Source organism: Kitasatospora sp. NPDC087314 (assembly GCF_044744365.1).
Taxonomy (GTDB): domain Bacteria; phylum Actinomycetota; class Actinomycetes; order Streptomycetales; family Streptomycetaceae; genus Kitasatospora.
This window is the reverse complement of sequence record NZ_JBIUYE010000001.1, coordinates 1-226989: the sequence shown is the minus strand read 5'-3', so window position 1 is coordinate 226989 and position 226989 is coordinate 1. Positions and strand designations below refer to the sequence as shown.

General features: G+C 72.7%; 200 protein-coding genes, 8 tRNA genes and 2 rRNA genes (1 of these 210 only partly in view). 75 read left to right on the top strand and 135 right to left on the bottom strand.

Annotated elements, in window-relative coordinates; translation table 11 throughout:
• Both aceE and ACIO5E_RS01045 read left to right on the top strand, forming a co-directional pair.
• A protein-coding gene (aceE, locus tag ACIO5E_RS01050) for a pyruvate dehydrogenase (acetyl-transferring), homodimeric type (protein ID WP_400662016.1) crosses the window boundary here: on the top strand, positions 1-1183 show its end. The gene continues 1568 nt to the left of window position 1, outside the view; the window shows 1183 of its 2751 coding nt (coding positions 1569-2751); its start codon lies off the left edge, out of view; the stop codon is at positions 1181-1183.
• Between the two features lie 110 nt (positions 1184-1293).
• Positions 1294-1758 carry a nitroreductase family deazaflavin-dependent oxidoreductase gene (locus tag ACIO5E_RS01045; RefSeq protein WP_400662014.1) on the top strand — a complete coding sequence of 155 codons (465 nt, stop codon included), beginning with the start codon at positions 1294-1296 and terminating at the stop codon, positions 1756-1758.
• A gap of 74 nt (positions 1759-1832) precedes the next feature.
• Here ACIO5E_RS01045 and ACIO5E_RS01040 read toward each other — a convergent pair whose 3' ends face one another.
• Positions 1833-3437 (bottom strand): MFS transporter, encoded by a 1605-nt coding sequence (locus ACIO5E_RS01040; protein WP_400662011.1) that lies wholly within the window; start codon positions 3435-3437, stop codon positions 1833-1835.
• Between the two features lie 214 nt (positions 3438-3651).
• On the opposite strand from ACIO5E_RS01040, the gene ACIO5E_RS01035 reads away from it, so the two are divergent.
• The 9 genes from ACIO5E_RS01035 (at position 3652) to ACIO5E_RS00995 (ending at position 15532) form a co-directional block, all read left to right on the top strand.
• Positions 3652-4353: a TetR/AcrR family transcriptional regulator gene (locus ACIO5E_RS01035; RefSeq protein ID WP_400662008.1), complete on the top strand. Its 702-nt coding sequence runs from the start codon at positions 3652-3654 to the stop codon at positions 4351-4353.
• A gap of 152 nt (positions 4354-4505) precedes the next feature.
• Positions 4506-5810, top strand: a complete 1305-nt coding sequence (locus tag ACIO5E_RS01030; RefSeq protein ID WP_400662006.1) for a sensor histidine kinase — start codon at positions 4506-4508, stop codon at positions 5808-5810.
• On the top strand, positions 5807-6481 hold the full coding sequence (locus tag ACIO5E_RS01025) for a response regulator transcription factor (protein WP_280676732.1): 675 nt from the start codon (positions 5807-5809) through the stop codon (positions 6479-6481). The genes ACIO5E_RS01030 and ACIO5E_RS01025 overlap by 4 nt, the downstream gene beginning before the upstream one ends.
• 251 nt (positions 6482-6732) lie before the next feature.
• The gene (locus ACIO5E_RS01020) at positions 6733-7854 is read left to right on the top strand and encodes an alpha/beta hydrolase (RefSeq protein WP_400662004.1); all 1122 of its coding nucleotides are present in this window, start codon (positions 6733-6735) and stop codon (positions 7852-7854) included.
• A 27-nt stretch (positions 7855-7881) separates the two neighbouring features.
• Positions 7882-9111: an acyltransferase gene (locus ACIO5E_RS01015; RefSeq protein WP_400662001.1), complete on the top strand. Its 1230-nt coding sequence runs from the start codon at positions 7882-7884 to the stop codon at positions 9109-9111.
• Positions 9112-9365: 254 nt separating this feature from the next.
• Complete coding sequence (locus ACIO5E_RS01010) at positions 9366-11303, top strand: galactose oxidase-like domain-containing protein (protein ID WP_400661998.1); 1938 nt, start codon at positions 9366-9368, stop codon at positions 11301-11303.
• A gap of 27 nt (positions 11304-11330) precedes the next feature.
• Entirely contained in the window at positions 11331-13706 is a 2376-nt protein-coding gene (locus ACIO5E_RS01005) for a Dyp-type peroxidase (protein ID WP_400661995.1), read from the top strand.
• Between the two features lie 103 nt (positions 13707-13809).
• Positions 13810-14157 (top strand): MmcQ/YjbR family DNA-binding protein, encoded by a 348-nt coding sequence (locus tag ACIO5E_RS01000; RefSeq protein WP_280676742.1) that lies wholly within the window; start codon positions 13810-13812, stop codon positions 14155-14157.
• Between the two features lie 160 nt (positions 14158-14317).
• Positions 14318-15532: an alpha/beta hydrolase gene (locus tag ACIO5E_RS00995; RefSeq protein ID WP_400661991.1), complete on the top strand. Its 1215-nt coding sequence runs from the start codon at positions 14318-14320 to the stop codon at positions 15530-15532.
• Positions 15533-15582: 50 nt separating this feature from the next.
• Here the strand turns inward: ACIO5E_RS00995 and ACIO5E_RS00990 are convergent, their stop codons facing one another.
• Complete coding sequence (locus tag ACIO5E_RS00990; protein ID WP_400661988.1) at positions 15583-16566, bottom strand: helix-turn-helix transcriptional regulator; 984 nt, start codon at positions 16564-16566, stop codon at positions 15583-15585.
• Positions 16567-16667: 101 nt separating this feature from the next.
• On the opposite strand from ACIO5E_RS00990, the gene ACIO5E_RS00985 reads away from it, so the two are divergent.
• A complete protein-coding gene (locus tag ACIO5E_RS00985; RefSeq protein WP_400661986.1) occupies positions 16668-17246 on the top strand; it encodes a TIGR03086 family metal-binding protein in 579 nt (192 codons plus the stop codon).
• A gap of 79 nt (positions 17247-17325) precedes the next feature.
• On the opposite strand, the gene ACIO5E_RS00980 is transcribed toward ACIO5E_RS00985, so the two are convergent.
• Together ACIO5E_RS00980 and ACIO5E_RS00975 are read right to left on the bottom strand one after the other, a co-directional pair.
• Complete coding sequence (locus tag ACIO5E_RS00980; protein WP_400661983.1) at positions 17326-18339, bottom strand: aldo/keto reductase; 1014 nt, start codon at positions 18337-18339, stop codon at positions 17326-17328.
• A gap of 41 nt (positions 18340-18380) precedes the next feature.
• A complete protein-coding gene (locus ACIO5E_RS00975) occupies positions 18381-18857 on the bottom strand; it encodes a MerR family transcriptional regulator (RefSeq protein WP_400661980.1) in 477 nt (158 codons plus the stop codon).
• Positions 18858-18979: 122 nt separating this feature from the next.
• Here ACIO5E_RS00975 and ACIO5E_RS00970 point away from each other — a divergent pair, with 122 nt between their 5' ends.
• Positions 18980-19810 carry a serine hydrolase domain-containing protein gene (locus ACIO5E_RS00970; RefSeq protein ID WP_400661978.1) on the top strand — a complete coding sequence of 277 codons (831 nt, stop codon included), beginning with the start codon at positions 18980-18982 and terminating at the stop codon, positions 19808-19810.
• A gap of 7 nt (positions 19811-19817) precedes the next feature.
• Here ACIO5E_RS00970 and ACIO5E_RS00965 read toward each other — a convergent pair whose 3' ends face one another.
• On the bottom strand, positions 19818-20594 hold the full coding sequence (locus ACIO5E_RS00965; protein WP_400661976.1) for a pirin family protein: 777 nt from the start codon (positions 20592-20594) through the stop codon (positions 19818-19820).
• 208 nt (positions 20595-20802) lie between these two features.
• Between ACIO5E_RS00965 and ACIO5E_RS00960 the strand changes: the two genes are divergently transcribed.
• The 5 genes from ACIO5E_RS00960 (at position 20803) to fabF (ending at position 25841) form a co-directional block, all read left to right on the top strand.
• Entirely contained in the window at positions 20803-21999 is a 1197-nt protein-coding gene (locus ACIO5E_RS00960) for a helix-turn-helix domain-containing protein (RefSeq protein WP_280677216.1), read from the top strand.
• Between the two features lie 90 nt (positions 22000-22089).
• The gene (locus tag ACIO5E_RS00955) at positions 22090-23040 is read left to right on the top strand and encodes an ACP S-malonyltransferase (protein WP_400661972.1); all 951 of its coding nucleotides are present in this window, start codon (positions 22090-22092) and stop codon (positions 23038-23040) included.
• Complete coding sequence (locus ACIO5E_RS00950; RefSeq protein WP_400661969.1) at positions 23037-24068, top strand: beta-ketoacyl-ACP synthase III; 1032 nt, start codon at positions 23037-23039, stop codon at positions 24066-24068. Before ACIO5E_RS00955 ends, ACIO5E_RS00950 begins: the two co-directional genes overlap by 4 nt.
• Positions 24069-24149: 81 nt before the next feature.
• Positions 24150-24392, top strand: a complete 243-nt coding sequence (locus ACIO5E_RS00945; protein WP_400661966.1) for an acyl carrier protein — start codon at positions 24150-24152, stop codon at positions 24390-24392.
• A 183-nt stretch (positions 24393-24575) separates the two neighbouring features.
• Positions 24576-25841, top strand: a complete 1266-nt coding sequence (gene fabF, locus ACIO5E_RS00940) for a beta-ketoacyl-ACP synthase II (RefSeq protein ID WP_400661963.1) — start codon at positions 24576-24578, stop codon at positions 25839-25841.
• An 84-nt stretch (positions 25842-25925) separates the two neighbouring features.
• On the opposite strand, the gene ACIO5E_RS00935 is transcribed toward fabF, so the two are convergent.
• Both ACIO5E_RS00935 and ACIO5E_RS00930 read right to left on the bottom strand, forming a co-directional pair.
• On the bottom strand, positions 25926-26420 hold the full coding sequence (locus ACIO5E_RS00935; RefSeq protein WP_188296478.1) for a DUF3145 domain-containing protein: 495 nt from the start codon (positions 26418-26420) through the stop codon (positions 25926-25928).
• Positions 26421-26771: 351 nt separating this feature from the next.
• Positions 26772-27797: an NADP-dependent oxidoreductase gene (locus tag ACIO5E_RS00930; protein ID WP_400661960.1), complete on the bottom strand. Its 1026-nt coding sequence runs from the start codon at positions 27795-27797 to the stop codon at positions 26772-26774.
• Between the two features lie 103 nt (positions 27798-27900).
• Between ACIO5E_RS00930 and ACIO5E_RS00925 the strand changes: the two genes are divergently transcribed.
• Positions 27901-28365, top strand: a complete 465-nt coding sequence (locus ACIO5E_RS00925) for a MarR family winged helix-turn-helix transcriptional regulator (protein ID WP_280676885.1) — start codon at positions 27901-27903, stop codon at positions 28363-28365.
• A gap of 120 nt (positions 28366-28485) precedes the next feature.
• On the top strand, positions 28486-30060 hold the full coding sequence (locus ACIO5E_RS00920; protein ID WP_400661957.1) for an LCP family protein: 1575 nt from the start codon (positions 28486-28488) through the stop codon (positions 30058-30060).
• Between the two features lie 46 nt (positions 30061-30106).
• On the opposite strand, the gene ACIO5E_RS00915 is transcribed toward ACIO5E_RS00920, so the two are convergent.
• The 9 genes from ACIO5E_RS00915 to ACIO5E_RS00875 all read right to left on the bottom strand — a co-directional run bounded on the left by ACIO5E_RS00915 (position 30107) and on the right by ACIO5E_RS00875 (position 37462).
• Positions 30107-31033: a 1-aminocyclopropane-1-carboxylate deaminase/D-cysteine desulfhydrase gene (locus ACIO5E_RS00915; RefSeq protein ID WP_400661954.1), complete on the bottom strand. Its 927-nt coding sequence runs from the start codon at positions 31031-31033 to the stop codon at positions 30107-30109.
• A 68-nt stretch (positions 31034-31101) separates the two neighbouring features.
• Positions 31102-31752, bottom strand: coding sequence for a response regulator (locus ACIO5E_RS00910; protein ID WP_400661951.1), 651 nt, complete (start codon positions 31750-31752; stop codon positions 31102-31104).
• Between the two features lie 4 nt (positions 31753-31756).
• Entirely contained in the window at positions 31757-33040 is a 1284-nt protein-coding gene (locus ACIO5E_RS00905; protein WP_400663372.1) for a sensor histidine kinase, read from the bottom strand.
• Positions 33037-33810 carry an ABC transporter permease gene (locus ACIO5E_RS00900; protein ID WP_400661948.1) on the bottom strand — a complete coding sequence of 258 codons (774 nt, stop codon included), beginning with the start codon at positions 33808-33810 and terminating at the stop codon, positions 33037-33039. The genes ACIO5E_RS00905 and ACIO5E_RS00900 overlap by 4 nt, the downstream gene beginning before the upstream one ends.
• A gap of 48 nt (positions 33811-33858) precedes the next feature.
• Complete coding sequence (locus ACIO5E_RS00895) at positions 33859-34761, bottom strand: ABC transporter ATP-binding protein (protein ID WP_280676895.1); 903 nt, start codon at positions 34759-34761, stop codon at positions 33859-33861.
• A 232-nt stretch (positions 34762-34993) separates the two neighbouring features.
• Positions 34994-35638 (bottom strand): GPP34 family phosphoprotein, encoded by a 645-nt coding sequence (locus ACIO5E_RS00890; protein ID WP_400661944.1) that lies wholly within the window; start codon positions 35636-35638, stop codon positions 34994-34996.
• A gap of 38 nt (positions 35639-35676) precedes the next feature.
• Positions 35677-35904: a hypothetical protein gene (locus ACIO5E_RS00885; RefSeq protein ID WP_400661941.1), complete on the bottom strand. Its 228-nt coding sequence runs from the start codon at positions 35902-35904 to the stop codon at positions 35677-35679.
• A gap of 10 nt (positions 35905-35914) precedes the next feature.
• Complete coding sequence (locus tag ACIO5E_RS00880; RefSeq protein WP_400661939.1) at positions 35915-36868, bottom strand: SPFH domain-containing protein; 954 nt, start codon at positions 36866-36868, stop codon at positions 35915-35917.
• Positions 36869-37388: 520 nt separating this feature from the next.
• Positions 37389-37462, bottom strand: a tRNA-Ile gene (locus ACIO5E_RS00875).
• A gap of 188 nt (positions 37463-37650) precedes the next feature.
• Here ACIO5E_RS00875 and ACIO5E_RS00870 point away from each other — a divergent pair.
• Entirely contained in the window at positions 37651-38502 is an 852-nt protein-coding gene (locus ACIO5E_RS00870) for a trypsin-like serine peptidase (protein WP_400661936.1), read from the top strand.
• 107 nt (positions 38503-38609) lie between these two features.
• Positions 38610-39356 (top strand): trypsin-like serine peptidase, encoded by a 747-nt coding sequence (locus ACIO5E_RS00865; protein WP_400661933.1) that lies wholly within the window; start codon positions 38610-38612, stop codon positions 39354-39356.
• Between the two features lie 112 nt (positions 39357-39468).
• On the opposite strand, the gene ACIO5E_RS00860 is transcribed toward ACIO5E_RS00865, so the two are convergent.
• A tRNA-Asn gene (locus ACIO5E_RS00860) sits at positions 39469-39541 on the bottom strand.
• A 61-nt stretch (positions 39542-39602) separates the two neighbouring features.
• Positions 39603-39675: transfer RNA gene (locus ACIO5E_RS00855), tRNA-Asn, on the bottom strand.
• A 232-nt stretch (positions 39676-39907) separates the two neighbouring features.
• On the opposite strand from ACIO5E_RS00855, the gene ACIO5E_RS00850 reads away from it, so the two are divergent.
• The 4 genes from ACIO5E_RS00850 (at position 39908) to ACIO5E_RS00835 (ending at position 44720) form a co-directional block, all read left to right on the top strand.
• Entirely contained in the window at positions 39908-40213 is a 306-nt protein-coding gene (locus ACIO5E_RS00850) for a hypothetical protein (RefSeq protein ID WP_280676908.1), read from the top strand.
• Between the two features lie 107 nt (positions 40214-40320).
• Entirely contained in the window at positions 40321-41754 is a 1434-nt protein-coding gene (locus ACIO5E_RS00845; RefSeq protein ID WP_400661929.1) for an FGGY family carbohydrate kinase, read from the top strand.
• Positions 41755-41851: 97 nt separating this feature from the next.
• The gene (locus ACIO5E_RS00840) at positions 41852-43255 is read left to right on the top strand and encodes a glutamate decarboxylase (protein WP_400661926.1); all 1404 of its coding nucleotides are present in this window, start codon (positions 41852-41854) and stop codon (positions 43253-43255) included.
• A 397-nt stretch (positions 43256-43652) separates the two neighbouring features.
• Positions 43653-44720, top strand: coding sequence for a DUF2690 domain-containing protein (locus tag ACIO5E_RS00835; protein WP_400661923.1), 1068 nt, complete (start codon positions 43653-43655; stop codon positions 44718-44720).
• A gap of 13 nt (positions 44721-44733) precedes the next feature.
• Here ACIO5E_RS00835 and ACIO5E_RS00830 read toward each other — a convergent pair whose 3' ends face one another.
• The 5 genes from ACIO5E_RS00830 to ACIO5E_RS00810 form a co-directional block, all read right to left on the bottom strand.
• Positions 44734-46056 (bottom strand): sigma-70 family RNA polymerase sigma factor, encoded by a 1323-nt coding sequence (locus tag ACIO5E_RS00830; protein ID WP_400661921.1) that lies wholly within the window; start codon positions 46054-46056, stop codon positions 44734-44736.
• Positions 46057-46134: 78 nt separating this feature from the next.
• Entirely contained in the window at positions 46135-48039 is a 1905-nt protein-coding gene (gene dnaG / locus ACIO5E_RS00825; protein WP_400661918.1) for a DNA primase, read from the bottom strand.
• A gap of 99 nt (positions 48040-48138) precedes the next feature.
• Positions 48139-49452, bottom strand: a complete 1314-nt coding sequence (locus tag ACIO5E_RS00820; protein ID WP_400661915.1) for a deoxyguanosinetriphosphate triphosphohydrolase — start codon at positions 49450-49452, stop codon at positions 48139-48141.
• Positions 49453-49591: 139 nt separating this feature from the next.
• Positions 49592-50587 carry an SGNH/GDSL hydrolase family protein gene (locus ACIO5E_RS00815; protein WP_400661913.1) on the bottom strand — a complete coding sequence of 332 codons (996 nt, stop codon included), beginning with the start codon at positions 50585-50587 and terminating at the stop codon, positions 49592-49594.
• 157 nt (positions 50588-50744) lie between these two features.
• The gene (locus ACIO5E_RS00810) at positions 50745-51689 is read right to left on the bottom strand and encodes a PAC2 family protein (RefSeq protein WP_280676924.1); all 945 of its coding nucleotides are present in this window, start codon (positions 51687-51689) and stop codon (positions 50745-50747) included.
• A 646-nt stretch (positions 51690-52335) separates the two neighbouring features.
• Here ACIO5E_RS00810 and ACIO5E_RS00805 point away from each other — a divergent pair.
• Positions 52336-53064, top strand: coding sequence for a GNAT family N-acetyltransferase (locus ACIO5E_RS00805; RefSeq protein ID WP_400661910.1), 729 nt, complete (start codon positions 52336-52338; stop codon positions 53062-53064).
• Here ACIO5E_RS00805 and ACIO5E_RS00800 read toward each other — a convergent pair.
• Positions 53054-54319, bottom strand: a complete 1266-nt coding sequence (locus ACIO5E_RS00800) for an ADP-ribosylglycohydrolase family protein (RefSeq protein WP_400661907.1) — start codon at positions 54317-54319, stop codon at positions 53054-53056. The two genes, ACIO5E_RS00805 and ACIO5E_RS00800, sit on opposite strands and share 11 nt — an antisense overlap.
• 111 nt (positions 54320-54430) lie before the next feature.
• Here ACIO5E_RS00800 and ACIO5E_RS00795 point away from each other — a divergent pair, with 111 nt between their 5' ends.
• The gene (locus ACIO5E_RS00795; protein ID WP_400661904.1) at positions 54431-55426 is read left to right on the top strand and encodes a hypothetical protein; all 996 of its coding nucleotides are present in this window, start codon (positions 54431-54433) and stop codon (positions 55424-55426) included.
• A gap of 25 nt (positions 55427-55451) precedes the next feature.
• Here ACIO5E_RS00795 and ACIO5E_RS00790 read toward each other — a convergent pair whose 3' ends face one another.
• The 6 genes from ACIO5E_RS00790 to ACIO5E_RS00765 form a co-directional block, all read right to left on the bottom strand.
• Positions 55452-55967: a ribonuclease gene (locus ACIO5E_RS00790; RefSeq protein ID WP_400661901.1), complete on the bottom strand. Its 516-nt coding sequence runs from the start codon at positions 55965-55967 to the stop codon at positions 55452-55454.
• A gap of 233 nt (positions 55968-56200) precedes the next feature.
• On the bottom strand, positions 56201-58909 hold the full coding sequence (gene ppdK / locus ACIO5E_RS00785; protein ID WP_400661899.1) for a pyruvate, phosphate dikinase: 2709 nt from the start codon (positions 58907-58909) through the stop codon (positions 56201-56203).
• Positions 58910-59472: 563 nt separating this feature from the next.
• Positions 59473-60642: a tRNA dihydrouridine synthase DusB gene (gene dusB, locus ACIO5E_RS00780; RefSeq protein WP_400661896.1), complete on the bottom strand. Its 1170-nt coding sequence runs from the start codon at positions 60640-60642 to the stop codon at positions 59473-59475.
• Positions 60643-60744: 102 nt separating this feature from the next.
• Positions 60745-61533: a DUF4097 family beta strand repeat-containing protein gene (locus ACIO5E_RS00775; protein ID WP_400661894.1), complete on the bottom strand. Its 789-nt coding sequence runs from the start codon at positions 61531-61533 to the stop codon at positions 60745-60747.
• Positions 61534-61535: 2 nt separating this feature from the next.
• Positions 61536-62180 (bottom strand): response regulator transcription factor, encoded by a 645-nt coding sequence (locus ACIO5E_RS00770; RefSeq protein ID WP_280676939.1) that lies wholly within the window; start codon positions 62178-62180, stop codon positions 61536-61538.
• Positions 62168-63394, bottom strand: coding sequence for a histidine kinase (locus tag ACIO5E_RS00765; RefSeq protein ID WP_400661891.1), 1227 nt, complete (start codon positions 63392-63394; stop codon positions 62168-62170). Before ACIO5E_RS00765 ends, ACIO5E_RS00770 begins: the two co-directional genes overlap by 13 nt.
• Before the next feature lie 135 nt (positions 63395-63529).
• On the opposite strand from ACIO5E_RS00765, the gene ACIO5E_RS00760 reads away from it, so the two are divergent.
• Both ACIO5E_RS00760 and ACIO5E_RS00755 read left to right on the top strand, forming a co-directional pair.
• The gene (locus tag ACIO5E_RS00760; RefSeq protein ID WP_400661888.1) at positions 63530-64105 is read left to right on the top strand and encodes a hypothetical protein; all 576 of its coding nucleotides are present in this window, start codon (positions 63530-63532) and stop codon (positions 64103-64105) included.
• Positions 64102-64515: a hypothetical protein gene (locus ACIO5E_RS00755; protein ID WP_400661886.1), complete on the top strand. Its 414-nt coding sequence runs from the start codon at positions 64102-64104 to the stop codon at positions 64513-64515. Before ACIO5E_RS00760 ends, ACIO5E_RS00755 begins: the two co-directional genes overlap by 4 nt.
• Before the next feature lie 29 nt (positions 64516-64544).
• On the opposite strand, the gene ACIO5E_RS00750 is transcribed toward ACIO5E_RS00755, so the two are convergent.
• A complete protein-coding gene (locus ACIO5E_RS00750; protein WP_400661883.1) occupies positions 64545-65408 on the bottom strand; it encodes a helix-turn-helix transcriptional regulator in 864 nt (287 codons plus the stop codon).
• Between the two features lie 102 nt (positions 65409-65510).
• Here ACIO5E_RS00750 and ACIO5E_RS00745 point away from each other — a divergent pair, with 102 nt between their 5' ends.
• Positions 65511-66986, top strand: coding sequence for an MFS transporter (locus ACIO5E_RS00745; protein WP_400661881.1), 1476 nt, complete (start codon positions 65511-65513; stop codon positions 66984-66986).
• Between the two features lie 211 nt (positions 66987-67197).
• On the opposite strand, the gene ACIO5E_RS00740 is transcribed toward ACIO5E_RS00745, so the two are convergent.
• The 7 genes from ACIO5E_RS00740 to ACIO5E_RS00710 form a co-directional block, all read right to left on the bottom strand.
• On the bottom strand, positions 67198-67641 hold the full coding sequence (locus ACIO5E_RS00740) for an alpha/beta hydrolase (protein ID WP_280676949.1): 444 nt from the start codon (positions 67639-67641) through the stop codon (positions 67198-67200).
• Positions 67642-67826: 185 nt separating this feature from the next.
• On the bottom strand, positions 67827-68756 hold the full coding sequence (locus ACIO5E_RS00735) for a phosphatidylinositol-specific phospholipase C (protein WP_280676951.1): 930 nt from the start codon (positions 68754-68756) through the stop codon (positions 67827-67829).
• Positions 68757-68793: 37 nt separating this feature from the next.
• Positions 68794-69261, bottom strand: coding sequence for a transposase family protein (locus ACIO5E_RS00730; protein ID WP_400661877.1), 468 nt, complete (start codon positions 69259-69261; stop codon positions 68794-68796).
• Between the two features lie 161 nt (positions 69262-69422).
• Entirely contained in the window at positions 69423-70274 is an 852-nt protein-coding gene (locus tag ACIO5E_RS00725; RefSeq protein ID WP_400661874.1) for a class I SAM-dependent methyltransferase, read from the bottom strand.
• Positions 70275-70494: 220 nt separating this feature from the next.
• Complete coding sequence (locus ACIO5E_RS00720; protein WP_400663369.1) at positions 70495-71097, bottom strand: nucleotidyltransferase domain-containing protein; 603 nt, start codon at positions 71095-71097, stop codon at positions 70495-70497.
• A gap of 275 nt (positions 71098-71372) precedes the next feature.
• Positions 71373-71510, bottom strand: a complete 138-nt coding sequence (locus tag ACIO5E_RS00715; RefSeq protein WP_400663366.1) for a DUF397 domain-containing protein — start codon at positions 71508-71510, stop codon at positions 71373-71375.
• Between the two features lie 34 nt (positions 71511-71544).
• Positions 71545-72315: a helix-turn-helix transcriptional regulator gene (locus ACIO5E_RS00710; RefSeq protein WP_400661871.1), complete on the bottom strand. Its 771-nt coding sequence runs from the start codon at positions 72313-72315 to the stop codon at positions 71545-71547.
• A gap of 203 nt (positions 72316-72518) precedes the next feature.
• Here ACIO5E_RS00710 and ACIO5E_RS00705 point away from each other — a divergent pair, with 203 nt between their 5' ends.
• The 5 genes from ACIO5E_RS00705 to ACIO5E_RS00685 all read left to right on the top strand — a co-directional run bounded on the left by ACIO5E_RS00705 (position 72519) and on the right by ACIO5E_RS00685 (position 75708).
• The gene (locus tag ACIO5E_RS00705) at positions 72519-72896 is read left to right on the top strand and encodes a hypothetical protein (protein WP_400661868.1); all 378 of its coding nucleotides are present in this window, start codon (positions 72519-72521) and stop codon (positions 72894-72896) included.
• A complete protein-coding gene (locus tag ACIO5E_RS00700; RefSeq protein ID WP_280676964.1) occupies positions 72893-73015 on the top strand; it encodes a hypothetical protein in 123 nt (40 codons plus the stop codon). The genes ACIO5E_RS00705 and ACIO5E_RS00700 overlap by 4 nt, the downstream gene beginning before the upstream one ends.
• 107 nt (positions 73016-73122) lie before the next feature.
• The gene (locus ACIO5E_RS00695; protein WP_400661865.1) at positions 73123-73824 is read left to right on the top strand and encodes a hypothetical protein; all 702 of its coding nucleotides are present in this window, start codon (positions 73123-73125) and stop codon (positions 73822-73824) included.
• 59 nt (positions 73825-73883) lie between these two features.
• Complete coding sequence (locus ACIO5E_RS00690; RefSeq protein WP_400661863.1) at positions 73884-74462, top strand: NADAR family protein; 579 nt, start codon at positions 73884-73886, stop codon at positions 74460-74462.
• 172 nt (positions 74463-74634) lie between these two features.
• On the top strand, positions 74635-75708 hold the full coding sequence (locus ACIO5E_RS00685; RefSeq protein ID WP_400661861.1) for a hypothetical protein: 1074 nt from the start codon (positions 74635-74637) through the stop codon (positions 75706-75708).
• Positions 75709-75812: 104 nt separating this feature from the next.
• Here the strand turns inward: ACIO5E_RS00685 and ACIO5E_RS00680 are convergent, their stop codons facing one another.
• Complete coding sequence (locus ACIO5E_RS00680) at positions 75813-77195, bottom strand: glycine--tRNA ligase (RefSeq protein WP_030061233.1); 1383 nt, start codon at positions 77193-77195, stop codon at positions 75813-75815.
• 191 nt (positions 77196-77386) lie between these two features.
• Here ACIO5E_RS00680 and ACIO5E_RS00675 point away from each other — a divergent pair, with 191 nt between their 5' ends.
• From ACIO5E_RS00675 to ACIO5E_RS00660, 4 genes are read left to right on the top strand one after another with little or no spacing between them, the layout of a single operon-like run.
• Positions 77387-78373: a metal ABC transporter substrate-binding protein gene (locus tag ACIO5E_RS00675; RefSeq protein ID WP_400661854.1), complete on the top strand. Its 987-nt coding sequence runs from the start codon at positions 77387-77389 to the stop codon at positions 78371-78373.
• 17 nt (positions 78374-78390) lie between these two features.
• A complete protein-coding gene (locus tag ACIO5E_RS00670; protein WP_400661851.1) occupies positions 78391-79155 on the top strand; it encodes a metal ABC transporter ATP-binding protein in 765 nt (254 codons plus the stop codon).
• The gene (locus ACIO5E_RS00665; protein WP_400661848.1) at positions 79152-80120 is read left to right on the top strand and encodes a metal ABC transporter permease; all 969 of its coding nucleotides are present in this window, start codon (positions 79152-79154) and stop codon (positions 80118-80120) included. The genes ACIO5E_RS00670 and ACIO5E_RS00665 overlap by 4 nt, the downstream gene beginning before the upstream one ends.
• A 35-nt stretch (positions 80121-80155) precedes the next feature.
• Positions 80156-80566 carry a Fur family transcriptional regulator gene (locus ACIO5E_RS00660; RefSeq protein WP_280676976.1) on the top strand — a complete coding sequence of 137 codons (411 nt, stop codon included), beginning with the start codon at positions 80156-80158 and terminating at the stop codon, positions 80564-80566.
• 85 nt (positions 80567-80651) lie between these two features.
• Here the strand turns inward: ACIO5E_RS00660 and ACIO5E_RS00655 are convergent, their stop codons facing one another.
• The 4 genes from ACIO5E_RS00655 to leuA all read right to left on the bottom strand — a co-directional run bounded on the left by ACIO5E_RS00655 (position 80652) and on the right by leuA (position 85133).
• Entirely contained in the window at positions 80652-81491 is an 840-nt protein-coding gene (locus tag ACIO5E_RS00655; RefSeq protein WP_400661845.1) for an isoprenyl transferase, read from the bottom strand.
• A gap of 4 nt (positions 81492-81495) precedes the next feature.
• Entirely contained in the window at positions 81496-82242 is a 747-nt protein-coding gene (gene recO / locus ACIO5E_RS00650; RefSeq protein ID WP_280676980.1) for a DNA repair protein RecO, read from the bottom strand.
• Positions 82243-82434: 192 nt separating this feature from the next.
• On the bottom strand, positions 82435-83097 hold the full coding sequence (locus tag ACIO5E_RS00645; RefSeq protein WP_400661843.1) for a TerB family tellurite resistance protein: 663 nt from the start codon (positions 83095-83097) through the stop codon (positions 82435-82437).
• 239 nt (positions 83098-83336) lie between these two features.
• Positions 83337-85133 (bottom strand): 2-isopropylmalate synthase, encoded by a 1797-nt coding sequence (gene leuA, locus ACIO5E_RS00640; RefSeq protein WP_400661840.1) that lies wholly within the window; start codon positions 85131-85133, stop codon positions 83337-83339.
• Positions 85134-85464: 331 nt separating this feature from the next.
• On the opposite strand from leuA, the gene ACIO5E_RS00635 reads away from it, so the two are divergent.
• Positions 85465-86487 (top strand): M4 family metallopeptidase, encoded by a 1023-nt coding sequence (locus tag ACIO5E_RS00635; protein ID WP_400661837.1) that lies wholly within the window; start codon positions 85465-85467, stop codon positions 86485-86487.
• Positions 86488-86647: 160 nt separating this feature from the next.
• A complete protein-coding gene (locus ACIO5E_RS00630) occupies positions 86648-86914 on the top strand; it encodes a protealysin inhibitor emfourin (RefSeq protein ID WP_280676988.1) in 267 nt (88 codons plus the stop codon).
• A gap of 104 nt (positions 86915-87018) precedes the next feature.
• Here the strand turns inward: ACIO5E_RS00630 and era are convergent, their stop codons facing one another.
• The 14 genes from era to hrcA all read right to left on the bottom strand — a co-directional run bounded on the left by era (position 87019) and on the right by hrcA (position 100588).
• Positions 87019-87948 carry a GTPase Era gene (gene era, locus ACIO5E_RS00625; RefSeq protein ID WP_400661833.1) on the bottom strand — a complete coding sequence of 310 codons (930 nt, stop codon included), beginning with the start codon at positions 87946-87948 and terminating at the stop codon, positions 87019-87021.
• A gap of 59 nt (positions 87949-88007) precedes the next feature.
• Entirely contained in the window at positions 88008-88166 is a 159-nt protein-coding gene (locus tag ACIO5E_RS00620; RefSeq protein WP_280676992.1) for a hypothetical protein, read from the bottom strand.
• A 132-nt stretch (positions 88167-88298) separates the two neighbouring features.
• Positions 88299-88652, bottom strand: a complete 354-nt coding sequence (locus ACIO5E_RS00615; protein WP_063351091.1) for a hypothetical protein — start codon at positions 88650-88652, stop codon at positions 88299-88301.
• Between the two features lie 31 nt (positions 88653-88683).
• The gene (locus tag ACIO5E_RS00610; protein ID WP_400661831.1) at positions 88684-89229 is read right to left on the bottom strand and encodes a DUF4383 domain-containing protein; all 546 of its coding nucleotides are present in this window, start codon (positions 89227-89229) and stop codon (positions 88684-88686) included.
• Between the two features lie 29 nt (positions 89230-89258).
• Complete coding sequence (locus ACIO5E_RS00605) at positions 89259-89495, bottom strand: hypothetical protein (RefSeq protein ID WP_280676998.1); 237 nt, start codon at positions 89493-89495, stop codon at positions 89259-89261.
• Between the two features lie 33 nt (positions 89496-89528).
• Positions 89529-90854: a hemolysin family protein gene (locus ACIO5E_RS00600; RefSeq protein ID WP_400661827.1), complete on the bottom strand. Its 1326-nt coding sequence runs from the start codon at positions 90852-90854 to the stop codon at positions 89529-89531.
• 19 nt (positions 90855-90873) lie between these two features.
• Complete coding sequence (ybeY, locus tag ACIO5E_RS00595) at positions 90874-91368, bottom strand: rRNA maturation RNase YbeY (protein ID WP_030061268.1); 495 nt, start codon at positions 91366-91368, stop codon at positions 90874-90876.
• A 14-nt stretch (positions 91369-91382) separates the two neighbouring features.
• On the bottom strand, positions 91383-92519 hold the full coding sequence (locus tag ACIO5E_RS00590; protein WP_400661823.1) for a PhoH family protein: 1137 nt from the start codon (positions 92517-92519) through the stop codon (positions 91383-91385).
• Between the two features lie 177 nt (positions 92520-92696).
• Complete coding sequence (locus tag ACIO5E_RS00585; RefSeq protein WP_280677005.1) at positions 92697-93620, bottom strand: ribonuclease Z; 924 nt, start codon at positions 93618-93620, stop codon at positions 92697-92699.
• Positions 93621-93627: 7 nt separating this feature from the next.
• Positions 93628-93981 (bottom strand): histidine triad nucleotide-binding protein, encoded by a 354-nt coding sequence (locus ACIO5E_RS00580; protein WP_400661820.1) that lies wholly within the window; start codon positions 93979-93981, stop codon positions 93628-93630.
• 188 nt (positions 93982-94169) lie between these two features.
• Positions 94170-97433, bottom strand: coding sequence for a PDZ domain-containing protein (locus tag ACIO5E_RS00575; RefSeq protein WP_400661817.1), 3264 nt, complete (start codon positions 97431-97433; stop codon positions 94170-94172).
• Positions 97434-97505: 72 nt separating this feature from the next.
• Complete coding sequence (locus ACIO5E_RS00570) at positions 97506-98255, bottom strand: 16S rRNA (uracil(1498)-N(3))-methyltransferase (protein WP_400661814.1); 750 nt, start codon at positions 98253-98255, stop codon at positions 97506-97508.
• Positions 98256-98336: 81 nt separating this feature from the next.
• Positions 98337-99476, bottom strand: coding sequence for a molecular chaperone DnaJ (dnaJ, locus tag ACIO5E_RS00565; RefSeq protein ID WP_400661811.1), 1140 nt, complete (start codon positions 99474-99476; stop codon positions 98337-98339).
• Positions 99477-99553: 77 nt separating this feature from the next.
• On the bottom strand, positions 99554-100588 hold the full coding sequence (gene hrcA, locus ACIO5E_RS00560; protein WP_280677015.1) for a heat-inducible transcriptional repressor HrcA: 1035 nt from the start codon (positions 100586-100588) through the stop codon (positions 99554-99556).
• A 262-nt stretch (positions 100589-100850) separates the two neighbouring features.
• On the opposite strand from hrcA, the gene htpX reads away from it, so the two are divergent.
• The 3 genes from htpX to ACIO5E_RS00545 are packed head-to-tail and all read left to right on the top strand — an operon-like array spanning position 100851 to position 103287.
• Positions 100851-101771: a zinc metalloprotease HtpX gene (htpX, locus tag ACIO5E_RS00555; protein WP_280677017.1), complete on the top strand. Its 921-nt coding sequence runs from the start codon at positions 100851-100853 to the stop codon at positions 101769-101771.
• A gap of 57 nt (positions 101772-101828) precedes the next feature.
• Complete coding sequence (locus ACIO5E_RS00550; RefSeq protein ID WP_400661808.1) at positions 101829-102413, top strand: hypothetical protein; 585 nt, start codon at positions 101829-101831, stop codon at positions 102411-102413.
• A gap of 46 nt (positions 102414-102459) precedes the next feature.
• Positions 102460-103287 carry a DUF3097 domain-containing protein gene (locus ACIO5E_RS00545; RefSeq protein WP_400661806.1) on the top strand — a complete coding sequence of 276 codons (828 nt, stop codon included), beginning with the start codon at positions 102460-102462 and terminating at the stop codon, positions 103285-103287.
• 3 nt (positions 103288-103290) lie between these two features.
• Here ACIO5E_RS00545 and ACIO5E_RS00540 read toward each other — a convergent pair whose 3' ends face one another.
• Genes ACIO5E_RS00540 through ACIO5E_RS00530 form a run of 3 tightly spaced genes read right to left on the bottom strand, consistent with a single transcriptional unit; the run spans position 103291 to position 107100 of the window.
• A complete protein-coding gene (locus tag ACIO5E_RS00540) occupies positions 103291-103845 on the bottom strand; it encodes a Uma2 family endonuclease (RefSeq protein WP_400661803.1) in 555 nt (184 codons plus the stop codon).
• A 41-nt stretch (positions 103846-103886) separates the two neighbouring features.
• A complete protein-coding gene (gene hemW, locus ACIO5E_RS00535) occupies positions 103887-105116 on the bottom strand; it encodes a radical SAM family heme chaperone HemW (protein WP_400661801.1) in 1230 nt (409 codons plus the stop codon).
• A 58-nt stretch (positions 105117-105174) separates the two neighbouring features.
• The gene (locus tag ACIO5E_RS00530) at positions 105175-107100 is read right to left on the bottom strand and encodes an AMP-dependent synthetase/ligase (RefSeq protein WP_400661798.1); all 1926 of its coding nucleotides are present in this window, start codon (positions 107098-107100) and stop codon (positions 105175-105177) included.
• A gap of 357 nt (positions 107101-107457) precedes the next feature.
• Here ACIO5E_RS00530 and ACIO5E_RS00525 point away from each other — a divergent pair, with 357 nt between their 5' ends.
• The 4 genes from ACIO5E_RS00525 to ACIO5E_RS00510 all read left to right on the top strand — a co-directional run bounded on the left by ACIO5E_RS00525 (position 107458) and on the right by ACIO5E_RS00510 (position 113555).
• Positions 107458-109191, top strand: coding sequence for an ABC transporter ATP-binding protein (locus tag ACIO5E_RS00525; protein WP_400661795.1), 1734 nt, complete (start codon positions 107458-107460; stop codon positions 109189-109191).
• A 131-nt stretch (positions 109192-109322) separates the two neighbouring features.
• A complete protein-coding gene (locus tag ACIO5E_RS00520) occupies positions 109323-111221 on the top strand; it encodes an ABC transporter ATP-binding protein (RefSeq protein ID WP_400663364.1) in 1899 nt (632 codons plus the stop codon).
• Between the two features lie 130 nt (positions 111222-111351).
• Positions 111352-112293, top strand: a complete 942-nt coding sequence (sigJ, locus tag ACIO5E_RS00515; protein ID WP_400661792.1) for an RNA polymerase sigma factor SigJ — start codon at positions 111352-111354, stop codon at positions 112291-112293.
• Positions 112294-112466: 173 nt separating this feature from the next.
• Positions 112467-113555: an NAD(P)/FAD-dependent oxidoreductase gene (locus tag ACIO5E_RS00510; RefSeq protein WP_400661789.1), complete on the top strand. Its 1089-nt coding sequence runs from the start codon at positions 112467-112469 to the stop codon at positions 113553-113555.
• A gap of 63 nt (positions 113556-113618) precedes the next feature.
• Here the strand turns inward: ACIO5E_RS00510 and lepA are convergent, their stop codons facing one another.
• A complete protein-coding gene (lepA, locus tag ACIO5E_RS00505; RefSeq protein WP_280677034.1) occupies positions 113619-115487 on the bottom strand; it encodes a translation elongation factor 4 in 1869 nt (622 codons plus the stop codon).
• A 274-nt stretch (positions 115488-115761) separates the two neighbouring features.
• On the opposite strand from lepA, the gene ACIO5E_RS00500 reads away from it, so the two are divergent.
• The 3 genes from ACIO5E_RS00500 to ACIO5E_RS00490 all read left to right on the top strand — a co-directional run bounded on the left by ACIO5E_RS00500 (position 115762) and on the right by ACIO5E_RS00490 (position 117663).
• Positions 115762-116067 (top strand): antibiotic biosynthesis monooxygenase, encoded by a 306-nt coding sequence (locus ACIO5E_RS00500; RefSeq protein WP_280677036.1) that lies wholly within the window; start codon positions 115762-115764, stop codon positions 116065-116067.
• A gap of 204 nt (positions 116068-116271) precedes the next feature.
• Positions 116272-116541 (top strand): 30S ribosomal protein S20, encoded by a 270-nt coding sequence (rpsT, locus tag ACIO5E_RS00495; RefSeq protein WP_270147017.1) that lies wholly within the window; start codon positions 116272-116274, stop codon positions 116539-116541.
• A gap of 444 nt (positions 116542-116985) precedes the next feature.
• On the top strand, positions 116986-117663 hold the full coding sequence (locus ACIO5E_RS00490; RefSeq protein ID WP_400661784.1) for a hypothetical protein: 678 nt from the start codon (positions 116986-116988) through the stop codon (positions 117661-117663).
• A gap of 94 nt (positions 117664-117757) precedes the next feature.
• Here the strand turns inward: ACIO5E_RS00490 and holA are convergent, their stop codons facing one another.
• Entirely contained in the window at positions 117758-118756 is a 999-nt protein-coding gene (gene holA / locus ACIO5E_RS00485) for a DNA polymerase III subunit delta (RefSeq protein WP_400661781.1), read from the bottom strand.
• Between the two features lie 78 nt (positions 118757-118834).
• Here holA and ACIO5E_RS00480 point away from each other — a divergent pair, with 78 nt between their 5' ends.
• Positions 118835-119128: a hypothetical protein gene (locus tag ACIO5E_RS00480; RefSeq protein WP_400661778.1), complete on the top strand. Its 294-nt coding sequence runs from the start codon at positions 118835-118837 to the stop codon at positions 119126-119128.
• Between the two features lie 161 nt (positions 119129-119289).
• On the opposite strand, the gene ACIO5E_RS00475 is transcribed toward ACIO5E_RS00480, so the two are convergent.
• From ACIO5E_RS00475 to ACIO5E_RS00440, 8 genes are all read right to left on the bottom strand, one after another.
• Positions 119290-121953, bottom strand: coding sequence for a ComEC/Rec2 family competence protein (locus tag ACIO5E_RS00475; protein WP_400661776.1), 2664 nt, complete (start codon positions 121951-121953; stop codon positions 119290-119292).
• 152 nt (positions 121954-122105) lie between these two features.
• Positions 122106-123098 (bottom strand): helix-hairpin-helix domain-containing protein, encoded by a 993-nt coding sequence (locus ACIO5E_RS00470; protein ID WP_400661774.1) that lies wholly within the window; start codon positions 123096-123098, stop codon positions 122106-122108.
• A 130-nt stretch (positions 123099-123228) separates the two neighbouring features.
• A complete protein-coding gene (locus tag ACIO5E_RS00465; RefSeq protein WP_400661772.1) occupies positions 123229-124074 on the bottom strand; it encodes a DegV family protein in 846 nt (281 codons plus the stop codon).
• Positions 124075-124268: 194 nt separating this feature from the next.
• Entirely contained in the window at positions 124269-125039 is a 771-nt protein-coding gene (locus ACIO5E_RS00460; protein WP_400661770.1) for a hypothetical protein, read from the bottom strand.
• A 428-nt stretch (positions 125040-125467) separates the two neighbouring features.
• Complete coding sequence (leuS, locus tag ACIO5E_RS00455; protein ID WP_400661767.1) at positions 125468-128350, bottom strand: leucine--tRNA ligase; 2883 nt, start codon at positions 128348-128350, stop codon at positions 125468-125470.
• Positions 128351-128673: 323 nt separating this feature from the next.
• On the bottom strand, positions 128674-129981 hold the full coding sequence (locus ACIO5E_RS00450; protein WP_400661764.1) for a hypothetical protein: 1308 nt from the start codon (positions 129979-129981) through the stop codon (positions 128674-128676).
• Between the two features lie 97 nt (positions 129982-130078).
• Positions 130079-130151 (bottom strand) — tRNA-Ala (locus ACIO5E_RS00445).
• Between the two features lie 190 nt (positions 130152-130341).
• Positions 130342-130569: a hypothetical protein gene (locus ACIO5E_RS00440; RefSeq protein WP_400663456.1), complete on the bottom strand. Its 228-nt coding sequence runs from the start codon at positions 130567-130569 to the stop codon at positions 130342-130344.
• On the opposite strand from ACIO5E_RS00440, the gene ACIO5E_RS00435 reads away from it, so the two are divergent.
• Positions 130465-130938, top strand: coding sequence for a hypothetical protein (locus tag ACIO5E_RS00435; protein ID WP_400663362.1), 474 nt, complete (start codon positions 130465-130467; stop codon positions 130936-130938). The genes ACIO5E_RS00440 and ACIO5E_RS00435 overlap by 105 nt on opposite strands.
• A gap of 127 nt (positions 130939-131065) precedes the next feature.
• On the opposite strand, the gene ACIO5E_RS00430 is transcribed toward ACIO5E_RS00435, so the two are convergent.
• The 8 genes from ACIO5E_RS00430 to ACIO5E_RS00395 all read right to left on the bottom strand — a co-directional run bounded on the left by ACIO5E_RS00430 (position 131066) and on the right by ACIO5E_RS00395 (position 135682).
• Positions 131066-131138 (bottom strand) — tRNA-Ala (locus ACIO5E_RS00430).
• A gap of 43 nt (positions 131139-131181) precedes the next feature.
• Positions 131182-131254 (bottom strand) — tRNA-Ala (locus ACIO5E_RS00425).
• A gap of 147 nt (positions 131255-131401) precedes the next feature.
• Positions 131402-132049 (bottom strand): histidine phosphatase family protein, encoded by a 648-nt coding sequence (locus tag ACIO5E_RS00420; RefSeq protein ID WP_400663360.1) that lies wholly within the window; start codon positions 132047-132049, stop codon positions 131402-131404.
• Positions 132046-132504, bottom strand: coding sequence for a ribosome silencing factor (rsfS, locus tag ACIO5E_RS00415; protein WP_400661762.1), 459 nt, complete (start codon positions 132502-132504; stop codon positions 132046-132048). Before rsfS ends, ACIO5E_RS00420 begins: the two co-directional genes overlap by 4 nt.
• Positions 132505-132665: 161 nt before the next feature.
• Complete coding sequence (locus tag ACIO5E_RS00410; protein ID WP_400661760.1) at positions 132666-134459, bottom strand: LCP family protein; 1794 nt, start codon at positions 134457-134459, stop codon at positions 132666-132668.
• A gap of 12 nt (positions 134460-134471) precedes the next feature.
• A complete protein-coding gene (gene nadD, locus ACIO5E_RS00405) occupies positions 134472-135104 on the bottom strand; it encodes a nicotinate-nucleotide adenylyltransferase (RefSeq protein WP_400661758.1) in 633 nt (210 codons plus the stop codon).
• A 124-nt stretch (positions 135105-135228) separates the two neighbouring features.
• Complete coding sequence (locus ACIO5E_RS00400) at positions 135229-135384, bottom strand: hypothetical protein (RefSeq protein WP_280677064.1); 156 nt, start codon at positions 135382-135384, stop codon at positions 135229-135231.
• A gap of 151 nt (positions 135385-135535) precedes the next feature.
• Complete coding sequence (locus ACIO5E_RS00395; protein WP_400661755.1) at positions 135536-135682, bottom strand: hypothetical protein; 147 nt, start codon at positions 135680-135682, stop codon at positions 135536-135538.
• A 248-nt stretch (positions 135683-135930) separates the two neighbouring features.
• Between ACIO5E_RS00395 and ACIO5E_RS00390 the strand changes: the two genes are divergently transcribed.
• Positions 135931-137001, top strand: a complete 1071-nt coding sequence (locus ACIO5E_RS00390) for a M48 family metallopeptidase (RefSeq protein WP_400661753.1) — start codon at positions 135931-135933, stop codon at positions 136999-137001.
• A 112-nt stretch (positions 137002-137113) separates the two neighbouring features.
• Here the strand turns inward: ACIO5E_RS00390 and ACIO5E_RS00385 are convergent, their stop codons facing one another.
• From ACIO5E_RS00385 to proB, 5 genes are all read right to left on the bottom strand, one after another.
• Positions 137114-138175 (bottom strand): hypothetical protein, encoded by a 1062-nt coding sequence (locus ACIO5E_RS00385; protein ID WP_400661751.1) that lies wholly within the window; start codon positions 138173-138175, stop codon positions 137114-137116.
• A gap of 104 nt (positions 138176-138279) precedes the next feature.
• Positions 138280-138864, bottom strand: coding sequence for a hypothetical protein (locus ACIO5E_RS00380; protein ID WP_400661749.1), 585 nt, complete (start codon positions 138862-138864; stop codon positions 138280-138282).
• A gap of 112 nt (positions 138865-138976) precedes the next feature.
• The gene (locus ACIO5E_RS00375; protein WP_280677075.1) at positions 138977-140299 is read right to left on the bottom strand and encodes a glutamate-5-semialdehyde dehydrogenase; all 1323 of its coding nucleotides are present in this window, start codon (positions 140297-140299) and stop codon (positions 138977-138979) included.
• A 70-nt stretch (positions 140300-140369) separates the two neighbouring features.
• The gene (locus ACIO5E_RS00370; protein WP_400661746.1) at positions 140370-140894 is read right to left on the bottom strand and encodes a hypothetical protein; all 525 of its coding nucleotides are present in this window, start codon (positions 140892-140894) and stop codon (positions 140370-140372) included.
• A 168-nt stretch (positions 140895-141062) separates the two neighbouring features.
• The gene (gene proB / locus ACIO5E_RS00365; protein WP_400661744.1) at positions 141063-142199 is read right to left on the bottom strand and encodes a glutamate 5-kinase; all 1137 of its coding nucleotides are present in this window, start codon (positions 142197-142199) and stop codon (positions 141063-141065) included.
• A gap of 310 nt (positions 142200-142509) precedes the next feature.
• On the opposite strand from proB, the gene ACIO5E_RS00360 reads away from it, so the two are divergent.
• Positions 142510-143253: a hypothetical protein gene (locus ACIO5E_RS00360; RefSeq protein WP_400661741.1), complete on the top strand. Its 744-nt coding sequence runs from the start codon at positions 142510-142512 to the stop codon at positions 143251-143253.
• A gap of 90 nt (positions 143254-143343) precedes the next feature.
• On the opposite strand, the gene obgE is transcribed toward ACIO5E_RS00360, so the two are convergent.
• From obgE to ACIO5E_RS00335, 5 genes are all read right to left on the bottom strand, one after another.
• Complete coding sequence (gene obgE / locus ACIO5E_RS00355) at positions 143344-144819, bottom strand: GTPase ObgE (RefSeq protein WP_280677083.1); 1476 nt, start codon at positions 144817-144819, stop codon at positions 143344-143346.
• Between the two features lie 100 nt (positions 144820-144919).
• Positions 144920-145177, bottom strand: coding sequence for a 50S ribosomal protein L27 (rpmA, locus tag ACIO5E_RS00350; protein ID WP_280677085.1), 258 nt, complete (start codon positions 145175-145177; stop codon positions 144920-144922).
• Positions 145178-145191: 14 nt separating this feature from the next.
• The gene (gene rplU / locus ACIO5E_RS00345; RefSeq protein WP_280677087.1) at positions 145192-145509 is read right to left on the bottom strand and encodes a 50S ribosomal protein L21; all 318 of its coding nucleotides are present in this window, start codon (positions 145507-145509) and stop codon (positions 145192-145194) included.
• 230 nt (positions 145510-145739) lie between these two features.
• On the bottom strand, positions 145740-149348 hold the full coding sequence (locus tag ACIO5E_RS00340) for a ribonuclease E/G (protein ID WP_400661736.1): 3609 nt from the start codon (positions 149346-149348) through the stop codon (positions 145740-145742).
• 432 nt (positions 149349-149780) lie between these two features.
• Positions 149781-150542: a TIGR03936 family radical SAM-associated protein gene (locus tag ACIO5E_RS00335; protein ID WP_400661733.1), complete on the bottom strand. Its 762-nt coding sequence runs from the start codon at positions 150540-150542 to the stop codon at positions 149781-149783.
• Positions 150543-151703: 1161 nt separating this feature from the next.
• Here ACIO5E_RS00335 and ACIO5E_RS00330 point away from each other — a divergent pair.
• Positions 151704-152231: a hypothetical protein gene (locus tag ACIO5E_RS00330; RefSeq protein ID WP_400661730.1), complete on the top strand. Its 528-nt coding sequence runs from the start codon at positions 151704-151706 to the stop codon at positions 152229-152231.
• A gap of 153 nt (positions 152232-152384) precedes the next feature.
• Here the strand turns inward: ACIO5E_RS00330 and ACIO5E_RS00325 are convergent, their stop codons facing one another.
• Positions 152385-154328: a TIGR03960 family B12-binding radical SAM protein gene (locus tag ACIO5E_RS00325; protein WP_400661727.1), complete on the bottom strand. Its 1944-nt coding sequence runs from the start codon at positions 154326-154328 to the stop codon at positions 152385-152387.
• A gap of 465 nt (positions 154329-154793) precedes the next feature.
• Here ACIO5E_RS00325 and ACIO5E_RS00320 point away from each other — a divergent pair, with 465 nt between their 5' ends.
• Positions 154794-156086: a M14 family zinc carboxypeptidase gene (locus tag ACIO5E_RS00320; protein ID WP_400661724.1), complete on the top strand. Its 1293-nt coding sequence runs from the start codon at positions 154794-154796 to the stop codon at positions 156084-156086.
• Between the two features lie 120 nt (positions 156087-156206).
• Here ACIO5E_RS00320 and rodA read toward each other — a convergent pair whose 3' ends face one another.
• The 8 genes from rodA to ACIO5E_RS00280 all read right to left on the bottom strand — a co-directional run bounded on the left by rodA (position 156207) and on the right by ACIO5E_RS00280 (position 165056).
• Positions 156207-157406, bottom strand: coding sequence for a rod shape-determining protein RodA (gene rodA / locus ACIO5E_RS00315; protein ID WP_400661722.1), 1200 nt, complete (start codon positions 157404-157406; stop codon positions 156207-156209).
• Positions 157403-159706 carry a penicillin-binding protein 2 gene (mrdA, locus tag ACIO5E_RS00310; protein ID WP_400661720.1) on the bottom strand — a complete coding sequence of 768 codons (2304 nt, stop codon included), beginning with the start codon at positions 159704-159706 and terminating at the stop codon, positions 157403-157405. The genes rodA and mrdA overlap by 4 nt, the downstream gene beginning before the upstream one ends.
• 69 nt (positions 159707-159775) lie before the next feature.
• Positions 159776-160417: a rod shape-determining protein MreD gene (gene mreD / locus ACIO5E_RS00305; protein WP_400661717.1), complete on the bottom strand. Its 642-nt coding sequence runs from the start codon at positions 160415-160417 to the stop codon at positions 159776-159778.
• A gap of 3 nt (positions 160418-160420) precedes the next feature.
• Positions 160421-161350, bottom strand: a complete 930-nt coding sequence (gene mreC, locus ACIO5E_RS00300) for a rod shape-determining protein MreC (protein WP_400661715.1) — start codon at positions 161348-161350, stop codon at positions 160421-160423.
• Positions 161351-161445: 95 nt separating this feature from the next.
• Positions 161446-162471: a rod shape-determining protein gene (locus ACIO5E_RS00295; protein WP_030256393.1), complete on the bottom strand. Its 1026-nt coding sequence runs from the start codon at positions 162469-162471 to the stop codon at positions 161446-161448.
• Between the two features lie 319 nt (positions 162472-162790).
• On the bottom strand, positions 162791-163204 hold the full coding sequence (gene ndk, locus ACIO5E_RS00290) for a nucleoside-diphosphate kinase (protein ID WP_280677122.1): 414 nt from the start codon (positions 163202-163204) through the stop codon (positions 162791-162793).
• A 108-nt stretch (positions 163205-163312) separates the two neighbouring features.
• Complete coding sequence (locus tag ACIO5E_RS00285) at positions 163313-163663, bottom strand: DUF4233 domain-containing protein (RefSeq protein ID WP_280677124.1); 351 nt, start codon at positions 163661-163663, stop codon at positions 163313-163315.
• Between the two features lies 1 nt (position 163664).
• Positions 163665-165056 (bottom strand): bifunctional folylpolyglutamate synthase/dihydrofolate synthase, encoded by a 1392-nt coding sequence (locus ACIO5E_RS00280; RefSeq protein WP_400661711.1) that lies wholly within the window; start codon positions 165054-165056, stop codon positions 163665-163667.
• Between the two features lie 174 nt (positions 165057-165230).
• On the opposite strand from ACIO5E_RS00280, the gene ACIO5E_RS00275 reads away from it, so the two are divergent.
• From ACIO5E_RS00275 to ACIO5E_RS00265, 3 genes are all read left to right on the top strand, one after another.
• Positions 165231-166664, top strand: a complete 1434-nt coding sequence (locus ACIO5E_RS00275; RefSeq protein ID WP_400661708.1) for a glycosyltransferase family 2 protein — start codon at positions 165231-165233, stop codon at positions 166662-166664.
• Between the two features lie 50 nt (positions 166665-166714).
• Positions 166715-167875 carry a non-hydrolyzing UDP-N-acetylglucosamine 2-epimerase gene (gene wecB, locus ACIO5E_RS00270; protein WP_400661706.1) on the top strand — a complete coding sequence of 387 codons (1161 nt, stop codon included), beginning with the start codon at positions 166715-166717 and terminating at the stop codon, positions 167873-167875.
• Between the two features lie 233 nt (positions 167876-168108).
• On the top strand, positions 168109-169623 hold the full coding sequence (locus ACIO5E_RS00265; RefSeq protein ID WP_400661703.1) for a chitinase: 1515 nt from the start codon (positions 168109-168111) through the stop codon (positions 169621-169623).
• Positions 169624-169650: 27 nt separating this feature from the next.
• Here ACIO5E_RS00265 and ACIO5E_RS00260 read toward each other — a convergent pair whose 3' ends face one another.
• Both ACIO5E_RS00260 and ACIO5E_RS00255 read right to left on the bottom strand, forming a co-directional pair.
• A complete protein-coding gene (locus ACIO5E_RS00260) occupies positions 169651-170178 on the bottom strand; it encodes a hypothetical protein (RefSeq protein WP_400661701.1) in 528 nt (175 codons plus the stop codon).
• A 310-nt stretch (positions 170179-170488) separates the two neighbouring features.
• A complete protein-coding gene (locus ACIO5E_RS00255; RefSeq protein ID WP_400661698.1) occupies positions 170489-173128 on the bottom strand; it encodes a valine--tRNA ligase in 2640 nt (879 codons plus the stop codon).
• A 191-nt stretch (positions 173129-173319) separates the two neighbouring features.
• Between ACIO5E_RS00255 and ACIO5E_RS00250 the strand changes: the two genes are divergently transcribed.
• Positions 173320-174165, top strand: a complete 846-nt coding sequence (locus ACIO5E_RS00250; RefSeq protein ID WP_400661696.1) for a hypothetical protein — start codon at positions 173320-173322, stop codon at positions 174163-174165.
• A 73-nt stretch (positions 174166-174238) separates the two neighbouring features.
• Positions 174239-175003: a hypothetical protein gene (locus ACIO5E_RS00245; protein ID WP_400661693.1), complete on the top strand. Its 765-nt coding sequence runs from the start codon at positions 174239-174241 to the stop codon at positions 175001-175003.
• Positions 175004-175078: 75 nt separating this feature from the next.
• On the opposite strand, the gene clpX is transcribed toward ACIO5E_RS00245, so the two are convergent.
• From clpX to ACIO5E_RS00220, 5 genes are all read right to left on the bottom strand, one after another.
• Positions 175079-176368, bottom strand: coding sequence for an ATP-dependent Clp protease ATP-binding subunit ClpX (gene clpX / locus ACIO5E_RS00240; RefSeq protein WP_063347569.1), 1290 nt, complete (start codon positions 176366-176368; stop codon positions 175079-175081).
• 249 nt (positions 176369-176617) lie between these two features.
• Entirely contained in the window at positions 176618-177280 is a 663-nt protein-coding gene (locus tag ACIO5E_RS00235; protein WP_280677142.1) for an ATP-dependent Clp protease proteolytic subunit, read from the bottom strand.
• Positions 177281-177336: 56 nt separating this feature from the next.
• Positions 177337-177954: an ATP-dependent Clp protease proteolytic subunit gene (locus ACIO5E_RS00230; RefSeq protein WP_360211667.1), complete on the bottom strand. Its 618-nt coding sequence runs from the start codon at positions 177952-177954 to the stop codon at positions 177337-177339.
• 267 nt (positions 177955-178221) lie between these two features.
• A complete protein-coding gene (tig, locus tag ACIO5E_RS00225; RefSeq protein WP_400661689.1) occupies positions 178222-179613 on the bottom strand; it encodes a trigger factor in 1392 nt (463 codons plus the stop codon).
• 295 nt (positions 179614-179908) lie between these two features.
• Positions 179909-179982, bottom strand: a tRNA-Pro gene (locus ACIO5E_RS00220).
• Positions 179983-180139: 157 nt separating this feature from the next.
• Between ACIO5E_RS00220 and ACIO5E_RS00215 the strand changes: the two genes are divergently transcribed.
• A tRNA-Gly gene (locus tag ACIO5E_RS00215) sits at positions 180140-180210 on the top strand.
• 49 nt (positions 180211-180259) lie between these two features.
• Here ACIO5E_RS00215 and ACIO5E_RS00210 read toward each other — a convergent pair.
• Entirely contained in the window at positions 180260-180799 is a 540-nt protein-coding gene (locus ACIO5E_RS00210) for a hypothetical protein (RefSeq protein WP_400661686.1), read from the bottom strand.
• Positions 180800-181008: 209 nt separating this feature from the next.
• Between ACIO5E_RS00210 and ACIO5E_RS00205 the strand changes: the two genes are divergently transcribed.
• Positions 181009-181797 (top strand): DUF6348 family protein, encoded by a 789-nt coding sequence (locus tag ACIO5E_RS00205; RefSeq protein ID WP_400661683.1) that lies wholly within the window; start codon positions 181009-181011, stop codon positions 181795-181797.
• Positions 181798-181831: 34 nt separating this feature from the next.
• Here the strand turns inward: ACIO5E_RS00205 and ACIO5E_RS00200 are convergent, their stop codons facing one another.
• From ACIO5E_RS00200 to ACIO5E_RS00185, 4 genes are all read right to left on the bottom strand, one after another.
• Positions 181832-182029 (bottom strand): hypothetical protein, encoded by a 198-nt coding sequence (locus ACIO5E_RS00200; RefSeq protein WP_063347574.1) that lies wholly within the window; start codon positions 182027-182029, stop codon positions 181832-181834.
• A gap of 502 nt (positions 182030-182531) precedes the next feature.
• Positions 182532-183683, bottom strand: coding sequence for a PP2C family protein-serine/threonine phosphatase (locus ACIO5E_RS00195; RefSeq protein ID WP_400661680.1), 1152 nt, complete (start codon positions 183681-183683; stop codon positions 182532-182534).
• 378 nt (positions 183684-184061) lie between these two features.
• Positions 184062-184547, bottom strand: a complete 486-nt coding sequence (locus ACIO5E_RS00190; protein ID WP_400471173.1) for a ribose-5-phosphate isomerase — start codon at positions 184545-184547, stop codon at positions 184062-184064.
• 44 nt (positions 184548-184591) lie between these two features.
• Complete coding sequence (locus ACIO5E_RS00185; protein ID WP_400661677.1) at positions 184592-185191, bottom strand: biotin transporter BioY; 600 nt, start codon at positions 185189-185191, stop codon at positions 184592-184594.
• A gap of 279 nt (positions 185192-185470) precedes the next feature.
• On the opposite strand from ACIO5E_RS00185, the gene ACIO5E_RS00180 reads away from it, so the two are divergent.
• On the top strand, positions 185471-186877 hold the full coding sequence (locus tag ACIO5E_RS00180) for an amino acid permease (RefSeq protein ID WP_400661674.1): 1407 nt from the start codon (positions 185471-185473) through the stop codon (positions 186875-186877).
• 58 nt (positions 186878-186935) lie between these two features.
• Here ACIO5E_RS00180 and ACIO5E_RS00175 read toward each other — a convergent pair whose 3' ends face one another.
• Positions 186936-187568, bottom strand: a complete 633-nt coding sequence (locus ACIO5E_RS00175; RefSeq protein ID WP_280677161.1) for a DsbA family protein — start codon at positions 187566-187568, stop codon at positions 186936-186938.
• Positions 187569-187792: 224 nt separating this feature from the next.
• Between ACIO5E_RS00175 and pepN the strand changes: the two genes are divergently transcribed.
• Positions 187793-190357 carry an aminopeptidase N gene (gene pepN, locus ACIO5E_RS00170; RefSeq protein WP_400661670.1) on the top strand — a complete coding sequence of 855 codons (2565 nt, stop codon included), beginning with the start codon at positions 187793-187795 and terminating at the stop codon, positions 190355-190357.
• Between the two features lie 82 nt (positions 190358-190439).
• Here the strand turns inward: pepN and ACIO5E_RS00165 are convergent, their stop codons facing one another.
• The 3 genes from ACIO5E_RS00165 to ACIO5E_RS00155 form a co-directional block, all read right to left on the bottom strand.
• Positions 190440-191747, bottom strand: a complete 1308-nt coding sequence (locus ACIO5E_RS00165; protein WP_400661667.1) for a glycoside hydrolase family 18 protein — start codon at positions 191745-191747, stop codon at positions 190440-190442.
• 166 nt (positions 191748-191913) lie between these two features.
• The gene (gene acnA / locus ACIO5E_RS00160) at positions 191914-194559 is read right to left on the bottom strand and encodes an aconitate hydratase AcnA (RefSeq protein ID WP_400661664.1); all 2646 of its coding nucleotides are present in this window, start codon (positions 194557-194559) and stop codon (positions 191914-191916) included.
• Positions 194560-194781: 222 nt separating this feature from the next.
• Positions 194782-194934 carry a hypothetical protein gene (locus ACIO5E_RS00155; RefSeq protein ID WP_400661662.1) on the bottom strand — a complete coding sequence of 51 codons (153 nt, stop codon included), beginning with the start codon at positions 194932-194934 and terminating at the stop codon, positions 194782-194784.
• A 125-nt stretch (positions 194935-195059) separates the two neighbouring features.
• Between ACIO5E_RS00155 and ACIO5E_RS00150 the strand changes: the two genes are divergently transcribed.
• Entirely contained in the window at positions 195060-195467 is a 408-nt protein-coding gene (locus ACIO5E_RS00150; RefSeq protein WP_400661659.1) for a type II toxin-antitoxin system VapC family toxin, read from the top strand.
• Between the two features lie 75 nt (positions 195468-195542).
• Positions 195543-196076 carry a superoxide dismutase family protein gene (locus tag ACIO5E_RS00145; RefSeq protein WP_400661656.1) on the top strand — a complete coding sequence of 178 codons (534 nt, stop codon included), beginning with the start codon at positions 195543-195545 and terminating at the stop codon, positions 196074-196076.
• A 96-nt stretch (positions 196077-196172) separates the two neighbouring features.
• On the opposite strand, the gene argF is transcribed toward ACIO5E_RS00145, so the two are convergent.
• The 3 genes from argF to ACIO5E_RS00130 all read right to left on the bottom strand — a co-directional run bounded on the left by argF (position 196173) and on the right by ACIO5E_RS00130 (position 201516).
• Positions 196173-197174, bottom strand: a complete 1002-nt coding sequence (argF, locus tag ACIO5E_RS00140) for an ornithine carbamoyltransferase (protein ID WP_400661653.1) — start codon at positions 197172-197174, stop codon at positions 196173-196175.
• Between the two features lie 137 nt (positions 197175-197311).
• Positions 197312-199942: a polynucleotide kinase-phosphatase gene (locus ACIO5E_RS00135; protein ID WP_400661650.1), complete on the bottom strand. Its 2631-nt coding sequence runs from the start codon at positions 199940-199942 to the stop codon at positions 197312-197314.
• The gene (locus tag ACIO5E_RS00130) at positions 199939-201516 is read right to left on the bottom strand and encodes a 3' terminal RNA ribose 2'-O-methyltransferase Hen1 (RefSeq protein WP_400661647.1); all 1578 of its coding nucleotides are present in this window, start codon (positions 201514-201516) and stop codon (positions 199939-199941) included. The genes ACIO5E_RS00135 and ACIO5E_RS00130 overlap by 4 nt, the downstream gene beginning before the upstream one ends.
• A 259-nt stretch (positions 201517-201775) precedes the next feature.
• On the opposite strand from ACIO5E_RS00130, the gene dapD reads away from it, so the two are divergent.
• Positions 201776-202765 carry a 2,3,4,5-tetrahydropyridine-2,6-dicarboxylate N-succinyltransferase gene (gene dapD / locus ACIO5E_RS00125; RefSeq protein ID WP_400661644.1) on the top strand — a complete coding sequence of 330 codons (990 nt, stop codon included), beginning with the start codon at positions 201776-201778 and terminating at the stop codon, positions 202763-202765.
• Positions 202766-202827: 62 nt separating this feature from the next.
• On the opposite strand, the gene ACIO5E_RS00120 is transcribed toward dapD, so the two are convergent.
• Positions 202828-203136 (bottom strand): DUF6087 family protein, encoded by a 309-nt coding sequence (locus tag ACIO5E_RS00120; protein WP_400661641.1) that lies wholly within the window; start codon positions 203134-203136, stop codon positions 202828-202830.
• A gap of 604 nt (positions 203137-203740) precedes the next feature.
• On the opposite strand from ACIO5E_RS00120, the gene ACIO5E_RS00115 reads away from it, so the two are divergent.
• Positions 203741-203980, top strand: a complete 240-nt coding sequence (locus tag ACIO5E_RS00115) for a hypothetical protein (protein ID WP_400661638.1) — start codon at positions 203741-203743, stop codon at positions 203978-203980.
• Here the strand turns inward: ACIO5E_RS00115 and ACIO5E_RS00110 are convergent.
• From ACIO5E_RS00110 to ACIO5E_RS00085, 6 genes are all read right to left on the bottom strand, one after another.
• A complete protein-coding gene (locus ACIO5E_RS00110) occupies positions 203923-204546 on the bottom strand; it encodes a DUF6099 family protein (RefSeq protein ID WP_400661635.1) in 624 nt (207 codons plus the stop codon). The genes ACIO5E_RS00115 and ACIO5E_RS00110 overlap by 58 nt on opposite strands.
• A 156-nt stretch (positions 204547-204702) precedes the next feature.
• Positions 204703-205128, bottom strand: a complete 426-nt coding sequence (locus tag ACIO5E_RS00105; RefSeq protein WP_400663356.1) for a nucleotide pyrophosphohydrolase — start codon at positions 205126-205128, stop codon at positions 204703-204705.
• 8 nt (positions 205129-205136) lie between these two features.
• Positions 205137-206495: an AAA family ATPase gene (locus ACIO5E_RS00100; protein ID WP_400661632.1), complete on the bottom strand. Its 1359-nt coding sequence runs from the start codon at positions 206493-206495 to the stop codon at positions 205137-205139.
• A gap of 136 nt (positions 206496-206631) precedes the next feature.
• Positions 206632-207480, bottom strand: a complete 849-nt coding sequence (locus ACIO5E_RS00095; RefSeq protein WP_400661629.1) for a putative RNA methyltransferase — start codon at positions 207478-207480, stop codon at positions 206632-206634.
• Between the two features lie 361 nt (positions 207481-207841).
• On the bottom strand, positions 207842-208636 hold the full coding sequence (locus tag ACIO5E_RS00090; protein WP_400661626.1) for a RimK family alpha-L-glutamate ligase: 795 nt from the start codon (positions 208634-208636) through the stop codon (positions 207842-207844).
• Positions 208633-209601, bottom strand: coding sequence for a RimK family alpha-L-glutamate ligase (locus tag ACIO5E_RS00085; RefSeq protein ID WP_400661623.1), 969 nt, complete (start codon positions 209599-209601; stop codon positions 208633-208635). The genes ACIO5E_RS00090 and ACIO5E_RS00085 overlap by 4 nt, the downstream gene beginning before the upstream one ends.
• 306 nt (positions 209602-209907) lie before the next feature.
• Here ACIO5E_RS00085 and ACIO5E_RS00080 point away from each other — a divergent pair, with 306 nt between their 5' ends.
• Positions 209908-210768 (top strand): GNAT family N-acetyltransferase, encoded by an 861-nt coding sequence (locus ACIO5E_RS00080; protein ID WP_400661621.1) that lies wholly within the window; start codon positions 209908-209910, stop codon positions 210766-210768.
• Between the two features lie 139 nt (positions 210769-210907).
• Here the strand turns inward: ACIO5E_RS00080 and ACIO5E_RS00075 are convergent, their stop codons facing one another.
• The 4 genes from ACIO5E_RS00075 to ACIO5E_RS00060 all read right to left on the bottom strand — a co-directional run bounded on the left by ACIO5E_RS00075 (position 210908) and on the right by ACIO5E_RS00060 (position 215616).
• Positions 210908-211330 (bottom strand): fic family toxin-antitoxin system, toxin component, encoded by a 423-nt coding sequence (locus ACIO5E_RS00075; RefSeq protein ID WP_400661618.1) that lies wholly within the window; start codon positions 211328-211330, stop codon positions 210908-210910.
• Positions 211327-211563 carry a toxin-antitoxin system HicB family antitoxin gene (locus tag ACIO5E_RS00070; RefSeq protein ID WP_280677198.1) on the bottom strand — a complete coding sequence of 79 codons (237 nt, stop codon included), beginning with the start codon at positions 211561-211563 and terminating at the stop codon, positions 211327-211329. Before ACIO5E_RS00070 ends, ACIO5E_RS00075 begins: the two co-directional genes overlap by 4 nt.
• Positions 211564-211803: 240 nt before the next feature.
• Positions 211804-214434 (bottom strand): collagenase, encoded by a 2631-nt coding sequence (locus ACIO5E_RS00065; RefSeq protein ID WP_400661614.1) that lies wholly within the window; start codon positions 214432-214434, stop codon positions 211804-211806.
• A gap of 222 nt (positions 214435-214656) precedes the next feature.
• On the bottom strand, positions 214657-215616 hold the full coding sequence (locus ACIO5E_RS00060) for a LysR family transcriptional regulator (protein ID WP_400661612.1): 960 nt from the start codon (positions 215614-215616) through the stop codon (positions 214657-214659).
• Between the two features lie 377 nt (positions 215617-215993).
• On the opposite strand from ACIO5E_RS00060, the gene ACIO5E_RS00055 reads away from it, so the two are divergent.
• Entirely contained in the window at positions 215994-216191 is a 198-nt protein-coding gene (locus tag ACIO5E_RS00055; protein ID WP_218206900.1) for a hypothetical protein, read from the top strand.
• Between the two features lie 164 nt (positions 216192-216355).
• Here the strand turns inward: ACIO5E_RS00055 and ACIO5E_RS00050 are convergent, their stop codons facing one another.
• Both ACIO5E_RS00050 and ACIO5E_RS00045 read right to left on the bottom strand, forming a co-directional pair.
• Positions 216356-217702 (bottom strand): class I SAM-dependent RNA methyltransferase, encoded by a 1347-nt coding sequence (locus ACIO5E_RS00050; protein ID WP_400663353.1) that lies wholly within the window; start codon positions 217700-217702, stop codon positions 216356-216358.
• Positions 217703-218109: 407 nt separating this feature from the next.
• The gene (locus ACIO5E_RS00045) at positions 218110-220185 is read right to left on the bottom strand and encodes an APC family permease (RefSeq protein ID WP_400661608.1); all 2076 of its coding nucleotides are present in this window, start codon (positions 220183-220185) and stop codon (positions 218110-218112) included.
• 235 nt (positions 220186-220420) lie between these two features.
• Here ACIO5E_RS00045 and ACIO5E_RS00040 point away from each other — a divergent pair, with 235 nt between their 5' ends.
• Positions 220421-221089 carry a TrkA family potassium uptake protein gene (locus ACIO5E_RS00040; RefSeq protein WP_280677208.1) on the top strand — a complete coding sequence of 223 codons (669 nt, stop codon included), beginning with the start codon at positions 220421-220423 and terminating at the stop codon, positions 221087-221089.
• The gene (locus ACIO5E_RS00035) at positions 221089-221760 is read left to right on the top strand and encodes a TrkA family potassium uptake protein (protein ID WP_063347598.1); all 672 of its coding nucleotides are present in this window, start codon (positions 221089-221091) and stop codon (positions 221758-221760) included. Before ACIO5E_RS00040 ends, ACIO5E_RS00035 begins: the two co-directional genes overlap by 1 nt.
• Positions 221761-221840: 80 nt before the next feature.
• Here ACIO5E_RS00035 and ACIO5E_RS00030 read toward each other — a convergent pair whose 3' ends face one another.
• From ACIO5E_RS00030 to ACIO5E_RS00005, 6 genes are all read right to left on the bottom strand, one after another.
• Entirely contained in the window at positions 221841-222599 is a 759-nt protein-coding gene (locus ACIO5E_RS00030) for a DUF3159 domain-containing protein (RefSeq protein WP_400661604.1), read from the bottom strand.
• Positions 222600-222601: 2 nt separating this feature from the next.
• Entirely contained in the window at positions 222602-223009 is a 408-nt protein-coding gene (locus ACIO5E_RS00025; protein WP_063347599.1) for an OB-fold nucleic acid binding domain-containing protein, read from the bottom strand.
• Between the two features lie 65 nt (positions 223010-223074).
• A complete protein-coding gene (locus tag ACIO5E_RS00020) occupies positions 223075-223755 on the bottom strand; it encodes a response regulator (RefSeq protein ID WP_033351413.1) in 681 nt (226 codons plus the stop codon).
• Positions 223756-223864: 109 nt separating this feature from the next.
• Positions 223865-226453 carry an ATP-binding protein gene (locus ACIO5E_RS00015; protein WP_400661600.1) on the bottom strand — a complete coding sequence of 863 codons (2589 nt, stop codon included), beginning with the start codon at positions 226451-226453 and terminating at the stop codon, positions 223865-223867.
• Between the two features lie 240 nt (positions 226454-226693).
• Positions 226694-226810: ribosomal RNA gene (gene rrf / locus ACIO5E_RS00010) — 5S ribosomal RNA — on the bottom strand.
• An 84-nt stretch (positions 226811-226894) separates the two neighbouring features.
• Positions 226895-226989: ribosomal RNA gene (locus tag ACIO5E_RS00005) — 23S ribosomal RNA — on the bottom strand; the annotation flags it as partial.

Here is a 226989-nt window from a genome sequence, read left to right as displayed (position 1 = left end):
CATGCGGGACAAGGGCATCGGCAACCGCTTCGTGCCGATCGCGCCCGACGAGTACCGCACCTTCGGCATGGACTCGCTGTTCCCGTCGGCGAAGATCTACAACCCGCTCGGCCAGACCTACGAGTCGGTCGACCGCGATCTGCTGCTGGCCTACAAGGAGTCGCCGACCGGGCAGATGCTGCACGACGGCATCTCCGAGGCCGGCTGCACCGCCTCGCTGATCGCCGCCGGCTCGTCCTACGCCACCCACGGCGAGCCGCTGATCCCGGTGTACGTCTTCTACTCGATGTTCGGGTTCCAGCGCACCGGTGACCAGTTCTGGCAGATGGCCGACCAGCTCGCCCGCGGCTTCGTGATCGGCGCCACCGCCGGCCGCACCACGCTGACCGGTGAGGGCCTGCAGCACGCCGACGGCCACTCGCACCTGCTGGCCTCGACCAACCCCGGCGTCGTCGCGTACGACCCGGCGTACGGCTTCGAGATCGCGCACATCGTCCAGGACGGTCTGCGGCGGATGTACGGCTCCAGCGAGCAGCACCCGCACGGTGAAGACGTGTTCTACTACATGACCGTCTACAACGAGCCGATCAAGATGCCGGCCGAGCCCGAGAACGTCGACGTCGAGGGCATCCTCAAGGGTCTGCACCGGTACGCGCCGGGCACCGCCGGTCAGATCCCGGCCCAGATCCTCGCCTCCGGCGTGGCCGTGCCGTGGGCCCTGGAGGCCCAGCGCATCCTCGCCGAGGAGTGGAACGTCAAGGCCGACGTCTGGTCCGCGACCTCCTGGAACGAGCTGCGCCGCGACGCGGTGGAGGCCGAGGAGTTCAACCTGCTGCACCCCGAGGAGCAGCAGCGCGTGCCGTACGTCACCCAGAAGCTCCAGGGCGCCGAGGGCCCGGTCGTCGCCGTGTCCGACTGGATGCGCGCGGTGCCGGACCAGATCGCCCGCTGGGTGCCGGGCCAGTACCAGTCGCTGGGCGCCGACGGCTTCGGCTTCGCCGACACCCGCGGTGCGGCTCGTCGCTTCTTCCACATCGACGCGCAGTCGGTCGTCCTGGGGGTGCTCACCGAGCTCGCCAAGCAGGGCAAGGTCGACCGCAGCGCGCTGAAGGACGCGATCGACCGCTACCAGCTGCTCGACGTGACCGCGGCCGACCCGGGTGCCGCCGGCGGCGACGCCTGATCACCCGCTAGACCCTGAAGGGCCGGGCCTCCGCACGGAGGCCCGGCCCTTCGGCGTTCCCGCCCCGTGCCTCGACCCTCGCACCGATGTCAGGCCCTAGTCTCGTCCCCATGACGAACGAGATCGCACCCGGGAACCCCGGTCGACAGCACCCCGAACCCGCCGACGGCGGAAGCGAGTTCAACCGAGAGGTGATCGCCGAGTTCCGGGCGAACGGCGGTGTCGTCGGCGGCGAGTTCACCGGCCGGCCGCTGCTGCTGCTCACCGTCCTCGGCGCCCGCAGCGGCGAGCCGCGCACCACGCCGCTGGTCTACCTGCCGGACGGCGAGCGGCTGGTGATCTTCGCCAGCAACGGCGGCAGCCCGAAGGACCCGCTCTGGTACCGCAACCTGCTGGCCCACCCCGAGGTCACCGTCGAGGTCGGCACCGACCGCTACCCCGCGCTGGCCACCCTGGTCGCGCCGGAGGACCACGAGGCGCTGTGGGCCCGTCAGATCGCCACCGGGCCGCGGTTCGCCGACTACCGCGCCGGGGCCGGCCGGACGATTCCGCTGGTCGCCCTGGCCCGGGTCTGACCCCGGGCGGCGGATGAGGACGCACGGCGGCCCCGGACTCCGCCGAGTCCGGGGCCGCTGGTGTGGGGCGGGGATCAGATGTGGACGGCCGGGCCCGCGTCGACGGCGCCACGGCGGGTGAGCAGGCCGAGCACGGCGGCGGCGAAGGCCACCACGGCGGCGACCGCGAAGGCGAGCGACATGCCGCTGACGAAGGAGTCGTGCACGGCACCGGCCATCGCGTCCACCGCCTGCTGCGGGGTGCCGGCCGGGGCCGGCGGGGCGATGCCGAGCTGCGCGGCCTGCTTGAGGCCCTCCGCGTCCGCGCCCTGGACCGGCGGCAGGCCGGCCTTGGCCCAGTTGCCGGGCAGCACGTCGGTGACCTTGGCGGCCATCAGCGCGCCGAGCACCGCGGTGCCGAGGCTGCCGCCGACCTGCATCGCGGCCTGCTGCAGGCCACCGGCCACCCCGGACAGCTCCAGCGGGGCGTTGCCGACGATCACCTCGGTGGCGCCGACCATGACCGGGCTGATGCCCAGGCCCATCAGGATGAACCAGAGCGACATCACGCCGGTGCCGGAGCCCGCGTCCAGGGTGGACATGCCGAACATCGCGGCGGTGGTGATCAGCATGCCGGCCACGATCGGGATCCGCGGGCCGAGCTTGCCGATCGCGATGCCCGCCACCGGCGAGCCGACGATCATCATGCCGGTCATCGGCAGCAGGTGGACGCCGGCCGAAACCGGCGACATCCCGTGCACGTTCTGCAGGTAGAAGGTCACGAAGAAGATCGCGCCGAAGAACGCGAAGGCCATCAGCACCATCAGCAGGGTGCCCGCCGACAGCGGCACCGAACGGAACAGGCTGAGCGGGATCAGCGGCTCCTCGGCCCGGGCCTGCCAGAACGCGAAGAGCACCATCAGGACCACCGCGCCGCCCAGGAACAGCAGCGTGCGGGCGTCGCCCCAGCCCCACTCGGGGGCCTTGATGATGCCGAAGACCAGCGCGAACATCGCCACCGAGAGCAGCACGATGCCGGGCACGTCGAAGGACTTGGCGGCCTTCTCGGCCCGGACGTCCTTGAGGATCCACAGGCCCAGGCCGAGCGCGATCAGGCCGACCGGGATGTTGATGAAGAAGACCGACTCCCAGTTGACGTGCTCGACCAGCAGGCCGCCGACGATCGGGCCGGCCGCGGTGGAGGCGCCGATCACGCCGCCCCAGATGCCGATCGCCATGTTGAGCTTCTCGGCCGGGAAGGCGCCGCGCAGCAGGCCGAGCGCGGCCGGCTGGAGCAGCGCGCCGAACAGGCCCTGGAGCACCCGGAAGGCGATCACGGTCTGGATGTTGCCGGCGAAGCCGATCGCGGCCGAGGTGGCGGCGAAGCCGACCGCGCCGACCAGGAAGGTGTTCTTGTGTCCGAAGCGGTCGCCGATCTTGCCGGCCGTGATCAGGAAGACCGCCAGGGCCAACAGGTAGCCGCTGGTCACCCACTGGATCTCGGAGGGCGCCGCCTTCAGGTCCGCCTGGATGACCGGGTTGGCGATGGCGACGATCGTGCCGTCCAGGGCGACCATCATGACGCCGACCGCGACGGTCAGCAGGGTCAGCCAGGGGTGCCCCTTGAGACCTCCCCCGCCCGGTGGCGTGCGCTGCGGCGGGACGTCCGCCTTGGCGTTCTTGACGACGGACTGGCTCATCTGGGGCCCTCCGGGGGCGTGACAGAGAACGAAACGTGTGAGTGGCGCCGCGGCCCACCCGTCCCCACGAGTGCCCGGCCGGCGAGCGCCACTTCCGGCAGATTATGTCAGCGTCTGACATTCGGCAAACACTGACTTCTGGCCCTGGCTGACATTTGTCAGAACGCTAAGGTTGTGCTCCCACCCCGCCCGCACGCGCCCGGAAGGCCCCACCATGGCCGCTCGCACCCCCACCCCCACCGCCGCCCCGGTCACCGCCGAACGGCTGCCCGGGCTGCGCGAGCGCAAGAAGCAGCAGACCCGGGACGCCCTCGTCCAGGCCGCCCACGTGCTCTTCCTCGGCCAGGGCTTCGCCCGCACCACCGTCGACGAGATCGCCTCCGCCGTCGAGGTCTCCCAGCGCACCTTCTTCCGCTACTTCGCCAACAAGGACGAGGTCGCGCTCGCCGTGATGGCCGAGGCCGAGGACTACTTCATCGCGTGCCTGCGCCGCCGACCGGCCCACGAGTCCCCGCTGCAGGCGCTGCGCGCCGCGATCGTCCAGTCCTGGCTCGAACTCGGCTCCGAACACCGCTCCGGCCCCGGCTCGATCACCACCGCCCTCGAACTGATGCGGATGATCGAGGAGACCCCCGCCCTGCTCGCCACCCACCTGCGCCGGGTCACCGAGCAGGAGCGGGTGGTCGTCCAGGTGCTCGCCGAGCGCGAGGGCCTCGACCCGACCAGGGACCTGCGCCCCACCGTGCTGGCCGCCGTCTTCGGCAGCGTGCTGCGCGCCGCCCACCTGTCCTGGACCCCCGAGCAGGAGCCCACCGGGCCCGAGGGCATGGTCGCCGTCATCGAGCGCCACTTCGACCAGCTCGGCCCGGCCCTGGCCGGCCACTGGCGCACCGGCCCGCGGCAGGGGCCGCAGTAGGTCCGGAACCGACCCCGGGCAGGACCCCGGTAGGGTCCGGACCAGTGCCGCCCGCAGTACCACCCGGGTATCACCCCCTACCCCGGTAGCACCCCCGATGTTCGACCCCAGTGCGACGACGGGCGGACACCACCCTCCTAGGCTGGCCCGCGATGAACACGATCAGCAAGGCCGAAGTCCGCGCGCAGACCGTCCGGCTGCTCCGCTCGCTCCGGCTCCACCTCACCACCCCGACCGGCGGGCACGCCCCGCTGCTCGGGGACTCCCCCCGGGCCTGGCTGCGGCGGCTGCCGTACGTCGTGGCGCTGATCATGCAGGCGTCGCTGATCCCCACCGGGATCGCCGCCCTGGTCGGCTACTACAACGTCGCCCTGCCGATCGCCGGCGCGCTCACCATCGCCCAGACCGCGCCGCTGCTGCTCGCCATCACCCGGCCGCTGGCCGCCTGGTGGATCAGCGCGGCCACCCTGGTCACCACGGCCTCCATCACCGCCCGGTACGACCAGCACGGCGGCACCTGGCCGTGGACGGCGCCGATGATCCTGGCGTACGTCTTCCTGCTGATCGCGCTCGCGCTGCGGGAGAGCCGGGCCACCCTGATCTCGGTCTGGATCGCCACGATCCTGCTCACCCTCCTCACCACCACGCTCGGCTTCCCGCACTCCGACGACGGCACCACCATGCTGCTGGTCGCCCTCGGCGGCGCCGCCCTGCTGCTGGGCTGGGCCGTCCAGGACCGCACCGAGGCCCGCCGGCTGCTCGCCGAACAGGAGCACATCAGCGAGGCCGAACGCGAGCGGCGCACCCTGCTGGAGGAGCGCGCCCGGATCGCGCGGGAGCTGCACGACGTGGTGGCCCACCACATGTCGGTGATCGCCGTCCAGGCGGCCAGCGCGCCGTACCGGATCACCGGCGTACCGGCCGAGGCCACCGAGGAGTTCACCGCCATCGCCGGCACCGCGCGCGAGTCGCTGGCCGAGATGCGCCGGCTGCTGGGCGTGCTGCGCAGCGAGGAGTCCGCCGCCGAGAAGGTGCCGCAGCCCGGGATCGCGCAACTGCCCCAGCTGATCGAGACGGTGGGGCGGGCCGGGGTCCCGGCCGAGCTGGCCGTGGATCCGGGGCTGGCCGAGGCGGTGCCGCAGGCGGTCGGCCTCTCCGCGTACCGGATCGTGCAGGAGGCGCTGGCCAACGTGGTGCGCCACGCGCCCGGTTCGAAGGTCCGGGTCTGCCTGGTCGACGAGGGCCCCACCCTGCTGCTGACCGTGGTGAACACGCCGCCGCCGAAGCACACCGAGTCGTTGGAGGCCTCCATGGAGGGCACCGGGCAGGGACTGATCGGAATGCGGGAACGCGCCCGGCTGGTCGGTGGCAGGCTGGAGACCGGCCCGATGCCCGACGGCGGCTACAAGGTGGCCGCCGTCCTGCCCCTCGAAACCCCCCGGGAGAAGCCCGCATGACCATCCGCGTGATCATCGTCGACGACCAGGCCATGGTGCGGGCCGGCTTCGCCGCCCTGCTCAACGCCCAGAGCGACATCGACGTGGTGGGGGACGCGGCGGACGGCGCGCAGGCCCTGGAGGTGAGCGGCCGCACCCACCCGGACCTGGTGCTGATGGACGTCCGCATGCCCGTCATGGACGGCCTGGAGGCGGCCCGCCGGCTGCTCGACCCGGCCGTACCCGGCGCGCACCGGCCCAAGGTGATGATGCTGACCACCTTCGACGTGGACGACTACGTGTACGAGGCGCTGCGCGCCGGGGCCAGCGGCTTCCTACTCAAGGACGCCCCGCCCGCCGACCTGATATCCGCGGTCCGGGTGGTCGCGGCCGGCGAGGCGCTGCTCGCCCCCTCGGTGACCCGCCGGCTGATCGAGGACTTCGCCCGCAACCGGCCGGCCCGGCGGCGCGACCCGAAGCTGCGGCTCAACGGCCTGACCCCGCGCGAGACCGAGGTGCTGGAGCTGATCGCCCGCGGCCTGTCCAACCAGGAGATCGCCGCCCGGCTGGTGCTGGCCGAACAGACCGTCAAGACCCACATCGGGCGCATCCTCGCCAAGCTCGACCTGCGCGACCGGGCCCAGGCCGTCGTCCTCGCCTACGAGTCGGGCCTGGTGACCCCGGGCCAGTGAGGCCCGCGGCCCGACCCGGCGCCGCGCTCCGCGCCGCATTCCGCGCCGCATTCCGCGCCGCCGTCCGCGCCGCCGTCCGCGCCGCCGTCCGCGCCTGCCTCCGCGCCGCACCCCCTGCAGTACCCCTTCCTGCACCCCCAGTAGTACCCCGGTAGCACCCGGGAGTTGGCCCCGCGGTGTGACGTCCGCGGGGCCGTCGCATTTCTACCTTCCTCTCCGTCGAAGTCGAACGGACAAGGGAGGGGCCGGACATGGGGAAGTTTCGGGTCAGGAGAGCGATCGCGGCCAGTGGGGTGGTCCTCGCCGCGGTGCTCGGCCTCGGCGGCTTCTCCGCGGACGCCCAGCAGGCCGTCACCGGCCTGCCGCCGGGCAGCGCCGCCTGGGTGGCCGACACCGCGCTCGGCGTCCACCCGCCCGACCCGGCCACCACCACCCCGGCCGAGGTCGCGGCCTTCTTCGCCCGGCTGACGCCCGCTCAGCAGGACGCGCTGGCCGTCCGGCACCCGCTGGTGGTCGGCAACCTGGACGGCGCCCCGGTCCAACTCCGGTACCGGGCCAACACCCTGGCCCTCACCGCCGAACGCGGCCGCGAACTCGCCCGGGCCACCGACCCGGCGCTCACCCCGCAGGACCACGAGGCCGCCCGCGACCGCGCCGAGCGCTACCGCACCCTGCTGGACGGTGGCCGCCAGTTCCTCGCCTTCGACCCGCGCGGCCGCGGCCAGATCGCCGAGGTGTTCGGCGACCTCGCCACCGCCCGCCGCACCGCCGTCGTCGTCCCCGGCTCGGACATCGACCTGCACAACTTCGACCGCGCCTCCAGCCCGTACGGCACCCCCGCCGGCATGGCCCGCTCGCTCTACCAGGCCACCGACCGGCAGACCGCCGTGATCGCCTGGACCGGCTACACCACCCCGCTCGGGATCGGTCTGGACGCCGCCACCGAGGACCTGGCCCGGGCCGGGGCCGAGCGGCTCACCCGGCTGCTCGACGGACTCGCCGTCAGCACCCGCCCGCAGGCCCCGGCCACGGTGTTCTGCCACAGCTACGGCTCGGTGGTCTGCGGCCTGGCCCGCCCCGGCCCCGACCAGGCCTCCGGCGTGGTCGTCCTCGGCTCGCCGGGGATGGGCGTCGGCTCGGCCGCCGACCTCGACCCGCGCGTCCCGCTCTGGGCCACCGCCCGCAACGACTCCGACTGGATCGGCCGGGTCCCCTACGTCTCGGTGCTCGGCCTGGGCCACGGCGCCGACCCGACCGCCCCCGGCTTCGGCGCCCGCCCGCTGCCCGCCACCGGATCCGAGGGCCACGCCGGCTACTTCGCCCCCGGCACCGCCTCCCTCGCCGCCTTCGCCGCCGTCGCGCTCGGCCGCTGACCGCCCTCCACCGAAAGGAGCACCACCATGGCCCACCCGCTCACCGCCCTGCGCAGCGCCGCCCGCCAGGTCGACGCGCGCACCCCCGAGACCCGCGACCGCGCCCTGGACGGGCTGCGCGCCCTCGCCCTGCTCGCCGTACCGGTCGGACACTGGCTGCTCGGCGGCTTCACGCTCTCCGCCGACGGCGCCCTGCACAACGCCAGCCCGCTCTCCGCGCTCGGCGGCCTCGCCCCGATCAGCTGGGTGCTGCAGATGCTCGGGGTGTTCTTCCTGGTCGGCGGCCACTCCTCGGTCCAGTCGCTGGAGCGCGCCCGGGCCAAGGGCGTGACGTACCTGGGGTGGATGCGCGGCCGGACGGTGCGGCTGCTGCGCCCGGTGCTGGGGGTGACGGCCGTCTGGGCGCTGCTGATCGCGCTGCTGCCCGCGCTCGGCGTCCCCTCGGACACCGTGCGGACCGGCGCGACGCTGGTGGTGCAGCCGCTCTGGTACATCGCGGTCTACCTGGGGCTGACCGCGCTCACCCCGCTCTGCGTGGCGGCCGGGCGCCGGCTGGGCGGCTGGTCGGCGGGTGCCCTGGTGGCCGCCGTCGCCACGGTCGACCTGCTGCGGTACGGGCCGTGGGCGGAGGCGATGCCGTCCTGGGTCGGGCTGCTGAACATCCTGCCGGGCTGGCTGTTCGGCTACCAGCTGGGCGTGCTGTGGGCGCAGGGCCGACTCGGCCGCCCGACCGCCCGGGTGCTGCTGCTCGGCGGCGGCGCGCTGTTCGCCACCCTGCTGGTGGTGTTCCACTACCCGGCCAGCATGGTCGGGGTGCCCGGGGTCGAGCGGACCAACTCGCACCCGCCGTCCCTGCTGGTGCTGGCCCTGGCGGCGACGCAGTGCGGCGCCGCGGTGCTGCTGCGGGAGCGGCTGGGCCGCCTGCTGACCCGCCGTCCGCTGCTGTGGCTGCCGGTGGTGGTGGTCAACCTCTCGGCGATGACGATCTTCTGCTGGCACCAGAGCGCGATGCTCGCGGTGGCGGTGCCCGGCGCGGCCGGCCTGGGCGCCCTGCCGGGGCTGACCACCGCGCCGGACTCGTTCGGCTGGGTGGCCGCCCGAGTGGCGCTGCTTCCGCTGTTCGGAGCCGTGCTGGTGGCGATCGGGTGGTTCACCCGGCGGTTCGACGGGCCCTGGACGGCCTTCTCCCGGGCCGGGAAGGCGCTGGCCGCGGCGGGCGCGGCGCTGTTCGCCGCGTACGCGCTGGGCATGGTGTGACCTGCGCCGGAGGGTGATGCACGAAACCGGAGGGTGAGGCACGAAAGGGGCGCGGACCGACCGGTCCGCGCCCCTTCGGCCGTTCCGCCGACGGTTCGGCGCGGGTGGTCCACACCCGGATGCATCCGCATGCGAACCGATACGCACTGTGATGTCCTGTGACGGTCGGCGACCACCGCTGGACCGCGCCCGCCCACGGCCCGTCCGTCCGCATTCGCCGCTCCTCCCCGCACACCCCTTCTCCGAGGAGTTCCATGTCCCCGTCCCCATCACGCCCACAGCCCCGGCCCCGGGCCCGCCGCCGGCTGTCGGCCACCGCCGTGGTCTGCGCGGTGACCACCGGCACCCTGCTCGGCGCCGTCGGGCCGGTCGCCGCCCACGGCGGGCCGGTCACCCCCGGGCAGAACGACCTCGTCCCGCACGTCGCCTCCCCCCGGGTGATGGCCGAGATGCGGGACGACGAGGTCGCCGCGCTCGGCGCCGAACACGCCGAGGAGCACGCCCGGGCCCGCGCCGCCATCCGCGGCATCGGCGACTACCCGCAGACCACCCGCACCAACCGGTACAACGCGCTGACGGCCTCCCAGTCCAGCACCAACGCCGCCTTCGACCCGAAGGTCTTCGGGGCGTTCAAGGAGTACTTCCCCTCCCCCGACTTCGGCGACCACGTCGCGCTGCTGCCCACCGGCAAGGTGCTGCTGTTCTCCTTCGAGCGGATCGAGACCAACCCGGAGAAGGAACCCGCCCCCACCCAGACCACCGGCAAGGAGAACGCCGGCCGGGCCTTCCTCTGGGACCCGGCCAAGGGCACCGGCAAGGACGCCTTCAAGCAGGTCACCCCGCCGGTCGCCGACATGCCGGACGGCCTCAACGAGCCCCGCCCGGTGCCGTTCTTCTGCTCCGGCCACTCCTTCCTGCCCAACGGCATGCTCGGCGTCTTCGGCGGCAACCTGGGCGGCAACGGCGGCACCGGCGCCAAGCTCTCGCTGATCTTCGACCCGTGGACCGAGACCTGGACCCGCAACCCCGACATGTCGGTCGGCCGCTGGTACCCCTCGGTGGTGACCGGCGCCGACGGCCGGCAGCTGATCATGTCCGGCCAGTCCGAACTCGGTTACGGCACCCCGACCCCGGTGGTCGAGCGCTTCCCCGCCAAGGGCTCGCCCGTCCCCCAGGGCAAGAACGACACCCCGAGGAACACCCCGGTGGACCGGTTCAAGGCGGACGGCCCGTTCACCACCGACTACCCGCACCTGTTCTCGCTCAACGACGGCAACGTCTACGGCTTGGGCCGCCAGCCCAACGAGCAGTGGAAGTTCGACCCGGTCGCCGAGTCCCGCAGCGACCTGACGGCCCGCCCGGACGGCCGCAAGCGCAACTACGGCTCCGCCGTGATGCTGCCCGGCGGCGTCAACGGCCCGGACTCCGCCCTGGTCCTCGGCGGCGACCGCGACAACCCGAGCACCCTGCGCTTCTCCAACGGCAGTTGGACCGCCGAGAAGTCCCGCGCGTTCGGTCGCACCCAGGACGACACCCTCCTGCTGCCCAACGGCCGGCTGATGACCGTCAACGGCGCGTACGACATCCGCGACTACGGCAACGGCCCGTACAACCCCAACGCCGACCTCAAGTACCGCCAGGTCGAACTGCGCGACGACCAGGGCAACTGGAAGCTCGGCCCGGTCCAGCGGCTCCCGCGCGGCTACCACTCCAACGCCGTGGTCCTGCCGGACGGACGCGTCATGGTCACCGGGGACGAACTCCAGCAGCTGGCCAACAACACGGACGTCAACGGCACGGTGAGCGGAGTCCCCGGCACCACGGGCCCGGTCACCATGAACGGCACCATCGAGATCTACGAGCCCGCCTACCTGCACCAGGGCGACCGGCCCGCGCTGGACAACCCGCCCACCTCGCCGGTCGGTTACGACAGGACCTTCACGGTCACCAGCACCACCCCGGGCCAAGCCGTCAAGGCCGTCCTGCTGTCGCCGACCACCTCCACCCACTCGGTCAACACCAGTCAGCGCCACCTCGACCTGCGGATCACCAGCCGGGCCGGCAACCGGCTCCAGCTCCAGGCCCCGCCGGACGCCAAGGCCGCGCCGCCCGGCTGGTACATGCTCTTCCTGCTCAACGACCAGGGCGTACCCAGCGTCGCGAAATGGATCCAGCTCAGCTCCTCGGCCTGACCACCCCACCCAGAAAGGAACCCACCCATGGCACCGGATCTGAGACTGCGCGAGAGTGACGAGATCCAGGGCGACATCCTCGCCGGCTTCAAGAAGGACAACGTCAGCGTCCTGTTCCTCAAGTTCGAGGATGCGGGCCGGGCCCGCGAATGGCTGCGCCAACTGGTCCCGCAGATCGCCACCACCCGCGAGGTCGCCACCTTCAACGAGGCGTTCAGCGAGGCCCGCAAGTCCTCGGGCGGCGACGACCCGAAGACGCTCAAGGCCACCTGGCTGGGCGTCAGCTTCACCTACGAGGGCCTGCGCGCGCTCTCCACCACCGACCCGTTCGTGACGCCCCCGCCGGTCGGCAGCGGCCTGGAGGCGTTCAAGGAGGGCTCGGCCAAGCGGGCCGGCGCGCTCGGTGACACCGGCGACAACTCCCCGGAGAACTGGCTCTTCGGCAACGGCAAGAACCAGCCGATCCACGCCGTGCTGAAGCTCTCCGCGGACAGCGAGAAGGACCTCCAGGCGGCCATCGAGGCCCAGCGCATCGCGGCCGCCGAGCAGCGCGTCCTGATCGTCTACCAGCAGAACGCCCAGACCCTGCTGGGCAGCCGCCGCGGCAAGGAGCACTTCGGCTTCAAGGACGGCATCAGCGAGCCCGGCATCAGGGACTTCGACCGGCCCGACCCGGCCAGGCCTGAGGAGATGGACGGCCACCCCGGCACCCGGCTCATCCCGCCCGGCGAGTTCGTCTGCGGCGAGGACAACGACCCGTTCAGCTTCCCGAAGGACCAGTACCCGGTCTGGTCGCGCAACGGCTCCTTCCAGGTGATCCGCCGGCTCGCCCAGGACGTCCCCGGCTGGTGGTCGCAGGTCTCGATCAAGCTGCGGGAGCTCAAGCAGGCCAAGGCCGTCCCGGACAGCGCCACCACCGAGTGGCTGGCCGCCCGGATGGTCGGCCGCTGGCGCTCCGGCGCCCCGGTCTGCAAGCACCAGGACCGGGACGTCCCGAACACCCCGAGCGCGGCCTCGGACAACGACTTCGACTTCCGGGACGATCTGGAGGGCCTGGTCACCCCGCTCTGGTCACACCTGCGCAAGACCAGCCCGCGCGCCGCCCTGCAGGAGAGCCCGGACAAGGAGCCGATCGCCGCCAAGGACCTCGACGGCCGGCGGATCATGCGCCGCGGCACGCCGTACGGGGCCCCGTTCGACCCGGCGTCCGAGGGCCCGGGCGGTCCCGACGACCCGCGCGGCCTGCTGTTCATCTGCTACCAGGCCGACATCCAGCGGCAGTTCGAGTTCATCCAGGCCGACTGGATGGACCAGCCGAACTTCCCGCCCAACCGTCAGACGGACACCACCCCGCCCGGGCACGCGGGGCCGCGGCCCGTCCCCGGCAAGGACCCGGTCACCCAGGAGGCCCCCGACGTCGACTTCGAGAGCCGGGCCCAGGACGGCACGATCAGGCACACCCCGGTGAGCTTCCAGCAGTTCGTGCAGACCACCGGCTCGGTGTACGCCTTCATGCCGTCCATCAGCGTGTTGAAGGCGCTCTGCGACGGCCGGCTCACCCCGCAGGGCGGCGGGCAGACCACCGGCCAGGGCGGGCAGACCGGGCAGACCCAGCAGCAGGGCGGCGGCCGGCAGCCCGAGCCGCAGCCGGTGAAGGCGTACCCGTGCGACGAGTTCCTCCCCGTCCCGGACCAGCAGCGCCGGGCCGGGCAGAGCCAGTACTGGGCGTTCCACGGCGACCGGTGCCGGCTGATCTCGGTGGCCGACGGCTCCGCCCACACCGACCGCAAGGTCGAGGACGACACCTGGCTGACCACCTGGTCCTGTCTGCAGGGCGTCGGCCGGGTCGACTGCATCCTGCCGATGCCGGACCTGCAGAACCCGGGCGGGAAGAGCTGGTACTGGGTGTTCCACAGCACCAGCGGCCGCCAGCAGTACCGGGCCGTCTCGATCACCTGCGGCGGCGGCCGCTACACCACCGCGCTGGAGCGCGCGGACCGCGACCTCACCGCCTGGGGCTCGCTCAGCGGCGTCGGCCAGGTGGACTGCTGGCTGCCGGTGCCCGACCAGCAGCGGGTCGGCGGGAAGAGCTGGTACTGGGTGTTCCACACCACCAGCGGCCGCCAGCAGTACCGGCTCTGCTCGATCGCCGACGGCTCCGCGCACACCGACGTCCGGGAGCGCACCGACCGTGAGATCTCCCAGTGGGGCTCGCTGAACGGCCTGAGCCGGGTGGACTGCTTCCTGCCCGTCCCGGACTGCCAACGGGTCGGCGGCCAGAGCGAGTACTGGGCGTTCTGCGGCCAGAGCTACCGCCGGATCTCGATCGCCGACGGCAGCGGCCACCCCGACCGACTGGTCTCCGGCGACCGCTCCTGCGATGCCTGGGCCTCGCTGGGCTGACCGGCCACATCGGCCAGATCGGCCAGACCGGACCGCACGCCCCCGGTACGCCTCGCGCGCACCGGGGGCGCGTTGTCGGCGCCGGTCGGTCTAACCTGCCGCCATGGTGACGTTCGAGGAGTTCCGCGCGATGGCGCTCGCCCTGCCGGAGGCCGCGCAGGAACCGACCTGGGACATCGAGACCCTGCGGGTGCGCGGCAGGATCTTCGCGATGGGCGCCCCCGGGGGCCTGGCGGTCACCGTCAAGGCCTCCCCCGCGGACCAGGCCGAACTGCTGGCCGCCGAGCCCGAGGTGTTCTCCAGCGCCCCGTACGTCGGGCGGCACGGCTGGGTGAGCGTCCGGCTGGACCGCGTCGACCCGGAGGAACTGCGCGACCTGGTCGTGGAGGCCTGGCGACGGACGGCACCCAAGCGCATGCTGCGCGAGTTCGACGCGCACGACACGCCCTGACGCCGAAACGACACCGCCGGTTCATGTGATCCATCCCACAGTTTGGGCGGGCGCGTCACCTCCCGGGGCACCCTACGCTTGCGCAAGGAAGCAAGCAGTCTTATCGCACCCTCCGGGCACCGCCCGAGAAACGGTGACGGGCCCCAAGGGAGTTGGTGCGGTGCGCAACCGTCGACGCTGGAAGCGGGTATTGATCGGGGCGTTCGCGGGTTGTGCCGTGCTCGCCGACGCCGGCGCCGCGGCGGCCCAGGCGGCCGCCTCCACCGAGCAGTTGGCGATCTCCACGCCCCCGGCCGGCAGCGCCGCCTGGGGCCGGGACCACACCTTCGGCCGCACCCTGCCCGACCCTGCCACCACCAGCCCGGCCGCCACCGCCGAGTTCTTCGCCTCGCTCGCCCCCACCGAGCTGGACCGGCTGATCCAGGACTACCCGCTGGTCGTCGGCAACTTCGACGGCGCCCCGCTGGGCCTGCGCTACCGTGCCAACAAGATCGCGCTGACCGCCGAGCGCGACCACGCCCGGGCCCGCGCCGCCGACCCGAAGCTCGACTCCGACACCCGCCAGCTGGCCGTCTCCCGCGCCAACGACGTCGAGCACCTGCTCTCCCCCGACCGCCAGGTCCTCGCCTTCGACCCGCGCGGCCGCGGCCTGGTCACCGAGGTGTGGGGCGACCTCGCCGACGCCGAGCGGATCTCCGTCCTGGTGCCCGGCTCGGACGCCGACCTCGGCCACTTCGACCAGACCGTCGAACCGCTGCGCTCCCCCGCCGGCATGGCCCGCGCGCTGTACGCCGAAGAGCAGAAGCAGGCGCCGAACACCCGCACCGCGGTGATCGCCTGGACCGGCTACGTCACCCCCTCCGGCCTCGGCCCGGACGCCGTCACCTCCCGGCTCGCCGACGTCGGCGCGCCCCGGCTGCAGCGGCTGCTCGCCGGGCTCAAGGAGACCACCCGGCCGGACGCGCCCCCGGCCCTGCTCTGCCACTCGTACGGCTCCGTGGTCTGCGGCAACGCCGCCCCCGAGATCCCGCGCGCGGCCGCCTCGCCCTCCGACGTCTCCGGGGTCACCGACCTGATGGTGTTCGGCAGCCCCGGCATGGGCGTGCAGAGCACCAGCGAGCTGGGCACCGGCGTGCACGTCTGGGCCACCCGCAACCCCAGCGACTGGATCGGCAACGTCCCGTACCTGGAGGTCGGCGGGCTCGGCCACGGCGCCGACCCGACCGGCAGCGGCTTCGGCGCCGAGCAGATCTCCTCGGCCCGCGCGGCCGGCCACAACGGCTACTTCACCGAGGGCACCGACAGCCTGCACAACTTCGCGGCGATCTCGCTCGGCCACTACCAGGACGTCGTCCGGCCCGCCCCGAGCTCCTGATCCCGCCCGCCCGACCCCTGCGGGCCGGCCGGAAGGGCCCTGGGGCCTCCCTAGTCCTGGTAGAGGCGCAGGGCGTCCGCCGCCGCCCGGGCCAGCTCGCGGCGGGCCGCGGGCGGGCCCAGCACCTCGACGTCCGCGCCGAAGGCGAGCAGCGAGCGGACGGCCGCCGGCGCCGGGAAGACCATCGCCACCTCGACCCACTCCTCGGCCGGCCCGGCGCCCCCCTCCGGTGGCGGCGCGGTGACCCGGCCACCGTGGATGCGGACGAACATGTCCAGCCGCCCGCGCCGCACCCGCACCCGGACCGGCAGTTCCTTCGGCAGCCGCTCCACCTGCTCGCGCAGCACCGCCCAGGCGTCCCCGAGCCCCACCCCGGGACGGCGGCGCACCGCCTCGTCGGTGGTCTCGGCGGCCAGCACCCGGTCGGCCCGGAACAGCCGGGGCTCACCGCGCAGATCGGCCACCAGGTACCAGACCGAGGCCTTGCTCACCAGCCCGTACGGGTCGACGGTGTACTCCACCGGCGCGGGCGTGCCGCTGTGCCGGTAGCGCAGCCGCAACCGCCGGTCGGCGAACACCGCGTACTGCAGTTCGCCCAGTTCCGGCCCGGCCGCGGCACCGGCCGCCGGGCCGCTCTGCATCCAGCGGGCCGGGTCGACCAGGATGCGCTCGGTGACCCGCTCCGCGGCCGGGCGGTGCGGGGCCGGCAGCGCGGCCATCACCTTGCGCAGCGCCGAGCCGAGCGCGCCGTCCAGCCCGAGGTCGCTGTGCGCGCCCTGGGCGGAGAGCACGAACAGGGCCCGGGCCTCGTCCGCGGTCAGGCCGGTGACGTCGGTACGGTAGCCGGGCAGCAGGCTGATGCCGCCGTGCCGGCCGCGTTCGGTGAACACGGGCACGCCGGCGGCGGAGAGCGACTCCACGTCGCGGTAGATGGTGCGGACGGACACCTCCAGGCGCTCGGCCAGTTCGGTGGCGGGCACCCGGCCGCGGGTCTGGAGCAGGAGCAGGATCGAGAGCAGGCGGTCGGCCTTCATGGCAGCAGAATCCCAGCAATCCTGACGGCGGTTGTCAGGTTTTACTGGGAGATTGCCGTCCGAGCCCGAAAGCCCGCCCGACATCAGGGAGCTGACTCCACGTGACCTTCGTCCAGGACGCCCGCCCGCAGTACCTGCTCGCCCTCGGCCAGTTGGCGAAGCTGTTCGCCGAGATCACCCCGGAGGCCCTCGACCGGCCCACCCCGTGCACCGAGTTCACGCTGCGGCAGCTGCTGGGCCACGTGGTCGGCGGCGTCCACCGATTCGCGTACATGGGCGAGGGAGGCCGGGCCGAGGACGTCGTCGCGGCCACCGGGGACCTGCCGGACGACGCCTGGCCGGGCGCGCTGGACCGGGCCCGCGCCCGGGCCGCCGCGGCCTGGGCGGACGACGCCGCGCTGGAGCGCCCGACCCACGCGCCCTGGGGCGTGGTGCCCGGCCGGATCGCGGTCGGCGGCTACCTGATGGAGACGGTCGCCCACACCTGGGACATCGCCCGCGCGCTCGGCTCCGACCAGCCCTTGGACGACGCGCTGGCACACGCCGCGCTGGCCGTCGCCGAAGCCGTCCTGTCGGCCGAACACCGCGGCGGCCCCGTCCCGTTCGCCGCGGTGCGGCCGGTCGCACCGGACGCCGACGTGCACACCCGGCTGGCCGCCTGGCTGGGCCGGGAGGTCTGAGCGGCGCCCACCCGGTTCGGCCCCTGTCCCGGCAGTGGGGGAGCGGCACGGGCGGCCGCTCCCCCACCGGACACCGGACCTACTCCCGCCCGACCTGGGTGAAGCGCATGTCCGGGTAACGGTCCCCGGCCACCTCGCCCGCCACCGGCTCCAGCCGGGCCAGTTCCCCGGCGGTGAGCCGCAGCGTGGCGGCCGCGGTGTTCTCGGCGAGCCGGCTGCGCTTGCGGGTGCCGGGGATCGGCACGACGGTCAGCCCGTGCACCTCCGCCCGCTGGTGGACCCAGGCCAGCGCGACCTGTGCGAGGGTCACCCCGCGGTCCGTCGCGATCTCCCGCAGCGGCGCCAGGAGTTCGGCGTTGGCCGCCGCGTTGGGGCCGGTGAAGCGCGGCTGGGTGCGCCGGACGTCGTCCGCCGCGAGCTGCTCGGCGGCCTGGAACGCGCCGGTCAGGAAGCCCCGGCCGAGCGGCGAGTACGGCACGAAGGCGACGCCCAGTTCGGCCGCGGCCGGCACCGCCGTGCGCTCGACGTCCCGGGCGAACACCGACCACTCGGACTGCAGCGCGGCGATCGGGTGGATCGCGTGCGCCTCGCGCAGTTCGGCGCCGGTCACCTCGGACAGGCCGAGCCGGCGCACCTTGCCGGCCCGGACCAGCTCGGCCATGGCGCCGACCGATTCGGCCAGCGGCACGGCCGGGTCGCGGCGGTGCATGTAGTAGAGGTCGATCTCGTCCACGCCGAGGCGGCGCAGCGAGGCGTCCGCGGCAGCCCGGATGTACGCCGGGTCGTTGCGGATGCCGCGGTAGGACGGGTCCTCCTCCTTGCGTTCGAGGGCGAACTTGGTGGCGAGCACCACCTTGTCGCGGTTGGCCCGGATGAAGGGGCCGATCAGCTCCTCGTTGCGGCCGAAGCCGTAGGCGTCGGCGGTGTCGAACAGGGTGACGCCGGCCTCCAGGGCAGCGTCCAGGGTGGCGAGGGCCTCGGTGCGGTCGGTCGGGCCGTAGAACTCGCTCATGCCCATGCAGCCGAGGCCCTGGACGCCCACGGACGGGCCGTCGGCTCCGAGTCGGACGGTGGGGAGGGTGGGGACGGTCATTGGCTCTGCTTCTTCCTCTGCGTACGGCGTGCTGGTGGCGGCTACTCGTGGCGGCAGACCGCCGGTCCCTCGGACGCGGCGATCCGGCCGGAGTACAGGTCGATCTTGTAGTCGAGGACGGCGAGAGTGGCCTGGAGGTCGGCGACACGCTGGCGGACCTCCTCACGCTGGTCGACCAGCAGCTGGCGTCGCGCCTCGAAGGTCCGCTCACCCTGGCGGGCCAGCTCCACGTAGCGGAGCATGTCGGCGATCGGCATGCCGGTCAGCCGCAGCCGGCCCAGGAAGGCCAACCGGTGCAGGTCGGCGTCGCTGTAGCGGCGCTGGCCGCTGGCGGAGCGGTCGACCGGGTCGAGCAGGCCGATCCGCTCGTACCAGCGCAGCGTGTGGGCGGTGAGTCCGCTGGCCGCGGCGACCTCGCTGATGGTGTGCCGCGGGGTCCGGTCCGGATCGCCGACCGGCCGGTGGAAGACCTCGGCGCAGCTCTGCAGGTCGAGTTCAACGGGTGCGAGCGTGGCCATGATCGGTTACCCCCTGTGGTGAGCGGTGACAACGACGCTATCGAGTTGGAGTGCACTCCAAGCAAGCCTCCCAGCCGGGTGCTCCCGCCACCTGTTTTCGGGCCTTCGTTAGAGTCGGGCGCATGGAGAGCTTGCGGATGATCGAGAACTGGCCGGTGCCCCACGCCGCGGCGGCGGTGGTCCGGGGGGCGGACGGCGCGGTGCTGGGCACGTACGGGCCGCAGCAGCACCTGTTCCCGCTGGCGTCGGTGACCAAGCTGCTCACCTCGTACGCGGTGCTGGTCGCGGTCGAGGAGGGCGTCTTCGAGCTGGACGACCCGGCCGGGCCGGCCGGCTCGACCGTCCGCCACCTGCTCGCGCACACCTCCGGCCTGGGCTTCGACGAGGACCGGGTGTTCGCGGAGCCCGGCAACCGCCGGCTGTACTCCAACGCGGGCTTCGACGCGCTGGCGCGGACGCTGTCCGACGCCGCCGGGATCGAGTTCTCCCGGTACGCCGCCGAGGCGGTGTTCGAGCCGCTGGGCATGCACGACACGCTGCTCAACACGGCGCACAAGTCCCCGGCCGGCGCCGGCGGCCTGTCCACGGTCGCGGACCTGGTCCGGTTCGCCGCCGAACTGCAGTCCCCGAAGCTGCTGGACCCGTCCACCGTCCGGCAGGCCACCCGCGAGGTCGCCTTCCCGGGCACCAGCGGCGTCCTGCCCGGCTACGGCCACCGCCGCCCGAACGACTGGGGCCTCGGCTTCGAGATCCGCGACGGCAAGTCCCCGCACTGGACGGGCACCGCCAACTCGCCCGCCACCTTCGGCCACTTCGGCCAGTCCGGCACCTTCCTGTGGGTCGACCCGGAGGCCGGCGTGGCCTGCGTCGCGCTCACCGACCGGGACTTCGGCCCGTGGGCCGCCGAGGTCTGGCCTCCCCTCTCGGACGCGGTGCTGGCCGAGGTCCGGTAGGACGCCGTCAGCCGTACGAGACCGGCGAGTGCATCTCCCAGAGCAGGAGTTCGGCGCCGGTCTCGCCGGCCGTCGGGTCGGCGAAGGCGTCCCCGGTGATCCGCACGCTGTCGCCCGGAGCCATCGAACGGCCGCCGCCCTTCGGCCCCGGGATCGTCCGGTAGCCGAGCGAACCGGCCGTCAGATGCGCGTACCGCCAGGCGGCCTCGGGCAGTCGGGGCAGCGGCTGCCACGGCCCCGCGGTCGCCAGCCAGAGCGCGGCGTCACTCCGGCGCAGCCGCAGGGCGTCCGTCCCCGCGTCGCGTTCCAGGCCGGAGGCGAGCAGCGTCAACCCGTCGTCGGCCGGTTCCACCCTGCGCAGCCCGTACACCGGGGGTGCGTCGAACACGTCCGGCTGGAGCCACATCTGGACGAAGCGGACCGGGCCGGCGGCCCCGCCGACGTTGCGTTCGGTGTGGGTGACGCCCGAGCCCGCGCCGAGGTGCTGGATCATCCCGGGGCGGACCACCCCGCCGTGCCCCTGGGAGTCCCGGTGCGCCAGCGCGCCCTCGAGTACCCAGGTGAGGATCTCGGTGTCCCGGTGCTTGTGCTCCTCGAACCCCGCGCCCGGGGCGAGCAGCTCCTCGTTGCACGCGAGCAACGCGCCGAAGTGCGTGTTCTTCGGGTCGTAGTGTCCGGAGAAGGAGAACGCGTGTCGGGTCTCGACGCCCTCGGCCGGGGTGGAGAGGTAGCGCTCGGCGGTGCGGCGCAGGTCGGCGCGGGGGCGGGCGGCGGCGTCGGTCACGGACCCCACCGTAGCGGGTGTGACCGGTGCCACCGTGTCGCGTTCGCCGGGGGGTGTGCACGAGCAGTCACTCGCGTGAGGCAGTCTTGTCCTTGTGCCAGCCGCTTCCGCGAACTCCAAGAGCGAACCGAGTCCCACAGCCGAACCGACCGGGAAGAGCCCGGCCCCCAGGGCCGGCCGCGACCGCCCCGGCCGGGCGGCGCCCCGCCTGACCGCGCAGGAGCGCAGAGTCGCGGCCGAGCGGGCCGAGCGCCGGGCGGCGACGCTCAAGCGGCTGGAGAAGTCCTCGGGCAAGCTGGCCAGCGCCGCGATCGCGCGGATGGACGACCAGCTCGGCTGGTACCGGCGGATGCCGCCGGAGCACCGGTCCTGGATCGGCCTGGTCGCCCAGGCCGGCATCGCGGCCTTCACCGAGTGGTACCGCCACCCGGACGCCGCGCAGGCCATCTCCACGGACGTCTTCGGCACCGCCCCGCGCGAGCTGACCAGGGCGATCACGCTGCGCCAGACCGTCGAGCTGATCCGCACCACGATCGAGGTGATGGAGGAGGCCATCGAGGAGGTGGCCGCCCCCGGCGACGAGTCGGACATGCGCGAGTCCGTGCTGGTCTACGCCCGGGAGATCGCCTTCGCCACCGCCCAGGTGTACGCCCAGGCGGCCGAGGCGCGCGGCGCCTGGGACGCCCGGCTGGAGGCGCTGGTGGTCAACTCGCTGCTGTCCGGCGACGCGGACGAGGGCGTGCTGTCCCGGGCCGCGGCGCTCGGCTGGGGCCAGCCGAGCCAGGTCCGGGTGGTGATGGGCAGCGCCCCGGACGGTGACAGCGAGCTGGTGGTCGAGGCGATCCGCCGGGCCGCCCGGTACGCCAAGCTGCACGTGCTGACCGGGGTGCTGGGCAAGCGCCTGGTGGTCGTGGTCGGCGGCGACAAGGAGCCGGTGCACGCGGCCCGGGCGCTGATCGGCCAGTTCGCGCCGGGCCCGGTGGTGGTCGGCCCGACCGTGCCGGACCTGCTCTCGGCGACCCGCTCGGCGCACGCCGCCGCGGCCGGCCTGCGCGCCTGCGCCGCCTGGCCGGACGCCCCCCGCCCGGTGCTGGCCGACGACCTGCTGCCCGAGCGGGCGCTGGCCGGCGACCAGGCCGCCCGCCGCCAGCTGGTGGAGGAGATCTACACACCGCTGGACGAAGCCGGCTCGGCGCTGCTGGAAACGCTGAGCGTCTACCTGGAGCAGGCCTCCTCGCTGGAGGGCGCCGCCCGGATGCTCTTCGTCCACCCCAACACGGTGCGCTACCGGCTACGACGTGTGACCGATGTCACGGGGTACGCCCCGTCCGACGTACGTTCGGCGTTCACGCTGCGGATCGCGCTCGCCCTCGGCCGGCTCACCGCCGCCGGGGAGCCGAGCTGAGCCGAATGTAGGGACCTTACAATCCCGGATGGTTTTCTTCGTTACCGTCGCCTACCCGCCCCTGGGCGCCTGGCGAGAGAGGGTTGAACCGTGCTCGTAATCGTCGCCCCTGGACAGGGTGCCCAGACCCCCGGTTTCCTCAGCCCCTGGCTGGAGCTCGACGGTGTCGCCGACCGCCTGCGCGGCTGGTCGGAGGTCGCCGGGCTCGACCTGGTGCACGCCGGTACCGAGGCCTCCGCAGAGGAGATCAAGGACACCGCCGTCGCCCAGCCGCTGCTGGTCGCGGCCGGCCTGATGACCGCCCGTGAGCTGTTCCCGGACGAGGACGTCGCCCGCAAGCTGGTCGGCGCCGTGGCCGGCCACAGCGTCGGTGAGATCACCGCCGCCGCCGGCGCCGGGGTGCTGAGCGCGCACGACGCGCTGGCCTTCGTCCGCGAGCGCGGCCAGGCGATGGCCGAGGCCGCCGCCGTCACCGAGACCGGCATGATCGCCGTGCTCGGCGGCGACCCGGAGGCCGTCGCGGCGAAGCTCGCCGAGCACGGCCTGACGGCGGCCAACAACAACGGCGGCGGCCAGATCGTCGCCGCCGGCACGCTGGCCCAGCTGGACGCGCTGAGGGCCGACCCGCCGGCCGGCGCCAAGCTGATCGCGCTGAAGGTGGCCGGCGCCTTCCACACCGAGCACATGGCCCCGGGGGTCGAGCGGCTGGCCAAGCTGGCGCCGACGCTGACGGTGGCCGACCCGCAGGTGCGCTACGTCTCCAACCGGGACGGCGAGGTCGTGGACACGGGCACCGAGGTGCTCGACCGCCTGGTGTCCCAGGTCTCCAACCCGGTCCGCTGGGACCTCTGCATGGAGACCCTGGGCCGACTCGGCGCGACCGCCGTCATCGAGCTGTCCCCGGCGGGCACCCTCACCGGACTGGTCAAGCGCAACCTCAAGGGTGTGGCAACGCTTGCCGTCAAGACCCCCGCCGACCTGGACAAGGCCCGCGCGCTCGTCGCGGAACACGGCGGTCAGGACCAGGAGAACCAGGCATGACGAAGCCGCAGATCCGGCCCGCGACCGGGGCGCAGTTCTCGCGCATCCTCGGCGTGGGCGGCTACCGCCCGGTCCGGGTGATCCCCAACGCCGAGGTGCTGGAGTGGATCGACTCCTCGGACGAGTGGATCCGCACCCGCAGCGGGATCGCCGAGCGTCGCTGGGCCGGCCCGGAGGAGAGCGTCTCCGAGATGTCGGTGCAGGCCGCCGGCAAGGCCATCGCCCAGGCCGGGATCGCCCCGGACCAGATCGGCGGCGTGATCGTCGCGACCGTCTCGCACCTCAAGCAGACCCCGGCGATCGCCACCGAGATCGCCGAGCGGCTCGGCTGCGGCACCGCCCCGGCCTTCGACATCTCGGCCGCCTGCGCCGGCTTCGGCTACGGCCTGGGCCTGGCCGACGGCATGATCCGCGGCGGCAACGCCGAGTACGTGCTGGTGATCGGCGTCGAGCGGCTCAGCGACCTGACCGACCAGTCGGACCGCTCGACCGCGTTCATCTTCGGCGACGGCGCCGGCGCCGCGGTCGTCGGCCCGTCCGACACCCCCGGCATCGGCAAGCTGATCTGGGGCTCGGACGGCTCGCAGTCCGAGGTCATCACCCAGACCCAGGCCTGGGACACCGCGTTCGCCAAGCCCGGCGCCGTCAACGGCGTGGGCGAGGAGACGAAGTGGCCGGCCCTGCGGATGGACGGCCAGCCGGTCTTCCGCTGGGCGGTCTGGGAGATGGCCAAGGTCGCCCAGCAGGCGCTGGACGCCGCCGGGATCACCGCCGACCAGCTCGGCGCGTTCATCCCGCACCAGGCCAACATGCGCATCACCGACGCCATGATCAAGGCGCTCAAGCTGCCCGACTCGGTGCCGGTCGCCCGCGACATCGCCGAGACCGGCAACACCTCCGCGGCCTCCATCCCGCTGGCGATGGAGCGCATGTTGGAGAGCGGCGAGGCCCGTAGCGGCGACCTCGCACTGATCATCGGGTTCGGGGCGGGTCTCGTGTACGCCGCGGCAGTCGTTACGCTCCCCTAGGCGCGTTTCGCCCCACTCATCCACAAGCCTGCGTCCGGCCCGCCGGTCGGACGCGTTCAACACCGAAGAGGAGCAGCCAGTATGGCTACCAAGGACGAGGTTCTGGAAGGTCTCGCCGAGATCGTCAACGAGATCGCCGGTATCCCGACCGAGGACGTCGAGCTCGAGAAGTCCTTCACGGACGACCTGGACGTCGACTCGCTCTCCATGGTCGAGGTCGTCGTGGCCGCCGAGGAGCGCTTCGACGTCAAGATCCCGGACGACGAGGTCAAGAACCTGAAGACCGTCGGCGACGCGGTGGAGTACATCCTCACCAACGCCTGACCGATCGATCCGTTCGATCCGTCCAGCACGTCCGGCGTTCACCACGCCTCGGACGGCTGACTCGTCGACCCGGCTCCCCGAGAGCCAGGCCGACCCGCCGGCCGGGACGCCCCACCGGGCGCCCGGCCGGGCCCTTCCTCGGCTCGCCGCCGACCCCGCACAACGTGAGAGAAGAAGAAACCAGTGACCGCTGAAAACCGTACCGTGGTCGTCACGGGTATCGGCGCCTTCACGCCGCTGGGCGGCGACGCCGCCACCACCTGGGAGAACCTGGTCGCCGGGCGCTCCGGAGTGGCGGCCCTGACCGAGGAGTGGGCCGCCGAGCTGCCCGTCAAGATCGCCGCCCGCACCGCCGTGGAGCCGGGCGAGATCCTCCCCCGCCCGCTGGCCCGCAAGCTGGACCGCTCGGCCCAGTTCGCGCTGATCGCCGCCCGGGAGGCGTGGGCCGACGCCGGCTACGAGACCCCGGCCACCGACGACTCCTCCAAGCTCGCCCCCGAGCGCCTGGGCGCGGTCATCGCCTCCGGCATCGGCGGTGTGACCACCCTGCTCGACCAGTACGACGTGCTGAAGGAGAAGGGCGCCCGCAAGGTCTCCCCGCACACCGTCCCGATGCTGATGCCCAACTCCCCGGCGGCCAACGTCGGCCTGGAGGTCGGCGCCCGCGCGGGTGTGCACACCCCCGTCTCCGCCTGCGCCTCCGGCGCCGAGGCGATCGGCTACGCGATCGAGATGATCCGCACCGGCCGCGCCGACGTCGTGGTGGCCGGCGGCACCGAGGCGGCGATCCACCCGCTGCCGATCGCCGCGTTCGCCAACATGATGGCGATGTCCAAGAGCAACGACGACCCCGAGCGCGCCTCCCGCCCGTACGACAAGGGCCGGGACGGCTTCGTGCTGGGCGAGGGCGCCGGCGTGGTCGTGCTGGAGTCGGTCGAGCACGCCGAGGCGCGCGGCGCCCGGATCTACTGCGAGGCCGTGGGCCAGGGCCTGTCCTCGGACGCCCACCACATCGCCCAGCCCGAGCCGACCGGCGCCGGCGTGGCCCGCGCGCTGGCCGACCTGTTCGAGCGCAACGACCTGGACAAGGCCGAGATCGTGCACGTCAACGCGCACGCCACCTCGACCCCGCAGGGTGACACCGCCGAGCTGAAGGCGCTGCGCAAGGAACTCGGCGACGACCTCGACCACATCGCCATCTCGGCGACCAAGTCGATGACCGGCCACCTGCTGGGCGGCGCCGGCGGCATCGAGACCGTCGCCACCGTGCTGGCCCTGTACAACCGGATCGCCCCGCCGACCATCAACGTCGACGAGCTGGACGACGACGTGGACGCGGACATCGTGCGCGGCGAGGCCCGCACGCTGCCCGAGGGCCGGATCGCGGCGCTGAACAACTCGTTCGGCTTCGGCGGCCACAACGTGGTGCTGGCCTTCCGCACCCGCTGAGCCACCGCGCCGGACCGGCGCATCGAGAGGGGCCGGCGCTCGCAGTGAGCGCCGGCCCCTCTCGCACGTTCTCGGGAGGTCGGCTCAGACCACCTGGTGCAGCCAGCGCACCGGCGCCCCCTCGCCCGCGTACCGGAACGGCTCCAGCTCGTCGTCCCAGGGTTTGCCCAGCAGCCGGGCGATCTCGGCCTCCAGGTCGGCCCCCTCGCTGCGGGCCCGCAGCAGGACGGCGCGCAGCCGGTCCTCGGGGATCAGGATGTCGCCGTGGATGCCCGTGACGGCGTGGAAGATGCCGAGCGAGGGCGTGCTGCTGTACCGCTCCCCCTCCGCCGTGGCGCAGGGTTCGCTGGTGACCTCGTACCGCATCAGCTGCCAGCCGCGCAGCGCGGAGGCGAGCTTCGAGGCCGTACCGGGCTCCCCTTGCCAGGAGAGCTCGGCACGCCAGTGTCCGGGCGCGGCCGGCTGGCGGATCCAGTCCAGGCTCACCCGCACACCGAGCACCCCCGCGACGGCCCACTCGACGTGCGGGCACAGCGCGCGGGGCGCGGAGTGGATGTAGAGAACTCCACGTGTCGTCACCGGGACCTCCAGGCTGTGGACGAGGGTCGCCTTCCCCAGCTGCCTCGTGCCTGCAGTTGATCCACAGTTACCCACGTTAGCCGACATTAAGCTACTAAATTGAGCAAAACGGACAGGCTTTCGCTCAATGCTAGTCGAATCCTCAACCAGGTCTACCCCTCGGCTGGATCTCTCCCCCGAACGGCCCCATCGTCGGGCGGGACCCACCGTACCGCGCCGCCCCGCACCATGGATGACACACTTTCGGATCCGGCCGGAATGCGGTAGTGCGACCGATTCCCCCGCGCCCGTACGCAAACCGCCCCGCGCGCCCGGTGGGGCGGCGGGGCGACTCGGTGGCCTGACGCCGGATCAGCCGTCCAGGCGGACCACCATCTTGCCGGTGTTGACGCCGCGCAGCAGGTCGAGGAAGGCGTCCGCGGTGCGCTCGAAGCCGTCCACCACGGTCTCCTCGGAGCGCAGTTCGCCGGACTTCAGCCAGCCGCTCACCTCGGCGACGAACTGCGGCTGCAGCGCCGCGTGGTCGCCGACCAGCATGCCCTCCAGGCGCAGCCGCTTGCCGATCGCGAGCGCCAGGTTGCGCGGGGCGGCGGGGGCGGTGGTCTCGTTGTACTGGGCGATCGCGCCGCAGAGCACGGCGCGGCCGTGCACGGTGAGCGCGCCGATCGCGGCCTCCAGGTGGTCGCCGCCGACGTTGTCGAAGTAGAGGTCGATGCCGTCCGGGGCGGCCTGCGCCAGCTGCTCGGCGACCGGGCCGTCCTTGTAGTCGAAGGCGGCGTCGTAGCCGTAGTCGTCCACCAGCTTGGCGACCTTTTCCGCCGAGCCGGCCGAACCGACCACCAGGGAGGCGCCCTTGAGCTTGGCGATCTGGCCGACCATGCCGCCGACCGCGCCGGCCGCGCCGGAGACGAAGACCTTGTCGCCCTCCTTGAGGCCGCCGACGGCGAGCAGCCCGGCGTAGGCGGTGAGGCCGGTCATGCCGAGCACGCCGAGGTAGGCGGAGAGCGGCGCGGCGGCGGGGTCGACCTTGACCGCGCGGCGGGCGTCCAGGGTGGCGTACTCGCGCCAGCCGAGGCCGTGCAGCACCGCGTCGCCCGGAGCGAAGCCCTCGGCCTCGGAGGCGACCACGTAGCCGACGGCGCCGCCGTCCATGGCCTCACCGAGCTTGAACGGCGGGACGTAGGAGCGCACGTCGTTCATCCTGCCCCGCATGTACGGGTCCACCGAGAGGTAGGCGTTGCGGACCAGGATCTCGCCCGGGCCCGGGGTCCGGACCGGGGCCTCGACCAGGGCGAAGTCGGTCGGCACCGGCCAGCCCTGGGGACGGGCGGCGAGGTGCCATTCACGGGCGGTCGCGGGCGCGGCCTGCTCTGCCATGGGGACGCTCCTTAGTGGTTCTGGTACATGAAAGGTTGAGCTACTGAAGTAACGATGGGCATGAAAGGTTCATGTTGTCAACTTTTCAGGTAGACTGTGCCGTATGGACACCCAGTCGACCCTGGCCGCCACGCCACAGTCCGACGAGATCACCCTTGAGGTCGTCGACCTGATGGCCAACCTGGTCGCGCTGTTCCACCGCGAGTACGAAGAGGCCGCCGCCGCCCGCTCGCTCACCGGCGCCCAGGCCAAGGTGCTCGCCCTGCTGCGGCGCGGACCGATGCCGATGCGCCAGATCGCCCAGACGCTCAGCTGCGAGCCGTCCAACATCACCGGGATCGTCGACCGGCTCGAAGCCCGCGGCTTCGTGACCCGGGAGGCCGACCGGCAGGACCGCCGGGTGAAGCTGGTCGCCGCCACCGAGACCGGCTCCGCCGCCTCCGCGGAGCTGCGCGAGTCGCTCAACTTCGCCCGCGAGCCGCTGGCCGCCCTCGGCCACGAGGAGCGGACGGTCCTGCGCGACCTGCTCCGCCGGATGCTCACCGGAGCCGCCACCCCCGGGGCGTGAGCAGCATCACATCCCCGGAGGGAAATCCGTACCGCCACCGGAGGTAACCGAACCGTCCGTCGAAACGTCTAACGTTCGAACATCGAACACGAGAGACGGAAAGACGGGGGGACACGGAGGATGGGCAGCAGCACGCGCAGACGCCGCTACCTGCGGACCGCCATCGGCCTGGCCGCCGTCCTGGTGCTGTCCGTCGTGGGCGCCGGGGCCTGGTTCTACCACCGGCTGGACAACAACATCACCACCTTCGACGCGGGCGGCGTCGCCACCGAGCGCCCGCCGGCGCCCGTCCCGACCACCCCCGGTGCCTCGGTGCCGGTCAACATCCTGGTGCTCGGCTCGGACACCCGCGACGACGGCAACAACGCGATCGGCGGCGGCGAGGAGGGCGTCGGCCACTCCGACACCGCGATGCTGGTGCACGTCTACGCCGACCACAAGCACGCCGTCGGCGTCTCCATACCCCGGGACACCCTGGTCACCATCCCGTCCTGCAAGCTGCCGAACGGCACCTGGACCTCGCCCCGGACCAGCCAGATGTTCAATTCGGCCTTCACCGTCGGCGACTTCCCCAAGGGCAACCCGGCCTGCACGCAGAACACCGTCGAGACGCTCACCGGCCTGCGGGTCGACCACACCATCGTGGTCGACTTCAAGGGCGCCGCCGCGATGACCGAGGCCATCAACGGCGTGGACGTCTGCGTCCCCAACGACGTCGACTCGCACGGCATACACCTCAAGAAGGGCATGCAGAAGCTCTCCGGACAGCCCGCCGTGGACTACCTGAGAGCCCGGTACGGCTTCGGCGACAACTCCGACATCGGGCGGATGAAGCGCCAGCAGGCCTTCGTCTCCTCGATGATCAAGAAGGTGCAGGGCCAGGGCTTCTCCCTGCCCACCCTGCTCCCGCTGGCCGATGCGGCCACCCGCTCGCTCACCGTGGACGAGGGGCTCGGCACCGCGATGAAGCTGGTCGACTTCACCCGCTCGCTGCAGGACATCAAGCTGTCCGACATCACCTTCGTGACCGCGCCCTGGCGCTTCGCCGGGGAGCGCGTCCAGCTGGTGCAGCCCGACGCCAACACGCTGTGGCGGCTGCTGCGCGAGGACCGCACGCTGGACGGGCAGAGCACCGCCGGCACCGGCACCCCGGCCCCCTCCCCCACCGCGCCCGGCCCCGACGGCGCGGCCGGCACCTCGGGGCCGCTCGCGCCCGAGCAGGCCGCCGCACCGGTGCTCGTGGTCAACGGCGTCGGCACCTCCGGCCTGTCGAACTCCGGCGCGGCGGTGCTGCGGGCCCGGGGCTTCCAGAACGTCGCGCTCGGCAAGCCCACCGGCGGCCGGCTGCAGACCGAGATCAGCTACGACCCGACCCTGAAGGCCGCCGCCGACCAGGTGGCCGCGCTCTTCCCGGGGGCGCGCGCGGTCGAGGAGCCGGGCTCCGAGGCGATCACCGTGACACTGGGCCGCGACTTCCGGCCGAGCCCCGCCACCAAGCTGGACGCGGTCGAGAGCGGTCCGGGCGTGTCGCCCTCCCCCGCCGCGCCGGGCGACCCGGGCGGCAGCCCGAGCGGTGCCCCCGGCACGGCCCCGAGCGGCACCCCGAGTGGCGTGCCCAGCGGGGTTCCCACCGGCATAGCCGAGAACTCCCGCGGCGCCGACACCGACCCGTGCGCCGACCTGACCTTCGGGTGAGCCCGGCCGGCGTGCCCCGCCGGACCGCCACCTGGCCTGCCCGGCCCTACTCCGGGTCGGGCAGGCCGGTGACGACGGCGGTGAGGCGGGTGCCGCGGGGGAAGGCGCCGGCCGCGGCCAGGTCGGTCAGCGCGGCGAGCAGCTTGGCCACGTAGCGGCGTTCCAGCGGGATGCCGTGGCGGCGTTCGAACCGCTCGGCGAAGACGGCCAGTTCGGCCGGGACCTTGCCGTAGCCGCCGCCGTGGTGCGCGTGGTCGATCCGCCAGTTGCCGAACTCCCGGCCGTAGGCGGCCCGGTGGAGCCGGGTGACCTCGCCCTCCAGGTAGCCCTCGCCGCCGCGCAGCACGGCCACGCCGAGCGCCCGCGCGCCCGGCGGCAGGCCGGCCGCGATGCCCGCCAGGGTGCCGCCGGTGCCGACCGGGCAGCAGACCACGTCGTGCCCGCCCAGGTCGGGCAGTTCGGCCGGGATCGCCGCCGCGCCGGTCACGGCCGGCGCGTTGGAGCCGCCCTCCGGGAGCACCAGGCAGGGGCCCCAGCGCCGGTGCGGGCCGACCGCCGTACCGGCGTCGGCGTCGGTACCGTCCTCGGCGCGGCCGGTGGCCTCCCGGTACTCGGCCCGGGTCAGGAACTCCAGCCGCATCCCGGCCCGCTCGGCCGCCCGCAGCGACCAGTTGCGCGGCCGGTCGGCCAGTTCCTCGCCGCGGACCAGCCCGACGCTCTCCAGGCCGAGCGCCCCGGCCGCCGCGGCGACCGCCCGCAGGTGGGTGGAGTACGCCCCGCCGAAGGTCAGCAGCCGGGTGTGGCCCTGCGCGACGGCGGCCGCCAGGTTGGGCCCGAGCTTGCGCCACTTGTTGCCCGGGACACTCGGGTGCAGCAGGTCGTCGCGCTTGAGCCGCAGTTCCACCCCGGCCCGCGCGAAGGTCTCGTCGGTGCAGTCCACCAGCGGGGTCGGCAGCAGGGCGGGTTCGAGCATCCGGCCAGCTTAGACCGACCGGTTCCTGGTGGGTGGGCGTCGCGACGCCCACCCTGTGCCGGTCGGTCTTACGACCGGCCGGTCGGGGTGAGCAGGCCCAGGTTGTAGGCGGCGGCGACGGCGGAGGCGCGGTCCTTGACGTCGAGCTTGGCGTAGACGTGGATCAGATGGGTCTTCACGGTGGCCTCGCTGATGAACAGCCGGGCGGCGGCCTCCCGGTTGGTGGCGCCGGAGGCGACCAGTTCCAGCACCTCCAGCTCGCGCGGGCTGAGCGGTTCCCGGGCGGGCGCGCGGACCTGGCCGAGCAGCTTGGCGGCGACGGTCGGCGCGATCACCGAGGCGCCGCGGGCGGCCTCCCGGACGGCGTGGAACAACTCCTCCCGGGCGGCGTCCTTCAGCAGGTAGCCGGTGGCGCCGGCCCGGACGGCGGGGAGCACGTCGGCGTCGGTGTCGTAGGTGGTGAGCACCAGGACCCGCCCGGGCAGGCCGCGTTCGGCCATCTCGCGGATCGCGGTGACGCCGTCCATCCGCGGCATCCGCAGGTCCATCAGCACCACGTCCGGGCGCAGCGCGGCGACCAGGACCAGCGCCTCGGCGCCGTCCCCGGCCTCGCCGACCACCTCGAAGCCGGGGGCGGCGGTGAACATCCCGCGCAGCCCGTCCCGGACCACCGGATGGTCGTCCACCAACAGCAGTCTGATCGTCGTTCCGTCGCTCACGGCTCTACTCCTCCACGCTGATCGCCGGCAGGGTCGCGGACACCGTCGTGCCGGCGCCCGGTTCGGTCTCCAGGTCGAGCCGCCCAGCCAGGCGCTGTACCCGGCGGCGCATCACGTCCAGACCGTAGCCGCCACCGGTGGCCCGGGAGGCGGGCTCGGCGGCCGGGTCGAAGCCGACGCCGTCGTCCCGGACGTCCAGGGTGACCAGGCCCGCCATGTACGAGAGGGTGACGCCGACCCGGGAGGCCCGGGCGTACTTGGCCGCGTTGGCCAGCGACTCCTGGGCGATCCGCAGCAGGGTCACCTCGACCTCGGGGTGCAGCGGGCGGGCCTCGCCGGTGACGGTCAGCCCGGCGGCGGCGCTGTTGCGCTCGCGCCACTGCTCGACCAGCTCCGCCAGCGCCTCCGGCAGGGCGGCCCGCTCCAGCTCGATCGGGCGCAGCGCGTGGACGGCCCGGCGAGCCTGGGTCAGGCTCTCCCGGGCGAGGGCCGCCGCGTTCGCCTGGTGGCGGTCGGCGGCCGCGGCGTCCTGGGCGCGGCTCTGCTCGGCGGCCTGGAGCTGGGTGACGATCCCGGCCAGGCCCTGGGCGACGGTGTCGTGGATCTCCCGGGCGAGCCGGCGGCGCTCGTCCGCGGCCCCGGCCTCCCGGGCCTGGACGAGGAGTTGGGCGTGCAGGCCGGCGTTCTCGGCGAGCATCTCGGTGAGCAGCCGGTTGGCCTCGGCGAGTTCGGCGTTGGCGGCCTTGCGGCGGGCGCTCAGCCGGTCGGCGACCTCGCGGAGCGCGAACATCAACCCGACCACCATCAGGTTGAAGGCGACGACGGTCAGCAGTCCGCCGAACTTCGCCAGGCTGTCGGGCAGGACCCCGCCGACCTGGGAGAGCGAGGTGGGGACGGTGGCCGCGGCCGCGCCCGCCATCCGGCCCCGGCCCCGCAGGTACCGGGCGGCGTGCAGGTAGCCGGCGAAGGCGAAGAAGCCGAAGAGCGGATTGTCCAGCACCAGCACGGTGGTCAGCGCCAGCAGGACGGCGAAGTGGGCGCCGGTGTACCGGGCGCGGCCGTCCGGGCCCGGCCTGCGGTCCAGGGCCGAGCGCAGGAGCAGCCACAGCAGCGTGGCGGCCGCCACCGGGAGGGTGGCGGCCGCGGAGCGCGCGGTCGGGACGGGGACCAGCAGGGCCAGGGCGGTGGCGATCAGCAGGGCGACGTAGCAGAGCGGCCCGATCAGCCGGTCCAGCCGGTCCAGCCAGTCGCCGAGCGCGTCCTCGTCGGCCGGTGGCCGCTTGATCATTCCCACCGGAACAGCCTGGCAGCCGCGGCACCCGCGAGCACCGCGTACGCCGCGAGTGTGAGCAGGCCCACGGCGTGCGGGAAGTGCCCGGCCCAGGCGTCCTGCAGGGTCTGCACGGCGGCCCCGCTGGGGGTGAAGTCGCCGATCCGGTTGAGCAGGGCCGGCATGAACTCACGCGGCAGCCAGATCCCGGAGAAGAACATCATCGGGAAGAAGGCCAGCGCGCCGACCGCGTTGCCGGCCTTGGCGGACGGGACGACCGCGGCGAGCAGCAGGCCGATCGACAGCAGCGCGGCGGCGGCCAGCAGGAAGGCCAGCAGGAACCCCAGCGGCTGGCGCGGCAGCGCCACCCCGAGCAACGGCCCGGCCACCACCACCAGCAGCACCGAGACGACGGCGACGGCCAGGTACAGCGGGAGCAGCGCGCCGAACAGCAGCGCCGGGCGGACCGGGCTGGCGGACATCCGGCGCAGCACGCCGCGTTCGCGGTAGGCGGCGAGCAACGAGGGCAGGCCGTTGAGGCCGAGCAGCAGCAGGGTGAAGACGGCCAGGATCGGCGCGTACAGCTGGATGGTGCTCAGGCCGTGCATGTCGGGCGAGGTCTTGCGCAGGGCCGGGACGGAGCCGAGGACGAGGAACAGCACGACGGGGAAGGCGAGGCCGAAGAAGGCGGTCAGCGGCTCGCGGAGGAACAGGCGGGCCTCGGCGACGGCCAGGCGGCGGACGGCGTGGGCGGTGTGGTGGGCCGCGTGCTGGGCGGTGTGGTTCACGGTGGTGGTCCCCTCGGACGTGGTGACGGCGGGCGCGGTGACGGCGGGTCAGGAGTCGTGGCGGGTCAGGGCGAGGTAGGCGTCATCCAGGCTGTGCTCGCGGATCCGCAGCCCGGTGACGACGATCCCCTCGCGGGCGAGCAGGCCGGTGACCTCGTCGGCGAAGTCCCCGACCCCGGAGACCTCGACCCGGCCGTCCCGCTCCTCCACCCCGGTGACCCCCGGCAGGGCCGCCAGCCGGGCGGTGTCCAGCGGCGCGGTGGGGCGGAAGCCGAGCGTGCCGCCGGTGCCGGAGCGGGCGATCAGCTCCGCGGGGGTACCGGTGGCGACGATCCGGCCGCCGTCGAGCACGGCGGCCCGGTCGCAGAGCGCCTCGACCTCGTCCATGAAGTGCGAGACCAGCACCACCGTCACGCCGTCGTCGCGGATCCGCCGGATCAGCTCCCAGGTGTCGCGGCGGCCCTGCGGGTCGAGCGCGGTGGTCAGCTCGTCCAGGAAGGCCACCTCGGGGTTGCCGATCAGGGCGAGCGCGATGAACAGTCGCTGGCGCTGGCCGCCGGAGAGCTTGTCGAAGGGCGTCCGGCGCTGGTCGGCGAGCCCCCACTCGTCCAGCAGCTCCCGCCAGTCCCGGGGGTTCGGGTAGAGCGCGGCGTACAGCTCCAGCGCCTCGCCGACCCGCAGCGCGCCCTGCAGCTGGGCCTGCTGGAGCTGGATGCCGATCCGGGGCCGCAGCCGGTGGGCGTCCTTCACCGGGTCCAGGCCGAGGACGCGGACGGTCCCCGTGTCGGCCCGGCGCAGGCCCTCGCAGCACTCCACGGCGGTGGTCTTGCCCGCGCCGTTCGGCCCCAGCAGGCCGAACACCTCGCCACGCTCCACGCCGAAGGAGACGCCCTCCAGCACCTGGCGCCGCCCGTAGGCCTTGCTCAGCCCCGCCACCTCGATCACGGCCATCGCGCCGCTCCCTCCCGTCCGTCCCCGCTGGTTCCCGGCCACGTTTCCCGGCCTGCAACGAGCTTCCCGCGCGGGGCCACCGCCGCGGATCGACCGGACGGTCAGAGCCGCTGGTGGACGCGGTGGAGGGGGGATCAACCGATCGGTGGATGGGGGCGGCGGCCTGGCACGCGGAAAGCCCGGCCGCCGTGTCGGCGACCGGGCTCGGGTGCGGGTTCGGGATGCGGGTGGGTCAGGCGGCCGTGCCGTCGGCGCGGCTGGTGTTGATGGCCCGGCGCAGGGCGCGCGGGACGGGGCCGGCGGCGGGCGCCAACTTGTCGATCCGGGTGCGGAACTCGCGGCTCTGGCGCCACGTCAGAGCGGATCCCAGCCGGGCGGCGTCGACCAGCGCGACCAGTGCGGCATCCGCCGGGTCGACCCGGCTGAGCGGCGACTTCAGCGCCGAACCGACCGACGCCGCCAGCGACTTGCGCAACCGGGGCTCCCGCAGGGTGACCCGGGCGCAGGGGAACAGCCCGAGTACGCGGCGCTGCTCGATCCGGATCCGGCCGGCCGCGGCCAGCCCGTCCCGGACCACCCGGGAGGCCCGGGACACGGGGCCCTGGCGGCGGCCGACCCAGCTCTGCCAGCTGCGCCGCCGCCCCTGCCGGATCAGTTCCAGCATCGCGGTGGAGAGCGGGTCGAGGCCGTCGGCCTGCGCGCCGTCGACGGCGGCCGGGTGCCGGCCGTCGTCACGGATCAGTCCGCGCCGCAGGAGTTCGGCGAGCGCGGCGGCCCGCAGCACCAGGTCGAGCCTGTCGGTGGCGGTGAGCCGCTCGCGCTCGGGGTTGTAGGCGAGCAGGTACAGCTTCTCCGGCAGGGCGGTGGGCAGGTCCATGGTGGACTCCAAGCAGATGGACGGTGGGGTGGGCCCGGTCAACCGGCGTCCGAATCGCCGGTCTCCGGGCTCTCCTTGGGCGGTCGGCCGCGCCGGGGAAGCCGGGCCGCGCCGCCGGGCATCCGGCCCGCGTCGCTGAGGGCGCGGCGGAGCAGGAACTCGATCTGCGCGTTGGCGCTGCGCAGTTCGTCCGCGGCCCACCGGGCCAGCGCGTCGTGGACCGCCGGGTCCAGCCGCAGCAGGATCTTCTTCCGCTCCGTCGCCAACGCCCGCGCCTTACTGGTAGAGGGAGCCCGTGTTCACGACGGGCTGGGTGCCACGGTCGCCGCAGAGCACCACCAGGAGGTTGCTCACCATGGCCGCCTTGCGCTCCTCGTCCAGTTCGACGACGTCGCGCTCGGCGAGCCGGTCCAGCGCCTCCTCGACCATACCGACGGCGCCCTCGACGATCAGTCGGCGAGCCGCGACCACCGCGCCGGCCTGCTGGCGCTGGAGCATCACCTGGGCGACCTCGGGCGCGTAGGCGAGCCTGGTGATCCTGGACTCGACGACCCGCACGCCGGCCGAGACGACCCGGGCGGAGATCTCGGCGGAGAGCATCCGGGTGATCTCCTCCGCACCGTCGCGCAGCGACAACTGGCCCTCGCGGTGGGCGTCGTACGGGTAGCTGCTGGCGATGTGCCGGACGGCGGTCTCGGTCTGGATGGCGACGAAGTCGGTGTAGTCGTCCACCTCGAACACGGCCTTGGCGGTGTCCTCGACCTGCCAGACCACCACGGCGGCCATCTCGATCGGGTTGCCGTCCGCGTCGTTGACCTTGTTGGTCTCGGTCTCGTGGTTGCGGATCCGGGTGGAGATCCGGCGGCGGCTGGTGAACGGGTTCAGCCAGGCCAGGCCCTCGGCGCGGATGGTGCCGCGGTAGCGGCCGAGCAACTGGACCACCCGGGCCTCGCCGGGCGAGACCACGGTCAGCCCGCACATCAGCAGCAGCGAGCCCAGTACGAGCACGGGCCCGGCGACCAGCAGGGCGATGCCCAGGCCCTTGGCCCCGCCGGCCAGTTGGACACCGCCGGCGATGACCGCCCCGACCCCCACGACCAGGCCGAGCAGCGTGCCGCCGAGCACCGGCAGACCCGCGGCACCGGTGATCACCCGCTCGGTGATCTTGGGGACCGGAAGGTCCAGGACAGGGCCGTCTTCGACGTCGACGGCGGAACGCGGTGTGGCCATGGGACCAGCTCCTCCAGCGAGTGTGTCCGCTTCTGCTGTCAAAGTGATATCACTTTTTTCGTGGACGACACCAGAGGACGGACCGCATCCGCTTCGGAGACGCCCCCGGCCGCACAGAACAGCCCGCAGAAGGCCGGCCCGCCCACCCGGTCCACGCTCAGCCCCGGTCCGCCGCAAGGGATTTGGGCATCGGCCCGCTCGGCCGTCGTCATCCGCGGACACCGGTGCGACGAGGCGCCGTCGGACACGGCCGCGCACCGCACCCGGATTGGAGGACCGCCGAACGCCGCGAAACGGCGGAGCCGGGGCCGTTCGACCATCCGGCGGAGCCATCGGCCGGCAAACCCGCTGCTCAGACGCGCCGACCGTCAGCGCAAGGTTCCCAGGACGTTCCCATGCGGGTGAACATCGGCGCGCAATCACGACCGCCCAGCGGTCATTCGCCTACAGTTCTCCCAGGCGGTTCGCGCGTTTCCGCAGGTCAGTGGCCCGCCCCGGGAAAGGGTCGGCAGGCTGGAAGTGGGGCGGGTGGGACTCGAACCCACGACCAAGGGATTATGAGTCCCCTGCTCTAACCGGCTGAGCTACCGCCCCGGTTCGCCGCGTGCGCCGACGTCGGCCACGGCAGCAGCAGACGGCCCCGAAAGGCCGTCCCGGGCAGCATAGCCGGTCGATCACCCGTGATGCGCGCCGGGGGCGCGCATGGGTGCGCACAGGTGTGCGCCTCTCCGGGACGCGCGGTCCGGGTGGCGCCCGGGTGCCCGGGCGGGCAGCCTGGACGGATGACGATGCGTGGGAGGGCGGTGGCCGGAACGCTCGCGGTGCTGCTGGCCACGGCGGGCTGCACGACCTCGACGCGGCCCAACGGGGGCGCACCGACGGTCACCTCGGCGGCGGCCACGCCCTCGGGCCCCGGCAACAGCCACGGCTGGAACCGGCAGCGGTTGAAGGGGGCCGTCGCCAAGCACACCGGGATCACCCGCACCGCCCGACCCACCGTGCTCAACGGCCTGGTCGGCGCCGTCTTCACCCGCAACGCGGACGGCGACCACTTCTGCACCGCCAGCGTCGTCGACAGCGCCGGGCTCAATCTGATCGTCACCGCCGCGCACTGCGTCTGGGACCCCCAACTCGGCCAGCGCAGCGACCTCGTCTTCATCCCCGGCTACCGCAACGGCGACACCCCCAGCGGCGTCTGGCCGCTGCTGGCCGTCACCGTCGACGACGGCTGGAAGGACCACGCCGACCCGGACGTGGACGTCGCCTTCGCGATCGTCCAGGCCCAGAACGGACAGCAGGTACAACAGGTGCTCGGCGCCAACAAGCTGGGCGTCGGCCGGGGCTACCAGGTGCCCGTGCGGATCACCGGCTACCCCGGCAGCAGCGATGTCCCGATCACCTGCTCCAACACCACCACCGAGCAGAGCTCCACCCAGCTGCGGATCGACTGCCCCGACTACACCGGCGGCACCAGCGGCAGCCCGTGGGTGACCGACTTCGACCCGAGCACCCGCACCGGCACCGTGGTCGGCGTGATCGGCGGCTACCAGGAGGGCGGCAACAGCCCGGACACCTCGTACAGCAGCTACTTCGGCGACCGCGTGCAGGCGCTCTACGACCGGGCCACCGGGTGACGAGGGCGGAGACAGTGGCGCCACCGGGCGCGGCCTGGTAGATCTTCCTCACGAACGGCGGAACGCACGAGCCCGGTGCCCGCCCCGAGGAACGAGACGGAGCCCCGATGGCCCCCCGCCCGGCACGGCCCGCGCGCGTGGCACGGACGGTCGCGCTGACGGCCCTGCTGCTCACCGCCGGCACCGCGTGCGGCGGCCAGGACCAGGCGCACACCGCCGAGGTCGCACAGCAGAGCGCCGCCCGCGACCGGATCGGCACCCTCTCGGTCCGGACGGCCCAGGGCCCCCGGGCCTGCACCGCGAGCGTCGTCCAGAGCCCCGCGCGCAACCTGCTGGTCACCGCCGCGCACTGCGTGCAGAGCCGCCGGATCGGCCTGCTGGACGGCCTGGTGTTCACCCCCGGCTACCGCAACGGCTTCTCCCCGTACGGCAGTTGGCCGGTGCGGCAGATCACCGTCGACCCGCGCTGGGCGTCCGACGACGACCCCGAGTACGACGTGGCCTTCGTCACCGTCGGCCCGGTCGACGGCAAGCAGGTCGAGGACAGCGTCGGCGGCAACCCGATCGCCACCAACCAGGGCTTCGGGTTGGCCGTCTCGGTGACCGGCTACCCGAGCGAGCGCGACGAGCCGATCACCTGCGCGGTCAGGACCCGCTCGCAGAGCCCGACCCAGGAGCGCTTCGACTGCGGCGGCTACACCGACGGCACCAGCGGCAGCCCGTGGGTGACCGACAACGGCGTGGTGGTCGGCGTGATCGGCGGCTACCAGGAGGGCGGGGAGACCCCCGGCACGTCCTACAGCGTCACCTTCGACCAGCGGGTCGCCACGCTCTACCAGCAGGCGACCACCTGAGCCGTCCGTCCGGGAGACGTGACGGACGCGACAGCGGGCACGGCAACACGAAGGCCCCCCGGTCATCCGAGGGGCCCTCGCTCTGAGCAGTCACCGGGCGGACCCGATGCAGCTCCCGCATTTGGACTCGAACCAAAAACCTGCCGGTTAACAGCCGGCTGCTCTGCCAATTGAGCTATGCGGGATCGCGGTACCCAACTTCCGTACCACGGAAGGGAGGAGCACTCTTGCAAGTCCTCTCCCGAGCTCCCCCAATTGGACTCGAACCAATAACCTGCCGATTAACAGTCGGCTGCTCTGCCAATTGAGCTATGGGGGATCGGCTTCCGCTTCGGCCCCCGGTTCCCCGGGCTCCTCGGCGCTCGCTGCGGGACATACATTAGCGCACTCGGGGGGGTGGTCCGCCAATCGTTTCGCCGGGTGGCCGCCGGGGCGCCCGCCCGGCGTGCCCGGCGAGCGCCCGGCACGGCGTCCGGGGATGCTGGGGGCACGGACGGTTCGCCGTCCCGACGGACGGGTAGGGCATTGCGGCAGAAGGCCGCCAGGAGAGGGTGGATCCGATCATGTGGAAGCTGTCGATGGCCGCGGGGTTCGCGGCCGGGTACGTCCTGGGCTCCCGGGCCGGGCGCCGGCGCTACGACCAGATCGCGAAGGTCACCCGGCAGATCGCCCAGAACCCCACGGTGCAGGGTGCGGCGGACCGGGCCAGGCACCAGGCCGGCGCGGTCGCCGGGAAGGCCGCCGACGCCGTCGCGGACAAGGTCGGGGGCCGGTTGCCGAACGCCGTCACCGAGCGGGTGCCGTACTTCAACCGCTCCCGCGCCGAGGACGACGGCTGGGGTACCTTCCGTCCGTGACGGGGCGGTGACGCCAGGGTGTACCGGGGCCCTGGGCAGCGTTCCGAACGGGCAACACCTCACCCGGCCCGGACGCGTCCCGGGCCGGGCTGAGGCATGATCTCGACATGGCCATCGTCGCGGGGATAGACAGCTCGACCAACCGCACCCGGATCGTCGCGTGCGACACCGACACCGGCGCCGTCCTGCGCTCCGGAAAGGCGCCGCACCCCGTCCCCGAGGACCCGGCCACCCGCCTCGGCGAGGCCGACCCGCAGATCTGGCTGCACTCGCTCGGCGACGCCGCGGCCGGCGGCCTGCTGGAGGGCGTCCGCGCCATCGGCGTCAGCGCGCAGCAGCACGGCATGATCGGCCTGGACGCGGGCGGGGTGCTGGTCCGGCCGGCGATCCTCTGGAACGACCCGCGCTCCGGCGGCGCCGCCGCCAAACTGCTGGACGAGCTCGGCGGCCCGGCCGCCTGGACCGCCGCGATCGGCGCCGTCCCCGCCCCGACCTACACCATCGCCAAGCTGCGCTGGCTGGCCGAGTTCGAACCGGCCAACGCCCGCCGGGTGGCCGAGGTGCTGCTGCCGCACGACTGGCTGATCTGGCAGCTGCTCGGCCACCCCAAGCGCCGCACCACCGACCGGGGCGACGCCTCCGGCACCGGCTACTGGTCGCCGATCACCGGCGAGTACCGGCAGGACCTGGTCGAGCTGGCACTCGGCCATCAACTGAGGCTGCCCGAGGTGCTCGGCCCTGCCGAACCCGCCGGGCACACCCCCGAGGGCCTGCTGATCTCGGCCGGCACCGGCGACAACATGGCCGCCGCGCTCGGCCTCGGACTGCGCCCCGGCGACGCGGTGGTCTCGCTCGGCAGCGCCGGAACGATCTTCGCGGTGCACGAGCGGGCCGTGGTGGACGCCACCGGGCTGGTCTCCTCCTTCGCCGACGCCGGCGGCCGCCACCTGCCGATGGTCGCCACCCTCAACGCCGCCCAGGTGCTCCGCTCCACCGCGGCGATGCTCGGCCGGGACCTGGACGGCCTGAGCGACCTCGCCCTGCACTCCTCCCCCGGCGCGTACGGGCTGGTGCTCCTCCCCTACCTCGACGGCGAGCGGACGCCGGCCCTGCCGCACGCGGCCGGCACCCTGACCGGCCTGCGGGCCGAGTCGATGACGCCGCAGCACCTGGCCCGGGCCGCCGTCGAGGGCATGCTGTGCAACATCGCGGACGCCCTCGACGTGCTGCGCGCCCAGGGCGTCGCGGTGCGGCGGGTGTTCCTGCTCGGCGCGGCCGGGCGGCTGCCCGCCGTCCGGCACATCGCTCCCCCGCTGTTCGGCGTCCCGGTCGTGGTGCCGCCGCCGGGCGCCCACGCCGCCCGCGGGGCCGCCCGGCAGGCCGCCTGGGCGCTGGCCGGCACCCCGGAGCCGCCGGCGTGGGAGCTGCCGGACGCCGAGACCGTCGAGCCCGAGGGGGAACAGGACCTGGCGATCGGTTCGGCGGTGCGTCAGCAGTACCGCGCCGCCCGCGAGCAGATCCACCCGGAGACGGCGGCCTGACGCCCGGCCCGAACCGCCCGGTGAAGATGCGTCACCCGGCGGCCGGTGGCAGCGTGGGACGGGACACGGCCACCGGCGTGAAGGGCGGCAGGATCCCATGGCGCTGCACAAGGGGGCCGGCGACGACCGCCGGCTGAGCATCAGTCCGTTCATGGGCGCCGCCGACCCGCTGGGCACGATGGAGCTGGCGCCGCCGCTGCACCGGCTCGGCTCGGGGCCCGTCACGGCCGACACCGCGTACCAGCTGATCCACGACGAGCTGATGCTCGACGGCAACGCCAGGCTCAACCTGGCGACCTTCGTCACCACCTCGATGGAGGCGCAGGCCACCCGGCTGATGACCGAGTGCCTGGACAAGAACATGATCGACAAGGACGAGTACCCGCAGACCGCCGAGCTGGAACGGCGCTGCGTGGCGATCCTCGCCGACCTCTGGCACGCCCCCGACCCGGGCAGCGCGGTCGGCTGCTCCACCACCGGCTCCAGCGAGGCCTGCATGCTGGCCGGCCTGGCGCTCAAGCGCCGCTGGATGCGCCGCAACGCCGACCGCTACCCGGCCGGGGCCCGGCCCAACCTGGTGATGGGCGGCAACGTGCAGGTGTGCTGGGAGAAGTTCTGCACCTTCTGGGAGGTCGAGGCCCGCACCGCGCCGATGGAGGGCGAGCGCTTCCACCTCGACGCCGAGCGGGCGGTCGCGCTGTGCGACGAGAACACCATCGGCGTGGTCGGCGTGCTCGGCTCCACCTTCGACGGCTCCTACGAGCCGATCGCGGAGATCTGCGCGGCCCTGGACGGGTTCCAGCAACGCACCGGCCTCGACATCCCGGTGCACGTGGACGGCGCCTCCGGCGGCATGGTGGCCCCCTTCCTCGACCCCGGGCTGGTCTGGGACTTCCGCCTCCCCCGGGTGGCCTCGATCAACAGCTCCGGGCACAAGTACGGCCTGGTCTACCCCGGCGTCGGCTGGGCCCTGTGGCGCGACCAGGAGGCGCTGCCGGAGGAACTGGTCTTCCGGGTCAACTACCTCGGCGGCGAGATGCCGACCTTCGCGCTCAACTTCTCCCGCCCCGGAGCCGAGGTGGTGGCGCAGTACTACGTCTTCCTGCGGCTCGGCCGGGACGGCTTCCGGGCCGTCCAGGGCGCCTGCCGCGAGGTCGCCACCCACCTGTCCGGGGCGATCGGGCGGTTGGGCGGCTTCCGGCTGCTGACCCGCGGCGACCAACTGCCGGTCTTCGCCTTCACCACCACCGACGACGTGCCGTTCGACGTGTTCGACGTCTCGCGGCGGCTGCGCGAGCGCGGCTGGCAGGTGCCCGCCTACACCTTCCCCCCGAACCGGACGGACCTGTCGGTGCTCCGGGTGGTCTGCCGCAACGGCTTCTCCCGGGACCTCGCCGACCTGCTACTGACCGACCTCACCCGGATCATGCCGGAGCTGCGGCGCCAGCCCGGCCCGCTCAAGGAGCTCGGGATTCCGGCCCGGTCGGGCTTCCACCACTGACGGCCACCGGGACGTGATCACGGTGGGGAGAGCAGCGAAGCGCCCTCCCCACCGTGCGTCCCGGACGAACCGGGGCAGCCTCCCCCCGCGAGGCTGCCCCGGCCGGTGGGGGAATCGGGACGTGGATGCCGGACTTCGGACCGGTGACCGGTCCGGGTCCGAACGACGCCGCCGGGTGGCGAACCACACCGACCAGAGAACTGTGCACGACGAACGCGTGCGGGTTCGAGCGTTCCCGGGGGTTGTGAGACACTTCCGTCCGTCTCAGCGCCATGACCTGGGGTTTGGGACGCCAGGCCGATGAGTTTGGAGAAGCGGAGACACCCGGACGCCGCAGGCCGGAGCCCGTTCCGCGTTCCCCGTTCCCCGTGTCCGTCTCGCATCGTTGGAAGGCCCCATGGGTTCCGCCTGGAAGAACCTGCCCGAAGAGCTGTCCGAACCCGCCAGACGTCTGGCCGAGGAACTCCGGACCATCAAGGACGCGGCCGGACTCTCGCTGTCCGAGCTGGCCGCCCGGACGCACTACAGCCGGGCCTCCTGGGAGCGCTGGCTCAACGGCAAGCGGGTCATCACCGAGCAGGCGCTGGAGGCGCTGGCGGGGGCGGTGGACTGCGACCGGGCCGCCCTGCGGGCGCTGTGGGAGCAGGCCGTGGCGACGCCCGGGGAGGACGGCGAGTCCGTCCCGGCCGAGGCTCCCGAGGAGGACGCGGCGGCCGCGGAGCCCCCGGCGGAAGGGCCCTCCGCGCAGGAGCCCGCGGCCGACCAGCCGGACCAGCCGGACCTGTTGGGCGGGACCGACCGGCCCGGCGACGCCGGGAGGCCGCCGGTGGCGTGGCGGCGGCACCCGGCGACGCTGCCGGTCGGCGCCGCCCTGCTGGTGACCCTGCTGGTGCTCGTCGGCCTGCGGATCACCCGGCACCAGGAGCAGCCGGAGGCCGTCGCCGAGCCCGTCCCGACCGCCGCGCCGACCGCCACCGAGGCCAAGCCCGTCCCGGCCACCCCCATCTGCCAGGCCGTCGGCTGCGCGCACAAGGATCCCAAGGCCACCGGCTGCGGCAAGGACGCCCGGACCCTGCAGACCGACGTCATCGGCAAGGTGGTCGTCTACCTCCGGTACAGCCAGACCTGCCAGGCGGCCTGGGCGGCGATCACCGAGGGCCAGCCGAAGGACTACGCGACCATCACCGACGGCTCCGGCGAGAGCGAGACGGCGCTCATCCACTGGGGCTACGACAACTACTCGTCGATGCTGGACGCGGCGGACCCGGCCACCACCTTCCAGGTCTGCGGGTACCAGCCGGCCGGGCACGTCTGCACCCCGACCGTCTCCGACCTGGCCGCCGTGGTGGCCTCCACCCCGATCCCGATCGGCCCCGCCTCACCGCCCCCGGGCACCGGCACGGGCTCGGCGGCCACCGCGCAGCCGTCCCCCGCCCAGCCGACCACCGCGCAGCCCTCGCCGTAGGCGCCGGTCGGTCTTAGTCGAGGTACCCGCGCAGCTGCGCCGCGAAGGCGTGGTCGCGGAGCTTGATCAGCGTCTTCGACTCGATCTGGCGGATCCGCTCCCGGGTCACGCCGAACACCGTGCCGATCTCCTCCAGCGTGCGCGGACGGCCGTCGTCCAGCCCGTAGCGGAGCTGGACGACCTGGCGCTCCCGCTCGCCCAGGGTGGCCAGGACCGCGTCCAGGTGCTGGCGCAGCAGCAGGAAGGTGGCGGACTCCGCGGGTGAGGCGGCGTCGGCGTCCTCGATCAGGTCGCCGAGCGCCACGTCGTCCTCCTCGCCGACCGGGGTGTGCAGCGAGATCGGCTCCTGGGCCAGCCGGAGCAGTTCGCGCACCCGCTCCTCGGTCAGCTCCAGGGCGGCGGCGATCTCGGCCGCGGTCGGTTCCAGGCCGCGTCGCTGCAACAGGGCGCGCTGCACCCGGACCACCCGGTTGATCAGCTCGACCACGTGCACCGGCACCCGGATCGTCCGGGCCTGGTCGGCCAGCGCCCGGCTCATCGCCTGCCGGATCCACCAGGTGGCGTACGTGGAGAACTTGTAGCCGCGGGCGTAGTCGAACTTCTCCACCGCCCGGATCAGGCCCAGGTTGCCCTCCTGGATCAGGTCCAGCAGGGTCAGCCCACGGCCCACGTAGCGTTTGGCGACGGACACCACCAGGCGCAGGTTCGCCTCGATCAGCCGGCGCTTGGCGATCCGGCCCAGCACCACCAGGGTGTCCAGTTCGCGGGCCAGGTGGTCGGGCGGCGGCGGGTCGCCGTTCAGCCGGTCCTCGGCGAACAGGCCGGCCTCGACCCGGCGGGCCAGCTCCACCTCCTCGACGGCGGTGAGCAGCCGGACCCGGCCGATCTCGCGCAGGTACTGGCGGAGCAGGTCCGCCGCCGGTCCGGCGCCGCCCTCGGCCTGCGGGCGGGACTCCTCCCCGTCCCCACCGTCGGGGGACTCGCCGTCGGGGGACTCGCCGCCGGGGGACTCGCCGCCGGACTCCGGGGCCTCGCCGTCGAGCCCGGGCGCCTCGCCGTCGAGGTCCGGCTCCGGGCTCTCGGGGTGCCCCTCCGGCAGGCCCTGGGCGGGGACCCGGGCGCCGTCCGGGGGCGCGGCCCCGGCCCGGCCGTGGTCCGTCTCCTGCTCCCCGGTCGGGCCGCCGGGGTTCGGTCGGGTACTGGTGGTGGTCGGTGCGGCGGGCGCACCGGAGGTCGCGGCAAGGCCTTGGTCCACGGGCATCCCTCGGGGCGGGCGCGACTCTGGCGGACCCGCGCTGGACGGAGGTGGGACGCCCTCCAGTGTGCGGTACGCCACGCTCCGTGGCCGAGACTCGTGCGCGGACTTTCTCCGCTGTTCCTGCCGGGCCGCTCGTTCCCGCCGGCCCGCCCGCGCCTACAGGGCCGCGGCGCCCCGGCTGCGGAGCTGCTGGCCGTACTGCTGGAGCTGCCACAGCTCGGTCTGCACCGCGTGCAACTGCTCGGCGTCGGCCCGGTGGCCGAGCCGCTGCAGGTAGCCGCGCACCTCGGCGATCCGCCGGTCCACCGCCAGCAGGCGCAGCTTGACCAGGAACTCCCCCGCGTAGATCGCGTCCACCTTCCGGCGCGAGCGCACCGGCTCGACGGTCAGCTCGGTCACCAGCGAACGCACCTGGTCGTCCGGGGCCGCCTCGCGCACCGCGCTGGTGAAGTCCGGCAGCGTCGCCCCGTACGCGGCGCCGCCGGCCTTGGCGACGGCCTGCCGGACGGCGGTGTAGGGCAGGGTGGGGAACTCGTCGTCGCCGTAGTGGTCGAAGGCCGGGCTGACCAGGTCCGGGTGCTGGAGCGCCAGTTTGAGCAGCTCCCGCTCGACGAACTGGGCCGGGTCGCGCGGGTTGAGCCGGAAGGCGGGCTGGGCCGGTCGCACCGGCGCGGGCTCGGGGCGGCGGCCGCGGTCGGCGCCCCTGGGGTTCTGCTGGCGCTCGCGGTCCCAGCGGGCCAGCTGGGAGACCCGGCGGACGACGAAGGGCTCGTCCAGGATGCCGAGCATGCCGGCCAGGCGGACGGCGTACTCGTGCTGGATCGAGCGGTCCTTGATCTTGGCGACGATCGGGGCCGCCTCCTCCAGCGCCGCCGACCGCCCCTCCGGGGTGTCCACCCGGTGCCGGGCCACCACCGAGGTCAGCGCGAACTCGAACAGCGGGACGGGGTTGTCGATCAGCTGCTTGACCGCCTCGTCGCCCTGGGCCAGGCGCAGCTCGCACGGGTCCATGCCGCCCGGGCTGACCGCGATGGAGGTCTTGGCGGCGAACTTCTGGTCGTCCTCGAAGGCCCGCAGGGCGGCCTTCTGGCCGGCCGCGTCGCCGTCGAAGGTGAAGACCGTCTCGCCGCGGTACTGCGAGGTGTCCATCAGCAGCCGGCGGATGATCTTGATGTGGTCCTCGGCGAAGGCCGTGCCGCAGGTGGCCACCGCCGAGGTGACCCCGGCCAGGTGGCAGGCCATCACATCGGTGTAGCCCTCGACCACCACCGCGCGGCCCGACTTGGCGATCTCCTTCTTCGCCAGGTCGATGCCGTACAGCACGTGCGACTTCTTGTAGATCGGCGTCTCGGGCGTGTTCAGGTACTTCGGGCCGTTGTCGTCCTCGCGCAGGCGGCGGGCCCCGAAGCCGACCACCTCGCCCGCGATGTCCCGGATCGGCCAGACCAGCCGGCCCCGGAAGCGGTCGATCAGACCGCCGCGCTGGCCCTGCGAGGCCAGGCCGCCGAGCAGGATCTCCTTGTCGGAGAAGCCCTTGCCGCGCAGGTAGCGGACCAGGTGCTCCCAGCCCACCGGCGCGTAGCCGACGCCGAAGGTCCGGGCGGCCTCCTCGTCGAAGCCGCGCTCGGCCAGGAAGCGGCGGCCGATCTCGGCCTCCGGCCCGGCCAGCTGCTCCTGGTAGTAGGCGGCGGCGACCTTGTGCGCCTCGACCAGGCGGGTCCGCTCGCCCTGCTGGTGGCGGGGGTTGTAGCCGCCCTCCTCGTAGCGCAGGGTGATGCCGGCCTGGGCGGCCATCCGCTCGACGGCCTCGGCGAAGGTGAAGTGCTCGATCTTCATCAGGAAGGCGATGGTGTCGCCGTTCTCCTGGCAGCCGAAGCAGTGGAAGACGCCCTTGGCGGGGTTCACGTAGAAGGAGGCGGACTTCTCGTCGTGGAAGGGGCAGACGCCCTTGTACTCGCCGCCGCCACCGTTGGTCAGCTGAACGTAGTCGCCGACCACCGCGTCGATCGGCAGTGCGCTGCGCACCGCCTGTACGTCTTCGTCCCTGATCCGCCCGGCCACCCCGGAAGTCTACTGGGGTGGCCGGGGTTTCCGGCCGGCCGGTCGCGGCGAGCCAGCGGCGGACCCGGGGCGGACCGGCCGCGCAGCGGACCGGCCGGGTCAGGTCCAGGCGGCGCCGACGAGCCGGGCGTGCAGGGCGAGTGCGGAGGCGTCGGTGAGGGTGGCGATCTGGTCGATGACCGCCCGCAGGGCGGCGCGGTCGTCCTCGGCCTCGCGGTAGAGCGCGGCGAACACCGGGTCCAGGCCCTCGGGGGCGCGCTGGGCGAGCACGTACGCCAGCTCGGCGATCACGATCCGCTGGCGGGCCCGCAGCTGGGCCTGCTCGTCGCGCTGCATCACGAAGCGGACGGCGACCGCCTTGAGTACCGCGCACTCCAGCCGGACACCGCGCGGCACCACCAGCTCGGCCGTGTACCGGGTGAGTCGGCCGGGGCCGTAGCGGGCCCGGGTGGCCTGCTCGGCGGCCAGGCAGAAGCGGCCGATCAGCTGGCTGGTGAGGTCCTTCAGCCCGGCCCGGGCGCGGGCCGTGCCGTCGTACTCGCGGGGCCACCAGTCCTGGCCGAGCAGCCGGTCGAGGGCGGCGGCCAGCTCCGCCGGCTCGGCGTCCGGGGCGTAGCGCTCGGCGACCTTGAAGAGCTCGGCCCGCTCGCTCGGCGCGCGCAGCGCGGCCGGGTCGATGTGGCCGGCCTGGAGGCCGTCCTCGACGTCATGGGTGGAGTAGGCGACGTCGTCGGACCAGTCCATGACGGTGGCCTCGAAGCACTTGCGCCCGGCCGGGGAACCGGCCCGCAGCCAGCGGAACACCGGCAGGTCGTCGGCGTAGACGCCGTACTTGGGCGAGGTCGGGTCGACCGGGTGCGCGCCGCGGGTCCACGGGTACTTGGTGGCGGCGTCGAGGGCGGCGCGGGTCAGGTTGAGGCCGACGCTGCGGCCGGGCCAGGGGGCCAGCCGGGCGGCGGGCTGCTCGCCCGGCGGGGCGAAGCGCTTGGGTTCGAGCCGGGTGAGGATGCGCAGCGACTGCGCGTTGCCCTCGAAGCCGCCGCAGGCCTCGGCGGCCTGGTCGAGCGCCTCCTCGCCGGTGTGGCCGAACGGCGGGTGGCCGATGTCGTGGGCCAGACAGCCGGCCTCGACGAGGTCCGGGTCGCAGCCCAGGGCCGCTCCCAACTCCCGCCCGACCTGAGCGCATTCGAGGGAGTGGGTGAGCCGGGTGCGGGGGAAGTCGTTGCGCATCGGGGCGACCACCTGGGTGATGCCGGCCAGCCGCCGCAGCGCCGCCGAATGCAGCACCCGGGCGCGGTCGCGCTGGAAGGCCGTACGGCCGGGGCGCTTGTCCGGTTCGGGGACCCAGCGGGCCTCGTCGGTGCGGTCGTACGGGAACGGGGTGGCGGCGAGGCGGTTCGCGGTGTCATCCATATGCTCCTCACCGTACGCCGCGCCCCCGACACCCGGGGTGAGCCGCGCGCGAAGGGGCGCGGGCCGGGGCGTGAATCCTGCGGTACGCGCTGGTGTCCGCCCCGGCCTGCCGCCTTCGCCCTCGGCCTCGCCCTCGGGCTCAGCCGCGGACGGCCTTCAGGACGGCGGCGGCCACCGCCTCCTGCCCCTTGGCGTTGGGGTGGATCGCCGCCAGACCCGGGGCCGGGAACGGCGGCTCGACCCAGCGGGTGGCCTCGCCCGCGCACATGTCGTGCCCGGCCGAGGGGGTGGCCGCGTCCACGAACACCGCGCCGGCGCCCTCCGCGCGCTTCTTCAACATGCCGTTGAGCTGCTGCTCCTTCTCCGAGAGGAAGCCCAGGTCTCCCCCGGCGACCGTCTTTCCCAGCACCTGCCGGCAGGTCTCCGGGTCGGACGGCAGCAGCGTCGGGTACCCGACCACGTACACCCGGGCCTGCGGGGAGCGGTGCTTGATGTCCTGCAGGATCCGGCCGAGCTGCTCACCGGCCGCGTCGACCTTGCGCTGCACCTGGTCGGTGCCGCCGGAGGCGTAGTGCTCGCGGCAGGGCGAGGCCGCGCGCGTGGCGCCGACCATGCCCTTCACCGCGTCCACCAGGTTCTCCTTGGCGCACTCCTTGACGACCTCCATGAAGCCCGCGTCGTTGCCGCCGATGCCGACCGTCACCAGCCGGGTGGCCGGGGTCAGCGCGTCCAGCTGGGGCGGGTTGGTGCCGTGGTCGGTCTCCTGGGCGCCGGTGAGGTCCCCGGTGCGGGCGCCACTGCAGCTGACGTCCTGGAACTTGTCGGCCGCCAGCCCGAGCCCCTTCGCCACCAGGGACGGGTAGCTGGCCCCCGAGCGGGAGCAGCCCCTCGGCTCGCCCACCTGCGGGGCGATCTTCAGGCCGGCGGTGTACGAGTCGCCGAGGGCCACGTACGGGCCGGTGGGCGGCGGGGTGGGCTTCGGGCTCTTGGCGGGCAGCGCGCCCGCGAAGCCCGAACCGCCGTCCGCCCCTCCCGCACCGGTGCACCCGGCGAGCAGGAGTGCGGCCAGCCCGGCCGTCAGGGCGGCGGTCGGGCGCATGGTCCTGGACATGGTCGCGCGCGTGGTCGTGCGCATGGCATCCCCCCGGGGATAGGCGTCGCGGACAGCTCCTACGGCGGCGCGTCCCCCGACGCCGCAAGAACCAACGAACGGCGCCACCGAATGACTCCCGCGACTCCCGGCCGCTGATGACGGACCGGGCTGATCCGGCCCCGCCGGGCCTGCTCCGGGCCTACTCCGCGCCGCGCTCGTGCTCGGCCAGGAACTGTTCGAAGCGCCGCCCCAGCTCGTCCGCCGACGGCAGGTCCACCGGCTCGGCCAGCAGGCTCTCCCGGCCCTCCGCGCCCGCCACCGCGTCGTACTGGCCCTCCATGCCGCGGATGGCCGAGCGCAACTCGCCGTCCCCGTGCGCCAGCTGCTCCTCGATGTCGGCGTACACCTCGCCGACCCGCTCGCGCAGCCGGTTGCCGGGCAGCACCAGGCCGGTGGCGGACTGCACCGCCTCCAGGATCAGCACGGCGGCGGCCGGGTAGGCCGAGCGCGCCACGTAGTGCGGGACGTGCACGGCGAAGCCCAGCACGTCGTGCCCGGCCTCGGCCAGGCGGTACTCCAGCAGCGCCTGGGCACTGCCCGGGACCTGCGCCTGCTCGAACCACTGCGGGTAGCCGGCCGCCAGGTCCAGCCGGTTGCCGTGCGGGGTCAGACCGACCGGGCGGGTGTGCGGCACGCCCATCGGGATGCCGTGGAAGTCCACCGACAGCCGGACCTCGAAGCGCTCCACCAGCTCGCGGACGGCGCCGGCGAAGCGCTCCCACTCGACGTCCGGCTCGGGGCCGGTGAGCAGCAGGAACGGCGCGCCCGCGGAGTCGCGGACGAGCTGGAGCAGGATCTCCGGCGGCTCGTAGGACGTCCACTGGTCGCGGTCGAAGACCATCGCGGGGCGGCGCGCCCGGTAGTCGACCAGGCGGTCGTGGTCGAAGCGGGCCACCACCTGCGGCGAGCCCGTCTCCAGGAGGTGGGCCACCACCTGGCCGCCGGCCTCGCCGGCGTCCATGAAGCCCTCGAAGTGCTGGAGCAGCACGAGGCCCGCACCGGTGTCGCGCAGCTCCACGTTGGCCGCCGCCACCGCGGCCACGCCCTGCTGATCCAGCTCGTACAGCGCCTGGAAGTCACGCACCGCGCACCCAACCCCGTTCTCTACTCGTCACGACGTACCGGCTTCTCGTCCTCTCCAGCGTGCCGGGCACCGCCGGAATTCCCGCCCGCCCGGGAAGGCGCGCCCGGCGGCCTCCGCCGACCGCTCCGGATCATGATCGCACCCGGGGGGAAAGCCCCTGGTCACGGGTGTTCAACGGCCCGGCCGGGGGCGTGCGGTGGAGGCCCGCACCGCCATTCGCGTGCCGCGAAGTGACGCACCGCCTTCTGGCGGGTATCGTCCTCTCGCTGCCTCGCATCGTCGCGTCGTCGTCACGTCGTCCGTAACGCCGTCGACCACGTCCCGGACCGGTGTTCGGCCAGCCACCCACGACGCATCTTGCCTTCACCTGGCCGCCTGCTTCCCTTCGCGCTCTCGTTTCCTCCTCGGCCATTTCGCGGACGCACACTGTCCCCTCGCTCATCCCGCCGGACCGGTCCGAGGATCCGTGTCCGTTCCGGCACCGCGCCGCCCGCTCCGGGCCGCCGCCCCCGCCCCGCCCGACCGGTCCTCCGGCGTGCACGGGTACCCGGCGGGCGGACTCCGGACCGGGGCGAACGTCCAGCGCAGCCCGAGCCGCACCCCGGCACGGGAGGCACCCTCCGACCGATGAAGGACCGAAGGTTCCGTGCCCGTACCTGTCATCCTCACCGGCCGCACCGTGCGGCTGGAGCCCCTCGCCGCGCACCATGCCGAGGCCATCGCCAAGGCCGGCGCCGAGGACCGTACGACCTACGCCTTCACGCCCGTCCCGCACGGCCTGGAGGCGGCCCGCGACTACATCGCGCGTGCCCTCGCCGACCAGGCCGCGGGACGGTCACTGCCGTTCGCGACGGTGAACCTCGCCGACGGCCGGGTGGTCGGCTCCACCCGGTTCCTGGAACTCGACTACTGGCAGGGCCCGGTGGTCTGGCCACCGGTGCCCGGGGTGCCGGTCGGCGACCCGGCCACGGCCGTCCCGGACGCCGCCGAGATCGGCAACAGCTGGCTCTCGCCGCGCGCCCAGGGCACCGGCATCAACACCGAGGCCAAGCTGCTGATGCTGCGCCACGCCTTCGAGGAGTGGGGGGTGCAGCGGATCTCGCTGCGCGCCGACGCCCGCAACCAGCGCTCGTGCACCGCCATCGAGCGGCTCGGCGCCACCTCCGAGGGCGTCCGCCGGGCCCACTCGCGCGGGCTCGACGGCGTGGTGCGCTCCACCGCGTTCTACTCGATCCTCGACTCCGAGTGGCCCGCGGTGCGCGACATCATCGAGCTGCGGATCGCCGCCGCCACCTCGCCCAGCGCCCCGGATCCGGAGATCAACCAGGAGTGCCTTAGACACGGCGGCGGTCCCGGGCACCTGATCACGGCCTGAGCGGCGCCCGTTCGCCGGTGGCGGCGGTCGCCAGGATCCAGGCGAGCAGCGCCGTGCCGTGCTGCTCGCCCGGCAGGGCCATCCAGCGGTTGCGGCTCGCCTCGACGACCGCCGAGACCGGGCGCCGGCCGCTGCGCGCCGAGGCGACGGCCACCTCCCAGACGGCGTGGCCGCTGCGGGAGTGGCAGATCCGGACGGCGCCCTCCCGGGTGTGGACGGACCACCGGTGGTCCAGCGCCGCCGGATCCGGGCCGGTCCGGATCCGCTGCCACTGCTCCTCCGTCCACATCACGTCCGGAACCGGGTGCGGGCGCGGGACCAGCATGTCGGCGCGGCCCCGGCCGCCGGTGACCGACCCGGGCTCCGGGAACGCCCAGGCCGGCAGCGACTCGCGGGCCGCCAGCCAGGCCGCCGGGATGCCCCGGGTACCGGTGTACGCGGCGACCACTCCCCCGGTGATCGCCGCGACGGTGTCCATGTCCCCGCCGGCCGCGACCGCCTCGCGGACGGCGGCCGGGTAGTCGGCCAGCCGGCGGGCGGCGCACCACAGGGCGTACGGGACGGTGTCGGCGGCGGACGTCCGGCTGCCGTTGCCGAGCACCCGTGCGGCCACCGACGGATCCGGCTCGGCGAGCAGGGCGGCCGCCTCGGCCAGAGCGTCGTGGACGGCGCCGCTCGGGGTGTAGTGCCGGACCTTGGTCAGGAAGCCGCTCGGCGTCATGGTCTCGGTCCGCGCCCGCACCGCGAACGCGGCGGCCACCGCGACCGCGATGGCGCCGTCCACCGCCTGCGGGTGGGTGTGCGTGATCACCGCCGTCTCGGCGGCCAGCCGGACGACCTCGTCCAGGTCCCCGGCGCACGCCGCCCCCAGCGGGGCCACCCGCATCGCGGCGCCGTTGCCGTACGAGCCCTGGCCGTCGAAGAGTTCGGCCGCCAGGACCCGGGCGTCGCCGCCCTCGCGGACCAGCCGCAGCAGGCGGTTGGCGGCCGGGCCGTAGCCCCGGTCGAAGTCGTGGCGCAGGGCGAACGCCTGGGTGAGGTCGACGGTGTCGATCGTGCCGCGTTCGGTGTGCGCCGCGTACACCGAGCAGGCCATCTCGGTGTCGTCGGTCCACGGCCAGGGGCCGGGCGGGTCGGTGCGGTCGGCGAAGTGGGCGGCGGCGGTGGCGGGGACGAAGAACTGGGCGCCGAAGGCGTCGCCGACGGAGAGGCCGTCGAGCGCGTCGAGCGCGGGGCTGGTGGGTGGAGTCGTCATATGGCCCCCAGCTGAACGGTTCGACCGACACTCCGTCAACGTCATTCCCGCGAGCGCCCCCGACGGGCGATGTTTCGCATACCCCCGATCCGGGCGGGCAGCACCCAGGGCATGACCCGCGCGAACCCTCTCGACCCCGTCGTGCTGCTCGGCGCCGACCAGCAGCACATCGTCACCCGGGCGCAGCTGCGCCGACTCGGGGTGCCGTCCGGCACCATCGCCCACCGGCTGCGCCCCGGCGGGCCCTGGCAGCAGGTGCTGCCCCGGGTGATCTGCCTGCAGACCGGGAGGCTGACCGCCCATCAGCGGCTGCGCGCCGCACTGGCGTACGCGAGCCCGAAGGGGCGGGCGCCGCAGGCCGGCGAGGTGCTGCTGACCGGGGACGCGGTGCTGGCCGACGCCGGACTGCCGAGCGCCGGGCACCCGGCGGACCTCGGCCGGGTCGATGTACTGATCCCCGGTCAACGCCGGGTCGGCGACCGCGAGTTCGTCCGGGTCCACCGGGCGGCCGGGCCGCTGCCGGGCGGCTTCGAGCGGGACGACGGGCTGTGGAGCACCACCGTCGCCCGGGCCCTGGCCGACCTCGCGCCGGGCGAGACCGGGCAGCGCCGGTTCCGGGCGCTGTGCGCGGAGGCCGTCCAGCGACGGCACTGCGAACTCGGCGAGCTGCTGGACCACTTGCTGGCCCGGCCGGGCGCGCTCGGGCTGCCGCAGGTGGCCCGGGTGGTGGAGGACCTCACCGCCGGGGTGCGGTCGGTGGTCGAGGGCGAGGCTCGCGAACTCCTGGCGCACGCGGGCCTGCCCGACCCGCTGTGGAACCCGGTGCTCTTCCTGGGCGGCCGCTTCCTCGCCGTCCCGGACGCCTACTGGCCGCACGCCTGCGTGGCGTTGGAGATCGACTCCCGCGCCTGGCACCTGCGCCCCGCCGACCACGAACGCGGCCTGGCCCGCGCCAACCGGCTGACCGCCGTCGGCCTCCCCGTGGTCCGCACCTCCCCGATCCAGCTCCGGCGCGACCCCACCCCGGTCCTCCACGAGCTGACCGCCCTCCTCACCACCGGCCCGCACGGCCCCCACCCCGGCATCACCTGGCGCCGGGCCCGTTGAGGACCCGGCGGGCGGGCGGCGGCGGTCAGCAGCGCGGGTCGATCTCCTGGAAGGTGGCGTAGTGGTCGGCCGACCAGTACTGCTCGCCGGAGTCGCCGGTGACGACGCGGCGGGTGCCGCGGTCGTTGGAGCCGGGGGTGACGACGGTGAACTCGTGGTAGTAGCCGCCGGATTTCTTCGGCAGGCGGCTCTCGCGGTTCTCGAAGACGATGCCGTCGCGGTTGTACGGGTAGGGGCCGCCCTTGGCGATCAGGCCGAGGGTGTCCTGGGCCTGGCTGGGGAGCTTGGTGCGGCAGACGTCGGCGAGCGCCGGGTCGGCGGGCACCCAGGTGCCGCTCGGGGCGGGGGTGCCGCCGGCCGGCGGGGACGGCTTGGGGGCCGAGGGCTTGGCGGCCGAGGCGCCCGCCGTGGTGGCGGTGGAGCTCGCGGCGGCCTTGGGGTGGCTGCTGCCGCCCTTGCCGGCGAGCAGGTACCCGATCCCGGCGACGAGGGCCAGGATCAGGACGGCCACGACGACGAGCGGGCTTTTGCGTCTGGTCATGCGCTCCAGCTTGGCAGGCCCGCACGCTCCGTCCGCCCAGCTACACACGTGGCCACCGCCACACCCGGCCGGGCGCAGACGTACGGCCGGGCGGGGACGGACGCCATTGTCCGTCCCCGCCCGGCCGTGTTACGTACGCCGGTTCTCCTGCGCCGAGCTCCGGTGTACGCCCTCCCGTCGGGAGGGAAGCGGTCAGTCCGGCCCGCGGCCGAGGAGGGGATGCCTACCCTCTCTCAGCGCGAGTCGCTGCCCGCCGTCTCGATGGCGGCGCGGCCTGCCTCCAGGCGCGCCACCGGGATCCGGAAGGGGGAGCAGGAGACGTAGTCCAGCCCCACCTCGTGGAAGAAGTGGACCGAGTCCGGGTCGCCGCCGTGCTCGCCGCAGACGCCGAGCTTGAGGTCGGGTCGGGTGGCCCGGCCGGCCTCGACGGCGTGCTTGACGAGCGCGCCGACACCGTCGCGGTCGATGGTCTCGAACGGGGAGACCCCGAAGATGCCCTTCTCCAGGTAGGCGGTGAAGAACGAGGCCTCCACGTCGTCCCGGGAGAAGCCCCAGACGGTCTGGGTGAGGTCGTTGGTGCCGAAGGAGAAGAACTCGGCGGCCTCGGCGATCTGGCCGGCGGTGACCGCGGCGCGCGGCAGCTCGATCATGGTGCCGAGCTTGATGTCCAGCTGCACGCCGGTGGACTGGGCGACCTCGGCGAGCACGCGCTCGCACTCGTCGCGGACCAGCTCCAGCTCCTGGACGGTGCCGACCAGCGGGATCATCACCTCGGGGCGCGGGTCGCCGCCGGCCAGCCTGCGCTCGGCGGCGGCCTCGGCGATGGCGCGGACCTGCATGCCGAACAGGCCGGGGATGACCAGGCCGAGGCGGACACCGCGCAGGCCGAGCATCGGGTTCTGCTCGTGCAGCTTGTGCACCGCCTGGAGCAGGCGCAGGTCGTTCTCGTTCGGGTCCTTGCGGGCCTCGGCGAGGGCGACGCGCACCGACAGCTCGGTGATGTCCGGCAGGAACTCGTGCAGCGGCGGGTCGAGCAGGCGGACGGTGACGGGCAGGCCGTCCATGGCCTGGAAGAGCTCCAGGAAGTCGCCCTTCTGCAGCGGCAGCAGGGTGGAGAGGGCGAGCTCGCGGTCCTTGTCGTTGTCCGCCAGGATCAGGTGCTCGACCTCCTTGCGCCGCTCCTCGCCGAGGAACATGTGCTCGGTGCGGCACAGGCCGATGCCCTGGGCGCCGTAGCGGCGGGCGCGCCCGCCGTCCTCGGCGTTGTCGGCGTTGGCGCGCACGGCGAGCCGGCGGCGGCCGTCGGCGTGCGACATCAGCCGGTGCACGGCCTGGACGAGCCCGCCCTGGACGTCGGCACCGGCGTGCAGGGTGCCTTCGAAGTACTCGACGACGGGGGACGGCAGGACGGGCACCTCACCGAGGTAGACCTTGCCGGTGGCGCCGTCGATGGAGACGACGTCCCCCTCCTCCAGCACCAGGCCGTCGGCGGTGGTCATCCGGCGGCGCTTGGTGTCGACCTCCAGCTCCTCGGCGCCGCAGACGCAGGTCTTGCCCATGCCGCGGGCGACGACGGCGGCGTGCGAGGTCTTGCCGCCGCGCGAGGTGAGGATGCCCTCGGCGGCGATCATGCCGTCCAGGTCGTCCGGGTTGGTCTCGCGGCGGACCAGGATGACCTTCTCGCCCGAGCGGGACCACTTGACGGCGGTGTAGGAGTCGAAAACGATCTTGCCGATGGCCGCGCCGGGCGAGGCGGCGAGGCCCCAGGCGATCTGCTTGGACTCGGCGTTCGGTGCGAAGCGCGGGAACATCAGCTGCGAGAGCTGGCCGCCGGTGACCCGCATGAGGGCCTCGTCCAGGTCGATCAGGCCCTGGTCGACCAGCTGGACGGCGATCCGGAAGGCCGCGGCGGCGGTGCGCTTGCCGACGCGGGTCTGCAGCATCCAGAGCTTGCCGCGCTCGATGGTGAACTCGATGTCGCAGAGGTCGCGGTAGTGGTTCTCGAGCGTGTGCATGATCGCCATCAGCTCGTCGTACGACTTCTTGTCGAGCTTCTCCAGCTCGGCCAGCGGCAGGGTGTTGCGGATGCCCGCGACGACGTCCTCGCCCTGGGCGTTGGACAGGTAGTCGCCGTACACGCCCTGCGCGCCGGTGGAGGGGTCACGGGTGAAGGCGACGCCGGTGCCGGAGTCCTCGCCGAGGTTGCCGAAGACCATGCTGCAGACGTTGACCGCGGTGCCGAGGTCGTTCGGGATGCGCTCCTGCCGGCGGTACAGGCGGGCGCGGTCACCGTTCCAGGAGTGGAAGACGGCGTGGATGGCGAGGTCCATCTGCTCGCGCGGGTCCTGCGGGAAGGCCCGGCCGGTCTCGCGCTCGACGATGCCCTTGAACACCTCGACGAGTTCCCGGAGGTCGGAAGCGTCCAGGTCCAGGTCGTTGACGGTGCCCTTGGCGTGCTTGGCCTCGTCCAGGGCCTCCTCGAACAGCTCGCCGTCGACGCCCAGCACGGTCTTGCCGAACATCTGGACCAGTCGGCGGTAGGAGTCCCAGGCGAAGCGCTCGTTCCCGGACTGGGCGACGAGGCCGACCACCGAGGCGTCGGAGAGGCCGATGTTGAGGACGGTGTCCATCATGCCGGGCATGGAGAACTTCGCGCCCGAGCGCACGGACACCAGCAGCGGGTTGTCGGCCTGGCCGAGCTTCTTGCCCATCTCCTGCTCGAGCGCGTCGAGGTGGGCGCCGATCTCCTGGTGGAGCGAGGCCGGCTCGCTGCCGGTCTCCAGGAAGACCTTGCAGGCCTCGGTGGTGATGGTGAACCCCGGAGGGACGGGGAGGCCAAGGTTGGTCATCTCGGCCAGGTTCGCGCCCTTGCCGCCGAGAAGGTCCTTGAGGTCCTTGTTTCCTTCAGTGAAGGAGTAAACAAACTTCTGCTGGGACGGCACGGGTCGGTCTCCTCGTACGCGGTTGCCCTGACGCCGGAGAACATACCCATTTCGAAGGTTCTTCTCTGCCCCGAATAGGCCGTACGAGGCCGGTACTCGGTGGTAACCCGCTAGATCGAATGCACATAAAGGCGTTCACCTCTGTTGGCGAAATCGTCCGGATGACGCTAGCCCGCGTTCAAGTCTTGAAGCAATGGACCCAGAAGATCGCATGATTCGGACGGACGGTAGCGGTCTCGGGTCGCCCGCGTTGCCCCGGCTTGATTTCCTGCACCCGGATCGACCGATCCCCGGCCGACCGGCTTCGGGAAGCGTTTCACAGCCGACCTGTCCACTTCGTCCACTGACCCACCGTCAGTCGCCATCGCATGTGGCAAGCGTCACCAGCGCATCCCATCGGTCGAACGTAGTCCGCCTCCGCCGATCGTCGCACTCCGTCCAGAAACGTGCCCGTTCCGTGACATCGGACCGCCAGAAAGGAGCCCTCCTGTCCAGATTGGACAAGAGGGCTGGGACCGAATGGCAGTGGGCCCGGGAGGGCCTATTTCGCCACTACGGACAGGTCATCCGCCAGAGGTGTCCGATTCGGCGTCAGCACCCGGTCGGGCGCAGTCGTACGGATCGTCCAACCAGCCCTCCGGCAGCACCACCCGGTTGTTGCCGGCGGTGCGCCCGCGCGGGCCGTCCGCGCCGGCCGGCCAGGCCTGGGACTGCTCCACCAGGGCGAGGGTTTCGGCCAGCTCGACCAGCGAGGAGGAGTTGGCGAGCTTCACCCGCAGCTCCGAGCCGACCGAGAAGCCCTTGGTGTACCAGGCGACGTGCTTGCGGAAGTCGATCACGCCGCGCGCCTCGTCGCCCAGCCACTCGCCGAGCAGCTGCGCGTGCCGCACCATCGCCCGCGCCACGTAGCCGAAGTCCGGGCGGGCGTAGTCGACCTCGCCCTCGAAGATCGAGACCAGGTCCTTGAACAGCCACGGCCGGCCCAGGCAGCCGCGCCCCACCACGACGCCGTCGCAGCCGGTCTCCCGCATCATCCGCACCGCGTCGTCCGCCGACCAGATGTCCCCGTTGCCCAGCACCGGGACGTGCGCCGGCACGGACTCGCGCAGCCGGGCGATCGCCGACCAGTCGGCCGTCCCGCCGTAGTGCTGGGCGGCGGTGCGCCCGTGCAGGGCGATCGCGGCCACGCCCTCCTCGGCGCCGATCCGGCCGGCGTCCAGGAAGGTGAGGTGGTCGTCGTCGATGCCCTTGCGCATCTTCATGGTGACCGGCAGGTCGCCCGCGTTGGCCACGGCCTCGCGCAGGATCTCGCGCAGCAGGTTGCGCTTGTACGGCAGCGCCGAGCCGCCGCCCTTGCGGGTCACCTTGGGGACGGGGCAGCCGAAGTTGAGGTCGATGTGGTCGGCCAGGCCCTCGTCCGCGATCATCCGGGCGGCCTTGCCGACGGTCACCGGGTCCACGCCGTACAGCTGGATCGAGCGCGGCTTCTCGCTCGGGTCGAACTTGATCAGCTGCATGGTCTTGGCGTTGCGCTCGACCAGCGCCCGGGTGGTGATCATCTCCGAGACGTACAAACCCTTGCCGCCGCTCTGCTCGCGGCAGAGCGTGCGGAACGGCGCGTTGGTGATGCCGGCCATCGGCGCCAGCACGACGGGCGGCCACACCTGGATCGGGCCGATGTCCAGCGGCGCGAACTCGGCGTCGGGCGCGGTGGGTGCGGGCGTGGCTGTCATGCGCGGCTGACCTCGGGGCAGGGGGATCGGGACTCTCCATTGTCCCCCACCCGGGTGAGCGCCGGTTCCTGTACCTGATCGGTTCCTGTGCCGGGTCGGTTCCTACGCCTGGTCGATCCGGATCGAGCCGGAGACGACCGAGGCGTGGATGCGGTTCGGGCTGGAGGCGTCCGCCAGGTTGGCGTCGATCGAGCGGCTGCCGCTGCCCGACTCGCCGGTGAAGGCGTAGTGGGTGTCCTTCGGCAGGCTCATCCGCACCGAGCCGGACGTGGTCCTGGTGTCCACCGAGTGCGGGGCCTTCGCGAAGTCCAGCTCCACCGAGCCCGAGCCGACCTCGGCGTTCACCCGCTCCGCGCTCAGGTCGATGCCCTGCACCATCCCGGAGGTGGCGTGCGCGTCGACCTCCCCGGAGGTGCCGATCAGCCGCAACTCGCCCGAGGTGAGGTCCATCCGGACGTCGCCGCTCAGGCCGTCCACCTCGACGAACCCGGAGCTCACGGCTCCCGAGACCTCGGTCGCGGCCGGCACCTCCAGCTCGATCTGGGCGCCGCAGCCGAAGTCGGCGAACGGCAGGATCTGCCGGCACCGCATGCCGACGGTCAGCACGTCGCCGTCGACAGTGGTCGACACCACCGGCTTGCGCACCATCCAGTCCAGGTTCTGCCGGACCACCACATGGCCCTCCCGGCCCGCCCTGACCCGTACCGAGGCGCTGCCGGTGTCCAGCTTGACCTTGTGGATCGAGACGTCGTACGGCTTGACCGAGGTCGTCCGCTGCTGCACCACCATCGCCCAGGTCTGCAGCCCGCCGCCGATCATGACGAGCACGATCGAGAGCGTCCCGGTGACCCGCCAGGCCTTCCGCTGCCACACCGCTGTGGGCTCGCCCATCGCTACCCGACCTCCAGGAACCGCAGCACCGCCAGCACCCGGCGGTGACTGTCCTCGGCCGGCGGAAGGTCGAGCTTGGTGAGGATCGAGTTGATGTGCTTGGCCACCGCGCTGTCGCTGACCACCAGCGCGGCCGCGATCGCGGCGTTGGAGCGGCCCTCCGCCATCAGGCCGAGCACGTCCCGCTCGCGCGGGGTCAGCTTCTCCAGCGGGTCCCGGTGGCGGCGCACCAGCAGCTGGGCCACCACCTCCGGGTCCAGCGCGGTGCCGCCCTCGGCGACCCGCTGCAGCGCGTCCACGAAGTCGTCCACGTTGGCCACCCGCTGCTTGAGCAGGTAGCCGACACCGCTGGTGTTGGTCGCCAGCAGGTCGGCGGCGTAGCGCTCCTCCACGAACTGGGAGAGCAGCAGGACGGCGACCTCCGGCCACTGCTGCCGGATCACCATCGCGGCCTTCACGCCCTCGTCGTGGAAGCCCGGAGGCATCCGGACGTCGGCGACCACCACGTTCGGGCGGTGCTCCTCGACGGCGGCCAGCAGTTCGGTGGCGTCCCCGACGGCGGCCGCGACCTCGAAGCCCACCGCCTCCAGGACCTTGACCAGGCCGACCCTCAGCAGGACCGAGTCCTCGGCGATCACAGCACGCACGGCAACTCCACGGTGATGGTGGTGGGCCCCCCGAGGGGGCTGAGAACGGACAGCGTGCCGTCGACCGAGGCGGCGCGCTTGCGCAGACCGGTGAGCCCGGTGCCGCGCGAGGGGTCCGCGCCGCCCACGCCGTCGTCGCTGATGACCAGGCGCAGCCGGCCGCCGGCCGTCCGCACCGAGAGGTCGACCCGCTTCGCGCGGGCGTGTTTGGCCACGTTGGTCAGGGCCTCGGAGACGGTGAAGTAGGCGACCGCCTCGACGGTCGGGGCGACCGTCTCGGTCAGGTCGACGTCCAGGCGCACCGGCAGCGGGGCGCGGGCGGCGATCCCGGACAGCGCCGCGTCCAGGCCGCGGTCCTCCAGGACGGCCGGGTGCAGGCCGCGGACCAGGTCGCGCAGCTCGTCGATGGCCTCCTGCGCCTCCTCGTGCGCCTCCACGATCACCTGCATGACCTCGGGCGGGACGTCCTTGAGGGTGCGCCGGGCCAGGCCGAGGTTCATCGCCAGGGAGGTGAGGCGCTGCTGGGCGCCGTCGTGCAGGTCGCGCTCGATCCGGCGGCGCTCGGCGTCCACCGCGTCGACCAGTCCGGCCCGGCTCTCGGCGATCTCCTCGACCCGCCGCTCCAGCGCCTCCGCCCGGTTGGGGCCGAGCAGCAGCGTCGCCGCCCGCACCTCCAGCCAGGCCGTCAGCGCCGCCAGCCAGGGCATCAGGGCCAGCAGCAGCACCCCGGCGACCGTGATCGCGGCGTTCAGCCCGGCCAGCTCCGAGCGCAGCGGGCTGCCGAAGGGCATCAGCCAGACCCAGCCGTACACACTGGCCATCACCAGGCCGGCGCCCCAGGCGTACAGCACGACCAGCGCGCCCGCCGCCAGCAGCGGGCCGGCCAGCAGGTGGTAGACGGTCTGGCGCCAGGTCAGGCCCAGCAGCAGCCGGCCCGGCAGCCAGGCCCAGGGCTCGCCGGGCCGCGGCGGCCGCACCTCCACCCCGTGCAGGGCGCGCAGCCGGCCGCGCTGCGCGGCGGTGAGCGGGCGGGTGCAGCACAGGACCAGGACGATCCCCGGGAAGAGCAGCTTGGACTCGATGACGGCCAGCCAGACCGGCAGGGCCATCGGGATGCCGGCGGCTATGAAACGGGTGTCCCGCCAGGCCTCGGGCGACCACGGGGGGCGCCGAAGGCTCCTGACGAGCGCTCGGCGCAACGTGGTGGAGGGCATGACCGACAGCGTAGGGCGCGATGATCAACGGCCACCATGAAGGGGGGCTCACAGTAGGGGTGTATCTAGGTACACCCCTGATTCGGAGTGGAGCACCACCGACAGCGGCCCGTGATCGGCGGAAAGCTTGACGGCATGACGAGCACCGCATCGCACTCCGCCATCCCGCCGCACCGGCGGCCCGTCCCCGGGAGCCACGGGGGTGTTCCCGGGGACGTGCTCCGCCGGGCGGCGGGGCCGGAGGGGACGCTGACGGTCGGGGCCGGGCCCTGGTCGGTCCGCAGCCTGGTCGCCCGTCGCGGCCGGGACGCGCTGGAGGTGTACCAGGACGGCGAGTTGGCCGATGTCCTGGTCGCCGCCCGGCTCACCCCGCAGCTGCTGCGCGGCGCTCGGCGCAGTCCGGCCGGCGGGCGGGCGTATCACGTGCTCGCCTGGGGCCGGCTGGCCGCCGACGGCAGCGCGCCCACGGTGGCGTTCACCGTCGGGCGGCTGGCCCGGCCGTTCCGGTCCGCGCTGTCGTTGCGGTCCGCGCACTCGACCGTCGCCGCCGAGGCGGTCACGGTCGCCGGGCGGTTCTGGCTCGCCTGGGCGGAAGGGCCGTACACCGGGGTGCTGGTCCGGCACCCCGGCGGGGACGCCACCGAGCGGCAGCCGCTGGAGCGGGTGCGGCGCCGGGAGCGGGCCGTGGCCGCGGCCGGAGGGGCGGCATGAGCACCGCCGTTGTCGCCGGGCGCCCGGCCGCCGTCCTCACCCTGCCCGCGCTGCCCGCGCTGCCCGCGCTGCCCGCCCGCTTCGAGCGGGTGCCGGCGGTGGCCGCCGTCGCGCTGCTGCCCTGGCTCGCGATCCTCGCCGCCTGCCACGAGACGCCGTGGGTGGTGCTCGACCTGCTGGAGTTCGCCGCGCTGGTCTCGCTGGACGCGCTGCTGCGCCGGCGCAGCGCCGCCGCCTTCTGGGCGGGCGGGGCGGTGGCCCTGCTGCTCGCCGGGGACGCACTGGCCGACATCGCCTGCGCCGGCCCGGGCCACGCGGTGATCGCCGCCCTGGTGATGGCGCTCTGCGTCGAACTGCCGCTCGCGACGGTGTGCCTGCTGCTCGGCCGCGCCGCCCTCGTCCGCCGCTAGCCGCCCTGGTCCGCCGCCAGGAGCAGCCGTTACGGGCAGCTGGGCAGGCGATTCATCAGCTCGCGGGTCCGCTCGTCGAGCGGGGTGTACGTGATCATCCGCGTCCCGAGCCGGGGGCCGAGCCAGAAGTTGGTGTACTCGCAGTGCAGCAGCCCGACGCCCGGCACCTGGAAGCGCTTGATCCCGTTGCCCGGGCGCATCACGTCGTGCCGCTGCCAGACCTCCGCGAAGTCCGGTGAGGCCTTGAGCAGCCGGGCCAGCAGCGCCTTCCAGGCGGGCTCCGCGCCGTGGTCGGCCATCGAGGCGCGGAACCGGGCCACCATGCCGAGGCGTTCGGTCCGGTAGTCGATCAGCACCTCGCGGAAGCGTGAGGGGGTGAACGCCAGCCACATCAAGTTGCGGTCCTCCGGCGGCAGTTCGTTGAGATCGCCGACGATCGCGGTGTACTGGGCGTTGTACGCGAGCACGTCGTAGCGGGAGTTGACCGCCGCGGCCGGGTACGGCGCCATCTGATCCAGCACCAGTCGCACGCTCGGGGTGACCGAGGGGCACTCCTTCACCGGCGCCGGATCCTCCGCGCCGGCCAGGGTGAACAGGTGCGAGCGCTCGCTCGGGTCCAGCAGCAGGGCGCGGGAGACCGCGTCCAGCACCTGGGTGGACACCTGGATGTCCCGCCCCTGCTCCAACCACGTGTACCAGGTCACCCCGACGGCGGCGAGCTGCGCGACCTCCTCGCGGCGCAGCCCCGGCGTGCGGCGGCGGCCGGTCAACGGCAGGCCCACCTGGTCGGGAGCGATCCGTTCGCGGCGGCTGCGCAGGAAGGCCGCCAGGTCGTGCCGGCGGGCGTCGTCGGGGGTGGTGCGGGCTTGCGCGGCCGGGGTGGTGAGGCTCATGGTTCCTAGGATGCGTCAGGCGGCATCCCGTTGCCAGGTACTTCTTATACCCGGATAACCACACTCTGGTACCAGGGTACGGAGCAGCGGATCGTATGACCCGTGACCCAACAACTCGCCGTCGCCCCCAACCCGGTTCGCGCCGCCGTCACCCCCGACGCCGCGGCCACCGCCGCGCGCACCTCCTCCCTCAGCACCCCCTCCCTCAGCACCGCCGGGCTGGTCACCGTCCTGCTCGGGGCCTTCCTGCCGATGCTCGACTTCTTCATCGTCAACGTCGCCCTGCCCACCATCGACCACGACCTGGCCGCCGGGCCCGCCGTTCTCGAACTCGTCGCCGCCGGCTACGGCATCGCCTTCGCCGTTCTGCTCGTCCTCGGCGGGCGCCTCGGCGACATCTTCGGCCGCCGCCGGCTCTTCGTCGTCGGCGCCGCCCTCTTCGCCCTCACCTCGCTCGCCTGCGGCCTCGCCCCCGGCGCCTGGACCCTGGTCGCCGCCCGCGCCGCCCAGGGCGCCTCGGCCGCGCTGCTGATCCCGCAGGTCCTCGGCACCATCACCGCCGCCACCGACGGCGCCCGGCGCGGCCGCGCCCTCAGCATCTACGGCGCCGTCGGCGGCATCTCCGTCGTGATCGGGCAGGTGCTCGGGGGCATGCTCGTCGCCGCCGACCTGTTCGGCACCGGCTGGCGCTCCGTCTTCCTGCTGAACGTGCCGTTCGCACTGCTCGCCCTGGTCCTCGCCGTCCGCTACGTCCCGGAGAGCCGGGCCTCCCAGGCCGCCCGGGTCGACGTGCCCGGCACCGTCCTGCTCACCGCGGCGCTGCTCGCCCTGCTCGTCCCGCTGATGGAGGGCCGCGCCGCCGGCTGGCCGCTCTGGTCCTGGGTGCTGCTCGGGCTGTTCCCGGTCTTCGCCGTCGCCTTCGCCGTGGTCGAACGCCGGGCGGAGCAGCGCGGCGCCACCCCGCTGGTGCCGCCGTCCCTGCTGCGCATCCCCGAGATGCGGCGCGGCCTCGGCATCGCCCTGCCCTACTTCAGCGGCTTCGGCGGCTTCATGTTCGTCATCGCCGTCGCCCTCCAGCAGGGGCTCCACCTCGGACCGGTCGCGGCCGGCTGGGCGCTCGTCCCGATGGCCGTCGGCTACTTCACGGCCTCGCTCTCCGGACCCCGCCTGATCGGCCGCTACGGCAGCCGGGTGCTGAGCGCCGGCGCCGTCGTCCAGGCCGCCGGCCTGGCCACCCTCGCCGTCACCGTGCTCGCCGACTGGGCGCACTTCTCCCCGCTGCGGATGGCCCCCGGCGTCGCCCTCGCCGGCATCGGGCAGGGCCTGATCGGCACCCCGCTGTTCCGGGTCGTGCTCTCCAAGGTGCCCGCCGCCCGGGCCGGCGTCGGCAGCGGCGTCCTGGCCACCGGCCAGCAGTCCAGCCTCGCGCTCGGCGTCGCCACCCTCGGCACCCTCTACCTGTCCCTCTCCCCCAGCCTCGGCATGGACCGCGCCCTCGCCCTGTGCCTGGGTCTGCAACTCCTCGGGTCCTTCACCATCCTGTACCTGACCACCCGTCTCCCCCGGTCCATCGGCTGAGGCCGGCGCAGGGTCACGGTTGTCGCAACGGCCTCGTGCCACCCGGGTCGACCGGGGTGGCACGAGGCCGGTCGGCGGTCGACGGTCGGCCGTCTCCGGCCGCGTCCTGGAGGCGATCGCCCCGGGTGCTGCGGCTGGACGAGGGCCAGCGCGAGTACCTGCTCGACGACCGTGTGATCAACACCCCTCCACGAACGTCCGCGGAGCCGCGTCAGATTTCGAGCGAGCCGACGAAGCGGTCCAGTCGCGAGACGACCTGCCGCAGCACCCCGGTCGACCCCACCGCATCATCCGCCAGCTCAAGGGAGTGATCCGCCGAGGGCACCTCCAGGACCTCGTGCCCCACCGACCCGGCGGCCTGTCGATCCCACAGCTTGTCGGCGCTCCCACCGACCAGGAGCGTCGGCGCTTCGGATCGGCGCAACGAACGGACCACTTGGTCGAGGGTCAGGACAGGGGTCAGCCAGGCCGCCGCCATCCTCTGATCGGCTGCGATGCCACAGGCGAGCGAACCCAAGGACTTGCCGACAAGGAGACGACAGGCCCCCTCCTCGGCGGCGACGGCCTGGCCGACCTGCCGCTCGACCCATGCGATCCGGTCGTCCACGGTGAGCCCGCGGAAGTCGCCCGGAACCTGCCACCACAACTCCTGCACCGTCCATCCGTGTTGGAGGAGCACGGCACGGGCGAAGTGGAGCAGCGGCCTCGCGGGCGAGTACCCGACCCCGGGAACGACGAGTGCGACGCGGTCGCGGTCGCCGTCGAAGCGAGTGGGGCCGGCGAAGGGCGAGGAATCAGACATGATGGCAGGCTACCCACCGGCGGGAGTCGGCGGCCCGGTCAGCGGCCGATGAAGTTCTTGTCGATGAGCAGTTGCAGGACGTCGGTGTGGAAGTCGGGGAAGTCCATCGGGACGATGCCGAAGTGGGCGGGCTGCTGGCGGCGGGCGTTCAGGTAGTCGTGGACGGGCGGCATGATGGCGGCCGCGTTGACCTTGGGCCAGCCGCCGTTGGCATAGCTGGTGAAGTTCACGAACATCCGTGGGGAGCCCTGGTCGAGGAAGGCGCGGTCGAACCAGTCGACGACGGCCTGGGACTTGGCGGCGAGACTGATGCCCTGGAAGGTGTCCTGGGTGGCGAACCAGGTGTTGGTGGCGCTGGACCACTGGATGACGGACCAGGGGTTGCCGAAGTCGGCGGCGAGGACGATCCGGCCACGGGCCTGGCCGAGCGTGGGCCACGAGGGGTTCGTCCAGAACAGGCCCCGGTAGCCGAGATCGTCGAGGTAGTGGTTGATCCGGCGCTGGAACTCGGTGTCGTCGAGCCGGTTCCCGCCCGCGTACTCGTTCCTGACCCGCATGACCAGGCCCTCGCCCGGGTTGGCGGCGAGGAAGGCGCGGCACTGGTCGAGGACGTCCTGGAGGCGGACGTACTGGTAGTTGTCGCTGTGGTAGATGCCGAGTTCGTCGGCCGTCCCCGCGAGTCCGTTGCAGCGGATGTCCAGGAAGCGGATGCCGCGCTGGAGTTGCTCGGGCACGCCCCAGTTCTGGGTGTGGGACCACTCGGTGCCGTGCAGCGGGTCGGTGCAGCAGGAGTCGTGGGTGCCGGGGATCGTCAGGGCGGTCAGCGGTGTGGCGTCGTCCAGGGCGCTCATCCAGGAGGACGGGCCGACGGTAGCGGCGGCGGCCGAGGGGCTGAACGCGGCGGCGGCCAGGAGAGCGCCACCGGCACCGGCTCCCCAGCGCAGGACGTCACGACGGGTGGGGCTCATGAGTGCTCCTCACATCGGCCTCGGGGGAGGGGACATGTCATGCCCCCTCCCGGATCTGCTCGATGGGGCGGGCTCCGAAACCCCGGGGCGCCGCGCGAGAAGTCGGACCAGCCGACTTCTCGCGCGGCGGGTCAGGCAGCGATGCCCCTTCCGTGGAGATGGGCGTCGACCGCAGCCGCTCGGTCCGTCGCCCGAACCTGCGGGTGAGACCGGGTACTTGCTCGGCGAAGGTCATGCGCTCGCAGGATTCCTCCTCGCAGACGAACCTCCGCACCCGCAATGACACCACGACGAACTTGCCCGCCGTCGGCAGATCACGAGGAAATCGCAGGTAGGAGCCGCGCATTCGCCCCGACCAGCACCCGCACCCCGGACAGGCCGCCCACCCTGCGGTCGTACGGGCCTCGACCCGGACGACCGTGTCGATCACCTCGACCGATTCCACCAACACGCCCTCGACCGAGGAAAACAGCAGCTCGTTCAACTGCGGCAGCACTTCGTTCACGGCTAAGGACTGTCGACCAAACCACCGTCCAACCAGGCGACTTTCGGGCGGACTTCAGTGGTCGTAGGCGGTCAGTGCGCGCATGACTGGCTGGCCGCGCACGGACCTGGCTCCACTCATCAGGCCCCTTGGAATCGATCATCTAGGGAACCGGGGGCGCTCTACCGGCGGACCGCCGAGATCAGTCCGCCGGGCCGCTCCTCGCGCTGCGGCGGGGTACTGATCGGGCGGCCGTAGGCGGCAGCGCGCTCGCGCAGGGTGTGGCTGTCGGCCTCCCAGCCGTGCCCGGCCAGCCACCCCACCGGGTCGTCGGGCATCTCCGAGACCCACATGGACGCCGCCGATCCCGGCGCGGCGTCCGCGCCGAAGCGCTCGATCACGCCGCGCGAGCCCAATGTCAGCCCCATCCGACTGCCTGCCGCCGACTGCGTGCTGATCCGGGCCAGCAGTAGCTCCACCGCATCCTCGGGCAGATAGATCAGTAGTCCTTCGGCGATCCATGCGGTCGGCACGGTCGGGTCGTGCCCTGCGGCGGCCAGCGCGCCCGGCCAGTCCTCACGCAGATCCACCGCGACGGTGATCCGCTCGCAGCGTGCGACGGCCCGTTCCTGGCGCAGCACCGAAGCCTTGAAGTCCAGTGGCGCGGCGGTGTCGACCTCGAACAGCCGGGTGCCCTCGGGCCAGTCCATCCGGAAGGCCCGGCTGTCCATGCCGGCGCCGAGCAGCACGACCTGCCGGACCCCGGACGCGGAGGCCTGCTGCAACAGGTCGTCGAGGAACTTCGTCCTGATGACGATGGAGAACGACACGGCCAGCCGGCGGCGTCGCGCGGTCTCGTCATCGGGCAGCGGCGACGAGGAGGGCCACAGGCCGCCGGCGGTGGCGAAGGCCTGTGCCAGTGGGTCGCGGAACAGCGCGTTCTCCCGCTCGGTCTCCAGCGCCCGCACCCTGGCCACCCCCACCGCCGTGGCCCACACTCCCGACGGCTGCACCCGCTCCTGCTCATCAGTCACCGCGCCAGCCTAGGTGATCGATATCCAAGGGGCCTGATGAGGGGAGCCGGCTTCATGCGCGGCCAGCCAGTCATGTGCGCACTGACCGCCTACGCCGACCGGTCCCCGTGCACTGACCTGGTCCGACGGGACCTACACCTTCAGCGTCACCACCGGCGGGCCAACACCGCTCTCGGACAACGAACTCATCCGCGTCGCAGAGGGCCTCAAGTAGCCGCCGCTACAACGCGTCCAGCGAGGCCGGCCGGTGGGCTGGTCGAGGCAGAGCGACTGCCGATCCACGGACCTCACTCGGACCGCCGGCCCGCGCGCGGAGGGCTGTCTCCAATCGGGCGATGTCCTCGGCGTCCTTGGTCCGCCGGGGCCGGGAGGGGTCCCAGATCGGCATCATCCGTTTGATCTCGATCTGGGCCTGCGGACTCACGACCGCGCACCGCAGGCCACCGATACGACCCGGAGCGGCATCGAGCATCCCTTCGGGCCAAGGTGTACCGGCCCAGGGGCCCCCGGCGACCACCACACGGCCGGCCGTATCCCGGTCCAGGAGCGTGAAGCTGCTCCCCAGCCCGCCCTTGACGACATCGAGCTGCAGATCGGGCGGTGGCCCTGAGACCGGTTGATAGCCGTGCAGCAGCAGGCCTTCAGACAGCTTCCCGGCATCCTTCGCCCAGGCGAACCAGTCGATGTCCTCGTGGTCCCGGGTGACCTCTCCGAGGAAGAAGTCCATGGCCCATCCGCCCCGAAGCCACATCTCGGCCCCAAGGGCTCCGGCAACCTCCACGGCCTCAGCGATCAGGCGGAGTTGTTGATCAGCACGTCCCATGTCCACAGCCAGGCAGGCTACGCGGCAACCGCTCTGCCCGGCGTGTCATTCATCCCCCCAGAACGGGCGAACGGTGCCCTATGCGGCACTAGCGGACGACGGGTGTGCGGCCGCTGCTCCAACCGGTGAGGCGCTGTCGACCACGACCACCGCGGCGGACGGCACCAGGCTGTTGGGCTTCGGCGCGGCGGGGTCGTCCTCGTAGTCACGCCTGGCCATGCGGGACGCCTCCGGCGGGAACGGCGGCCTTGGGCGCGGGGCCCAAGGCCGCGAGATCAGATGCTGGTGCCGAACTCGCCCGCGCGGACGGCGGTCACGAAGGACTGCCAGGCGGCGGGGGTGAAGGCGAGGGCCGGGCCCTCAGGGTCCTTGGAGTCGCGCACACGGCCAGAGTGGGCGTCGTCGACCTCCACGCACGAGCCGTTGTCGGAGTTGCTGTAGCTGCTCTTACGCCATCGAGTTGGCTGCTGACCCGTGCTTGCCACTCTCGTATCCCTCTGCGATCGACTGGATGAAGGCCAGAGATGCCCGCGCGGACAGCGCGGTGGCCCGAGTCAGATCGTATGCGCGATGGCACTTGGCCAGCATCTGCGGGTCATCCAGCAGTTGGCCAGCATAGGCCGACTCGCTGTACGCGAGGGGCGGAGCGTCATCGAACGTCATCAGACAGAGCAGACCCGAGAGCGCATGAGCCCCAGCCTCAAATGTGACGACCTGAAGAACCATGCGCCGCAGCCTGGCCATTTCTGCCAGATGTCGCAACTGGTGGGCCATAATCCGGCGGCTACCGATCACCCTGCGGAGCACTGCCTCGTCGAGGATGAACCACAACTCAGGCCCATCTGGTGCCGTGATGCGCTGTCCTCGCTCCATTCGCGAGGCAACATTCGCAACAATCTGTTCCTCAGTCCAAATGGTTCCGGCATCCAAGAACAGTGCTCGCGCGTACTCCGGGGTCTGCAGCACACCTGGGACGATCTGCCCGGCGTACTCGCTGATTGTCAGCGCCCGAGCCTCGTGGTCGGAGGCATGCTCGAAGTAGTCGGAGAACCTCGTGAAGCCCAGCAGGGAGTGCAGCCGCTCCAGCACTCCACCTGTAGAGAGCGCCTCATCGATCCGCTTGGACAGGTCGAGCTGCGGCACCCTCACCGCCGTCTCCAACTGTCCGATGTACCCGCCTGAGACGAACACCAGCGCCCCGAGCTTCTCCTGCGACATGCGCGGGACGACCGCCTCACGCAGTCGGCGCAGCTCTGAGGCGTAGTACTCACGTGGGGTCATTCCTCCGAGGAGGACTTCCGGCCTGGGCATCGGGCTCTCCCAATCCTTACACGCAACAAGCTGTAACCAGTTGGCTTCACAGCGTAGCTCCGCACCAGCAATCTGGAGACCCAAACGTAAAACTCACCAGGAGCAGCGCCATGGCTTCCATGCTCAGAAGAATCACCGCCGAGGACCGCCGCGAGGCCGCCGACGCCCTCGACGACCTCAAGGCGACCCTCGCCTATGCCGGCACCCAACTCCCCTCCCCCGGGATCGACTGGCAGTGCGCCTCCGTCACCGGCATCGTCCTCATCGACCTCGGCGCCGCTCCGACCTCCGTCGTCGTCCAGATCGTCGACGTCCTGCGCGCCGGTGTCCGCGCCCGTCGCGAGCAGGCCGACCAGCAGCCGTGGTACCCCGCCGTCGGTGCGACCGTCACGCTCCACGCGCCCGGCGGCGTGCCCCTCGCCGCCAAGGTCGTGGGCGCGAACGAGAAGTTGATCACCGTGCGGCTCGACAGCTGGCTCACCCCGTGAGGCCCGCCACCACCGCCCTCGACGCCCTCGTCTACGACAGTCGCACCGGGCAACTCGCCGACCGGCTTGAGGCACGCGTCGCCCTGACCAGCCCGGCGCTGGAGCACTCCACCTGCTGACGCATCATCAGCATGCGTCCGGGAATCGGGTGATCCCGGGACGGCAGGGCCGACCGGTGGAATGCTGTGGCACAGCTCGACCACCACAAGCACCCGGGGAGTCACCCATGCCACTGTTCGGCAGCCGCAAGAACCTTCCGAGGCCGCTGTGCGACGAGCACGGCCCATGCCAGGCGCTGGCCAGGATCTCGGTCTTCGAGGTCCGGGACCGGCTGCGGCTCCTGATCACCAGGAGCCGCGGCCTGGGGCCCGATCCGATGGCGCGGCAGATCGACGACGAGCTGTCGGTCGTCCTCTGCGTGGACGCCGGCAAGCGGGCCGGCAAGACCGAGGCCCTGTCGATAGCCGAACACGCCGCCGACCAGTGGAGCATCAGCCGGGCCGAGCTGTGGGAGCGGGCCTTCGCGAACCTGGCCACCGAGCAACTCAACCGGCAGGTCTTCGACGCGTCCAACGGCGACACCATCCACACCGTCAACGGGACGGGGGCCTGGCCCGGCGCCGCCCACGCCCTGCGCCTGGAGCACGCCCTGGGCGGGGGCATCGAGCTGCCCCACGGCGCCCTGGTCGCCCTGCCGACGAACAACGCGCTCTGCGCGGTCCCGATCCGCACCGGCCTGTCGCTGAACGCCATCCGCTTCCTGATCGACCTGTCGAAGGAGCTCGCGGCCGGCGACCCGGCCCCGTTGACGCCGTCGCTCTTCTGGTACCGGGACGGCTGGATCGAGAACCTCAACGTCGGCGCGGACGGCATGATGCGGGTGTCGACCCGCTTCCGGGACATGGCGAACGCCCTGCCCGCCGGCTGACCCCACCGGCCACCGAAAACCCGCTGGCTCGACAGCCCCCTTTGCGTCAGAATGACGATATGAGTGAGATGCATGTGGGGGACCCTGCCGACGTCCGTAGCCGGGAGGAGTTGGCGGCGCTGGTGGCCGCCGGGGCGCGGCCGAAGTGGCTGATGTTCTGGGGGCACACCGAGCGGAAGGGCGGCGGGACCCGGCAGGAGTGCCTGAGCCAGTGGTGGCCCGGGGAGTTCACCGTCGACGGGGTGGCGTACGCGTCCGCCGAGCACTGGATGATGGCGGGGAAGGCCCGGATGTTCGGGGACGAGGCCATCGAGCAGCGGGTGTTGAGGGCCAGGACGCCGGCCGAGGCGAAGAAGCTGGGGCGGCTGGTCAAGGGGTTCGACGAGGCGACGTGGACGGCGGGGCGGTTCGAGCTGGTCGTCGAAGGGAACGTGGCGAAGTTCGGGCAGGACGAGGCGCTGCGCGCGTACCTGGTGAGGACGGGGCAGCGGGTGCTGGTGGAGGCCAGCCCGGTGGACCGGATCTGGGGCATCGGGCTCGCGGCCGACGACATCCGCGCGGAACGACCCGACGAGTGGCGGGGGCTGAACCTGCTCGGCTTCGCACTGATGGAGGCGCGGACGCGGCTGGCCGCATGAGGGCGGTCGTCCCGCTGCGGAGCGCGACCGGCGCACTTCTCGCAACGGCCGCCGTCTGCGCGCTCCTTGACACCAGTCGCGCACGACTGGACGTGCTCCCTTAACTCCCCCGCCATATGACAACACCAGGATGTCCCGCAGTCAGGGGCGAGATGGACGGGGTGGGGCGATCATGCGCATGGGGCCGACGGCACAACCCGCAGACCGAGACCCGGAGGGCGAGCAACAGGCGTACGAACTCCGGGCGGAGCTGGACGAGTTACTCCGCGCGAGCCGCTACGCGAGCCAGCGGGAGCGGCGGTTGAACGAGGCGATCCGGGCGGCGCCGGGCCGCCAGCGGCCGGACGGGGACCTGCTGCGACAGTTGGCGCAGGCACGCACCCTGCGCGAGGGCCTGGGCGCCCGCTGCCTCCAACTGAGCGACCAGCTGGAGGCGTTGGAGAACCGGCTCCGGCACCGGCGGTCGCCCGAGGAGCCGACGGCCCAGGCACCGCCTCCCCCGGCCCGCCCCGACATCGGCGCCCTCGCCGAGCGGGTGTCGGCCCTGCACCGCGCCGGCGCCTTCACCGAGGCGACGGAGCTGCTGTCCCGGGCGGCCACCGGCCTCGATCCGGCGGACGCCGCGCTGCTGGTCGGCATGCTCTCCCGGCGCGGCCCGACCGGCGCGGCCCTCCAGTTGGCCAGGAGCGCGGCGCAGTGCGCCCCGGACCAGGCGGTGGCGATGCTGGCGCAGTTGCGCGAGCTGGGGCTGGCGGAGGAGGCGGCGGAGCTGTTCCACGCGTTCTGGGGCTATCCGGCGTCGGCGCTGCCCGCCCTGCTGGCGGCGCTGGAGCGGGCCGGGCAGAGCGCGGACGGCGCGACGCTGCTGTGGGAGTGGGGTTCGGCGCCGACGCCGGAGGTGACGGCGCTGGCGACCGGCCTTCAGCGCACGGGTCGGCACGCCGACGTGCGGACGCTGCTGCGCCAGGCGGCCGGCCGGCCGACGGCGGATCTGACCGCGCTGGCGACGGACCTGCCGGCCGAACTCGCGACCGTCCTGCTGCACGAGCTGGCGGCCCTGCGCCCGCCGGTGGAACTGGTCCGGCTGGCGGCCGCGTTGGACACCAGCCCGGAGCTGTACGGGCAGTTGCTCGCCGCGCTGCTCGCCGACGGCGCCCGGCACCGGACGACCCTCGCCGCCCTGCGCAGCGCCGGCCTGCCGACCGAGCCGGCGGCGGCCCCCCGGTCCCGCTGGGGCAGACGGTAGCGCCGGCCGGTGAGCGGAGGGCGGAACCGCCGGGAACACGCAGGAGCCCCCGCCCGCCCCGAACGGACAGGGGCGAACGAGGGCTCCCGCAGAGCGAAGCGGGCTCAGCAGCCGATCAGCCGCGCCGCCAGGTACGCCTTGACCTGGTCGAGCGAGACGCGCTCCTGCGACATGGTGTCGCGGTCGCGGACGGTCACCGCGTTGTCCTCGAGGGTGTCGAAGTCGACGGTGACGCAGAACGGCGTGCCGATCTCGTCCTGGCGGCGGTAGCGCTTGCCGATGGCGCCGGCGTCGTCGAACTCGACGTTCCACGCGGTGCGCAGGTCGGCGGCCAGGCCGCGGGCCTTCGGGGAGAGGTCGGCGTTGCGCGACAGCGGCAGGACGGCGACCTTGACCGGGGCCAGGCGCGGGTCGAGCCGCATGCCGACGCGCTTCTCCATGACGCCCTTGGCGTTGGGCGCCTCGTCCTCGAAGTAGGCGTCGATCAGGAAGGCCAGCATGGCGCGGTTGAGGCCGGCCGCCGGCTCGATGACGTACGGGAAGTACCGCTCGCCGGACTCCTGGTCGAAGTACTTGAGGTCCTGGCCGGACGCCTCGCTGTGCACCCGCAGGTCGTAGTCGGTGCGGTTGGCGACGCCCTCCAGCTCGGAGAACTCGCTGCCGCCGAAGTTGAAGCGGTACTCGATGTCCACCGTGCGCTTGGCGTAGTGGGAGAGCTTCTCCTTCGGGTGCTCGAAGAAGCGCATGTTCTCGGTGCGCAGGCCCAGGCCGACGTACCAGTCCCAGCGCTGCTGGAGCCAGTACTCGTGCCACTGCTCGTCCTCGCCCGGCTTGACGAAGAACTCCATCTCCATCTGCTCGAACTCGCGGGTGCGGAAGATGAAGTTGCCGGGGGTGATCTCGTTGCGGAAGCTCTTGCCGGTCTGGGCGATGCCGAACGGCGGCTTCTTGCGCGACGTGGTCTGGACGGCCTTGAAGTTGGTGAAGATGCCCTGGGCGGTCTCGGGGCGCAGGAAGGCCAGGCCGCTCGCCTCCTCGGTGACGCCGAGGTGGGTCTTCAGCATGCCCGAGAAGTCCTTGGGCTCGGTGAACTGACCCTTGGTGCCGCAGTCGGGGCAGTTGACGTCCTTGAGGCCGTTCGGCGGCGGGAAGCCGTGCTTGGCCTCGTACTTCTCCTCCAGGTGGTCGGCCCGGTGGCGCTTGTGGCAGGAGAGGCACTCGGTCAGCGGGTCGTTGAAGGTGGCGACGTGGCCGGAGGCCTCCCACACCTCGCGCGCGAGGATCACCGACGAGTCGAGTCCGACGACGTCCTCACGGGCCTGGACCATCGCGCGCCACCACTGGCGCTTGATGTTCTCCTTGAGTTCGACGCCCAGCGGCCCGTAGTCCCAGGCGGCACGCGTGCCGCCGTAGATCTCGCTGCAGGGGTAGACGAAGCCACGGCGCTTGCTCAGGCTGACGATCGTGTCGATCTTGTCGGCGGCCACAGTGCTCTCTTCAGTACGTACGGCACGGTCAGGGCACGGCTGGTTGCGCGTACCCGAATACCTCAGGTTACCGGCCATACGGGTACGGGGTTCAAATCGGTATCGTCCGGCCGACCCCACCCATCGCCATCTGCCGTTCACCCATCCGAGTGAGTTGACAATCATTTCCACTTGAGATGAGAATGATTGTCATGATGATCGGACGACGTGCCCGCAGCTCCATAGCCCTCGCCGCCACCGGCCTCGCCGCCTCCCTCGCCCTCACCGCCTGCGGAGGCAGCAGCAGCGCCGCGAGCGCCGACGGCAAGCTGAAGGTGGTCGCCTCCTTCTACCCGATGGAATACCTCGCCCAGCAGATCGGCAAGGACCACGTCGCGGTCACCGACCTCACCGCGGCCGGCGTCGAGCCGCACGACCTGGAGCTCACCGCCAAGCAGGTCGCCACCGTCCAGAAGGCCGACGCGGTCCTCTACCTCAAGGGCCTGCAGCCCACCGTCGACCAGGCGGTCGCCCAGTCCTCCAGCAAGCACAAGATCGACGCCACCGCCGCCAGCCCGCTGGTCGACCACCACCTCGACGAGGGCACCGCCGAGGCCGACGGCCACCAGCACGAGGGCCCGGCCGGCGACCCGCACATCTGGCTCGACCCGACCCGCTACGCGGCCATCGCCAAGAGCGTCGGCGACGAGTTCGCCAAGGCCGACCCGGCCCACGCCGACGACTACCGCCGCAACACCGACGACCTGGTCGGCCGGCTGACCACCCTGGACCAGGAGTTCCGGGACGGCCTGAAGGACGCCAAGACCAAGACCTTCGTCACCAGCCACGCCGCCTTCGGCTACCTCGCCGACCACTACGGCCTCACCCAGGTCGCCATCAACGGCGTCGACCCCGAGTCCGAGCCCACCCCGGCCCGCCTCGCCGAGGTGCAGAAGGCCGCCAAGGACAACGGCGTCACCACGATCTTCTTCGAGACCCTGGTCAGCCCCAAGCTCGCCGACACCGTCGCCAAGGACCTCGGCCTCAAGACCGCCGTCCTGGACCCGCTGGAGGGCGTCAAGGACCCCTCCAAGGACGACTACCTCTCGGTCATGAAGCAGAACCTGGCCAACCTCCGCACCGCCCTCGGCGACACCCCTGCCGCGAGCACCCCCACCACCGGCGCCACCACCAGCTGACGGGACGACAGCACACCATGACCCACCCGATACCCCCGGCCGTCCGCCTCCGCGACGCCGTCGCCTCGCGCGGCGGTCGGCCGGTACTGCGCGGCGTCGACCTCACCGTCCAGCCCGGCGAGGTGGTCGCCCTGCTCGGCGCCAACGGATCCGGCAAGTCCACCACCGTCAAGGCCGTGATCGGCTCCGTCCCGCTGGAGCAGGGTGCGCTGGAACTGTTCGGCGTCCCGTACGCGGGGTTCCGCGCCTGGCACCGGATCGGGTACGTCCCGCAGCGCACCACCGCCGCCTCCGGCGTCCCGGCCACCGTGCGCGAGGTGGTCTCCACCGGACGGCTGCCGCAGCACCGGCTGCTGCCGTTCCGCCGCCGGGACCGCGCGGCGGTGGACCGCGCGCTGGCCGCCGTCGGCATGCTGGAGCGGGCCGGGGACGGCGTCGCCGACCTGTCCGGCGGCCAGCAGCAGCGGGTGCTGATCGCCCGCGCCCTGGTCGGCACCCCCGACCTGCTGATCATGGACGAGCCGATGGCCGGCGTGGACGCCGCCAGCCAGCAGGTGCTCGCGGACACCCTGCGCGCCGAGGTCGCCCGCGGCGCCGCCGTCCTGCTCGTGCTGCACGAACTCGGGCCGCTGGAGCCGCTGATCGACCGCGCCGTGGTGCTGCGGGACGGCTGCGTCGCGCACGACGGCCCGCCCGTGCCCAACACCGGCCTGCACGCGCTGCCCGGCCACGACCACGTCCACCCGCACGCCGACCACACCCCGCCGAGGCTGCTCGCATGACCGAGATGCTCTCCTACGACTTCATGCAGCGCGCCCTGCTCGCCGCCGTCCTGGTCGGGATCACCGCCCCGGCCGTCGGCATCTACCTGGTGCAGCGCCGGCAGGCCCTGATGGGCGACGGCATGGGGCACGTCGCGATGACCGGCGTCGGCCTCGGCTTCATCTTCCAGACCAGCCCGGTCTGGATGGCCGTACTGGTCTGCGTGCTGGGCGCCGTCACCATGGAACTGGTCCGCTCGCGCGGCAACCAGCGCGGCGACATCGCCCTGGCGATGCTCTTCTACGGCGGCATGGCCTGCGGCAAGCTGCTCGTCTCGCTCTCCGCCCAGGCCGGCGCGGGCTCGCTGGAGAGCTACCTGTGGGGCTCCATCCTCACCGTCGCCCCCGCCGACCTGATCACCATCGCGGTGCTCGGTGCGGTGGTCGTCGCGGTCACCGTCGGCCTGCGCCGCCAGCTCTTCGCGATCTGCCAGGACGAGGACTTCGCCCGGGTCACCGGACTGCCGGTGCGCACGCTCAACCTGCTGCTCGCGGTGATGGCCGCGGTCACCGTCACCGTCGCGATGCGGGTGGTCGGGCTGCTGCTGGTCAGCGCCCTGATGGTGGTCCCGGTGGTCGCCGCCCAGCAGCTCACCCGGTCCTTCGCCGCCACCCAGGCGGCCTCGATCGCGCTCGGCGTGGTGGTCTCGCTGGCCGGCGTCACCGGCTCCTACCACCTCAACGTGCCCTCCGGCCCGGCCATCGTGCTGCTCGCCATCGCGGTCTTCGCCGTGTTCAGCCTGCTCGCCGCACCACTCGCCCGACGGCGCCACCGCGCCACCACCGACCCGGGGCCGAAGGTCTGCGACGTCGAACTGCCGGAGCGGATCCCGGGGCAGGTCCCGAAGCGGAACGCGGAGCAACTCCCGGGACGGGATTCGTCCGACGCGACCACTCCGGGGCGGGGGGCAGGGCTGGCACAATGAGGTGCGAGACGCCCCCCACCCCAGGAGGACCCACGGTGACCACCGCAGGCCCGTCGCCGCGTGCCCGCTCGACCCGGCAGCGTGCCGCCGTCTCGGCGGCCCTGGACGAGATCGAGGACTTCCGCAGCGCGCAGGAGCTCCACGACATGCTCAAGCACCGCGGGGACTCCGTCGGTCTGACCACGGTCTACCGCACCCTCCAGTCGCTCGCCGACGCCGGTGAGGTGGACGTGCTGCGCACCGCCGACGGCGAGGCCGTCTACCGCCGGTGCAGCAGCGGGCACCACCACCACCTGGTCTGCCGGCACTGCGGCGCCACCGTCGAGGTGGAGGGCCCGGCGGTGGAGCGCTGGGCCAACTCGGTCGCCGCGGAGCACGGGTTCAGCGACATCGCGCACACCCTGGAGATCTTCGGCACCTGCGCGGAGTGCGCCAAGAAGCTCTGAGCGGACGGTCCGGGCAACCGGCCCGAGCACGAGTACGGCGAAGGGCCCGCGGGAGCGAATCCCGCGGGCCCTTCGCCGCGTCGCGTCAGCGCTGGGTGGGCAGTTCCAGCGGCGCGGGGAGCTCGTTCGGGATCGCCCCGCCGAAGCGGCGGTCGCGCATCGCGTACTGCTCGCAGGCACGCCACAGGTCGCGGCGGTCGAAGTCCGGCCAGAGCACGTCCTGGAACACGAACTCGGCGTACGCGGACTGCCAGAGCAGGAAGTTGGAGGTGCGCTGCTCGCCGCTGGGGCGCAGGAACAGGTCCACGTCCGGCATGTCCGGGTGGTACATGTACTTGGCGAGGGTCTTCTCGTTGACCTTCTTCGGGTCCAGCCGGCCGGCCGCGACGTCGGCCGCGAGGGCCGCCGCGGCGTCCGCGAGTTCGGCCCGGCCACCGTAGTTGACGCACATGTAGAGCGTGACGGCGTCGTTGTCCTTGGTCTGCTCCTCGGCGACCTGCAGCTCCTGGACGACGCTCTTCCACAGCTTGGGCATCCGGCCCGCCCAGCGGACCCGCACGCCCATCGCGTCCATCTCGTCGCGGCGGCGGTGGATGACGTCCCGGTTGAAGTTCATCAGGAACTTCACCTCGTCGGGCGAGCGCTTCCAGTTCTCGGTGGAGAACGCGTACAGCGAGATGTTCTTCACGCCGAGCTCGATGGCGCCCTTGAGGACGTCCAGCACGACCGCCTCGCCGACCTTGTGGCCCTCGGTGCGCGGCAGTCCGCGCTCCTTGGCCCAGCGGCCGTTGCCGTCCATCACGATCGCGACGTGGTCGGGGACCAGCTCGCCGGGGATCTTCGGGGGCTTTGCGCCGCTGGGGTGCGGGGTCGGGGGGAGGTACTCCCGTTGCTTGCCGCCGCCGAAGAGCCGTCGCGCTGCCATGTGCTCACTTCTCCACGTATCTCATCGAGCGGATGCCCCGCTCCAAATGCCACTGCAGATAGGCCGCGACCAGGCCGCTGCCCTCCCGCCAGTACCTCGGCTCGCAGGAATCGGCCGTCTGCCAGTCCCCTGACAGCAGCGCCCCGAGCAGTACCAGTGTCTCAGGGGAGGGTACGGCACATCCGGGCACTCGGCAGTCCGGGCAGAGCACCCCGCCTGCGGGAAGGGAGAAGAAACGGTTCGGCCCCTCCAGGCCGCACTTGGCGCAGTCGGTGAAGCTCGCGCCGTACCCGTTCACCGCGAGCGAGCGCAGCAGGAAGGCATCCATCACCAGGTGCGATTCGTGCACCCCGGCCGCCAGCGTGCGCAGGCCGCCCACCAGCAGCAGGTACTGCTGGACGGCCGGCTCGCCCTCGTTCTCGGCGAACCGCTCGGCGGTCTCCAGCATCGCCGTCCCGGCGGTGTAGCGGCCGTAGTCGGTGACGATCGAACCGCCGTACGGCGCGATCGTCTCCACCTGGGTGCACAGCGGCAACCCGCGACCGACCAACTCACTCCCCCGGCTGAAGAACTGCACGTCCACGTGCGAGAAGGGCTCCAGGCGGGCGCCGAACTTGGACTTGGTCTTGCGCACCCCGCGCGCCACCGCACGCACCTTGCCGTGCTGTCGGGTCAACAGAGTGATGATCCGATCGGCCTCGCCGAGCTTCTGCGCCCGCAACACGACGCCGTCGTCCCGGAAAAGACTCATGGAAGCCATTCTCCCCCACCGACCGACAGCCGTGTTGCCCGCACCGAGTCCGTGGGGGAGGACCGTACGGTGCGGGTCACGGCGGGCCCGGAGGGGGGAGACGGGCCCGTTTTGTGGGGGATCGGAGATGGCTCGGAGGGATCGGAGACGGCTCAGGAGGGACGGGAGACGGGGAGGAGGTCCGGTACGGAGCTAGTACGGAGCCCGGGTCGCCGCCTCCAGCAGCGCCCCGACCCGGGACTGCGGCAGGTCCAGACAGCCCCCGACCGCGGCCAGCGCCTCGCGCTCCTGCGGCAGGTAGCGTCCGTCGGCCAGGGCGATCGCCGCGCCCTGCAGCAGCAGCCGCTCCCGGCCCTGGTGGGCCAGGTGCGGGGCGAGCGGTTCGAGCACCGCGTGCAGTTCCACGGCCAGGCCGCCGGCCATCCCGTGGGCGTCGTGCAGTTCGCCGCCGAGCCCGGACAGCGCGGCGAGCGCGGCCAGCACCTGGGCCTCGCCGCAGTCCTCGAACCCGGCCTCGCGCACCGCCGTGCAGGCCGCATCACGGGCCGCCCGGTGGGCGGTGCCGCCGGCCGCGAGCACGGCCAGCGCGATGGTGTACTGCGCGTCCCGCAGCATCGCGCCGAGACGTACGGAGGTCGGCTGCTCCAGGCTCTCGACGCCGTACCGGCCGCGGCAGCTGGTGCACTGCACGCTGCCGACCACCGGGCCGAGCGGGAGCACCGGGGTGCCCAGCAGCCGCAGCCACCGCCGGCCGTGCTGCCGGCGGTAGTTGCGGTCCCCGCCACAGCCCGGGCAGAAGAAGTCACCGAGAACGTCAGTCCGCCACCGCGGGCGAACACCCCACAACCTGGTCACGGCGCCACTCCCCAGACATGGCAGACGGCCTGCACAACAATGGGCAGGTCACGCGACCGGACACCTGGGCCGTCCCACCGACCCGGCTTTCCGGTGGATCGATGTTGCCATGGTTACCGGCACGTGTCAGTACCTCGAACGGCTTCCGACTCGAAAAAATGTGGCGCAGGACACAGCGGCCCCAGGCGCGACGAAGGGCCGCCCCGGAGGACGGCCCCGCCGCATGCCACTCGTACGAACTACCCGCGCTGCGCCCGGTTGACGGCGCTGATGATCGCCTTCAGCGAGGCCAGCACGGTGTTGCCGTCGATCCCGACGCCCCACAGCACCTTGCCGTCCACCGCGCACTCGACGTACGCCGCGGCCTGGGCGTCGCCGCCCTCGCTCAGCGCGTGCTCCGCGTAGTCCAGGACGCGGACGTCCACGTCGATCCGGGCCAGCGCGTCCGTGAAGGCGGAGACCGGACCGTTGCCGACACCGGTCAGGGTCACCGGTACGGAGTCCACCATCGCGCCGGCGATCAGCGCGTCCCGGCCGTCCTCGGTGGTCAGGGTGCGCGAACCGCTCAGCGAGATCCGGCCCCACGGGTTGTCGGGGGTCGGCAGGTACTCGTCCTCGAAGACCCGCCAGATCTCGGCCGGGGTGACCTCGCCGCCCTCGGCGTCGGTCTTGGCCTGGATGATCCGGGAGAACTCGATCTGCATCCGGCGCGGCAGGTCCAGCTTGTGGTCGTTCTTCAGGACGTACGCCACACCGCCCTTGCCGGACTGGCTGTTGACCCGGATGACCGCCTCGTAGGTGCGGCCGACGTCCTTCGGGTCGATCGGCAGGTACGGCACGCCCCAGGTGTGCTCCTCGACCGGGACGCCCGCGGCCCTGGCGTCCGCCTCCAGGGCGTCGAAGCCCTTCTTGATGGCGTCCTGGTGCGATCCGGAGAAGGAGGTGTACACCAGGTCGCCGGCGTACGGGTGGCGAGGGTGCACCTCCATCTGGTTGCAGTACTCGGCGGTGCGGCGCACCTCGTCGATGTCGGAGAAGTCGATCTGCGGGTCGATGCCCTGCGAGAACAGGTTCATCCCCAGGGTCACCAGGTCGACGTTGCCGGTTCGCTCGCCCTGGCCGAACAGGCAGCCCTCGATGCGGTCGGCGCCCGCCATGTAGGCCAGCTCGGCGGAGGCGACGGCGGTGCCGCGGTCGTTGTGCGGGTGCACCGACAGGCAGACGAACTCGCGGCGGGACAGGTTGCGCGACATCCACTCGAACTGGTCGGCCTGCACGTTCGGGGTGGCCCGCTCGATGGTGGCCGGCAGGTTCAGGATGATCTCGCGGCCCTCGCCCGGCTGCCAGACGTCCATGACCGCCTCGCAGACCTCCAGCGCGAAGTCCAGCTCGGTGTCCACGAAGATCTCCGGCGAGTACTGGTAGCCGAAGACGGTGTCCTCGCCCAGCAGCTTCTCCGCGTACTCCATCACCAGCCGGGTGCCGTCGGTGGCGATCGCCTTGGTGGCGGCCCGGTCGTTGCGGAACACCACCCGGCGGAACAACGGCGCGGTCGCGTTGTACAGGTGGACGGTCGCGCGGGGGGCGCCGACCAGCGACTCGACGGTCTTCTCGATCAGCTCCTCGCGGGCCTGCGTCAGGACCGAGATGGTGACGTCCTCGGGGATCGCCCCCTCCTCGATCAGCGACCGCACGAAGGCGTGGTCGGTGGCGCCGGAGGACGGGAAGCCGACCTCGATCTCCTTGTAGCCCATCGCGACCAGCAGGTCGAACATCTTGCGCTTGCGGGCCGGGGACATCGGGTCGATCAGCGCCTGGTTGCCGTCCCGCAGGTCGGTGGAGAGCCAGCGCGGCGCCTTGGTGATCACCCTGCTCGGCCAGGTCCGGTCCGGCAGGTCGACGGTGTCGAACGGCAGGTAGCGCCCGTGCCGCATGCCGGAGGGCTGCTGGCGCACGGAGGCGGCGGTGATCGGGGTGGGACGGTCGACGAAGGCGCGACCGGCGGGGATGGACGCGGCGGAGCTCTGCTCGGTCATGGAATGACTCTCGGCTTCCTGTGATGCGTGGTGCGGGACGGGTCGGGAAAGGTCAACACCGACTGGCCGGCCAGCTGCCGCTGGCGATCCTCCGTCGGATCGCCGGATGACGCGCACAGCTCGATCCCCGCGGCGAGGGAGCCGGCCCTGTGGACTACAGGCCCTCGACGCGGCAGCTAAGAAGAAGCAGCCCGTTGCGCATGATGGCCCCAGCGTAACCCAGGGCCGCGCGCCCCCGAAGTGATCCGGACCACCGTTCCACCCCTTGAGACACCGACCGGTCACGCCAAGGGTGGTGACAACCGGTCATCGAGGCCTCACCCTGGGCCACATGACTGCTGCAGTACCGCTCTGCGCGATCGTCCCGCCGTACGTCCTGGACCGCCTCGCCGAGGCCGGTCACGAGCCCGCCGTCCGCTCCCTCGCGCTCGACACCGCGCACCGCGCGGCCCGCCTCACCGCTCCCCCGCCCACCGGCGGCCACCCGGCCCCCAGCCGGGTGATCGCCGACGACGGCCACAGCCAGCGGCTGCCCGGCCGCACCGTCCGCACCGAGGGCCAGGCCCCGGTCTCCGACCAGTCCGTCAACCACGCCTACGACGGCCTCGGCGCCACCTTCGCGCTGTACGCCGACGTCTACGGCCGCCGCTCGATCGACGACCAGGGGCTGCGCCTGGACGCCACCGTGCACTACGGCCAGGACTACGACAACGCCTTCTGGAACGGCCAGCGGATGGTCTTCGGCGACGGCGACGGCCAGATCTTCGGCGACTTCACCGCCTGCATCGACGTCATCGGCCACGAACTCACCCACGGCGTCACCCAGTTCACCGCCGGACTGCAGTACCAGGACCAGCCCGGCGCACTCAACGAGTCGGTCTCCGACGTCTTCGGCTCGCTGGTCAAGCAGTACGCGCTGCACCAGGACTCCGCCGACGCCGACTGGCTGATCGGCGCCGGACTGCTCGCCCCCGGCGTCCAGGGCGTGGCGCTGCGCTCTCTGAAGGCCCCCGGCACCGCCTACGACGACCCCCAGCTCGGCAAGGACCCGCAGCCCGCGCACATGCGGGACTACGTGAACACCGCCGAGGACAACGGCGGCGTGCACATCAACTCCGGCATCCCCAACCACGCGTTCTACCTGCTGGCCACCGCCCTCGGCGGCCCGGCCTGGGAGCGCGCCGGGCGGATCTGGTACGACGCGCTGACCGGGCGCCGGCTGCCCGCCGACGCCGACTTCACCGCCTTCGCCCGGGCCACGGTGGCCGCCGCCAAGGCCCGCTACCCCGACCAGACCTCGGTGGCGGACACGGTGACGGCGTCCTGGGCACAGGTGGGCGTCAGCCCCGGCTGACGCCCACCCGGCCGGGCCCCGGTTGAGACCAGGTTGAGCCGGGCTTAGACCGACCGGCACATGGTGGGCGTCGCGGCGCCCACCATGTGCCGGTCGGTCCTAAGGTCACGGTCCGGGAAAAGCCCGGCGAACCCCCTCCCCGGGTAGCACCATGGACACCATGCGTATCCAGGTGACCCGGACCGGCGGCCTCGCGGGGATCGTCCGCCACGCGGAACTCGACACCGTCGACCGCACGGACGCCCCGCACGTCCACGCGCTCGCCCGCGAGGCCGTCGCGGGCGGGCTGCGGGCCCCCTCGTACGGAGTGCCGGACGGCTTCCACTACGAGATCACCGTCGACGGCCGGACGGTGTACTGCGCCGACCCGAAGCTCACCGACCCGCAGCGCGAACTGGTGTCGCTGGTGCTGCGCGAGGGCGCGTAAGCACCCACCGCGCACAGCACCCCGGCACCAGGGCGCCGGCACCAGAACACCGGGACACGGCGAAGGCCCGCCCGGACGGGCGGGCCTTCACGGGGAGCCGGGGCTCAGAACCCGAGCTTGCGCAGCTGCTTCGGGTCGCGCTGCCAGTCCTTGGCCACCTTGACGTGCAGGTCCAGGAAGACCGGCGTGCCGAGCAGCGCCTCGATGTGCTTGCGGGCGGTGGTGCCGACGTGCTTGAGCCGCGCGCCCTTGGCGCCGATCACGATCGCCTTCTGGCTCTGCCGCTCGATGTAGACGTTGGCGTGGATGTCCAGCAGCGGGCGGTCCGCCGGGCGGCCCTCGCGCGGGAGCATCTCCTCGACCACGACGGCCAGCGAGTGCGGCAGTTCGTCCCGCACGCCCTCCAGCGCGGCCTCGCGGATCAGCTCCGCGACCATGATCTGCTCGGGCTCGTCGGTCAGGTCGCCGTCCGGGTAGAGCGGCATGCCCTCCGGCAGCAGCTTGGTGATCAGGTCGGCGACCAGCTCCACCTGCTTGTCCCCGACCGCCGAGACCGGGATGATCTCGGCCCACTCGATGCCCAGCTCCTCGCCGAGCTGGTGGACGGCGATCAGCTGCTCGGCGAGCCGCTTGGAGTCGACCAGGTCGGTCTTGGTGACGATGGCGACCTTGGGGGTCTTCTTGATCTCGGCGAGTTCCTTGGCGATGAACTTGTCACCGGGGCCGAGCTTCTGGTCGGCGGGCAGGCAGAAGCCGATCACGTCGACCTCGGCCCAGGTGCTGCGGACCAGGTCGTTGAGGCGCTCGCCGAGCAGGGTGCGCGGCTTGTGCAGTCCGGGGGTGTCGACCAGGACGAGCTGGGAGTCCGGGCGGTGCACGATGCCGCGCACGGTGTGCCGGGTGGTCTGCGGGCGGTCGGAGGTGATCGCGACCTTCGTCCCCACCAGAGCGTTGGTCAGGGTCGACTTGCCCGCGTTGGGTCGGCCGACGAAGCACGCGAAGCCGGAGCGGTACGAGGAGGAAGGGGCACTCATGTGCTCCATTCTCCCTGATCACCGGAGCCGCGCCGTCCGGCCCCGCCCGCACGGCCCGATCAGCCCTTGCGACCGCCCCGCGCGACCAGCGACATCACCACCAGGACGACCAGGAAGGCGACCGAGCCCCAGAGCCAGTACGGCGAGCCGGTCTCCTGCCACTTGCCCATCCCCATCACGAACAACAGCAGCCCGGCGAAGAACGCCACCGCCCCCATGTGCCCAGCCCCCTCACCGAGTTCACTCCCCCGGTGAGATTATCTGCCAAGCCCGAGCAGGTGTTCGCCGGGCCGCCGCCGTCGCCCGACCCAGCGGGCCCCAGCAGAGCCTCGGCGGGCCCCAGCAGGGCCTCAGCGGGCCTCGGCCGCCACCCGCAGCGTCCCGTCCACCCCGGCCAGCAGCACGGGCGTCCCGGCCCCGCCGAGGTCCCGGACGGCCGCCAGGTCGGCCTCGGCCGGCTGCTCCGCCTCGCTCACCACGGCCGCCGCCTCCAGCGACTTCGCGCCGCTGGCCACCGCCATCGCCACCGCCGTCTGCAGCGCGCTCAGGCGCAGCGACTCCAGCGCGACCGTCCCGGCCACGTACGTCCGGCCGGTCTCGTCACGCACCGCGGCCCCCTCGGCGACGCCGTTGCGGGCGCGGGCCGAGCGGGCCAGGGTGATGATCTTCTTGTCTTCGGGGTCGAGCTCGACGATGTCACTCATGCCGCCGAGCATAGGCGGCCCCCGCGGCGGCTCAGTGGCCGACCGGGTGGGTCGGACCCGGGTTCGGGTTGAGGACCTTGACGAAGGTCTTCGGCCCGGACGGCCGCGCCGTCTCGCGCTCCGTCCGCTCGCGCCAGAACGGGTTGTCGTGCGGCAGGTGGCTGCTCACCCGGCCGTACATCCCGAAGGTCGTCAGGACCACTCCGAAGATGAACGCGAACAGCACGTTCGACATCCGGAAGTTGAGGATGTTGGCGTCCGGCCGCCCGAGCACCGCCAGGCCGTAGAAGCCGGAGAGGACGAACAGCAGGCCGACCACCATGTTCAGGTCGGACGCGAAGTTCCCGCCGATCACCGACCCCGCCACCAGGATCGCGCCCGCCACGATGGACAGGATGCTCAGCGCCCCGTTGGTCGACAGCCCGGCGATCCGGTCACCGTGCGTGGCGAGGAAGCCTGGTTCGCCGGCGAGTCCCAGGCACCCGAACACGATCAGGAAGATCCCCCCGAGCCCCGCTCCGATCCGCCACACCGTGACGAGGCGGGTGTCGACGGGCAGTTCGTCGTGCAGCTTCATGGCATGACCTCCACCATGGCGTAGCTGGCCTAACTGTAGGGGTGGCTCCCCTGCATGTGCGGCACCTCGTGCATGTAGAGCGAACCGCACTGCTGGCAGCAGCGCAGCCCGGTACCCCACTCCTGCTCGGGCCGCGTCTCGGCGTCGTCGGCCATGCTGCGGCCGCAGAGCGCCATCGCGGGGTCGGACTCGCGTACCACGTGCCAGACCCTGACCCCGCCGGTCGCCCCCTGCGGGCCGTACTCCGCGCGAAGTTGATGCGTCATGCTGTCCATGGTCGCCCCGCGACGGCGCGACCGCTACTCGCCGGGGTCCGTCCCGGCGTCGGCGGCCCTGCGGACCGGGGTCGCGACCATCGAGCCGATCCGGTTGCGGCGCCCGGCCGAGGACTCGGCGGTCAGCAGGATGCCGGTCAGCCCGGTGGCGGCGGGCTCGGGCAGCGGGATCTCGCAGGACGAGCCGGGGATCGGCACCCGGCCGAGGTGCTTGGCCAGCAGGCCGCCGACGGTCTCGACGTCCTCGTCCTCCAGCTCGATGCCGAACAGCTCGCCCAGGTCCTCCACCAGCAGTCGGGCGGTGATCCGGTACGAGCCGTCGCCGAGGTCCTCGATCGGCGCGATCTCCCGGTCGTACTCGTCGGTGATCTCGCCGACGATCTCCTCCAGGACGTCCTCGATGGTGACCAGGCCGGCCGTGCCGCCGTACTCGTCGATCACGATCGCCACGTGCGAGCGGCGCTGCTGCATCTCGCGCAGCAGGTCGCCGGCCGGCTTGGAGTCCGGCACGAAGACGGCCGGGCGCATCACCGCGCCGACCTCCTCGGACTCCGCCTCCCGGTTGATGTGGGTGCGCCGGACCAGGTCCTTCAGGTAGACGATGCCGACCACGTCGTCCTCGTTGTCCCCGACCACCGGGATCCGCGAGAAGCCCGAGCGCAGCGCCAGGGTGAGCGCCTGCCGGACGGTCTTGTGCCGCTCGATCATCACCAGGTCGGTGCGCGGCACCATCACCTCGCGGACGATGGTGTCGCCCAGCTCGAAGACCGAGTGCACCATCCGGCGCTCCTCGTCCTCGATCAGGTCGTCCTTCTCGGCGAGGTCGACCAGCGCCCGCAGCTCGGCCTCGGAGGCGAACGGCCCCTCCCGGTAGCCCTTGCCCGGGGTCAGCGCGTTGCCGAGCAGGATCAGCAGCCGCGGGATCGGGCCGAGCACCGCGGCCAGCGGCAGCAGCACGAAGGAGGCGGCCGTCGCGGTGGTGAGCGGGTGCTGGCGTCCGATCGTGCGCGGAGAGACCCCCACCGCGACGAAGGACACCAGCACCATCACGCCGAACGCCAGCAGCACGGCCTGCCAGGTCGGCTCGACGTTGCGCACGCACACCACGGTGACCAGGACGGCCGCCGCCATCTCGCTGGCCACCCGGATCAGGGTCGCCAGGTTGAGGTAGCGGATCGGGTCGGAGGCGACGGTCAGCAGCCGCGCCGAGCCGCGCCGCCCGGCCCGTACGGCCTCCTCCGCCCGGAACCGGGAGACCCGGGAGATGCCCGCCTCGGCGCACGCGGCCAGCCAGCCGAGGACGACGAGCAGCACGGCACCGAGGATGAAGCTCGTACTTTCACCACTCACAGGGGTTCGGGCTCCGCGCTCAGTGGGTGGTGGGGGCCGGGGAGATGCCGCCGAGGCCGCGGCCCGCCCGCCAGTCGTCCAGGATCCGCTTCTGGAGGGCGAACATCTCCTCCTCCTCCTCGGGCTCCTCGTGGTCGTAGCCGAGGACGTGCAGCACCCCGTGGACGGTGAGCAGCTGGAGCTCCTCGTCCATCGAGTGCTTGGAGGGGGCCGCCTTGCCCTGCTGCTCGGCGACCTCCGGGCAGAGCACGATGTCGCCGAGCAGGCCCTGCGGCAGCTCCTCGCCCTCCTTGCCGGGACGCAGCTCGTCCATCGGGAAGGACATCACGTCGGTGGGTCCGGGGAGGTCCATCCACTGGATGTGCAGCTCCTCCATCGCCGCTCCGTCCACCAGGATCACGGACAGTTCGGACTGCGGGTGGATCCGCATCTTGTCCAGGGCGAAGCGGGCGACGTCGAGGATGGCTTCCTCGTCAGCGTCCCAACCGGACTCGTTGGCGATGTCGATCGACATGACGGGCTGGTTACTCAGCTTTCGGTGCGATGGGACTGTCGGGGTGCGCGGGCCGCGGTCGTCTTGCCGCCGCGCCGCTGGGCCGGCTTGCGGGCGGCCTGCGGAGTGGTCTCCTCGGCCTCCTGCTGGGCGTCCCAGCGCTCGTACGCGTCCACGATCCGGCCGACCAGCTTGTGGCGGACCACGTCGGTGCTGGTGAGGACGGAGAAGTGGATGTCGGGCACGTCGGCCAGGATCTCCTGGACGACCTTGAGGCCGCTGCGGGTGCCGCTCGGGAGGTCGATCTGGGTGGTGTCACCCGTGACGACCACCCGGGAGTTGAACCCGAGGCGGGTGAGGAACATCTTGATCTGCTCGGGCGAGGTGTTCTGGGCCTCGTCCAGGATGATGAAGGCGTCGTTGAGGGTGCGGCCGCGCATGTACGCGAGCGGCGCGACCTCGATGGTGCCGGCCGCCATCAGGCGCGGGATGGAGTCCGGGTCCATCATGTCGTGCAGCGCGTCGTAGAGCGGGCGCAGGTACGGGTCGATCTTCTCGTAGAGGGTGCCGGGCAGGAAGCCCAGCCGCTCCCCGGCCTCGACCGCCGGGCGGGTCAGGATGATCCGGTTGACCTCCTTGGCCTGCAGGGCCTGGACGGCCTTGGCCATCGCGAGGTAGGTCTTGCCGGTGCCGGCCGGGCCGAGGCCGAAGGTGATGGTGTGCTTGTCGATCGCGTCGACGTAGCGCTGCTGGTTGAGCGTCTTGGGGCGGATCGTGCGGCCCCGGTTGGACAGGATGTTCGCGGTGAACACCTGGGACGGCGCCGGGCTGTCCGGGTCCTCCACGGCGCTCCGGAGCATGGCGATGGAGCGCTCCACGGAGTCCTCCGTCAGGGGTTGGCCGGTGCGCAGCACCAGCATCATCTCGGTGAAGAGCCGCTGCACGAGGGCGACCTCGGCGCGCGCTCCGGTGGCGGTCACCTCGTTGCCGCGGACGTGGATGTCGGCGGCGGGGAAGCCCTGCTCGATCACGCGCAGCAGCGAGTCCGCCGTGCCGAGGAGGGTGACCATCGGGTGCTTCTCGGGGATGACGATCCGGGCGCTGACGCGGCCGTCGTCGGCCGGCTCGGGGCGTGACCGGCCGTTCGTACGGGTCTGCGATGTGTCACTCATAGGTCGGCGCTGGGGCCTGCCTCATCCCATCCGTGGTGTCGTGTGCCGATCGGTCTCTCCGGGGCACCAGGGTACGCCGCGCACGTGATCGCCGCGGCGGGCGGCGGGGCCGCACCCGACGATGCTGCGGCAGATCGGGGGACGGCGCGAGCCCTTTTCACGGGGTGCGCACCGGGTTCACGGCTGGCGCCGGGCGGGGACGGGCACCCGGGCGAGGTCCTCGGCGAGCACCAGCTCCCCGTCGAAGTGCTTGCGGGCGTCGGCCAGGTGCTGGCCGAGGTCCGGGTAGCGCTGGGAGAAGTGGGTCAGCACCAGGGTGCGCACCCCGGCCTCGGCGGCGGCCTTGGCGGCCTGCCCGGCGGTGAGGTGGCCGTGGTCCTCGGCGAGGCGGACGTCGGCGTCGGTGAAGGTCGACTCGACGACCAGCAGGTCGGCGCCCTCGGCGAGTTCGTGCACGCCGTCGCAGAGCCGGGTGTCCATCACGAAGGCGAACCGCTGGCCCGGCCGGGGCTCGCTGACCTCCTCCAGGGTGACCCGCCGGCCGTCCGCCTCGATCGCGCCCTCGTGCTGCAGCCGGCCGACCGCGGGGCCGAAGACGCCGAGCGCGGCGAGCCGTTCGGGCACCAGGCGGCGGCCGTCGGGCTCGGACAGCCGGTAGCCGAAGGACTCCACGGGGTGGGAGAGTCGCACGGCGTCCAGCGCGAAGCGGGCGCCGGGCGCGGGCAGCGGGCCCGGCTCGTCGATCGGCCGGGGCCGCAGCACGGCCGTCTCGTGGTACGCGGTGGCGTTCCGCAGCCGCTCGAAGTAGACCTCGCCGGAGGCCGGGAAGTAGACGTCCACCGGGTGCGGGACGCGGTCCAGGTTGATCCGCTGGATCACCCCGGCGAGGCCCAGGCAGTGGTCGCCGTGGAAGTGCGTCACGGCGATCCTGGTGATCTGGGTGGCCGAGACCCCGGCGTGCAGCATCTGCCGCTGAGTACCCTCGCCGGGGTCGAACAGCAGGCCCTCGCCGTCCCAGCGGAGCAGGTAGCCGTTGTGGTTGCGGTGCCGGGTGGGCACCTGGCTGGCGGTGCCGAGGACGACGAGTTCGCGCTGTGACACGTCGGGTTCAGACCATGCTCTCGGTCATCGGCTTGCCGCCGAGCACGTGGACGTGGGCGTGGAAGATCGTCTGACCGGCGCCGGCGCCGGTGTTGAAGATCAGCCGGTAGTCCTCCAGACCCTCGTCCTTGGCCACCGCGCCCGCCTCGGCGAGGAGTTCACCGGCGATCTCCGGCTCCGCGGCGGCCAGCGCGGCGGCGTTCGGGTAGTGGACGTGCGGGATGACCAGGACGTGCACCGGGGCCTTGGGGGCGATGTCGCGGAAGGCGAGGATGCGCTCGGTCTTGCGCACCACGGTTGCCGGGATCTCGCCCGCCACGATCTTGCAGAACAGGCAGTCGGGCTGCGGCTCGCCGGCCATCGGCTTCTCCTCGGGTTGTGTCGTGGGCCGTACGGCGGCAGCCTAGCCGAGCCGCCCGACCGCCTGCTGATACTCCGGCAGCTGCTCGCGGCCGACCGGGCGCGTCCCGACCACGGCCCGCATCCCGCTTGCCGCCCGGAGTGGGACGTCGGCCCGCCCGGCCTCCCGCTCCGGGCCCGATCCCCGGCCTACTCCCCGGCCTGCTCCCCGGTCTGCTCCCCGGGCACCGGCGGGGCCGTCCGGGACGGGGTCCCGGCGAGCGCGGCGAGGGCGATCCGGACGCCCTCGGCCAGCTGCGGGTCCTCCCCCGCCGCCCACTGGTGCGGGGCGAACGGCACCTCGACGTCCGGGTCGACGCCGTGGTTCTCCACGCCCCAGCCGTAGTTCTCCACCCAGAACGCGTACTTGGGCTGGGTCACCAGGGTGCCGTCGACCAGCCGGTACTGGCTGTCGATGCCGATCACCCCGCCCCAGGTGCGGGTGCCGACCACCGGGCCCAGCCCCAGCGCCTGGATGGCGGCGTTGACGATGTCGCCGTCCGAGCCGGAGAACTCGTTGGCGAGCGCGACGAGCGGCCCGCGCGGGGCGTCACCGGGGTAGGGCATCGGGCTGGCGACGTCGCGGGCGACGCCCCAGCCGATGATCCGGCGGGCCAGCTTCTCGATCACCAGCTGCGAGGTGTGGCCGCCGCGGTTCTCCCGGATGTCGACGACCACGCCCTCCTTGGCCATCTCCGAGCGCAGGTCGCGGTGGATCTGGGCCCAGCCGGTGGTCTGCATGTCGGGGATGTGCAGGTAGCCGAGCCGCCCGGCGGACAGCTCGCGCACGGCGGCCCGCCGCCCGGCCACCCAGTCGTGGTAGCGCAGCGGCTCCTCGTCGGCGAGCGGGACGACCACCGGGTGGCGCTGGTCGGTGCCGTCCTTGCCGGCCACGGTCAGCTCGACCGGCTGCCCGGCGGTGCCGGCCAGCAGCGGCGCCGGGCCGGTGACCGGGTCCACCGGGCGGCCGTTGACGGCCAGGACCGCGTCGCCCGGGCGGATCGCGACGCCGGGCGCGGCCAGCGGCGAGCGGGCCCGGGGGTCGGAGGACTCGCCGGGCAGGATCCGGGCGATCCGCCACCGGTCGCCGTCCTTGGCAAGGTCGGCGCCGAGCAGGCCCTGGCGCCGGGCGGGCTCGGTGTGCAGGCCGTACGGCAGCACGTAGGCGTGCGAGGTGCCGAGTTCGCCGTGCACCTCCCAGAGCAGGTCGACCAGGTCGTCGTGCGAGCCGACCCGCTCCACCAGCGGCCGGTAGCGGTCCAGGACGCCCTCCCAGTCGACGCCGCCGAGGTCGGCGCGCCAGAAGTTGTCCCGCATCAGGCGGCCGTTCTCGGCGTACATCTGGCGCCACTCGGCGGCCGGGTCGACGGTGACCCGCAGCCGGGCCAGGTCGACGGTCACCTCGTCGTCCTCGCCGCTCGCCTTGTGGTCGGCGGGGACGATCCGCAGCTCGCCCTCGTCCAGCACCGCCACCCGGGCGCCGTCCCCGCTGACCGCGAACTCGTCGACGCCCTGCACGAGTTGCTCGACGCGACGCTTCTTCAGGTCGTACCGCTCCAGTGCCGGCCGGGGCCGCTCCTCGTCCAGCGAGGCCGCCTCGTCGCCGAGTTCGCCGAGCAGCGGGGCCCTGGTCCACAGAACGCCGTCCTTGGCGGCCCGCAGCGAGTCGAAGCGGCCGCCCTCGACCGGGAACGGCACGATCCGGTCGACGATGCCGTCCAGGTCGACCCTGGTCACCGGCGGGGCGTCGGCGGCGGCCTCCTCGCCGTCCGCCTTCTTGCCGCGCGGCTCGTCCTCCTCCCCGCCGAGCGGGCGCCCGGCCCGCTGCGGCCCGAACGGGGACGGCGTGTCGGCGGCCAGCGTGATCAGGTACGGGCGGCAGCCGTTCGGGAACGACAGGTCGAAGACGTGCGCGTCGTAGACCGGGTCGAAGTTGCGCACCGACAGGAACGCCAGGTACCGGCCGTCCGCGGTGAAGGCCGGCGAGGTGTCGATGAAGCGCTGCTGGGTGACCTCGCCGACCGTCCGGGTGGCCAGGTTGGCCAGCACGATCTGGCGCAGCGAGAAGGGGCCCAGGCCCTCCACCGGGCTCGACCACGCCAGCCAGGCCGAGTCCGGGCTGAAGGCCAGCCCGCTGACCTCGCCGTCGGCGCTGCGGGCCAGCTCGTGCACGGTGCCGTCGGCGAGCGCGACCAGCAGCACCCGGCCGTCGTGCACGCCGAGCGCCGCCTGCTTGCCGTCCGGGGACACCACCAGGGAGTTGACCCGACCGAGCCGGCCGGCCGCCAGCCGGCGGCGCTCGGCGCCCTGCACGGCGGGCGCGAACTCCAGGGCGTCCTCGCCCTCGGCGTCGGACACCCAGAGCACGCCCTGGGCGCCGTCGTCGCCCGGCACCACCCGGGCGAGGCGCCCGCGCACACCCGGCGTCTCGTCCAGCACCCGGGCCGGGCCCTCGCGGTGGGTCAGCCAGTGCACCCCGCCGCGCACCACCACCGCGCTCGCCCGGCCGGTGCGGTCGGGGGCGACGGACTCCAGCCAGTGCGCGGCGTACACCGGGCGGGGCCGGCGGCCGCTGCGCGGGCCGGCCAGCCGGACGTCCAGCCGGCGCGGCTCGACGCCCTGCGCCAGGCTCTCCAGCAGCCACAGGTCGCCGGCCCGGTGGAAGACCACCCGGGTGCCGTCGGTGGTGGCGTTGCGGGCGTAGAAGCCCTCCGGGCAGGTGGTGTGGCGGCGCAGGTCGGAACCGTCCGGGAGGCTGGAGTACAGCTCGCCGACGCCCTCGTGGTCGGACAGGAAGGCGATCCGGTCCCCCACCCACAGCGGCGAGGAGAGCTGGCCGGCCAGGTCCTCGTGCACCCGCGCGAACTCGTCCCGGCCGATCCACAGCTTGCCCGCCCGGCCGCCCCGGTAGCGCTTCCACCAGGCCGGCTCGCGGTTGTTGACGGTGCCCAGCAGCACCCCGGCGCCCTGCGGCTCGAAGGCGAGCCCGCCGACCGGTCCGTACGGCAGCCGCACCGGCTCGCCGCCGTCCAGCGGCACCGCGTGCGCCCAGGTGCGGCGCAGGGTGGCCTCGCCGGCGGTGGTGGTGGCGATCGGGCGGCCGTCGGCCGTCCAGCCCTGCAGCTGGGTCTGGTCGCTGCCCCAGTGGGTGAGCCGGCGGGACGGGCCGCCGTCCACCGGCACCACGTGCACCTCGGGCGAGCCGTCCCGGGCGGAGGTGAAGGCGATGTGCCGCCCGTCCGGGGCGAACCGGGGGTGGTGGACCGGCAGGTGATCGGCCGTCAGCCGCCAGGCCCGGCCGCCGTCCAGCGGGGCCAGCCAGACGTCGTTCTCGGCGACGAAGGTGACCAGGTCGCCGTGCAGATGGGGGTGGCGCAGATAGGCGCCCGCGGAGGTGCTCAGGGGTTCCGTCACGCGGTCAGCGTAGGCACCCACGCGCACCGCGCGGGCCGATTTTCGCGGACTCCCGCCCCCGGGCGGAGCCCGCTACGACCAGCGGCCGGTACGGCCCAGCAGCAGCGCGCCGGCGGCCACCCCGGCGGTGGAGGTGCGCAGCACCGACGGGCCCAGCCGGTACGGCTTCGCGCCCGCCTCGGCGAAGGCGGCCAGCTCCTCCGGGGAGACACCGCCCTCCGGGCCGACCACCAGCACCACGTCCCCGGCCTCGGGCAGCGCGGCCCGCGCCAGCGGCTCGGCGCCCTCCTCGTGCAGCACGGCGGCGAACGCCGCCCCCGCCAGGACCGGCGCCAGCTGCCGGGTGGTCGCCGGCTCGCGCACCTCGGGGAAGCGCAGCCGGCGGGACTGCTTGCCGGCCTCCCGGGCGGTGGCCCGCCACTTGGCGAGCGCCTTGGCCCCCCGGTCGCCCTTCCACTGCGTGATGCAGCGCGAGGCGGCCCACGGGATCACCACGTCCACGCCGACCTCGGTCATGGTCTCCACCGCGAGCTCGCCGCGGTCTCCCTTGGGCAGCGCCTGGACGACGACGATCCGCGGCGCCGGCTCGGGCTCCCGGCGCACGGCCGCCACCGTGACGTCGACCGCGTCCTTGCCGAGCACCTCGGCGACCGTCCCGTCCACCCCGAGGCCCAGCCCGTCGGCCAGGGTCACCGCCTCGCCCGCGGTCAGCCGCTTCACCGCGGCCGCGTGCCGCCCCTCCGGCCCGTCGAGGCGCACCACGGCGCCGGGTGCGGCGGCGGCGATCCGCTCGGTCTCGACGACGAAGACGGGGGCGGTCATGCGGGGAACCTCCGGTGGTGGGGGCGGATCGGGAACGCGAAAGGGGTGCCGGGCAGAACCCCGGCACCCCCACGCGGACGGCTACCGGCCGTTGAACGCGTCCTTCAGGCGCGAGAACAGGCCCTGTTGGCCCGGCGCGAACTGGCCGGACGGCCGCTCCTCGCCGCGCAGCACCGCGAGCCGGCGCAGCAGCTCCTCCTGCTCGGCGTCGAGCTTGCCGGGCGTCTGCACCTCGACATGCACTATCAGGTCGCCCCGGCCGCCCCCGCGCAGGTGGGTGATGCCCCGGCCGTGCAGCGGGATCGACTGGCCGGACTGGGTGCCGGGCCGGATGTCGACCTCCTCCAGCCCGTCCAGGGTCTGCAGCGGCACCTGGGTGCCGAGGGCCGCGGCCGTCATCGGGATGGTGACGGTGCAGTGCAGGTCGTCCCCGCGCCGCTGGAAGACGGTGTGGGTGGTCTCGGCGATCTCGACGTACAGGTCGCCGGCCGGGCCGCCGCCGGGGCCGACCTCGCCCTCGCCGGCCAGCTGGATCCGGGTGCCGTTGTCGACACCGGCCGGGATCTTGACGGTCAGGGTGCGGCGGGCCCGGACCCGGCCGTCGCCGGCGCACTCCGGGCACGGGGTCGGCACGACGGTGCCGAAGCCCTGGCACTGCGGGCAGGGGCGGGAGGTCATGACCTGGCCCAGGAAGGACCGGGTGACCTGGGAGACCTCGCCCTTGCCGCGGCACATGTCACAGGTCTGCGCGGAGGTGCCGGGGGCCGCGCCCTCGCCGCTGCAGGTGGTGCAGGTGACGGCCGTGTCGACCTGGAGTTCCTTGGTGGTGCCGAAGGCGGCCTCCTCCAGGGTGATCTCCAGCCGGATCATGGCGTCCTGGCCGCGGCGGGTGCGCGAGCGCGGGCCGCGCTGGCCGGCCGCGGCGCCGAAGAAGGCGTCCATGATGTCGGAGAACCCGAAGCCCGCCGCGCCCGCGCCGAAGCCGCCCGCGCCCCCGCCGCCCGGCGAGAGCGGGTCACCGCCGAGGTCGTAGACCTGGCGCTTCTGCGGATCGGAGAGCACCTCGTAGGCGGCGTTGATCTCCTTGAACCGCTCCTGCGTCTTCGGGTCCGGGTTGACGTCCGGGTGCAGTTCGCGTGCCAGGCGCCGGAACGCCTTCTTGATCTCGTCCTGCCCCGCATCCCGTCGGACGCCGAGTACCGCGTAGTAGTCCGTGGCCACCAAATGCTCCGCTTGTTCCGCCTGTAGTAGTGCTGCGACTGGGATGTCGCCGTCAGATGACCAACGGCGACCGTTTGCTACGACTCGGCCAGGATCTGACCCACGTACCGCGCCACCGCTCGCACCGCCCCCATTGTGCCCGGATAGTCCATCCGGGTCGGACCGATCACACCCAGTTTGGCCACGCTCTCGTCGCCCGAACCGTAACCGACCGAGACCACCGAGGTGGAATTCAGCCCCTCGTAGGCGATCTCCCGCCCGATCCGGACCGTCATCGCGGCGTCCGCGGTCTCACCCAGGAGGCGGAGCAGGACGACCTGCTCCTCCAGTGCCTCCAGCACCGGCTGGATGGTGAGCGGGAAGTCGTGCCCGAAGCGGGTCAGGTTGGCCGTGCCGGCCAGCATGATCCGCTCCTCGTTCTGTTCGGCGAGCGCCTCGAACAGCGTCGCCAGGACGGTGCTGACGGTCGGCCGGTCCGGCTGCTCGAAACCCGCCGGGAGCTCCTCCAGGAAGCCCGGCACGTCCGGCAGCCGCTGGCCGACGGCCCGCGCGTTGATCCGGGCCCGCAGGTCCGCCAGGACCGTCTCGCCGACCGGGCCCGGGCAGTCCACCATCCGCTGCTCGACCCGGCCGGTGTTGGTGATCAGGACCAGCATCACCTTGGTCGGGGCCAGCGCGACCAGCTCGATGTGCCGGACGGTGGAGCGCGACAGCGAGGGGTACTGCACCACCGCGACCTGCCGGGTGAGCTGGGCGAGCAGCCGCACCGTCCGGGCGACCACGTCGTCCAGGTCGACGGCGCCGTCCAGGAAGTGCCGGATCGCCCGGCGCTCGGGGGCGCTCATCGGCTTGACCTCGGCGAGCTTGTCGACGAACAGGCGGTACCCCTTGTCGGTGGGGATGCGCCCGGCGCTGGTGTGCGGCTGGTGGATGTAGCCCTCCTCCTCCAGCGCCGCCATGTCGTTGCGGACGGTGGCCGGGGAGACCCCGAGGTTGTGCCGCTCCACCAGGGCCTTGGAGCCGACCGGCTCCTCGGTCCCCACGTAGTCCTGGACGATCGCGCGGAGCACGGCCAGCTTGCGGTCGTCGAGCTGGCGAACCTCACCGGCCATGGGGCACACACCTCCGTCTTCGCGCGTTGTCCGTTTGTGTCGCACATGCTGCTGCCCGTTCCGGGACACCCCGGTTCCGGGACCCGCCTTGGCACTCGTCATACCCGAGTGCCAAAACCGTACCTGCCAGTGTAAGGCCCGGGCCCAACGGCAGGAACGGCCCGGCCGGAGTGATCCTGCCCGCAGTTCCCGGCGCGGGGGTGGTGCCGCGGGGCCGTCCGGGTGGCAGCATCGGAAGCGACGGCGAATGGAGGAGCAAGCAATGTCGAGCTCGGGCCAGCACACCCGTTTCGCGCCCGACCGCGGCCTGACCGGCCGCATGGTCGTGACGATGTTCGTGATCGGGCTGCTGTACGTCGGCTTCACCGGCCTGCTGATCGTGCTGCTGCGCGGCGCCTGGCCACTGATCGTCCTGATCTCCGGCGGGCTGTTCGTGGCCCAGTTCTGGTTCAGCGACAAGATCACCGAACGGGCGATGGGCGCCCACCAGGTGACCCCTGAGCAGTACCCGCAACTGCACGGCACCGTCGACCGGCTCTGCGCGCTGGCGGACATGCCCAAGCCCCGGGTGGCGGTCGCCGACAACGACATGCCGAACGCCTTCGCCACCGGCCGCAACCCGCAGAACGCCGTGGTGTGCGTCACCACCGGCCTGCTGCGCCGGCTGGAACCCGAGGAGCTGGAGGGCGTCCTCGCCCACGAACTGTCCCACGTCGCCCACCGGGACGTCGCGGTGATGACCATCGCCGGCTTCCTCGGTGTCCTCGCCGGGGCCATGACCCGGATCGCCATGTACGGCGGGTTCATGGGCGGCGGCCGCAACAACAACGACCAGAACGCGGCGATCGCCGCCCTGGTCATCCCGCTGGTGTCGATGGTCGTCTACGCCATCAGCTTCCTGCTCACCCGGCTGCTCTCCCGCTACCGGGAACTCGCCGCCGACCGCTCCGCCGCCCAGCTCACCGGCCGGCCCAGCGCCCTCGCCTCCGCGCTCACCAAGGTCACCGGGCAGATCGCCGCCATCCCCAGCAAGGACCTGCGCCAGGCGCAGCCCTACAACGCCTTCTACTTCGCCCCCGCGCTGAGCGCCCGGGAGACCGCCGCCCAGCTGTTCTCCACCCACCCGACGCTGGAGAAGCGTCTGGAGCAGCTGGCGAAGATCTCCGAGCAGCTCGGCCGCTGACGCCCCCCTCCACCCGGCTCCGCCCGACTCCGCCCGCACCCTCCCGAAAGGACCGCCGTGGGAATCCTGGACGCCCTGTTCGGGCGCACCAAGCCCGTCAAGCCCGACCTCGACCAGCTGTTCGGCGTACCGTCCGCCGCCCTCACCCTGGAGGCCGGGGCCGGGTTCACCCCCACCGGCCTCGGCTCGGTCTGCTTCGCCGCCGTCGAGGGCGCGGCCTTCGGACAGGTCGAGCAGCAGGTGCGGGCGCTGCTGGACGCCGACACCGAGCGCGGCGGCGTCCCGGTGGAGGCCTCCAAGGACGGCTACGGCTACTCCTGGCTGCTCGCCCGGCACACCCCCGAGGAGCTGCCGGAGCTGGTGAACGACCTGCACGCGGTCAACAGCGAGCTGGAGGCGAACGGCTTCGGGCCCCAGCTGCTCTGCTCGCTGGTCGCCTTCCGCAACGGGCAGGGACAGTCGCTGGCGCTGGTCTACCTCTACAAGCGCGGCACCTTCTACCCCTTCGCCCCGATGCCCGGCGGCGGGGAGCGGCGCAACAGCCCGCTGGAGTTGCAGGTCAACGCGCTGCTGGGGAACGACCTGCGGCTGGAGAGGGACCTCAGCCGCTGGTTCCCGGTCTGGGGCGCGCCGGGCCTGTGACGGGCCGTCCGATCCTCGGGCGCTGGCGCTGCCTATAGTCACCTGCATGCACAGCCGCCAGTACGGACCCGACCTGACCCCGCCGTGGAAGCGGCAGCAGCCCGCCCCGGAGGTGCCCGCCGAGCGGGACCTGGTGGTGGAGGAGGCGGCAACCGGCTTCTGCGGCGCGGTGGTGCGGTGCGAGCGGACCGCCGAGGGGTTCACCGTCACCCTGGAGGACCGTTTCGGCAAGCACCGGGTGTTCCCGCTGGTGCCGCGCGGCTTCCTGCTGGAGGGCCGGGTGGTCACCCTGGTGCGCCCGACCGGCCCGGCCCCCTCGCGGGCGCCCGGCCGCACCGCCTCCGGCTCGATCGCCGTCCCCGGCGCCCGGGCCCGGGTCGCCCGCGAGTCGCGGATCTACGTCGAGGGCCGGCACGACGCCGAGCTGGTCGAACGGGTCTGGGGCGACGACCTGCGGATCGAGGGCGTGGTCGTCGAGTACCTGGAGGGCGTGGACGACCTGCCCGCGATCGTCGCCGACTTCGCCCCCGGCCCGGGCCGCCGCCTCGGCGTCCTGGTCGACCACCTGCTCCCCGGCACCAAGGAGCACCGCATCGCCGCCCAGGTCACCGGCGACGCCGTCCTGGTCGTCGGCCACCCCTACATCGACATCTGGCAGGCCGTGAAGCCCTCCTCCGTCGGCATCCCCGCCTGGCCCGCCGTCCCCCGCGGCGAGGAGTGGAAGGAGGGCGTCTGCCGCCGCCTCGGCTGGCCGGTGAACACCCCCGCCGCCTGGAAGCGGATCCTCTCCAAGGTTGACACCTACAAGGACCTGGAGCCGGAACTCCTGGGCCGTGTCGAGGAGTTGATCGACTTCGTGACGCTCCCGGAGTGACCGTCAGAGCGTTCCGAACTCACCCGTGTCGAGCGTCACGCCCAGGACGTCGACCCGGATGGGGTCACCGAACTTAAAGGGCTGCCCGACCTCGTAGTCCGGGACGCCCGAAGCGGTAGCGGTGTCGGGTTCGGTGAGCAGCAGACACTCGCCCTTGAACGGGTCGACGATCAGATAGGTGTTGATCGTCCCGCCCGCGTACATCTCCCGCTTGACGTGGTAGTCGCGGTAGGCGCTGGTCTTCGACACCACCTCCACGACCATGGTCACCGCCGGCGCCGGAACCAACCGTCCGGGGGCTTCCACCACGCCCCGCTCGATCACCACCAGATCGGGCTGCGGCTCGCTGGCCTCGTGAGCGAAGGCCAGGTCCTGGGTCTGCAATCGATGCCAGCGAGCCCGCGGGACCTGATCCACGATGCACTCGATGATGAGGTTGTGGACCAGGTCCGGCCCGGCCATCATCACGATTTCCCCCCTGATGAGCTCGGCCTTGACGCCTTCCGGCACCTCCAGGTTCTCGAAGATCCCGGTCATCCGATCATCGATGGCGGTCATCGCACGCTCCCTCCGACGGCTGACATCCACGCTAACGAATCTCAGTCCACCAGGTCACGTACGACCGCGTCGGCCAGCAGCCTGCCCTGGAGGGTGAGGGTGGCGCGGCCGGCGGCGTGGGTGTCGGGGTCGAGGAGGCCGTCGGCGAGGTGGCGGGCGGCGGCCTCCAGGCCGGTGTCGGTGAGGAGGGTGAGCGGGATGCCCTCGGCGAGGCGCAGTTCGAGCAGGATGCGCTCGACCCGGCGGTCCTCCTCGGCGAGGACCTCACGGCCCAGGGCCGGGGTGCGGCCTTCGGCGAGGGCCTGGGCGTAGGCGGCGGGGTGCTTGGCGTTCCACCAGCGGACGCCGCCGACGTGGCTGTGCGCGCCGGGGCCGGCGCCCCACCAGTCGGCGCCGGTCCAGTAGAGCTCGTTGTGGCGGCAGCGGCCCTCGGGGGTGGTGGCCCAGTTGGAGACCTCGTACCAGGAGTAGCCGGCGGCGCTGAGGGCCTGTTCGGCGATGAGGTAGCGGTCGGCGTGCACGTCGTCGTCGATCATCGGCAGTTCGCCGCGCTTGACCCGGGCGGCGAGCTTGGTGCCGTCCTCGACGATCAGGGAGTAGGCGGAGACGTGGTCGGGCCCGGCGCCGATGGCGGCGTCCAGGGAGGCCCGCCAGTCGTCGTCGGACTCGCCGGGGGTGCCGTAGATGAGGTCCAGGTTGACGTGGTCGAAGCCGGCGGCGCGGGCCTCGGCGACGCAGGCCTCGGGGCGGCCCGGGGTGTGGTGGCGATCGAGCAGCTGCAGGACGTGCGGGCGGGCGCTCTGCATGCCGAAGGAGACCCGGTTGTAACCGCCCTCGCGCAGTTCGGCCAGGTAGGCCGGGTCGACGGACTCCGGGTTGGCCTCGGTGGTGACCTCGGCGCCGTCGGCGAGCCCGAACTCCTCGCGCAGTGCGGCGAGCATCTTCACCAGGTCGCGGGCGGGCAGCAGGGTGGGGGTGCCGCCGCCGAGGAAGACGGTCTGCACCGGGAGGTCCACGGGGCCGAGGATCCTGCGGGCCAGCCGGATCTCGGCGACCACGTTGTCCGCGTAGGTCTCCTGGGAGGCGACGGCCCCGGAGGAGCGCAGCTCGGTGGCGGTGTAGGTGTTGAAGTCGCAGTAGCCGCAGCGGCTGGCGCAGTACGGCACGTGCAGGTAGAAGCCGAACGGCCGCTGCCCGAGACCGGTGCGGGCGTGCGCGGGCAGGGAACCGTCGGACGGCACCGGTTCGCCGTCGGGGAGTGCGGAGGGCATGACCCCATTGTCCCGTACGGCTCACCCGAACCGGTGAGCCGTACGGGGGCGGGGCGGCTCAGGCCTCGTTGGCGCCCGCGTACATCGCGGTGACGGCGTCCGCGTAGGTCCGCTCGACGACCGGGCGCTTGATCTTCAGGCTCGGGGTGAGCTCGCCGTGCTCGATGTCGAGATCGCGCGGCAGCAGGTGGAACTTCTTGATCGTCTGCCAGCGCTGCAGGTCGGCGTTGAGCCGCCGGACGAAGCCGTCGATCAGCTGGTGCACCTGCGGGTCGGCGACCACCTCGGCGTAGGACTTGCCGGCCAGGCCGTGCTCGGCGGCCCACGGCATGATGACCGCCTCGTCCAGGCCGATCAGCGCGGTGCAGAAGTTGCGGCCGTTGCCGATCACCAGGATGTTGCTGACGAACGGGCAGGCCGCCTTGAACTTGCCCTCGACCTCGCTGGGCGCGACGTACTTGCCGCCGGAGGTCTTGAACAGGTCCTTCTTGCGGTCGGTGATCCGCAGGAAGCCGTCGGGGCTGAGCTCGCCGATGTCCTCGGTGTGGAACCAGCCGTCGGCCTCCAGCACCTCGGCGGTCTTCTCCGGCAGGTCGTGGTAGCCGCGCATGACGCCGGGGCCGCGCAGCAGGATCTCGCCGTCCTCGGCGATCCGGACCTCGGTGCCGGGCAGCGCGCGGCCCACCGTGCCGATCCGGACGTCCTCCTCGCGGTTGACGCAGGAGCCGGCGCTGGTCTCGCTGAGGCCGTAGCCCTCCAGGATCGGCACGCCGGCGCCGAGGAAGAAGAAGCCGATCTCGGGGGCGAGCGCGGCGCTGCCGGAGACGGCGCCGCGCAGCCGACCGCCGAAGGCCGCGCGGATCTTGGCGTAGACCAGCCTGTCGGCCACGGTGTGCTGGAGCCGCAGGCCCAGCGGGGCGGTTCCGGTGCCGGTGGCGATCCGGCTCTCCTGGACGGCCCGGGCGTGCTCGCGGGCGACCTTGGCGGCCCAGCGGAAGATCTTGTACTTGGCGCCGCCCTCGGCCCGGGCCCGGCCGGCGATGCCGTTGTAGACCTTCTCGAAGATGCGCGGCGCCGAGGCCATGACGGTCGGCCGGATGGCCGGCAGGTTGTGGATGATCCGGTCGACCCGGCCGTCCACGGCCATCACGTGGCCGGTGGCGATCTGGCCGGAGATCAGCGTCTTGCCGAACACGTGCGACAGCGGCAGCCACATGAACTGGACGTCGTCGGAGCGCAGCAGCCCGCTGGCCTCCTGGGCCCGGCCCTCGTACGCCCAGCAGTCGTGCACCAGGCGCACGCCCTTGGGGCGGCCGGTGGTGCCGGAGGTGTAGATGAGGGTGGCCAGCTGCTCCTTGTCGAGCGCGGCGACCGCCTTCTCGACCGCGTCCGGGTGCTGCTCCAGGTACTCGGCGCCGCGCTGTTCCAGTTCGGCGAGGGTGAGCAGGGCGAGGCCCGCGGTCTCGGGGGCCGCGCTCTCGGGGGCGTCGAAGAGGATGACGGTCCGCAGTTCGGGCAGCTGCTCGATCTGGTCGACGGCCTTGGCGAGCTGGGCGGCGTTCTCCGCGAACAGCGCCCTGGAGCCGGAGTTGGAGAGGATGAAGGCGGTCTCGTCGGCGTTGGTGCTCGGGTAGACGGTCGTGGTGGCGGCGCCCGCGCACATGTTCCCGAGGTCGGCGATGATCCATTCGACGCGGGTGGAGGAGGCCAGCGCGACCCGGTCCTCCGGCTGGATGCCGAGCGCCATCAGGCCGGCGGCCACCGCCTTGACCCGGGCCGCCGTCTGCGCCCAGGTGAGCGAGCGCCACTGCTCGGCGCCGGGGGCGCCGTCCGCGGCGTGCTCGTCGACCGGGGCCGGGTAGCGGTAGGCCTCGGCGTTCGGGGTCGCGGCGACCCGCTCCAGGAACAGGTGGGCGACGGAGGCGGGACGCCCGGCGACGATGTCGGCACTGCCGGAGCCGATCAGGGACTGCGCGGAACTCAACGAGGACCTCCGGGGGCGGGTGGCCGTCTGAGGGATTGTCGCGGCGCCCGTGGGGGCGGTCGCCGGGCCCCCGGGTAACCCGGACGGTACCGGCGAGTAACAAGGGGGCAATCAGCAGCCTAGGGGGAAACCGGTCATTCCGTAAGAGGGCACGGACCGTCGGCACGCCGCCACGGCGCCGGTGCCCGTTCGACGACCCCGCCAGGACCCCGGGTGAACCGCGCAACCGGGCCCGCCGGGCGATTGGGCAAAGGACTGGACAAACCTCCGGTTCACACCCTGGGAATCGTCTGTACGAGTGCACCAAAGAACGAGAATTGGGATGCGAATCCAGCCGCCGACGACAAGAGTGTGCAAGTGCTGATCAGACTGCTCCGGGCGTACCTGCGCCCATACTCCCGACCGATCGCCCTGCTCGTGGTGCTCCAACTGGTGTCCACCCTCGCGGCGCTCTACCTGCCGACGCTCAACGCCGACATCATCGACGACGGTGTGGTCAAGGGCGATACCGGCTACATCCTGCGTGCCGGCGGGGTGATGATCGGTGTCACCCTGATCCAGGCGCTGTGCTCGATCGGCGCCGTCTACTACGGCGCCCACACCGCGATGGCCTTCGGCCGGGACGTCCGCGCCGCCGTCTTCGACCGCGTGCAGAGCTTCTCCGCCCGCGAGGTCGGCCAGTTCGGCGCCCCCTCGCTGATCACCCGCACCACCAACGACGTGCAACAGGTCCAGATGCTGGCCCTGATGAGCTTCACGCTCATGGTGGCCGCGCCGATCATGTGCGTCGGCGGCATCATCATGGCGCTCAACCAGGACGTGCCGCTGTCCGGGCTGCTGCTCGCCGTCATCCCGCTGCTCGGCACCGTCGTCCTCCTGCTGGTCCGCTCGCTGCGCCCCAAGTTCCGCAGCATGCAGACCCGGATCGACACGGTGAACCGGATCCTGCGCGAGCAGATCACCGGTATCCGGGTCATCCGCGCCTTCGTCAAGGACGACCACGAGCGGACCCGCTTCGCCGGCGCCAACGGGGACCTCACCAACGTCGCCCTCCAGGTCGGCCGGCTGATGTCGTTCATGTTCCCGGCCGTGATGCTGGTCGTGAACGTCTCCAGCGTCGCCGTGCTCTGGTTCGGCGCCCACCGGATCGACAGCGGCGCCATGCAGATCGGCGCGCTCACCGCCTTCCTCTCCTACCTGATGCAGATCCTGATGAGCGTCATGATGGCCACCTTCATGTTCATGATGGTGCCGCGCGCCGAGGTCTGCGCCGAGCGCATCGACGAGGTCCTCGGCACCTCCTCCAGCGTCGTCCCGCCCGCCACGCCGATCACCGAGGTGCTGCGGCGCGGCAACCTGGAGCTGCGCGACGTCGACTTCCGCTACCCCGGCGCCGAGGCCTCGGTGCTGCGCGGCATCGACATCACCGCCCGCCCCGGCGAGACCACCGCCGTCATCGGCTCCACCGGCAGCGGCAAGTCCACCCTGCTCGGGCTCGTACCCCGGCTCTTCGACGCCACCTCCGGCCAGGTCCTGCTCGACGGCGTCGACGTGCGCGAACTCGCCCCCGAGGCGATCGCCGAGAGCGTCGGACTCGTCCCGCAGAAGCCGTACCTGTTCTCCGGCACCGTCGCCAGCAACCTGCGCTACGGCCGGCCCGACGCCACCGACGAGGAGCTCTGGCACGCCCTGGAGATCGCCCAGGCCAAGGACTTCGTCGAGAAGCTGCCCGAGGGCCTGGACGCCCCGATCGCCCAGGGCGGCGGCAACGTCTCCGGCGGCCAGCGCCAGCGCCTGGCCATCGCCCGGGCCCTCGTCCGCAAGCCCGACGTCTACCTGTTCGACGACTCCTTCTCGGCGCTCGACTACGCCACCGACGCCAGGCTGCGCAAGGCCCTCTCCCGCGAGACCGCCGACGCCACCGTGCTGATCGTCGCCCAGCGCGTCTCCACGATCCGCGACGCCGACCGGATCATCGTCCTCGACGAGGGCGCGGTCGTCGGCACCGGCACCCACCGCGAACTGATGGCCGACAACCCGACGTACCGGGAGATCGTGCTCTCCCAGCTCACCGAGCAGGAGGCGGCGTGACCACCCCCGGCAAGTCCGACACGGACGACAAGCCCGACACGGACGACCAGCCCGCGGCCCCCGCCGCCGAACTGCCCACCGACTCCCAGGCCGCCGCCGCCCGCCGCGGCCCCGCCGGACCGGGCCGCTTCATGGGCGGCCAGGGCACCGAGAAGTCCATGGACTTCAAGGGCTCCGGCAAGCGCCTGCTCGGCCTGCTGCGCCCCGAACGCTCGCTGCTCTCGGGTGTGTTGGCCCTCGGCGTGCTCAGCATCGGCTGCGCCGTCACCGGCCCCAAGGTGCTCGGCAACGCCACCGACCTGATCTTCGCCGGCGTCGTCGGCGCCCGTTTCGAGCCCGGCGTCTCCAAGGCGCAGGTCGTCGAGGGGCTGCGCGCCCACCGCGAGGGAGGCGTCGCCGACCTGCTCTCCGCGGTGAGCTTCACCCCCGGCCAGGGCATGGACTTCGGCGCCATCGGCACCGTCCTGCTCTGGGTACTGGCCATCTACGTCGCCTCCGCCCTGTTCGGCATCGTCCAGGGCCGGCTGGCCACCGCGGCGATCCAGCGGGCCGGCTACCGGCTGCGCCAGGACGTCGAGGCCAAACTCGCCCGGCTGCCGCTCAGTTACTTCGACAAGCAGCCGCGCGGTGAGGTGCTCAGCCGGGTCACCAACGACATCGACAACATCAGCCAGTCCATGCAGCAGACCCTGGGACAGGTCGTCAACTCGCTGCTCACCGTGGTCGGCGTGCTGGCGATGATGTTCTGGATCTCCCCGCTGCTCGCCGTGATCGCCCTGGTGTCGGTGCCGCTGTCGGTGGTCGTCGCCGCCAAGGTCGGCAAGCGGGCGCAGCCGCAGTTCGTCCAGCAGTGGAAGTCCACCGGCCAACTCAACGCGCACATCGAGGAGATGTACACCGGCCACAGCCTGGTCAAGGTGTTCGGCCGCCACCGCGAGTCCGCCGAGACCTTCCGCGAGCACAACGAGGCGCTGTTCGCCTCCAGCTTCCGGGCGCAGTTCATCTCCGGGATCATCCAGCCCGCGATGATGCTGATCGGCAACCTGCAGTACGTGCTGGTCGCGGTCGTCGGTGGCCTGCGGGTGGCCAGCGGCTCGCTGTCCATCGGCGACGTGCAGGCGTTCATCCAGTACTCGCGGCAGTTCAGCCAGCCGCTCACCCAGGTCGCCAGCATGGCCAACCTGGTGCAGTCCGGGGTCGCCTCCGCCGAGCGCGTCTTCGAGCTGCTGGACGCCCCCGAGCAGAGCCCCGAACCGGCCGTGTCCGAGCGGCCCGACACCGTCCACGGCCGGGTCTCCTTCCAGGACGTGTCCTTCCGCTACGACCCCGACAAGCCGCTGATCGAGGACCTCTCGCTCAAGGTCGAGCCCGGCCAGACCGTCGCCATCGTCGGCCCCACCGGCGCCGGCAAGACCACCCTGGTCAACCTGCTGATGCGGTTCTACGAGGTCAGCTCCGGGCGGATCACCCTCGACGGGGTCGACGTCGCCGCGATGTCCCGCGAGGACCTGCGCTCCGGCATCGGCATGGTGCTCCAGGACACCTGGCTGTTCGGCGGCAGCATCGCCGACAACATCGCCTACGGCGCCCAGGGAGCCACCCGCGAGCAGGTGATCGAGGCGGCGAAGGCCGCGCACGTCGACCGCTTCGTGCGCACCCTGCCGGACGGCTACGACACCGTCATCGACGACGAGGGCACCGGCGTCAGCGCCGGCGAGAAGCAGCTGATCACCATCGCCCGGGCGTTCCTCGCCCAACCCTCGATCCTCGTCCTGGACGAGGCGACCAGCTCCGTCGACACCCGCACCGAGGTGCTGATCCAGCGGGCCATGGCGCGGCTGCGCACCGGCCGCACCAGCTTCGTGATCGCGCACCGCCTCTCCACCATCCGGGACGCCGACGTGATCCTGGTGATGGAGAACGGCTCGATCGTCGAGCAGGGCTCGCACGACGAGTTGATCGCCGCCGAGGGCGCCTACGCCCGGCTGTACCAGGCGCAGTTCGCGGAGGCCGTGGCCGAGGTGGACTGACCCGCTGCGCGAGGGTGCGCGGGGCCGGGGCGGGAGTCTTCCGCCCCGGCCCCGCGCGTTCTGCCCCCTCGCGCCCGGTACGTCGCGCTCCGCTCTTCGGGTCGATGGCGGCCTTCGCTACCGTAGGCCCGTGACCTCCGCGCCCGCAGCCGCCGACGGCCAGGAACCGGACGCCTTCGAGGCGAACCGGCGTTACCTGGGCTCCGTCGCGTACCGGCTGCTCGGATCGTTCACCGACGCCGAGGACGTCCTCCAGGACGCCTGGCTGCGCTGGCAGGCTGCCGACCACGACGCCGTCGCCGACCCGCGCGCCTTCCTCACCACGGTCGTCACCCGGCTCTGCTACGACCAGCTGGGCTCGGCCCGGGCCCGCCGCGAGGCCTACTACGGCGAATGGCTGCCCGAGCCGTCCGTCTCCTACGCGGACGCCGCCGACTCCCCCGCCGAGCTGGCCGAACGCGGCGAGTCCGTCTCGCTCGCCCTGCTGACCGTCCTGGAGCAGCTCACGCCGGCCGAGCGGGCCGCCTTCGTGCTGCACGACGTCTTCGCGGTCGGCTTCGACGAGATCGCCGACTCCCTCGACCGCACTCCCGACGCCGCCCGCCAGCTGGCTTCCCGGGCCCGCCGCCGGGTCCGCGACGGCGACGGGCGGCGCGGCGGGCGGTCAACCGGCGGGCGGTCCGGCGCCGACCCGGCCGAGCACCGCCAGGCGGTCGAGGCCTTCGTCGCCGCCAGCACCCGGGGCGACATCCTCGCCCTGATGGAGATCCTCGACCCGGACGTGGTCTGGCACGCCGACGGCGGCGGCATCGTCCGCGCCGCCGCCCGCCCCGTCCTCGGCGCCTGGAACGTCGCCCGGCTGGTGTCCGGGCTGGTCACGAAGTGGTTCACCCCCGAGTTCGGGCTCGGCTCCGCGCTGGTCAACGGCGAGCCCGGGCTGGTCTGGTACGAGAAGGCCACGGGCACCGTCGGCGGCGTGGTGGCCCTCACCGTCGCCGACGGGCGGATCACCGAGGCCTTCGTGGTGGTCAACCCGGAGAAGCTCGGCCACCTCGGCCCGATGGAGCCGTGAGCCCGACCGGGCCGTGAACACCATCGGACCGTGAACACGATCGGGTTGCGAACACGATCGGGTTGCGAACACGATCGGGTTGTGACGCGGGTCACCGTCACACTCCGGCCGACCGCGTCGTCCCCCTCCCGAACAGCGCTCCACGAGAGCGCACTCCCGAGGAGGCGGACGAGATGAGCAACAGCACCGACACCAGCACCGAGCAGCGGATCGTCGTCCTGGGCGCCGGCTACGCCGGACTCAGCGCGGCCAAGGGCGCCGGACGGCACCGCCCCGTCACCCTGGTCGCACCCGAGGCGCGACTCCTGCACCGTGTCCGCCAGCACGAGACGGCTGCCGGTCACGGACGCGACTGGCCGGCCATCGGCGAGCTGGCGCGCGGCCGCCGGATCGAGCACCGGCGGGCCAGGGCCGTCGAACTCGACCTGGCCGGGCGCAAGGTTCTGCTCGACGACGGCACCTCCCTCGGCTACGACACCCTGGTCAACGCCCTCGGCAGCCGCACCGCCTGGCACGACGTCCCCGGCGCCGCCGAGCACGCCTACCCGGCGGAGCGGGCCGCCGAACTGCACCGCCGGCTGCACGAGGCCGACCGCCCCGGCACGCTGGCCGTGGTCGGCGGCGGCGCCACCGGCATCGAGCTGGCCACCGAACTCGCCGAGGCCCACCCCCGGTGGCGGGTACGGATCGTCGCGGCCGGCCAGGTCGGCGGGTGGTTCTCGGCCCGGGCCCGCACCCACATCCGGCAGGTCATGGACCGACTCGGCGTCACCGTCCACGAGGACGCCACCGTCGCCGAGGTCACCCCCGCCGGGCTGCGCACCACCGCCGGCCCGATCGACGCCGACGTCACCGTCTGGGCCGCCTCGATGGAGCCGCACCCGCTGGCCGCCGAGGCCGGACTGGCCGTCGACGACCGCGGCCGGGCCCTGGTCGACGACCTCCTCCGCTCCGTCTCCCACCCGGACGTCCACGTGATCGGCGACGCCGCCGCGGTGACCGTCCCCGGCACCGGCACCCTGAGGATGGGCTGCGCCACCGCCCTGCCGCAGGGCCAGTACCTCGGCAAGCTGCTCGACGGGCGCACCGCGAAGCCGTTCACGTACAGGTACGTCGTGCAGTGCCTGAGCCTCGGCCGGCGGGACGGGCTGCTCCAACTCGTCCACGGGGACGACTCGATGCGGCCCACCGTGCTCACCGGCACGGCGGGGCGGCTGGCCAAGGCGGCGATCGTCACCGGGGTGCTCAGCACGCTGAAATAGCCCCCCCCCCGGGCATGCGGAAGGGCCCGGACGGACGACGCCCGGGCCCTTCCGTTCAGACCGCTACTTCTTGTCCTTCGGCGCCTCGGCGTCGGTGGACAGCGCGGCGATGAAGGCCTCCTGCGGGACCTCCACGCGGCCGACCATCTTCATCCGCTTCTTGCCTTCCTTCTGCTTCTCCAGCAGCTTGCGCTTACGCGAGATGTCACCGCCGTAGCACTTGGCGAGGACGTCCTTGCGGATCGCGCGGACCGTCTCACGGGCGATCACCCGGGAACCGATGGCCGCCTGGATCGGCACCTCGAACTGCTGGCGCGGGATCAGCTTCTGCAGCTTGCCCGCCATCATCACGCCGTAGCCGTAGGCCTTGTCCTTGTGCACGATCGCGGAGAAGGCGTCCACCGCGTCGCCGTGCAGCAGGATGTCGACCTTCACCAGCTGGGCGCTCTGCTCGCCGATGGGCTCGTAGTCGAGCGAGGCGTAGCCGCGGGTCTTGGACTTCAGCTGGTCGAAGAAGTCGAAGACGATCTCGGCGAGCGGCAGGGTGTAGCGCAGCTCGACGCGGTCCTCGGAGAGGTAGTCCATGCCCTGCAGGTTGCCGCGGCGGGACTGGCAGAGCTCCATGATCGCGCCGACGAACTCGTTGGGCGCCAGGATGGTGCCGCGCACGACCGGCTCGTACACCTCGGCGATCTTGCCGGTCGGGAACTCGCTCGGGTTGGTGACGGTGTGCTCGGTGCCGTCCTCCATGATCACCCGGTAGACCACGTTCGGGGCGGTGGAGATCAGGTCGAGGTTGAACTCGCGCTCCAGGCGCTCCCGGATGATCTCCAGGTGCAGCAGGCCGAGGAAGCCGCAGCGGTAGCCGAAGCCGAGCGCGACCGAGGTCTCCGGCTCGTACACCAGCGCGGCGTCGTTGAGCCGCAGCTTGTCCAGGGCGTCGCGCAGCAGCGGGTAGTCCGAGCCGTCCAGCGGGTACAGGCCGGAGAACACCATCGGGCGCGGGTCCTTGTAGCCGCCGAGCGCCTCGGTCGCACCCTTGTGCATCGAGGTGATGGTGTCACCGACCTTGGACTGCCGGACGTCCTTCACACCGGTGATGATGTAGCCCACCTCGCCGACGCCGAGGCCGTCGGCGACCTTCGGCTCGGGCGAGATGACGCCGATCTCCAGCAGCTCGTGGGTGGCGCCGGTGGACATCATGGCGATCCGCTCGCGCTTGGTGAGCTGGCCGTCCACGACACGCACGTAGGTGACCACGCCGCGGTAGGAGTCGTACACCGAGTCGAAGATCATCGCGCGGGCCGGGGCGTCCTTGACGCCGACCGGGGCCGGGATGGTGTTGACGATGTGGTCCAGCAGGGCCTCGACGCCCAGACCGGTCTTGGCGCTGACCTGGAGCACGTCCGAGGGGTCGCAGCCGATGATGTGCGCGATCTCCGCGGCGTACTTCTCCGGCTGGGCGGCCGGCAGGTCGATCTTGTTGAGCACCGGAACGATCGTGAGGTCGTTCTCCAGCGCCAGGTACAGGTTGGCGAGGGTCTGCGCCTCGATGCCCTGGGCCGCGTCGACCACCAGGATGGTGCCCTCGCAGGCCGCGAGGGAGCGGGACACCTCGTACGTGAAGTCCACGTGGCCGGGGGTGTCGATCATGTTGAGGATGTGCGTCGTCCCGGCGTCCGGCCCGGTCTTCGGCGCCCACGGGAGCCGGACCGCCTGCGACTTGATGGTGATGCCGCGCTCGCGCTCGATGTCCATGCGGTCGAGGTACTGGGCACGCATCTGCCGCGGGTCGACGACGCCGGTGATCTGCAGCATCCGGTCTGCGAGCGTCGACTTGCCGTGGTCGATGTGGGCGATGATGCAGAAGTTGCGGATCAGCGCCGGGTCGGTACGGCTGGGCTCTGGCACATTGCTGGGGGTCGCGGGCACCTTGGTCCGATTCTCCGTTGGTCCGGGGCCGGGGGTGTCCTGGTCATCGCTGACCGGTTTCCCGGGGACCGGACAGTCTCGTCCGATCGAAATAGTTCCTCCCATCTTCCCACGACCACGAACCGGACTGCGTTCGGTCCGTCGTTCGGCCCCCGGTTCGGTTGGCGAGGCGGATCGCGGCCCGGTCCCGCGGCCCGGTCCCGCGGCCCGGTCCCGCGGTCCGGTCCCACCCAGGGCTTCTCCCGCTCCGAGCCGGGCGGCAGGATGGCTCCCCATGATCCTGGAAAGCGCCCTGCTCGACGTCCTGCCCGGCCAGGAGGACGAGTTCCTCGCCGCCTTCGCCGAGGCCCGCCCACTGATCGCCGTCCAGCGCGGCTTCCGCTCCCTGGAACTGCGGCGCTGCCTCGACGAGGGGCGCGGCTCGCGGTTCCTCCTCCAGGTGGAGTGGGAGACGCTCGCGGACCACACCGAGGGGTTCCGCGGCTCGGCCGAGTACCAGCAGTGGCGGGACCTGCTGCACCGGTACTACCAGCCGTTCCCGGAGGTCGAGCACTACGGGGAGCCGGTGCTCAGGGCGTAGCCGGGCGCTGCGGGGCCGGTGCGGCGGGGTCGGGCGGGCGGTTCGGGCGCATCGGCCGATCCGGGAGCGTCGGCCGGTTTGGGACGGGTGGCGGGCCCCTGGTAGCGTGGGCTGCTGCACCTGGCCTCGGCATGCCCTCTCAGCACGACCGGCGGCCGCGCGGTGCAGCCCGTTCAATCCTTTAGACAAGACTGAGGCTCCTTCGTGGCGAACATCAAGTCCCAGATCAAGCGCAACAAGACCAACGAGAAGGCGCGCCTGCGCAACAAGGCCGTCAAGTCCTCGCTGAAGACCGCTCTGCGCAAGGCCCGTGAGGCCGCTGCCGCCGGCGAGACCGAGAAGGCCACCGTGCTGGCCCGCGCCGCTTCCAAGGCGCTGGACAAGGCCGTGAGCAAGGGCGTCATCCACGCCAACCAGGCCGCCAACAAGAAGTCGGCCATCACCAAGCGCGTCAACGCGGCCGCCCAGGCCTGACGCCCCGGGGGCCACGGCCCCCACCACCTCGGGACGGACCCGGCCCTCTACCCGGACTCCTGAGGTGCGCGAGACTCGCACCGTACGCGGCCTGCGTTCGCCACGCGGGTGCGGTGCACGAAGCAGTACGACAGGCGCCGTAGTCGGCCTCTTCCCCAGAGGCCCACTGCGGCGCCTGTCGCGTTCCGCGGTCCGACGCTATGGTCGGTCACGCGCGATCGAGGTGCGGGGAGCACCTCGGCGCCGGGCCCGAGGGGGAGCTCCATGACGACGCCACCACCGTCACCACCACCGCAGCCGCAGCCGCAGCCGGTGGCGCCGAACGGGCCGGGCTACGGCTTTCCGCAGCAGGCGCCGGGGGCAGGAGCGTCGGGAGCGCCGGGAGTGCCGGTCCAGGGCTTCGGGCCGCCGCCCGGGCTGCCCACCGCACCGGGGATGCCTCCCGTGCCGGCAGGCGGTGGAGCGCGACGGTCCGGCGGCAACCTGCGCCGCAATGCCGTCTGGGCCTTCGTCGGCGCGCTGCTCGCCTCGGCCGGCTGGGCGACCGCCGTGCTCGTCGTACCCGACCTGGTCAGCACCGACGCCTCGCCACGGCCCCTGGGCGCCTACCGCCTCTCGGACGACTTCTGCACCACGGGAAGGCCCTCCTCGCTCCTCCGGCTGTACAGCGTCTCCGACTCCAGCGCGCCGACCCACCACAGCGACCGGCACCCGGCGCTGGACAGCATGAACTGCTCGATGTCGCTCAAGCGCAGCGGCGCCGGCACTTCCGACAGCGAGTACGCCTCCGCCTACCTGCGCGCCGACCTGCACAAGGCGGTCAACCCCGCACCCGAGTTCGCGGCCGCCAAGGAGGTCTACCGGGCGCGCGACTACCAGGTCACCGACGTGCCGGGGCTCGGCGAGGAGGCGTACTTCCTCTACAAGGACGACCCGGGCGCCTCGGACAAGACCTGGCACAGCGTCAGCGCCGAACTCGACGTCCGCGACGGCGGGATGACGTACTACATCTCCTGGTCCGCCAGCTACACCGAGGGAAAGACCAAGGTGCCGTCCAAGGAGGAGCTCCGCACGGCCCTGCAGTCCGACGGCTGGGACGCCGTCCGCGCGATGCGCAAGTAGTCCGGTAGCAGGAGCCGGGCCATAGGGCCGGGTCTTACGTGCCGGGTCTTACGTGCCGGGTCTTACGGAGCCGGGTCTTCCGTGCCGGGGCCGGTCAGTAGGTGGGGCGGGACCCTGCCCGGGCAGCCCGGGCGACGGCCACCACTGCGCGCTCCAGCGCGAAGGCCGGATCGTCCGAGCCGCCCTTCACCGCCGCGTCGGCCTGGGCGATCGCGGTCAGCGCGGTGGCCACCCCGTCGCCCGTCCAGCCGCGCATCTGCTGGCGGACCCGCTCGACCTTCCACGGCGGCATGCCCAACTCGCGGGCCAGATCGGCCGGGCGCATGTTCCGCCCGGTGGTCGCCAACCGCCCGATGCTGCGCACCCCGGAGGCCAGCGCGTAGGTGATGCCCGTCGGCGGCTGCCCCACGGCCAGCGCCCAGCGCAGCCGCTCCAGCGCCTCCGCCGCCCGGCCGGTGACGGCCAGGTCGGCCACCTCGAAGCCCGTCGCCTCGGCCCGGCCGCTGTAGTAGCGGGCCACCACCGTCTCGTCGATCGCGCCCTCGACATCCGAGGTCAGCTGGCTGCACGCGGCCGCCAGCTCCCGCAGGTCGCTGCCGAGCGAGTCCAGCAGGGCCTGGCAGGCCTCCGGCGTGGCCGAGCGGCCCAGCGTACGGAACTCGCCCCGGACGAAGGCCAGCCGCTCACTCGCCTTGGCCAGCTTCGCGCAGGCCACCTCGCGACCGCCCGCCTTGCGCCCGGCGTCCAGCAGGCCCTTGCCCTTGGCGCCGCCCGCGTGGACCAGCACCATGATCACCTCGTCGGCGGGCGCCTCGATGTACGCCTTGACCTCCTTCACCGACTCGGCGGAGAGGTCCTGCGCGGCCCGGACCACGATCACCTTGCGTTCGGCGAACAGCGACGGCGTGGTCAGCTCAGCCAGACTCCCCGGCTGCAGGCCGCCGGGCGGCAGATCACGCACGTCGGTGTCCGGATCCGCCGCCTTCGCCGCCGCCACCACCTGGGCGACCGCACGGTCCAGCAGCAGCTCCTCCTGGCCGACCGCGAGGGTCAGCGGGGCGAGCAGGTCGTCGGGTGCACTCTTCCTGGCCATCGCCTACCAGCATCCCACGGGGCGCGGACACTCCCGCCCGGCCGACCTGTCCGCCGGCCCGACCTGGAGAATGGCCCAGTGACCGAGAACCACACCACCGACCTGCCGGACGTCGACGACCCGCACGCCCGGCAACTGCTCGTCCTGCCCGACCGCGACGCCGCCGAGGACGCCTTCGAGGAACTCAGCGCCACCCACCCCGACCTCGGTGAGCTCGAAATCGTCCGCGACGCCCTCGCCGGCGAGGACGACGCCGAGGACGCGCAGTGGCTCGTCGTCGTCGAACCCCCGGAAGACGGCTGGACCCCGGCTCACCTCCACGCCCTCGACACCCTCGCCGCCACCCACGAAGGCTGGCGCGAAGAGGGCTGACCCGGCCACGACGCGGCGCACGCGGCGCGCTCCGGGCTTGCTCGGAGCGCGCCGCAACTGTTCTCCGGGCCCCCGCCCCCGCCCCCCCACCCCTCCCTCCTCCTCCCCACCCCAACCCCTTTCCCTTCCCCACTTCGTGGACGGGAGGAGGAGAGCGGGGGTCATCCGGGCGGAGCCCGCGGGGCGTGCGGGGCGTACGGGGCCCGCGGAGCCCGCGGGGCGTACGAGGCCCGGCCGGCGCCGGAGGCGACGGCCGACGCGCTCCCGCCGTGGGAGCGCGGCTTGCGCACCTCGTGGGCGGTCCGGGGATGCACGGACACACCGAGGGTGGCCGGGGAGTCGCCCGTCACGGCGATGTCGCCCACCCGGTCGGTGCGCAGCACGCTCGCGCCCAACGCGCGCAAGTGGTCGACCGTCCGCGCGGACGGGTGCCCGTACGCATTGCCCTCACCGCACGAGATCAAGGCCAACCGGGGACGCAACGCGCCGGTCAGGTCCCAGTCCTGGTGCGCCGATCCGTGATGCGCCACCTTCAGGACGTCCACCCGCCTCAAGCGGCCCAGCAGCGCCGACTGGGCGGGCGGTTCGAGGTCCCCGAGCAACGCCATCCGCAGGCCACCCGCGACCGACACCCGCAACGCGACGCTGGCGTTGTTCGCGCCGGGTGCCTCAACAGCCACCGTGGGATCGGGCCAGACCACCTCCCACGACAACCCCGCGCCCACCGAACGCCGTTCACCTCGCCCAGCACGCAGGAGCGGCACCCCGGCGCCGGCCGCCCAACCTGCCACCCGGGCCGCCTCGCCCGGTGGATCGTCCAGGGTCGTGCCCTCGACCGCACCGACCCGACGCCCCCGCAACACCCCCGGCACGCCCTCGACGTGATCGGCGTGGAAGTGCGTCAGCAGCAGGAGCGGCACCGCCGTGATGCCGAGGTCGCGCAGACACCTGTCGGCGGCGTTCGGATCCGGCCCCGCATCGACCACCACCGCGCTGTCCGGCGCACCGGCCGCGAGGACCAGCATGTCCCCTTGGCCGACATCGCACATCACCATCCGCCACCCTGGCGGCGGCCAGCCGGTGGCGATCCGGGTGAGCTGCGGTGGCCGCAGCAGCACGGCCAGCAGGACCACGAGCAGCACCCCCGTCACCAGCGCCCGTACCCACCGCAGCCGGGCGCGGACTGGCTCGCCGGGCCGCGCGCGCCGCGGCAGCAGGAGCGGCGCCGCCCAGCAGACCGCCAGGGTGACCAGCGCAACCGTCGCCGTCCCGAACCACCCACCCGGCCAGGAGAGTTGCCCACCCGGCAGCTCGGCACCGCGCCGCGCCACCAGGGCGAGCCAGCCGACCGGCACTCCGGCCGGCTCCGCGAGCAGCCGGGCCAGGTCCGGGAGGAGCGGCTGCAGCACGAGCACCCCGAAACCGAGCAGGGTCGCCGGGGCCACCGCCAGCTCGGCCAGCAGGTTGCACGGGATCGCGACCAGGCTGATGTGCCCGGACAGCACCACCGTCACCGGCGCGCACAGCGCCTGGGCGGCGGCCGTCGCCGCGAGGGCGCCCGCCAGGTGGCGCGGCCAGCGCCGGGCCCGCAGCGCCTCGGCCCAGTGCGGCCCGAGGACGAGCAGCCCGGCCGTGGCGAGCACCGAGAGCAGGAATCCGAAGGAGCGCGCCAGGAACGGGTCGAGCAGGACCAGGACCAGGACCGTCCCGGCGAGCGCGGGCACCGCCTGCCGGGGACGGCCGGTGGCCAGCGCGAGCATGCCGATCAGACCCGTCCCCGCCGCGCGCAGCACACTGGGCTCCGGTCGGCAGACGGTGACGAAGGCCAGCGTCAACGCCGTCCCGAGCATGGCGCTGGTGCGCAGCGAGAGCCCCAGCACCGCGGCCAGCCCGCGCCGTTCCGGGGTCCCGGCCTGGCCGGGGGCACCCAGCAGCACGCCGAGGACGATCGCCAGGTTGGCACCGCTGACCGCCACCAGGTGCACCAGGTCGGTGGCCCGGAAGGCGTCCTCGAGGTCGTCGGGCAGTTGAGAGGTGTCCCCGACGACCAGGCCCGGGAGCAGTCCGCGCGCGTCCGGCGGGAGTCCGTCGACAGCCGTGCGCAGCCCGGCACGCAGCCGCCCGGCGACACGCTGCGGCAGGCTCGGCGGCTCGATCTGCCTGGGCTGGCCGTGGACGACCAGCAGCGCCGCGGACTCGGTGTCGTGGCCCTCCCCCGCAGGCCGTACCTCGGCCTCCGCCGCCAGCCGCTCCGACGGGAGCAGCCGCTGCCAGGGCCCGGACTCCGCTCCCCGGACCATGACGGTCACCGGGGTCCGGGTCCTGGTGCTCCGCCCGTCCGGGACGAGTGTGACCCGGTCGGCCACCGCGTCGACGGTGAGGAGGGTCTGCCCGCCGGTGGTCCCGCCCCGGGCCGCGTGGGACTTCGGATCGCCGGCGACGGTCAGCTCCACCTCCACCACCCGGGCGGGCTCGCCCGGGGATCGCGGTGGGGCGTGCTCGGCCGCGCGGGCGAGCTCCGGTAGCGGCCCCCGGTGCAGGTCGGCGGTGTGCAGCGGGGTGGCGATCGCGGCCGCGGCCCCGGTGAGCAGGATGGCTGCCGAGGTCACCGCCGCTCCGCGACGGCGTGGGACCGCCGGCCTGGCGAGCAGCAGGACGGCTGCCAGTGCGGCGGCACCCGCCAGGCTGAAGGCGAGGACGTCGTACCCCGGCTCCAGGTCGAGGAGCGCGGCCGTCACCACCCAGGCCGAGACGGCGGGAAGCAGCAGCCGAAAGTCGGCACCCGTGGAACGGGTGTGCAGGATCGGGTCGGTGGTGGCGGACATGGCGGTACCTCCCTTCGGCGGGGCGGCGGCGACGGCGGCGACGACGACGACGGCTGACGACACAACGGCTGGACGAAAGCGGCCACGAACAGCACGGGGAGAAGGACGGGCGAACGGATCCGCGGAGAGTCGGGAGAGAGTCGGAAGGGACGTCAGAGGGTGAGCAGCGGACGGAGCTCCGCGAACGTGCGAGCGCCGATGCCGCTGACCTGCCGGAGCTGGTCGAGCGTGCGGAACGAGCCGTGCGACGTGCGGTAGGCGAGGATGCGCTGGGCGAGCGTCGGGCCGACTCCGGGGAGGGTGTCGAGCTGTTCGAGGGTGGCGCGGTTGAGACTGACGGGTGGCCTCGAAGTGCCGGCCGCCGGTGGCCCGTTGCCGGCCCCGGCGCCCGGGGCGGGGGCCGAGCCCGGCTCGCCGACCAGGATCTGCTCACCATCCGTCAGTACGCGGGCCAGGTTGAGGCCCCGGGTGTCCGTCTCCGGCAGCGGGCCGCCCGCCGCCCGTAAGGCGTCGGCCACCCGCGAGCCGCCGGGCAGGGTGTGCAGGCCGGGGAGGTGGACCCGTCCGCCGATGTCGACCACGACGGCCGCCTGGGCCCCGAAGGCAGCGGCATCGGCGGCCTCGGCCGAGGCCGTGCCCGAGGCAGGAGCCGACACGGGCGCGGACTCCGCCGGCCCCGGTGACACCGGGGCGGACGCCAGCGCCGGCACGGCTACCGCCTGCGGCCGGGCCAGCCAGAAGTGCTGCACGGCGTAGCCGACCGCGAACAGCAGCAGGACGGCCAGCCCGGCCACCGCCCGCCGGTCGAGCGCCATCGCCGAACCGAACCGGAGGCGCGCCCCGGCCACCGGCTCCGGCGGGTCCACGACCCCGCCCACCCCGGACGGCTCCAACGGCGCAGGCGGCCACTCCCCAGCCCCGGACGGAGCCGCACCCGAAGGCGGCCCGGTCGCCGTGGGCTCCCCCGCCACCGCACCGGAGCCCCCAGGCCCGCCGGGCCCGACCCCGGCTCCTCCTCCGCCGCCTCCGCCGCCACCACCACCACCACCAGCCCCATCGTTCACCGGCAGCAACGCCGCCATCCGCAGCCGTACGGTCTCGTTGATCTCGTGGCGCTTCGCCGCGCCCAGGCTCATGCTCGTCATGCCGAGGACGGTAGGAGTCCTCGGCAGTGCGCGCAGAAGTTACCGAAACCCTGTGGATAACCCGGGGGTTGTGGATGAATCAGCTCACTCGCACGAGTAGTCAGAGCACCGCCGAGTTGACCGGAGCCCCTCAGCGCGGCGCGACCACCACCGCGAGCAGCCCCGGCCCGACGTGTGCGCCGATCACCGCCCCCACCTCGCCCACGTACAGCTCCCGCAGGCCGGGCACCCGCGCCCGCAGCCGCTCCGCGAGCGGCTCGGCCCGTTCCTCGGCCGCCAGGTGGTGCACGGTGATGTCGACCTCCGCGTCCCCCGACCGCTCGACCGCGATCTCCTCCAGGCGCGCGATCGCCCGCGACGCGGTGCGCACCTTCTCCAACGGCTCGATCCGCCCCCCGTCCAGGTGCAGCAGCGGCTTGACCGCCAGCGCCGACCCGAGCAGCGCCCGCGCCGCCCCGATCCGACCGCCCCTGCGCAGGTACTCCAGGGTGTCGACGTAGAAGAACCCGCTGGTCACGGCAGCCCGCCGGGTGGCGGCCTCGGCCGCCTCCGCCAGGTCCCGCCCGGCCGCGATCGCCTCGGCCGCCGCCAGTGCCGCATATCCGAGGGCCATGCCGACCAGCCGGCTGTCCACCACCCGTACCGGTACGGGCGCCTCGGCGGCCGCCAGCCGGGCGGCCTCCACCGTGCCGGACAGCTCGCCGGAGATGTGCACCGAGACGATGCCCTTCGCCCCGGCCTCGACGGCGCCCCGGTAGGCGGCGGCGAAGGTCTCGGGATTGGGCCGGGAGGTCGTCACCCGCTGCTTCTCGCGCAGCGCCTCGGCGACGTCCTTGGGAGAGATCTCGACACCCTCGCAGAGGACCGAGTCACCGACCGCGACGCTCAGCGGGACCACCGTGATCCCGTACCGATCGAGGGCCTCCTGCGGCAGATAGGCCGTGGAATCGGTGACAAGTGCGAGGTCGGAGGGCATGAGGCGGAGGTTACTCCCCGTTCGTCCGTGAGGACAGCGCCCGCCCGCGGGCCCCGAAAGGCGACGCCGAAGCCCCACCGAAGTGGCTCCGCACCGCCAAGCAGTCGGTCGAGCGCGCGGCAAGTTCACGGCGAGCAGGCGACGCGAGGAGACGGCGCGAGCAGGTTCGCGGCGAGGAGACGGCGCGAGCAGGCTCAGCCCGCCGTGGGCCCCGCCGACGGCTTCCGCAACCGCTGCGCCAGCTTGGCCAGCGGGTCCGCGAGTCCGAGGAGTTCCTCGGCACTCGGACGCCCCTTCCCGTCCGTCAACCCGGCCCGCGCAGCGCCCCCGGAGGACGCCTCCGCACCCGGCGAAGACGAGGAAGAAGAAGAGGAGGCAGAGGACGAGGAGGACGAAGCGGAGGACGCCGCCGAAGTGTCCCAGTGCCGCAGCGCCCCCGCCTCGCTCTCGCACTCCTGGCCGAGCCGGCTCAGCTCGTCGTCCGCGAACCGGTGCATCCGGTCCTGCGCGGCCCAGCGCATGGTCTCCGCCGAGTGGGTGATCCGCTCGGCACGCTCGCGCAGCTCCGGCAGCTTGGCCGCGATCCGCGCGGTGTCCGGCTCCCGCTCCAGCATCCGCAGTTCGCCGTCGAGCTCGGCGGCGTGCGTATCGAGCCTGGTCAGCAGGGCGAGGGCCTCGCCGAGCTGACCGTCCTGGGGAAGGCCGCTCTCCAGGACCTGCCGGGTGCCGTCGAGTGAGGTGCGCAGACCGAGCCGGACGGCGGCGATCTGCCCGGGCGGTCCGACCTTGGTGAAGGTCTTCGCCTTGAGGGTGGCGTTCTCCACGACGCGCCGGGCGTTGGCCTCGTGCCGCCCGATCTTCGCGGCGACGGCCTTCGCCGCCTTGACCGTGCCGACCACGGCCAGCACGAGCACCGCGATCCCGAAGAGCAGGACCAGGCCGATCATCACGCCGAACGCGTCCATCGCGAGCCACCTTCCGCCACCGTTTCGGCCCCCACCGGACCCAACGCGGGCCGTACTGCCGAGGGTTCCACGGTAGCCGCCGGATCGGACCCGGGGCGGGCCGAACGGGCCCGGGCGGCGGAGATCAGGGACAGATCGGGGATCTCCCCGAGGGTCCACGAGCCCCTGGGCACCACCAGGCCCGACCCGCCCTGGCACAACCGACACCAGCCATCCCGGGCACGACGAAGGACGGGCACGACGAAGGACGGGCACGACGAAGAGCGGGCACGACGAAGAGCGGGCACGACGAAGGGCGGGCGCCCCGAAGGACGCCCGCCCCGTCAGTCCCGGTCGACAGGCCTCGCACCACAGCCCACCGTCACCAGGCCCCGGTCCTCAGCCCTCAACCAACGGGCCCCGGCCATCAGACCTCAGGTCAACCGACCTCAGCCGGTGACGATGTTCACCAGCTTCGGCGCCCGCGCGATCACCTTGCGCACCGGCGCGTCACCGATCGCCGCGACGACCGCCGGGTCGGCCAGCGCCAACGCCTCCAGCTCGGCGTCCGAGATCGTCGGCGCGACCTCCAGCCGGGCCTTCACCTTGCCCTTGATCTGCACCACGCAGGTCACCGCCTCGTCCACCACGTACGCCGGGTCGGCGACCGGGTAGTCGGTGTGCGCCAGCGACTCGCCGTGGCCCAGTCGGCGCCACAGCTCCTCGGCGATGTGCGGGGCCAGCGGCGCGACGATCAGGACCAGCTGCTCGGCCACGGCGCGCGGCGTCGAACCGCGCTTGACCAGGTAGTTGTTCAGCTCGATCGCCTTGGCGACGGCCGTGTTGAACCGCAGCCCGGCCATGTCGCCACGGATGCCGTCGATCGTCTTGTGCAGGGCGCGCAGCGTCGCCTCGTCCGGCTCCTCGTCAGTGACGACCAGGTCACCGGTGGCCTCCGAGACGATGTTGCGCCACAGCCGCTGCAGGAAGCGGTACGAGCCCACGACGGCGCGGGTGTCCCAAGGGCGGGAGACGTCCAGCGGGCCCATGGACATCTCGTACAGGCGCAGCGTGTCGGCGCCGTACTCGTCGGCGATGTCGTCGGGGGCGACGGCGTTCTTCAGGGACTTGCCCATCTTGCCGGCCTCGCGCTTGACCGCTTCGCCCTGCCAGAAGTACGCGCCGCCGCGCTCCTCGACCTCGGCGGCGGGCACCGGGAAGCCGCGCTCGTCGCGGTAGACGTCGGCGGTGATCATGCCCTGGTTGAACAGCTTGTGGAACGGCTCGACGGACGAGACGTGGCCCAGGTCGTGCAGCACCTTGTGCCAGAAGCGCGCGTACAGCAGGTGCAGCACGGCGTGCTCGGCACCGCCGACGTACAGGTCGGCACCGCCGGCCGGCTTGGTCTCCGTCGGGCCCAGCCAGTACCTCTCGTTGGCCGGGTCGACGACCGCCGAGGAGTTCGACGGGTCGACGTAGCGCAGCTCGTACCAGCACGAACCCGCCCAGTTGGGCATGGTGTTGGTCTCGCGGCGGTAGGTGCGCACGCCGTCGCCCAGGTCCAGCTCGACGGTGACCCAGTCCTCGTTGCGCGACAGCGGGGTCTTGGGCGAGGAGGTGGAGTCGTACGGGTCGTAGGTGTGCGGCGAGTAGTCGTCGACCTCGGGGACCTCGACCGGCAGCATCGACTCGGGCAGCGCGTGCATGACGCCGTCCTCGTCGTAGACGATCGGGAAGGGCTCGCCCCAGTACCGCTGGCGACTGAACAGCCAGTCGCGCAGGCGGTAGTTGACGGTGCCCTCGCCGATACCGCGCTCGGCCAGCCACGCCGTCACGCGGGCCTTGGCGTCGACGACGCTCAGGCCGTCCAGCGTCAGGTCGTCCCGGGAGGAGTTGACGATGACGGAGTCGTAGGTGTCGAACGCGTCGTCCCAGGCGGCCGGGTCCTCGCCGCGCCCGTCCGTGGGCGCGACGACGCAGCGCATCGGCAGCGCGAAGGCGCGGGCGAAGGCGAAGTCGCGGTGGTCGTGGGCGGGGACGGCCATGATGGCGCCGGTGCCGTAGCCCATCAGCACGTAGTCGGCGATGAACACCGGGACCGCCGCGCCGCTGACCGGGTTCACCGCGTAGGCGCCGGTGAAGACGCCGGTCTTGACCTTGGCCTCGACCTGCCGCTCGACGTCCGACTTGGCGGCGGCCGCGGCGCGGTAGGCGGCGATGGCCTCGGCGGGGGTGGCGGCGCCGCCGGTCCACTCGGCGGGCACGCCCTCGGGCCAGGCGGCGGGGGCGATCGAGTCGACCAGGCCGTGCTCGGGGGCCAGCACCATGTAGGTGGCGCCGAACAGGGTGTCGGGCCGGGTGGTGAAGACGGTGATCTTCTCATCGGAGCCGACGGCGAAGTCGACCCGCGCACCCTCGGAGCGCCCGATCCAGTTGCGCTGCTGCAGCTTGATGGCCTCGGGCCAGTCCAGCAGGTCCAGGTCGGCGATCAGACGGTCGGAGTACGCGGTGATGCGCATCATCCACTGGCGCAGGTTGGACTTGAACACCGGGAAGTTGCCGCGCTCGGAGCGGCCGTCCGCGGTGACCTCCTCGTTGGCCAGTACGGTGCCCAGGCCGGGGCACCAGTTGACCGGCACCTCCTTGGCGTAGGCCAGCCGGTACTCGCCCAGCAGCTCGTCGCGCTCGGCGGCGGACAGGTCGGCCCACGGGCGCCCGTCGGGGGTCGGCCGCGCGCCGGACTCGAACCGGGCGATCAGCTCGGCGATCGGGCGGGCCTTGCCGGCGGCCTCGTCGTACCAGGAGTTGAAGATCTGCAGGAAGATCCACTGGGTCCAGCGGTAGTAGTCCGGGTCGATCGTGGAGATCGAGCGGCGCGGGTCGTGACCCAGGCCCAGCCGGCGCAGTTGCTGGCGCATGTTGGCGATGTTGGCCTCGGTGGAGACCCGCGGGTGGGTGCCGGTCTGCACCGCGTACTGCTCGGCGGGCAGGCCGAACGCGTCGTAGCCCAGCGTGTGCAGCACGTTGTGGCCGGTCATCCGCTGGTAGCGCGCGTAGACGTCGGTGGCGATGTAGCCCAGCGGGTGGCCGACGTGCAGGCCCGCGCCCGAGGGGTACGGGAACATGTCCATGATGAAGCTGTGCGGCTTCGCGGCGACGTCGCCGGCCGCCGGGTCGGCCAGGGCACCGGCGGGGTTGGGGGCGTTGAACGTGCCCTCCTTCTCCCAGATGTCCTGCCAGCGGGACTCGATCTCCGCCGCCAGCGCGGCGCTGTACCGGAACGGCTCGGTCGCGGTCTCGGCCGTGCCGGACGCAGGGGTCGTCTCGCTCATGGTCCTTCAAGCTCCATCGATGTCAGTTGGCGAACCGCGCACACGGCCGGCCCGTGAACGGGGGCGGAAAACAAAAAATCCCCTCGCAGGAGGGGACGCCACGCCGACTCCGGCACCGCCCGAGGGCGCAGCCGGTCCTGGTCAGCGCGGCCGGCTAAGGAGCAGGCGCACGGTTCGCATGGGCTCAGGGTACCGCAAGCAGGTCAACGCGCTCCCGGGTGTCCGCCGGTGCCGGACGGCACCGCCCGCACCCGCGCCGCACCGCCCGCCGCCCCGCCCAACCCCTGCGCCGCACCGCCGCACCGCCGCACCGCCGCACCGCCTCACCGCCCCGCCGGTGACGCCGCCGCCCGCGTCGCCGCGTCGAAGTCGCGCAGTGCCCGGGCCAGCCGCTCGGACTGCATGCCCGCCGCGAGCGCCCGGGCGAGCGCCGCGGTGCGGGCGGCCTCCCGCTGGTCACCGAGGCGCCGGTGGGTCTCGGCGAGGCGGACCATCAGCAGCGCCTTGGACCGCGCCCGGCCCGCCCCCAGGCCGGCGACGGCCTCGGCCAGCAGCGCCTTGGCCAGCCGGTGCTGGCCGAGCGCCAGGCGCCCCTCCCCCACCATCCCGGCGAGTTCGGCGCGGGCCTCGGCCGTGCCGGGCACGCCGTCGAGTTCGGCGAAGGCCCGGGCGGCGGCGGCCTCGGCCTGCTCGGCCTCGCCCCGGCGGCCGTGCGCGCGGGCGATCCGGCCGAGTTGCCGGGCCCGCCCGGCAGGGCTCAGGACGGCGCCGTGCGTCACCAGGGCCGTGTTGAGCGCGGAGACGGCGTCCAGGCCGCGCCCGCCGGTGCCCTGGGTGGCGAGCACCACCAGGGCGCCGAGCACGGCGACGCCGAGCCGGGCGTCGCCACTGACGTGGGCGGCCCGCAGGGCGGCGACGAACGCCCGCTGGGCGGCCGCGTCGTGGCCGAGGTCGTACGCGGCCCAGCCGGCCAGTCGGGCGAGCCGGCTGGCCGTGCCGTACAGCTCGCGGCCGATCCGCTCGTCGTACGCGCCGAGCTCCAACAGCTTGGCCAGCATGGCGAGTTCGGCCCGGGCGGGGCCGAGGACGAGGCCGCCGCCGCAGGAGCGTTCGAGCCGCTGCTTGCTGCGGTAGGACAGGCCGAGGTCGCCGACGAGGCTGGGGTCGACGCGCAGTGCGCCCTCCCCGCCTCCGACGGGCGGCGGCGGGGAGGCGAGCCGTTCGGCGACCTGGTCGAGGTCGGTGCCGCGGAAGAGGTCGGTGAGGCGGACGGGCCCGGCGTCGTTGGCGGCCTCGCGCAGCGCGGTCTGGGCGGTGTCGGCGGTCCACGGGTCGGTGAGAAGCCGGGGCGAGAGGATCTTGGCGCCGCGGTGGCCGCCCATCCGGCCCCAGAGCTGCTCGTAGGTGACGGCGATACCGAGGGTGCGGCTGAGCACTTCGCAGACCGTCTGGTCGTGCGGGCTGCGCGGCACCATGCCACGGTCGCGCCACTTGTAGGGGGCGGTGGAGCTGATGGCCAGGCCCGGCGGCAGGGCGAGGCTCACCTCGCGGGCGAGCCGTTCCGGACTCCAGCCGAGCTGGTGCAGTATCCGGGCCAGTTCCTCGTTCCGCCTTCGCTCCAGATCGGCCATGGCACGACGGTAGCGGTCTTTCCGGCTCTCCCGCCGGTGGCATGACCAGAACGCCGAAGGGCCGCCCCCCTTTTCGGGAGGCGGCCCTCGACTACTGTGGAGCTACGGGGAATTGAACCCCGGACCTCTTGCATGCCATGCAAGCGCTCTACCAACTGAGCTACAGCCCCTTGACCTGCGATGTCACCGGGGGCTTTCGACCGTTTCCGTCCGGTTTCCCTCGGCGACATCGACTACTTTACACGGTCCCGGGGGTGCTCCACGAATCCGTTCCCCGAGGTCCGCGAACCCGCTTCCCCCGATGCGGCCCGGCCGGCCCCGGCCCACCCCGACCCGGGCCCTGCCCGGCCGGACCCGGCCCTACCCCGCCGACCGCCGGGTACGGGCGGCGAAGCCCGCGCCGAGCAGGACGGCGACGGCGTTGACCGCGAGGGTGACCAGCAGCGCGTGCCCCGAGTCGGCGGCCGGCGCCGGCAGGTCGACCTGGCCGAGGAACACCGAGCCGAGCACCGCGACCCCGACCACCTGGCCGAGCTGGATGACCGTCACCATCACGCCGCTGGCGTCCGCCGCGTCCTCGGGCGCCACACCGGCCAGCGCCCGGGCCCCGGCGCAGCCGACGCGCTGCCGCGGATGGTGGCGGTGCTGTGGTCGGCGTACGGGCGGCACGTGGGCGAGCCGGCCTGGGAGGAGCACGTGCGGCGGCTGGCGGCGCGCAGCGGGCTGTTCCGGGAGCTGTGGGAGCGCCAGGAGGTGGCGCCGCCGGAGGCGTGGCTCCGGGTGTTCCGGCACCCGCAGGTGGGTGTGCTGAACCTGAAGGCGTCGTACCTGACGATCCCGGGGGTGCCCGAGTGCTACATCGTGGCGTACGTCCCGATCGGCCCGGAGGACCAGGCGCGGGTCGAGCAACTGGGCTCGCTGCCGCCGGGCGGCGGGGTGCACACCTGCCACCCGTAGCACCCGGCCCGTCCGTAAGGACCCGGCCGGTCCTCAGCACCCGCCCGTCCGCAAGGGCCCGGTCGGCCCGCAGGGCCCGACAACGCGAGAGGCCGCCACCCGATGGGTGGCGGCCTCTCGACTGTTGTGGAGCTACGGGGAATTGAACCCCGGACCTCTTGCATGCCATGCAAGCGCTCTACCAACTGAGCTACAGCCCCGCGACACGCGCGACCCTGGCGAACCAGGACCGCTGGTGCGGAGTGGAGCTACGGGGAATTGAACCCCGGACCTCTTGCATGCCATGCAAGCGCTCTACCAACTGAGCTACAGCCCCGCACTCACCGGATTTCCCGCTTCCCTTCCGGGCCGCGTTCCCTCCGTGCGAACGAGGAAGACTCTAGCTGGTCAGGCCCGGAACTGCGAAATCCGCCCGTTCGGGCCCCCTCCGCCCCGCCCCGCGACGCGCCCGTCGCTCAGTCGCTCAGGTGTCGTCGCCGATGACCGGCTGCGGGAGCGTGCCCGCGTTGTGCTCCAGCAGGCGCCAGCCGCGCGCCCCCTGCCCGAGCACCGACCAGCAGCAGTTGGACAGCCCGCCGAAGCACTCCCACTGGGCCGGTTCCAGGTCCAGCAGCCGCCCGAGCATGGTGCGGATGGTGCCGCCGTGGCTGACCACCACCAGCGTCCCCTCCTCCGGCAGCTTGTCGACGGCCTCCAGCACCACCGGCACCGAGCGGTCGGCGACCTCGGTGGCCAGTTCGCCGCCGCCGCGCCGCACCGACTCGCCGGCTGCCCAGGCCGCGTACTCCTCCGGGTAGCGGGAGCGGATCTCGGCGTTGGTCAGGCCCTGCCAGGAGCCCGCATAGGTCTCCCGCAGGCCCTCGTGGTGCTGCACGTCGAGGCCGGTGACCTTGGCCAGCTCCTCGGCGGTGTGCCTGGCCCGCGTGAGGTCGGAGGAGATCAGCAGGTCGGGGCGCAGGCCGGAGAGCAGCCGGGCCGCCCGCTGGGCCTGCAGGACGCCCTGGTCGGTCAGTTCGATGTCGGTGGTGCCCTGGAAGCGGGACTCCAGGTTCCAGGAGGTCTGGCCGTGTCGCCAGAAGACGATGCGCGACCCCCGCGCGTCCCGGCTCAGTGCAGGTCCTCGGGCTTGCCGAAGTCGTCGGCCGGGGCGACGGCGTTGCCGGCCTCGTCGGTGTACGCGTCGGGCCGGTTGCGCGAGGCCAGGGCGTCCTCGGGCAGCGGCAGCTCGGGGCAGTCCTTCCAGAGGCGGTCCAGCGAGTAGAAGGAGCGCTCCTCCGCGTGCTGGACGTGCACGACGATGTCCAGGTAGTCGAGCAGGATCCAGCGGCCGTCGCGCTCGCCCTCGCGGCGCACCGGCTTGATGTCCAGCTGCTCGCGCAGCTGGTCCTCGATCTCCTCGGCGATCGACCGGACCTGGCGGTCGTTGTTCGCGGAGGCGATCAGGAAGGCGTCGGTGATCGACAGCACCTCGCTGACGTCGAAGGCGATGATGTTGTGCGCGAGCTTGTCGGCCGCCGCCTGCGCGGCGACGGTGATGAGCTGCTGGCTGTGGTCGGTGACGGTCACGGTGTTCTTCCGGCTCGGCGGCTTTGGGCGACTCCCGGCACTGGCCGGGGGTCGCCTTCCAGGATCTCACGCCGCCCGGGCGGCCCCGGAACGTATTTTCGGGGCCGCCCGGGCCGGAGGGTCGCCCGCCCGGGTCGCCCGCCCGGGCCGAAGGACGCGGCCTACTGGTTCTTCGGCGGCTGGTAGTCCTTGCCGAGCACGACCACCAGGTCCGCGTTCTGGGCGTCGCCGACCTTCTTCGCCGCCGTATCCGGCAGGCCGAGGCTGATCGCCAGCGACTTCGCCGCGGCCTGCCGGGCGTCGTCGGTGTAGCGGATCTCACTGGTGGCCTGCGCGGCGGTCTTGGATCCGCCGGGGATGAAGGTCAGGCCCGCGTTGGTGATCTGGACCTGCGCGGCGGCCGCCGCCTGGTCGTTGCCGGTGGCGTCCTGGAGCGAGACCCGGGCCGGGGCGTCGGCGGAGGACGCGGACTTCACGGTGCCGCCCAGCACGTCCTTGACCTGCTTGCCCGCCGTGGCCTCGTCCAGGCCGCCGTCGGGCTTGACGGTCAGCGCCGTGGTGCCGAGGTGGCCGTCCTTCGCCTGCTGGGCGAGCTGGGCGAGCACCCCGGCGAGGGCGTCCTCGGGCAGCGAGGGGTCGAGCACCGCGTTCATCCGGTGCACGTCGTCCTTGGCGTCCTTGAACTCGGTCGGCATGGTGCGCACCACCGCGTCCATCACCTGTCCGAACCGGGCCAGTTGGGCGTCCCGGTTCTCACCGGCCGCCTGCAGGGTGGCGTACGCGACCGCGGCCTTCCCGTTGAGCAGGGTGTTCTTGCCCGCCGCCGACAGCAGCTTGCCGTCCGGCTTGCCACCCTCGTGGGTCTCGGCGTTGGTGTCCACCCGGACACCGCCGAGCTGGGAGACCAGCATCTCCAGGTACGGGGTGTCCAGCCGCCAGGTGCCGGCCACCGGGGCGCCGAGCACGGTGGACAGGCCGTCGCGGGTCGCGGAGGCACCGATGCCGTCCATGGCCTGCCCGATGGTGGTGACCGGCGGGTCGCCGGGACCGGGCAGCCGCAGGGTGTCGGGCAGCAGCAGCACGGTGCCCTTCTTCCCGGCGGAGTCGTTGACCAGCAGCGCGCTGGAGACCTTGCCCTGCAGGTCGCGCAGGTGCACCACGTTGACCTGGCGCGGACCGGCCGCGCTCGCCGCGGTCTGCTTGTCGCCGGTGAACCAGAGGTAGCCGCCGGTGCCGGCCGCCGCGAGCGCCACCACCACGCCGAGGCCGATCAGCCGGTTGCGCAGCTTGCGGCGGCGTTCGGCGCGCACCTCGCTGCGGGACTCGGCGAACTTCAGCCAGTCGATGACGTCCTCGGACTCCTCCGCCTCCTCGTCGACGAAGGTGAACTCGTCCGTCGGGTAGTCGCCCTTGGGCCCCTTGCCGCCGGCCTTGCCGGCCCGGGCCCCGCCGACGAGTTCGGACGGCGGCTCGGGCTTGGCCGGCGCCGCCTCGGCGGCGGGCCGGGGCACGCGCGGGCGCGGCACGGCCGGAGCGACGGGCGCGGCGGCGGCCCCGGGCACGGCCCCGGACCCCGGCTGCGGTTCGGGCTCGGCCACCGCCGGAGCGGCCGGGTACGGATGCTGCTGGTAGCCGTCGTAGCCGTACGCCTGCTCCTGGTAGCCGTAGCCTCCCTGCTGCTGGTACGCCTGCACGGGCTGCCCGTACTGGTCGTACTGCTGCTGCGGAAGCTGCCCGGGCTGCCCCGGCTGCTGGTACCCCTGGTACGGCTGCTGCTGGTACTGCTGCTCCTGGTAGCCGCCGTACGGGTCCTGGGTGTAGACCGGCTGCCCGTACTGGTCGTACTGCTGCTGCGGGAGCTGCTCGGGCTGCTGCTGGTAGCCCTGGTACGGCTGCTGGTACTGCCCGGTGGACCAGTCTTCCGGCTGTTGCTGTCCGCCGCGTCGCTCAGTCACGCCCGCTCCTGATCAGGTCCGGTGCGGCGCGTACAGCGCCCGCTTGTCGATGTAACGGACCACGCCGTCCGGGACGAGGTACCAGACCGGTTCGCCCTTGGCGACCCGGTTGCGGCAGTCCGTGGAGGAGATGGCCAGCGCGGGGACCTCCACCAGGGACACCCCGCCCACCGGAAGCCCGGCGTCCGACAGAGTGTGCCCCGGGCGGGTGCATCCGATGAAGTGGGCGAGCGAGAAGAGCTCGTCGGAGTCGCGCCAGGACAGGATCTGGGCGAGGGCGTCGGCGCCGGTGATGAAGAAGAGGTCGGCGTCCGGGTGCTGGGCGTGCAGGTCGCGCAGGGTGTCGACGGTGTACGTCGGGCCCTCGCGGTCGATGTCGATCCGGCTGACCGAGAACTGCGGGTTCTCGGCGGTGGCGATGACCGTCATCAGGTAGCGGTCCTCGGCCGGGGTGACCTGGCGGTCGCTCTTCTGCCACGGCTGCCCGGTCGGCACGAAGATCACCTCGTCCAGGTGGAACGCGCTCGCCACCTCGCTGGCGGCGACCAGGTGGCCGTGGTGGATCGGGTCGAAGGTGCCGCCCATCACCCCGAGGCGCTTCTTCACCGGTTCCGGTCCGCCGGGATTCCCGGCCTGCTCTCCCATGCCGCCACACCTTACGCGACGCCCGTTACGGTGCGGGAACGCCCGGGTGGGGGTTGTCCGCAGACGCGTGAGGGAGCGGCCGGCGGGTGTGCCGGACGCTCCCCGAGCAGCGCCGTGGGCCCGTTCAGCGGTCCCGGTTGAAGCGGGTGGTCACGAAGAGCAGGAGCACCAGGATGAACAGCGCGGCGCCGCCCGTCAGGTACGGGTTCAGGCTCTCGTGGTTGCCCCCCTCGCCCTCGGCGAGCAGGTTCAGGACGGGAAGTGCGGCGGCAGTGTTCATGGTCGGCGGGACCTTCTCGGCTCGGGTGAACGGACCTGGGGTTCTTCCGGGCCGGTGAAGGCCCACCCGTCATCGTACGGGGGGTCGCCCGGCAACCGCTCGGCGGCCCACCGCCGCTGACCGCGCGTGAGCCGGAGCGGGGCGGCGGGGCTCAGTTGCCGCGGAAGGCCCGCGCCATGATCCACACCAGCAGGCCGACGCCGACGAACGACGCGATCACGATGATCCGCAGGAACAGGCCCGGACCGGCCTCGTTCGAAATGGGCGCGGCCAGGCTGACAAGCGTGTCGGTGGACATCTGCGGGGCTCCTCGAACTGCTCGGTACCGCGGCCGGGTCCGGTCTCGGTTCTCCAGGGCATTCAGGGTAAACCGGCCTCACACCGGCGCCGCCCACCGACCCCTGCGGCGTGGCCCGGACCGCGCGTACGCTGGCCGCGGGGACGAGTACGCAACCACGGACGTTGCCAGGACAGTCGTTGCAGGCGAAGACCAGCGGGGGCCGGCCGCCGGGCCGGGGCCGCCGTCGACCAGGAGGTACTCAGACCATGACCGACCCGATCGCGAAGACCCCGAGCCGTCGGCGCCAGCGCTTCCCCGACATCTCCACCCGCGCCTGGGAACACCCCGCCGACCGTTCCGCCCTGGTCGCCCTGCGCAAGCTGACCGGCTTCGACGAGGTCCTGAAGAAGCTCGCCGGCCTGGTGTCCGAGCGTGCGATCCGACTGATGTTCCTGGCCACCGCCGTGAAGACCTCCGAGCGCCAGTTCCCCGAGCTGAACGACATGGTGCGCGACGCCGCCTACGTGCTCGACCTGGAGCAGGTCCCGGACCTGTACGTCACCCAGGACCCGACGGTCAACGCGTACTGCATCGGCATCGACACCCCGATCATCGTGATCACCAGCGGCCTGGTCGACCTGCTCGACGAGGAGGAGCTGCGCTCGGTCATCGGCCACGAGGTCGGCCACGCGATGTCCGGCCACGCGGTCTACCGGACGATGCTGATGATCCTCACCAACATCGCCACCCGGGTCGCCTGGGTGCCGCTCGGCAACCTGGCGATCATGGCGATCGTCACCGCGCTCAAGGAGTGGTTCCGCAAGGCGGAGCTGTCCAGCGACCGGGCCGGCCTGCTCGCCGGGCAGGACGTCCAGGCGTCCATGCGCGCCCTGATGAAGCTGGCCGGCGGGCACAACCTGGCCGAGCTGAACGTCGACGCCTTCCTGGAGCAGGCCGAGGAGTACGAGAAGGCCGGCGACCTGCGCGACGGCGTGCTCAAGCTGCTCCAGCTGCTGCCGCAGAGCCACCCGTTCGCGGTGGTGCGGGTCGCCCAGCTGAAGAAGTGGGCGGAGAGCGACGAGTACCGCTCGATCCTGGCCGGCGCCTACCCGCGCCGCTCGGACGACCCGGACACCTCGGTCGGCGAGCAGTGGAAGGCCGCCGCCGACCACTACACGACCTCGGTGAAGGAGAGCAAGGACCCGCTGATGGGCCTGATCCGGGACGTGGCCGGCGGCGCGGCGACCGTCGGCGGCAAACTCCGCGACACCTTCACGGGCGCCGCGCGCGGCGGCCCGTCGAACCGCGACGACCGAACCGACCGCAGCGACGGCTGATCCGCCGCACCTGCGCGCCGACGACGGCCCGGACGTCCAACCGGACGCCCGGGCCGTCCGCCGTCTCCCCCAAGGCTCCGGCAAGGCTGCGGGAATCCCGGTGAGGCGCCCCTCAGCTTCCCGCCAGCACTCCGCACACCTGCCACGCCGGCTGCGCGTGGTTGCCCGGGTCGATCGGCGACGGGGGCGCGACCTGGGCGCCCTGCGGGGTGGCCAGCACCGGCTGGAGGAACCCGGCCATCGAGGTGGTGCAGGGCTCCGGACCGGCCTGGATCACCGAGTCCACCAGCCGCAGCTGCGCCGAGGCGAGGTCGACCCGGTCGAACTGGAAGGTCAGCTGCCGCCGGACGGTCTCCAGGGTGACCGGCGCCCCGGCCGGGGCGCCGGCGGGCTTCAGCGCGTAGACGAAGGTGTGGTCGGTGGTGATCTGCAGCGTGCCGGTGTCCGCCTCGTCGATCCGCATCGCGCCGGTCACCTTCACGGTGTCGGCGGCCAGCGCGACCCGCGCCGGGTCGAAGCGGACCAGCCAGCCGGTCAGCGCGTGGTGCCGGTCGTCGACGGGCTGGCTCACGCTGGCGTCGAACTGGGCCTGCTCACCGGGGGTGACGAAGGCCCGGACGTCGGCGGTGGCGCCCTGGACGAGGGTGGCCGGGGTCAGCGAGGAGGCGACCAGGTAGCGCTGGACGGTGTCGAGCGCCTTGGTGACCTCGCCCCGGCTGAAGTGCTCGGTGGCGGCCCCGGTCGGGGTGCCCAGTCCGATCGCCCCGTCGCTGTACCCGGTCGGCAGCGCGGCGAACGGATCCGCCGGGTCGGCCACCGCCCGGACCGCCGAGGCCGGGCTCAACGCGACCAGGCTGACGGTCAGTTGACTGCCCTCGGGCCGGGCCGACATCCCGGTCGGCGAGCGGACGCCGAAGTACACCGCGGCCCCGAAGGCCAGCAGGATGAGCAGCAGCAGGGCGAGCGCCTGCCGCGGCACGGTACCCAGCGGGCCGAGCCGCACCCGCGGGCGGGTGGCCCGGCCGAAGGAGCCGGCCAGCCGCTCCCGGGCGGACAGCTCCTGGATCCGGGCAGCCCGGACGAACGACTCGTCGAACACGACGGACCGGTATTCGTCCTCGTTTCCGGAACCACCGTCGGGCGCACCCTCAGGAGGCTCTCGCGGGTCACCCATGACACCAGGGTAAGGCGCATCCGCGCCCCTCCACGAGGGTGCTCACACAGATTCCCGGGAACGCCCGGCGACCGCCCGCCCCGGCGCGCACCACCCCGTCGACGTCACCCCGCGGGTGCGGTGACCACGAGCGAAGGCTCGGCCGGCGCGGGCCTCGGGTCGGTCCCGGGGCTGCTGCTGCCGGACTCCGGGCGCCGGGGCGCGCCGGAGGAGCCGCCCACGCCCTGGTAGATCGCCGCGACCGCGACCGCCACCAGGCTCACGCCCATGATCACGGCCAGCACCCACGCCACCGGCCGGTGCCAGCGTTGCTGGGCCACGTACCGCCCGTGCCCGTGCACCGGGTCGTAGCCGCGCCGGCCCCGGCGTCGGCCGGGGCGGCCGGTCGCCCGGCCGGGGCCCGACCAGGGATCCGGGTAGAGGCGGTCGTCGTCGAGTCCGCTCGGGTACGGGCGCAGCTCCAGCGGCAGCCCGTCCCCGGCCGTGACGTCATAGCCCCAGCCCGGGCCCGCGGTGTCCGGCTCGAACCTGGCCTCGGCGGCGGCGAGCTGCCGCTCCTTGGCCGTCGGCTCGTGCACGGCGGCGGATCGGACGAAGGCCTCATCGAAGACCACGGTGGCGAACTCGTCGTCCGCACCACCGTGGTCGGCGCCGTCGGGGTACGGCGAGCCCCCCACATCGTCAGCCACGGATTCAGCGTATTACCGGGCGGACGATTTGTCTGTGGCTCATCGCAGTTGGTCCGTCACACGTGTGACGCACGGCGGTCCGGGCCGCCCCGGCCCGCCGCCCGGGCCCCGCTCAGCGGGCGTCCGCGGCCCCGCCCACGGTCTGCGTCGCCTCGCCGCGCACGTGCCCGTCACCGGTGACGATGTACTTGGTGCTGGTCAGCTCGGGCAGGCCCATCGGGCCACGGGCGTGCAGCTTCTGGGTGGAGATGCCGATCTCCGCGCCGAAGCCGAACTCCCCGCCGTCGGTGAAGCGGGTGGAGGCGTTGACGGCCACCGTGGTCGAGTCGACCAGCCGGGTGAAGCGACGGGCGGCGGCCTGCGAGGTGGTGACGATCGCCTCGGTGTGGCCGGAGGACCAGCGGCGGATGTGCTCGACGGCGGCGTCCAGCGAGGGCACCACGGCCGCGGCCAGGTCGTACGAGAGGTACTCGGCGCCCCAGTCCTCGTCGGTGGCGGGCACCACGGTCGCGGCACCGCCCTCGGCGGCCTTGAGCACCGCGTCGTCGCCGTGCACGGTCACCCCGGCCTCGGCGAGCGCGGCCAGCGCGAGCGGCAGGAAGGCGTCCGCGACGTCCTGGTGGACCAGCAGCGTCTCGGCGGCGTTGCAGACGCTGACCCGCTGCGCCTTGGAGTTCAGCAGGATGCCGACGGCCATCGCCAGGTCGGTCTGCGCGTCCACGTAGACGTGGCAGTTGCCGGTGCCGGTCTCGATCACCGGCACGGTCGAGCCCTCGACCACGGTGCGGATCAGCGAGGCGCCGCCGCGCGGGATCAGCACGTCGACCAGGCCGCGGGCGCGCATCAGCTCCTGGACGGAGTCCCGGCTCTCGCCCGGGACGAGCTGGACGGCGTCGGCGGGCAGCCCGGCCTCGGCGACGGCGTCCCGCAGGACGGCGACCAGCGCGGTGTTGGAGCGGTAGGCGGAGGCGGAGCCGCGCAGCAGCACCGCGTTGCCGGACTTGAGGCAGAGCGCGGCGGCGTCCACCGTGACGTTCGGCCGGGCCTCGTAGATGATGCCGACCACGCCGAGCGGCACCCGCACCTGGCGTACGTCCAGGCCGTTGGGCAGCGTGTAGCCGCGCAGCACCTCGCCGACCGGGTCGGGCAGACCGACGACGTCGCGCACGTCGGACGCGATCGCGGCGATCCGCTCGTCGTCGAGGCTCAGCCGGTCGATCACCGACTCGGCGGTGCCGGCCTCGCGGGCCCGGGCCACGTCCTCGGCGTTGGCAGCGGTGATCTCGGCACTGCGGGCCACCAGGGCGTCCGCGATCGCCAGCAGCGCGGCGTCCTTCGCCTTGCGCGGCAGCGGGGCGAGCGCGGCGGCCGCCTCCCGGGCTCGGCGCGCTACGGCGAGGACGGGGCTGTCGGCGGTGGCGAGATCGCTGGTCATGCGCCAAGGGTAGCGACTGCGCCGAGCCCGCCGAGCGGCCATTTCGCCCGGTGAGACAGCGTCCGGACGCTCAGTACGGGTGCACCCCGCCCAGGTGCGGCGGCGGATCGCCGAAGCCCTCCGCCACCCGTTTGTGGTACGTCGCCCGGTCGACCACCTCCAGGCCGACGATCTCCCACGGCGGCAGGTTCGCGGTGACCTTGTGCTCGCCCCACAGCCGCAGCGCGATCGCCGCCGCGTCGTGCAGGTCCCGGGCCTGCTCCCAGTACCGGATCTCGGCGTGGTCGGCGGCGTAGCGGGCGGTGAGGAAGAACGAGTGGTCGTACGCCAGCCGCTCCAGCGAGGCGCGCAGCGAGGACAGCGGGGTGACCTGCCCGGACACGCTCAGCACCACGTGCCAGAGCCGGGCCTGCTCGGGCACGGTGGGCGGCTCCCCCGTGTCGGCACGCCGCGGCCGCAGCCCGCGCACCCCGCCGGGCCCCTGCGGCGGCGGACCGGCCGGCTCGGCGGGGCCGTCCCCGCGGCCGCCGTCGATGCTGGTCAGCCGCCGGCCCGCCGTCCCTGCGGTCAGCGCTGCCTCGCGCCTGCGTTCCACCGGCGGCCTCCTGTTCGGCGATGTCGTGTCGTCCCCCGCACCGGCCCCGCCGGCCCGCGGCCGACCGGTACGGCTGCGCCCCTCCTCGCCCGCGGCCGGGCCTCTCCCCGTACGCAGCGGTCCACCGACCGCACTCCGCCGACGGGCCGGCACCGGCACACCGGCCGGTCAGCCGCGCAGAACGACCAGGTCGTCGCGGTGGACGACCTCGCGCTCGTACGCGGCGCCGAACTCCTGGGCCAGGTCGCGGGTGGACCGGCCGAGCAGGCGGGGCAACTCCCTCGCATCAAAGTTGACCAGTCCGCGAGCCACGATGTGGCCGTTTTCGGCAAGAAGGTCCACCGGATCACCCGCGGTGAACTCCCCGTCGACCTTGGTGACCCCGGCGGGCAGCAGCGAGGCGCCGCCGGAGACGACGGCCGTGACGGCGCCCGCGTCCAGGTGCAGGGCGCCGCGCGGGCTGCTCGCGTGGGCCAGCCAGAGCATCCGGTCGGAGGTGCGGCTGCCGGTGCGCAGGAAGAGGGTGCCGGTGGGCCGGCCGGCCAGCGCGTCGGCGGCCTGGCTGGCGGCGGTGAGCACCACCGGGATGCCCGCGCCGGTGGCGATCCGGGCCGCCTCGACCTTGGTGACCATGCCGCCGGTGCCGACGCCGGCCTTGCCCGCGCTGCCGATCTCGACGCCGTCGAGGTCGTGCGGGCCGCCCACCCGGTCGATCCGGCTGCTGCCGGGGCGGGCCGGGTCGCCGTCGTAGAGGCCGTCCACGTCGGAGAGCAGCACGAGCAGGTCGGCCCGGACCAGGTGGGCGACCAGCGCGGCCAGCCGGTCGTTGTCCCCGAACTTGATTTCGGCGGTGGCGACGGTGTCGTTCTCGTTGACGATCGGCATCGCGCCCATCGCCAGCAGCTGGTCGAGGGTGCGGTAGGCGTTGCGGTAGTGGGCGCGCCGGCTGGCGTCCTCGGCAGTGAGCAGCACCTGGCCGACCCGGATGCCGTACCGGGCGAAGGAGGCGGTGTAGCGGGCGACCAGCAGGCCCTGGCCGACGCTGGCGGCGGCCTGCTGGCGGGCCAGGTCCTTGGGCCGCCGGTCCAGGCCGAGCGGGGCGAGCCCGGCGGCGATGGCGCCGGAGGAGACGAGGACGACCTCGGGCGCCTCCGGGCGGCTGCGTGCTTTGGCGAGCGCGTCCACCAGGGCGTCGACCCGGTCGGCGTCCAGGCCGCCGGCCGCCGTGGTGAGCGAGGAGGAGCCGACCTTGACGACGATCCGCCGCGCGGTCAGCACCTCCTCGCGCAGTGAGTCCTCGCTCATCTCGCTGTACGCCCTTCCGGTGTGGTGCGGGTGCGGCGGGCCCGGCCCGGGGCCGCCATCCCCGAAATCTACGCGATCCGCGCAGGTCACCCGCAGGGAGTTTCACCGGCTGGACCCGCCCTGGTCACGGCGTCGCCACAGCCCGACCGCCAATCCGGGTGGCTGGTATGGTCCCTGACCGCAAGCCAGATCGGGGGACGGCTTCTTGCCCGCTGAACCCATTCGTCTTCGACGTTCCCGTCATCGGGGCGGCGCCGCACTGGGCAGGCCGGCAACGGTTCGCGGCCGCGCGCCCGGGAGAAAGCGCACCATGCGTTCGTACACCACCAAGCTGACCGTCGCCGCACTGGCGGCGGCCACCGCCCTGTCGCTCGCGGCCTGCGGTCCGGACAACACGGACACCCCGGCCGGGGCGGGCGGCGCCACCGGCGCGGCGCCGGCGCCGACCACCGCCGCCTCCGGGGCCGCGACCGGCGGCGCGGCCGGCGGTTCGACCCCGGCCCCGACCAGCGCGGCCCCCGGGGCCGGGACGGCCGGTGCCACGGGCGGCGCCGGGACGGCCGGCGCGGCGGGCGGTGGCGCGGGCGGCGCCGTGCCCGCGGCCACCACCGCGGTGAAGGTCGGCCGGCCCGCGACCGTGGACTTCGCCGACAAGACCTCCAAGGTCGCCACCAAGCTGGAGATCACCGTCACCGGTGTCGAGGCCGGCTCGCTCCAGGACCTGACCGCCGCGAAGGTCCCCACCACCGGTTTGGAGGGCCGCACCCCGATGTACGTGAGCTACACCATCAAGAACCTCGGGGACGCCAGCCTCTCCTTCACCGCCCCGGACTCGAAGTTCGTCGTCTTCGACAACACCGGCCAGAAGGGCCTGAACGTCATGAACGCCGCCAACCCGCTGCCCAAGTGCACGGGGGCGAAGTTCCAGGGCGTCACGAAGGGCGTCGAGGCCAAGGGCTGCACCATCATCGCCACCACCGGCACCGCCCCGGTCGCGGTCGGCTACACGGACCTCACCGACCTGCTGAAGCTCCAGGCCTCCTGGACGAAGTGACGTCCCGTCGGCCGTGAGCACGCGAACGGCCCCCGCCACCTCGAAGGGTGGCGGGGGCCGTTCGTGCCGGTGGGCCCGGGGGCCGTCCGGTCAGTCCTCGTCGTCGCCCTCGATGGAGGCCTGGCGGCCGCTGGAGAGCGCCTCGAAGGCGAGGAACTCGGCCTCGGCCGCGTCCTTGCCCTTCTGCTTCTCGCGGCGGCGGTCGACCGCCGGGCGCGGGTTCTCGAAGCGGTGGTCCTCACCGCGACGGCCGAGCATCTCGGCGCCGGCGGCCATGGTCGGCTCCCAGTCGAAGACGACGGCGTTCTCGTCCGGGCCGATGATGACGGTGTCGCCCTCGTGCGCCCCGACCTTCCACAGCTTGTCCTCGACGCCGAGGCGGGCCAGCCGGTCGGCGAGGTAGCCGACGGCCTCGTCGTTGGAGAAGTCGGTCTGGCGGACCCAGCGCTCCGGCTTGGTGCCGCGGATGCGGAAGGCGCCGTCCTCCTCGGTGATGGTGAAGCCGGCGTCGTCAACGGCCTTGGGGCGCAGCACGATCCGGGTCGACTCCTCGACCGGCTTGGCGGCGCGCGCCTCGGCGACGATCTGCGCCAGCGCGAAGCTCAGCTCGCGCAGGCCCTTGCGGGAGGCCGCGGAGACCTCGAACACCCGGTAGCCGCGCTCCTCCAGGGACTCCCGGGTGAGGTCGGCGATGTCCTGGCCGTCCGGCACGTCCACCTTGTTGAGCGCGACCAGGCGCGGGCGCTCGTCCAGGCCGCCGTACTCGGCCAGCTCGGCCTCGATGGTCTCCAGGTCGGTCAGCGGGTCGCGGCCGGGCTCCAGGGTGGCGCAGTCCAGCACGTGCACCAGCACCGAGCAGCGCTCGACGTGCCGCAGGAACTCCAGGCCGAGGCCGCGGCCCTGGCTGGCGCCGGGGATCAGGCCGGGCACGTCGGCGATGGTGTAGACGGTGTCGCCCGCGGTGACCACGCCGAGGTTGGGGATCAGGGTGGTGAACGGGTAGTCCGCGATCTTCGGCTTGGCTGCGGAGAGCACCGAGATCAGCGAGGACTTGCCGGCGCTCGGGTAGCCGACCAGGGCCACGTCGGCGACGGACTTGAGCTCCATGACGATGTCCCGGGCCTCGCCGGGCTCGCCGAGCAGCGCGAAGCCGGGCGCCTTGCGGCGAGCCGAGGCCAGCGCCGCGTTGCCGAGGCCGCCACGGCCGCCCTGGGCGGCGACGAAGCTGGTGCCGTGCCCGACCAGGTCGGCCAGCACGTTGCCCTGCCGGTCCAGCACCACGGTGCCGTCCGGCACCAGCAGGACCAGGTCCTCGCCGTCCGCGCCGGTGCGGTGGCCGCCCGCGCCGGGCTTGCCGTTGGTGGCCTTGCGCTTGGGCGAGTGGTGGTACTCGAGCAGGGTGGTGATCTGCGCGTCGACGGTGAGGATGACGCTGCCGCCCTCTCCGCCGTTACCGCCGTCCGGGCCGCCGAGCGGCTTGAACTTCTCCCGGTGCACGGAGGCGCAGCCGTGGCCCCCGTTACCCGCGGCGACGTGAAGTTCGACGCGGTCCACGAAGGTGGTCATGGTGTGCCTCCAGTGTGCGAAAGTCTGCTTCTACCTGCGTAAAGCGCGAAGGGTGGACCGGAACATCCCGGCCCACCCTTCACTGTGAGTCTGGTGTGACTCAGGCCTCGACGGCCACGATGTTGACGACCTTGCGGCCGCGGCGGGTGCCGAACTGCACCGCACCGGCGTTCAGCGCGAACAGCGTGTCGTCGCCACCGCGACCGACACCCGCACCCGGGTGGAAGTGGGTGCCGCGCTGGCGGACGAGGATCTCGCCGGCGGAGACGACCTGGCCGCCGAAGCGCTTCACGCCAAGGCGCTGGGCGTTCGAGTCACGGCCGTTACGGGTAGAGCTTGCGCCCTTCTTGTGTGCCATATCTCGCTATCCCCTTACTTGCTGACCGAGTCGATGCTGGTGATGCGCACCGCGGTGTGCTTCTGACGGTGACCCTGGCGACGGCGGTAGCCGGTCTTGTTCTTGTAGCGCAGGATGACGATCTTGTCACCCTTGGTCTGGTCGACCACCTCGGCGTGAGCCTTCACGCCGGCCAGGACCCACGGGTCCGAGGTGACGGCCTCGCCGTCGACGATCAGGATGGTCGAGAGCTCGACCGAGTCACCCGGCTTGGCCTCGATACGGTCGATCTCCAGCACGTCGCCGACGGCGACCTTGTGCTGGCGGCCGCCTGCGCGAACGATCGCGTACATGCGGTACCTGCTTTCCTTACTCGGTCTGAACCCCCGACGCCAGCCACCTGGGTACGGACACAGGGGCCTCTCCCCGCCCGTGCCGCGCGAACGCGGCGCCTCGGGAAGGTGATGTGCTCGGGAGCGTGGCGTAGACACGCCAGTGGTCAAGAATACGGACCGGCCGCCCCTGGGGCAAACCGGCCCGTACGGCCCGGGGCGGGAGGAGTCCCGCCCCGGGCGCGTGGGCACTACTCGGCCGCCGTATCACCATCGGCGGCCGCCGCCTTCTTGGCCGCCGCGCTCGTCCGCTTGGTCGCGGTCTTGCGGGCGGTGGTCTTCTTGGCCGCCGTGGTCGTCTTCTTGGCGGCGGTCTTCTTCGCGGCGGTCTTGCGGGCGGCCCGCTTCTTGGGCGCCGGGGCCTCCTCCGCGGCCGGCTCCTCGGCCTCGGCGGCCGGGGTCCCGGTCGCCGCGGCCTCCTCCGCCGGAGCCTCGACGGCCTCCGGGGCGGCGGCCTCGACGACCACGGCCTCCTCGACCGCCACCGGCTCGGCCGGCGCCTCCGTGGCGGCCTCCACGGCCTCCACGGTCTCAGGGGCCGCGGCAGCCGGGGCGGCGGCCTCCAGGGCCGCCTCCAGGGCCGCGTCGGCCCGCGCCTGCAGCACCACGATCTCGGCCTCGCCCGGCGCGCCGGCCGGAGCCGCCGCCTTGCGCACCGCGCGGCGGCGGGTGCGGCCGGCCGGAGCCGCCGGGGCGGCCGGGATCTCGACCAGGTCCGCCGGGGCGGCCGGGGCCTCCTCCGCGGCCGGCTCCTCGGCACCCGGGACCTCCAGGGCCAGCTGGCCCTCGATCTCCTCGCGCACCGGCTCGACCGGCAGCTCGACGACGGCCTCGGCCACCTCGACCTCGGCCTCGACGGCCAGCGGCTCCTCCTGGACCGCCCCGCCCTTGCCCCGGCGACGGCGCTTGCCGCCGCCCGAGGCCGCCTCGGCCGACACGGCCGGGGCGTGGACGTGGGCGCTCGGCTGCTCCATGTGGACGATCACGCCGCGACCGTTGCAGTGCACGCACGACTCGGAGAAGGACTCCAGCAGGCCCTGGCCGACCCGCTTGCGGGTCATCTGGACCAGGCCCAGCGAGGTGACCTCGGCCACCTGGTGCTTGGTCCGGTCCCGTCCCAGGCACTCCAGCAGGCGGCGCAGCACCAGGTCCCGGTTGGACTCCAGCACCATGTCGATGAAGTCGATCACGATGATGCCGCCGAGGTCGCGCAGCCGCAGCTGGCGCACGATCTCCTCGGCCGCCTCGATGTTGTTGCGGGTGACCGTCTCCTCCAGGTTGCCGCCCTGGCCGACGAACTTCCCGGTGTTGACGTCGATGACGACCATCGCCTCGGTGCGGTCGATCACCAGCGAACCGCCGCTGGGCAGCCAGACCTTGCGGTCCAGCGCCTTCATCAGCTGCTCGTCGATCCGGTAGGTGGCGAACACGTCCACCTCGGAGGTCCACCGCTGGAGCCGCTCGGCGAGGTCCGGGGCCACGTTGGAGACGTAGTCGTGGATGGTGCTCCACGCCTCGTCGCCGGAGACGATGACCTTGGTGAAGTCCTCGTTGAAGATGTCGCGGACGACCCGGACGGTCATGTCCGGCTCGCCGTACAGCAGCGCGGGGGCGTTGCCGGTCGCGGCCTTCTTCTGGATGTCCTCCCACTGCTGCTGCAGCCGCTGGACGTCGCGGGTCAGCTCCTCCTCGGAGGCGCCCTCGGCGGCGGTGCGCACGATGACGCCCGCGTCGTCCGGGACGATCTTCTTGAGGATCTGCTTCAGCCGGGCGCGCTCGTTCTCGGGGAGCTTGCGCGAGATGCCGGTCATCGAGCCCTCGGGCACGTACACCAGGTAGCGGCCGGGCAGCGAGATCTGGCTGGTCAGGCGGGCGCCCTTGTGGCCGATCGGGTCCTTGGAGACCTGCACCAGCACGGACTGGCCGGACTTCAGCACCGACTCGATCCGGCGCGGGCCGCCGTGGCCGCCCAGCGCACCGAAGTTGACCTCGCCGGCGTACAGCACTGCGTTGCGGCCCTTGCCGATGTCGACGAAGGCGGCCTCCATCGACGGCAGCACGTTCTGGACCTTGCCCAGGTAGACGTTGCCGACGTACGAGGTGGCCTGCTCCTTGTTGACGTAGTGCTCGACCAGCACGCCGTCCTCCAGGACGCCGATCTGGGTCCGCTGGCCGTTCTGGCGCACCACCATGACGCGCTCGACCGACTCGCGGCGGGCCAGGAACTCGGCCTCGGTGATGATCGGCACCCGGCGGCGGCCCAGCTCGCGGCCCTCGCGGCGGCGCTGCTTCTTCGCCTCCAGACGGGTCGAGCCCTTGATGGACTGCACCTCGTCCGGGTCGAAGGACGGCTCGGTGGAACGGCGGCGCGGCTCGCGCACCTTCACCACCGTGCGGACGCCGTCCTCGGTGGTCTCGGCGACCTCGACGGCGCCGGCCTCACCACTGCGGCGGCGACGGCGCCGGCGGCGACGGGACGAGGACAGGCCGGCGGCCAGGTCGTCCTCCTCCTCGCCCTCCTCCTCGACGTCCGCGGCCGACTCCTCGGCGGCGGGCTGCCCGGTCTCGACGACCTCGGCCTCGAACTCCTCGGCCTCGCCACGGCGACGGCGACGGCCACCCCGGCGGCGACGGCGCGACGGACGGCCGTCGTCCTCCCACTCGCCCTCGGTCTCCGGACCGGCGACGGGGGCCTCGACGGCGGGCGCCTCGACCGGGGCCTCGGCGGCCTTCTCGACGACCTTGGCCTTCTGGACGACCGCGGCCTTCTCGACGGCCTTCTCGACCGGCTTGGCCTTCTCCGCGGCCCTGGCCTTCTCGGCGGCCTTCGCACGGCTCGGCGGCTGCACCCGCACCGAGGTGCGCACCCGGCGGCGGCGGCCGACGCCGCTGTACTCGAACTCGTCCTCCTCGCGCTCCGCGGCCGGGGCCTCGACCGGCGCCGACGCCGGCGCCGGCGCGGCCGCGGGTGCGGGCTGCTGCTGCGCGGCGGGCGCGACGAAGGGGGCCGGCTCCTGGAACACCGGAGCCTGGAAGATCGCGGTGGACGGGCGGACCGCACGGCGGCGCACCCGGTGGGTCGGCTCGGCGGCCGGCTCGGGCTGGACGACCGGCTCGGGCTGGACGGCCACGGCCTCCTCGACCGGCTCCTCCTCGGCGGGCTCCTCGACGGCCGGCTCCTCGACCGGGGCCTCGACGACCGGCGCGGCCTCGACCACGCGGCGACGACGGGCCCGGCGGGCCGGAGCGGCGGGGGCCTCCTCGGCGACCGGCTCGGCGGCGGGGGCCTCGACGGCGGGCGCCGCGGCGGCCGGCTCGGCGACCGGGACCTCAGCGGCGGCCGGCGCCCCGGCGGGGGCTTCGGCGCGCTTGCGGGTGCGGCGGGCCCGGGCGGGCTTCTCCGCCTTCTCGTCCTTCTCGGCGGCTGGCTCAGCGGCCTGCTCGACCGTCTTCTCGGCCGTCTTCTCGACGGCGGCCGCCTCGGCGGCCACGCTCGGGGTCGCCTCCGGCGCCCCGGCGGGGGCCTCGGCGCGCTTGCGGGTGCGGCGGGCCCGAACCGGCTTCTCGGCCGCCGGAGCGGCCTCCGGGGCGACGGCCGGAGCGGTCTCCGCCGCCGGCGCCTCGGCCGGGATGACCGTCTCGGCCGTCTCGGCGGCCGCGCCCTGCGGGGTGCCCGCCGGGCGGGACACCGCACGGCGACGGCGACGCGGCGGCGCCGCGGACGCGCCCTCGCCGCCGTTCGCGGCGTTCTCGTTCTGTTCCGTTGCCGCGTTCTGCTGCGGATCGGTGTTATCGAGCATGCGGGTGGATCTCCCGTCAGGCCCCCGGGCTCCACATCCGGGCACGGCACGGCACCGGTGTCCGACCGGCATCGCGACGATGCTCGGCCCGGACCCTTTCACGGTGCCGCCGCGCGGACGCGAGGCCGCACAGGGGCTCGTAGTCTCGCTCGGCGCCCCACGCTCAGCGGGGTGTCGAAAAGTCTTCTGGTCTGACCAGTCTTCTGAGGTTTTCCCAAGCTGCGCCGTTCCCCAACCCCGGGTGGCTCCCGGACGGGGTTCCCGGGCCCACCGACCGTCCTGGTCGGCGGGCCTCAGGTGGCCGGCCTGTGCTGCGACGACGCTCGCTCCCCTGGGGAGCCGCGGGAACCTGGAGGACCGTCGGGTCCAGTGAGGCACTGGACCCGGCCTCCGCCCGTCAGGCGGACGCGGCCCCGCGAACCCTGGCGGCGGTCAGCCGGCCGGGGCCGCGGCGCGGTCGAGCGCCAGCGGGTCGGTCACCGTGCCGGTCCCCTCGTCGAGCGGCCCCTGCGCCAGCCTGGTCACCTCTGCGGGGACCGGCGGCGCCAGGTCGGCCGTCGCACGGAGACCGGACAATACGTCGTCGGGTCGTACGGCGGGTGTGGCGTGTCGTACTACCAGGCGCAGTATCGCACAGGGACGGCCGGTCCGAACATCGCGGTCCGCTTCGGCCACCGTGTCCGCACCGCCGTCGACCTGCGGCGGGAGGACGTCGAGCGCCGCCACCGCACCGCGCGCGTCGAATACCCGCACACCGTTCTTGGTCAGGCGTTCCACCTCTACCCGCTCCGCGGCGAGGAACACCCCGACCGCGCGGGCCGCCTCCTGCGGCTCGACTCCGTCCAGCCGGACCAGCCACTCGGAGGCTTCCAGGCGCTCCACGAAGTTCGGCGTCCGGACCTCGACCGCGTCGATCACGTCCAGGCCGGTCGGCAGCGACCCGTCCAGCTGCGCCCGCAGCTCCTCGGGGTCGCGGAGAGCGGCCAGGCCGATCTCCAGGTACTCCGCCTCGCTCGCCACCCCGGTCGGGGCCGCGTTGGCGTAGGACACCTTCGGGTGCGGAGTGAAGCCGGCCGAATAGGCCATCGGCACGGCGGACCGGCGAAGAGCGCGCTCGAAGGCGCGCTGGAAGTCGCGGTGGCTGGTGAAGCGGAGCCGGCCGCGCTTCGTGTAGCGGAGACGGATCCGCTGCACCGTGGGCGCGGGCGGCGGACCGTCGGGCGTACGGCGTGCCAGGGTCGCTCAGTCCTTAGTCAGTTGTCCCCGTCCGGCGCGGCGGCTGCCGCCACTGTCCGGACTCTGTCACCTCAAAGGGTACGCGCCCCGCCACCCCCCTTGTTCCGCCCCTGGTCAGCCGCACTCCGACGCCCCCGGCCGGAACGGGGCCGACCCGGTCGGAGCCGAACGGACCGCCGACTACGCCAGGACCCAGTCCGCCCGGCTCGTCGGCAAGCCGGCCTTCGGCCACACCACGGCGGAGGACGAGAACGGGAACGTCGTCCTTTGTTATAGAGGTCGACGCGGACAAGGCCCTGCACCGGTGCTTGCTCCGACGCCCGCTCGACAGAGCTTCCCGCCAGCGGGGCCGCGCCCGGCCTGGCGGGACGAACCGTCACGGCACTTCCCGGCGCCGGTCAGAGGGTTCCGTGGCGTCGCGGGCCACCTCGCGGTTGGTGGCAAGGTCCTCCGCGATGCCCGCAGTGATGAGCGCTTCGCCCGGACTGTGGCCGGACCCGACGAAGCGCCATGCGGCGTCGACCGTCGTCGGGCCCGGGTCCGCTGACCGTCGGCATCGGCGGTGATGGCGACGCCTTCGTTTACCCTCAGGACCACCATGAAGGAACCCCTCCGTTTACTCACTGCGCCACTCAGGCTGTCGACCAGTTTGCTGGTCAGCGCAACCAGAGGCTGTTAACGGAAGCATCTTCTTGCCGGTCAGGTCGATCTGCTCAACCGACTAAATTCAGCGGCATTTCTCGTGCCGAAGAGCCTTCCGAGAAACCTCGTCGATGCGGTCTGCAGTGGCGCGGCGCCGCTCGCTGGACGTGCGTGGCCACCTCGTACACCAAGTCAGAGCAGCTCACGGACAACCGTCACAGCACCCTTGCGCCCACGCCGCGATCTCGTCGACGGACCGGGCCTGCGTCGGCCCGTCCGATCAGGCCAAATTACGTCACGAATGGCCAGAACCCTCGCCGAAAAATTGAGGATTTTACACAAAATATCCATACCGGGAGCACCGTGGAGAATTTACCGACGATTGACTGTCCTAGGCATGAGTACGCAGCATTAACCGCCCGCACGGATCACCCGTGCCGGCGTTCAATACTGGTCACATCTCGGGAGGGCAAAATCATGCGTAAGACCCTGTCCATGACCCTCGCCGCCGCGGCACTCGCCGTGGGCGGTTCACTGGTCGGCGCCGGCTCTGCGGATGCCGCCACGTCCACCACCACTGACGTGAGTGCCGCGCAGAACGTGAGCGGCCGCTCCATCTGCTACAAGGCCCACGTACAGGACATCGGTTGGCAGAACTTCGTGGCCTGCAACGGTGCGGTGGCCGGCACCACCGGCCAGGCCAAGCAGGTGGAGGCACTCAACTTCGCCACCTCCGGCACAGGCGGCCTGTGCGCCCGCGCGCACGTCACCAACGTTGGCTGGCAGGCCTGGGCCTGCGTCGCCGATGGCCAGGACCTCTACATCGGCACCACCGGTCAGAACTTGGCGATCGAGGCCGTCGAGCTCAAGGTCGGCACCGGCACGGTGTCGGCAAACGCGCACGTGCGCGACGTCGGCTGGCAGGGCTGGGTGACCAGTTCCTACATCCAGGTCGGCACGACCGGCCAGTCGCACCCGATTGAGGCGATTCAAGCCACCGTCTAGCCGGCAGCATCGAGGCACCCGACCGGGTTCTCACCTGACGGCGGGAGGCCGGCTGCAGCAGCACCCGCCGGGCAGCGTGTGACGGAGCCGCCCGCCGTCTGGTCGGCGAACGCATGGAGCCCTCCCCGATTCCGCCGGGGAGGGCTCCATGGGCTATTTCTGCTGGTCAGCGCCACCGACGACCGTCAGCGGCAGCAGCTTCTTGCCGGTGGGGCCGATCTGGATCTGGAGGTCCATCTGCGGGCACACGCCGCAGTCGAAGCACGGCGTCCAGCGGCAGTCGTCGACCTCGACCTCCTCCAGGGCGTCCTGCCAGTCCTCCCAGAGCCAGTCCTTGTCGAGGCCGCTGTCCAGGTGGTCCCAGGGCAGCACCTCCTCGTAGGTGCGCTCGCGGGTGGTGTACCAGTCGACGTCGACGCCGGTGCCGGCCAGGCCCTTCTCGGCGGAGGCCATCCAGCGGTCGTAGGAGAAGTGCTCGCGCCAGCCGTCGAAGCGGCCGCCGTCCTCGTAGACGGCGCGGATGACGGCGCCGATGCGGCGGTCGCCGCGCGACAGCAGGCCCTCGACGATGCCGGGCTTGCCGTCGTGGTAGCGGTAGCCGATGTTCTTGCCGTACTTGCGGTCGCCGCGGATCGAGTCGCGCAGCTTGGCCAGGCGGGCGTCGGTGGCCTCGGCGGACAGCTGCGGGGCCCACTGGAACGGGGTGTGCGGCTTGGGCACGAACCCGCCGATGGAGACGGTGCAGCGGATGTCGTTCTGGCCGGTGACCTCGCGGCCCTTCTGGATGACGTTCTTCGCCATCTCGCCGATCTGGAGCACGTCCTCGTCGGTCTCGGTGGGCAGGCCGCACATGAAGTACAGCTTCACCTGGCGCCAGCCGTTGCCGTAGGCGGTGGCGACGGTGCGGATCAGGTCCTCCTCCGACACCATCTTGTTGATCACCTTGCGCATCCGCTCACTGCCGCCCTCGGGGGCGAAGGTGAGGCCCGAGCGGCGGCCGTTGCGGGACAGCTCGTTGGCGAGGTCGATGTTGAAGGCGTCGACGCGGGTGGACGGCAGCGACAGGCCGATCTTGTCGTCGCTGTAGCGGTCGGCCAGACCCTTGGCGATGTCGCCGATCTCGGTGTGGTCGGCGCTGGACAACGAGAGCAGGCCCACCTCCTCGAAGCCGGTCGCCTTCAGCCCGCGCTCGACCATCTCGCCGATGCCGGTGATGCTTCGCTCCCGCACGGGGCGCGTGATCATGCCGGCCTGGCAGAAGCGGCAGCCGCGGGTGCAGCCGCGGAAGATCTCCACGGACATCCGCTCGTGCACCGTCTCCGCGAGCGGGACGAGCGGCTGCTTCGGGTAGGGCCACTCGTCGAGGTCCATCACGGTGTGCTTGGACACCCGCCACGGCACGCCCGGGGCGTTCGGCACGACGCGGCCGATCCGGCCGTCGGCCAGGTACTCCACGTCGTAGAACTTCGGCACGTAGACCCCGCCGGTGCGGGCCAGGCGCAGCAGCAGCTCGTCGCGCCCGCCCGGGCGGCCCTCGGCCTTCCAGCCGCGGACGAGCCCGGTGATGTCGAGCACGGCCTGCTCGCCGTCGCCGACCACCGCGCAGTCGATGAAGTCCGCGATCGGCTCGGGGTTGAACGCGGCGTGGCCGCCGGCCAGGACGATCGGGTCCTCGTCGGTGCGGTCCTTGGCCTCCAGCGGGATGCCGGCCAGGTCGAGCGCGGTCAGCATGTTGGTGTAGCCGAGCTCGGTGGAGAACGACAGGCCGAACACGTCGAAGGCCTTCACCGGGCGGTGTGCGTCCACGGTGAACTGCGGGACGTCGTGCTCGCGCATCAACGCCTCGAGGTCCGGCCAGACGCTGTAGGTGCGCTCGGCCAGCACACCCTCGCGCTCGTTGAGCACCTCGTAGAGGATCATGACGCCCTGGTTGGGCAGGCCGACCTCGTAGGCGTCGGGGTACATCAGCGCCCAGCGGACGTCGCAGGCGTCCCAGTCCTTGACGGTCGAGTTGAGCTCGCCGCCGACGTACTGGATCGGCTTCTGGACGTGCGGGAGGAGGGCCTCCAGGCGTGGGAAGACCGATTCGACAGTCATGTACTAGGAACCCTTACGACGTGATTCGGTGCCGCGCGCATCGGCAGGCGACGGCGGGGAGGGGTGACCCTCAAGGGTAGCCCAATCCGGGGAACGGCCCGCTGGCTCACCCCCGGGCACGCCCCCGCCCGGCCCGGACGCCCGGCCGTGCTCCGGCGCGGCGGGCCCCGTTCGCAGCCGCCCCGGCACGCGCAGCGCGCGCCCGCCGCCCGACACCGTCCGCCGTTGACATGTCCGGACGGGCCGTGCGGTACTGACAGGGCCCCGCCAGAGACCTCTGCACCCCTTCCGGACAAGGGAGTTGAGCCGTACGCTCAACCCTCGCCGACTCCCCGGCGACCCCCCTCCCCGGCGCGCAGGGCCCGTCCCCGGCCCCGCCGACCGCATCCGGCGGCGCACCCGCGCGCCCCGACGGCCCAGCAGTCGGGCAGCCACGCGGACACGCGGACACGCCCTAGGAGAGCCATGACCGACACCGACCGGCGGGCCCGCCCCTGCCGGCCCCTCGACACCCGGCCGGCCCGCTACCCCACGGTGGCCCAGGCCGAGACCGCGGCCCGGCGGCTCGCACGGCGCCACCCGCAGCGCTGCCGGCTGCGCGAGGTGGGCCGGTCCCGGGCCGGGCGCCCGCTGCTGCTGCTGTCCGTCGACCGGGGCCCGCGCGCGGTCCTGGTCGTCGGCGGCCCGCACCCCAACGAGCCGATCGGCACGGCCGGCGCCCTGCGGCTGGCCGAGGTGCTGCTGGCGCGCCAACCCCGGCCCGGCCTGTCCTGGCACCTGCTGCTCTGCCTGGACCCGGACGGCGCCGCGCTCAACGCGGGCTGGCTGGACGGATCGCTCACCATGCGCCGGCACTACGAACACTTCTTCCGCCCCTCCTTCGAGGAGCAGCCCGAACTGCTGCCGGCCGCCGACGCGGGCCGGCCCCCGATGCCGGAGAGCCTGGCGCTGACGGGCCTGATCGACGAGCTGCGCCCGTTCCTGCAGTGCTCGCTGCACGGGGTGGACTTCGGCGGTGCCTTCATCCAGCTGACCGCTCCGGTGCCACGGCTGCCCGGGCTCTTCGCCTCCTCGGTGCGCCGCGCCGGCCTCCCGCTGGACATCGACCCCTTCGACGCGTTCGGCTGGGCCAGCCCGTCCCCCGGCACGTACCTGATGCCCGCGGCCGACGGCGCCGGCCGCTCGCGGGTGCTGCCGGACGAGCCGGAGCTGTCCACCTGGTCGTACGCCCGCCGGTACGGCGGGGTGACGGCCGTGCTGGAGGTGCCGATGTGGGCCGTCGACGCGGTCGGCGACGGCCGCCCGCACCCGGCGGTGGAGCGCGCGGTCGGCGCCGCGGCCCGGACGCTGCGGGAGCGTGCCGAGGAGCTCTCCGGACTGCTGGCCCAGGTGCCCGCGCACACCGGGGCGAGGTACGGCCCGCTGGTGCGCACGGCCGGGTTCACCCTGGAGGTCTGCCCGCCGGTGGCGGACGAGTGGCTGGCCCGCTGGTGCGCCGAGCCACTCACGGTGTCCCGGGTGACCACCGCCGGGATCGTCGCGGCCCGGATCCCGCTGCGGGTGGCGTCGATGCTGCTGCGGCTGCTGGCGGACACCGGCGGTCCGGCGGTGGAGGCGGCCCGGGGCCGGGCCCGTGACATCGTCACCGAGAGCCTGGGCCGGCTGCGCCACCGCTTCGGCGCCCGCTGGGTGCCGGTCCAGGACCAGCTGGCCCACCAGGTCCGCGCGGTGCTCACCGCCGCCGACTGCCTGCTCTGACCCGAGACCAGCCCCAACTCACCTTCCAGAAATCTGAGTTGTGGTCCTGGGTGCGCCGCGACAGACACCGCGAGGGCCGGCCCGAGAGGTTCTCGGACCGGCCCTCGCCGGACGGCTCGCTCAGGCCGCTATCGGCCGCTGACTGCGGACCGCCTGGAGCAGCCCGACCGCGATCCACACCGCGAACATCGACGACCCGCCGTAGGAGACGAACGGCAGCGGGATACCCGCCACCGGCATGATGCCCAGGCACATCCCGATGTTCTCGAAGGCCTGGAAGGAGAGCCAGGCGATGATCCCCGCGGCCACGATCGTCCCGTACAGGTCGGTCGCCTGCCGGGCGATCCGGCCGGCCCGCCACAGCACCACGCCGACCAGCACGATGATCGCCAGCGCCCCGATGAAGCCCAGTTCCTCGCCGGCCACCGTGAACACGAAGTCGGTCTGCTGCTCCGGCACGAACTGCCCGGTGGTCTGTGTCCCGTGGAACAGCCCCTTGCCGGTCAGCCCGCCCGAGCCGATCGCGATCCGGGCCTGCGCGGTGTTGTAGCCGACGCCGGACGGGTCCAGCTGCGGGTTGGCGAAGGCGGCGAAGCGGTCGATCTGGTACTTGCTCAGCACCCCGAGCTTCCAGATCGCCACGCACCCGCCGGCGCCCGTCAGCAGCAGCCCGAGCACCCACCGGTTGGCCGCCCCCGAGCCGAGCAGGATGCCCAGCACGATCGAGGCCATCACCATCACCGAGCCGGCGTCCGGCATCAGCAGCACGATGCACATCGGCAGGCAGGCCCAGACCAGGCCGCGGAACACCGCCCGGTGCGAGGGGAACTCCCGCTCCCCCGCGTCCACCTGGTCCGAGAGCACGACCGCCATCGACAGCACGATCGCCAGCTTCGCGAACTCGGCCGGCTGGATCGAGAAGCCGCCGCCCAGCTGGATCCAGGAGTGCGCGCCGTTGATGGTCGAGCCCAGCGGGCTGAGCGTGGCGAGCAGCAGCAGGATCACGCCGACGTACAGGAACGGCACCAGGGTGCGGAAGCGCCGACTCCCTATCCCTATCACCACCGCGCACAGCACCAGTCCGACCACCAGGTTGGTCAGGTGCCGGTACAGGAAGTACTGCGGGTCGCCGTGGGTGAGCGAGTCCCGCCCGCGGGTCGCCGACCAGACCAGCAGCGAGCCGCCGAGCGACAGGGCCAGCGCGGCGAGCAGCAGTATCCAGTCCAGCCGCCACAGCGGGGAGTCCTTGGCCAGGGCCTTGGAGACCCCGCTGCGCTGCGGGGTCAGCCGCAGCTGCCGGTACGAGCCGTAGGAGGTCATGCCCGCCCCCTTCCCGGGCCGCGGTTCGGTTCGAGTGCGGCGTCGGCCGCGGTGCCCGGAGCCGGCCGGTCGGTCGGCTGCGGCGGGTCGAGGAAGGCCGATGCCGGGGCCGGCCCGTCCTGCACCGCGTCCAGCCCGGCCGGGGTCACCGCGGCCGGGGCCGCACCGGCCGGGGCCGGGTCGACGGTGTAGGCGGCCGGCTTGACGATCGCGGTGCCGTCCGCGTTGAACTTCGGCAGCTCGGCCTGCGGCGCGGGCAGCAGCGCCTTGCCGTTGTCGATGGTGCCCTTGTCGTCGACGCCGTACAGCGCCTGGTAGATCCGGCGGACCGCGTCACCCGAACCGCCGGAGCCGGTGCCGCCCTGGCTGATCGTCATGACGACCGCGTAGTCCTTGCTGTACGTGGTCAGCCAGGAGGTGGTCTGCTTGCCCTCGACCTCGGCGGTGCCGGTCTTGGCGTGCAGCTCGATCTTGTCCTGCGGCCAGCCGGCCCCGGCGAACTTCCAGGCGGCGGTACCGCTGGTGATGACGCCCGCGGTGGCCTGGTTGATGTAGCTCAGCAGCTTCTGATCGCCGGGGAACTTGGCGTCCTCGTGCGGGGCGATCTCGCGGACGAGATCCCCGCTCGGGCTTATCACCGCCTTGGCGATGGTCGGCCGGTAGAAGGTGCCGCCATTGGCCAGCGCCGAGTAGATCCGGGCCATCTGGACCGGGGTGACGAGCGTGTCGCCCTGGCCGATCGCGAAGTTGACGGCGTCACCGGCGCGCATCTGGTAGCCGTCGACGCAGTTCTCCTTGGCGATCTGGTCGGAGAAGCTGTTGCCGCCCTGCGCCGCCTGCTTGCACCAGGCGTCCTTGTTGTTGTCGTAGAAGGACTGCTTCCACTGCCGGTCCGGCACCCGGCCGGTGACCTCGGCGGGCAGGTCGATGCCGGTCTTGGCACCGAGGCCGAACTGGTGGGCGGTCTTGAAGAACCAGTCGCCCGGGTCCTTCTTCGGCTTGATGCCGCCGTCCTTCAGCCACTGGTCGTTCGCCAGGCCGTAGAAGACGGTGTCGCAGGAGACCTCCAGCGCCCTCTCCAGGGTGATGGAGCCGAAGCTCTCGCTCTCGAAGTTCTTGAACTCGCGGCCGCCGATGGTCACGCTCTTCGGGCACGCGTACGTCCCGTCCAGCGGGTAGCCGGCCTCCACGGCGGCGGTGGTGGAGATGACCTTGAAGGTCGAGCCGGGGGCGGACTGACCCTGTATGGCCCGGTTCAGCAGCGGGAAGTTGGAGTCCTTGCTGGTCAGCGACTGGTAGTCCTTGCCGCTGATGCCGCCCACCCAGAGGTTGGGGTCGTAGGTCGGCGCGCTGGCCATGGCGACGATCCGTCCGGTGTGGACGTCCATCACCACGGCGGCGCCGGAGTCGGCCTCGTAGTTGCGGTTGGTGACCTTGTCGAAGGTGTTCCGGGCGTCGGCGATGGCCTGCGCCAGGTTGTCCTCGACCACCTTCTGCACCCGGGCGTCGATGCTGGTGACCAGGTTGTTGCCGGTCTGCGGCGCCGCGGTGCCGGCGGTGCCGATCACCCGGCCGAGGTTGTCCACCGCCAACTGGGTGATGCCGGCGGTGCCGCGCAGGTCGCGGTCGTACACCGACTCCAGCCCGGCCCGGCCGATCTGGTCGGCCGGCAGGTAGCGGTCCAGGCCGCTCTTGTCGGCGGTCTTGCTGACCTCGTCGTCGGTGACCGGCGAGAGGTAGCCGAGCACCTGGGCCATGTTGGCGCCCTCGGCGCCGGTGTAGCGGCGCACGGCGGTGGGCTGCGCGGTGACCCCGGGGAAGTCCTCGCGGCGCTCCATTATCTGCATCGCCTGCTGGGTGGTCGCCTCCTTGGTGACCGGGATCGGCTGGTAGGGCGAGCCGTTCCAGCAGGGCTGCGGGGTCTTGGCGTCGCAGAGCCGGACCTTCTCCTGCACGTCCTTGGCGGGCATCCCCAGCACGTCGGCCAGTCGGCCGAGCACCGCCTTGCCGCCGTCCTTCTGCTGCAGCAGCGAGGTGCGGCTGACCGAGACCACCAGTCGGGTCTCGTTGCCGGCCAGGATCCGCCCGGAGGCGTCCAGGATCTCGCCGCGGACGGCCGGTTCGACCACCTCGCGGATGTGGTTGCCGGTCGCCTTGGCGGTGTAGACGCTGGCGTTGCGGATCTGCAGGTACCACAGCCGCCCGCCGAGGGTGGCGAGCAGCGACAGCACCAGGATCTGCAGCACCACCAGACGGATCGTCACCCGCCGGGTACGGCCGGTCTCGGGGATGTTGCTCACGTCTCGTGCGCTCCAGGATGCGGGAAGTCGGGAGGTCGGGGTCCGGGCCGGTGACGGGCGCCGGGCCGGTTACGGGCGCCGGGCGAAGCCGGGCACGCGCCGCTTCTTGTAGGACGGGCCGGCCGAGACCTCACGCGTGGTGCGGTAGCGGGCCAGCGTGCCCAGACCGGGGCCGCCCTCGTCGTCGTCGCTGGCGGCGCTCACCGGGTCGCGCCCGAAGCGGCGGCCGATCAGCATCACCAGCGGCACCACGAACGGCGCCAGCAGCAGGTCGTACAGCAGGGCGCTGACCACCAGGCCGCCGAGGCCGACGTGCCGGGCCGCGGTGTCGCCGACCAGGGCGCCGACCATCGCGTACAGCAGGGTGGAGGCGACCGCCGCGCCGGCCACCACCAGCAGCGCGCCGGACACCGACCGCTGGCGGCCGTGGTCCGGGCGCAGCAGCCCGGCGGCGTAGCCCATCAGGCAGAGCACCAGCGCGTAGCGGCCGATCGCGTGGTCGGAGGGCGGCGCGACGTCGGCCAGCAGGCCGGCCGAGAAGCCGACCACGCAACCACCGGACGGCCCGTAGACCATGGCCAGACCGACCACGACGAGCAGCAGTATGTCCGGGGTGGCCCCCGGGAGCTGGAGCCGGCCGAAGACGCTGACCTGGAGGATCAGGCCGAGCAGGATCAGGACGGCGGAGACGGGAATGCGGGCGAGGCGCATGGCTCAGTTCCCCCCAGTGGGCTTGGCGGACGGGGCGGCGGGCGCGGCCGGGGCCTGTCCCTGGGCGGGGGCGGGGGCGGGCGGCAGGACGCCGTCGCGCGGGTCGCTGCGCGGCGGCACGACCACCACGCCGACCAGGTCCAGCCGGGTGAACTGGACGAAGGGCTCGACCAGGACGGTCTTGGTCAGCTGGCCCGGGGTGGCCTCGACCTCGACCACCTTGCCGACCGGCACGCCGGGCACGAACGGGCGGCCGCTCTGCGAGCCGAAGGTGACCAGCCGGTCGCCGGTCTTGACCTGGGCCTTGCCGTTGAGCAGCGAGACCTTCATCGGGCTGGTGCCGCCGCCGGAGGCGAAGCCGATCTCGCCGGTGCCCTCCAGCCGGGTGCCGGCCGAGAAGCCGGGGTCGGAGGCGAGCAGCACGGTGGCGGTGGTCGGGGCGACGGTGGTGATCCGGCCGACCAGGCCCTGGCCGTTGATCACCGTCATGTCGCGGGCCAGGCCGTCGTCGCTGCCGGCGTCGATGGTGATGGTCCAGGAGAAGCCCTGGGCCGGGCCGATCGCGATGACCTGGGCGGCCTTGACGGTGTAGCCGCCGGCGCCGGCGGTGCGCAGCAGGTCGTCGAGCTGCTTGGTGCGCCCGGTGGCCAGGTCGGAGGAGGCGAGCTTCTGCCGGAGTTCGGTGTTCTCGCGGGTGAGCTGGTCGGTGCGGCCGTTGTTGCCGGCGGCGTCGCGGAAGGCCCGGACGGTGTCGGCCACCGGGTCGACGAGGGCGGCCGCGCCGCGCTCGACCGGGCCGAGGACGCCGGCGGCCGCGCGTCGGGCACCGCCGAGCGGGGAACTCTCACCGCCCTTGATGTCCACGGTGATGAGTGCGAAGGCGACGGCCACCAGCAGGATGAGCAGCAGCCGGCTCTCTCGTGTGTCCCTCACGGTGCTGGTACTGCCCCTTCGTACCTGGCCGGCCGCCCGGGCTGTGGGGCCCGGGCGGCGACCCGTTCAGTTGAGTGTCGGATGTCTCGTTGGTGCTAACGGCGCGGCTGCGCGTCCAGTACCTGCTGGAGCGCCTCGAACTCCTCGACGCACTTGCCGGAGCCGAGCGCGACCGAGTCGAGCGGGTTCTCGGCGATGTGGATCGGCATGCCGGTCTCGCGGCGCAGCCGCTCGTCGAGGCCGCGCAGCAGGGCGCCGCCGCCGGTGAGCACGATGCCGCGGTCCATGACGTCGCCGGCCAGCTCGGGCGGGCACTGGTCGAGGGTGGTCTTCACCGCGTCGATGATCGAGTTGACCGGCTCGTCGATGGCCTCGCGGACCTCGGCGGCGGAGATGACCACGGTCTTGGGCAGGCCGCTGACCAGGTCGCGGCCGCGGATCTCGGCGTGCTCGTCCTTCTCGCCCTCCAGGCCGAAGGCGCTGCCGATGCTCATCTTGATCTGCTCGGCGCTGCGCTCGCCGAGGAGCAGCGAGTACTCCTTCTTGATGTGCTGGACGATCGCGTTGTCCAGCTCGTCGCCGGCCACCCGGATGGACTGGGCGGTGACGATGCCGCCGAGGGAGATGACCGCGACCTCGGTGGTGCCGCCGCCGATGTCGACGACCATGTTGCCGGTGGCCTCGTGGACGGGCAGCCCGGCACCGATGGCCGCGGCCATCGGCTCCTCGATGATGTGCACCTGGCGGGCGCCGGCCTGCGAGGAGGCCTCGATCACGGCGCGGCGCTCGACCCCGGTGATGCCGGAGGGCACGCAGACCACGACCCGGGGGCGGGCGAGGTAGCGGCGGCGGTGGATCTTGAGGATGAAGTAGCGGAGCATCCGCTCGGTGATCTCGAAGTCGGCGATCACACCGTCCTTGAGCGGGCGGATGGCGACGATGTTGCCCGGGGTGCGGCCGATCATCTTCTTCGCCTCGGCGCCGACCGCCAGGATGCCGCCGGTGTTGGTGTTCACCGCGACGACGGACGGCTCGTTGAGGACGATCCCCTTGCCCCTGACGTACACCAGCGTGTTGGCAGTTCCAAGGTCGATCGCCAAGTCGCGGCCGATGAACGACAGGTTGCTCGCCATGGGGTGTAGGTGCCTTCCCGGGCTCGGAGTTCATGGGGGTTGGACGAAAGCGCGCCCACGCTCGGGCGGAGACCAGCTGAGCTGCCTGACCGGGCCCTTGAGTCGCGTCCATCGTAGTCACGCCGCACGGCACGGACGTCGACGCGGGGCATACCGTCCATTGTCCGGAGCGTGATCGCTTCTCCGGGCATTGGGACGCCGTGTCGGCGTCCCCAGTTCCCTATTTCACGATAAGAATGCCCCGGCCGGGCCAATGGTCCCGACCGGGGCAGTGCCAAGGTCCCTCGGGCGTGCAGCCCGGCCTGACTCAGGCGTGCGCCGGGAAGAAGATCTTGATCTCGCGCTCGGCCGACTCCGGGGAGTCGGAGGCGTGGATCAGGTTCTCGCGGGTGATCGTCGCGTAGTCGCCGCGGATGGTGCCCGCCCCGGCCTCCAGCGGGTTGGTCGCGCCGGCCAGCATCCGGATGCCGCGGATGACCTCCTCGCCCTCGACGATCAGGGCGATCGACGGGCCGGAGGTCATGAACTCCAGCAGCGGCTCGTAGAACGGGCGGCCGACGTGCTCCGCGTAGTGCTGCTCCAGCGTCGCCCGGTCGAAGGTGCGCAGCTCGACGGCGGTGAGCCGCCAGCCGGCCTTGCGCTCGATGCGGCTGATGATCTCGCCGGCCAGGCCACGCTGGACGGCGTCGGGCTTGAGCAGGACGAGAGTGCGCTGGGACACGGTGCGTCTCCTGGGGATTCGGTTCGACAGACAGTCGGGCCGCCAGGCGGGAGCCGACACGCAGAGATTACCTTGCGTGAGCGGCGTGTCGGCCCGCCGGTCCGGGCCCTAAGCCTGTACGGCGGCCGCCTCGGCGGCGGCGCGGGCGGCCTTGAACTCGTCCACCTTGCGGCCGTAGTGCACCGAGCACCACCACAGGCCGGCGAAGACCACACCGAGGACGAACATCGTCGGAAGGATGAAGCCGCTGGCGATCAGCCCGATCTGCAGCGCCCAGCCGACGGGCACCGCGCCGGGGCGGTTGATCATGCCGCACAGCGCGACGCACAGCGCCATGGCGATGCCACTGACGATCCACACCGTGGCCGTGGAGACGTCGGAGAGCTGCATCGCGACCAGCGCCGCGAAGAGGATCAGCAGGGCCTCGCCGATCAGCGTCGAGGAGCAGAGCGTCCTCATGTCACTTCCTCCCGAGCAGCAGGCGGGCCTCGCCCACCGTGATGACCGAACCGGTGACCAGCACCCCGGCGCCGCCGAGGTCGCCCTCCTCCTCGGCGAGGGTGACGGCGGCGGCGATGGCGTCGTCGAGCCGGGGCTCGACCTGGACGCGGTCCCCGCCGAAGATCTCGACGGCCAGCGCCGCCAGCGCGTCGACGTCCATCGCGCGGTGGGTGGTGTTCTGGGTGATGACGACCTCGGCGAGGATCGGCTCGAAGGCCTCCAGCACGCCGGCCACGTCCTTGTCGCCGGAGGTGCCGATCACGCCGACCAGCCGGGTGAAGCCGAAGGACTCGCCGAGGGCGGCGACGGTGGCGCGGGCGCCGTGCGGGTTGTGCGCGGCGTCCAGGATGATCGTGGGGCTGCGGCGGACGACCTCCAGGCGGCCGGGCGAGGAGACGCCGGAGAAGGCCTGGCGGATCTTGTCCACGTCGAGCTGCCCGCCGCGGGCGCCGCCGACGCCGAAGAAGGCCTCGACCGCGGCCAGCGCCAGCGCCGCGTTCTGCGCCTGGTGCTCGCCGTGCAGCGGGATGAAGACGTCCTCGTACTCCTCGCCGCCGAGGCCACGCAGCGTCACCAGCTGGCCGCCGACGCCGAGCTCACGGCGGATCACGCCGAACTCCATGCCCTCGCGGGCCACCGTGGCGTCCACCTCGACGGCGCGCCGCAGGATGCTCTGGGCGGCGTCCAGCTGCTGCTGGGCGACGACGGCCACCGAGCCGGGCTTGATGATCCCGGACTTCTCGACCGCGATCTCGCCGGTGGTCTCGCCGAGCTTGTCGGTGTGGTCCAGCCCGATCGGGGTGATCACGGCGACGGCGGCGTCGATGACGTTGGTGGCGTCCCAGGAGCCGCCCATGCCCACCTCGACCACGGCGACGTCCACGGGGGCGTCGGCGAAGGCGGCGTAGGCCATGCCGGTCAGCACCTCGAAGAAGGACATCGGCACCGGCTGCTGGGCGTCGACCATCCGCACGTACGGCTCGATGTCGTTGTAGACCTCGACGAAGCGCTCGGGGGTGATCGGGGCGCCGTCCAGGCTGATCCGCTCGGTGACGCTCTCCACGTGCGGGCTGGTGTAGCGGCCGGTGCGCAGTTCGAAGGCGTTGAGCAGCTGCTCGATCATCCGGGCGGTGGAGGTCTTGCCGTTGGTCCCGGTGATGTGGATGGAGGGGAAGGACCGCTGGGGCTGGCCCAGGATGTCCATCAGCGCCTCGATCCGGTCGAGCGAGGGCTCCAGCTTGTTCTCCGGCCAGCGCTTGGAGAGCTCCACCTCGACGTCGCGCAGGGCGTCGCCGGTGTCGCCGTCGGCGGGGCGGAGGGTGTACGGGTTCGGGTCGGCCTTGTCGCTCACGACCACAGTCTACGGAGCGTTGGCGGGCCGTCCTCACGGGGTGAGAACGGCCACTTTGAGCAGACTTTCCAATTTGCCCGCTTTACTATTGATTTAGCGAGTTTGAACCGCAATGAAGCATCGATTCGCACCACCTGGAGCCGCACCGCCTTTGATCACGAGGAGAACCACGCCATGCCCGACGTTCTGCACGAGTGGATCGTGCTCCGCCAGGACGGCATCGTCTGGTTCGCCGGACTGGTCTCGCTGGCACTCGTCGGCTACATGGCCTTCGTCTTCGGACGCTTCCTCGTCTACTGGGCCGGCTCCCGGCACGCCTTCAAGCACAACCGACCCGCCGAGCCCGGCGACCCGACCGCCTTCCAGTGGCACCTGGTCATCCCCTGCCGCGACGAGGAGGCCGTGGTCACCCAGACCCTGGCCGGCCTGCGCGAGAGCGCGCCCGAGGCCCACCTGTGGGTGATCGACGACGACAGCGAGGACGCCACCCGCGACCTCGTGCTCGCCGCCGCGGCCCACGACGACCGCGTCCACCTCGTCCAGCGCCGCCGCCCGCACGCCCGGATCGGCAAGGGCGCCGCCCTCAACGCCGCCTACCGCGAGATCTCCGCCCGGCTGCCCGAGGACACCGACCGCTCGCGCGTGGTGATCGGCGTGGTCGACGCCGACGGACGGCTCGACCCCGGCACCCTCGCCCAGGTCTGCAACGACGAGGCGCTCGCCCGCCCCGACACCGGCGCCGTCCAGATCGGCGTCCGGATGCGCAACGCCGACGACGATCTCCCGCTGCGCGGCCGCGGCCGGGCCGCCAACGCGCTCGCCCGCGCCCTGGTCCGGATGCAGGACGTCGAGTTCCAGGCCAACAACACCGGCATGCAGCTGCTGCGCCGCCGCACCGGCAGCGTCGGCCTCGGCGGGAACGGCCAGTTCGTCCGTCTCACCGCCCTCGACTCGCTCACCGCCGAGGAGGGCCGGGCCGGGCGCCCCTGGCCCGAGCGCGCCCTGCTGGAGGACTACGAGTCCGGCCTCGACCTGCGCCTGGCCGGCTGGCGGCTCACCCACGTCGCCGAGACCCAGGTCTCCCAGGAGGGCCTGATCTCGCTGCGCCGCTTCCTCACCCAGCGCACCCGCTGGGCCCAGGGCAACATGCAGTGCCTGCGCTACACCGGCCGGGTGCTGCGCTCCCCCTTCTACACCCGGGCCGGCAAGGCCGAGGTGCTCTACACCTTCCTGCAGCCGGTCGTCTGCGTGCTGCTGGTCCTGCTGACCCCGCTCTCGATCGGGATCACGGCGGCCGGCCTGGTGCTCTTCCCCGCGGAGACCGCCGACTTCCAGCTCCGGTTCGGGCCGTACATGCTGCTCGCCTTCGCGATCGCCACCATGCCGATGGTGTTCTGGGGCTTCGCCTACCGCCGGCTCGCCCACCCCGACCGCCGCCGGCTCACCGGACTGCTCTGGGGCGTCCTGGTCTGGCTCTACGCCTACCACCTCTTCGTGGTCGCCGCCCGGGCCGCCGCCCGGATCGTGCTCGGCCGCAACGGCTGGGCCAAGACCCGGCGCAACGCCGAGAAGACCGCCCTCGGCGCCCCCACCGCGCTCGAGTCCTGAGCCGCCACCGCCCTCGCGTCCTGAGCCGCCCCACCCCTCGGAGCCTCCCCATGAGCATGTGCCTTCCCCCCGCCAGCGTCGCCGTCGTCCTCGGCACCCGCCCCGAGCTGGTCAAGCTCGCCCCGCTGATCCACGAACTCGGCGACGCCACCCGGCTGGTGCACACCGGCCAGCACTGGGACGAGGCGATGTCCGGCCGCTTCCTGCGCGACCTCGACCTGCCCCGCCCGGAGTTGCTCACCGGCGTCGGCGGCCGCCCCCGGGCCGGCCAGATCGCCCAGTCCCTCGGCCAGCTGGACGCCGCCTTCGCCGAGGACCGCCCCGCCGCCGTGGTCGTCCAGGGCGACACCAACGCCACCCTCGCCGGGGCGCTGGCCGCCAACGCCCGCGAGATCCCGCTGGTGCACGTCGAGGCCGGACTGCGCAGCTTCGACCGGGCGATGCCCGAGGAGCACAACCGGGTGATGGTCGACCACGTCTCCGACCTGCTCTGCGCCGCCACCGAGGACAACGTCGCCAACCTGCGCGCCGAGGCCCTCGCCGAGAAGCGGATCGCGCTCACCGGCAACACCGTCGTCGAGGTGGTCCGCCGTCAACTGCCGACCGGGGCGGCCCGCGCCACGCTGCTCGCCGCGCACGGGCTGAGCCCGGATGGCTACGTACTGGCCACCGTGCACCGCCCGGAGAACACCGACACCGCCGACGCACTCGGCGCCGTGCTGGCCGAGCTGGACCGGATCGCCCGGGCCGGCACCCCGGTGCTGTTCCCGATGCACCCGCGCACCCGGGCCGCCGTCGAGCGCTTCGGGCTGGACGCCCTGCTGGAGCGCCTGGCCGTCACCGGACCGGTCGGGTACGCCGACTTCCTGGGCCTGGCGAGCCACGCCGCGCTGCTGGTCTCCGACTCCGGAGGAGTGCAGGAGGAGTGCACCGTGCTCGGCCGCCCGCTGCTGGTGGTGCGCCGCTCCACCGAGCGCCCGGAGGCCGTCGCGGCGGGCTTCGCCGCGCTGGTTGGCCCCGGCGAGGAGCTGGGCGAGCTGGCCCGGACCTGGCTGGCCGACACCCCCGAGCGGCTCGCCCGGCTCGCGGCCACCCCGAGCCCGTACGGCGACGGCCTGGCCTCGGCCCGGATCGCCGCGCTGACCGCCGCGATCGCCGAACCGGCCGAGGCCGGCGCGGTCGACGCCGAGGCGCGGCCGCTGGCCGCCTAGGTCTGTCCGGCGATTCCCGCCGGGCGCGCGACGCGAACGGTCGGACCCGCCCTGGGCCCCGGCGCCCTCTTGACAGCCGGATTGGTCTACTCCACCTTGTGAGGCAAGTCTCCTTTCCCAACAGGGACTTGAGTTGTCGGTAGCTCCCGCACGCGCACCATCGACACCCCGGACGGCGCTCCACCCCCACCACCCAGGCGCGCCGCCGGGTCTCCCCCACAGGAGATGGAGTCATGCCACCTGCCCGACACCGGCGCCCGCGCGCCGTCCACACCCTGCTCGCCGGGGCCGGCGCCGTCGCCCTGGGCCTGAGCGGGCTCGTCCTCGCCACCGGCACCGGCGCCCAGGCCGCCGACCCCGACCTGATCACCAACGGCGGCTTCGAGACCGGCACCCTGTCCGGCTGGTCCTGCGGCAACGGCGCCGTCCAGAGTGCGACGGTGCACTCCGGCCGCTACGCCCTGCAGTCCACCCCGGGCGCGGGCGACACCGGCGAGTGCACCCAGACCGTCGCCGTGAAGCCCTCCTCGACGTACACGCTGAGCTCCTGGATCCAGGGCTCGTACGTCTACCTCGGTGCCCGCGGCACCGGGGGCACCGACCCGGGCACCTGGACGAACTCCGCCGGCTGGAGCCAGTTGAGCACCACGTTCACCACCGGCCCGGGCACCAGCAGCGTCACCGTCTACCTGCACGGCTGGTACGGCCAGCCCGCCTTCCTCGCCGACGACGTCTCGCTGATCGGCCCGGGCGGTCCGCAGCCCTCCCAGAGCCCGAGCCCGACGGCCACCGACACCGACAGCCCCTCCCCCACCGGCAGCCCGACCGCCACCTCGACCGGCAAGCCGCCCGGCCTGCCCAAGCACATCCTGACCGGCTACTGGCAGAACTTCGACAACGGCGCCACCGTCCAGCGGATCAGCGACGTCCCGGCCGCCTACGACGTCATCGCGGTCTCCTTCGCGGACGCCACCAGCACGCCGGGCGGGCTGAGCTTCACCCTGGACCCGGCCCTGTCCTCCCGCCTCGGCGGCTACACCGACGCCCAGTTCAAGGCCGACATCGCGGCCAAGCGGGCGGCCGGCAAGAAGGTGGTGCTCTCGGTCGGCGGGCAGAACGGCACGGTGTCGGTGAGCGATCCGACCTCCGCGGCCAACTTCGCGAACACCGCCTGGTCGCTGATGCAGGGCTACGGCTTCGACGGCATCGACATCGACCTGGAGAACGGCGTCAACGCCACCGCCATGGGACAGGCACTGCACTCGCTCGCCGCGAAGGCCGGCCACGGGTTCATCCTCACCATGGCGCCCCAGACCATCGACATGCAGTCGACCGGCATGGAGTACTTCAAGCTGGCGCTGAACGTGAAGGACATCCTCACCATCGTCAACATGCAGTACTACAACTCCGGTGCGATGAACGGCTGCGACGGCAACGTCTACTCGCAGGGCACCGAGAACTTCCTCACCGCACTGGCCTGCATCCAGCTCAAGGGCGGGCTGCGGCCCGACCAGGTCGGGCTCGGGGTGCCGGCCTCCACCAGCGCGGCGGGCGGCGGGTACGTCAGCCCGAGCGTGGTCAACAACGCGCTGGACTGCCTGGCCGCCGGCACCAACTGCGGCAGCTACCAGCCCGACACCACCTGGCCGGGCATCGGCGGGGCGATGACCTGGTCGACCAACTGGGACGCCAAGGCGGGCAACCCGGTCGCGGGCACCATCGGCGCGCACCTGCACGCCATGCCGTGACGGCCCCCGCAGGCCCGGGGCGGGGTCTCAGACCCCGGCCCGGGCCTCCGGGACGTGCGACCCGGGCCCGCCGTGGCGGCGGCGCAACTCGGCCGTGATATCGGCCAGTTCGCCCTCGGGCAGCAGCGGCAGCATCATCGCGACGCCCTGCAGCAGGCCGCCGAGCAGGAAGGTGGTGTCGGCGGTCGAGGCGACCAGACCGCGCACCTCGGCCACCTCGCCGGCCGCCACCGCCTCGATCAGCAGGGCGGCGTTCGCGCTCTCCTCGTCCACCGCGACCGCGCCGCTGTCGGCCGGGGCCCGGCGGGCCATCGCCCGCAGCACCCGGTCGCCGACCTCGGACGCGTACGCCTTGCGGACGGCCTCGGCGGCGATCCAGGCGAGCAGGGTGGTCACCTCCCGTTCGGCGTGCTCGGCCAGGAGCAGGTCCAGCTCGTGGTCGAACGCGAGCTGGTTGCCGTGCCGGAACGCCAACAGCAGGGTCGCCGCCCTGGCCTTGGCCTCCGCCACCGCTTCCGCAGGCAGTTCGTCGGCCAACTCCTCGGTCACCACCACGCCATGCCCTCCCGTCCGTCGGCTCAGCAGAAACACCCATCGGAAACACCCATCGGAAACTCCGTGCACACCGTACACATCCGACCTGCAAACTTCCGCGAAACCGCGCGGGCAAGACCGGAATGAATTCGGGCGGAATAAGACCTCACCCGGTCCAGGATGAATATTCGCCGGAAGGGAGCAATGTTGCTGGGCTATTAGGCGTAGCAAAGTGAACACCCCGCCGCGCCCGGGCGGTGACACCCGGAAACGCCCGAGGGGCCGCACCCCGCGCGTCGCGGAGTGCGGCCCCTCGCGGGCCGGTGCGGGCTCAGCCCTGCGGCAGCGCCGCGAGCTGGGCGGTGATCCGGGCGATGTCGACCTCGGCGGCCTCCTGGCGCGCCTTGATCTTGGCGACCACCTCGTCCGGTGCCTTGGCCAGGAAGGCCTCGTTGCCGAGCTTGGCGGTGGTCTGGGCCTTCTCCTTCTCGGCGGCCGCGAGGTCCTTGGCGAGGCGCTTGCGCTCCGCCGCGACGTCGATGGTGCCGGAGAGGTCCAGCGAAACGGTGGCGCCGGCGACCGGCAGCGAGGCGGTGGCCGCGAAGCCCTCCTCGGGGACGGTCAGCTTCAGCAGCGAGCGGATCGCGTCCTCGTGGACGGCCAGCACGGTGCCGTCCAGCTCCAGCTGCGCCGGGACGCGCTGGCCCGGCTTGAGGCCCTGGCTCACGGCGAACCGGCGGACCTCGGTGACGACCTGCTGCAGCGTGGCGATCTCGGCCTCGGCCTCGGCGTCGCGGTAGCCGCCGTCCTTCGGCCAGTCGGCGATGACCAGCGACTCGGCGCCGGTCAGCGTGGTCCACAGCGTCTCGGTGACGAACGGCACGATCGGGTGCAGCAACCGCAGCGTGACGTCCAGGACCTCGCCGAGCACCCGGCGCGTGGCGTCGGCCTGCGGGCCGCCCTTGGCCAGGGTGGTCTTGGAGAGCTCGACGTACCAGTCGAAGACCTCGTCCCAGGCGAAGTGGTACAGCGCCTCGGAGAGCTTGGAGAACTGGTAGTCCTCGTACAGCCCGTCCACCTCGGCGACGGTGCTGTTCAGGCGCGAGAGGATCCAGCGGTCGGCCGGGGTCAGCTCCTCCGGCGCGGGCAGCGGGCCCTCGACGGTGGCGCCGTTCATCAGCGCGAAGCGGGTGGCGTTCCAGATCTTGTTGGCGAAGTTGCGGGCCGCCTGGACCCAGTCCTCGCCGATCGGCACGTCGACGCCCGGGTTGGCACCGCGCGCCAGCGTGAAGCGCAGCGCGTCGGAGCCGTACTTGTCCATCCAGTCCAGCGGGTTGACCACGTTGCCGAAGGACTTCGACATCTTCTTGCCGTTCTGGTCACGGACCATGCCGTGCAGCGCGATGGTGTGGAACGGCGGGGTGCCGTCCATCGCGTAGAGGCCGAACATCATCATCCGGGCGACCCAGAAGAACAGGATGTCGTAGCCGGTGACCAGGACGGAGTTCGGGTAGAACTTCGCCAGGCTCTCGGTCTGCTCCGGCCAGCCGAGCGTGGAGAACGGCCACAGGCCGGAGGAGAACCAGGTGTCCAGGACGTCGTTGTCCTGGTGCCAGCCCTCGCCGGTGGGCGGCTGCTCGTCCGGGCCGACGCAGACGACCTCGCCGCCCGGGCCGTACCAGACCGGGATGCGGTGGCCCCACCACAGCTGGCGCGAGATGCACCAGTCGTGCAGGTTGTCGACCCAGTCGAAGTAGCGCTTCTCCATCTCCTGCGGGTGGATCTTGACCCGGCCGTCGCGGACCGCGTCGCCGGCGGCCTGCGCGAGCGGGCCGACCTTGACCCACCACTGCATGGACAGCCGCGGCTCGATGGTGGTCTTGCAGCGCGAGCAGTGGCCGACCGAGTGGACGTACGGGCGCTTCTCGGCGACGATCCGGCCCTCGGCGCGCAGCGCGGCGACGATCGCCGAGCGGGCCTCCAGCCGGTCCAGGCCGAGGAACGGGCCGTGCACGGTGATGACCGCGCGCTCGTCCATGACGGCGATCGAGGGCAGGTCGTGCCGCTGGCCGATCTCGAAGTCGTTCGGGTCGTGCGCGGGCGTCACCTTGACGGCGCCGGTGCCGAACTCCGGGTCGACGTGGGCGTCGGCGACGACCGGGATCCGACGGCCGGTCAGCGGCAGCTCGATCTCGGTGCCGACCAGGTGCCGGTAGCGCTCGTCGTCCGGGTGGACGGCGACCGCGGTGTCGCCCAGCATCGTCTCGGCGCGGGTGGTGGCGACGACGATCGCGTTGTCGCCCTCGCCGTAGCGGATCGAGACCAGCTCGCCGTCGTCGTCCTGGTACTCCACCTCGATGTCCGAGATGGCGGTCAGGCAGCGCGGGCACCAGTTGATGATGCGCTCGGCGCGGTAGATCAGCTCGTCGTCGAAGAGCTTCTTGAAGATGGTCTGGACGGCCTGGGACAGGCCCTCGTCCATGGTGAAGCGCTCGCGGGACCAGTCCACGCCGTCGCCCAGGCGGCGCATCTGACCGGAGATCTGGCCGCCGGACTCCGCCTTCCACTTCCAGACGCGCTCGACGAAGGCCTCCCGGCCCAGGTCGTGGCGGGACTTGCCCTCCTTGGCGAGCTCGCGCTCGACCACGTTCTGGGTGGCGATGCCGGCGTGGTCCATGCCGGGCTGCCACAGCGCCTCGTAACCCTGCATCCGCTTGCGGCGGACCAGCGCGTCGATCAGCGTGTGCTCGAAGGCGTGGCCCAGGTGCAGGCTGCCGGTGACGTTCGGCGGGGGGATGACGATGGTGAACGGGGGCTTGTCGCTCTTCGCGTCGGCGGTGAAGTAGCCACGCTCCACCCAGCGCTCGTACAGCTCGCCCTCTACGTCCGCGGGGGTGTAGGTCGTCGGGAGGGTTGCTGCTTCGTCCCCGGCAAAGGTGCTCACGGGGCGCTGGTTCGTCGTGTCGGTCACGACGCACAGTTTACGTAACCGTGGGCGCGTGTTACGAACCGCTTTCGCCGCGCGGACGCGCCCCCGCCCGAACGGTTCGGTTCCAGGCTCCGTACGGTACCGTTCCCGGGCACTCGTCCGGTCTCCGCGCGGGTGCGGAACACCTCAACACCACGACAGGCCGCGGGTGCGGCGGGGGAGCACGAACGCAGATGTACGGCCAGGGCCAGCAGTATCCGCAGGGACAGCCACAGCCTCAGCCCTACGGGGGGCAGCCCCCGTACGGTCCGCCGCAGCCGCAGCCGCCCTACGGCGCCCCGCAGCCCCAGTACGGCTACCCGCCGCAGGGCGGCCAGCCGTACGGCGCGCCCCAGCAGCCCTACGGCGTGCCGCCGCAGCCGTACGGCGTGCCGCCGCAGGCCCCGTACGGCCAGCCGGGCTACCCGCCGCCGCCGAAGAAGGGCCGGACCGGCCTGGTGGTCGGCCTGGTCGTCGGCGCGCTGGTGCTGGGCGGCGGCGGCTTCGCCGCGTGGAAGTTCCTCGGCGGCGGCGACAGCGGCGGCCAGTACAAGATCTCCGCGCCGCAGTCCCTGCCGGACGGCTACACCCAGAAGTCGGCCAAGGAGGAGGCCGTCGACCCGAGCAAGCCCGAGGCGGCGAAGTTCGGCAAGAACCTCAACGCGCTGGCGGCCAGCTACAGCAAGGGCTCCGACGCACTCGACACGCTCTCGGTGATCGGCGTCTACGGGGAGCTCAACGACCCCGACCAGATCATCGCCGACTCGAAGAAGGACACCGGCGGGCTGACCTGGTCCACGCCGATGACGGACTTCCCGGCGCAGGACGGCCACAGCTCCTCGGCCAAGCTCGCCTGCGGCGTGGCCAGCGTCATCGCGGGCAAGGCCGGGCCCACGGTCTGCGTGTGGGCGGACAAGTCCACCACCGGCCGGATCACCTTCAGCAAGATCAGCCTGACCGGCGGCGCCCAAGGGCTCACCCCGGCCCAGGCCGCCGACAGGACCCGGGCGATCCGCGACGCGATGGTCGTCGCGAAGTAACCCGGACACCGTCCCCTTCCGCCTCCCGGGCCGCCGGCCGGCGCCCGCGCACCGCCACCAGAAAGAGCCTCGCGTGACCGAGCAGAACCCCTACGGCCCCCCGCCGCAGCCGGGACACGACGCACCGCCGCCGGCCGCCCCGGGCTACGGCGGCATCCCGCCGCAGGGCCCGCCGCCCGGCTATCCCCCGGCCGGCGAGCCCGGTGCCTACCCCGGGTACGGCGCGTACGCCCCGGTGCCGCCGCCGCGCAAGTCCCGCAAGACGCTCTGGACCGTGCTCGGCGTCGTCGGCGGCGTCCTGCTGCTGGGCGGCGGCGCGCTCGCCTACCTCGTCTACGACGTGACCAGCAACGCGGGCACCGAGAAGGTCGTCCTGCCGGCGACCTTCAAGGAGCTGACCAAGAACACCGACCCCCAGGTCACCGACAGCATAGAGAAGGAGCTCACCTCGGGCTTCGGCAAGGGCGACGGCAACTGGAAGCCCACCGGGGTGGGTGCCCTCTACCAGGACGCGCAGTCGCAGCCGCAGCTGGTCGCGGTCGGCGCCTACGGCAAGGTCCTGGCGCCGAAGCAGGAGCTGGACCAGGCGTTCACGGGCATCACCTCGAGCGGTCCGAAGCTCAGCGGCCGGCACGCGGTGGACGCCGGGCCCAAGGGCGGCACGATGGAGTGCGCCGTGGCCGCCGACAGCGACACCACGATGGGCCTGTGCGCCTGGGCCGACAACAGCAGCATCGTCATCGTCATGAAGGTGGTCGACTCCGGCACCCAGCCGGACCTGGACAAGCTCGCCGCCGACACCCGCGACCTGCGCGCGGTCGCCGAGGTGCCCAAGTAGTCCACGGCGTCCGGCACGGACGAAGGGGCCCCGCACCGGTCGGTGCGGGGCCCCTTCGTCCGTGCCGGACGCGGGTCAGGCGCTCTTCTCGCGCCGCTCGCGCTTGATCATGTCGCGCGGGACGAGGGTCGGGATGGCGTGCTTGGAGACCACGTCCCCGGTGACCACCACGCGGGCGACGTCCTGACGCGAGGGCACCTCGTACATCACGGACATCAGCACCTCCTCCATGATGGCCCGCAGACCACGCGCGCCGGTGCCGCGCAGGATCGCCTGGTCGGCGATCGCCTCCAGCGCGTCCCGGGAGAACTCCAGCTCCACGCCGTCCAGTTCGAAGAGCTTGCGATACTGCTTGACCAGCGCGTTCTTCGGCTCGGTGAGGATCTGCAGCAGCGCCTCGCGGTCCAGGTTGTGCACGCTGGTGATCACCGGCAGACGGCCGATGAACTCGGGGATCATGCCGAACTTCACCAGGTCCTCGGGCATCACCTGGCGGAAGTGGTCGCTGGCGTCCGACTCCCGCTTGGAGCGGATGTTGGCGCCGAAGCCGATGCCCTTGGCGCCGGCCCGGCCCTCGATGATCCGCTCCAGGCCGGCGAACGCGCCGCCGACGATGAACAGCACGTTCGTGGTGTCGATCTGGATGAACTCCTGGTGCGGGTGCTTGCGCCCGCCCTGCGGCGGCACCGAGGCGGTGGTGCCCTCCAGGATCTTCAGCAGCGCCTGCTGCACGCCCTCGCCGGAGACGTCCCGGGTGATCGACGGGTTCTCGCTCTTGCGCGCGACCTTGTCGATCTCGTCGATGTAGATGATCCCGGTCTCGGCCTTCTTGACGTCGTAGTCGGCCGCCTGGATCAGCTTGAGCAGGATGTTCTCGACGTCCTCGCCGACGTACCCGGCCTCGGTCAGCGCGGTGGCGTCCGCGATCGCGAACGGCACGTTGAGCATCCGGGCCAGGGTCTGCGCGAGCAGCGTCTTGCCGGAGCCGGTGGGGCCCAGCAGCAGGATGTTGGACTTGGCCAGCTCGATGGCGTCCTCGCGGCCGTTGCCGCCGCTGCGGCCCGCCTCGCCGGCCTGGACCCGCTTGTAGTGGTTGTAGACGGCCACCGACAGCGCCTTCTTGGCGAGGTCCTGGCCGACCACGTACTGGTCCAGGAACTCGTAGATCTCGCGGGGCTTCGGCAGCTCCTCGAAGCGCACCTCGGAGGTCTCGGCGAGTTCCTCCTCGATGATCTCGTTGCACAGGTCGATGCACTCGTCGCAGATGTACACGCCTGGTCCGGCGATCAGCTTCTTCACCTGCTTCTGCGACTTGCCGCAGAACGAGCACTTGAGCAGGTCGCCACCGTCTCCGATGCGTGCCACGAGGTGCTTCCCCTTCGCCAGGGGCCCCGCAGGGGTTCCGGGGCCTGGTGCTGTGGACCGTCAACGCCGACGGCGATCGGTCTCGCTATCCGACGGTACTCTGCCGGGCTCCTGATTCCGTCCTCTTCGCCGGGTCTGCCCTACGCCCTGGGCGAATTGATACCGAACAGATGCCGTTTGCGGAGGCCGCCGATGAGCCCGAGCGGGGCGCGCACCCTGGTGCCCGCCCCGCTTCGGAGGATGCCGGCCTCAGGAGGTCAGCGAGGTCTTGCGGGTGGAGATGATCTGGTCGATCAGGCCGTACTCCAGGGCCTCCTCGGCGGTGAGGATCTTGTCGCGCTCGATGTCCTCGCGCACCTGCTCCACCGGCTTCTTGGAGTGCTTGGAGAGCATCTCCTCCAGCTGCTCGCGCATCCGGAAGATCTCCTTGGCCTGGATCTCCAGGTCGGACACCTGGCCGCGGCCGGTCTCGGTGTACGGCTGGTGGATCAGGATCCGGGCGTTCGGCAGCGCCATCCGCTTGCCGGGGGTGCCGGCGGCGAGCAGCACGGCCGCGGCGGAGGCCGCCTGGCCCATGCAGACCGTGGTGATGTCCGGCTTCACGTACTGCATCGTGTCGTAGATGGCCGTCAGGGCCGTGAACGAGCCGCCGGGCGAGTTGATGTACATCTGGATCTCGCGGTCCGGGTCCATCGACTCCAGGCACAGCAGCTGCGCCATGATGTCGTTCGCCGAGACGTCGTCGACCTGCGAGCCGAGGAAGATGATGCGCTCCTCGAACAGCTTGGCGTACGGGTCGTACTCGCGGATGCCCTGCGTGGTGCGCTCGACGAAGCGCGGGACGATGTAGCGGCCCTCGGCGCGCATGTCCTCGACGCGGGCCTGGGCGGCCGACAGGCTGGGGATGTTCATGGGGGTCCTTGTCCTCCGGGGCGTTGTGGCTGTCGTCTCGTGGGCCGGGCCGAGGCTCAGGCGCCCGTGCCGCCGCCGCCGGGGACGTCCGCGGCGCTGTGCATGATCGCGTCGATCAGGCCGTACTCCAGGGCCTCCTCCGGCGTGAACCAGCGGTCGCGGTCGGAGTCCCTGGTGATCTGCTCGAAGGACTGGCCGCTGTGGAAGGCGATCAGCTCGGACATCCGCTTCTTGGTGCGCAGCAGCTGCTCGGCCTGGATGCGGATGTCGGTGGCGGAGCCGCCGAGGCCGGCGGAGGGCTGGTGCATCAGGATGTTGGCGTTCGGCAGCGAGAAGCGCTTGCCCTTGGCGCCGGCGGTCAGCAGGAACTGGCCCATCGAGGCCGCCATGCCCATCGCGATGGTGACGACGTCGTTCTTGATGTACTGCATGGTGTCGTAGATCGCCATGCCCGCCGAGATCGAACCGCCCGGGGAGTTGATGTAAAGGAAGATGTCCTTTTCCGGGTCCGCGGCCAGCAGCAGCAGCTGCGCGGTGATCTTGTTGGCGATGTCGTCGTCGACCTGCTGGCCGAGGAAGATGATCCGCTCGTTGAGCAGCCGGTTGTACACCTGGTCGCCCAGGCCGCCGAGCACGTCACCAGAGGCGGCGTGCGGCGCCATCGGGCCAGGCATCTGCATCTGCGGGAACGTCACTTAGCCACCTGCTCAGTCGATTTGGAGGGCCGTTCCACGGCTCTCACGGTGTCGCACAGCTTCCGGGTATCACGGTGTGATTGTTGCTGTCCAAGGACCCTAACGCGCAGGCCGGGCCGCAGAATCCCTCACGCAGAACTGTTCGCTGTGAGCGCAGGGTCGCGACCGCACCCGGTGGGACGACAGCGGGCCCGGACACCGTACGGTGTCCGGGCCCGCTGCGGGCCTCAGGGGCTACCGGGGCACTCAGGCCTCGGTCTTCTCCTCGGCGGCGGTCTCCTCGGCGGCGGCCTCGACGGTCTCGCCCGTCTCGTCCTCGTCGTCGAAGTTGATCTCGTTGCCCTCGGTGTCGACGACCTTGGCGGCCTCGACCACGGTGGCCAGCGCCTTGCCGCGGGCGACCTCGCCGACCAGCAGCGGCACCTGGCCACCCTGGACGACCTGCTGCGCGAACTGGTCCGGGGTGAGACCCGAGCCGGCGGCGCGGCGGATGAGGTGCTCGGTCAGCTCCTCCTGGTTAACACCCAGCTCCTCGTCGGCGACGATCTGGTCCAGGACGAACTGGGTCTTGATGCCCTTCTTCGCCTGCTCCTCGATCTCGGCCTCCCACTCCTCGCGGGTCTTGCCCTGGGTCTCCAGGTAGGTGTCGATGTCGAGGCCCATCGGCTGGAGCTGGTGGTGCTCCAGGTTGTGCTTGCGGGTCTCGATCTCGTCCTTGAGGAGCTTCTCCGGGAAGTCGATCTCGACCAGGCCGAGCAGCGCGTCCAGCACCTTCTCCTGGGCCTGGGTGGCCTGGTCGTACTCCTTCATGCGCTCCAGGCGCTTGCGGGAGTCGGCACGCAGGTCCTCCAGGGAGTCGAACTCGCTGGCCAGCTGGGCGAACTCGTCGTCCAGCTCGGGCAGCTCCTTCTCCTGGACGGCAGTGACGGTGACGGTGACCTCGGAGGTCTTGCCCGCCTGGGTGCCGCCCTTGAGCTCGGTGGAGAAGGTGGCGGTGCCACCGGCCTCCAGGCCGGTCACGGCGTCGTCGATGCCGTCGATCAGGCGGCCCGAGCCGATCTCGTAGCTGACGCCGTTCGCGGTGCCGTCGTCCGGCACCTCGCCGTCGACCTTGGCGATCAGGTCGACGACCACGATGTCGCCGGCGGCCGCGGCGCGCTCGACGTCCTTGACCGAGGAGAAGCGCTCGCGCAGCTGCTCCAGGGACTTCTCGACGTCCTCGTCGGAGACGGCGATCGGGTCGACGGCCACCTCGATGGAGGCGAAGTCGGGAAGGGTGATCTCCGGACGGATGTCCACCTCGGCGGTGAACTTCAGGTCACCGCCATCGGCGATGGTCTCGACACCCTCGATGTTGGTGATGTCGGGCTGGCCGAGGACCTCGATCTTGCCCTCGTCGACGGCCTGCGTGTAGAAGCGCGGCAGGGCGTCGTTGACGGCCTCCTCCAGCACGGCACCGCGGCCGAAACGCTGGTCGATGACGCGAGCCGGGATCTTGCCCTTGCGGAAGCCCGGAACCGTGACCTGCTGGTTGATCTTCTTGTACGCCGCGTCGAGGCTGGGCTTGAGCTCCTCGAAGGGCACCTCGACGGTGAGTCGAACCCGGGTCGGGTTCAGAGTCTCGACGGCGCTCTTCACGGTTAGGTCTCCTATGGGCTTGCGGTCAGGTTGCCTCCGCCGTTCCCGGCCGCCGGCCGAGGCCGTACGAGTGGGTCGGGCGAGACGGGCGATGGGCGGTTGGAGCAACATCTCCCGTGGGGGGGTGAGCGGTGAGCGTGACTCCTCGCCCTCGTGCGGTTGACCTGGGTTGACGCCACAGGGACTACCGCCAGCGGCCCATCCTACCGGTACCACGAAAGGCGGACGCCAGGCGCCACCGTACCGCCTCAACAGAACAGGGCCCCGCCCCGGTGGGCGAGACCCTGCCGCACTGTCGGGGTGGCCGGATTCGAACCGACGGCCTTCCGCTCCCAAAGCGGACGCGCTACCAAACTGCGCCACACCCCGTGGTGCCGAGAGGAAGCGTACACGTCGGGCCCTGGCGGCTCGCCGAGTTATTCGGGGGTGGTCCGAAGGAGTGCGCGGGAAATGCGGTGTGCACGGAAGCGGCCGGACCAGGTACGCTGTTCCCCGAACTTCCGGCCGGCAACGTCCGGGGGATCGCGCGGGCGTAGCTCAATGGTAGAGCCCTAGTCTTCCAAACTAGTCACGCGAGTTCGATTCTCGTCGCCCGCTCGTCAGACCGGCCCCGGTGCGTCTCCACGCACCGGGGCCGGTCGCGTTCTCAGAGGCCGAGCCGGCCGGCCCGGGCGGCGGCCCGGCCGAGCAGCAGGTGGACGTCGGCCTCCCGGGTGGTGGGGCGGTCGTTGTACTCGTCCGGGGAGTGCGCCGGGCGGCCGGTCGCGTGCAGCACCTCCATCAGCTGGACCCGGGCGGTGCGGACGGTGGCCGGGACGCCGTAGCCGTGCGCGAGGACGGCGGCCTGGGCGCCGAGCAGGCAGACCCGGCCGCGGGCGTCCCACATCGCGCCCTGCAGCCAGCCGTGGGCGCCGATGTAGCGCGAGGCGAGCCGCAGGTGGTCGGCGGCGCTGACCGGCACCGGGCGGGCCGGTCGGCGCAGCACCCGGTCGAGCAGGGTGGCCCGGGGCGCCGGGTGGCCGGCACACCAGGGCCGTACGGCGGTGCCGTGGGGGCAGACGTACGGGGGTGGGAGGCGTACGGGGGCGGGCAGCGAGGCGAGGTAGGCCTCGATCTCGGCGACCAGGCCGGAGCCGTCCGGGTGGACCAGGAACGGCGGAGAGGGCGTCAGGCCGGTGCGGGGCATGCGGGTTCTCCAGGCGGACGGCAGGGCCCCGGCCGGTGACCATGGGCGATTCCGCCTCCTAAAATGGTGCATTCGAGACATTTCCGCGACCGGAGGGCCGGTCGTCCCCGGCGGTTTCCCGCTCGGGTGCCGGGCCGATAGCCTCGGCGGCGTTCGAGCGCAGTTCGAGCGCGAGCTCACCCGCCGCGCTCCGAGGTGGAGGAGTCCCGGTGCGTCCCCAGGAGCGACTGGCCGTCATACAGCGGTGTGTGGTCCGGGAGATGGCCCGCCTCGGGCAGGAGTTCACCGCGGACGGCGAGGTGGTGCGCGGCCCGGGGACGACGGCGGTGGCGGTGCGCGAGCACCCCGGGGACGACGGCTCGGGCCACGTCGACCTCGGCTTCGTGCTGCACCTGGGCCGGGCGGACGCGCCGGTGGTGTGGGACTGCGCGGCCGGCCTCGGCAAGACCGAGGAGGAGAAGCTCGCCAACGCGGTGAAGATGTGGGCGACCACCACCGCCTCGGTGCTGGTCGAGCTGGCGGACGGCCGCGGCGTGCACGCCGACCACGCGGACCACGCCGAACTCCCGGGCTGGCACGCCGTTCAGGGGCCGGCGGCGGTGTTCGGCTTCGGCAACGAGCACTTGGCGGGCTGGCTCGCCGAACACCGGGTGCTGCCGGCGCTCGCGCCCGCGCTGCGGCCGCAGTTGGCCGGGCCGGGGCCGGTCGGGGTGAAGCTCTTCCTGGGCGGGAAGGCGGGCGACGACGTCGCCGAGGTCCGGGTCAACGGCGAGGTGTCGGAGGCCGCCTCGGCGGCGCTGCGCGCGATGGACTGGCCGCGGGGCGAACGGCTGTGCTGGGCGCGACTGTTCGTGCTGTTGACGGCCGAGCGGGCGGCGGGGCAGGCCGCGTCGGCGGGTGCCGTGGCACCCGCACCGATGCGCGCCCCGGCCCCGGCGGCGGCCCGCCCCCGGGGACTGTTCGCCCGCTGGCGGGAGGCCAGACGGGCCGGCCGGTGATCCCCTCGCGGGGAGTGCGGACGGCCCGGTCCGATCAGCCGCCGGTGATGCCCGAGATGCTGTGGGCGAGGTTCGCCAGCAGGGAGTTGATCGAGCCCGCGACCGTGGTCTCGTGCAGCATGAAGCCGAACAGGGCGGCGATGATGCCGTGCGCGATCTTCAACTGCTTGTTGCGGATGAAGATGATGCACAGGATCGCGAACAGGACCAGCGCGGAGACGGAGAGTGCCACCCGGACTCACTTCCTCGTTTCATAGCGTGGTGCCGCCGCCCGGCGGCACCTGCGAAGCCGGACCCCGGCCTGTCCGACGGTCCCGAGGCGGAATCCCGGACCGACCGGCGCATCGCCGGCGAGGGAGCCCGGCGCGGTCGAACGATGTCTGCCGTGCCGCACGTGACGCCCCCAATCCCCCGAATCCTGAACAGTCCCGCCCGGACTCAGTGTGGTCGACCGTGCCGATTGCGTAAAGGTCTGACAGTCAGCCCAACGCCGATATCCTGCGATGCGAGACGAGTTTCCGCCGACCGGGACGATAGCCGAGCCGTTCTGACGAATCGTCGGCGGGGCGGCGCTGAGCGGCCGGGAAGCGGCCGGGGGCGGGTAGCGGAAGCCGCAGGTCCGGTCAGTCGACGGGCCGTCCGATTTGGCCGAAGATCGGCTGCCCGGCTTGACAGCGCCTGCCGGTGGCATGTGCCGGTCCCGCCCGGTGACGGACGGCCGGGGCGGGCGGGCGTCAGTCGCGCCAGAGCAGCAGGACCGCGCGGTCGTCGTTGATGTCCCGGGCCACCGTCTCGATCAGCGCGGACGCCGCGCCGACCCCCGCGCCCGGACCGCTGCCGGGCACCAGCCGGTCCGCCTCCCCCATCAGCCGGTCCATCCCCTCGGAGAGGTCCCGGCCAGGCTCCTCGACCATGCCGTCGGTGCACAGCATCAGCACGTCGCCGCGGTTCAGCCGGCCGCGCACCCCCTCGAACTTCGCGCCGTCGTAGATCCCGAGCAGCGGGCCCTCGGCCTCCTTGACCTCCCAGCGCCCGGCGCCCGCCAGCCGCTGCATCCCGGGCAGGTGCCCGGCCGACAGCAGCTCGTACTCGCCGGTGTCCAGGTCCAGCACCAGGTGGACGGCGGTGGCGAAGCCCTCCTCCCAGGACTGGCGCAGCAGGTAGCCGTTGGCGGCGGGCAGGAAGTCGTGCGCGGGCAGCGAGCCCACCAGGCCGCCGAAGGCGCCGGACAGCAGCAGCGCGCGGGAGCCGGCGTCCATGCCCTTGCCGGAGACGTCCGCGAGGACCACCTCCAGCAGCCGCTGGCCCGGGCCGGTGCGGGCGGCGACCACGAAGTCCCCGGAGAAGGACTGCCCGCCGGCCGGGCGCAGCGCCATGTCGGCGTGCCAGCCGTCCGGCAGCTCCGGCACCCGGCTCTGCACCCGCAGCCGCTCGCGCAGGTCGAACAGCATGGTCGAGCCGCCCCACCAGGGCACGCCGACCCGGGCCCGGAACTGGGCCAGCAGCAGGCCGCCCACCCCGGCGGCGCCGACCACCAGGGCCGCGCCCGGGGTCACGCCGTAGATGTAGGCCTCCGGGTTCTCGCTGGCCACCCGCTGGCCGGTGTGGATCACCGACTCGGCGGACAGGCCGAGCGCCGCCAGCGCGTACAGCACCACCAGGCTGCCGGGGCGCAGCAGCAGCGCGCCGGCCAGGATCGGCAGCACCAGCGCGGTGGGCGGCGCCCAGGCGGGCATCCAGATGTTGAGCAGGATCAGCAGCGGGACGAGCAGGGCGAGGGCGCAGAGCACCGGCCAGTCGGCGGCGCCGCCGCGGAAGTAGTCGACACCGGCCGTGCGCAGCCTTCGGCGGACCCGGCGGAGCCTCCTGCGCCACCGGGCCGTCACGGGTCCGGACGCCTGGGCGGCGCCGGGCCTCGTCGCAGTCGTCTGGGGCGGTGCGCCCGGCGGTCTGCCAGCCATGGGGCCCGACCCTATCCACGGGCACCGCCCGGCGTCGACGGGCCGGACCCGGGCGGGTGCGCCGCGGCGCGGGACCGTCGGCCGGTTTCGGCCGATCGCCGCGGCGGCGGGCGCGGCGTCAGGAGGCGTACGCCGGTTGGGCGTACGAACCACGCGGGCGGCGCACGCGCCTCGCGTGCACCGACACCCGCGCGCCCGGGGCCTGTGGCCGACGACACAGGACCAGGGCGCCGGAAACAGCGACGGCCGGCCGCGGTGGAGCGTGCGGCCGGCCGTCGGAGGAGGGTGGACGGGTGGGGTGGATCAGCCCTGCGGGTGGTGGGCCGGGATGGGCGGGAGCTCGCCGGTGGTCTCGTACTCGCTCAGCATCTCGATCCGGCGGGTGTGCCGCGGCTCGCCGCTGTAGGGGGTGTTGAGGAAGACCTCGACGAACTTGGTGGCCTCCTCCAGCGTGTGCATGCGGCCGCCGATGGAGACCACGTTGGCGTTGTTGTGCTCGCGGCCGAGCCCGGCGGTCTGCTCGCTCCAGGCCAGCGCCGCCCGCACGCCCTTGACCTTGTTGGCGGCGATCGCCTCACCGTTGCCCGAGCCGCCGATGACGACGCCCAGCGCCTCCGGGTCGGCGGCGGTGCGCTCGGCGGCGCGCAGGCAGAACGGCGGGTAGTCGTCCTCGGCGTCGTAGATGTGCGGCCCGCAGTCGACCGGCTCGTGGCCGGCCTCCTTGAGCCACTCCACGAGGTGGTTCTTCAGTTCGTATCCGGCATGGTCTGAGCCCAGGTACACGCGCATGCCATGAGTGTGGCATGCGCGTGCGCCCGGGCCCGGCAGGGGGCTCACCGCTTCGCGGCGAGCTTCCAGACCAGCGGCAGGGCGCCGGCGGCGAAGGCGGCCTTCAGGGCGTCGCCGACCAGGTAGGGGTAGAGGCCCAGCTCGGCGGCCCGGGCGAGCGGGACGTGCAGCGACAGGGCCAGGTACGGGACGCCGACCGCGTAGATGGCGAGGCTGCCGAGGACCATGGTGACGGCGGTGTTCAGCGGGGTGCGGTCGGCGCCACGGCGGGCCAACGCGCCGGTCAGGGCGGCCGCGAGGACGAAGCCGAGCACGTAGCCGAACGAGGGCATCGCCCAGCCGGAGGTGCCCTCGGCGAACCAGGGCACGCCCGCCAGGCCGGCCAGCAGGTAGAGGCCGAGCGAGGCGACGCCGCGGCGGGCGCCGAGCGCGGTGCCGACCAGCAGCGCGGCGAAGGTCTGGCCGGTGACCGGCACCGGCGAGCCGGGGACGTTCACCGACAGCTGGGCGGCCACGCCGGTCAGGGCGGCGCCGCCGGCCACCAGGGCCAGGTCGCGGGCCTGGGCGCCGAGGCGGGTGGTGGCGGCGGGCAGCAGGTCGGCGAGGACTGCGCGGGGCGCTATCGGGGTGGTGGCAGTGGCCATCGGGGGTCTCCTCCGTGGGGTGCTCAGGTGAGTGAACACCTGTGAACCTACGCGGTGATCCACTGCGTCACCGTCACGGTTTCGGACAAAGCCCCGCCCTCGACCGTTGTCGGAACCGGCCCATCGGGGCCCGCACCAACGCTCTGTCATCGAACGAACCCGCCGCGTCACCGGCCGGTCCGCATGGTGGTCCCGAGGTCCGCGCTCCTGGCATGAACAGGGGTGCCCACGGATATTGGACAGCTCATGCCGTATTCCGAACAGTCTGGATCCAGCCCTATGGCCCCCACCTCCGCGCCCGGGACCACCGGCACCGACAGTCCCCCGGCCACCGGCCAGCAGCTCTCGCACGGCCTCAAGCAGCGCCACCTGTCGATGATCGCGCTGGGCGGGGTGATCGGCGCAGGCCTGTTCGTCGGCTCCGGCGCGGGCATCGCGGCCGCCGGTCCGGCGATCATCCTGGCGTTCCTCCTCTCCGGCCTGCTGGTCATGCTGATCATGCGGATGCTCGGCGAGATGTCCGCCGCCCGCCCCGCCTCCGGGTCGTTCTCGGTGCACGCCGAGAAGGAGATCGGCCCCTGGGCCGGGATCACGGCCGGCTGGATGTACTGGGTGATGCTGTGCTGCGGCGTCGCCGCCGAGGCCACCGCCGCCGGAAAGATCGTCAACGGCTGGGTCCCCGGAGTCTCCTCCTGGGTCTGGGTCGGCCTGTTCATGGTCTTCTTCTGCGTCAGCAACCTCACCGCGGTGAAGAACTTCGGCGAGTTCGAGTTCTGGTTCGCCACCATCAAGGTCGCCGCGATCATCGCCTTCCTGGTCCTCGGCGGGCTCGGCGTCGCCGGGGTGATAGGCCCCGGCGCCCCCGGCACCCACAACCTGACCGGCGAGGGCGGCTTCCTGCCCACCGGGGTCAGCGGGCTGATCGTCGGACTGCTCGCCTCGGTCTTCGCCTACGGCGGCCTGGAGACCGTGACCATCGCCGCCGCCGAGTCCGACGACCCCCGCAAGAACGTCGCCAACGCGGTGCGCACGGCGGTGTGGCGGATCGCGATCTTCTACATCGGCTCGATGGCCCTGGTCGTCACCCTGGTCTCCTGGAAGGACCCGGCGGTGGTCGCCGACGGCCCGTACGTCACCGTGCTGCGGCACCTCGGGGTGTCCGGCGCCGGGACGATCATGCAGGTGGTGGTGCTGATCGCGCTGCTCTCCGCGATGAACGCCAACATCTACGGCGCCTCCCGGATGGCGTACTCGCTGGTCGGCCGCGGCCAGGGCCCCCGGGCGCTGGCCAAGGTGAGCGGCGGGGTGCCGCGCCGGGCCGTGCTGGCCTCCTGCCTGTTCGGCTTCGGCGCCGTGCTGGCCGCCAAGTTCTGGCCGGCCACCGTCTTCACCTGGCTGATGAACACCACCGGCGTGGCCATCCTCGTGGTCTGGCTGTTCATCTGTGCGGTCCAGCTGCGGATGCGCCGCCGGCTGGAGCGCGAGGCGCCCGAACTGCTCACCGTGAAGATGTGGGGCTACCCGTACCTGACCTGGATCGCGATGGCCGCCGTGGCCGGCATCCTCGCCCTGATGACCACCACCGAGGGCAACCGGCAGCAGCTGTACGCGGCCGGGGTACTGGTCGCCCTGCTGATCGCCGCCGGCCTGGTCAAGCAGCGCCGGGACGCGGCCGCCGCCCGCTGAGCCCGGAACGCGCGAGGGCCCGGTACCTGGTCGGTACCGGGCCCTCGCGCGTCCGGCGCTACTCGAAGGACGGGCCCGCCGTACGGGTCCGCTTGATCTCGTAGAAGCCCGGGGTGGAGGCCACCAGCAGGGTGCCGTCCCAGAGCCGGGCCGCGGCCTCGCCCTTCGGGGCCGGGGTGACCACCGGGCCGAAGAAGGCGACCCGCTCGCCGTCCGCGCCCTCCACCGCGATCACCGGGGTGCCGACGTCCTCGCCGACCAGGGTGATGCCCTCCTTGTGCGAGGCGCGCAGGGCCTCGTCGTACGCGTCCGTGTCGGCCGCGTCCGCCAGCTCCGCGGGCAGCCCGGCGGCCACCAGCGCCGCCTCGACGGTCTCCCGGTTCTGCGGCAGGCCCTGGTTGTGGAAGCGCAGGCCCAGCTCGGTGTAGAGCCGGCCCAGCACCTCGTCGCCGTGCTGCTGGGCGGCCGCGATGCACACCCGCACCGCGCCCCAGGCGTTGTCCAGCAGCTCGCGGTAGTTCTGCGGGAGGTCGCGGTGCTCGTTCAGCACCGACAGGCTCATCACGTGCCAGTTCACGTCCACCGGACGCAGCTGCTGGACCTCGATCAGCCAGCGGGACGTCATCCACGCCCACGGGCAGGCCGGGTCGAACCAGAAGTCGGCGGTCTTGCGCTCAGCGGCAGTCGTCACGGCTGTCGTCCTTCGTGAGGTGATAACGAGGCGGGGAGGTGTTCCACCCCCTGCCCCAACACCCGCCCGGCGCCGCTGATTCCGGCCCCGCCGGGGCGGCCTGTGCAATGGTACCGGCGAGGGAGGGCGTGAAAGGATGCCCCTGCGGGGCGCAGGACACCGCGCACCGAGACCGCACCACCCACAGACGCACCACCGTGCGAGCCGGACAAAGGAGTACCGCCGTGCCGGGCAGAAACCTGAGCCGCGACGAAGCCCAGCAGCGGGCCAGCATCCTGGCCGTGGACAGTTACCGGGTCCGGCTGGACGTGACCTCCGCCCCCGACCCGGCGGCCGCCACCTTCCGCTCCACCACCACCGTGGCCTTCCGCTGCTCCCAGCCCGGCGCCGCCACCTTCCTCGACCTGCTCGCCCCGGCCGTCCGCTCGGTCACCCTCAACGGCCGCTCGATCGACCCGGCCACCGCCTACGACGGCGCCCGCGTGCACGTCGACGGCCTCGCCGCCGAGAACGTCCTCACCGTCGAGGCGGACTGCGCCTACAGCCGCACCGGCGAGGGCCTGCACCGCTTCACCGACCCGGTGGACGGCGAGACCTACCTCTACACCCACTACGAGCCGGCCGACGCCCGCCGGGTCTTCGCGACCTTCGAACAGCCCGACCTGAAGGCCCCGTTCAGCTTCACCGTGACCGCCCCGGCCGCCTGGGACGTGTGGTCCAACGCCGTCCACGAGGACGTCGTCGAGGAAGGCGCCGCCCGCACCTGGGAGTTCGCGCCGACCAAGCCGATCTCCACCTACCTCACCGCCGTCGTGGCCGGCCCCTACCACGTCGCCCGCGACCACTACAGCCGCGAGCTCGCCGACGGCACCACCCTGGAGATCCCGCTCTCCGCGATGTGCCGCAAGTCCCTCGCCCCGTACTTCGACGCGGACGAGATCCTCGGCGTCACCAAGCTCGGACTCGACTTCTTCCACGAGGAGTTCGACTACCCGTACCCCTTCGGCAAGTACGACCAGGCGTTTGTCCCCGAGTACAACATCGGCGCCATGGAGAACCCCGGCTGCGTCACCTTCCGCGAGGAGTTCGTCTTCCGCTCGAAGGTCACCGACGCCGCCTACGAGGGCCGCGCCAACGTCATCCTGCACGAGATGGCGCACATGTGGTTCGGCGACCTGGTCACCATGCGCTGGTGGGACGACCTGTGGCTGAAGGAGTCCTTCGCCGACTTCATGGGCTCCTACGGCCTGATCGGCGCCCGCACCCGGTACTCCTCCGCCTGGGTCACCTTCGCCAACCAGCGCAAGGCCTGGGCCTACCGGCAGGACCAGTTCCCCACCACCCACCCGATCACCGCCGACATCCGCGACCTCGAGGACGCCAAGCTCAACTTCGACGGCATCACCTACGCCAAGGGCGCCGCCGTCCTCAAGCAGCTGGTCGCGTACGTCGGCTCCGAGGCCTTCTTCGAGGGCGCCCGCCGCTACTTCAAGCGCCACGCCTTCGGCAACACCGAACTCGCCGACCTGCTGGACGTCCTGGAGGAGACCAGCGGCCGCGACCTCAAGACCTGGGCCGCCGCCTGGCTGCAGACCGCCGGGGTCGACTCGCTCACCCCGCAGGTCACCACCGACGCCGAGGGCCGGATCACCGAACTCGCCGTCCTCCAGGACGGGGAGGTGCTGCGCCCGCACCGGATCGCGGTCGGCCTCTACGACCGGGACGCCGACGGCTCCCTGGTGCGCACCGGGCGGATCGAGCTCGACGTCACTGGCAACCGCACCGTCGTCGCCGAGGCCGCCGGCCGCCCCCGCCCGGCACTGGTGCTGCTCAACGACGAGGACCTCACCTACTGCAAGGTCCGCTTCGACGCCGAGTCGCTGCAGACCCTGCGCACCGGCCTCGGCGACATCCACGACGAACTGGCCCGGGCGCTGGCCTGGTCCGCCGTCTGGAACCTCACCCGGGACGGCCTGATGCCGGCCCGCGACTACGTCGCCCTGGTGCTGCGCTTCGCCGGCCAGGAGGGCAACATCGGCGTGCTGCAGTCGCTGCACACCCAGGCCAAGACCGCCGTCGACCTGTACGCCGACCCGGACTGGCGCGCCGAGGGCGGCCGGCTGCTGGCCGACGGCGCCCTGCGCGAGCTGCGCGAGGCCGTCCCCGGCAGCGACCACCAGCTGGCCTGGGCCCGCTTCCTCGCCCAGACCGCGGGCGGCGCCGAGCACCTCGGCCTGGTCCGCGGCCTGCTGGCCGGCAGCGCCCGGATCGACGGCCTGGACGTCGACCAGGAGCTGCGCTGGTCGCTGTGGCTGGCGCTGGCCGCCGCCGGCCAGGCCGGTGACGAGGAGCTGGCCGGGGAACTGGCCGCCGACAACACCGCCAGCGGCAAGCGCCGGTACACCCAGTGCCTGGCCGCCCGGCCCACCGCCGAGGCCAAGGCCGCCGCCTGGTCGGCCGTCGTCGACTCCGAGGAGCTGCCGAACGCCCTGGTCGAGGCCAACATCGCGGGCTTCGCGGTGCCCGCCCACCGCGACCTGACCGCGCTCTACGCGGCGCCCTACTTCAAGCTGCTGGAGCGGGTCTGGTCCGAGCGGACCATCGAGATCGCGATGCGGATCGTCGGCGGGTTCTTCCCGCACGCCCAGACCGACGAGCAGACCCTGGCCGAGGCCGACGCCTGGCTGGACGGCCACCCGCAGGCCGCGCCGGCGCTGCGCCGCCTGGTACTGGAGTGCCGCGACGACCTGGCCCGCGCACTGCGGGCGCAGGCCTGCGACCGGGCCTGACGCACAGCGGTGAAGGGCCCGCCGTGTCCGGCGGGCCCTTCGGCGTTCGGGGGGCGGTCGGTCAGGTCGACCCGTCCGCCGGTCAGCCGCGGCGCAGGCCGCGGTCCAGGGCGGCGATCGCGCTGCCCTGGGCGTCGTCGCCGTCCAGCGACCAGACCATCACGCCGCCCAGGTCGTTCCAGCGCACGTACCGCGCCTTCTGGGTGAGCACCTCGGCGGTGTCGTAGCTGTAGAAGGTGGTGCCGTCGTACTTCCAGGACGCACCGTGGTCGCGGTCCACGTACACCTTGCCGGGCAGGGCGTTGACCTCCCGGTAGGAGAGGTCGGGTGCGGTGGCGGTGGCGCTCTGGTGGAGGCCGCCGCGCTCGCCGGGCGCCACGCCCGTCCAGCCGTGGCCGTACAGCGGGGCGCCGAGCACGATCTGCTCGGCGGGCAGGCCGCGCTCCTGGTAGTGCACGACGGCCTTGTCGGCGCTGCGCTGACGCGGCTCGGGGTCGGTCGGGTCGGAGTAGAGGTTGGCCTGGTGGTTGGCCGGGCCCTTGCCCTCCCAGGGGCCGTGCAGGTCGTAGGTCATCAGGTTGAGCCAGTCCACCGAGTCGCTCAGCTCGGGCAGTTCGAGCCGGTCGGCGACGGTCTCGTTGGCGGCGACGGCGGCGGTCAGCAGGTAGTGCTCGCCCTTCCGGCCGCTCAGCGCGTCCAGCTGCCTGCGGAACTCCCGCATCAGCAGGGTGTAGTTGCGCCCGTCCTCGGGGCGGACCACGTTGCCCGCGTCCCCGCCGCCGCCCGGGTACTCCCAGTCGATGTCGATGCCGTCGAAGACGCCCGCGGCCGCTCCCGCGCCGCCCTCCGGGGAGCCGGGCAGGACCGGCACGTCGCCCTTGAGGTAGAGGTCGATGCAGGAGGAGACGAACTTCTTGCGGGCGGCGTCGCTGGCGGCCGCGTCCGAGAAGTACTTCGACCAGCTCCAGCCGCCGATCGAGATGACCGTGCGCAGCTGCGGGTTCTTCGCCTTGAGCTTGCGCAGCTGGTTGAAGTGGCCCTTGAGCTTCTGGCCCGGGGTGTCGGCCACGCCGTCGACGGACGCGGCGGCGCCGAAGGAGCGCTGGTAGTCGTTGTGGGCGTCGCCCTGGCCCGCGTCGTTGGTCTCGTAGCAGGTGCCGTCGGCGGAGACGTTGCCGAAGGCGTAGTTGATGACGGTGAGCCTGCCGGCCTGGCCGGAGTCCTGGACGCGCTTGGCGGAGCTGTCGGCGCCCCACTGGGTGAAGTAGCCGACCCGCTGGCCCTTCAGCTTCGGGCCGTGGTGGCCGTCGGCGGCGTTGGCGGTGGCGGGGGCGGCGAGTAGCGCGGCGACGGTGGCGGCGGCGAGCAGGGCTGAGGCGCGAGTGGGCATACCGGACCTGTTCTCTGAATGAGCGTCAATTGGTCTGGACCAGATGGGATAGAGATTTAGTCCATCGCGGCACAGCGCACAAGAGGCCGGGCACAGGTGGGGCAGCATGCAAAAGAGGCCGGACCGCGAAGTGCGGTCCGGCCTCCCTTGAGGCTCATGCCGAGGCTCAGCCGATGAGCGAGCGCAGCACGTACTGCAGGATGCCGCCGTTGCGGTAGTAGTCCGCCTCACCGGGGGTGTCGATGCGGACGACCGCGTCGAACTCCTTGTCACCGGCCTTGACCTTGACGGTCTTCGGGGTGCGGTCCTCGTTGAGCTCGGTCACGCCGGTGAAGGAGAAGGTCTCCTCGCCGGTCAGGCCGAGGGAGTCGGCGTTCTCGCCCTCCGGGAACTGCAGCGGCAGGACGCCCATGCCGATCAGGTTCGAGCGGTGGATGCGCTCGTACGACTCGGCGATGACGGCCTTGACGCCCAGCAGCGCGGTGCCCTTGGCGGCCCAGTCGCGGGACGAGCCGGAGCCGTACTCCTTGCCGGCCAGGACGACCAGCGGGGTGCCGGCGGCCTGGTAGTTCTGCGAGGCGTCGTAGATGAACGACACCGGGCCGTCGGCCTGGGTGAAGTCGCGGGTGTAGCCGCCCTCGGTGCCCGGCGCGATCTGGTTGCGCAGGCGGATGTTGGCGAAGGTGCCGCGGATCATCACCTCGTGGTTGCCGCGGCGCGAGCCGTAGGAGTTGAAGTCGCGCTTCTCGACACCGTTGGCGGTCAGGTACTGCGCCGCCGGGGTGCCCGGCTTGATGTTGCCGGCCGGGGAGATGTGGTCGGTGGTGACCGAGTCGCCCAGCTTGGCCAGGACGCGGGCGCCGGCGATGTCGGTCACCGGGCTCGGGACCTTGGCCATGCCCTCGAAGTACGGGGGCTTGCGGACGTAGGTGGACTCGGCGTCCCACTCGAAGGTGTTGCCGGTCGGGACGGGCAGCGACTGCCAGCGGTGGTCGCCGGCGAAGACGTCCTGGTAGCCCTTGTCGAACATGGCCTCGTCGATGGAGCTGGCGACGACCTCGGCGACCTCCTGCTCGGACGGCCAGATGTCGGTCAGGAAGACGTCGTTGCCGTCGGCGTCCTGGCCCAGCGCGTCCTTGGTGATGTCGACGTTCATGTTGCCCGCGAGGGCGTAGGCAACCACCAGCGGCGGGGAGGCCAGGTAGTTCATCTTGACGTCGGGGTTGATCCGGCCCTCGAAGTTGCGGTTGCCGGAGAGCACCGAGACGACGGCCAGGTCGGCCTCGTTGACGGCGGCCGAGACCTCCTCGGGCAGCGGGCCCGAGTTGCCGATGCAGGTGACGCAGCCGTAGCCGACCAGGTTGAAGCCCAGCTTCTCCATGTACGGGAGCAGGCCGGCCTTCTCGTAGTAGTCCATGACGACCTTGGAGCCGGGCGCCAGGGTGGTCTTGACCCAGGGCTTGACGCGCAGGCCCTTCTCCACGGCCTTCTTCGCCAGCAGGGCGGCGCCCAGCATGACGGAGGGGTTGGAGGTGTTGGTGCAGGAGGTGATCGAGGCGATCACGACCGCGCCGTTGTCGATCTCGTACTTCGAGCCGTCGGGGGCGGTCACCGCGGTCGGCTTCGAGGCCTCGGCCGAGTAGGTCGGCAGCGCCTCGGCGAACCTGGTGGCGGCCTCGGCCAGGATCACGCGGTCCTGCGGGCGCTTCGGGCCGGAGATCGACGGGACGACGGTGGAGACGTCCAGCTCCAGGTACTCGGAGTAGACCGGCTCGACCGACGGGTCGTGCCAGAGGCCCTGCTCCTTGGCGTACGCCTCGACCAGGGCGAGCTGCTGCTCGCTGCGGCCGGTGAGCTTCAGGTAGTTGATGGTCTCGGCGTCGATCGGGAAGATCGCGCAGGTCGAGCCGAACTCCGGCGACATGTTGCCGATGGTGGCGCGGTTGGCCAGCGGGATCGCGGAGACGCCCTCGCCGTAGAACTCGACGAACTTGCCGACCACACCGTGCTTGCGCAGCATCTCGGTGATGGTGAGCACCAGGTCGGTGGCGGTGGTGCCGGCCGGCAGCTGGCCGTTGAGCTTGAAGCCGACCACGCGCGGGATCAGCATGGAGACCGGCTGGCCCAGCATGGCGGCCTCGGCCTCGATGCCGCCGACGCCCCAGCCCAGCACGCCCAGGCCGTTGACCATGGTGGTGTGCGAGTCGGTGCCGACGCAGGTGTCCGGGTAGGCCTGGCCGCCGCGGACCATGACGGTGCGGGCCAGGTGCTCGATGTTCACCTGGTGGACGATTCCGGTGCCGGGCGGGACGACCTTGAACTCGTCGAAGGCGGTCTGGCCCCAGCGCAGGAACTGGTAGCGCTCCTTGTTGCGGCCGTACTCGATCTCGACGTTCTGGACGAAGGCGTCCGGGGTGCCGAACTTGTCGGCGATGACGGAGTGGTCGATGACCAGCTCGGCCGGGGCCAGCGGGTTGATCTTGGCCGGGTCGCCGCCCAGCTCCTTGACGGCCTCACGCATGGTGGCGAGGTCGACGACGCACGGCACACCGGTGAAGTCCTGCATGATCACGCGGGCCGGGGTGAACTGGATCTCCTGGCTCGGCTGGGCGTCGGCGTCCCAGTTCCCGAGCGCGCGGATGTGGTCGGCGGTGATGTTCGCGCCGTCCTCCGTGCGGAGCAGGTTCTCCAGCAGCACCTTGAGGCTGTACGGCAGCCGCTCGGAACCCTCGACGGCGGAGAGCTTGAAGATCTCGTACGACTCGTCGCCCACCTGCAGCGAGCTGCGGGCGTCGAAGCTGTTCGCGGACACGACGGACTCCTTCTGGGTGCTTCGCGCGATATCCGGCCGCCGCGGTGGTAAGGTCAGCCTTACTTAGGCCTACCTTGCCCGCATCGCCGGCGAGCGCCTCTCGGCAAGTATCTTGATGTCGAGATATATCCTAAGGGGCAGTTATCTCGATGTCGAGATAAACCATAGTGCATGCCGCCGCCTTCACCACCGCAGGCATGCCCGGGTGCACAACGGCGCAGGTCAGCGACCGTCCGGACCGCGGCGCTCGCGCTCCAGCCGGATCAGCCGGACCACTCCCGCCACCACCGCGGCGGCCACCGGCACTACCACCAGCTCACCACCGGAACCGCCGGTCGGCGACGGGGCGACATCGGCCGGCAGGGTCGTCGCCATGGGTTCTCCTCACCTCGCGCCCCGCCCCGCGCAGGGCCGGCACCCGGGCGTCGAAGCCCTCCGCCGCCGGGCGGGATCCGGCCGGGTACGGTGACCGGTGTGGTGACATCCAGAGGGGGCCGGCGATGATCGTGGTGGACGCGTCCGCAGTGGTACTGGCACTCGCCGACGAGGGCCCGCGCGGGTCCGCCGCCCGGGCCGAACTCGCCGCCGACGGCGAGTGGTTGGCGCCCGAGCACGTCATGGTCGAGGTGATGCAGTCGCTGCGCGGCCTCTACCTGGCCAGGGAGCTGACCGCCGAGCGGGTCGCCGAACTCGCCCACGAGCTCGCCGCCCTGGCGATCCGCAAGGTCGAGGTGGCACCGCTGCTCGGCCGGATCTGGGAGCTCAAGGACAACCTCACCCCGGACGACGCCGCGTACGTGGCGGTCGCCGAGCAGTACGGGGTGCCGCTGGTCACCGCCGACCTGCGGCTGATGCGGGCCAGCGGGCCGCGCTGCGAGATCCGGGGGATCCACCGCGCCGCGGAGTGACCGTCCGACGGTGTCCGCAGGCGCCCGGCGCCGTTGAGCAGGGTGTCCGTCACCCCGCCCGTGGAAGGTCCGCCGATGTCCGCTCCGCTCGCCACCGCCCTGTTGCCGCTGGCCCTGCTCGCCCCCACCGCCTCGCCGGTCTCCGTCGTCGAGGCCGCCTTCGACCCGGCGACGGCCTTCGTCCCGCCGACCGCGGTGAGCTACTCGGACGACCTCGTGCCGTACGGCGCGCACACCCGGATCGTCACCGACCGCTCCACCCCGGGACGGACGGTGCTGACCATGACGGTCTCCGGGCTCGCCCCCGACCACGAGTTCCCGGTGCACCTGCACACCGGTGCCTGCGGGGCCGCCCCGGCCTCGTCCGGGCCGCACTACCAGGACGCCCCGGACCCGGTGCAGCCGTCCACCGACCCGGCGTACGCCAACGAACGCAACGAACTGCGACTGGTGCTGCGCACCGACGGGCAGGGCGAGGGCGCCGCGACGGCCGCGGTGGCCTGGCAGCCGCGGCCGGGTGAGGCGCGCTCGTTGGTGCTGCACGCGGGCACCCCGGCCGGCCCGCACGCGGCGGGCGACCGGGTGGCCTGCGTCAAGCTGGAGAAGTGAGCCCGGCTTCGGGCCCGGCTTCGATTCCGGCCCCGGCTTCGGGCCTGGTTCCAGTCCTGGTTCCAGTCCTGGTTCCGGGGCCCGCCGGCCCCGGCCTCAGGAGCCGAGGGTGGCGACCAGGACCGCCTTGATGGTGTGCAGGCGGTTCTCGGCCTGGTCGAACACGACGGAGTGCGCCGACTCGAACAGCTCGTCGGTGCACTCCAGTTCGGCCATGCCGGTCGCCTCGTACAGCTGCCGCCCGATCACCGTGCCGAGGTCGTGGAAGGCCGGCAGGCAGTGCAGGAACTTCACGTCCGGGTTGCCGGTGGCCCGGACGGTGTCCATCGACACCTGGTAGGGCTTGAGCAGGTCGATCCGCTCGGCCCAGACCTCCTTGGGCTCGCCCATCGAGACCCAGACGTCGGTGTAGAGGAAGTCCGCGCCGGCCACGCCCTCGGCCACGTCCTCGGTGAGGGTGATCCGGGCGCCGGTGGACCCGGCCAGCACCTCGGCCGCCTTGCGGACCTCCTCGGCCGGCCAGAGGGAGCGCGGGGCGACGATCCGGATGTCCATGCCGAGCAGGGCGCCGGTGACCAGCAGCGAGTTGCCCATGTTGGAACGGGCGTCGCCGAGGTAGGCGAGGGCGGTCTCGGCGAGCGGCTTGGTGGTGTGCTCGGTCATGGTGAGCACGTCGGCCAGCATCTGGGTGGGGTGCCACTCGTCGGTGAGGCCGTTCCAGACCGGGACGCCGGCGTGCGCGGCCAGCTCCTCGACGATCTCCTGGCCGTGGCCCCGGTACTCGATGCCGTCGAACATCCGGCCGAGCACCCGTGCGGTGTCCCGGATGGACTCCTTGTGGCCGATCTGCGAGCCGGCCGGGTCCAGGTAGGTGGTGGTGGCGCCCTGGTCGTGGGCGGCGACCTCGAAGGCGCAGCGGGTGCGGGTGGAGGTCTTCTCGAAGATCAGCGCGATGTTCTTCCCGCGCAGCCGGGGCTGCTCGGTGCCCGCATACTTGGCCGCCTTGAGCCCGGCGGCGAGGTCCACCAGGAAGCGGAACTCCTGGGGCGTGAAGTCGAGCTCCTTGAGGAAGTGCCTGTTCCGGAGGTTGAAGGCCATACCGGGCTCCTGGGATGACGGGACGTACGGGAAAGCGGCAAGTGTATACGACGCTCGGAATTTCTATACACCGCAGGGGTGAACCGAGGGGGGAGCCCTGCCGGACTCCCCCCTCGGCGGTCGGCCGTCCGGGCGACCTACAGGCGCGGATCGACCGGCTCGGACTCCAGCGCGAGCACCGCGAACACCGGCTCGTGCACCCGCCACAGCGGCTCGCCGGCCGCCAGCCGGTCCAGCGCCTCCAGGCCCAGCGCGTACTCGCGCAGCGCCAGCGAGCGCTTGTGGCCCAGCGACCGCTCGCGCAGCCGGTGCAGGTACTCGGTGTAGTCCGGGCCGTAGACGATCCGCAGGTACTCCCGGCCGCGCACCTTCACCCCCGGCTGCACCAGCCCGCCCGGACGGCCCTCGCCCCGCTCCGTGCGCACCATCGAGGCCAGCGGCTTCACCACCATGCCCTCGCCGCCCGCCCCCGTCAGCTCCTCCCACCAGGCGGTGGCGGCGGCCACCGACGCCTCGTCCTCGGTGTCCACCAGGAGGCGGCCGGTGCGGTGCAGGACCGGTGCCTGCCCGTCGTCCGCCGCGACCAGGCGGTCGATCCAGGCGAGGTGCTCGTCGTGCGGGCACACCGCGAGGTTCGCCCCCTCGGCGGCCAGCACCTGGAACGGCGCCAGCCGTACGCCCGTCAGCCCCTCGGTCGGCCAGCAGTACCGCCGGTACGCCTCGGTGAAGGCCTGCGCGTCGGTCGCGCGCCGGCGCTGCCGGACGGTGAGCTCCGCCAGGTCCAGCCCGCGCCCGGCCGCCCGCTCCAGAGCGGCCAGCGCCTCCGGCAGGGCGGCGCCCGCCGCCGCACCGACCGCCGCGTACTGGCGGCGCAGCAGCTCCACGGCCTTCAGCGACCAGGGCATCAGCTCGGCGTCCAGCAGCAGCCAGCCGGTGCCCAGCTCGTCGAACAGCCCCGAGCGCTCGGCGGCCGCCCGGACCCGGCCCAGCACGGCGGCGGTCAGGTCACCGTCGGCGAGGAACGCCCGGCCCGTCCTGGTCCAGATCGCGCCCGGACCGGCCACGCCGAAACGCCGCTCCAGCGCCGCGTCGTCCCGGGCGACCAGCACCACCGCGCGCGAACCCATGTGCTTCTCCTCGCACACGACGTGCCGCACGCCGTCCCCGCGGTAGGCGGCGAACGCCTCCTGCGGGTGCTCCAGATAGCCGTCCCGGCGGGAGGCGGCGCTCGGCGCCATGGTCGGCGGCAGGTAGGCGAGCAGCCGCGGGTCCAGTGCGAAGCGGCTCATCACCTCCAGCGCCGCCGCCGCGTTCTCCTCCCGCACGGCGACCCGCCCGTGCAGCGAGGTCTCGACGATCCGGCGGCCCGCCACGTCGGCGAGATCCAGCGGACGGCCCTCGCGGGCGCCCGGCGCGTCCGTGACCAGCGGCCGCGCCGGCGCGTACCACTCCTGCTCGGCGGGCACGCTCACCAGCTCCCGCTCCGGGTAGCGCAGCGCCGTCAGGCTGCCGCCGAACACGCAGCCGGTGTCCAGGCAGACGGTGTTGTTGACGAAGCTCGCCGACGGCACCGGCGTGTGGCCGTACACCACCAGCGCCCGGCCCCGGTACTCCTCCGCCCACGGGTAGCGCACCGGCAGGCCGTACTCGTCGGTCTCGCCGGTGGTCTCCCCGTACAGCGCGTGCGAGCGCACCCGGCCCGAGTTGCGGCCGTGGTACCGCTCCGGCAGACCGGCGTGGCAGACCACCAGGGCGCCGCCGTCCAGCAGGTAGTGGCTCACCAGAGCGCGCATGAACTCCCGCGCCTCGGCCCGGAACTCCTCCGACTCGGCGGCCAGCTGGTCCAGCGACTCCTGCAGGCCGTAGGCGACCGTGACCTTCTTGCCGTCCAGTGCCCGGCCCAGCTTGTTCTCGTGGTTCCCCGGCACGCACAGCGCGTGCCCGGCCGCCACCATGCCCATCACCAGGCGCAGCACGCCCGGCGTGTCCGGGCCGCGGTCGACCAGGTCGCCGACGAACACGGCGGTGCGGCCCGCCGGGGGCACCGCGTCCACCGGTCGGCCCTCGGCGTCCCAGGTGAGCGTGTAGCCGAGCCGGGTCAGCAGGGTCTCCAACTCGGAGCGGCAGCCGTGGATGTCGCCGACGATGTCGAACGGGCCGGTCAGGTGGCGCAGGTCGTTGTGGCGCTTCTCCAGCCCCACCTCGGCCGTCGCCACCTCGGCCGCGCCGCGCAGCACGTGCACCTTGCGGAAGCCCTCGCGCTCCAGACCGCGCAGGGAGCGGCGCAGCTCGCGGTGCTGGCGGGGGATGACGTGGGCCGGCAGCCGGCGGTCCGGGCGGGTGCGGTTGCGCTCGGCGCACACGCCCGGCGGGACGTCCAGGACGATCGCGATCGGCAGCACGTCGTGCTCACGGGCGATCCGCACCAGTGCGTGGCGCGCCTCGGGCTGGACGTTGGTGGCGTCCACGACGGTCAGCCGGCCGGCCGCGAGGCGCTTGCCGACGATGTAGTGCAGGAGGTCGAAGGCCTCGGCGGAGGCCGACTGGTCGTTCTCGTCGTCGGCGACCAGGCCGCGGCAGAAGTCGGAGGAGACGACCTGGGTGGGCAGGAAGTGGCGGCGGGCGAAGGTGGACTTGCCCGCGCCGCTGGGGCCGATCAGGACGACCAGGGAGACGTCGGTGACGGGGAGGCGGCGGGGGGCGGCCTGGTCGTGGTGCTGGTCGAGGTCCTGGTACTGCTCGGACGCCGGGGCGGCTTCATCGGTCATCGGGGTTCGCCTCCTTCGGGCGTCGTGGGGGTGAGAGTGGGGGTGGGAGTGGGAGTCGGGGTGGGGGTCGACTCGGTCGGGGTGCCGAGGCGGAAGAGGGCCAGCTGGGTCGGCGCACCGACCTCCCCGTCCTCCGGGCCCACCGGGCGCAGCACCACCGTGTAGCCGTACGAGGCCGCGACCCGCTCGGCCCAGGTGCGGAACTCGGCACGCGACCACTCGAAGCGGTGGTCGGTGTGCCGGACGGCGCCCGCCGGCAGGCTCTCCCAGCGGACGTTGTACTCGACGTTCGGCGTGGTGACGACCACGGCCCCCGGCCGGGCCGCGCCGAACACCGCGTACTCCAGGGCGGGCAGCCGCGGCAGGTCCAGGTGCTCGATCACCTCGCACAGCACCGCCGCGTCGAAGCCCTTCAACCGGGCGTCCGTGTACGTCAGCGCACCCTGTGCCAGCGTCACCCGGGCCGCCTGCCGCTCCGGCAGCCGGTCCAGGCGCAGCCTGCGGGATGCCGCCTGCAGGGCCCGCGCGGACACGTCCACGCCGAGCACCTCGGTGAACCGGGCGTCCGTCAGCAACGCGCCGATCAGCTCGCCCTGGCCGCAGCCGAGGTCGGCGACGCGGGCCGCGCCCACCTCGCGGAGCGCGGCGAGGATCGCGGTACGGCGCTGCTCGGCGAGGGACGGCGACCTGGGCTCCGCCGACGGCCCGGTGGCCGCCTCGGTCTCCTCGGTCCCCCTGGTCTCCTCCGGACGGTCGTCGACCGCGTTGTCGACCTCCTCGGCCTCGCGGTCGTCCGCCTCCGCCAGCCTGGCCAGCTCCAGACGCTCCATCGCCGTCCGGGTCAGCGACCAGCGCCGGGCCAGGTAGCGGCGGGTGATCAGGGCGCGCTCCGGGTGGGCGGCCAGCCAGCCCTCGCCGGCGGCGAGCAGCTTGTCCACCTCGTCCGGGGCGACCCAGTAGTGCTTGGCGCCGTCCAGCACCGGCAGCAGCACGTACAGCTGCTGGAGCGCGTCGGCGAGCCGCACGGCGTCCGACACCAGGACGAGCCGCACGTACCGGGACTCGCCCCACTCCGGGAACGACTCGTCCAGCGGGATCGCCGCCGCCTCGACCCGCCAGCCCAGCGGCTCGAACAGCCGGGCTGCCATCGCCGGGCCGCCGCCCTCGCCCGCGCCGTTCGCGGGCACCGCGGGCAGCATGATCCGCAGTGGGCGCGGCCGGTCGGCCAGCTCGGGCCGGGCGGGGCAGGCCCCCTTCATCGCGGACCGGAACACCGTGCGCAGCGCCACCGCGAGCAGCGAGGACGCCGCGTACGGGCGGTCGTTGACGTACTGGGAGAGCGCGAAGTCCGGCGAACCGCCGCGGCCCCGGCCCTTGCGGACCAGGGCGATCGGGTCGACGTCCAGCAGCAGCGCCGCCGTGCAGAGCTCGTCGCCCGCCTCGGGGTAGAAGACGTGCGCCTCGCCGTGCGACGTCGCGAACCGCTGGACCCTGTCAGGGTGCTTGTGCAGCAGGAACCCGAGATCGGTGGCCGGGCTCTCGGCGCTGCCGGTGGTGGAGATCGACATGAACACCCGTCCGAGTATTGCCCAGCGCACATCCGCTGAGCACCGGTTTTTCCCGCCCGGCGGCCGTCCGCCGGGGCCCGCCCGCGGCCGTGTTCGCACTGCGGGCGTGTTCGCGCGGTGGGCGTGTTCGCGCGGTGGGCGTGTTCGCGCGGTGGGCGTGTTCGCGCGGTGGGCGTCCTCGCAGGTGGGGGTGTTCACGCGGTGGACGTGTTCGCACCGTGGGCGTGTTCGGCAGCAGGGCCCCGCATTGGTTAACGTGCACGGTGTGACTGCTGAATCCACCTCCCTCCAGAGCGGCGCCGTCGCCGCCGGCCTCGCCACCATCGCCGCCGACGGCACCGTCCTCGACACCTGGTTCCCCGCCCCCGTCCTGGCCGCCGAGCCCGGCCCGGCCGGCACCGTCCGTCTGACCGCCGAGCAGGCGGAGGCCGAGCTCGGCGCCGGCGCGGCCGAGGCGCTGCGTGTCGACGCGCGTCGCGGGGTCGAGGTGGTCGCCGTGCGCACCACCATCGCCTCGCTCGACGAGAAGCCGCTCGACACCCACGACGTCTACCTGCGCCTGCACCTGCTCAGCCACCGCCTGGTCAAGCCGCACGGCCAGAACCTGGACGGCATCTTCGGCCTGCTCGCCAACGTCGCCTGGACCAGCATCGGCCCCGTCCCGGTGGACAGGGTCGAGCAGACCCGCCTCGCGGTCCGTGCCCAGGGCGGCCAGCTCGCCGTGTACGGCATCGACAAGTTCCCGCGGATGACCGACTACGTCGCCCCGTCCGGTGTGCGCATCGCCCACGCCGACCGCGTCCGCCTCGGCGCCCACCTGGCCGCCGGCACCACCGTGATGCACGAGGGCTTCGTCAACTTCAACGCCGGCACCCTCGGCACCTCCATGGTCGAGGGCCGGATCAGCGCGGGCGTCGTCGTCGGCGACCACAGCGACATCGGCGGCGGCGCCTCGATCATGGGCACCCTCTCCGGCGGCGGCAAGCAGGTCGTCTCGGTCGGCGAGCGCTGCCTGCTCGGCGCCAACGCCGGCATCGGCATCTCGCTCGGCAACGACTGCGTCGTCGAGGCCGGCCTCTACGTCACCGCCGGCACCCGGGTCACCACCCCGGACGGCGCCGTGGCCAAGGCCGTCGAGCTGTCCGGCCAGGACAACCTGCTGTTCCGCCGCAACTCGCAGACCGGCGCCGTCCAGGTCATCGCCCGCTCCGGCTCCTGGGGCGGCCTCAACGCGGACCTGCACGCCCACAACTGATCTGCGGGCCCGCACCGTCGGGGTCCGGAGCCGGTTCATCGGCTCCGGACCCCGGTCTCGTTCTACGGTTTACGGTGGCGCCCCGGCGCCTTCCGCGGCCGCTGCGCCGGCCACATCGACCGCAGCAGGCCGTCGCCCTCGATCCCGTGCAGGATCCGCTGCGCGGCCGCGTAGTCCTCGGCCACCGACTCCGCCAGCCACTGGTAGCCGTCCCAGCGCACGATCAACCGCGGCTCTCCCGGCGCCACATGCGCGCCGCGCCCCCGCGGAGCGTCGCCGCCACCGAGCCCCACGGCCCGCAACTCCCCGACCGGCCGCAGCCGCTGCTCCCGCCTCGCCACCCACGCCGCCAGCGGTTCGTCCTCATCCATCACCCCAGTCTGGCCTCCCAACCCCGTTGACCGGCACCCGCATTCACCCTCCCGGGCGACACTCCGCAGGTGGGGCGCTGGTGTTTTTCGAAGGCCCCGGCGCCGCGCTCGCGGCGCCGGGGCCCAACTTTTGGCGCTCTGCTGTTCCTCTGGGCCCCTCCCCCTCCCCCTCCCCCTCCCCCCACCCGCCCACCGCCCTGTGATCCCGACCCCCTGCTCCCTCCCGGGCTGCTCGGCGCCGGTCATGCCGGCGCCGAGCAGCCACTACCGGCCCACCCGCCTATCGCCCCACTCACCCACTGACCTACTCGCCCCAACCCACCTCGCTGGCTGCCCGCAACCGCGGGGGCGTCCCTCCACTCGCAACCTCGCCCGCCTAGCTCAGGCTGCTTTGCGGCGGCAAGCCGGGCTCACTCGGGAGGCTTACGGCGTACCGGAGTTGGACCGCATCGGGTGGTGCGCGGTGACTGCTCTCCGGAACGGTCCGTTAGGTGCTGCGGCGGGGGCGTGTGCCTCGGTGGCAAGGCATCAGGCACCCTCGCTGCGCGGGCCGAGCCACCGTCGGCCGCTTCACACCGCACTGCCGATCCGAAGAGGTCCCGTCATGTCCGAACCAACTACCACGCCGCAGCTCCCGAGCAGCCCGGCGGGCTTGGCCGCCGGTACCTCGTCCGGTCCCGCCACGCACAAGAGCCTGCTGGAACAGATGCAGGAACTGCTCGCCTCGGTGACCGCGGATCTGGCCGAGCTGCAGTCCTCCGGCGCTCGGGAGGCCGACCCCGCCGCCTACCCCACCGGCACGGACACCTCCTCCGACGCTCCGGCCGCGCCAGGCACCCGGTAGTCCGGCGCCCGCCCCCCGTCCGTCGGCCCGCCCTCATCCGGCGGGCCGAGCCGGACCACGAGTAAGGGTGAACCCCGCTCGGCCTGTGCCCCGCCGAGCGTCACGCTCTCCTCGCTCTCCGCCCTGCTCACCGCCTTCCGCAGCCGCCCGGTCAGGTCCTTGCACTCCGCCACCGCGTCGACGCCGTCGATGCACGTCCAGTAGAGGCTCTCGGTGTCGGCCCCGCAGGCCAGCACCACCAGCGTCTCCCCGACGTCCCGCAGCAACCCGTCCAACGCCCCCAAGGTCGGCGCCAGCGCGCCGAGTTCGGTGGGCCGCCCGGCCCGGCCGCCGCTCAGCACGGCGGCCCTGACCACGGAGCGCTCCAGGCACACCGCCGCGTGCGCCCCGGCCTCGGACAACTGCTGCCCCAGCCCGGTGAGCTCGTCGTCGTCCAGCTCCGCCAGCCCGGCCCCCACCGCCTCGGTGAGCAGCGCGGCCTGCCGTGCCTCGGCCAGCACGTCCGGTACGTGTCTGGCCTCGGCCAGGGCGTGCCGGGCCCTCTTGATCAGTCGCAGCGCCTCCATGGCCGCCACTCCTTTCGCTCGCTGTCGCCGTGGGACCGCGGCCGCCGGAGGGGCGGCCACGTGGTCACGGCGAAAGCGTGCGGCGAAGTCGGCAGGCCCGCATCCACCTATTCCGAAGCTGTGGAAAAGTCCGGGTCTGTGTACGAATCCCGTCCCTCACAAGGATTGGTCGTTCACGTCCCGGTTGACGTCCGGCCCGTCCCTACCGTCTCCGCCGCCGTCCGCCGGCCTGTCCGGCACCGGGAAGCGGAGCTCGTTCCGCTCGATCTTGGCCGCGAGGGCCTCCAGCGGATCCACCCCGACGACCGTGCAGAACTGCACCAGGTACGCGAGGACGTCCGCGACCTCGTCCCGCACCCGGTGGGCGCGCTCCGGCTCGGACATCACCGCGGCCGCCTGCTCGGGCGTCAGCCACTGGAAGATCTCCAGCAGTTCGCCGGCCTCCACGCTCAGCGCGGCCGCCAGGTTCTTCGGCGTGTGGAAGGGCTCCCACCGCCGGGCCGCCGCGAAGTCCACCAGCCGCTGCCGCAGGTCCTCCAGGGTCGGCCCGGTGGGCCCGGCCGGTTCCCCCGGCCTCGTCACTCGTTCGCTCACTCGTCCAGGTCTACCTCATCCGCCTCCGGGTCGGCCCCGTCCCCTCGCCCGCACTGGGCCGGCACCCGGGCCGTCTCGGGCCGCAGCACGGTGTGCCCCGAGTCCGGGTCGCGCCGGCACTCGACCAGCACGGCCTCGCCCGACCGCGTGTCGGCCGCGCCCAGCGCCTCCCGCGCCGCGGCCGGCTCCTGCAGGGCGGCGAGGACGCGCAGTTGGTTGCGCCCGGACATGTCCTGCGCCAGCCGCAGCAGTGCGGCGGTCTGCTCGTCGGAGAGCCCGGCGCCGAGGTCCTCGGCGAGCACGGTGAGCTGCCGGTGCGCCCACGGCACCTCGGCGGCCACGTCGAGGTCGAGCACCCCGGCCCCGGTGAGCAGCACCGCGGCGAACGCGAGGTGGCGCAGCATGCCGTCGGAGGCCTGGTCGGCTCCGGTGCGCCCGAGGACGCCCTCGTCGAAGACGGCGAGGACGCGCTCGTCGGGCCCGCTGCCGCGGTGGGCGAGCGAGAGCCCGAGCAGCGGGTGCGGCGCGGCGGCCTGGACGGCGCGCAGGAGCTGCCCGTAGCGGCGCGGACATTCGTTGGCGAGCCTGGCGATGACGGCGGAGATGTTGGCGGCGTTGCTGCGCAGCCGGGCCTGCGGGTCGGGCCGGGCCCAGCCGCGCATGAGGGCGGGGACGGGGTGGACGGGGAAGACCTCGCGCAGTGCGGTGAGCAGGTCCTCGGTGGCGGCGAGGACCTGGCGTTCGCCCGGGGAGGAGCCGGCCACCCGTAGTGGCAGTTGCGCGGTGATCATGGTGCCGCTGGGAAAGGGTGCCCGGATGTCGCCCTGGCGGGTGTCGTTGTGCCAGCAGACGTTGACACGCCGTTTGCGGACGTCCTGCTCACCGGTGTCGACGAGGGTGCGGCCGTCGAGGGTGAGCGATTCGCGGGCGATCCGGACCGGGCCGTCGGTGCGGACGACGACGTCGAGCCGGATGCGGCCGTGCGGGGAGCGGACGGTGCAGCCGAGGATGACGGCGTCGCGCCCGTGCGGGACGCACCCGTCCAGGCCGCCGCGGACGGGCCTGGCGAGGGGGCCGGTGCGGTCGGGCAGCCCGTCGAGGGAGTCGGCGATCTCCTCCCCGAGGGCGAGCCGGGACAGCACGGCGAGCGCGTCGAGGGCGTTGGACTTGCCGACGCCGGCGGGCCCGTGCAGGACGGTGAGGGGCGCGAGCGGCAGGACCGCGCGCCGATAGGACTTGAACGAGGTGAGCCGGAGCTCCTCGACGGTGGGACGTGGTACGGATGGCCGATCGGGCCCCGGGGCGCTCGGTCGGGGGTGGTCCGGCGCGGCGGGCCGGGTGGCGTCGCGGTTCACCCGTCGGACGTTAGCCGCAGGCCGGGCGGCAGAAACGTGCCTGCTCGGCAGATTCATCCCAACGTGGCGGCCGTTCCCGACCGAGCACCCCGCAGCCCCATGGCCCCGCCGTCCTGCCGACCCGTGGCCCCGCCGTTCAGCGTCGGTAGGCAGCCACCGTCACGGAGGCGGTCACCTCGACCGGATCCGGCAGGTCGGCGAGCGCGGCGGCCAGGCGGTCCGGGTCGGTGTGCCAGGCGCTGGGGCCCATGCCGACGACGGTGCGCACGTCCTCCGGGCCGAGCCGCAGGGTGAACTCGACCTGCCGCTGCCCGGCAGGGGTCAAGTACGGGCCGAGCTTCTCGTCGATCCGCCGCTGCTTCTCCTCGTCGACCGACAACAGACCCAGCGCGTCGACGAGTTCGCGCAGATGGCGAGCGGTGGGCGAGACCAGCAGCAGGGTGGCGCCGGGGCGCAGCACGCGGCGGATCTCGGGCCCGTTGCGCGGCGCGAAGACGTTGAGCATCAGCCCGGCGGAGGCGTCGCGCAGCGGCAGCGGCCGCCAGGCGTCGCAGACGACGGCGCCGATCCGGGGGTGGGCCTTGGCGGCGCGGCGCAGCGCGTACTTGGAGATGTCGAGCGCGGCGCCGACGCGGCCGGGCAGGGCGTCGAGGACGTGGGCCAGGTAGTGGCCGGTGCCGGCGCCGAGGTCGGCGACGAGGCCTTGCGGGTCGGCGGCCGCGGCGGCCTCGGCGGCCTCGGCGGCCTCGGCGAGGGCGTCGACGATGGGCCGGTAGTGGCCGGCGGCGAGGAAGTCGGCGCGGGCGGCGACCATCTCGGCGGTGTCGCCGGTGCCGGTGTGGGCGTCGCCGGCGAGGAGGCTGACGTAGCCCTGCTTGGCGAGGTCGAAGCTGTGGCCGGCGGGGCAGCGCAGGGCGCGCTCGTGCCGGGTGAGGTCCTGCGCGCAGAGGGGGCAGGCCAGGTAGTGCTCGATGTCCCGCAGCAACGTTCCGTCTTCTCTCGCCGTTCGGCCCGGGCGCCAGGGGTCTCGCCGGTCCCCGGACGGCCCGGGGTCTCGCTGGCCCGGTGGCCCTGAGCAGCCAGCCTAACGACCCCGCCGGGCCCGACGGCCCGCCCGACCGTGCCGGCCCGGCACGGTCGGACACACCCGACCCAGGGCTTGTCTGACAATCCCCGCCGCGCGCACGACGCCGGACATCCCACCTGGACGCACCGCCGAATCGGCCAAGTGCGTCCAGTACGAGGCCGCTCCGGCGGCACGCCCAGCCGGACGCGAAATGGGGGCACCTCCCGGCCGAAGGCTGGGGGAGCCGCGCGCTGATGCGACGCGAATTGTCAGACAAGCCCTACCGACCCCGCCCCGCCGATACGCGACCGCGCTGCGCCGCGACGCGCAGGGCGAGGGCGGCGAGCGCCTCGGGCGCGCCGGGCCGGCCGCGGACCCCGGGGAAGGCGTTGACATCGACGATGACGGGTTCGGTGGGCCCGTCGAGCAGGTCGACGCCGTAGACGTCGAGCCCGAACACCTCGCCGACGCGCAGGGCGAGGGCGGCCCGCTCGGCGGGCGGCTCCCAATCCTGTGGCCCCGACTCCCGCGCATCAGAGGCGAGTTCGGACCGGCGCCGGGCAGCGAACACCTGCCGGTCGATCACCCACAGCTTCTGGTCCCAGCCGGTCCCCCGGACGAACGGCTGGGTGACGACGGGCTCGTCAGGCCAGTGCGCGGCGAGTTCGCGCAGCCGAGTGGGGCCGTCGACCCGCGCGACCAGGTCGTGGCGCCGACTGTGCCGACTCTTGACGACGAACGGGTAAGCAGGATCGGCGAGTTCGGCGAGCCGACCGGCGTCGACGGTCGCCGCGAAGGGCAGCCCGGCGGCGTCCGCGAGCCCGGCCATCCGCACCCGGTCCTGGCAGAGCTCGGTCGCCGCGGCGGAGTTGATGACGGGCGCACCGCTCCGCTCCAACTCCCTTGCGAGCAGAAGTGCTTGGCGGGTACGCGCCTTGAGCAGATAGACGTCGGCCGACACGCCCGCCGACCCGGTCGGGTCGACCGTCACCACCTCGTGCCGACGCGCCAGCAGCGCGGCGGTCGCCGCGAGCACCGGGTGGTCGGGGTTGGCGGTGATCAGACCGATCCTCATATCGCCCCACCGAACTCCGAGCCACCGAACTCGGACCGACCGTACTCGGACCGACCGAACTCGGAACCACCGAACTCCCCGCCACCGAAGCCCAGTTCCCCGTACCCGGCGCCACCTGCCGGGACCAGCGCGGGCGCGGGGGCCGAGACGGCCGTCCCGCTGCGCGCGAGCCGCAGCACCGCCCGGGAGACCCTGGCGACGGCGTCCGGCACCTGGCGGAAGCTCGGGAAGTCGTTGACGTCGACGACCACCGGCCCGTCCGGCCCGAGCAGCACGTCGACGCCGTACAGGTCGAGCCCGAACACCTCGCCGACCTGCGCCGCGATCCGCGCGACGTCCCCGGGCAGCGGCACCTGCCGCTCGCGGACGCCCTGCCCGGGGTGGAGCGGGGAGGAACGTTCCGTCGCGAAGAGCTCGCCGTCGACGCAGTACACCTTGAGGTCGGTGCCGGAGTTGGGCACGTAGGGCTGGGCGATCAGCAGCCCCTCGTCGGCGAGTTCGGAGCCGAGGTCGAGCAGGTGGTCGGGGCTGGGCACGAGCCGGACGGCGCGCCCGGAGCTGCCGTCGGCGGGCTTGACGACGAGCGGGTACTCGGCGGCCGGTATCTCGGCGAGCCGCTCCCAGCGGGCGGCGGCGTAGGTGACGGGGACGGGCAGGCCGCGGGTGCGGGCGATGACGGAGGCCAGCGCCTTGTCGCGGACGCCGCGGATGGACCGGACGTCGTTGACGGTGGTGAGACCGACGGCGGCGGCCGCGTCGAGCAGGGTGAGCCCGGGCCCGCCCGAGACGGTCTTGAGCACCCAGGCGTCGTGACTGCCGGCCCGGACCGCCTCGGAGATCGCCATCAGCGAGTCCCCTGGGCGCAGCACGTCCACCCGGTGCCCCCACGCGGTGAGCTGGCGCACCACATCGAGCGGCATGCCGTCGTGCCGGTAGTGCTCCTCCACCAGAAAGCAGAGCCTCATGGGCCTGTCTTCCCCCCTTGCCAAACCGAGTGCGGACGTCCGCCGTCCCCCCTCGGCAGAGCTGTAAAGGCATCAGCATGCCACGCGGTATACGTACAAGATCGCTGCGAGCCGGTAAGCGTTCGGCAACAATCAGGCGCCCGGACCGTGCCCACGCCCGCGCGCCACCGCTCCCCCGGCACCACGAGACGCCACGAGGCGCCACCAACCGGCACACGGCAGTACGAGGCACGAGGCACGGCCCCGGCGCGAACCCCGGGAACAATACGGTGGCGAGCAGCCCGGGCCCCTGCTTGGATGCGCGCTGTGACTTCTGCCGATCATGCTCCCGACCACCCCCTGCTCGACGCGATCGAGCGCTACTACGACGCGGTGCCGCGCAGCGCCGCCCGCGTCGAGGACTTCGGCCCGCTGACCCTGTTCCTCCGCGAGGGCGCGGGCTGGCCCTACTACGCCCGCCCGACGCTCGACCACGACGGCCCCGCCGCCACCGCCGAGGACGTCCTCCGGGTACTGGCCCGCCAGCGGGAGGTGGGCGCGCCGGAGGCCTTCGAGTGGGTGGCCGAACGGAACCCGGAGCTGCGCGCCGCGGTGGAGGCGGCCGGGCTGGCGGTGCACGAGCACCCGCTGCTGGTGCTGGGCCCGCAGGACGAGCCGGCCCCCGCGCCCGGGCTGCCGGAGCAGGTACGGGTGGAGGTCCTGGCCGCGGACGCGCCGGAGCTGGCGACGGCGGTCGCCGTTCCGCACGTGGCGTTCGCCGACCCGGGCACCGACGTGGGCGCCACCGGCGCGGCCGAACTGGCCGAGACCGCGAGCCGGTTGGCGGCGGAGGGCGCGGTGGAGCGGATCGCGCGACGGATCGTCGACGGCACCACCGTGCTGGCCGCCGCGCTGGCGGACGGTTCGGCGCTGTGCGCGGGCCAGCACAACCCGGTGGGCGCGGTCACCGAGGTGGCCGGGGTCGGAACGCTGCCGGCCGCGCGCCGGAGCGGGCTGGGCCTGGCGGTCACGGCGGCCCTGGTCGCGCACGCGCGGGCGAACGGCGTGCGGACGGTGTTCCTGTCCGCCGCCGACGAGGACGTCGCCCGGATCTACCGCCGGGCGGGCTTCCGCCCGTTCGCGACGGCCCTGATCGCCGAGCCCGCCCCGGACCCGTCCGGCGCCTGACCAGCCCAGGACAGGACCAACCCGGCGCCCGACCAGCCCGGCCCCGACCAACCCGGCCCTGACCGGCCCCGGCCCGGGGCCCGCACCGGGCGGAGCGGACCGGAACGGACGACGAGGACGACCCGCACCGCACGACGGCTCAGTCGTCGTCCTCGTCGTCCGCCCCGCTGACGCCCTCCCCTTCGGCCTCGTCCACCACCCAGGCCGCCAGCCGCTCGGCCACCCCGGAAACGCCGAGTCGCCCCTCCCGGATGGCCCGGGCGAGGCTGCGCACCTCCCGGGCGGTGGTCGCGACGGTGCAGCCACTGGCGACGAGGTAGGCGTAGGCGACGGCGGTCGTGTAGAGCTCGTTGGTCTTCTCCAGGGCCGGCACCCGGATCAGCTGGTGCATCAGGGCGGCGGCGCGGTCCTGCGGTTCGGGGTAGACGGCGATGTCGAAGATCTCGGCCTGGTGTCGGGCGACGGCCGCGAGCAGCGATCCGTAGTCGATGACCTGCGGGTCACCGGGCGTGTACTGCTCGGCGGTCATGAGCAGCCACGAGAGGTCGACCTCCAGTTTCAACGGCGCACGTCCTGCAGGTCGCCCGGCTCCGCGAACTCGGCCAGGAAGGCCGTCTCGTACTCCTTCATGAACTGGGCGGCGGCGTCGACGAACGCCCGCCCCGCCTCGCCCATGTCCTGCTGGACCAGGCGCTCGATGTACTGGTTCATGCTGATCCCCTGCTGCTCCGCCCGTTCCCGGGCCATCTCAGCGGTCGTGGCGTCCACCCGGACGTTCAGCTGCTTCTTACCCATGAATCCCAAGCTAGCGCCGAAGTGCTAGCACAACAAGGGCGCGCAGACACCGGACAAGCGCTCGCCGGACGAACGCGCACCTCCCGCCACGCCCCCTCCCGACCAACGCGCCCCCAACCGGCACGCTCCCGGCCGATACGCCCGACCACCGTAGCCCCGACCGACGCCGGGCGGCCACGCCCGCGGCGAGGTGCCGCGACCGTGGCCGCCCGAGAGTCGCCCGAGGGCGGGGAGGACCGGTCAGAACTGGGTGCTGACCGTCACCCCGCTGAAGTCGGTGTTCGCGTAGAGGCTGATGTAGCGGTACCCGGCGGTCGGGTTGGCGACCGTGATGCTCTGCGTGCTGCCGGAGCCGGTGGAGGAGGCGGTGAAGGCGTTCGGCGAGGCCCAGGTGTTCGCGTTGTAGTACAGGTACGCGGTGCCGGTGCCGCCCGTGGTGGTGACCTTCAGGGTGCTGACGCCGGCCGGCAGGTAGACGTACAGGTAGTCGAGGTTGCCGGCGGTGGCGGAGAGGTTGGCGCGCGAGCAGTTCTGGCCGAGCGCGTCGGTGCGCGGGTCGGTGCAGGTCGGCAGGGTGGTGCCGCCGCCGGTGCCGGTGCCGGTGGTGACGGTGACCGAGGCCGGGGTGCTCGCGGTCTTGCCGGTGCTGTCGGTGACGGTCAGGGCGACGGTGTACGTGCCGGCGGCGGCGTAGCCGTGGGTCGGGTTCCGCTCGTCGGACGAGGTGCCGTCGCCGAAGGTCCAGTGCCAGGCGGTGATCTGGCCGGGGCCGGTCTGGACGGACGTGTCGGTCAGCGTGACGGTGGCGCCGTTGACGGACTGGTTGAACAGCGCGGTCGGGCCGGCCGCGTAACAGGCACCGGCGGCGCAGCCGTTGAGCCAGGCGTCGAAGTCGGCGTCGTAGCCGGTGCCGATGCCGTTGTAGACCGCGTAGCCGCCCTGGTAGTCACCGGTGCGGAAGTGGCCGAGCATGGCGTAGATGTCGGCCGGGTGCTTCTCGAACATGTACCGGACGGCGAGGTAGCCCCACGGGTAGGTGCGCACCGAGTCCGAGTTGTCGTACGTGTTCTGGAAGACGGTGCTGAGCTTGTAGGTGTGCTTGGCGGCCTCGGCCATCGCCTGGGTGTCGGTGGTGCCGCGGTAGGCGTAGGACTCGTACTCGGCGACGCCCTCGATCCACCAGATGTCGGGCACGGAGATCTCGGTGGAGAAGTTGCCCTTCATGTCGTAGATGCCGTCGAGGTAGTGCGTGTACTCGTGGTTGAGGTTCCACACGTTGCCGGTGAAGCCGTCGTTCCACGACTTCTGGTACATCACGCACACGGCGCGGTTGTTCGGGTCGGTCGGGTCCATGACGGTCTGGCCACCGTTGTTGGTGGAGTTCCCGAAGATCGCCCAGGAGTAGTTCAGGTAGTCGGCCTGGTTGGCGAAGACCGCGAGGGTGATGTTCTTGTCGTACTGGTTGACCGGGCCGTTGTCCTTCACCAGGTTGTGGAAGAAGGTGTCCTCGCCGCGCAGGCTGGTGCAGACGGCGGCGAGGTCGGCGGGCGACAGCGCCTCGGTCTGGATGGTGCGGTTGTCGCAGACCAGCTGGTTGGGCAGCACCGCCGCGGTCAGCTTGGCCGGCAGGTCACAGGTGCCGTAGTACGAGCACTGACCGGGGTCGAAGGCGTTGGCCTGGTAGGCGGTGTGGACGTAGAGCGGGCCGGTGACGCCGGTGATCTGGGCGCCGTCGAGCACCGCCTTGACCTGCCCCTTGACCGCGGCCTCGACCGCGGGGCCGTCGCCCGCCATCCGGCCGAGGTCGTTGCCGGCGTTGACGTCGAGGTAGGCGTTCGCGGTGCCGAGCAGGTCCTTGTGGTTGAGCGCGAAGGAACCCAGGGTGGTGCCGATGCTCGGGTCGGCGCCGACCGCGGCGACGAAGTCGGGGTTCCAGTTGCCCCGCCACAGCGGCGCGGACAGCACGGCGTTGACCGCCTTGAGCATCTTCGGGAACGCGTTGTACGAGTTGTTGTAGCTGTTCAGCACCTGCTTGTAGACGCCCAGGTAGCTGCCCTGCAGGTTGGCGCTGTCGGTCAGCACCAGCACCTCGTTCAGCACGGTGCCGTTGTTGTCCGTGACGTCGGTCCTGTGCGCGCTCGCGAAGAAGGCGTCGAGTCCGGCCTTGGAGGCGCTGGTGAGCGCGGCGTCGTACGGGCCGACCGCGCCCGCGTTGTTCGACTGGACGTAGTAGCCGGCCCGCAGGAAGAGCACGAGCTGCAGGATGCCGGTGGAGTTGTCCCCGGTGTAGTTCGCCGCCAGGCCCTGGTAGGCGTTGGCGACGGTGAGCATCTGGGATTCCTTGAAGATCCTGCCCGCGTCGGTGCCGGTGACGTTGAACAGGGTGTTGACGCAGTCCGGGGTCGAGCTTTCGAGGAAGGAGACCAGGTCGGCGCCGCTGCGCCCGCCGAAGTCGGCGGGGGTGCAACTCGCCGCGGCGGCGCCGGCCGTACCGGCGCCGGCGCGGGCGGAGGCAGCGGGCTTGGCCGCGGGCGGTGTGTGCGGCTGGGCCGGGCGCGGCGCGGTCTGCACGGTGGTGCCGGCCGGCTGGCCCATCACGACCTGACCCAGCAGGGCCGGAGGCAGCGGCTTGGCGACGGGGGCGGGGGCGGTGTCCTCGGAGGGGGCGGCCGTGAGGAAGGCCCCCAGCGGCTTCGGGACGGCCGAAGCGGCGTCGGCGGACGCGGCATCGGCGGACGACCGGGCGCCGGCCGACGGCGGGGCGGCCGGCCCGGACGCGGCGAGCGCGGGGACCGGCAACAGGGTGGCGGCGGTGGCACAGCCGGCGACGACGCCGGCCATGAGCGTGGGGAGGGGTATGCGAAGGCGCACTGCTGGGTCCTTCTCCTGTGGGGGGAGGCGACTGGACGACTGACGAGGCATGGGGGAAGTCGACGTGATCCTGTCACCGGGCGACCCCCAGAACAATGTCACAGGTCATATGACATCAAGCGCGTCCGGCATAACACGACCCCGCCGGCACCGCAGCCGACCGGCCGGCCGGTCGGTCAACCGGCCGACGCCGGACCCCGGCCGCCGGCCATCGCCCAAGCCCTACGGCCGGACCGGCCGGTACGTCCGCGCCGCCCAGGCCTGGAAGGTCGGCGAGCAGGCGATCAGATCCCGGTACGCCGCGGCCGCCGCACCGAACAGCGTCTCCACCACCTCGCCGCTCACCCCCGCGGCCCGCCAGGCGAGCAGGTGGCGGACCCAGATCGGCGTCCCGGCGAGCGGTTTGACCACCACCTCGGCGAGCGGCCGGGTGGTCGCCTGCACGACGGAGATCCCGAGCCCGGCGGCGATCATCTCCTGCAACTCCAGCCGGCCGCCGAGGAATTCGTGGACGGTTGCCGGGGTGAAACCCGCCGCGGCGCAGGCGCCGTAGAAGACGCCGTGCCAGCCGGCCCCGTCGTCGGGGGTGAGGAACCAGTCCTCCTCGGCCAGGTCCACCAGGGCGATCTCGGTGCGGTGCCGGAGCCGGTGGCCCGCCGGGAGCGCGACGAAGGCGGGCTCGGTGACGATGCCGCGGTGTGCGACGGACGGCGAGTGCCGCACCTCCCGGCCCGGGTAGTCGACGGCCACGGCGGCGTCCGCGTCGCCCTGCTCCAACAGGTCGACGATGTCCGAGGAGCGGTAGACGGAGGTCACCGTGAAGCGCTGGTCGGGCCGCTGGTGCCGGGCCCTGGTGACCAGCCCGGGCAGGATCGGCGAGATGGTCGCGGCCAGGCGCAGCTCCTGGCCGGCGGACCCGTCAGGGGCGGCCGGGCGGCTGCCGAGGCGGTCGGCACGGCTGAGGAGGTCGCGCGCGGCGGCCAGCACCTCGACCCCGAAGCAGGTCGGCGCGACGCCCGCGGCCGTGCGCTCGAACAGCGGCGCGCCCAGGTGGCGCTCGATCCGGCGCAGCTGCGTACTGGTCGCCGGCTGCGAGGCGCCGAGCAGGACGGCGGCCCTGCCGACGCTCCCGGTGTCGGCGATGGCGCACAGCACGCGAAGGTGCCGCAGTTCCAGCTCCATGACCCTCCCCCTCACGCAAGGGCCGCACCGCTCCGGCCGGCCGCTCCGGGCGGGAGGGTCGGCCCCGGCGGTGGCTGTGCAACAGCACACATGACATGTCGACCGCTCACCTTCGCCCCGCGCGAATCGCCTCGTCAAGCCCCTTCCGGGGGCCGAGCGGCGCCACCGGCGGCGGCCTTTACCCGGGCATTGCGTCCCCCTGACCACTCGCTGACCCACGCGCGCCCGCCGCCCGGCCCACGCCGGACCCGCACCCGCACCCGCACCCGTCCGACGCCGCACCGCCGGAACGAGCGAGACTTGAAGAGTTCTTCACCTTCCGGGACTCTGAACTCTCGAGCTTTCCGGGGAGCGGCACCGACCGGTGGAGGCCGGCAATGACAGCCATGTTCGACCAGGAGCTGCGCGAGCAGCTCGCCCAGGCCCGCCGGGACCTCGCGGCGGCCCGGGCCGAAGGAGACGCCGACGGCGTCCAGGCGTACGAGGGCCGGATCGCCGGACTGCTCCGGCTCGCCGCCCAGCACGGGATCGACCTTCCGCACAGCGCCGACGAGGAGGAGCACAACGAGCCCTGACCGTCCCGCACCCGAACGACGAGGAGGCGGCACCCGCATGAGCGGGTGCCGCCTCCTCTTCCGTCGTGCTGCCGACGCCGGTCAAAGCCGGTCGAGGCCGATCGAAACCGGTCGGTGACCTTCGAAGCCCACCAGGACCCCGGAGGCCCCCGCAGGCCCGTCGGTCACTCCGCGATCGGCTCCAGGATCGCCACGCACTCGAAGTGGTGGGTCATCGGGAACAGGTCGAAGGCCCGCAGCGACACCGGCCGGTAGCCGCCCTCGCGGAAGAACGCCAGGTCCCGGGCGAGCGCCGCCGGGTCGCAGGCGACGTACGCGATCCGGCGCGCCTCCAGGCCTACCAGGTGCGCGACGGTCTCGCGCCCGGCGCCCGAGCGCGGCGGGTCCAGCACGATCAGGTCCGTGGCGGTGATGCCGGTACGGGGCAGCAGCGCCTCGACGCGGTCGCACTCGATCCGCACGTTGTCCAGCACGGCCAGGTTGTGCCGGGCGTCGACCACGGCCTGCTTGGAGGACTCGATGCCGAGCACCGCGCCCTCCTCGCCGACCCGGTCGGCCAGCGCACCCGCGAACAGGCCGACGCCGCAGTACAGGTCGAGCGCGTTCTCGCCCCACTGCGGGTCCAGCCCGTCCAGGACGGCGTCGACCAGGGTGTCCGGCGCCTCGGGGTGGATCTGCCAGAAGCCGCCGTTGCTGACCCGCCAGGTCCGCCCGGCCGCCCGCTCGCGTACGAAGCCGCGCCCGTGCACGCGGTGCACGTCTCCCTGCTCGTCCACCCGGGCGATCGACACCGGCTTGTCCAGCTCGACCAGCGGCAGCTGCGCGCCGGGGCGCGGGGTGAGCACCACCTGGCGGTCCGAGGAGCCGGTCGCGGCGACCACCTCGACCGAGGCGACGCCCGGCCAGTCGCGGCCCTCGATGCCCAGCTCGGTGACGCCCTCGGCGGCGATCAGGCAGCGGTCCACCGGCTGCACCTCGTGCGAGCGGTGCTTGCGCAGGCCGACCTTCCCGGTCTCCTGGTCCACCGCGTACTGCACGCGGGTGCGCCAGGCCGGCACCTGCCCGGGCGGCAGCTTACCGCCGACCGGCTCGACGCTGCCGTCCCAGCCCGCCTCGGCCGGGGTGAGCCCGGCCAGCTTCGCCAGCTGCTCGGTCAGCACCTGCCCCTTGAGCTTGCGCTGCCCGCCCGGGGTGACGTGCTGCCAGTCGCAGCCGCCGCACTTGCCGGGCCCGGCGAACGGGCACGGCGGCGCGATCCGTTCCTTGGCGGGCTCCAGGATCTCCACCGCGTCGGCCCGCAGGAACCGGGAGGTGGAGGTGCCCTCGGTGACCAGCGCGACCACCTTCTCGCCGGGCAGCGCGTGCCGGACGAACAGCACCCGGCCCTCGTGCCGGGCCACACAGTGCCCGCCGCCGTGCGCGACCGGGCCGACCTCGACCTCGTAGCGCTGCCCGGCCAGCGGGTCACCGGACGGCGTCTCGGGCCGCGCGGCCCGCGGCGTGGTGCGCAGCGCCTTCGGCGGCCGCACCGTCTGCTTGCGCGGCCCCTTCCCCGACGCGCCCTCGCCGGCCGCACCCTGCGCGGAGCCGCCCTTGCCGGAAGCCCCCTCGCCGGACGAGCCCTTGCCGGACGCGCCCTTGGCCGGTCCGGCCTTGCCCGCCACGCCCTTGGCGGCGCCGCTCTTACCCGCCGCGGCGGCCTTGACCGCCGCCTTCCCGGCCGGCAGCGGCCCTTCCGTCCGCTCTCCCGGGGCGAGCGGCGCGGTGCGCGCGGTGAGGCCGTCGCGGTCGGTGGCCTCCGGGCGGGTCGGCCGGCCCCAGCGCGGTCGGGCGGCCTGCCCGGGCTGGGTGCCGCCCCGACGGGCGCCCTTGCCGGAAGCGCCGGAGGAGCCCGAGGAGCGGGGCGGATTGTTGCGGGTCACTGGGAGGAGTCCTTGCTGCGGTCGGAGGTGGCACCGGTGCGCGCACCGGTGGAGGCGGAATCCTTCGACTGTACGGCCTTCGGCGCCCGCGGCTCGCCACGCCGGACGGCGCCCGGCGCCGACCAGGCCTTCTGCGGGCGGCGCCGCTCGGAGGACTCCAGCTGCCACGGCACCGAGGTGACCATCACCCCGGGCTTGAACAGCAGCCGCCCCTTGAGCCGCAGAGCGCTCTGGTTGTGCAGCAGGTGCTCGTACCAGTGGCCGACCACGTACTCGGGGATGTAGACCGACACCACGTCACGCGGGCTGCTGCGGCGCAGGTTCTTCACGTAGTCCAGGACGGGCCCGGTGATCTCGCGGAACGGCGAGTCCAGCACCTTGAGCGGCACCTGGATGCCGCGCTCGTCCCACTCCCGGCGCAGCGCCACCGTGTCGGCCGGGTCGACGTTGACGGTGACGGCCTCCAGGGTGTGGGCACGGGCGAGCTTCGCGTAGGCGAGCGCGCGCAGCGCCGGCTTGTGCAGCTTGGAGACCAGCACGATGGCGTGCACCCGGGTGGGCAGCACCACGTCGTCCGGCTCCTCGGCGGCGATGAGCTCCTCGGAGACCCGGTCGTAGTGGCGGCGGATGCCCTTCATCATCACGAACAGCACGACCATCGCGGCGATCGCGATCCAGGCGTGGCTGATCTTGGTGACCAGGACGACGATCAGCACGGCCATGGTCATCACCAGGCCGAAGGTGTTGATCGCCCGGCTGCGCTGCATGTGGCGGCGCTTGGCCGGGTCGGTCTCGGTGCGCAGCAGCCGGGTCCAGTGCCGGATCATGCCGGACTGGCTCATGTTGAAGGAGACGAAGACGCCGACGATGTAGAGCTGGATCAGCCGGTTGGGGTCGGCGTCGAAGGCGATGACGAACAGGATCGCGGCGATCGCCAGCAGGATGATGCCGTTGGAGAAGGCCAGCCGGTCGCCGCGGGTGTGCAGCTGGCGCGGCAGGTAGCGGTCCTGGGCGAGGATCGAGCCGAGCACCGGGAAGCCGTTGAAGGCGGTGTTCGCGGCGAGCACCAGGATCAGGCCGGTGACGGCGGCGACGAAGTAGAAGCCGGGCGTGAAGTTGGCGAAGACGGCTTCGCTGATCTGGGCCAGCGCGGTCTTCTGGTGGTAGCCGGGCGAGGCGCCGACGAGCTGCTCGGCCGGGTTCTCGGCCATCTGGACGCCGGTGAGGCGGGCCAGCCAGATGATGCCCATGAACATCACCACGGCGATGCTGGCCATCATCAGCAGCGTGGTGGCGGCGTTCTTGCTCTTCGGCTTGCGGAAGGCCGGCACGCCGTTGGAGATCGCCTCCACGCCGGTGAGCGCGGCGCAGCCGGAGGAGAACGACTTGAGCAGCAGGAACACCATGGCGAATCCGGCCAGCGATTCGTTGCCGGGGACGGCCGCGAGGTGGAAGCCGGAGCTCTCGGCGGGCATGTCCTGGCCGAGCAGGAAGTGCCGGACGAAGCCGTAGCCGACCATGCCGATGACGCCGATCATGAAGGCGTAGGTCGGGACGGCGAAGGCGGTGCCGGACTCGCGGACGCCGCGCAGGTTCATGCCCATCAGCACCACGACCACGATCACCGACAGGGTCAGCTCGTGGCCGCGCAACGCGGGGACGGCGGAGACGACGTTGGCGACGCCCGAGGTGGTCGAGACGGCCACGGTGAGCACGTAGTCGACCATCAGGGCGCTGGCGACGACGAGGCCCGCGTTGGGCCCGTGGTTGACGGTGGCGACCTCGTAGTCACCGCCGCCGCTCGGGTAGGCGTGCACGTTCTGCCGGTACGAGGCGACCACGGCGAGCATCACGATGGCGACGACGAGGCCGATCTGCCACGAGAAGTGGATCGCCGAGGCGCCCGCCACGGAGAGCGTCAGCAGGATCTCCTCGGGGGCGTACGCGACCGAGGAGAGCGCGTCCGAGGCGAAGACGGGCAGCGCGATCCGCTTGGGCAGGAGCGTTTCGCCCAGTTTGTCGCTGCGCAGAGCGCGCCCGATCAGGATGCGTTTCGGTAGGTCAGTCGGCATAGGCACGTTAAGGAATCGTAGGGGCTTCCCGGGCCGGGCTCCGCCTTTTGTCCCCCCCTTCGTCGCGACTGCGTTCTACGGACCGGCTAGCGTGTCGGATACGAGTCGGCGGGCAACACTCAGGTTGTGAGTCGGCGCCCCACGAGAACGCTCGCCCAGGGAAGCCGGGCGGGAAAGGGAGATGAACGGTGTTTGCGCAGGTCAAGAACCCTACGGGACGGGTGAGGTAGCGCCGGTGCACATCGTCATCATGGGCTGCGGCCGCGTGGGCTCGGCCCTCGCCAGAGCCCTGGAGAAACAGGGCCACTCGGTGGCCGTGGTCGACCAGGACCCGACCGCGTTCCGTCGGCTGGGCGCCGGGTTCAACGGGCGCCGTGTGACCGGGGTCGGCTTCGACCAGGACACCCTGCGCGAGGCGGGCATCGAGGAGGCCGGCGCGTTCGCCGCGGTCTCCAGCGGTGACAACTCCAACATCATCGCCGCGCGGGTGGCCCGGGAGAACTTCGGCGTGGAGAACGTCGCGGCCCGGATCTACGACCCCCGCCGCGCCGAGGTCTACCAGCGCCTGGGCATCCCGACCGTGGCGACGGTCCGCTGGACCGCCGACCAGATGCTGCGCCGGCTGCTGCCGAGCGGCGCCGAGCCGCTGTGGCAGGACCCGAGCGGCGGCGTCCAGCTGGCCGAGGTCGCCTACGCCCCGGGCTGGGTCGGCCGGCGCATCAGCCTGCTGGAGGAGGCCTCCGGCGCCCGGGTGGCGTTCGTCACCCGGCTCGGCGAGGGCGTGCTGCCCTCGCCCCAGATGGTGGTGCAGGAAGGCGACCTGGTGCACGTGATGCTGCGCCGGACCGACCTGACGGCGGTCGAGGCCGCGTTCGCGCAGGGGCCGAAGGAGGAGGGTCACTGATGCGGGTCGCCATTGCCGGGGCCGGTGCCGTGGGTCGTTCGATCGCGGGCGAGCTGCTGGAGAACGGGCACGAGGTCCTGCTGATAGACAAGAACCCCAACTCCATCTCGGTGGAGCGGGTGCCGATGGCGGAGTGGCTGCTGGCCGACGCCTGCGAGATCACCTCGCTGGACGAGGCCGCGCTGCAGCGCTGTCACGTGGTGATCGCCGCGACCGGCGACGACAAGGTGAACCTGGTCGTCTCGCTGCTCGCCAAGACCGAGTACGCGGTGCCGCGGGTGGTCGCGCGGGTGAACAACCCGAAGAACGAGTGGCTCTTCAACGAGTCCTGGGGCGTGGACGTGGCCGTGTCCACGCCGCGTCTGATGTCCGCCCTGGTCGAGGAGGCGGTCAGCGTCGGCGACCTGGTCCGCCTGATGCGCTTCAGCCAGGGCAACGCCAACCTGGTCGAGCTGACCCTGGCCGCCGACACCGAGCTGGTCGGCACCCGGGTGGGCGACGTGGCCTGGCCGCAGGACACCGCGCTGGTGACCATCATCCGCGAGGGCCGGGTGCTGGTGCCGGGCAAGGACGACACCCTGGAGGGTGGCGACGAGCTGCTCTTCGTGGCCGCGCAGGAGCGCGAGGAGGAGCTGGAGGACCTGCTGTCGGCCTCCTCCGGCGCCCAGTAGCACCGACGGCGCGAGCCGGACACGGTCGAGGGCCCGCACCCCTGGCGGGTGCGGGCCCTCGACCGTCGCGTGCGGGCCGGCTACCGGGTCGGCTCCTCCTCGTCGAGCTGCGCCTTGATCGGCGGCGGCGCCTTCAGCAGGATCTGCCAGGTGACGTACATCGCCAGCAGCATCGGCGGGATGCCGAGGGCGACCTTCAGCCAGCCGAGCAGGTTGACGTTGTGGGTGAAGTACAGCGGGAAGAGGATCACCGGCTTGAGGCCCATGATCACCACCCAGGCCCAGGTCGCCTTGGTGTAGGCGGCGAACCGGCCCGGGTTCTCCTTGCGCCAGGTGAACATCTCGCCGGTGACCGGGCCGAGCATCACGCCGATCATCGGCCAGCGCACCAGGGCGGAGATCGCCAGGGCGACGGAGTAGCCGACGTTCCACAGCAGACCGGGCAGGTAGAAGTCCTCGGCGCGGCCGCTCTTCATCGAGATCCAGGCGCCGAGGACGACGCCGAACACCCCGCTGAAGGCGTGCTGGACGGTCTCCCGCCGGGCCAACCGGGCCACCACGAACACCGCGCACAGGCCCAGCGCCGCCCAGGCGGAGGCGCTGACCTGGTGGGTGATGTTGTAGGTGACGATGAAGACCAGGCCGGGCAGCGTCATGTCGATCATGCCGCGCACGCCGCCGAAGGCCTGCAGGATGGTGTCGGCGGCCTCCTTGGAAGCGGCCGCCTTTCGGGCGGCCTCGTCGGCGGCCGACTCGGCGCCGTGCGGGGCGGTCGCCGCCTGGTGGTTCTCGACCAGGTCGAGCTGGGCGGCGGACTCGCCGCCGGGCTGGTTGCTCACGCTCATTCGCTCCCGTGTCCGACCGGACGCAGCTCATACCGGGGGTTGAACAGCACGCGGCGCCCGCGTGCGTGGCTGATCCGGCCGCTGGCGACGAGCCGGCGGCCCGGCTCTATGCCCGCGATCGAGCGGCGGCCGAGCCAGACCACGTCCAGCGCCTCGGTACCGTCGAAGAGTTCGGCCTCCAGGGCCGGCACCCCGGCCCGCGGGCGGAGCGTCACCGTGCGCAGCGTGCCCGCGACGGTGACCAGCTCGCGGTCCGCGCAGCCGGCGATCGGCGTGCAGCCCGACTCCGCCGCGCTCTCCTGGCGCAGCTCCTCGGCCTGCAGCTCCTCGGCCGAGGAGGTCAGCCGGCTGAGCATGCGGCGAAAGCGCCCCTGCGGCTGGTCGCTGCTGTTGTCACCACTCATGCCGGAAGGGTACCGGTTTCCACGCCCCCGGCGGCAGGCCGTGTGGCCGCCGGGGGCGTCCCCGGTCAGCTCTCGAAGCGGTAGCCCATGCCCGGTTCGGTGATGAAGTGGCGCGGGTGCGAGGGGTCGCGCTCCAGCTTGCGGCGCAGCTGGGCGAGGTAGACCCGCAGGTAGTTGGTCTCGGTACGGTAGGCGGGGCCCCACACTTCCTGGAGCAGCTGGGTCTGGCTGACCAGCCGGCCGGCGTTGCGCACCAGCACCTCCAGCAGGTGCCATTCGGTCGGGGTGAGGCGGACGTCGGTGCCGTCCCGGTTGACCTTCTTGGCGGCGAGGTCGACGGTGAAGCTCTCGGTGACGACCAGCGAGTCGTCCTCGCCGGCGACCGGCTCGGCGCGGCGCACGGCGGCGCGCATCCGGGCGAGCAGCTCGTCCATGCCGAACGGCTTGGTGACGTAGTCGTCGGCGCCGGCGTCCAGGGCCTCGACCTTCTCGTCCGAGGCGTGCCGGGCCGACAGCACGATGATCGGCACCCGGGTCCAGCCGCGCAGGCCCCGGATCACCTCGACGCCGTCCATGTCGGGCAGGCCCAGGTCGAGGACGACGACGTCCGGATGGCGGGCCGCGGCCAGTTCCAGGGCGCTCGCGCCGTCATGGGCCGCGTCGACCTCGTACTTGCGGGCCTTGAGGTTGATCACCAGCGCGCGGACGATCTGCGGTTCGTCGTCCACGACGAGGACCCGGGTCATTTACGGGCTCCGCCTTTCAGGGCTGTCGGACTTACGGACTGTGGGACTTGATGAACGTACGACTTGCGGAACCGGGGAACCGCGGGCCGCAACGGCGCGCCACCGGCTGTCACGTGATCAGCCGGGACAGCGGCTCGTTGCCGTCGCCGGGCGTCTCCCCCGGTTCGGGCGGCCGCTCGGCCGCGGGCAGGCTGACGACCATGGTGAGGCCGCCGCCCGGGGTGTCCTCGGCCGTGACGGTACCGTCCATCGCCTCGACGAAGCCGCGCGCCACCGCGAGCCCGAGGCCCACCCCGGCGCCGCGCGGCGCGTCCCCGTAGCGCTGGAACGGCGCGAAGATGCGTTCCTTGGCGTCCTCGGGCACGCCCGGGCCGCGGTCGACGATCCGCAGCTCGACCCGCCCCGGCCCGCCCGGCTGGCGCAGCGCGTCGGCCTTGACCAGCACCTTGACGCCGTCCGGGCTGTACTTCACGGCGTTCTCGACCAGGTTGGCCAGCGAGCGCTCCAGCAACCCGCCGTCGGCCCGGATCATCGGCAGCGTCTCCGGGACGTCCAGGCGCACCGAGTCGAGCGGCACCCCGCCGAGGGCGAACGGCACCACCTCGTCCAGGTCGGTCTCCTGGATCAGCGGGGTGACGGTGCCGGTCTGCAGCCGGCTCATGTCCAGCAGGTTGTTGATCAGATGGTCCAGCCGGTCGGCCCCGGCCTCGATGCCGGCCAGCAGCTCCGCCTCGTCCTCCGGCGCCCACTCGACGTCGGCCGCCCGCAGCGAGCTGACGGACGCCTTGATGCCCGCCAGCGGGGTGCGCAGGTCGTGCGAGACGGCCGCGAGCAGGGCGGTGCGGATCCGGTTGCCCTCCGCCTCCCGCCGGGCCGCGGCGGCCTCCCGGGCCAGCCGTCGGCGCTCCAGCACCACGGCGGCCTGCGCAGCGAACGCCCCGAGCAGGCGCCGGTCCGCCCCCGGCAGCACCCGGCCGCGCAGCACCAGCGCCAGGCTGTCGCCGACCGGGACGTCCACGTCGGCCTGCTCCGGCCGCTCCGGCGGGCGCGGCCCGGCGGTGGCGACCGGCACCCAGGCGCCGAGCGGCTCCGGGCGCTCCAGCAGCGCGGCGCTCTCCTGCCCGAAGGTCTCGCGGACCTGCTCCATCAGCGCGGTCAGCACCCCGTCCCCGTTCGGCGCGCCCCGCAGCACGGTGCCGGCCAGCGCACTGAGCGTCTGCGCCTCCGTCTGGCTGCGGGCCGCCTGGTGGGTGCGCCGGGCGGCCAGGTCCACCACGGAGGCGACCGAGATGCCGACCACGGTGAATATCGCCACCGCCATGATGTTCTGCGGCTCGTTGATGGTGAAGGTGTGGAGCGGCGGCGTGAAGTAGTAGTTCAGCACCGAGGAGGCGACCAGCGCCGACCCGATCGCCGGCAGCAGCCCGCCGACCAGCGCGGCGCACACCGTCAACGACAGGAACAGCAGCATGTCGGTGGACAGGCCCAGCCCGCCGATCGCGGTCAGCACCACGGCCAGCACCGGCGGGCCGGCCAGCCCGATCAGCCAGCCCGCGATGGTGCGGGGGCGGCCCAGGTCGGTGATCCGCCGCACCGGCACCCGGCCGCGGCCGTGCCCGGCGTGCTCGTGGGTGACCATGTGGACGTCGATGTCGCCGGCCTCGCGGGTCACCGTGGTGCCGACGCCCGGCCCGTAGAGGTACTGCCAGGCCGGCCGGCGGCTGGTGCCCAGCACGATCTGGGTCGCGTTCACGCCCCGGGCGAAGTCCAGCAGCCCGGCGGCCGGATCGTCACCGAGGACGGCGTGGAAGGTGCCGCCGAGGCTCTCCACCAGGACGCGCTGCTCGATCAGCGTCTGCGGAGAGCCGGAGCCCGAGAGCCCGTCCGAGCGGGAGATGTGGACGGCGAGGAGTTCACCGCCGGAGACGCGGGCCGCGATCCGGGCCGCCCGGCGGATCAGCGTCGCCCCCTCGGGTCCGCCGGTCAGGCCCACCACGATCCGCTCCCGGGCCTGCCAGGTGCGCTCGATGCCCTGCTCGGCCCGGTACCTCTGCAGGTACTCGTCCACCCGGTCGGCGGTCCACAGCAGCGCCAGCTCGCGCAGCGCGGTCAGGTTGCCCGGGCGGAAGTAGTTGGCCAGGGCCGCGTCTATCTTCTCCGGCGCGTACACGTTGCCGTGCGCCAGCCGCCGCCGCAGCGCCTGCGGGGACATGTCGACCAGCTCGATCTGGTCGGCCCGGCGCACCACCTCGTCCGGGACGGTCTCGCGCTGGCGCACTCCGGTGATGCCCTCGACGGCGTCGCCGAGCGACTCCAGGTGCTGGATGTTGACGGTGGAGATCACGTCGATCCCGGCCGCCAGCAGCTCCTCGACGTCCTGCCAGCGCTTGGCGTTGCGGCAGCCGGGGATGTTGGTGTGCGGCAGCTCGTCCACCAGCGCCACCTGCGGGCGGCGGGCGAGGACGGCGTCCACGTCCATCTCGGTGAACTCGGCCCCGCGGTGCACCAGGAGCCGGCGAGGCACGACCTCCAGCCCCTCGACGAGCTCCGCCGTGTTCCGCCGGCCGTGGTCCTCCACGAACGCCACCACGACGTCCGTGCCACGCTGCTGCCGCCGGTGCGCCTCGGCGAGCATGGCGTACGTCTTGCCGACCCCGGGGGCCGCCCCAAGGTAGATGCGCAGCCTGCCTCGTCCCATGAGCACCATTCTTGATCCGGCTCTGCCCGGGGGCCACCCCCGGACACCTGTTCCCCTTCCCTTCGAGACTACGGCGTGAGCGGTGATTTTCCGCTGATCAGTGCACTGATCAGGCGCTTTTAGCGACATATTGACGGCGCCCGCCCCCTCGGCCGGGCCGGCCCGGAAGCCTTCAGCCCTGTCTCCGGGAAATGCAAAAAGACCCCCTCCCGGACGGGAGGGGGTCTTTTTGGAATGATTGTTCGGCGGCGTCCTACTCTCCCACAGGGTCCCCCCTGCAGTACCATCGGCGCTGTAAGGCTTAGCTTCCGGGTTCGGAATGTAACCGGGCGTTTCCCTCACGCTATGACCACCGAAACACTATGAAACTGTCAACCGCACCAACCCACACAACGGGGTCGGGGTCGTTGTTTCAGAACAACACAGTGGACGCGAGCAACTGAGGACAAGCCCTCGGCCTATTAGTACCGGTCAACTCCACCCCTCACAGGGCTTCCATATCCGGCCTATCAACCCAGTCGTCTACTGGGAGCCTT

Excerpts from the sequence above, each read along its gene's own strand:
- ACIO5E_RS01045 (WP_400662014.1), top strand. The coding sequence starts at position 1,294 with ATGACGAACGAGATCGCACCCGGGAACCCCGGTCGACAGCACCCCGAA.
- ACIO5E_RS01040 (WP_400662011.1), bottom strand. The coding sequence starts at position 3,437 with ATGAGCCAGTCCGTCGTCAAGAACGCCAAGGCGGACGTCCCGCCGCAG.
- ACIO5E_RS01035 (WP_400662008.1), top strand. The coding sequence starts at position 3,652 with ATGGCCGCTCGCACCCCCACCCCCACCGCCGCCCCGGTCACCGCCGAA.
- ACIO5E_RS01030 (WP_400662006.1), top strand. The coding sequence starts at position 4,506 with ATGAACACGATCAGCAAGGCCGAAGTCCGCGCGCAGACCGTCCGGCTG.
- ACIO5E_RS01025 (WP_280676732.1), top strand. The coding sequence starts at position 5,807 with ATGACCATCCGCGTGATCATCGTCGACGACCAGGCCATGGTGCGGGCC.
- ACIO5E_RS01020 (WP_400662004.1), top strand. The coding sequence starts at position 6,733 with ATGGGGAAGTTTCGGGTCAGGAGAGCGATCGCGGCCAGTGGGGTGGTC.
- ACIO5E_RS01015 (WP_400662001.1), top strand. The coding sequence starts at position 7,882 with ATGGCCCACCCGCTCACCGCCCTGCGCAGCGCCGCCCGCCAGGTCGAC.
- ACIO5E_RS01010 (WP_400661998.1), top strand. The coding sequence starts at position 9,366 with ATGTCCCCGTCCCCATCACGCCCACAGCCCCGGCCCCGGGCCCGCCGC.
- ACIO5E_RS01005 (WP_400661995.1), top strand. The coding sequence starts at position 11,331 with ATGGCACCGGATCTGAGACTGCGCGAGAGTGACGAGATCCAGGGCGAC.
- ACIO5E_RS01000 (WP_280676742.1), top strand. The coding sequence starts at position 13,810 with ATGGTGACGTTCGAGGAGTTCCGCGCGATGGCGCTCGCCCTGCCGGAG.
- ACIO5E_RS00990 (WP_400661988.1), bottom strand. The coding sequence starts at position 16,566 with ATGAAGGCCGACCGCCTGCTCTCGATCCTGCTCCTGCTCCAGACCCGC.
- ACIO5E_RS00980 (WP_400661983.1), bottom strand. The coding sequence starts at position 18,339 with ATGACCGTCCCCACCCTCCCCACCGTCCGACTCGGAGCCGACGGCCCG.
- ACIO5E_RS00975 (WP_400661980.1), bottom strand. The coding sequence starts at position 18,857 with ATGGCCACGCTCGCACCCGTTGAACTCGACCTGCAGAGCTGCGCCGAG.
- ACIO5E_RS00970 (WP_400661978.1), top strand. The coding sequence starts at position 18,980 with ATGGAGAGCTTGCGGATGATCGAGAACTGGCCGGTGCCCCACGCCGCG.
- ACIO5E_RS00950 (WP_400661969.1), top strand. The coding sequence starts at position 23,037 with ATGACGAAGCCGCAGATCCGGCCCGCGACCGGGGCGCAGTTCTCGCGC.
- ACIO5E_RS00945 (WP_400661966.1), top strand. The coding sequence starts at position 24,150 with ATGGCTACCAAGGACGAGGTTCTGGAAGGTCTCGCCGAGATCGTCAAC.
- ACIO5E_RS00930 (WP_400661960.1), bottom strand. The coding sequence starts at position 27,797 with ATGGCAGAGCAGGCCGCGCCCGCGACCGCCCGTGAATGGCACCTCGCC.
- ACIO5E_RS00925 (WP_280676885.1), top strand. The coding sequence starts at position 27,901 with ATGGACACCCAGTCGACCCTGGCCGCCACGCCACAGTCCGACGAGATC.
- ACIO5E_RS00920 (WP_400661957.1), top strand. The coding sequence starts at position 28,486 with ATGGGCAGCAGCACGCGCAGACGCCGCTACCTGCGGACCGCCATCGGC.
- ACIO5E_RS00915 (WP_400661954.1), bottom strand. The coding sequence starts at position 31,033 with ATGCTCGAACCCGCCCTGCTGCCGACCCCGCTGGTGGACTGCACCGAC.
- ACIO5E_RS00905 (WP_400663372.1), bottom strand. The coding sequence starts at position 33,040 with ATGATCAAGCGGCCACCGGCCGACGAGGACGCGCTCGGCGACTGGCTG.
- ACIO5E_RS00895 (WP_280676895.1), bottom strand. The coding sequence starts at position 34,761 with ATGGCCGTGATCGAGGTGGCGGGGCTGAGCAAGGCCTACGGGCGGCGC.
- ACIO5E_RS00890 (WP_400661944.1), bottom strand. The coding sequence starts at position 35,638 with ATGGACCTGCCCACCGCCCTGCCGGAGAAGCTGTACCTGCTCGCCTAC.
- ACIO5E_RS00880 (WP_400661939.1), bottom strand. The coding sequence starts at position 36,868 with ATGGCCACACCGCGTTCCGCCGTCGACGTCGAAGACGGCCCTGTCCTG.
- ACIO5E_RS00870 (WP_400661936.1), top strand. The coding sequence starts at position 37,651 with ATGACGATGCGTGGGAGGGCGGTGGCCGGAACGCTCGCGGTGCTGCTG.
- ACIO5E_RS00865 (WP_400661933.1), top strand. The coding sequence starts at position 38,610 with ATGGCCCCCCGCCCGGCACGGCCCGCGCGCGTGGCACGGACGGTCGCG.
- ACIO5E_RS00845 (WP_400661929.1), top strand. The coding sequence starts at position 40,321 with ATGGCCATCGTCGCGGGGATAGACAGCTCGACCAACCGCACCCGGATC.
- ACIO5E_RS00840 (WP_400661926.1), top strand. The coding sequence starts at position 41,852 with ATGGCGCTGCACAAGGGGGCCGGCGACGACCGCCGGCTGAGCATCAGT.
- ACIO5E_RS00835 (WP_400661923.1), top strand. The coding sequence starts at position 43,653 with ATGGGTTCCGCCTGGAAGAACCTGCCCGAAGAGCTGTCCGAACCCGCC.
- ACIO5E_RS00820 (WP_400661915.1), bottom strand. The coding sequence starts at position 49,452 with ATGGATGACACCGCGAACCGCCTCGCCGCCACCCCGTTCCCGTACGAC.
- ACIO5E_RS00815 (WP_400661913.1), bottom strand. The coding sequence starts at position 50,587 with ATGCGCACGACCACGCGCGCGACCATGTCCAGGACCATGCGCCCGACC.
- ACIO5E_RS00800 (WP_400661907.1), bottom strand. The coding sequence starts at position 54,319 with ATGACGACTCCACCCACCAGCCCCGCGCTCGACGCGCTCGACGGCCTC.
- ACIO5E_RS00795 (WP_400661904.1), top strand. The coding sequence starts at position 54,431 with ATGACCCGCGCGAACCCTCTCGACCCCGTCGTGCTGCTCGGCGCCGAC.
- ACIO5E_RS00790 (WP_400661901.1), bottom strand. The coding sequence starts at position 55,967 with ATGACCAGACGCAAAAGCCCGCTCGTCGTCGTGGCCGTCCTGATCCTG.
- dusB (WP_400661896.1), bottom strand. The coding sequence starts at position 60,642 with ATGACAGCCACGCCCGCACCCACCGCGCCCGACGCCGAGTTCGCGCCG.
- ACIO5E_RS00775 (WP_400661894.1), bottom strand. The coding sequence starts at position 61,533 with ATGGGCGAGCCCACAGCGGTGTGGCAGCGGAAGGCCTGGCGGGTCACC.
- ACIO5E_RS00765 (WP_400661891.1), bottom strand. The coding sequence starts at position 63,394 with ATGCCCTCCACCACGTTGCGCCGAGCGCTCGTCAGGAGCCTTCGGCGC.
- ACIO5E_RS00760 (WP_400661888.1), top strand. The coding sequence starts at position 63,530 with ATGACGAGCACCGCATCGCACTCCGCCATCCCGCCGCACCGGCGGCCC.
- ACIO5E_RS00755 (WP_400661886.1), top strand. The coding sequence starts at position 64,102 with ATGAGCACCGCCGTTGTCGCCGGGCGCCCGGCCGCCGTCCTCACCCTG.
- ACIO5E_RS00750 (WP_400661883.1), bottom strand. The coding sequence starts at position 65,408 with ATGAGCCTCACCACCCCGGCCGCGCAAGCCCGCACCACCCCCGACGAC.
- ACIO5E_RS00735 (WP_280676951.1), bottom strand. The coding sequence starts at position 68,756 with ATGAGCCCCACCCGTCGTGACGTCCTGCGCTGGGGAGCCGGTGCCGGT.
- ACIO5E_RS00720 (WP_400663369.1), bottom strand. The coding sequence starts at position 71,097 with ATGGGACGTGCTGATCAACAACTCCGCCTGATCGCTGAGGCCGTGGAG.
- ACIO5E_RS00710 (WP_400661871.1), bottom strand. The coding sequence starts at position 72,315 with ATGTCGCAGGAGAAGCTCGGGGCGCTGGTGTTCGTCTCAGGCGGGTAC.
- ACIO5E_RS00705 (WP_400661868.1), top strand. The coding sequence starts at position 72,519 with ATGGCTTCCATGCTCAGAAGAATCACCGCCGAGGACCGCCGCGAGGCC.
- ACIO5E_RS00695 (WP_400661865.1), top strand. The coding sequence starts at position 73,123 with ATGCCACTGTTCGGCAGCCGCAAGAACCTTCCGAGGCCGCTGTGCGAC.
- ACIO5E_RS00690 (WP_400661863.1), top strand. The coding sequence starts at position 73,884 with ATGAGTGAGATGCATGTGGGGGACCCTGCCGACGTCCGTAGCCGGGAG.
- ACIO5E_RS00685 (WP_400661861.1), top strand. The coding sequence starts at position 74,635 with ATGCGCATGGGGCCGACGGCACAACCCGCAGACCGAGACCCGGAGGGC.
- ACIO5E_RS00675 (WP_400661854.1), top strand. The coding sequence starts at position 77,387 with ATGATGATCGGACGACGTGCCCGCAGCTCCATAGCCCTCGCCGCCACC.
- ACIO5E_RS00670 (WP_400661851.1), top strand. The coding sequence starts at position 78,391 with ATGACCCACCCGATACCCCCGGCCGTCCGCCTCCGCGACGCCGTCGCC.
- ACIO5E_RS00665 (WP_400661848.1), top strand. The coding sequence starts at position 79,152 with ATGACCGAGATGCTCTCCTACGACTTCATGCAGCGCGCCCTGCTCGCC.
- ACIO5E_RS00655 (WP_400661845.1), bottom strand. The coding sequence starts at position 81,491 with ATGGCAGCGCGACGGCTCTTCGGCGGCGGCAAGCAACGGGAGTACCTC.
- recO (WP_280676980.1), bottom strand. The coding sequence starts at position 82,242 with ATGAGTCTTTTCCGGGACGACGGCGTCGTGTTGCGGGCGCAGAAGCTC.
- leuA (WP_400661840.1), bottom strand. The coding sequence starts at position 85,133 with ATGACCGAGCAGAGCTCCGCCGCGTCCATCCCCGCCGGTCGCGCCTTC.
- ACIO5E_RS00635 (WP_400661837.1), top strand. The coding sequence starts at position 85,465 with ATGACTGCTGCAGTACCGCTCTGCGCGATCGTCCCGCCGTACGTCCTG.
- ACIO5E_RS00630 (WP_280676988.1), top strand. The coding sequence starts at position 86,648 with ATGCGTATCCAGGTGACCCGGACCGGCGGCCTCGCGGGGATCGTCCGC.
- era (WP_400661833.1), bottom strand. The coding sequence starts at position 87,948 with ATGAGTGCCCCTTCCTCCTCGTACCGCTCCGGCTTCGCGTGCTTCGTC.
- ACIO5E_RS00620 (WP_280676992.1), bottom strand. The coding sequence starts at position 88,166 with ATGGGGGCGGTGGCGTTCTTCGCCGGGCTGCTGTTGTTCGTGATGGGG.
- ACIO5E_RS00615 (WP_063351091.1), bottom strand. The coding sequence starts at position 88,652 with ATGAGTGACATCGTCGAGCTCGACCCCGAAGACAAGAAGATCATCACC.
- ACIO5E_RS00610 (WP_400661831.1), bottom strand. The coding sequence starts at position 89,229 with ATGAAGCTGCACGACGAACTGCCCGTCGACACCCGCCTCGTCACGGTG.
- ACIO5E_RS00605 (WP_280676998.1), bottom strand. The coding sequence starts at position 89,495 with ATGACGCATCAACTTCGCGCGGAGTACGGCCCGCAGGGGGCGACCGGC.
- ybeY (WP_030061268.1), bottom strand. The coding sequence starts at position 91,368 with ATGTCGATCGACATCGCCAACGAGTCCGGTTGGGACGCTGACGAGGAA.
- ACIO5E_RS00590 (WP_400661823.1), bottom strand. The coding sequence starts at position 92,519 with ATGAGTGACACATCGCAGACCCGTACGAACGGCCGGTCACGCCCCGAG.
- ACIO5E_RS00580 (WP_400661820.1), bottom strand. The coding sequence starts at position 93,981 with ATGGCCGGCGAGCCGCAGCCCGACTGCCTGTTCTGCAAGATCGTGGCG.
- ACIO5E_RS00570 (WP_400661814.1), bottom strand. The coding sequence starts at position 98,255 with ATGACCGCCCCCGTCTTCGTCGTCGAGACCGAGCGGATCGCCGCCGCC.
- hrcA (WP_280677015.1), bottom strand. The coding sequence starts at position 100,588 with ATGGCCGGTGAGGTTCGCCAGCTCGACGACCGCAAGCTGGCCGTGCTC.
- htpX (WP_280677017.1), top strand. The coding sequence starts at position 100,851 with ATGTCGAGCTCGGGCCAGCACACCCGTTTCGCGCCCGACCGCGGCCTG.
- ACIO5E_RS00545 (WP_400661806.1), top strand. The coding sequence starts at position 102,460 with ATGCACAGCCGCCAGTACGGACCCGACCTGACCCCGCCGTGGAAGCGG.
- ACIO5E_RS00540 (WP_400661803.1), bottom strand. The coding sequence starts at position 103,845 with ATGACCGCCATCGATGATCGGATGACCGGGATCTTCGAGAACCTGGAG.
- hemW (WP_400661801.1), bottom strand. The coding sequence starts at position 105,116 with ATGCCCTCCGCACTCCCCGACGGCGAACCGGTGCCGTCCGACGGTTCC.
- ACIO5E_RS00520 (WP_400663364.1), top strand. The coding sequence starts at position 109,323 with ATGGGCGGCCAGGGCACCGAGAAGTCCATGGACTTCAAGGGCTCCGGC.
- ACIO5E_RS00510 (WP_400661789.1), top strand. The coding sequence starts at position 112,467 with ATGAGCAACAGCACCGACACCAGCACCGAGCAGCGGATCGTCGTCCTG.
- ACIO5E_RS00500 (WP_280677036.1), top strand. The coding sequence starts at position 115,762 with ATGATCCTGGAAAGCGCCCTGCTCGACGTCCTGCCCGGCCAGGAGGAC.
- holA (WP_400661781.1), bottom strand. The coding sequence starts at position 118,756 with ATGGCCAGGAAGAGTGCACCCGACGACCTGCTCGCCCCGCTGACCCTC.
- ACIO5E_RS00475 (WP_400661776.1), bottom strand. The coding sequence starts at position 121,953 with ATGTCCGCCACCACCGACCCGATCCTGCACACCCGTTCCACGGGTGCC.
- ACIO5E_RS00470 (WP_400661774.1), bottom strand. The coding sequence starts at position 123,098 with ATGACGAGCATGAGCCTGGGCGCGGCGAAGCGCCACGAGATCAACGAG.
- ACIO5E_RS00465 (WP_400661772.1), bottom strand. The coding sequence starts at position 124,074 with ATGCCCTCCGACCTCGCACTTGTCACCGATTCCACGGCCTATCTGCCG.
- ACIO5E_RS00460 (WP_400661770.1), bottom strand. The coding sequence starts at position 125,039 with ATGGACGCGTTCGGCGTGATGATCGGCCTGGTCCTGCTCTTCGGGATC.
- leuS (WP_400661767.1), bottom strand. The coding sequence starts at position 128,350 with ATGAGCGAGACGACCCCTGCGTCCGGCACGGCCGAGACCGCGACCGAG.
- ACIO5E_RS00450 (WP_400661764.1), bottom strand. The coding sequence starts at position 129,981 with ATGGCCGATCTGGAGCGAAGGCGGAACGAGGAACTGGCCCGGATACTG.
- nadD (WP_400661758.1), bottom strand. The coding sequence starts at position 135,104 with ATGGGAGAGCAGGCCGGGAATCCCGGCGGACCGGAACCGGTGAAGAAG.
- ACIO5E_RS00400 (WP_280677064.1), bottom strand. The coding sequence starts at position 135,384 with ATGAACACTGCCGCCGCACTTCCCGTCCTGAACCTGCTCGCCGAGGGC.
- ACIO5E_RS00395 (WP_400661755.1), bottom strand. The coding sequence starts at position 135,682 with ATGTCCACCGACACGCTTGTCAGCCTGGCCGCGCCCATTTCGAACGAG.
- ACIO5E_RS00390 (WP_400661753.1), top strand. The coding sequence starts at position 135,931 with ATGACCGACCCGATCGCGAAGACCCCGAGCCGTCGGCGCCAGCGCTTC.
- ACIO5E_RS00385 (WP_400661751.1), bottom strand. The coding sequence starts at position 138,175 with ATGGGTGACCCGCGAGAGCCTCCTGAGGGTGCGCCCGACGGTGGTTCC.
- ACIO5E_RS00375 (WP_280677075.1), bottom strand. The coding sequence starts at position 140,299 with ATGACCAGCGATCTCGCCACCGCCGACAGCCCCGTCCTCGCCGTAGCG.
- proB (WP_400661744.1), bottom strand. The coding sequence starts at position 142,199 with ATGAGCGAGGACTCACTGCGCGAGGAGGTGCTGACCGCGCGGCGGATC.
- ACIO5E_RS00360 (WP_400661741.1), top strand. The coding sequence starts at position 142,510 with ATGCGTTCGTACACCACCAAGCTGACCGTCGCCGCACTGGCGGCGGCC.
- obgE (WP_280677083.1), bottom strand. The coding sequence starts at position 144,819 with ATGACCACCTTCGTGGACCGCGTCGAACTTCACGTCGCCGCGGGTAAC.
- rpmA (WP_280677085.1), bottom strand. The coding sequence starts at position 145,177 with ATGGCACACAAGAAGGGCGCAAGCTCTACCCGTAACGGCCGTGACTCG.
- rplU (WP_280677087.1), bottom strand. The coding sequence starts at position 145,509 with ATGTACGCGATCGTTCGCGCAGGCGGCCGCCAGCACAAGGTCGCCGTC.
- ACIO5E_RS00340 (WP_400661736.1), bottom strand. The coding sequence starts at position 149,348 with ATGCTCGATAACACCGATCCGCAGCAGAACGCGGCAACGGAACAGAAC.
- ACIO5E_RS00330 (WP_400661730.1), top strand. The coding sequence starts at position 151,704 with ATGCGTAAGACCCTGTCCATGACCCTCGCCGCCGCGGCACTCGCCGTG.
- ACIO5E_RS00325 (WP_400661727.1), bottom strand. The coding sequence starts at position 154,328 with ATGACTGTCGAATCGGTCTTCCCACGCCTGGAGGCCCTCCTCCCGCAC.
- ACIO5E_RS00320 (WP_400661724.1), top strand. The coding sequence starts at position 154,794 with ATGACCGACACCGACCGGCGGGCCCGCCCCTGCCGGCCCCTCGACACC.
- rodA (WP_400661722.1), bottom strand. The coding sequence starts at position 157,406 with ATGACCTCCTACGGCTCGTACCGGCAGCTGCGGCTGACCCCGCAGCGC.
- mreD (WP_400661717.1), bottom strand. The coding sequence starts at position 160,417 with ATGCGCCTCGCCCGCATTCCCGTCTCCGCCGTCCTGATCCTGCTCGGC.
- ACIO5E_RS00285 (WP_280677124.1), bottom strand. The coding sequence starts at position 163,663 with ATGAGGACGCTCTGCTCCTCGACGCTGATCGGCGAGGCCCTGCTGATC.
- ACIO5E_RS00275 (WP_400661708.1), top strand. The coding sequence starts at position 165,231 with ATGCCCGACGTTCTGCACGAGTGGATCGTGCTCCGCCAGGACGGCATC.
- wecB (WP_400661706.1), top strand. The coding sequence starts at position 166,715 with ATGAGCATGTGCCTTCCCCCCGCCAGCGTCGCCGTCGTCCTCGGCACC.
- ACIO5E_RS00265 (WP_400661703.1), top strand. The coding sequence starts at position 168,109 with ATGCCACCTGCCCGACACCGGCGCCCGCGCGCCGTCCACACCCTGCTC.
- ACIO5E_RS00250 (WP_400661696.1), top strand. The coding sequence starts at position 173,320 with ATGTACGGCCAGGGCCAGCAGTATCCGCAGGGACAGCCACAGCCTCAG.
- ACIO5E_RS00235 (WP_280677142.1), bottom strand. The coding sequence starts at position 177,280 with ATGAACATCCCCAGCCTGTCGGCCGCCCAGGCCCGCGTCGAGGACATG.
- ACIO5E_RS00230 (WP_360211667.1), bottom strand. The coding sequence starts at position 177,954 with ATGCCTGGCCCGATGGCGCCGCACGCCGCCTCTGGTGACGTGCTCGGC.
- ACIO5E_RS00210 (WP_400661686.1), bottom strand. The coding sequence starts at position 180,799 with ATGCCCCGCACCGGCCTGACGCCCTCTCCGCCGTTCCTGGTCCACCCG.
- ACIO5E_RS00190 (WP_400471173.1), bottom strand. The coding sequence starts at position 184,547 with ATGCGCGTGTACCTGGGCTCAGACCATGCCGGATACGAACTGAAGAAC.
- ACIO5E_RS00185 (WP_400661677.1), bottom strand. The coding sequence starts at position 185,191 with ATGGCCACTGCCACCACCCCGATAGCGCCCCGCGCAGTCCTCGCCGAC.
- ACIO5E_RS00180 (WP_400661674.1), top strand. The coding sequence starts at position 185,471 with ATGGCCCCCACCTCCGCGCCCGGGACCACCGGCACCGACAGTCCCCCG.
- ACIO5E_RS00165 (WP_400661667.1), bottom strand. The coding sequence starts at position 191,747 with ATGCCCACTCGCGCCTCAGCCCTGCTCGCCGCCGCCACCGTCGCCGCG.
- ACIO5E_RS00155 (WP_400661662.1), bottom strand. The coding sequence starts at position 194,934 with ATGGCGACGACCCTGCCGGCCGATGTCGCCCCGTCGCCGACCGGCGGT.
- ACIO5E_RS00150 (WP_400661659.1), top strand. The coding sequence starts at position 195,060 with ATGATCGTGGTGGACGCGTCCGCAGTGGTACTGGCACTCGCCGACGAG.
- ACIO5E_RS00145 (WP_400661656.1), top strand. The coding sequence starts at position 195,543 with ATGTCCGCTCCGCTCGCCACCGCCCTGTTGCCGCTGGCCCTGCTCGCC.
- argF (WP_400661653.1), bottom strand. The coding sequence starts at position 197,174 with ATGGCCTTCAACCTCCGGAACAGGCACTTCCTCAAGGAGCTCGACTTC.
- ACIO5E_RS00135 (WP_400661650.1), bottom strand. The coding sequence starts at position 199,942 with ATGACCGATGAAGCCGCCCCGGCGTCCGAGCAGTACCAGGACCTCGAC.
- ACIO5E_RS00120 (WP_400661641.1), bottom strand. The coding sequence starts at position 203,136 with ATGGATGAGGACGAACCGCTGGCGGCGTGGGTGGCGAGGCGGGAGCAG.
- ACIO5E_RS00115 (WP_400661638.1), top strand. The coding sequence starts at position 203,741 with ATGTCCGAACCAACTACCACGCCGCAGCTCCCGAGCAGCCCGGCGGGC.
- ACIO5E_RS00110 (WP_400661635.1), bottom strand. The coding sequence starts at position 204,546 with ATGGAGGCGCTGCGACTGATCAAGAGGGCCCGGCACGCCCTGGCCGAG.
- ACIO5E_RS00090 (WP_400661626.1), bottom strand. The coding sequence starts at position 208,636 with ATGAGGATCGGTCTGATCACCGCCAACCCCGACCACCCGGTGCTCGCG.
- ACIO5E_RS00085 (WP_400661623.1), bottom strand. The coding sequence starts at position 209,601 with ATGAGGCTCTGCTTTCTGGTGGAGGAGCACTACCGGCACGACGGCATG.
- ACIO5E_RS00070 (WP_280677198.1), bottom strand. The coding sequence starts at position 211,563 with ATGGGTAAGAAGCAGCTGAACGTCCGGGTGGACGCCACGACCGCTGAG.
- ACIO5E_RS00060 (WP_400661612.1), bottom strand. The coding sequence starts at position 215,616 with ATGGAGCTGGAACTGCGGCACCTTCGCGTGCTGTGCGCCATCGCCGAC.
- ACIO5E_RS00055 (WP_218206900.1), top strand. The coding sequence starts at position 215,994 with ATGACAGCCATGTTCGACCAGGAGCTGCGCGAGCAGCTCGCCCAGGCC.
- ACIO5E_RS00045 (WP_400661608.1), bottom strand. The coding sequence starts at position 220,185 with ATGCCGACTGACCTACCGAAACGCATCCTGATCGGGCGCGCTCTGCGC.
- ACIO5E_RS00035 (WP_063347598.1), top strand. The coding sequence starts at position 221,089 with ATGCGGGTCGCCATTGCCGGGGCCGGTGCCGTGGGTCGTTCGATCGCG.
- ACIO5E_RS00025 (WP_063347599.1), bottom strand. The coding sequence starts at position 223,009 with ATGAGTGGTGACAACAGCAGCGACCAGCCGCAGGGGCGCTTTCGCCGC.
- ACIO5E_RS00020 (WP_033351413.1), bottom strand. The coding sequence starts at position 223,755 with ATGACCCGGGTCCTCGTCGTGGACGACGAACCGCAGATCGTCCGCGCG.
- ACIO5E_RS00015 (WP_400661600.1), bottom strand. The coding sequence starts at position 226,453 with ATGGGACGAGGCAGGCTGCGCATCTACCTTGGGGCGGCCCCCGGGGTC.